Here is a 230,686-nt window from a genome sequence, read left to right on the forward strand (position 1 = left end):
CTGTTCCCGTATCCCTATTCAAACAGCTGCCGCCTCTATATAAATACTCTTTGGCAATAAAGCTGCCATCACGGAAAATGACAGGATGGTTTGGATCCCGTTTAAACAGGTTGTGGCCAAAGTTATTGTTTTCTGCATGATGGATTCCGAGCAGGTGCAGGATGGTTGCCCGAATGTCAATTTCACCGCCCATGTTAGAAACCGTTGCCCCTCCAAGTCCCGGAACATGAATAATGAGCGGGACACTCTTCAGCTTCATCCGGCTAACAGCTGAATCTTCCAGCTTTAAAAGCTCTAATGCTCCTTGTTCATATTCTTTTGAAATGCCGTAATGGTCACCGTAGAGGACAAACATTGTATTTTCATAGAGGCCGCTTTCCTTCATCTCCTGGAAAAAGGTTTTGATGGCTTCGTCCTGATACCTTACAGTGGTTACATATCTGTTTACGACCATTTCTGATGTATCTGCCTCAGAAATGAATTGATCTTGATTTTCCAGCAGGAATGGAAAATGGTTTGTCAAAGTAATGAACCTCGCATAAAAAGGCTTTTGCAGCTTCTCCAAATATGGAATAGACTGCTGGAAAAATGGAATATCCTTTATTCCATAATTCACTGAATTCTCATCAGTGACCTCGTAATCGGCCTTTGAAAAATAACGGTCATATCCAAGTGAGAGGTACATCGTTTCCCGATTCCAAAAAGAAGCATCATTTCCGTGAAAAACTGCGGAGTAATAGTGATCCTCTTCAGATAAAATATGGGGCAGGCTTTTGTAGATATTCTTAGGTTTCCGTACAAAAGCAGAACCGCTGGATAATGGATATAAGCCGGTATCAATCATAAATTCCGAATCGGATGTTTTCCCTTGTGCAGTTTGATCATAAATTTCATTAAAATAAAAGCTGTCTTTAATCAGCTCATTGAGAAATGGGGTTATTTCTTCCCCATTTACTTTCTGGTTGATAACAAAATTTTGGGTGGATTCCATGCTAATCAGAACAATATTCATTCCCTTAGCCGCTCCGAAATAGTCTGAAGGCGCTTCCTCTTTGCCGAGGATATATTCGGCAGAAGCCTTTGCATCTGAGGCTGTTGCAAAAGCACGGTTCAGCGGGTATGAAGCGGACATCCCAATATCAAAAAGATGGTACTGGTAAAGTCCAATATGTTTAACCAGCTGCTGGCGATTATAGGATTCCGAGAAAAGATGCGGAACTTTAATCCAGCCAAGCAATATAGTCACAGCAGCGAACAAAGCGCCGACAGCAAAATAGAGTCTTTTCCCCTCTTTTTTCAGGGCTGGTGTCTTTAGTTTCTTTTTCTTGGTAAGCAGCAAATAAAAGAATAGATCTGCAAACAGCAAAAGATCCCAAAGACTTACAAGTTCAAAAGTACTGGGGCCGATTCCGCCGACATTTTTAAACTGAAATAAAATCGGGACGGTTACAAAGTCACTATAAAAACGATAATACAGCAAATCAGCATAAAGGATGGCAGTCAGGATGAGCATAGATAACCAAATGGCTGCCGGTTTGGCTTTTTGGCTGAAATTAAAGCCAATGCCAAGCATAATCATGATGGCACCCAGCGGGCTTATGATCATGAGCACAATGTCCAGCACATTTTGGGCATTTAAGTTGAAACAGATAAAAGAAACTAAAACCGTTTTGATCCACAGCAGAATGACGGCATACCACACCGCTGTCAGCTTTTTAAATGGTTTCATAAACGTACCCATTCCTAATTTGGCTGGCAAAAATTCTTTCCAGGATCTTTAAAGACTCCCTAACCGCCATTTCATCCTGTGCCCCCATCAGCGCAATTTGAACCCAATTTCTTTGTAGCAGATATTCGCTTTCATAACTGATTAGAATTCCATTCTTTTTGCACTGGTCCCCAAATTCCCTGCTGGATATTCCATTGGGAAGCCTGATGGTGATAATCCCAGGCGAATACCTGTTGTCACCAAGCAAATCACATCCGGCAGCTCTCAATCTTTCTCTCACTTTACTGGATAAAGATTGAATGTTTTCATAATCCACTAACTTTAGCGCCTCATGTAAAGCATTGACCAAATTGGAGGAATGGGTGTATGGAATGCTTTGATGGTCTTCGTACATTTTTAAATCCAAATATCGCGGAACCGAGTTGGATGATTGAATTTTTTCTCTATGGAACACGATTGCAAGCCCCGGGTATGAACCAAAACCCTTTCCGCTTACAGTGGAAGCCAAATAGGTTTCCTTTAAATCCAAAGGGACGACACCAGCAGTGCTGCAGGCATCTACACACAACTCTAATCCATATTTTTTGCACAAGCTTTGAATCCCTTCCAGATCATATAAATAGCCTGTAGATGTTTCGCAATGAACGGTCCAAATCCACTTGATCGAAGGATCATGATTGATGGCGAATTCAATTTCTGCCAGTGAAATCGGTTCATTCCATTTTTTTTCGATGGTTTGAAACGTTAATTGAAACCTTTTGGCATGGTCAATGAGGCGATATCCAAACTCACCATTGGCGAGAATTAGGCCATTCCCCGAAAGATTTTGCAGCTGAGCGGCCACAAGATCGTTGGAAAGAGTCCCGGTGCCAACCACAACTTCGGCATAATTGGCCCCTGTCATGTCACATAATTGAATTCTAAGATTGATCAAGCTTTCTTTAAATTCAATGCTTCGATGCGAAATGGCTGTTTCAGAGAAAGCCTTCTTTACTTTTGGATGGATCGGTACAGGACCGGGCAAAAATGAAAGTTCCCTTCTTGGCAGAGAATTTTTCGACATCAGCCGTTCAAACGCTTTTGTTGAACGCTCAAAGCTCTCCTTCGTCAAATACATAGGCTGAAATCTGGCATTCTCATGTCCTAATAAGGGGCCAAAAGGCATGAAACCCATGTGCTTATACAATTTTAACTGTCTGACTGTCCCCGAAATCAATGCCATTGTATACCCTTTTTCCAGGCAATAGTCCAAAAGCTTTGTACATAATTGATAAAAGACACGCGTACTTCTATAAGCTTTCTTTACTGATAACAAACGGATCTCACATGGATTCCCATGCAATGGCAAATAACTCTCCAATTCTTCCAGTTTGCTGTCAAGTGAATAGGGCCGTTCAGCCCGAATGGCGATCATGCCAACGACTTCTGCACCATCTTTTGCAATCACATATGTATTTTCCTCGTGAAATTTATCAACCAATTGATGATTCTCATTTTCTTCATGCTGAGGGATTTCTTCCACAAAGGTCTCATAATTCAATTTATGTATTTGTTCAAATTCATCTTGTTGGGTTGCTATTTTATAAATGATGCGATTCATGGTTTACCTCCTATGCTGTGTACATGGCGGGAGAAAAATTTCGTATGAGAAAAAAGGACAATGATAAAAAGCAAAAGCAGCCCGGCAGGTTTCATAAATGAATGATCCATTAGCCAAACGGAAATAGGAATGGAAGCCATGGAAATGAAACCAGCAGCAGTGTATTTACGGAAAATGATATACGCAGCACCCATAATAATGCCAAACACAGCAATACTTATTGGCTCGAGAAATAGAGCCGATGCCAAGTAGACCACAACCCCTTTTCCTCCATGAAAACGAAGCTGAATGGGAAAAAGATGGCCGATCAGTAAAAAAAGAGCGCTAAGAATTAAATATAAATCCTGACCATTGGATATGAAGCTGGCAAAAGACAATGCCAGCCACACTTTTCCAGCATCCACTGCCAAAGTGAGCAAAAAGCCTTTTCTCCCTAAAGCCCTCCCCGCATTCGTTGCTCCTACATTTCCGCTGCCCATGTACCGAATATCAAGTTTGGAAAGGAACTTTACGACATAGTAAGCTCCGGTCATGCTTCCCAAAGAATAGGAAACGATGATAATCAAAAAAACGATCATACTCTCATTCATCAAAACACCTAACCTATTTCATACTAAATAAACGAACAAAAAGGGTAAAAAGTTTCATATACTTACAAAATTCCTTTTATAAAAGTATAAATGTTAAAATTACCCTCTTATTATAACAAACCACATATGTTAAAAAATTACCATTATAAAGACATTTCTTTTATGAACTTTTGGAAATAAAAAAAAAGGAACATCAACATGCTCCTCAATCAGATCTGCAATCTGCATTTTCAACTCTCTTTATGTCCCGGTAATGCAGCAATCGCTTCAATTTCCACTAACTGATTCCCATAGCCCAATACGGTAACGCCAGACAACGTACTGGGAACATCGTGAGAACCAAAAGCTTCTCTAACTGCTTTCCATACCGTCACTATATCAGACTGCTCGGTGGATGCTACAAGCACTCTTGTATAAGCTACATCCGTTAATTGAGCGCCACATTCCTTTAGTGCCTCTTTTAAATTTTCAACACAGCGCTTTGCCTGTTCTTCAAAACCGCTCGCTTCAGGCACTCTGCCTTCTTCATCGAGCGGGCAAGCTCCTGCCATAAAGAATAAGTCCATGCCAGAAGGGACATGGGAAGCGTAGGCATAATCCACTGAGGGCAGTTTATTGGAATGGATTAAGGTGATTTTTTGGCTCATTTTAATATTCCTTCCTATTCGTGCGTTCTGCTTTCCTATAAAACTTCTGCGCAGATGCTCATTTTCCCTGTAAAAAGCCGTCTATTTTCTCTATTACTCCATTAAAATATTTTTCTCTTTCAACACCTTAAGTGCAATATTCTTCGCCTCTGTCCCAGAACCCTCAACATTCACGGCAAACACCCAGGTACCCTTCTCATTCTCAACAAAGCCCACATACCAGCCCAACCCCAAATCTGAAAGCCTTGTCCCTGTCTTTCCATGTAAAGTATATTGGTCCTGTTCATCCTGGATCATCATTCTTTTAACTGTTTTCTGATGTTTTTCGGCAAATGGCAGCTTTTCCTTTACCAGCTTTTCTATAAAATCAACTTGCTCAACCGCAGAAATTCTCAAGCTGCTATCCAGCCAAAACGCATCGATTCCACCCGAAATATCCTTGTTACCGTAGTGGACCTTTGAAAAGTACTCCTGCATCCTGGTTTCTCCAATTGTTCTCGCCAAGTCCTGGTAGAACCATATAGCCGATTCCCTCATAGCAGATGCCAGCGAGTGATCCCGGTTCCAGTTTTCGAATTCCCGCTCTACCCCATCCCACCGTTTCACTTCGTACTCATCTCTTACTGCTGAGGTTTCCAAACCAATCAATGCATTGGCTACCTTAAATGTTGATTCAGGAGTAAATCTCCTGATGCTTCTTGCCTTGTTATAGATAAAGACTTGATCATTCTGAAGATTTTTCAGCACCATCGTTCCCTCTTTACCGTTAATCGCTTCATCGATTTGCAGTTCCTTTGTGTCCTGCTCCCAAGCATTAGCTGCAGCCCCCATCACGGCAAACAACAGCAGCACAGATAGTAACGAAACCAGCACTCCTCATCCGCTTCATCATTTCTTCCCCCTTCATAAAATAGGATTTTTCTCATGATGTCAGCCTGTTTTTGTTCCCTTATACTATAAGCAGCGTCATAGACACAGAAAAGAACTGTTTTGGCCATCTGTACCCATACAGATGCATGGAGAGGAATGAAATCATGGGGAATATATACGAAGAAATCATGGATGAAATTCAATCGAGAATCGAAGATAGGCGGCTTCAGCCCGGTAAAAAACTTCCCTCTGTCCGCAGCTTTGCAAAAGAATTAAATTGCAGCATCAATACCATCGTAAAAGCCTACAGCGAATTGGAAAAAGCGCATCAAATCTACTCCGTTCCAAAAAGCGGCTACTTCCTGGTGGGCAGTGATGCCCCTAGAAAGACCCAGCCACTGATCATTGATTTCTCCTCAGCAGGTCCCGACAAAAGCAAAATGCCCTACCAAGACTACCAGCATTGCATGAATCAGGCAATTGAACTTTATAAAGAAGAAATGTTTCAATACTCTGAGCCGCTTGGATTGACAAGCCTCCGCCGCCAGCTTTCAAAGCAGCTTCAGGATCTGCAGGTGTTTGCACCTCCTGAAAGGATCTGTGTAGTATCCGGCTCCCAGCAGGCTCTGGACCTTTTAGTCTCACTTCCTTTTCCTAATCAAAAAGAAGAAATCTGTGTGGAGCAGCCAACCCATTTTAGTTTCATAGATTCCATTACTTCCCGCGGAATGAAAGCTGTGGGCATCGAAATGAGCCAGAATGGCATTGACCTCGATTATTTAGAAAAAGTATTTAAGGAAAGAAGCATCAAGTTCTTTTATACGGTTTCCAGATTCCAGAATCCCACCGGCTACAGCTATACCAATCAGGAAAAAAGGAAGATCGTTGAGCTGGCTCAAAAATTTGATGTGTACATCATCGAAGATGACTACATGGGAGATCTCGATACAAAAAGAAAGGCTGACCCCATGTTTACGTATGACCCTTCCGGCAGAGTGATCTATACGAAAAGCTTCTCAAAAGTCCTGCTGCCGGGATTGCGTTTAGGGTTGGCCGTTCTGCCGGAAGCACTGCTAAAGAATTTTACGAAAGCCAAATTTGCCGCTGATGTACACACACCCGTCCTCACCCAAGGAGCCCTGGAAATCTACTTAAGCAGCGGTATGTATAAGGCACATATCCACAAATTAAGGAGGCAATACAAGAGAAAAGGCACCGTCCTCAAACAGGCCTATCTTGAACACCTTCCTGACGGGACTTCCTTTACTGGCGGCGAGTCCGGTTTCTATTCGACAATTGAACTTCCAGGAAGAATGAAGGCAATGCAGCTTGCTGAACATCTGAAAAAGAAAAATGTCCTGGTTCAAGATGCTACAAACATGTATCTTCCTGCGTATAGGAAGAACAATCGAATCAGGTTGAGTGTTTCGCAGGTGGAGGATCGGAAAATTCCGATTGGGGTGAGGAAGATTGGGGATGGAATACGTGAGTTAGCCCAATCTTATATTTAATAATAATAAGGTCTGCCATTTTGTATCCCTATGGATAAGGAAGGCACTTTTAAATAAAAAGACATCACACTCGATATTTAATCATACCTATAATGATGGGGGTTCCAATATAGATTAAAAGGAGATGTTTTTATTGAATCCTTATTATTATCCATATTATCCATATCGAGTTAATAACTGGGGACAAATTTTAAATTTATTGCAGCAAAGCTTGTATGCTGAAGAAATGGTATGTGCGATGAGCTCTGAACTTTTCCATATACCAGAAACGAAAGACTTAAAAGGGAATGCGGAGATGCATAATCATCTTGTTCCGGCCTCCTATCACCGCGTTACTGCCGTAGGTTCCGCTCAAAGACTCGTGAATGGTGAGCAGCGTCAATCTATTATAGATACAATGGCAGCTTGTATCATAAATGCCGAAAATCAAGATCGAAAAGTACGTGATGGGTTAATAACGATGGAGGAAAATGCAGGTCCTGAGTATAAGGCGTTTATTAACGTCATTATCAAATGGCAGGAACAAGCTGAAAATTATTTAGCTCAAGCAAAAGAATCTTTGCGCACGATGGGTGTTTCCTTTCCTTCTGCAGGAAGTGAACAGCAGGATGGAGAAGACAATCTTTATTGAGGGCTGGAGTCCTTTTTAGTGTTACAAATCCAGAAATTTCCCCAGCAGACTTCGACGTTGAAAGGAAGCGTTTTAATAATGACACGACTAGACGAAGAAGAAATAATCCAACACCTAACTACACTGCCTGGGTGGAAGAGAAAAGATAGTAAATGGATCGAACGCCGTTACCGCTTCAAAGAATACATGGATGGAATCTCTTTTGTAAATAAAATAGCTTCCTCAGCTGAAAAGGAAAATCATCATCCAATATAAACTGGTCATTGTCTCCCTCCCCTCTTGGAGTGAAAATGGTCTGACAAAGCTGGATTTTAAGCTTGCCAGGCAGTTAGAGGATTTATTTGATGCTGTACCAAAGGTGTGAGTCATGCTTTTAAAAGCAGAGAAAGCTCAGTTTGGGTCTGAGCTTCTAAGAAATGTAGTTATGATCAATCGAGTGCAAATCGTTGCACTCGTTTTTAAATATTGCGCCTGTCCCCTGATGCGGTGATGTTTTAATATATCGGGGGACAGGCACCTTGTCATGTTAAGCATTTAAATGAACTGCAGCTCTAACATAAAACTTAACAAGGCTTCACATTATCGCTAAGCTACAACTTTTATGTTCCCATATAGCCTAAGGAGGAAATATGAAATGATAGCAACACAGTATAAAATTACTTTACCAAGTGATTATGATATGAACATTATAAAAGACAGAGTAAAAAAAAATGGCCATAAAACAGACGGATTTCAGGATCTGAAATTCAAACTATATTTGATAACAGAAAAAGGAATCAATCGTAATAGACAAAATAGCTATTGTCCCTTCTATCTATGGAAAGGCAGCAGCGGCCTAAACAAGTTTCTATTTAATGGATTTTATGATAATATCTTAAACTCATTTGGATGGCAGCGAGTGAATATCGGAATACCGCTAATTGATACTACTTCATCTCATATCAAGCAGAGTAAATACCTGTATCAGATCACAGGAAGAATCCAGCCACAGGAAAGTCTTATTAATCTAAAAGATAAAATAGCAGAAGAGATTCCAGTAATGGAGAATACCGATTATTTGGTTATTTATAATCCTGATAAATGGGAGTATGATGCTTTTTACTTTTTAACCGAGCTTGACATCTTAAATGAAATGAATGGAGTCATCTATAAGATCCTGCATATCTCCCAGTAACCTTTCATATTTGCTGTACTCTTAGTTTCTTGCTTCCTCCTATACTTTGGGATTGACGGCGGGTTAATTATAACTTTAAAATAAATGAGGGCTTAGATTTATTTTTTTCTCTTTTGATTTCCGCTCAAGGCACTCGCTTTCCGCCTGCGGTCCGACGCTCTTCGGCGCGAGCGCCTGTGAGGTCTCCCTTTGACACGTTCCTCACGCTGGAGTCTCGCGCCTTCCGCTCCAGTCAACAGGGTACTAACAACTATGGGCTTTAACAGAGCCGATTATTAAGAAGCTAGCTATATGACACTTTACATTAAAACAGCCTTAGCGATATGCTGAGGCTGTTTTATTTATACATTATTCTTCCAGTTCTTAAATAGCCTTTTGCTCACTTTTTATGATTGCTTCTTCCGCTTCCTCTTTGCTAAGTTTATAGACACCTATCCCGGCAAAGGCTAGGATGATGGCAATGATTGGCGTAAGATAGGTCATAACGGCCCAGATTCCATAACCTCCCGCTCCATAAATTGGTACGCCCAAGGTACTGATATAAAATGCTCCGGATGTCCCCCATGGAACTAGAGCAGCTACCATAGTACCGACGTCTTCAATGCTTCTTGAAAGAGTTCTGGCTGCCATCCCCGCTTTTAAAAATTGCTTTTTGAACATTTCCGGCAGCATAATTGCTACCGTGTAGGAGGTACCGGAAAAGACCAGCAGTATCAATCCGGTGAATAAAGTCGTAATCATCAGAGGACCCCGCTGCTTCACTCTGTCTGCAAGCGGAGCAATAGCCGTCTCCAGAAATCCTGCTTTGCTGATGATCGCGGTATAGGCATATCCGCAATAAATGATGATGACTACACCTGCCATTGAGACAATTCCGCCACGATTTAGCAGTGTAAGAACACTATCAGCTAAATTTGCTGTATCAACTTCGGGAACCATGCTGACATTAAACCCCCTTAACGAAGCATAAATTCCGGATTCCAGTGTAAACCCCTGGTACAGCACACCAATGGCAATAGCTGATAAGATGCCAATTAGCATCGTTGGAACAGGAGGTTTTTTCATAATTGCCCCTGCAAGGATAATGATAAAAGGCAGAAGCAGCAGCGGACTCCAATTAAACATTTCGCCCAATCCAGCCTGCATAGCCAGCGCATCTACAGGGACTCCTTGTCCGTTAATGTCCAGATTAAGGCCGACAATATAGAAAAAAGATAGAGTAATAAGGGCTGCAGGAATAGTAGTCCACATCATGGATTTTATATGGTCATAAAGGTTCACTCCTGTGGTAGCTGCCGCAAGATTTGTTGTCTCTGAGAGAGGAGACATTTTATCTCCAAAGATCGAACCGCAAATGACCGCTGCTGCTGTAATATGCAGCGGCACCCCAAACCCAGCCGCGATACTCATACATGCCAGGCCGGCAGTTCCTGCAGAGCCCCATGAAGTTCCCGTGATTGTTGAGAAAACAACACATAATAAAAATGCTGATACAAGGAGATATTGGGGAGTTACGATATCAATCCCGTAGAAAATCAGCATAGGAATGGAGCCGCTGAAGATGAAGGTTGAGATAACAATTCCGATCACCCATATAATAAGGATTGCCGGTGTTGCTCCTGCAATACGGCTGCTTATAGCCTTTTCCAGGTCGCTCCATGAATAGCCAAGCCTTCGTGCCAGGATACCCGCACAGCCTGCCGCTGCAACCATCATCAGCTCAACCCTTAAACCAAAAGCGAGAAACCCAACAAATACGAATACAAACATAAACAAAAGGGCCAGAATCGATTCTCCATATGTCGCATTTCTTTTTTCCATAAATAGCCTCCTTTATCTTTTTCATTCATATCCTTCTATGAAACTAGAGCGACCCTTCTTTAATAAAACGGGCTGGTGAAAAAGGTTCTATATGATAATCAGTTACTCCATTCATCGCAAGTTCTGCTCCAATTTTGCCCATAACAGGTGCAAGCTTAAAGCCATGCCCGGAAAAACCAGTTAAGTAGATGATAGGGTCATGGCCGGGACTTTTCCCCACAATAGGATGCCTATCTGCAGTATAAATTTCCATATACGAATTGACTCTCGATGGATCCGGGTACAAGTCTGGCAAATCCTTGTCAATCAGCTCTGTAAAGGCAGCCAGCTCTTCCATACGGATTTCCCGTTCAAGTGAATCAGGACTGGAAATCCGGCTCTTTTCTGTCGTGAACATGCCAATTTTCACCATGTTCCCGTCCACAGCCGGAAAACCATAATAATAAAAGCCTTCACTTTCCCTAGTAAAGACAGGAAAGTTCTTTTCATTAAATTTCTCAGATTTTCTCGGGAGAAACCAGGCGTTAACAAGCCGGCGGACGTCCATGAATTCTGCAAACTCGCGCATGAAATTTACTGCCCATGGACCAGCGGTTATAAGCACTTTGCCAACCTTAAAAACCCTGTCTCCAACATATAGAGACACCCCATCCTTTTCGGATTTCAAGTGATCTACAGCCGTGTGGCTATGAATCTCTGCCCCTAATTCACGGGCGCGCTGAACAGCAGAAACAATGGAAAGCTGCGGTCGAAGATAGCCTGACAATTTATCAATAATAATCTGTTCATCTGGCTGCAAACCATGCTGTGGATATCTGATCAAAGCTTCTTCCCTGCTCAGAATTTCATGGTCCAAGTCATAATCTTGTATACTCTTAAAAACGTTTTTCATCTCAGCTGTATCAGGATTCCCAATAATTAAACCATTGGTTAATGTTAATAGGCTATTCCCTGACTCCTCTTCCAGCTCCCGCCATAACTTGTAAGCATCCTTAAGTAATGGAACATAATTAGAACCTTCTTTATAAGCTGTACGAAAGATTCTTGATTCTCCGCCGGCAGCAGATCGATCATGTCCGATGCCAAACTGTTCAAAACCGATGACAGAAGCTCCCGATTTAGCCAATTGCCAAGCCGCCATACTGCCCATTGTCCCTAAGCCAATAATTCCAATATCTGCGTCCATCCCCAACCCTCTCTCTCTAAATATTTTGAATATTATAATTATAGTTGAGATAAGGAACTGTAACAATGTGGCTTAAGAACATTGTTTAGCGATAAAAACGATGTAAAATTGTGCATTTTGCACATTAACAAGGTTGTAACGTTGTAAACTAACTGATCTTTTCGTGCTTTTCGTTCCTTTTTATCTCCCCATAATTTCCAATTCAATTAACGAAATACCCAAATATAAATACAGCATTTTACGAAAATCTTTTATATTTACGCCTGTAATCTCTTCTATTTTTTCCATGCGATACTTCAATGTATTTCTATGGATGTGAAGGGAATTGGCGGTATGCACTTTGTTGAAGCCTGAATCACACCAGGCCTTTATGGTCTGAGCGATGTCCTCCCAATCATCTGCTTCAAGCAGCTGCTTCATTTCCCTTTTAATCATCCCCATAACATCTGAATCCATACTTCGCACCAGGATCTCCAGAAGATAATCATTCACTTGAAAGACTCTTTCGGCACTTTTTTGTTTTTTGCCAATCTCTATCAATTTCCAGGCTTCACGATTTGATCGTTTAATCTCCAGAATGGTGTCAGCAGCAGCTCCGATGCCAATGATCGCTTTTATCTTTTTTGCAGCCAAACGCTCCAGGAGATCAGTGCATGCTGATGTTAACTGGATATGGGGGTTATTATTTGCTTTGTGCAAAATGATAAACTTGTCTTCCCCGATATAAGTCGAAAGATCGCCATTGGTAAAAACAGATTGAATTTCTTTAAGTATAGATAATTTGGTACGCTGAAGGCCAAAATCCGCTGATTCACCATTAAAGCGCTCACCGTATATGTCTTTCATATTTACAATTTCAACAGCAATGCAAATAAACGGCGGCTTCAATTCATATCCGAGTTCGAAACTCCGGGTTTTCAATAAACTCTCACTATATTGGTTTGCATCAAAAGCAAGGATATCTTTTAAATATTGCTGCTGTGCTTGCTGTGAAATAAGACTCGACTCCAGAAGGATTTCCTCCCTAAGCATAATTTCAGCATGCTTTTTGACTAAGAGTCCGTACTTCTCAACTTTCCCTCTCTCCCCTGTTATAGCAATCGATCCAATAACATTTCCATGTAATTCGATCGGCAGCGTGAAGCCAGGCCTCGTCCCTTCAAAATGGTCAATATAACCCGGCCTTATGGTTAATGGCCTATTATTATGAATAACCGGGATAGACGCTTCATGAAAAATACCCAATCTTTCTTTATCACTGGCACCAATGATAATTCCGTTTTCATCAGTAATAATCACATCATATTCGATGATTTCACTCGTTGATATGGCTATTTTAGAGGCTACTTTTTCCAGCATTTCATCCATCTCCTTCAGACTGGTTTGACTATATGAGCCATTCTTTATTGGTTTTTATATAAACTCTATGAATACAAACTGTATAATGCAAGCATAAGGTTATAGGATAACAGAAAGGATAACTCCTGGATTTTTTAGCCTTCCTAAATAAAACAAAACGGTCTGCAAAAACAGCCGATGCAAGATAGGCTTTGTGCTGATTACTGAATTCAAATTGCCTTGATGGAATTTGAGAGAAAGGGAGAATCAAACTAAACAAACCTGCTAACTTAATAAAAAAGTCTGCTTCTGGCATAAAAGCCAGGAACAGACCCAATTTCTTATTATGATTCAACACCAATCCCGCTATGAATGCTCGCCGCTTTCCTCTTGCTCCTAAACCAGGAATACACAATCGCCGCAATCAGCGTGAATCCTAGATACCCCATCAAAGGATAAACCGTTCCTACCAATGTGATGAAGCCTACAAAGCTTGCCCCAAATGCCGCCGCTCCAAATAGGACAACAAAAAGATTGAACTTCGGATTCTCCCTTTTTACCACACGTGCTGTGAACGCATAAAGCATGCCAACCGCCGTGTTATAAATCATCCCCAGCAGCACAACGAACATTAATAACCCAAATACCGGTGAAATTTCATTTGCAAGCGCGAGAATCGGCATATCCGATCCGCCAACAACATCCATTTTAACAAGCATGCCCACATTGATCAGTAAAATGAGAATGCCCAGTCCGACACCACCCAGAATTCCTCCCATTCCAGCCTGCTTTTCATCTTTCGTCGTGCCGCCCATAACCGCCAGCATCGCAGCACCTGCCGCAATATTGTAAGAAACATATAATAACGCACCCATAAACCAGTTTGAAGCGGCTGGCGTTTGACTCTCCGCCAATTTCTGAACTTCTGCAAAATCAATGCCCATTGTGTTTAATGCGTATCCGCCAATAATAATGACCATCAAGAGCAAAAATGGAGTCACAAGAGAGATGATCGAAATAACCTTCTGGACATTCAGGCAAACCGTCAGGATCGCTAAAACGGCCATAATGACATTCCCCGCCATACTCGGAATTCCGAACTGTTCCTCAAAAATGGAACCGGAACCTGCAAGCATGACAACAGCCACTCCGAAAAGGAAGAACGTAATGACGAAGTCGACTGCCATTCCAAGGTATTTGCCGCAAATATGGTAGATCACATCTTTATGGGAGTCTGTCTGCAGCCGGCTGCCAAGCTGTGTTAAATTCATGCCCAGGAACGCGAACAGGAAGGTTGCCATGATGGCACCAATGATCCCCATCCAACCGAAGCTTGTGAAGAACTGCAAAATTTCCTGGCCGGAAGCAAAACCTGCCCCGACGATTACGCCAATAAACGCCCCAGCGATCTGAATACTTTTTTTCATTATTTTTCCCCCTTTTGATATTAGAATTTTGCGACAATTATACTTATAAGAGAAAGAGAGAATCCTCTCTCCTCGTTAAGAATAACTCTTTTCCGTTACAGTAAATCTCTTGATGGTTTCGAGATCCGGCTCATAACCAAGTCCCGATTTCTCCGGAACTTTAATCATTCCATTATCAACAGTCACTTCCGGTTCAATCAGATCCTTTTCCCAATAACGGGATGATGCGGCTGTATCCCCTGGCATCACAAAGTTTGATAGAGTCGTTAGGGCAATATTGTGCGCACGGCCAATTCCTGACTCAAGCATGCCGCCGCACCATACCGGAATGCCGCGCTCCTGGCAAAGATCGTGAATTTTCTTGGATTCTGTTAACCCGCCAACACGGCCAATTTTGATATTAATAATCCTGCAGCTTCCAAGCTCAATCGCTTTTCTGGCATCCTCATAGGAATGGATGCTCTCATCCAGGCATACCGGCGTTTTGAGCTCTCTTTGCAATGTGGCATGGTCGATAATATCATCTGATGCCAGCGGCTGTTCGATCATCATTAAATCGAATTCATCCAGCTGTTTTAACAATTCAATATCCTCCAGCCTGTAAGCAGAGTTTGCATCCGCCATAAGCTGCACATCCGGAAAATGCTTGCGGACTTCTCTCATCACGTCAACATCCCAGCCCGGCTTGATTTTGACTTTGATCCGCTTATAGCCTTCATTTACATGCTCTTCAATGAGCTTCAGCAAATCAGCAACTGTATCCTGAATGCCAATGCTGATCCCCACTTCAATATTGCTTGCCGTCCCGCCCAAGGCTTTTGCGAGCGGAATGCCCTGCTGCTTCGCATATAAATCCCAAACAGCGCCTTCAAAGGCCGACTTCGCCATATTGTTTTTTCGTATGTAAGAAAGTTTTTCAGAAACTTCATCCGGGTGGCGAATCTCTTTATTTAACAGATCCGGAATGATGAAATCCTCAAGCATATGCCAGTTCGTTTTCAATGTTTCTTCATTATACCAGGGTGAATGGAATGCAACGGATTCCCCCCACCCGTTCAAACCGTTTTCATCCTTCGCTTCCAGTAAAAGAAACTCTTTATCCTGAAATGTTCCGAAGCTTGTTGTAAATGGGGCCTTCATTCTCATTTTCATATGACGCAATACCACTTCAGTTACGTTCATGCCGATTCCCGCCTTTTCCTGTTAGTTGAGTTGAAGCTCGTTTCTTTGGACCAATATATAATAATGAACAAGTTCTTCTTTCCCTTTTATAAAACCAGCCATCGCATATCCTTCTTCAAATAAGGATTGAAGAATCTCTCTCGTTTTAAAGCGCCAATCCATTGCCAGCTCATAATTTTGGCTTTTAATAGCCTGGAAGTTTGCCGGTATAGGGACAAGCACAGGACCTAAAGCGTCTTCCCGTTCTGTATTTAATAAAACTGGAAAGTCGTCCTCCGATACCCCCCATTCAAACGGATCCTGTGCAGCGGCTGCTTCAATCTGTAAAGGTTCCTCCACATATGAACTATTAATCCACCATTCTACTTTTAATCGGTCAGTTGGCAGCCCCTGATTCAAACTGTCATCCATCTCCCCATAGCAATTTTCAACATAAGTGGAGCACACCGCATTTAGCTTCGAAAGATTTAAGTAGGCATTGCGGCTTTCAAGCGGATCGAATGTCCATGTGATCAAGTCGTAGCCCATTGCGGAAGCGATCTCCTTCTGTTTCTGCTTCAGGAGGGCGCCTAATCCTTTATCCTGATGGTCCGGGTGTATGCCAAGCATATGGGAGCAAAGATAGCTTTTTCCCTTGTTAAAGCCGGAAAATCCATAACTGAAGCCAACCAGTTCATTTTCGTAAAAAGCCCCCAGCAGCAGGCCTCCATTTTGTGCAGCTGTAATGGTTTGATGAACTGGAAGCGGAGCCATATTCCAGATATCATTCTCCAGCTTTTGAATTAGATTCATATCGGAGGCTGTCTTTAAAACCCGCAGATCAATCTTCTTAGTCACCGTTGTTCCCACTTCCAGTTCCCTCCAATGTATGCATTAATGTTCTTGCTAAAATCTCAACCCCAGAGTAGATGGCATCCCGATTAAACGTCATCTTCGGGTGGTGAAGCCCCGGCTGCAAATCACACCCCAATCCGAGCATCGTTGCTTTTATGTTCGGTTTCTTCAGGGTGTAAAAGTGGAAATCCTCTCCCCCGGAGGTAACGATCGGTTCCTTTAATTGATTAGCACCAAGCACATCCGCAATGGCTTTTTCCATAAAGTGCTGTGCCTCTTCATCTACCTCCGCTGCGGCAACATTTGCTTTTGTCTCTAAGGTGATTTTCACACCATATAATTTGGATAGGTATTCAGTAATCGTTTCGATTTTTTCTGATAGATCGGCAATGACTTCATTTGTCTGAGCCCGCAGATCCAAGCTGAAGGAAGCTTTCCCTGGAATGATGTTCCCTGAATCACTGCCTGCATGAAACTTTGTCATCTTCGCTGTATAAGGAACCATCGGATCCAGATGAATGCTTTTAATTTCATTCACAAGAGATGCACCGATTTCAATGGCATTCTGTCCTAAATGGGGGCGTGCTCCATGAGCGTCCTCACCAATAATTTCGCCTGTCAGGAATCTGGCTGCACCATGGAAAATGGCTGCAGATGCCTCTCCATCCCGGATTTCCTGAATGGGCCTGAGATGAACGCCGTATAAGTAATCCACATCATCCAAAACACCCTGCTCAATCATCTTCAAAGCGCCTGTTCCCTTTTCCTCGGCAGGCTGAAAAATGAATTTCAGTTTCCCTTTTGAAGGGAAGGCTGCTTTCTGCAGCAATAGCATCGCTCCAAGCCCCATGCTCATATGGGCGTCATGTCCGCAGGAATGATTGGCCTGGAACCTGCCATCCACCTCCTGCCAAAGGGCATCCATATCCGCTCTCAGTGCCACACATGGACTGCCTTCCCCAACCTCGACAACTAGACCCGGACAATCGCCAAACACCTGTACATGAAATCCCCTGCACTCAAGGAACGTCTTTAAATACTCCGTCGTTTTATATTCCATCCAGCTGATCTCCGGATTTTCATGCAAATGATTAAAAACACAATCAATCACAGGTTTTAATTCTTCTATGTATTCTCTCAATCCATCTTCCCTCCCGGCTGAATAAAAAAGTGGTTACTGTCCAATTTTTCATATTGTTCTCTTCGCTTCGTAAATCGGTCCCTGTCCTTGATGGAAACACCGGCAATCACAGCATTTAAAAATGAAAATAGCGCTGGTGCCGCATCGATTGTCGACTTTTCCGATGAATGGATATGGAAAAGCAAATCTGCGTACTCCTTAATCGGTGCAATACTGGAATCCGTTATCCCGATTACAAAAGCCCCCTGCTTTTTCGCCAATTCCGCTAGCTTAATCGTATCCTTCATATAGCGGTCAAAGGAAATCGCAATGAACGTCGACCCCTCATCCATATCGCTGATCGTCAACAATAAATCATCCGTATCCGGCCGGATCAGCTTGGTATTTCCGCGAACAAGCCCAAGCGTAAAAGCAAGCCAGCTTGCTGCAGAAAAAGAAGATCGCAAACCGGTTACATATACCTTATTTGACTCTATTAGTCGGTTAACCAATTGATCAAAGTCTTCTTCACGAATATTTTGTATGGTTTCCCGAATATGCAGGCAATCCTTTTCCATCACACTTGCAAAGAAATGAGGCTTTTCTGCCAGCTCCACCTTGCTTGTAAAATACTGGCCAAGCGTGCTATTGGTTTGAAGCAGCTGCTCACGGACCATCTTCTGCAGCTCGGAATAGCCTGAAAGATGAATCGAATAGCAAAAACGAATGACTGTCGTTTCACTGACCCCGATCCTTTTGCCAATCTCTCCCGCTGACTTCACTGCAAAATCCTTTGGGTGATCCAACAGGTACATAGCTGCCTTTTGCTGACCTTTGGAAAGGTTATTAAACTCTTTTTCTATGGTTTCTTTTAAGATCATATAGTCTCACCTTCACGAATGAAGTTTTCGCTGTATTTTTATTGTTTACGAAGTCTGAACTTCATTTTTATAAAACTATCATATTTTTCTTTTGAAAACAATGATATTTCAGAAAATTTTAAAATAAAAAACAGACACCCAATTTGGGTGCCCAATTCCATCATAATTCTTTATTCACCACTCCGGATAAACAACTTCAAAAAATACCTCTTCAGCTGCCTTAACCTACCCTTATTTTAAAATCCGGTTAATACCACTTAGAAAGTACCTGTTCCTTGTCCCGTTGAGCTGCTAACAATATTTCTTTAGGGATAGAAATTAGTTCTAAAAATTAAACTTCAGATCAACTCCCTCTTTAATATATGGTAAAACCTTTTGTATAAAAATATTTAGGCTACAAACAATATGCTTATCACAACTTTAAGTTAGGTGGGGAAAATATGGTAAATATATTGGAAACATTCATGGACACCATGAAATCACTGACTGTTCAAGACGAAAACCAGCCTCTTCATGTGGGAGAAGTGATGGCATGCTGGATTTACTTAGCGGGACTTGAATTAGCTAAAGTATCTGTTCAATCCGGTATAAATACCACGACGGATGATGAGCTAAGAGCATTGCTTGAAGAAGATATGAAACTCGGGACCAGCCAAAGGAAACGGCTCCATGATTTCATGATTAAGGAAGGAATCACGTTACCTCCTGCCCCTGAAGATATGCCAATATCAGATCCAAATAGCATTCCCCTTGGTGTTAAATTAACGGATGACGTCATTGCAAATGAACTATCTTTAAAAATCATTAGTTTGATCATGCGTGCTGCGGGTGCTGCTTCCGAATCGGTTCGTACAGATGTTAGTTTATTGTTTGTTCAGTTCCAAGCAGAAAAATTGGCATATGCTGCTAGATTAAAACATTTAATGCGCAAGCGCGGGTGGATTAAAGTACCACCGTTTTACGTTCCTCCTGGTCTTAACAACCATTAAGTTAAAACGTCAAAAATAAATGGGGTTAAAGACAAACTAGTCTTTAACCCGCTAGTACAACAAAACCTGCTTTAAAGGCGGTTTTGTTTATTTTATTGATCTAACATTATTGTATGGCGCTTTTATATATTAGAATCTTAACCGATAAAATCTGCCTCGCAGCGGCTGCTATGAATTTTACAGCCTGCTAAATGTCCGTTTGGCCGGTAAATCATACAGTTTGGCCGGTATTTTACTGGAATTGGCCGGTAAATGTATGATTTTGGCCGGTATTTTACTGAAATTGGCCGGTAAAAGTTATTTCTGACTGTTATTCTCCCTCTCGGAGTTTGTCAAAAACCGCATTTGGCCGATAAATTTTGAATCTGGCCGATAAAATCAGGAAAGTGAAAACGTATGAAGTTTAATTATTGCCTTTATTTCTAAAGTTACGGACCTTTTTTACATTCTAGTTCAAGCAGTGGTCAAATAATTAAGCTTTTTCTATCTAGAATATAAGTAAAGTCCATAATCCTGCATTGCAGACGTGTGCCCCATTTGCCTTAGCATGGTCGCAATATTCCCGCGGTGATATGCTCCGTGAGTGGCAACGTGCAGGAGCGATTCAGATATCGAAGTTTCCAGTACTCCTGCATAGGGATTATCAACTGCAATCATCTTTTCAATATCTTCCTGGCTGTTCAAAAAAGCTTTGTAGCGTTCAGACAAGTCTAAAAAAAGCTTTTTCATTTCAGTAATATTTTTTATCTCTGCCTGTTCTCCTAGCTGACCTGCAGAGGCCAATGCATGCTTCATGCTCTTTCCAGAGATAATATCAAACCAAACGCAATCTGTTGCATAAATGTGAGAAAGCACCTTTGAAACAGAAGAAAAACCACTCTGAATTTCCTTATGATAAATTTCATCGGGCAGTTCCATTAAACGGTCAATGATAACGTTATTCGCCCACACATGGTAGTCGTACATTTTTAATGCTGGATGCTCCATATAATTTCCTCCTTTTTCCCATTTCCATGATTTTTACCTATTGAACCTAATGACTTTAACGATCTGAGAAATTATGGAATATGCTTTTATATAATTATTCTGTTTCATTAGAAAAAATCCTTCTAAATTCAATTGCCTCATTAGTAAATCCTCCACGGCGATTTCTTTTAGAGTTCTTCCATTTAACCTTTTATTATTCTGAGTTATTTTATGATGGGTTTTATAAGAATATTTTTGTCCATTATCAATACATTATTTAGAAAAATATAAGCATACTGATATTAATGCCCTCAGTTGATTAACATTTATATTAGAGCATTAGAAATCCCCTTTTTGTATGGCAACTGGGAATTGGAATGCTGCAGCCACATGTTTATGCTTGCATAAAGTTATAAATAAACTACAACAAAGCGTAGGTGAAATTTGTTGATTCGTTTGCTTCTTATTATAGTTATATCTATCCTTGTAATAGGGTGCACTAGCAGTGGTAATAAAGCATATGAACAGGGAAAGACAGCAGCTGCTATTCAAACAGAAAGTCAGTCCACACCTAAAATTATACTTCTTGTTATCGATTCAATTATGGATGAGCCGTTAAAAAAGGCTATTCAAGAGAAGAAAGCTCCTGCTCTGGCCTTCTTTTTGAAACATGGCCAATATAGCAAAAATTTAGTAAGCTCTTATCCAACCATGTCGGTTACAATCGACAGTTCCTTAATAACTGGTACTTACCCGGATCAGAGTAAGATTCCGGGACTTGTTTGGTTTGATAATGATAAGAAGCAAATTATCACTTATGGAAATGGTTTTTTTGAAATCATGAAACTCGGGGTTTCCCAATTTGCTGAAAATATCATGCATCAATATAATAATGTTGACCTCAGTCCAAATGTAACAACCATCCATGAAGATCTGGACAATATTAAAAAGGAATCAGCATCCATTAACGCATTTATTTATCGGGGAAATTATCATCATACCCTTAAAGTGCCAAAGCTGATAACAAAAGTGAGTAATATACCTGAGGAATATAAAACCGTTGGGCCGAAAATGCTGTCTTTAGGTGCATTTATTCGCCAGGACACTAAGAATAATCACATTGTGAATCGTATAGGACTTAATGATGCCTTCGCGGTTCAAGAATTAAAATATCTTTTGCAAAATAATAGTCTTCCTGAATTTACAATCCTGTACATTTCAGAAAATGACTTCACTGTACATAGGGAAGGTCCAGATACTACAAAAGGAATTGAAAAACTTGATAAGCATCTCCAGGAGGTCTTGAATATTTTTCCAAAATGGGAAGATGCCCTTAATAATAATATCTGGGTTATCATTGGAGACAGTAAGCAGTCACCTGTCAAGGAACGGAAAAGAGAAGCTTTAATCGATTTAAAAGAAATCCTTTCTAAATACAGAATTTTAAAGCTCGGTAAGCCTGTTGCAAAAGACGATGAAATTGTCATTACAGCTAATGAACGGATGGCATATATCTATAAAATTAACGAAAGTGTTTCAGTAAAAAATATCGCCAGAAAATTACAAACCGATCCGCGGATTGCCTGGATTGCATGGAAGGAAAAAGAAATCATACATGTGATATCTGGAGATCATGGGGGATCCTTTAATTTTAATTCAGGTGGAACCTATCATGATGTTTATAATCAAGCCTGGTCTATAAAAGGAAATACCTCCATTCTCGATTTAACCTTAAAGAACAAGAATATTCATTATGGGGATTATCCTGATGGATTAGCAAGGCTATATGGAGCTATGCATTCTCAGGAAGGTGAATTTCTTGTTGTTGATGCAAAACCCGGGTATGAATTCATAGGGGAAAGTTCACCTGAACATTCCGGTGGAGCCGCCCATGGTTCAATGCATAAAGATGATTCACTTGTCCCTATCATTGTTACAGGAACCAATAAAAGTATCAATCAGCTGAGGATTGTAGATTTGAAAAAATGGATATTGGATATCTTGGAAAATTGAAATGATATTTCTGTATCAGAATTATTTTAAGCAAAATGCTCGATTATCGTGGCTCATAACATAAATTTAATTCTTTCATTCCGCTTATTGTAACAGGAGATGGGAAAATAGGCCTGTACCTTCCAGGCATGTTGATTTTAAAGGCTTTTATCCTCAGTTTGTACGATTAGTTATGACTTTTAAAAAAGCAAGCCATTAAAAGCCTTGCCATAGTCCGAATATGGCAAGGTGAACCCGGACCCAAATTATTTTTCCTATGCAGGAATAGCTGACAATCATTCCAGAATAGGATTTAAAAAATAAAACCAGCCTATTTTTCTGACTGGTTTTTGAAATATTTTATTCATCTTCATCCTTATTTGCTTTTCTTTTCAATCCACTCTCAGGATAATCTCCCTCATCAACACGGTCATTTTCAAGATTTTTTCGAACACTAATTTTGTACTTACCTACTTGGAAAGAATCAACTCTCCACGATTTATCATTCATAGTCCTAACTCCTTTCATAATATTTGCACTAAGTAATTAAAGACAATATCCATTCTTTTAAATTTATCCATCTTAAATGAGATGGCGCTAAATGTGTGCCTGTTACAATCAGAGGGACTAAAGAATCTTGTTGGTGCAATCCTCCATAGCTGGCCCCTCCTACATGAGCAGGTAATCCCTCCCCTATAAAACTGGTTTCGTTTTTTGTGTATTATTTATAAAAGAACCTTCCATCTTAATCATTCCTATTCTTTATTAACCCTGCTTCTCATATTGTTTCATTTAATAATGTTTCCTTTGCAAAACACATATTAAATACGGTTGGATGAACGGCGGTTTAGAATATTTCTAAGTAAAACAGCTGTCAGAAGCTAAATAGCCTCAACTCATGAAAATTCATAGATAAGGCTATTACATGTTTTCAACTATTTCCTGCAAAAAGTTTAATGCTGTACTTCTTGCATCAGCTGTTTAAGCAATTTTTGAAAATTAAACCTCATCAACACGATAATTTTTGTGATTTACCACAGTCATTGGTGTTTCAAGGCCTAAACTTGCGGCCATGGAATGATTAATTTTCACTAACGCACTATTATTTCTTATTTTGAAGACCATCCCTTTTACTGTTAATCCACCTCTCTCAAAAATGATTACATCGCCTGATTGAGCTATATTAGCCATTGCTGCATTTCACCTTTTCGTTTTTTTGTACATGTAAAAAAAGACTGCGCTTTCCTTTTATCATTTAGAACCTTATTCTGACATGGTATTATCTAAATAGCGTATATCCGCATATCCTTTTTTCCTGCGAAACCAGATAAACAATATTGATGCGAGGATTAAAACAACTGACATGACTTGAGCAATCCGTAAATGGTCCGTTAACATTAAGCTGTCTGTTCTCATTCCTTCTATAAAGAAACGGCCGAAGGAGTAGTAGATGATATAAGTTAAAAATAACTCTCCTTGCCTTAAATTTACCCGGCGAAGGGACATCAGAACGAAAAATCCGGCAAAATTCCAAATAGACTCGTATAAAAACGTCGGATGATAATATGTCCCTTCTATGTACATCTGGTTAATAATAAAATCAGGCAAATAAAGTTGCTCAAGGAAGGCCCGCGACACGGGTCCTCCGTGTGCTTCCTGATTGACAAAATTCCCCCATCGCCCTATTGCCTGTCCTAAAATAAGGCTTGGTGCCAGTATGTCGGTAAGTTTCCAAAAGGAAATGCCTTTAACCCTTGCAAATACAATAATTGTCAGGATTGCACCTGTAAGGACGCCGTGCATCGCTAAGCCGCCCTTCCAGATTGACATAATTTCAAGAGGATGTTTGGCATAATACTCCCATTGAAATATCACATAGTAAATACGTGCAAATATGACTGAAATAGGGAGAGCAAACAAGACAAGGTCAGCAAAAATATCTTTTGGAAGATTTCGGCGTTCGCTTTCATTCATGGCAAGCCAAAGACCAAGAAGTGCGCCGCCAATGATAATCGCGCCATACCAGTACAAGTTGATCGGTCCGAAACTGATCAAAACCCTGTTAATCGGTTCAATCGTTCTATCCATTTTTTCATACCTTTCTTTTAAAATTTTTCTAATTTGCCTTAGCCTGCCGCATTGATTTTAAATAATATTTATGCCATTGGAACCTGAGGGATAACCTGTCCTTCAATACGTTCAAAAATTTCCTCCAAATTACGGCCTGTAATGGTCAGACCATGATTTTTAAGTCCAATAACCGCCCTAGCAGGATCCTTAGCTTTCCTAACAAGATTGGCTACCGCTTCAGCCAATTCAATAGTTCCGCAAGGGTAATTGATTTCTGTTGCATTTATCCCATCCATCCATGCATGAATATGAACAATAGCCCCTACGTCTGGGTGTTCTTTATAAATCATCCAATGTTCAATAGCGTCAACCGAAGCTCTTTTGGGAGATATTTTAGGAGGAACACTTACCTCCATTGCATTTTTTTCCGAATTAAAGCCTTTGATATATAAAATATCCTGTCCAATAACACGCATGTTAGCTTTGTTAACACCGCTGGCACTCATCCAAAAAGTTTGATCATTGTGCCTGCTGCTTAAATTTCCATAGCTCAGCCCGCCAATGCCGTATAATTTTTTTAACTGGCGCATGTCCCGTTCTGATAAATATCTTTCAAGCGGAAACGGTGCTGGCAACAGATTCATTTCATCTAATTTTTTCCCAGATACATACATTTTTTTTGTAATCTCATTTCCATTCCAAAGATTTTGCTCCAAATCATCGGCAAAGTGATTGTCAATGACCAATTGAGCAGAGGCAACCGGCTCAAGTCTTTTATAAGTCATGTGGATAAAATCTTCTGCGTCTTCTTCACTGTGATAACTTAATTTATAAAATCCTTGTTCGGGAGTAATAAAATAAACATTTGTTTTTTCGCTGTTATGAACAATGAAAATTAAATGATTCGCTAAAGATCTTATTAAAAAGGGATAGGCAGTTTCGAAAACATCCTCAGGTTCATCATTCTTCTCTAATATAGATACGACAAAAGTTGCCTGTGCCTTCCTGCGGTATGGCCTTGGTTTCTCTTGATCAATCACATTAAAGACAATTTTTATTTCTTCTGCTGGTTCTTCACAAAACTTGTATCCTTCAGATGAAAATTTGTCCTTCAACCCGTCCAGATACCATGTTAGAAATGGAGTTTTCTCTGCACCTGTAATAGTAAAGTTCTTCATATAATCTTCCTCCTGTTTTCTATCAAATTGTTATGGTTCAAATACCACTTTTATGGCGGCACCATTTTTTTTATTTGTCGCAGTAACAAGAGCATTTCTGTAATCTTCTAACGGAAAGCGGTGAGTTACCAAAGGTGATAGATCTGCTTTTCCTTCATTCATTAATTTAATGGCGATTTCAAACGTTCGAGTTCTCTTACCTTGGTACATTTCTGTACTGTATGCAAAGCTCCCTTTTACGTCTAGCTCATTAAGCCATACGGTCGTCCAATCAACTCCATCCATTATGCCTGCTAAACCTAAGAGTACAACCTTTCCTCCGTTTCTGGAGAACCGGAGGGCGTCATTTATACTTTGTTTCTTTCCTACACATTCAAAGACCATATCTGCCCCTCCCTGTATTACCACAGGCCCAAAAAGCGGCTTAAGGATCTTTCCTCCAAGGGTTTTCGCGAGGTCATTTTCATAGGTTTTTTTCCTGAGATGGATGATTTCGTTCGCCCCATAATTGGCTGCCAGCTCTGCTTGAAAAGGATGTTTTACTAGTGCAGCAATTCTGCATGGGATTCCCAATGCTCGAATAGCAGCAATCACACATATCCCAATAACCCCGCCCCCAATGACCAATACAGTGTCGTCTTGCTTGGGAGGGTTCCTTAAAACACTATGTAATGCACAGCTAAAAGGCTCTATCATCACGCCGTTTAAATCATTCACAGCATCAGGGAGTTTAAAGGCCTGGCTTTTATGAGCTACCAAATATGAACTCCATCCGCCGCCTGTGTCACGGCACGCACCTATTAACAAACCTGGTGACAAATTCCCTTCAGTCTTGTATGAACACAAACTAAAGTTGCCTTTTAGGCATGCGGGACATGGCTCTTCTATCCCTCTCGCATGACAGGACAAAATTGGGTCTATTACAACTCGGTCTCCCGGCTTTAAATCAGCAGCTTCTAATCCTGTTTCCGCGATTTCACCTACAATTTCATGTCCGATTGTAAATGGGAAAGAGACAAATGGAGAAGTAGCAGGACTATCATTTAAGAAAAGAAGATTCAGATCACTGCCGCAAATACCCCCATATTTCACCCTCACTTTTACCCAATCTTCATTTGGAAGTACCGGCTCCGTCTGGTCGTAAAAACGGAGACAGGAAAAACGAGAATCCCAAAAAAACGAAGGGAAAAATCTGCCTATTATCTTGCTTGAAATATAACGGGGTATCTGATAGTCAAATTGCAATGCTTTCAAAAAACCTCACCTTTTTCTTTAACATATTCAAATTGTAACTTTTACAATTCTTTTACTTTTTATTCATGTATTTGATATATATGGAAAGTAGATTAAAGAAAAAATCTATAAGTTTTGAGTAGAAATGAAGAAATCAACCAAAATAAATACAGGTAATGAAAAAAAATCCGTAATGCTGCCATAAGGCAGGTGAAAACGAATTCATATCATGGTATTACATTCAATATTCACACTGGAAAAAGGATGAATAAGAGAGTGGATTGAAAAAATGGGGAATTAATTTATAAATTTTTTCACGCAGGGCTATACTAATTATTGTTTTCCAAATATATCAATACTTGGAAGTGTAATGAAAATGCTTCATTCTATACTAAAACCTGTTGCGAAATTATTTATACAATTAAAATTTCGCATTCAAATCATTGGATTGGAGAATATTCCTTCTAATACTCCGCTGATTGTGGCTGCGAACCATGTGAGCAACTATGACCCTATCCTGCTATCTTGTATGTTTGATTGGAAAATTCATTTTATGGCAAAAGCCGAATTATTTCGTAATTTTTTTTCAAAATGGTTTTTTACCAGTGTATATGCTTTTCCGGTCGATCGCCAAAGCGGAATTGCTATACGCCCTATACGCCAAGCACTTGCGATTATAAATACCGGAAAAGTTTTTGGTATTTTTCCGGAGGGAAAAAGGTGTAAAAATGGTGAAATGGTTCAGCCTAAAAAAGGAGTAGCTTTTATCGCAGCTAAAACGAATGCCCCTATCCTTCCGATTGCAATTATTGGGGTGAAAAAAGGGATTCGGCCACCGCTAAAAATTGTGATTGGACCACAAGTAAATGTTTGTCAATTAGACAACTCCGATTATACTTCTCTTTCTCTATATGTTATGGACCAGATCAATGATTTAGAGTTAAAGCATTCAATGAATAGCTAACTAAAAAAGAGGTTTTTCATGATGTCTCACAAACAGGCTTTAATCATATATAACCCATTGTCAGGGAAACGAAAAAAACATAGTGCATTTCCGATATTACTAAATAAACTCTCAGAAATAGGTTATCATTTAACGGTTAATGAGCTAAATGAGGTTAATTACATGAATAACCCGATTAGAAAGGCTTGTACACAAAAATGGGATGCAATATTCATTGCAGGAGGGGACGGAACAGTAAATCAAACCATTCAATTTCTGGCAGAAGAAGAGTTTAGACCAAATGTTGGAGTGTTCCCCTTTGGCACGAGTAATGAATTTGCAAAGTTCATGAGAGTTCCAAGCAATATTATTGATGTTGTTTCAATTATTGAGTCAGGGTGCATAACTCCTGTAGACCTTGGAAAGTTTGGAAACCGATACTTTATAAACATTGCGGCTGCTGGCTGGCTGGCAGATATTACATATGAAACCCCTCCTTTTCTTAAATCTAAATTTGGTGAATTAGCCTATTGTCTATATTTCTTTAAAAAACTTTTATTCAAAAAGCCATCAGATAACATCTCAATAAATATTTCTGATACTGTATTTTCTGATCTTTCCTTATTTTTAATTATGAATGGAAACTCTGTTGGTCCATTAGAAAGACTCATCGACGAAAAGATATGTGACGACGGGTATTTCCATCTTCTAACGTATAAAAAAACCACTCGAATCAAACTGTTATTTCACTTATTTGCGAAATTGCTTAATCTATCTAAAGATCTTTCAATCATTCAACATACAAAAATAAATGAAGCTGACTTTATGCTGCCTGAGTCAATTTCATTAAATCTTGATGGTGAACTGGCAAGTGTAAATAGCTCTTATTTTCAAGTTCTGCCTCAGCATCTTAATGTATTTGGCTCTAATAAAAATAATTAAACCCCTGTTTTGTATAGTCATACTTCAAAAAGGAGATAAATAATAAAAATTATGGATAGGTGAGATCAGTGTACGGATTTATTGTGAATAAAACATCGGGAAATGGAAAAGCGCTTAGGATTTGGAAAAAAATCGAAAAAATTATTCAGGAAAAAAAAGTCTCATTCAGTGTTCGATTTACTCAGAAACCAAAACATGCTACTTCACTGGTTCAGGAACTGATTCAAAAAGAAAAAGCAGCAGTAATTATTGCAGTAGGAGGTGATGGAACTATTCATGAAGTGGTTAATGGATTAGCCGGTACAACTACTCCATTAGGGATTATTCCAGCTGGATCGGGAAATGATTTTTCAAGAGGGTTAGGTATTCCGCTTAAGTACGATAAAGCCTTAGAACGCATCTTGAAAGGGAAACCTAAAACAATTGATATAGGATATGCAAATTCCCGATATTTTTGTACGGTAGCAGGAATAGGATTTGATGGGGAAGTAGCCCGGACGACGAATGGTTCATTTTATAAAAAGTTCCTTAATTTCTTTCGCATAGGTCAAATCTCATACGTGATCAGTGCGATCATTGTATTGTTTCGTTATAAGCCACAGGAGATATCCTTCATGATAGACAAAAAGCTGCATAAGCTTTCAAACGTATGGTTAATTGCAGTAGCCAATTTACCCTATTATGGCGGTGGGCTTGTCATTTGTCCGAAGGCGGAAAGCAATGATGGATTATTTGAAATATGTATTGTTCAAGGACTAACTAAATGGGAATTTATAAGGATGTTCCCTCGAGTATATAAAGGAAACCACACCTCTTCCCCTTCTATTACGATAGTAAAAGGGAAAGAGGTGGAAATTTATGCACCAACTCCATTGCTGTTGCATGGGGATGGGGAAATGCTCGGCCATACTCCCGCCCGAATTAGAATTGAGCCAACTGCATTAAACGTAATTTAAGAGTTGAACCAAAAATCCTTTATTTCATGCTTATGCAAGAAATAAAGGATTTTTGGTTTTTAATAGAAATTATAATTATTTCTTATTCATTTCTTCTAAAGCCTCTTTATAATCGAATTCAACTAAAGCCACGATCATTTGGTTTATAGTTTTAATCAAAAGTTTAATGAATTCAATCATTTAAATGCCTCCTTTCAAATTTTTGAGAAGGGTTTTCTCCTTAAAAACCCTGGAATTAAAATTAATTTACACAAAAAGGTATTCTGTTATTCAGATTTTCATTGCAAAATGTTTTGACGAATTTAAAAATGCCCACCTAAAGGTGAGCATTAAAGAACTATCTATTCTTGAGAGGTTCTAATTATTCAAAATTTGGTTTTCCAAAGGCGATATTATCCATTTTATTCAACCTTTTATAAAATTGTAGATAAAGAAAAAACCCTTGCCAGTTTTTTAGCAAGGTTTATTAAATTCACTATGAAATTTCATGGTATGTGATTTCAGGACGGCTGCCAATACGGATATTTACTCCGGTTTGGCCAAGACCTTCACTTATATAAAAAGGTTTTCCACCGTGATAATGCAGCCCTTTGACCATCTTCATCCGTACAAGTTTACCCATTTTAATCAAATGATAAGGCTTTGGCCAGTGAATTTGTCCTCCATGAAAATGGCCGGATAACAAGTAATCGAATTGCACATTCTCCATTTCAAGAACAACATTTGGATCATGCGTTAACACTAAATTATACCCCTCGGGAACTCCCTCATAGGCCTTCTTGACATCACTATGTTTAGTGCTGTAATTATCGATTCCGATTATATTTAAATTCTCCCCATCAACATGAATGGTGAAATGCTCGTTTTGAAGCGTTTTACATCCATTTATCTCTAATGTTTTTTTCAAATTTTCAAAGTTTTTTCCTTTTAAAATGTAATCATGATTTCCAAACACTGCAAAAATACCATACTGAGGGTTAAGTTTTTTCAGTACTTGAAGATAAGCAGAAAGCTTAGGAATGCTTCGTTTACGGTCAAGGAAATCTCCCGTAAGGGCAATGAGATCAATTGGCTGTTCTGAAACCATTTTATATAATTCATCGGGGTTAATCGAAATATTTTCAAGATGCATATCAGATAGGTGAAGAATCTTTAAATTTTTCCCAGACTCTTTAAGATGTGGACGAGAAACGGAAATTGTATTTATTGTCACTTTCTTTGTGTTTTTATTTGCTATTAATAATATATAACCTAAAATAACAGAAAAAGTTAGAATAAAAAATAATACCATCGTAATATCCCCTCCCTCCTTAAAAAGTATAATAGGAATGAGAGAATAGTCCTAGTGGTATTTAAAGGAAATCCATAAACTGTCTTTTTTACATCTTAAATAAGCTGCTCTTGGCATTTTTTTCACAAACAGATTTAAAATGTATTTATCAATTTTGAATCGGAAATGCTACTTTTAGGAATAAGATTAATAAAATTTTTGAAAATTGGACTGCCGAATTTGAAATAACCAGTCATTCCCCACTTATTAAATAAAAATCTGTATAGAGGAGGAAACATATGTCTGAACATCCAATTCAAGGACTAATGACAGCTGCCATGGAAAACTTGAAAGAAATGGTGGACGTTAACACCATTATAGGTGACCCTGTTGAAACCCCTGATGGCAGCGTGATATTAACCGTTTCTAAGGTTGGATTCGGATTTGCAGCAGGCGGGAGCGATTTTAAGCTTAATGGAGATCCAAGTTACAGTGGTCAAGGGCAATCAAAGGGACAACCTTTTGGTGGAGGAAGCGGAGGCGGTGTTTCTATTACCCCCATTGCCTTCTTAATTGTGAATTCCAATGAAATACAGATGGTTCATTTGGATGAAAGTACGCATTTATATGAAAAAATACTCGATCTAGCCCCTCAAGCAGTAGATAAGATTCAGCAGATGTTCAATAAGAACGGAAATATAAATAATGGCCAGAACCAACAGAATCAAAGCCGTAACCTGCAAAATTATAATGGACCAAAGCAGGACTTAAATCTGTAAGTGAAGAAACAAGATCCCTCTGCTATAGGAAAAGAAAAGTACAGCAGGAGGAATCGTCATTTCCTACATATCCTGAAAACACAGGAGAAGAGATTAATTTTAGTTCATTATGCCTACTGTCATGTATTTTTCCACAGACAGGAATATAGCATTTTTTGTATACTTTAGCTGTTTTTGGAATACATAATCAAACCTCTTTCTCCTTACTCTAATACTGTTGTTCAAATATTAGAAGGAATTATATCTATGACAGTAAACAGTGATGTCATGCAAACGCTGGACGGATTAAAAAGCGCATAAGCCAGTATCGAAACTTTTTCACTTGCTGCAGATAACCAAGAAGCAAAACAGCTTTACAGAAATGGTAGCAGCTAACAGAAGTCGTATGCTTTAAATTGAAAATACAAATTCCGTATCATTATCCGTTCTGATATAAGCAACGGAAATATTTAAAAGTGCAGGTGCTTTCATTGCAATTATCACCTAGAATATATCATTCATTTGTTCGGCCGAAATGGTTTACAAAGGTCTATATTCAAAATAAGATTCAACAGCATTTTGATTTTGCAGATAAAAAAGTGCTGGATTTTGGCGCAGGTACAGGGGCAAATTGTACTTTATGTTCGCCAGATCATTATTTTGGGATTGATCCTGATTCACATAGAATTAACTTTGCCAAGCGGCTATATGTTCCGTACCGGTTTGAAATATTAACAGGAAATCAACTTCCCGCAGAGGATAAGAGCTTTGACTTTGTATTAATTATCGCTGTCCTACACCACATTCCGCCAGAAATGATCCAAGGCTATGTAAAGGAATTTAAAAGGATTTTAAAGCCGGGAGGAAGAATTATCGCAATTGAACCATGCTTTTTTGAAAAATCTCCAATCTGCAACTGGTTTATGAAAGTTAATGATAAAGGTGATTATATCCAAAAAGAAGATGTTTATCTAAAATACTTTACGGAGGAAAACTTTCAGTGCAGCGTGCTTAAAAAATTTAAAAAATGCTTTTTTTACAATGAACTTTATTTTACAGCCATTCTTTAGTTAATTTGTGAAGACATAAAGTTCTCCATTTGAGAGTAATTTTTAGGGTGTTTTTAACACACATTTGGGCTCTTAGTGGGCAGAACTTGTTTATTGAAGACGTTAATTTTCACCAAAATGGATAGAACTGTTTTAGCGAATATGGCCGAAGACTTTTATAAGATTTTGTTTTCTTCTTGATAACGCATCTGCTTTTGTAATTTGATGAAGTCATCAGTTGTTACATGATTTCCATCATCTAAGCTTATGGAGGAATACCTCTTAATCCATTTGTAGATTGTTACTTCAGATACGCCATATTCGCTAATTAAACCTTTTACTGCATTACCAGAACAATAGAGATCAACCACCATCTATTTGAAATCCTCATTAAATTTTTTTCTTACAATTTTGATTCCCCATAAGGACACTTTTCATTTTCATCTTAGTCAAATATGTAAAAACTTAACTAAAATGTGTCCATGGAAATATACCTTTTTTGAAGAAATTTATCTTCCTAGATTAATTTCTTTTAAAGGCAATTTTCCAGGACACAAAAGATTCCAACCTAATGGTTCACCTTTGAATTCCACTTGTGTTTCAGAAACAAGATTATAGCTGAAGATAAGACTGATTACTTATTTTCCCGCATCTACTTTTGAAATGACATCATTTTGCTTTAGTTCGTGGACCCTGGACAAGGCACAATCATTGTTCTGATTTTTAGCCTTTGGATTAATCTTTGTGCTGCTAAGCGTAATCTATACAACGTAAATTGCACTAGCGTTCGTGAACTCGGGCGAATGAGCAAAAGGGTAGCCTTGATGAGCCGAAATAGTTCAAGTGTGGCTGGGATTCGTTTACTTCAATTCCCCTTCATGAATGCCTGGCCGTTTTCTCAACCGACTGCGCCATTTCAAAAGGAGAAAAATAGCTATCGTACAACACAAGACTATTAAGATGAACTTCAAAAAATGTTCTACCCAAGTAAAAACAAGCTGCCATTGATTACCAAATACATAACCGATACCGATAAATATGGATACCCATAAGGCTGACCCTGTATAGGCATATAATGCAAAGGTCCGATATGGAACATGAATGATGCCCGCAAAGTAGCTGTTAAACTGTCTGACACCGGGCAAGAAGAAACCAAAAAGAAGCATTTTGTTTCCGTATTTCTCATAAGTTATTTTTGTTTTCTTCAAATATTTTGGCTTCAAAAACAGCCATTTACCATATTTTTCTATTAGTGGCATCCCCAACTTGTTTCCAATCCAATACGTTGTCGTTATACCTAGCACCGCTCCAGAATACGCCGCAGCTAGAGCTGGTAGAAGATCGAGAACATTTTTGTAGGATAAATATCCGGTGTATGCAAGAGTCGAGTTTCCAGGAGGTATCGGAAGAGCAATTAATTCCATGGGCAGACCGATCAACAACACTAAATATCCATATTGAGCAAACAAACGTTCAACGATTTCCATAAAATCTCCTCATTCCTGCCTGCCTTATTCATTTGTTTGATAGAGGATAAACAAGATTAAACATTTCTATATTAAGTCCTATATCCTTATTGTTAGTTAATTATTTGACTTTATACAAAAATGCTGTCAGACATCGCAGGTGGACAAAGGTTCTTTTGTTTGTGGTGCCTGACAACCTAACCATAAAGATAAACAAACCATTATCTTGTCTTATTAATCTGGCCCTTTTCGTGAAAAAAGACACTTTCCATATTTCAGAAAAGCGCCCGATTCTTGAATATCCTAATACATAATGTTTGCAGACTGTCCAACATAAATTCTTCTTCAGATGTTGTATTTCCTCCAATAAATTCTAATGAAACCTGATACCTTTGTTATATAGATTTATAACACGCTCTATCCCTTCCGTACGTAGCGAATAAAAAAGGATTGCAGCTGCAATCCCGCCATAGAACATTAGTAATACAGATACCACCTGCCCTCACCCCTGCCAGAGATGTGCTCTCCCTCCGTTGTTAGTTTCACTGCCTCAAAAGTTTCGGAATGACTAGCTGTTCGAATTCATAAAGTATCCTTTATTCGTTTTAACCCACTCTGCGAAAGTATACGGCTTTTGTCCTGTTACTTCCTCAACGGTCGACAATACCTTCTGAGCGGATTGAGGCGGGTTAAGGTGCCAGTTAATCACATATTCAATGGCATCCTCCTCAACCCCCATCCTCCTCATCTGTTCACGTTCTTCTTCTTCTGAACTCTCAACAAATTGAATTTCCTGTCCGATAACCTCGCTAATAATCCGCACTTTATCTTGAACTGACAAACTCTCAGGCCCTGTTAAGGTATATATTTTACCTGCATGACCGTCCTCAGTCAGTGCCACCGCTGCTACCCTTCCAATATCAGCTTCATGAACAGGAGCAATTGGTGATCCTCCAAACAGATCCCGAACCAGCCCCTCGGAGCGTATGGAGTTTGCCCATTTTCGGGCATTTGCCATAAATTCAAAGGCTTGAAGCTGAGTCCACTCCAGGGCACTTGCCTCAACAGCACTCTCAAAAGGGCCCTTCTCGCCGTTCCATAAAACAGTAACCCTGCGTACTCCAGCCTTCTCAGCAAGCTGAATGATTTCTGGTCCCGTTTGTAACGGAGTATATTCGGCGCCTGTAGTAATCAAGTGCATACCGCTTACGCCAACCAAAGCAGAAACTAGCGTGCTTGGTTCACTTAAATCCCCCGCAACAACCTCCACACCTGCAGGGAGATTGGCTTGTAGCGGATTACGTGTCAATGCCCTCACTTTTTCCCCCTTTCGAATAAGTTGATCTACGACATGTCGCCCTACAGTCCCCGTTGCTCCTGCCACTAATATGGTCATTCGTTTCCATCCTCCCATTCTTGTTTTCTTATTGATTTTCTCAGCCAAATTTAACCTCTCATCGGTTAAAGCAGCTATTTGGGTTGGTTGATCTTATGCATTTTTCGTCTCATACATATGAGTAATTCCTTGCAAAAGACTTTCTTTTCTTATGTTCCTGGTGTTCAGGATATTTGCAGAAGATGAGTCAAATCGAAGCAGAGTTATTGTAATTTTCGAAAATAAATCCCTTTAATCATTTATAAAACCTCCTTATATTTATTTTTACATTCTTACGAAATTATTACCTCCAGGTATAGTTTGAAATCCCCTACAACTTTAGATGTAGAATTATAAGGAGCCTAAATTCCCTATTCAATAAACCTGCCCCCCTTTAGCTCAATAAGAAAAAATTAAATAAAAAAGGCCGCTAACCCTTCCCGGATTAACAAGCCCGCAATTTTAGTAAGTAAGATATATCTGCTTTACTTCGTATTATTTACCCCTAGAAAGTCTAAGGCATCCTTAACATTAGAAAAAGTAATTATGTTTTTTAAGTTAATGCCATGTTTAACTGCTTCTACAGCTAATTGGGGCCTTACCCCCGTTAAAATGCACTTTACCCCAAGTAATTTTAGTACATTGTTAATTTTAAAAAGAGAGTCAATAACTAAATGATCAATTTTATAAATTCCTGAACAATCTATAATCAAACGGCTTACCTCTTGTTCTTGAACATTGACTGGTACTAGTTCTAAGAGTTGTTTTGCCCTATCCTCGTTTATTACTCCTAACAAAGGAAGAACAGCAATGCCTTCTATAAGGGGTACAATTTTGGTGGCTAGCTCATTTATTTGTATATTCATTTCATATTGTACTTTTTCTTGTTGTTTTCTCTCCGTGATGTCTTTTACATACGTTTGAATGGCTTTTGTTTCCCCTATCTTTATAGGGTGACAATATAACTCAACATCAACTGGAGTTCCATCCATTCTATATATACTTTCCTCAATAACCTCTGCTGGTTTACTGTAAGCCCCCGAAATTCTTTTTATAATTGCGGGTTTAGAGGTATCTTTAAAGATATCTAAAGGGCTTGCCCCCATTACCTCGTCCCTTGAAGCTCTAAAAAATTTTTCTGCTGCTTCATTTATATATATTATCTTCAGCTGCGAATGAACAATTAGCGGATCCAGTGAATATTCAATTACTTCTTTATAATTAATACTTTCAATATTCTCACTCATTATCTTCACTCCTTAAATAAAGGGTAATTCATTTTATAGTTGTATACAAGGAGAAAACCCTTTTGTATTCACATTCATGGCGGTTTTTTATAATTAATCTTCTTCAATCCCCCCCTTTTACAAAAGAAAAGCCGCCTGAGATGGCAGCTAGATCTTTAAGTATTGCATCCTTTTGTTTAAGAATCAAAAAAAAGCATCCTTTATAAAAGGAATACCCTTTTTAAGATACGACCTTCTTTATAAAAGGAATGGAACGGATTTTACTTAATTTTTTCCTTATCATAGATATCTTCCTGCCATAACTGATAAAGATATAGAATGACGGCTAGTATAGTCATTGTCAAAAGATTTTCGAGTGAAGAAAAACTACCCGTTTCTCTTATCTCTAGCTTGTTTAATATTTTAGTAAAACCCATGCCGTAGAATAGATCGATTATTAAATTAACAATAATATATAACCAAAATTTACGAAAAGTAAAATAAAATATCCATATTGTACCGACCAAGAATATACCATATACAGTAAATAATGGTGCTATTTTGTCCCAGCTAAAAAGAGTCTCTTTAAATTCCCACCAGTTATATGACCAAGCCATTTGTGCCAATATTGTGTTTAGCACTGTGGCAAATAGAGCAACAGGCATATATCTTCAAATAGCTAAACGGTCTAAAAAGACCAAAGAAATCCAAGGAATAATAAATATAGACCAAATAACCACTTTAACCATTTTATATTCACTTTCCGTATTAACTTTATATATAACGTGTCCTCTATTGCTAAATAAAATACAACTTCTTATTCCACTAACTGCCCATATAGTTTAAGAACATTTCTTTACAATCTCTTCATTTAGGTTATTCCACAATCTGGCCCTTTTCATAAAGAAAGGCGCATCTCTTATTCGAGAAACGCGCCTGATTGTTGCATAAGTATTACTATGTATTTGATCTACTTTTAATTATCAGTCCTTTCAATGGTCTTAAAAATTCTTGAGAAAACATCCAAAGTGTTTACTTCATTTACTGTATTATTATAAAGTCCGTATCCCCAATATGTTCCATCCTCGACAGATTGGTAATATCCAGCTGCATAGTCACCTGATTTTGTATCAGGAAACTCTTCATAATCCGTTTCTTCATCAAATGGAACATAGGACTTTTTCGACTCAATAAAGAAAAGAATCAGCTAGGTTTCTTTACGTGCTTGGTGAAGGCTGGCCTTCAAGAATCTCCTGTAATTTTTCAGAATGAACGAACATGTTCGCTGTTGCCATTTGTACTTGATTCTTATGGAGTATAGACATTAGTTCAAACCTTACTTGCCTGGAAGTTTCAAAATACTCTCCAGGCTTAACCAAGCCTACAATACAAAATTCATATCCAACATTTTTAAGGTGTGGATTTAAGTCTGTAATACCAATATATTGAAATGGTTCCACTGCCTCGTCCTCTAGCCTATATAGGCTTTGATCCAATTTTTCATTGCAGATAACACTTACTTTTTCTAACAATTCCTTTATTCTTGTAGGATCTTCCTGATAACTTACCGTAATCCGTTCAATAACCCGCATCCAGCCTTTATTAAAATTTTGTATTGTTCTAATCTCCCCATGTGGGATGGTAAGGAGTTTTCCCGACCATTCACGAATTTGCATAAAGCGAATACTTATTTCCTCAATGGTACCTGAACTTGTTCCATTGAAAGTAACAAAATCGCCGACACGAAACTCTTTGTCCGTTAATCTTGCGAATCCTAATATTACGTCTTTTAGCATCTGTTGTGCAGCAAAACCGACGACAACTCCGGCAATCCCTGCACCCGCAAGAATACCTTTTATATCTACAAATTGACTAATTAGATAAATAACAAGGCTGATCGCAATTCCATACCTAAAAATTGATCGAATTACACTTTGAATTGTCTGTTCTACTTCTTCATCAAAAAAATTTGACTTCCTAAAGAACCAATCCATAATACGGTTTACGAAAAAGGAAAAGGTCATGAGCACCAAAGCAAGTAGTGTAAATTTTAAAAGTAAAAACTGCCTTATATAATTAAAAATTTCCTCAGTAAAAGTTAATAAATCCATCCACTTACTCCTTAAAGGGAAAATTTCATGCAGAGCCGATTTGGTAAATATTTTTTAAACATCTCAAACTTCTTCCGGAAATCATCTGTTACCTTGACTTTAATATTGTTTCCTTAACTATGTATTTTGATTATTATTCCCAGTTCACCTTCAACAATCTGGCCGTTTAAATGCAAAAGAGCACTACCCTTATTAGGATAGCGCCCGAATTCCGGAATAGCCGGATTCTTTTATCAGGCATATATAGATGACGCTTAGTATAGCTTACCTTTTGTTAATATAATGGCTTTCCCACCCACCATAACTTTTGGATTATTTTTATTAATTAATTTTGTAATGATATTAGATGGCCTGCCCATACTGTATCCTTGAAGGAAAAAGTACTCTTGATTAAATTTATTTAATACGTGGTTATTAAAAAGATAATATGTTAAAGCCCCATTCGAAGTACCTGTTGCGGCTTCCTCATCAATACCATAGAGTGGGCAAAAGTTTCTGCTTTCTGCTATTCCTTCTTTTGTGTCAAGTGTAAATGCATGGACTCCTCCCACTAAATTGATCTTTGTATATTCAGCAAGTTCTTTAAAATCAGGATTTAGAGCATACAAAGCATCCTTTGTTTTTATTGGAAGCATTATATCCCAAAGACCAGTGCTTGCAGCTTGAGGTACTAGATTGAAATTTATATTTCCTATTTGGTTTTTATCAATTTTAAAGAGGTCAGATAAATAATCATAATCATCAAATATTTTTCCTAGCTTAGGTTCAGCTTGCTCCATCATTATAAATGATTGATTCATCTCAACAGAAAGTGTGCCAGCAAGTGTTTTCATAAAATAGGTATTGTTATCTTCAATAGTGCCGGTGTCCAATAAGGCCTTGAAAGATGCAATGGTAGCATGTCCACAAAGTCCAACTTGTGAAGTCGGCGTGAAAAATTTTATTTCAAAATTTTTATTGTCTATTTTTTTGATAAATGCTGTTTCTGAAAAGCGAACTTCTGCAGCAAAATTCTGCATAAACTCTTCGTCTAAATTTTCATGGATTACTACGCCTGCTGGATTCCCGCCAAATTTTGTTTCTGTAAAAGCATCAATTACATAATATAACAATTCTGATTCTCCCCTATTAAGTAATTTCAAAAAATGTCTTTTGCTTAACTATAATCATTTCAGTTTTCTGGTATTTTAGCAATTGTAACTCTACATTCTGGCCCTATATATAAAAAAAGACGCGTTCCTAAATAAACGCGCCCGATCGTTGATTAAGGTATTGGCTCCACATATATAAAATCCATGTATAGTTTCACGCCTCTGTATTTTTTTCGGAAAATTTGATAAATTGATTGTAACTAATGAATTTAATTTAGATAGGTATAAAAAAGGAGGCTATCCTAATGAGTAAAAAAGAAATCTTGCAAAATGGAGTCAAGCAAGTGTTTTACGAAGAAGAATGGTACCCACCGATATCAGAAGCGTTAAAGAATCTTACCGCTGCCCAAGCATGTTGGCAACCAGAAGGAAAGGCCGGTAATACGATTTGGGAAAATGTAAACCATTTACTAATCTTTAAAGAACGCTTACTTTCCCGCTTACAACAAAATGACACATTTGTTGCTCCACAAAATAATGATGACACGTTTTTCCAAGGTGGACCTAATGATGAAGATGCTTGGCAACAAACAGTGAAGCGAACACTTCAAGTACATGATGCCTTACAATCTTCATTAACATCCCTTCAAGAAGCAGAATTGGATCAACCAAGTCCTTCTCTACCAGTTTGGCAACAATATCTGAATATCCTTTTGCACGATGCTTATCATACAGGACAAATTGTACAACTTCGTAAACTCCAAGGTTCATGGCCAGCTCAGCGCTCATATTTATAAACGATGGTTAAAATTGCTTGAGTTTCGCACACAACAAAACGATTGAAAAGCAGCTAACTGTTACATCAAATAAAAGCCCAATTTCTCAGTATTAAAATTGAGAAATTGGGCTTTTATATACTCCATAATAGCGCCCGATTGATGGTATTTAATGAAAAGAGGTCCAAACATTCGTAGCTTTATCTTTCAAAGGATGTCGGCTTCTTAACATTTTTTTGTTTCTTAATCTTTTTCTTCTGATTGGTCAATATAGCAAACCCTACTTTAGGATGAAAAAGGTGCAAGGGGGGCCGCATTAAATTCATTACTCTAACTAATCTAAGATAAGCTTCCGAATCAAAAGCCGAAAGCTGATATACTTTTTTACTATACCACTGTTTAATCGGCTGTAGGAGAGGTCTGTCTCCATTTATATCGGGGTGGCGAAATGCCTCTGTAGTTGCCATCTCCCATGGAGTTGCAATCAAATTAGAAATTCTCTTGTGAAATGTTTTGGTGAACCCTTTATCAGGATACGCAAAATATTTAAAATAACTCTCTAACTCTAAGGCTTCCATAGCAGCGACAGATATCCCTTGCCCAAATACTGGATCAAAGCGGCAGTGAGCGTCTCCAACAACCAGGAAACCTTCCGGGACATCCGCAAGGTCAAAACGTCTACGCACCTGATAAGGAATCTTATGTATTTTTATCTCTGAAATTGGCTCCACTTGTTCTAGAAAATGAAGCACATCAGGGACAGGTAACTTTTGTGCATAAGCGAAAAATTCCTCATTTGTTTTTGGCGCACGTTCATTGGCGTAACCACTAAAGGTAACAGAGAAACGATTCTCTTCAATCGTTTGAATAAATGCACCGTAAGGATTTTCAGGGAAACTGGGAGAAATCAGAAGATTACACCAGTCTGGACGGTCTTGATTTTTCAGACGAAAGAATCTGGTGGCATAAAAAAGTTGAATCCACACCTTTTCTTCCTTAACCTCTATACCATATGATTTTAGCCACTCTACACTCTTTGAACCAAACCCGCTAGCATCAACAACCATATTTGCAAGAAGTTCTTCTTCTCTTCCTGTCTTAAGGGAACGTACCCGTACTCCGGATATTTTATTACGTTGATGATCTAATAATAGTTGCTCAGCCTTTGTTTCATACTTAGTTGTAATATTGGAAACTTGATCAATACGGTGTTGTAAATGCCACTCTAACATAGGGCGGCTTTGTTGAACCATTACTAATTCTCCTGGAAACTGTTGCTTCCAAAACCCAAAATGATACCACTTCAAATCTCTTGTAAAGTTATTTACAATACTCCCGTCTTCTATTAATTGATCAAGGAAGTGTGGAAACAATTTCTCAATTGCATCTTCTCCTCCTTTTAATAAGACATGAGGATGATAGCTTTGTGGCACGTTCTTCCTAGGGGCTTTTTCTTTCCATCTTTGACCGGCTTCCAAGATGATTACTTGTCTAAAGGTATGAGACAGGGCTTTAGCAGCTAGTTTCCCAGCAATGCTTCCTCCGATAACTATTACTTTCTCCAATATGATGCTTCCTCCAATCTTCCTGCAAGTATTCGTCGTCTCTGGATGATAATGGGGTTTTAACTTCAGTCTATAGATTTCTTAAACCTTACATCCCATAACCTCCAATTAGCATAATAAACTAAATAGAATTCATTTCCAGTATATTGATTTTTTCAATGCATCTGTCGCAAGTTTCCATTCCTTTTGTCTCCAACATATTATAAGGAAAGTAAGAATTAGGATTCATAAGAATGACTTCTTGAATTAATCCAAATGCTTTTCCATCGTTTTCTTCCTCGTATAAATACATCCAAGCAAGATTATTAAGCGATTGGATATCTCTAGATTCTTTTCCAGCACATTTAAATAGCTTTAAAGCTTTTTCATATTCATTCTGCTCAAAATATTCAAGAGACTTTTGATTAGTATTCAATTGTTGCCTCCAACATTTTTACTAATTTATTTTAAATTTCATTTTTCGTTTTAGTTTTAGCCTATCGAATATTGTTTGTTTTGGTAAGCAAAGTTTTGTATTACAAAAATGCATTTTTTAATTGAAGGATTGCACCATTATGTTAACTTAATTCTCCAATAAACCAAACTTCACCTTCATAAAAGCAGAATTCAGATTTTAAGAAAACGAAAGTAATTCCTTAAAAATGTAGAAACTGGTGAACGTGGAGTACCCCTATTTGACTTTATAATTTAAATAAATATGTTTGAATGAAAGGTGATCTGTTTATAAAGACTAATATTTGGAGGTGAGCTTATGAAGTGGGGCTTCTTAACAATATCAATTTTGCTTTTTAACCTTGTAGCTACTTTAATCAAAAAACGTTTAAAGACTTCCGAAATATATACCACTGTTATCTTTGGTTTACTTGTGAGTTCTTTAGTCGATGTTTATGCAAGCTTTCGTTATAACGCATGGGGATTTTTTGAAGTGGAGAAAGCAGAATTAAGCGCGATCTTGATATTATTAGGAATTTATCCTGCAGCAACTATTATGATTATTAATTGGTATCCATATAAATGTACTTGGAACTTAAAACTTACATATCTTATGGGATGGGCTATTTTTTCAACATTATACGAATGGTTGACTATAAAATCTGGAGTTATTTGGCATAACAACTGGAACTTATTTTATTCCTTTGTGATGTATCCATTTATTTATTACCTATTAATACTTCATGTAAAAGTATACCGTTGGATGCAACAAAGGAGGTGATTGCACCCATTAGGGTTCAAAATTACAGGTTATATCCTGCTCTTGTGCTTATAAAACTTAATTGATAATAAAATCCTCAAATATTTAATCATACCGCTGTATCCCTCACTAAATTCTTCATTCATTCTTAGTTGAAGTTTACATTTGAATGATAACTGGTTTCCTTTCATTTCGAATTAGATGAACTTTTTTCTTAAGACCTGCTTGTAAAGAGACTATAAATCCCTCGTATACGGCTTCTTCCAGCGTTCCTGATGCCAAGCAATCGCCTATTTGCAAACATCGGGAGCGAGGCAACATTCAAAAATCTGCTCCTGCTGATGTTCACCTGCTCCCACCTACCGCTATTTTCAAATGTCTTTCATATTTTTATATTTTAAATCATAAATTGTTTTCGTCACACAAATACTGTATGATACATAGTATAAAGCATATAGTGTATGACATATAGTATATAAAAAGTGAGGTGGGTGAATGAGTACTTTACTGAATTCGTTAACAACAGAGCTTCGAAGAGGCACGCTGACATTAGCTGTATTGAGCCAGTTGCGGACACCACAGTATGGATATTCACTTGTTCAGTTATTGGAAGACTCAGGAATAAATATTGACCAAAGCACCTTGTATCCGTTGCTTCGCCGGTTGGAAAAACAGGAGTTAGTGACAAGCAGCTGGGACACATCGGAGAGCAGACCGCGTAAGTATTATGTGTTAAGTGAGCTTGGATTGGAGACCTTTTTGCAGTTAAGAAAGGAATGGATAAAGAATTCGAAAGAACTTTATGCATTATTAAAAGGGGATGAGGAAGATGAATTTAATTGACGTTTATATACAGGAAGTCACTCGCAGGCTGCCTGAGAAAAGCCGTGCTGATATCGCACTCGAACTGCGTTCAACGATTGAGGATATGCTTCCTGATGATAACACTGACGAGGATATAAAGGATGTCCTTAAGAAATTGGGAAATCCTGCAGCATTAGCGAGCGGATATCGGGATCAGCCGATGCATTTGATTGGACCGCGTTATTTTGATGTTTATGTCTCGCTATTAAAAATGATCTTTCCCATTGCCGCGGCGATCGCGCTGATTTCCGTTGCTGCTGAATTTATTTTTGATTTCAGCCATGATGATACAGTCGTGAATGTGGTGCTCCACTTCATGGGTGAAGGAATATGGAGACTCATCGAAGTGGCCATCCAGGTGTTCTTCTGGCTGACGATCGTCTTCGCCATTATCGAACGGGTAGATAAAGGAAAAGATCAGCATCCATTATCACCAAGTTTAAAACCATGGACTCCTGATGATTTGAAAAACATCCCCTATATCCCGAAGAAAAAAGCGATTGCGAAGTGTGAGGTTTTTGGCAGTTTAATGTGGACAGCGATATGGGCGACACTCTATTTTTATGCCGACCGCCTTATGGGTATCTATAGAGGCGGCGGAGAAGGACTGGAATTCAAAATTCCAGCAGTCAATCAAGAAGTTCTGCTCGGCTATTGGCCGATCGTTGTTGTCATCATAGCACTGGAGGTAGGATTGGCTCTTTACAAATTAATTGTTGGCCAATGGACGAAAAAAATGGCCCTTGCCAATACCGTTCTTGAACTATTCGCAACCGTCGTTTTCATCTTCATCGTATTGAATCCCAATTTACTCCAGCAGGAATTTATAACGTTTATGACGGACTTATTTTCGATAACAGCTGCACAATTTAAAAATTGGCTGATTGGCAGCATGATCATCACATTTATCATTTTTTCAGGCATTAGTATCTTTGATGGCATCCGTAAGTCTAGAATTCCATCTCGATAAGCATTTTGCGCAGCAAATCTATTTGCCTATTAAAAGAAACAGACACACTGAAAAGCACAGTGTGTCTGTTTCTCTTTTCTAATTGATTGCTGTTTTTATTTATAAATTTTGCCCGTTGATTAAATTTAGTTAGCAGTTGAAAAGCAACAAACTCATTAAGCCATTACTTGTTCAGGTCAGCGGTCTTTACGTTTGCGGTGAAGTCTGCTCCTTTTCCTTAAAAAACAATCGTTTTGTTTTCATGGACAATAATTCGGTCTTCTAAATGCCATTTAACCGCTCTGGCAAGAACACTTCGTTCAATCGAACGTCCGCTCTTTTTTAGATCATCTACATGATCCCGGTGGTCAACACGCTTGATATCTTGTTCAATGATTGGTCCTTCGTCAAGATCGTTTGTAACATAATGAGACGTTGCCCCAATTATTTTTACTCCGCGCTGATAGGCTCGATCATAGGGCCTCGCACCAATAAATGCAGGAAGGAAAGAGTGATGAATATTAATGATCTTGAATGGATGAGCCCCAACAAAGGCTGGCGTCAAAATCTGCATATATCTTGCTAATATGATTAAGTCAATATCAAATTCTTCTATAAGCTGCAGCTGTCTTTCTTCCACTTCCTCTCTATTTTCTTTACTTGCAGGTATGTAAAAGAATGGAATATGCAAGGATTCTGCAATATGTCTTGATTCCTCGTGATTGCTCACAATAAGAGCGATGTCGGTAAGCAAATCACCACTTTGCCATTCCCATAACAGCTCACGTAAACAATGAAGTTCTTTTGATACAAAAATAGCTGTCTTCTTCAATTCATAAACAAATGCCAGTTTCCATTCCATTGAAAATGTTTCTGCGATTATCTGAAATTGACTCTTCAGCACTTCTTCTTTCGCCTGTAAACCGGGACATTCAAATTCGATTCGTATAAAAAAGGTGCCCCCCTCTGGATTTGTTGAATATTGACTCGATTCAATAATATTAGCACCATGCTCGAACAGAAACTTGGATACAGCCGAAACAATACCCGGTTGATCAGGACAACTGATAAGCAGCCGGCCCCTGTTTTTTTGACTTTCTCTAAATACTTGAAGTTGATCTTGAATAGCTGAATTCATATGAATCTCCTTTTTTTAATTTTATTAACTATAATAGACTTATTGTTATTATTTTAAAAGAAGATTCTTATATTTTATAAAGTTTTTTATTTGGGTATGATGGGATATAAAGCTTGGATTAAAGCTAAAATTGGATTCGAGCTTCCAGAAAAGGATCGTGTCTATCCTGCAAATAATAAAGTTGCCCTCCAACGGTGAGTTAATTCTTAAACACACCGTCAGAGGGCACCTCATTGGTGGTCCCTTTTATCGCAGATTATGGGCAGTACCTACCCCACTGATGAAAGTTTCACTTTATTTCGCAATAGATGTATTTCCATCCTTTTGCAGTGGGCTATTCTGGATGCCCAGTTTTAATGAAATCATCATTCCTTCATATGTGGCTTCTTCTAAAGTTCTAGGTGCCAAACAATCCCCTATTTGATAAACCTCGGGAGCCAGATCTTTAATTTGTTCATATAACTCCACATTCGGGACTCGGCCTAGCGATAGGACAATAGAGTCCCAATCTTTGATACTCTCTTTTTCATATGAAAACAAGTTTCGAATAACCGCTTCGTCATCCTTTATCTCACCTAAATCATGGTGAGGAATCATGTTAACCTTTAATTGATAAAGCTTCTTTAAGTATTCATTGCGCAAGTACTGGTGGACTTCCTCCCCAATGTGGAGCTTAGAAGAAATCATGGTTACCTGATGTCCTTTTTCTGCTAAATCTATTGCTGCTTCTATTGCTGGCCAATCCCCTGTAAAGTCAAAGACTAATACATGTTTCCCTATCGTTTTGCTCCTATTATAAAACCAATCATCTGCCGTTAGAATTCTTGGATCACGAATTCCAGGGATAGTTGGAATAAATGGCCGTGAACCGACAGCACTGAAAATCACATCAGGATTGATTTTCAAAATGTCTGTTGGCTGTATGCTGCAGCCAAGGTTAACCTTAACTGTACTTATGGCTAGCTTTCTCGTAAAGTTGTCCAGCATGCTTTCAGCTAATTCATGTCTCATTGGGGCACGCCTTAATGTACGCAATAATCCGCCGATTTCCTCTGCTTTATCTGCTAAAATGACCTCGTGGCCAAATTCATCTAAAGTAAGGGCCGCTTTTAAACCAGCTGGGCCCGCACCAATGACGAGAACTTTCTTTTTCTCTCTAGGAGCTTTCTTCAGAGCCTCGACTTCTCTTTCTTTTCCTGTTGATGGATTTTGCACACACCCAATAACCAATCCTTTATGGTAATGGCCAATGCATGCTTGAAGGCAGCCAATACAGGCATCAATTTTTTGATGATTTCCTGATTTCGCTTTATTGGGCATCTCAGGATCAACGATTAATGAGCGGGTCATTCCTACAACATCCGCTTTTCCTGCTGCGACAATCTGCTCCGCTTCTACAGGGTCTACGATACGTGAACCAACAAAGACTGGTACTGCACCCGCCATGCGAATTTTAAATGCTTGAGGGGTAAGGTAGGCATGCTTCATTGGGGATGGCGGCACAATATGGGTAGAACCTGCATAAGTACTGGAATCTCCAGCAGTGACATCAATAAAATCCACTCTTACTCGGTCCACCAAATATTCCACTATTTTGACTGCATCCTTAACATCCGTTCCATCCATCGTCATTTCATCTGCACTCATTCGAATCCCGACAGTGAAATCCTCTCCTGCTTCCTCCCATACCCGCTCCATTACTTCAACAATAAATCTCATCCGATTTTGGAAGGATCCCCCGTATTCATCAGTCCGAAGATTGGTATGCTCTGACCAAAACTGTGCAGGAAGATATCCATGTGAACAGCATATTTCTACCCCATCCAGTCCCCCGGCCTTTGCTAATTTGGCAGATAGCGCAAAACCTTCAATGACCTCTTTAATTTCTTCAACACTCATCGGTCTTGGCATGGTGCCGAATCGCAGGCTTGGAACAGCAGAAGGAGCCCAGGCTGCCCCCTTATATTCACTCGAGACGACTTCCCTTCCCCCATGAAACAATTGCTGAAATACTTTTGTTCCGTATGGATGGACTTCATTCGCAAGTTCCAAATAAGCAGGTATAACCTTCTCATCATATCCGGCAATCGTATTCGTTGTAAGCATCCCCGATGGATGAACCGCCGCAGCTTCGAGGATCAGGAGTCCAGCTCCGCCTCTTGCCCTTTCAACATGATAGGCTGTCATATCCGGGGTTGGGATTCCGTCGATGACATGATTGGTTTGATGGGCTGTACTTAAGATTCTATTGCTCAATTCCGTATTTCCAATAGAAACGGGACTAAATAAGTGCTTAAATTGTGACATGTTTGATCGCTCCTTCGAAAATCTTTTACTTACATAACAAGCAAAAAACATGCCAAACCTTTCTCATCAGGTGATTTCTTTAAATTAGCTGAGAAAAACGCAATATTTTAATGTAATTCTTAATATTCACACAAAAGGTGTTGTACAATTACTTAAAGACCGAACCTTTTTTGCATCAGCTGTTGCAAAAAAGGTTCATACTCCTTCAGCGCTTGCCTCATATAAGTTTAAATCCACCATTCAAGAAATACATAAACCTATCCGATGCAAAATGTGTTCAATTTTTTATAAAGGAAGTGAAAAAATGGCTGATAAAAAAAATAAAGCGGTGCCTGTTTTAGATCATGTCCAAATAAAAGAATTAGAAAAATGGCTCCCTTTTCAAAAGCATCCCATTGTGATTGTAGATAAGGCCTTTCGATTAATGGGTGTCCTGGATAAAGAAAGTTTTTGGAGAAAAGCAGCAGACGGAGGAAATGAAGCCATAGGAACATGCACGAATTCCCGTTTCTTAAGAATTCAATCACTGTCAGAGGCAGCGGAGGAAGATCTCCAGAAATATGATTATTTTATCGTGGAAAAAGACCACCAGTATTTTTGCTATACTGCAAATGAACTAACGGCATGGCTATATATGGAGAAAATGAATGGGCTGATGAATATCAATCAATCTCTCCAGGAGGAATTAGATAGAGCACTTAGAAAAAATAGAGATCTTAAACAAATTCTTAATTCTTCTTATGATGAGATATTTGTTACAGACGCAGAGGGCAACGTTCTATTTGTCAGTGATTCCTGTAAACATTTTACCGGACTTCCCCCTGAAGCTTATACCAATAAAAACATCCGGGAACTGGTACATATGGGCATCATCAAAGAATCTGTCACATTAAAAACGATGAAAACACTCACAGTCCAAACAGCAGAGCAAAAATACCCAAACGGAAAGACCGTTCTGGCAACAGCTAAACCCGTCTATGATGACGAAGGAAAATTATATCGAATTGTTACAAATTCGCGGGATATTTCTGAGCTTGCAGAAATAAAAAGAAAATTATTAGAAAGCCAAACCATTCAGCAGGAGACACAACCCATCGTTCAATATAGCATAGGCGAAAAAAGTTTTATAACGCAATCTGCAAATATGATATCCGCATTGAAATTAGCTGAAAAAATCGCTCCTTTGGATTCTTCCGTCTTTATACATGGTGAATCAGGTGTCGGGAAAGGTGTTTTAGCCAGAATTATTCATGAGCATAGCCCGAGAAAGAAAAAGCCATTTATACAAGTGAACTGCGGTGCGATCCCTGAAAGCTTAATAGAATCAGAATTATTTGGCTATGAAGCGGGAGCCTTTACGGGGGCAAGTAAACGCGGAAAGGCTGGCATGGTTCAGTTGGCTGACGGAGGCACCCTCTTTTTAGACGAAATTGGGGAAATGCCATTGGAACTGCAGGTTAAGATTTTGCATTTAGTTCAGGATAAAACCTTCAAAAAAGTGGGCGGTACGGATGAAAAGAGAGTTGATATCCGGATCATATCTGCGACCAATAAAAATCTGCTGCAAATGATAGAGGAAAAAACCTTTCGCCAGGATCTGTATTATCGTTTACATGTCGTCCCTCTGCGGATCCCTCCTTTACGGGAACGGAAACAGGATATTTTATTATTAACCGATTACTTCCTTGAACACTTTAACCAAAAATACTCTCAATTGGTTGAATTAGATGTCAATGCAAAGCTATTTATACAGCTGCAGGAATGGCGCGGGAATGTAAGGGAATTAGAAAATTTTATTGAACAAATTGTCGTCACTGCTCAAAAACAAATCATAAGTATTGAAGATTTGCCTCTTGCTATGAATCAGCGCACACACCATGAAATTCAATTCCCTTCTCACCTGATGCCATTAAAAAAGGCGGTTGAAGAAACGGAAAAGCAAATTCTTTCTTATGCCTTAACGAAATACAGCTCAACAAGGAAAATAGCCAAAGCCCTTGGAGTGAATCAAACGACCATCATGCGGAAGCTCCATAAATACCAATTGGCTCAAAAAAGGACAGAAGAAATATAAATTAACTGAATTTTTGGAATTGGCACGGAATTTGCATTGTATATTATTGAATCTACTATATGAAAGGGAGTGAAATGGATGGGTGAATTGCTATTTTGTTTTGGCTATGGAGGGTCACTAATCGTTCTGGGCTTCATTACAAAAATCTTTGTTCGGAAAATGGAAGCAGATATCGTTTCCAATCACACAGAAATACAGGAAGAAAAGGTGGGGATGTAATTGATTTTTACCATTGGTATTATTGTTTCATTTATTCTGTATGTCCTTATCGGGATTGTCCTATCTAAAAAAGTAAAAACGTCAGAGGAATATTATGTTTCTGGAAGACAAGGATCCACCTTGATGGTAACAGGTATGCTCGTTGCTTCCTTTTTAAGTACCGTTTCCTTCATGGGAGAAGCTGGATTTTCGTATGAAGGCTACCCTATTCTCCTGCTTATCCTGGTTATCTTCAATGCAACTGGTTATATCATTGGGGTCTTCTTTTTTGGACGATACTTGCGGAGAAGCAAATCGTTAACTGTTTCTGAATATTTTGGTAACCGCTTTCAATCCAATAAAGTGCGAATGGCCGCAGCGATCACAACGATCCTTGGAATAACTGCTTATTTAGTTGCTGTTACACAGGGTGGTGCATTGCTGCTTTCTGAAATCTCTGGGGTCTCCTACACCATCGCTTTACTCATTATGTGGCTGGTATATGCTTCATTCACCATCCTTTCTGGCGCAAAAGGGGTTATGGTGAATGATACCATTATGTTTTTCCTGTTTTCTTTAGCTACTTATATTTCCTTCCCTTTTATCATTAACAATGCGGGCGGTTTTCCGGAAGCGATTGTGAAAGCAGCCACCAATCCGGAACGGCCGGATTTATTAAGCTGGCATGGCATCACGGGTCCAAATGCTTATATGGGTGAACCATGGGAAGCATTAATTTGGGCCATCATATTAGGATTAGTTTGGTCAGCTGTCATTGCCATTAGCCCTTGGCAGAGCAGCCGCTACTTAATGGCTAAAAATGAACATGTAGCCATTCGTTCCGGAGTTTTGGCAACGGTTTCAATCATAGCCATTTACCTATTCCTGCATCTGAGCATTTCATCCATCACAACAGTAAAAGCAGATATTAACCCCACTGAAAAAGTATTTATCTGGGCTGCCATGAATATGGTGCCGAAATGGCTGGGAATTATTATTGTAAGCGGAATCATGGCTGCAGCCTTATCATCCTGTGCAAGCTTCCTTCAATTAATTGGCAGCAGCATCACCAGAGATATACTGGAACAATCCAGGAATAAAAAATACTCCGACCAAAAACTGCTTCGCATAAGCCGAATTTCCATGATCATCACGAGTATTGTCATCCTACTCATTGGGCTCTGGCAGCCGCCGTCGATCATGTGGATTGGCTATTTCGCTGCCACCCTATTTGCGGCTTCCTGGGGACCAGTGGCGTTTGCAAGTGTCTTCTCTAAAAAAGTAACCAAAACAGGAGCTCTGTGGAGTATCATTGCTGGATTTTTAGGTGTAGTACTCGGAGAAACGCTGAAAAAATTCGGAGTAGTGCTTCCAGTCTATTTTAACCCTGTCATTATTGGTGTGATTCTTAGTTTACTTGCTCTATATCTCGGGTCAAAATTCGGTAATATCTCAACAGCAGAACGGAACTTCCAGCAAAACATTTTAACACGTCCATTGGAAGAGAATGAAAAAGAAGAGATGAAAATAACGAAAAGATATCCTGCGATTTTAATAGGAAGCGGTGTAGCTATTATTATCCTTACCTTTGTGTTTTATTATTGGCCGCTTACACTGGCTATGTAAGAAGCTATTCATTATTTAAAAAGCACCCTTATTAAAAGGTGCCTGTTCCCCTAGTACGGAACCCTTACAAGGATTAGGGACTGGGGACAGGAACTTATTTAATTAATTGACAGCTTTATCTCATTTTAGTAACCCTTTGGCCAAAATGGGGATGACATTTTTCCCTAAAAGTGGAGTTAAGGTCAATGGTACGTCATTGCAGTAAGAAAAACTGTTCTTGAATTCTAGGCAAGGACCAAGTGGAAGGAGTCCTCACAGCAGGTATTGATTCGGACGGAAATGTGATTCATGGAACGGAAAAAGTCACAAAGCAGGGTATTGCAGGCGGTTTATATCCGCTGGCTGAGCTCGCAGCTGTTGCCGTATGCCCATTCCAATACATTCCTGAGCTGGGCGGCCACGTTCCGCATCACTCTGAAAAAATGGAAACCCCGCTGGCTGGATTATTTGTAGCAGGTAATATTACAGGAATCGAAAGCGGAAAAAATCCATGGCCCAAGGAACAACCGTTGGACTTTCCATTGCCAAACACGCTTGAAAAGGCGGTTTAGAAATTGACCAACTCCTTGAACAGGCTATGTAAAATGTCCGTACCGTCCGTCAAAAAGCCGCAATCAAATTTAATCCAGAAATCGAAAGCAGAAGAAAAATGAACGAGCTGTGGGTAGAACTATATGGAGGATATAAAGTTTTCAAAAAGATTGGATAAAAAAATCAGCGGCTAAAGGTGCCGCTGATTTTTTTATTTAATCCGAATTAATTCTGTAGGAAATGATGTAAGCATCTTTCCATTTCCATTCTCGTCAATATAGACATTTTGCTCTATTCGGACTCCCCCATATCCTGGAATATAAATACCAGGTTCAACTGTAAATAATAATCCACTTTCTGCAATAGATTCATTTTTTTCATGAACGGAAGGCTCTTCATGAACTTCTATCCCCAATCCGTGTCCGACACGGTTGTTAAAATACTGGCCGTAGCCAGCCTCTTTTATGACACTTCGAGCGGCAATATCAATTTGCCCCAAAGGGATACCTGCTTTAGCTGCCTTTACACCCGCTTCTGTTGCCTTCCGTACAATGTCATAAATTTCTCGCTGCTTTGCAGTTTCGTGACCAATGACAAATGTGCGTGTAATGTCAGAGCAATAACCATCCACGATGACGCCCATGTCAATTAATAGGAAATCACCATTATTAATTGTCTTATTGCCTGGCTGGCCATGCGGCAGGGCAGATTTTGCACCTGACAATACAATCGTTGAAAATGAGGGACCATCTGCACCAAATTTTCGCATCAAATACTCAAGCTCTGCCGTAAACTCTGACTCTGACATTCCTTCTCTAACCTTTTTTATTCCCTCACCCATTACCTTCTCAATCATATGAATGGCATGCTGAACTTTATTTATTTCCGCTTTGGTCTTTTTCATTCTTTGGCCGGCAATAAAGCTGCCGATATTCTTATAGCTAAATCCTTCGAAGAAATAATTAAGCTGTTCCTGCTGGAATAAGGAAATGACTTTTGTTTCTAATCCAATCAATTTCACTTCATTTCCAATTGTATCAGCCACTACTTTGTATGGATTTGCCTCATCTGTGATTGGTACAATTTGTCTTACGAAGGAATGTTCCTCTGCAATTTCCAAGTCCAGGGCAGGAACAAACAAATATTGTCTTTGTTTTTTTAAATCAATCACTAACGCCATAAATCTCTCATGAGGATCAGAATTAAATCCGGTATAATAGAAGATGTTTTTAGGATCTTTAATTATCCCTAAATCTGCCCCCAGTGTCTCTAAATAGTTTGTTAACGCATGTAATCTAGTTTTATAATGATTTTCTTGCACAGGAAGTACACTCCTTAATGAAATTAACAAGTAAATTCTATTATTTATTTATTAACCACGTCACCTAGCGAAGTATTTTTTATGTCCGAATTTGTAAAATGATCCGGTTTAACCTTTGCCTTAATTTTCATTCCTGCTAAGTAAACTGCTCCAGAAATTAAAAGTGATTGAATAGCAGGAACTCCCATCGGAAATACATATTGTGTTAGATACCCAACTAATGCACCTACTACTAACGCAAGAGTTGCAATCCAATTCCACCCCGATTTATCTTCCCACTCTTTATTTCGAATAAAGAAAAAATCTGTAAACATAACCGCAGCGATAGCTGGATAAATAACACTTAATAGGATGAGGAAGTCCATAAAATAGGCTAATATGCCTGCAACAGCTAACATAATTCCAGCTACTGATCCAGCTATTGTTAACCAGGCTCGACCTTTTCCAGAATCAATATTAAACATATTTGCCGCAGCAAGTCCTGTTGAGTAGCATGCTACTAATTGACTCGTCCATAAAGCTAACCATAGGATTAAGAATCCCCAGAACGGAAAACCTAAATCCTGCATTACAGCAACAATATCTGCATTTCCTACGCCAACTGACATAACAGCCCCTGTCATGAAAAAGACAAATCCGATCACAATAATACCAAGGGGAATTAACATCTGATCTTTAACAGTTGGTTTTGAATACCGCGTATAGTCTGATGCAATTAACCATTGAGCCACATTCGCGCCCAGGATAAGGCTAACCCCGCCTAAAAAGGTCATAGACGGTTCTGGATTCCAATCCATAATCTTTTCCCAGCCAGCACCTTTCAAGGAGTAAAATACACCAGCAAAAATGAGAAGCAATCCAGCGGGAACCGCTAAATAATCTGTCCACTTCATTGAATTATACCCAATGATAGCCGGGACAGAAAAAAGTATACCAGCTATTAATGTTAAAAGAGCCCAAAGAGCCCATTGCTCTGTATAATCGATTCCAAAAACAGCAGAAATAGCATTCCCTGCAACAGCTGTATTTACAGCAAACCAGCCTACATTCATAACAACTAATGACATACCTACAATAAATCTTGCTTGTATTGAACCAAAACTAGTTCTAGCAATTACTGCGGAAGGGAGCCCAGTCTTTGCCCCAAGATATCCTTGAAGAGCATTTCCTATCCATTGAATAATGACAAGAGCTATTAATAGGATAAGCAGGATCTTTGAAAGCCCGAAGCTCCCCGCTAATGCAGCACCAATCATAATAACTGGAACCGAAAATTCTAATCCGCCAAATATAGTTGCAGGAACAATCCAGTGTTGCCGTTCTGATTCCGGAACTTTCGCCAGCGCTTTATCATCATCCATAGATGCCATAAATCTTCCCCCTTTTTTGGTAATTAATCTATTCATCTATTCTTTCAATAAAAATTTTTTCTTTTCCCTCAAGCCATACTCTTTCTCCTATTTGCACCAGCCCCTCAAACTCATGATAATCAACTTGTGCAAATACATTTACTGGTTCATGGCCTCTATGGCTTCTTGCCATTTCAGCCCCATAGTAGATTGCTATTGCCTGCGGATGGACCCCCTCTCCTTCCCAGTTCCAATCTCTCCAGTAGCATACATCACCCACACTTGTAAATATGGTTTGATTTTCCCTTGGCGGCATATCTTTTTTAGTGTAGGCAAAATTAACCTCCCTGCCAGACCATCTGGATTGTGTAACAACGCTTTCAAGAGGAAGTGAATTCCAAATTTTTTCGCATGTATAAGGAGCCTTCTCCTCAAGCATACTAGCTGTAATTTCTTCTCCGTTTTCAAATTTAATCCGTATTCGTTTCAATTCTATTGCACATCCTCATTGCGTTTTAATATTAATGTTCCGCCAATTCCGAATTATCAGTTTTTTTATGATGAAAAGTGAGGAAGGAAACAATAAAAGAACCGTTGAATCCTTCCCAACTCGTTAGCTACTTTTTCATACGATATTACCTAAAGCACTTCCCACTGCTTTGTAATATAACCATTTCTTAGATCACTTTCGATATCAATTGCAGATCTTTCAGCCGGATCCCCAAATCCTCCTCCTCCGCCTGTTTTTGCGATAACGATATCGCCCTTTTTAATCTTTTTTCCGTTAACTTTCAGTAAATGTTCTGCCTTACCCTCTGACACAATTTCAACATCAGGCTCTGCTCCTGAATGACCTCCAAATAATCCCCATGCAGGAGTTTTTGATCTTTCAAACCATAGGGATACAGATGTATTATCACTTAAAATCTCGTATTCTCGTACGACTCCAAGGCCTCCCCGATGCTTACCCGCACCGCCTGAATTTTCCCGTAGTGCATACTGATTGATTCTAATTGGATATTTCGACTCAAATACCTCAATCGGAAGATTTTTAAAATCTCCGCTAACATGGTTAATCAACGCTGATTGTCCATCACCTGTATGGAAAGCACCCCATCCACCTGCAGTTGCTTCAACACTTAAAAATGATTCATTTGTATTTTCATCCCTGCCTGCAAAAGTAACGACCATCGAATCTCCATAGTGGGCGGCAGCCGCTTTTTCCTTCATAACAGGAGACAATGCTTTAATAATTAAATCAATTAGGATGCCTAGGGGCGTGAAATACCATCCACATGGTGCAGGCTCCGTTGCATGGAAGATCGTTCCCTCCGGAGCAATAACATTCATTGTCCTAAAATTCCCTCCCGTTACTGGAGAAAAAGGACTAATTAAATCTTTAAATGCAACCCGACATGCAGAGATGGTCTGAGCATATCCGCAATTCGTTTGTCCAAAACGTTGTTTACTTGAACCCGTTAGATCAATTGTAATGTTTTCCTCTTCTACTCTGACATGTACTTTTACAAGAATAGGCTCATCCTTGACACCATCATTATCAAGGTATCCCTCCGCTTCATAATCTCCATCTGGAATGCTGCGGATAACGCTTCTGTCCATTTCTTCTGATTGTTTAAAAATATCATGAATACAGCGATTGATCCGATCATTGCCAAACCGAATGATTAATTCTTTGAATCTTTTTTCTCCAGTTCTGCAGGCTGCAATTTGGGCATTTAAATCTCCTAGTGCTGCCTCGCGGAAACGATTATTGGAAACAATAAGCCTGATTACATCTTCAATTGGCTTGCCTTTGTCATAAATTTTTGTAGGCAGAATACGAATTCCTTCCTGATAAATGCTTGTTGCATCCATTGGATAGCCCGGATCCTTTGATCCAATATCAAGCCAGTGTGCGCGATTGGCCGTAAATCCTACTAATTCTTCATTAAAGAAAATAGGTGAAAAGACCGTGACATCATTTAGATGGGTTCCGCCAATATATGAATCATTTAATATATAAACATCACCATCATTATAATATTCAATTCCTCCAATCATTTCCGTTGTAACTTTGATACATTCATCAATATTACCGAGGAAGATTGGCAGCCCTGCAGATTGTCCTAACAGCTCGACGTCCCTATTAAAAATACAAACACTGCAGTCCTTCATTTCATAAATGATTGGTGAAAAAGCGCTTCTTGCAAGACTGGCATTCATTTCATCCGCTGCAGAAATAAGTGCATTTCTTACGATCTCTGTAGTAACCGGATTCTCTAAATAAACCTGTTGCTGAATGGTCATACTAAAACCTCCTGTTCGGCTGTTTCTTTAACAATTTCAATATTCTGATATTCATCGATGTGAATGTAGTGTTTTGGCGGAATAACCAGTGTTGAATTTTTATCTTCGACTATAGCAGGTCCATTGAAATAGTTTCCGTTTACAAGTGAATCTGTAGAATAAACCTTTGTTTCCGCTTCCAGGTTATTCCATACAACATTTCTAGTAGATTTAGGTGTGGCTTGCTGTTCAGTTTGCTCCTGAGATTTTACATACTCAATTTTCTCCAAATCTCCAAAGGCGGTGACTCTAAGGTTTACAATTTCTATTTCCCCTTTTGGATTATTGTGGCCATAAATATCTAAGTGCGCTTTATGGAAATCCTGTTCTATTTGCTCAAAATTATTGATGTCATTTAATATGTTAATCGTGTACTCTTGCCCTGTGTACCGAACATCGATACTATTTTGGAAACGAATTTGACCCGTTTCAATATTCTGCTGATTTAATACTGTAATACTTTCCTGTTTCATTTCTTTATATTTTGATTCTATTTCTGGCATTTCAACCTGACCTTTGGTAGCCACATAGTTCCGAACGGTATCAAATCGGATGTCTGTCTGAAGCATCCCCCATGCTGAAAAGGTGCCAGAAACACTTGGAACAAAAACCTTTTCCATATCAAGTAAATCAGCAATCAAAACGGCGTGCATTGGTCCCGCTCCCCCAAAGGCCACTAGAGTAAATTCTCGGGGATCAATACCGCGCTTAACTGTCAGTGTACGAATAGCATCAGCCATTTTTGCATTTGCAATATCACAAATTCCTTCCGCAGTCTCCTTAACGGATAAACCGATCTGGTCTGCAACCGTTGTAATCGCTTCAATAGCTGCCTGTTTGTCTAACTTAATATCTCCACCTAAGAAATTATTCTCATCAATTCGTCCAAGTACTAGATTTGCATCAGTAACCGTTGGCTGTTTACCACCTTTTCCGTAACAAGCTGGCCCTGGAGTTGAACCTGCACTTTTCGGCCCTACCCTTAAACCGCCCGCTTCAATCCATGCAATTGAACCTCCACCAGCGCCAATTGTATGTATATTGACCATTGGTGAAAGAATAGGGAAACCTTCCATGTTTATCTCTGCAATTACATCTGGCTCTCCATTGATGATCATACTGACATCGAAGCTTGTTCCGCCCATGTCTACACAAATTAAATTTTTATCACCAGTCAGCTTTGTTAAATTCATACCTCCAATGGTACCACCAACTGGGCCAGACATAAGAGTCTGCAGAGGTAATTTTTTTGCAATTTTTGATGTCATTACACCGCCATTAGACTGCATGATATAAATATCCTTTTTAAAACCTCTTTTTTCTACTTCTTGCTCTAAAATTTTCAAATACTTTTTTACAATAGGTGCGATGTATGCATTAATAATTGTTGTACTCACTCGCTCATATTCACGCCATTCTCTAGCTATATCACTTGATAGTGAGACTGGAATATCCAACTCCTTCTCAATGGCTCTGCGAATATGACCCTCATGGTCCGGGTTTCGATAGGCATGCATTAAACATACCGCAACAGCATCATATTCTTTCTCTTTTAATTCCTCAATTATTTGAAGGAGATTTTCCTCATCCATTGGTTTTACTACAGAACCATCAAATGTAACTCTTTCGTTTATTTCGTAAATATGCTCTCGCTCTACTAGAGTTGCGGGTTTATTGAAATGAATATTGTACATTTCCGTGCGGTTAGCTCTGCCTATCTCGTAAACATCTCTAAAACCTTTTGTTACGATAAGAGCTACATTTGCTCCCTTTCTTTCTAGGAAAGCATTTAAACCAGATGTTGTTCCATGAACAAAATATTCAATTTCACTAAGATCATCAACATAATGCTCAATACACTCTAAAACCCCTTCTGCTAAATTATGAGGAGTGGTAAGCGCTTTTTTAGTATGATAAACATTTTCCATTCGGTCGAAAATAACTAAGTCAGTAAAGGTCCCTCCAATATCTACACCAAGCCGATAACGTGACATATATGTTTCCTCCCTTTCTATCATATTCTGAACTTTTGTAAGACAGCGACATCGAAACATAATTAAGTAATGATACAGTGATATCGGGATTAGAAACATTCCCCCTTTCAAAGGACTTATCGTTTTATGAAAATGAATGGAACATTATTTAAAAAATAACTGGAGTTACCACAGATAATATAACTGTTTCTTGATCTAGAGGGTTTTCCCACATATGGAGTTGTGTTGATGGAAAATGAATAGCTTCTCCTTCCCGCAAATAGTAATCGTTTTGATCAACACGTATAAGAACTGCACCTTTAAGAACAAAGTAAAATTCCTCTCCAGGGTGTCTAACGAATTCTTTATCCTTTTGCTGCGGCATCATTGTTATTATTAATGGCTCAATTTTTCTATCAGTAAAATTGCTGCTCAGCCTTACGTAGGTAGATTCAGAGGTTTCGATCTTAAAAGGTTTTTGGTCCTCTTTCCGAACTGCGTAATTAACATTTTCCGGCTCTTCGAAAAAGTGAATCATTTTCACTCCAAAGGCTTCAGCAATTCTTTTTAAAGAAGTAATAGCTAAGGTGGATGCTCCTCTTTCGATTTGAGATAAGAAGCTTACAGATAAATCTGTCTTTTCACTTAGTTCTTTCAAGGTCATTCCACTCTCAAATCGCAGTTGTTTTATCTTTTTATAAATTTCCTCCATAAGTAAAATCCTTTCTTTATATTAAAAATAATTACAGTATTTCCATAACTAATTATGATATTACCATAAAAGAGAGTGAATTAAAACAATATTTTGAAAATTTTATCTATAGATGTCTCATCATTTTTGTTGAGCAGATTCTGTAAGCCGAGAACGTAAAAAAAGAAAGGCAGATCATCCGTCTTTCTTCACTTATTATGCATCTCCATCCAATTCTTAACCAACCGCTTTGGTGCCGTACATAAATAGGCTTCTTGAATTAGAACGATTAATTCATCCCAGTCTTCCCCATCTGGATTTAGGATCGATACCCAGCCGTGTTGCCCTATATATAGGGGTTTGAAAAAATGCTCTTTCTTCAGTAATAAACCCTGTGTTTCCCGGTCTGACTTGAGCGACAGGCTGAACCCTTTGTCACTCTCACCTGATATCACGATTAATTTTCCATTGATCTTAAAAGTATTGTGACCGAATTCGTCGATGTATTCAACAGCTTCGGGAAGTGCAAGACAGATTTTGCACAGATTTGCACGAATGCTTTCCGTGTCTTGTGTTTTCATATTTTGATTCACCTATTAAAAATTTAAAGAAAGTACAGTAAAGCTTTCCAAGACTTGGGGACAAGCACTCATTTTATTATCCTTACATTTGTGTTTTATTATTGGCCAAGACACTTGCAATGTAGAAAGCATAAAAGCACCCGCATGGGTGCTTTTTAAATTATTTTGTTCTTTGAATTACAGAATCCATAGAATGTCTTTTAAACGAATCAGAAACTTCTTCCTGACTGAATTTTTGTTGAGCATACACAGTGCTTTTACTGGTCGCAACCGTGTTTTCATGATACTGCTCCGTTAGTCGAATAAAAGAGGCAAAAGAGCCGCCGATCCAAATACGAATCAACAGCTCTTTCGCTTATTCATTCAAGTAAGCCCAAGCATATTGCGCATAAAGTTCCGCTCCTGTTGCAAGAGCGTCTTCGTCGATGTTAAATTTGCCATGGTGATGGGCCCATTCCGTGTCTTTTTGTGGATTGCCGCTGCCTACTAGTGCAAAGCTGCCAGGCGCTTTGTCCAAGAAAAAGCTGAAATCCTCACCGCCCATTGTTGGTTTTTCATTGTAAAGGACCTCTTCTCCGAATGCTTCGGAAGCGACTTTTTGAACCAGTTTTGAACTGTATTCATCGTTAATCACCGCTTGTGTTCCCCGGATGTATTCCACTTTTGCTGTTGCGCCGTATATAGCAGCAACTTGATCGGCATAATGCTGAAGCTGCTTTTCGATATGATCCCTTGTTTCAGGATTAAAACAGCGAACAGTTCCCTCAATGACAGCATTTTCAGCTATGACGTTGAACCGTGTGCCAACCGTCATTTTTCCAACAGTGAGTACGGCAGGATGCTGAGCATCAATGGTTCTTGAAACAACGTTTTGCACATTCATGACAAAGGAAGAGGCGACAATGGCCGTATCAATACAATCATGCGGCATGGCACCGTGGCCGCCTTTCCCTTTAAACGCAACCTTAAAAAGATCAGCAGAAGCAAAGGATGGTCCTGGCATGCAGGACACTTTATGTGTCGGCATTTGGGACCAGATATGGATGCCAAAGACATTGTCCACGCCTTCCATCGCTCCCTGTTCCACCATCATCTTTGCGCCTTCCGCTACTTCTTCGGCTGGCTGGAACAGCAAGCGGACATTCCCCGGTAATTCTTCTTTTATTTCATTTAATGCTTTGGCTGCAATCAACAGCATGGCGGTATGGGCATCGTGTCCGCATGCGTGCATTTTTCCATTTTCCATGGACGCATAGGGCAGGTCTTGGTTCAATTCCTCAACCTGGAGTGCATCCATGTCTCCTCTTAAAGCCACTGTTTTTCCTGGCTTCCCGCCCGTAATATCTGCAATGACGCCAGTTGGTTCCGTTCTTCTGCAGGGTATACCTAAACCTTCAAGATACTCACAAATAAATTGAGTGGTTTTTACTTCTTCCCACGATACTTCCGGCTCACGATGTAACTTCCTGCGTAATTCAGTCAGTTCATCACTGTATGCATGAATCGCTACTTTCAATTGGTTATGAATCATGACTTATTCCGCCTCCGTTAGCTCTATTGCTGCCTCAAACAAGATCTTTACAGCTTCGGCGATATGCAGGGAATCAGACCACTCTTCCGGACAATGGCTCAGACCATTTTTGCTTGGAATAAACAGCATCCCTACATCTGTGAAATCAGCAAAAACCATTGCATCGTGGCCTGCACCGCTATTAATGGAACAGGAAGGGAAACCCAGTTCACTGCTTTTTTCCTTCAATAGTCTTACAATCTCTTTATCCATTGCTTTCGGCTGAACATATAAAGGCTGTTCAACGATAATATCAATTCCACTCTCACGATAGGAATCTGCTAATTCTTTTACTTTTTGAATCACATTCTGGACATGTTCTTCCTTGCCTGACCGAATGTCTACAGAAAATACCGTTTGATCCGGAATTACATTGGATCCATTCGGGTAAACCTGTAATTGCCCGGTTGTAATAACTGTTCCGTCCCCAACGGCTGCAGCCAGCTCTGGAAATTGGGCAATCATCTTGGCAGCCACAACCAGCGCATCCGCCCTCTTGTCCATTGGAGTGGTCCCTGCGTGGCCAGCATGTCCTTTTACTGTTACATCTAACTGCGTTAAACCGACAATCGCTTCGACTACCCCGATCGTAATACCTTTCTCTTCTAAGATAGGACCTTGCTCAATGTGCAATTCCAGGTAAGCCTTTACCGTCTTGGGATCTCTTTTTTTCGGCAGAGATGGATCAAGCCCAATTTTCTCCATGGCTTCCACTGTAGTAATGCCATCTTTGTCTTTTAATGTTTTGAAGTCTTCCTCACCAAGCAACCCGACCATTCCGCGTGACCCCATTAAGCCCCCGCCAAATCTGGAGCCTTCTTCTTCTACAAGAGCAATAACCTCCAGTGGGTATTTCGGTGTTAATCCATTCTCCACAAAGAGGGCCGCTACTTCAAGTCCTGCTACTACTCCTGCAGGACCATCATAGGATCCCCCATTTGGGACAGAGTCAAAGTGAGAGCCTATGAGAACACTTGGCGCACCTTTTTGGGATCCTTCAAGTCTTCCAAAAATATTGCCTAATCCATCCTCCCGAACGGTCAAGCCCACTTCCTTCATTTTTGCTTTAATATACTGCCGTGCAAGCAGATCCTCCTGACTATAAGTTAGCCGGGTTGTCCCTTTACCTGGAGTTGCCGTATAGGTGCCTAAGGTGTCAATATGGCTTTCTATTCGAGCCTGTACTTTTTCGAAATTCACGTTTTTCCCTGTTTGAACTTCATTCATTCTATCCATTCCTTTCTTACAAGAGTCCGACAAAAATCCCTGCCAATACCACCGACACAATGGTTACCGTGATGAACCCGCCGACAAGCATAGGCGGCAGCATATGGCTAGTCAGCATCTCTCTTTCTTTTTCATCTTCTGTTAAGGATTTTATCACTTCATTCGTAATAATGTAGTCAGCTGGGAATCCATATAAAGCCGTTAATGAAACAGCAAACGCCATTTCTTTACTCGTTTTCAAAATTTTCCCTGCAATGAATGAGAAGATGTACATCCCGATTACACCTAATACAATGGTACCTGCAAGCGGAAAAATAATTTCCATCATCATGCTTGGCGTAGCCTGCTTTAAGCCGTCAAAGATAAAGAGCATCAGCGCCATGATGGCAAAACCGAAACCATTTGCTTTTTGTAAAGCCTGCTTTTCAAGAAAGCCTATACTTGTGGCAATTACCCCAAACAATAGGCAGAGAACAAATGGACTAACACTGACAATTGGTGCTAAAAGAGTCGATGTCAGGTAAGCAAGGTACGATACTAATGATAGCCTAAAAAACTTGAAGAAATCTGTATTATATTTCTCTGGCATCTTTTTAAAGAGCTTTAGCTCACTATTTGCAGCTGCTGATGCAGCGGCTACCTCAGCTGCTGCTTCTTCCTGTTCTTTAAAAATAAGCTGACCGCTGCGGTATTGGCTCAATAGGCGCTTTCCTTCTTTTTTCAAAGCCAGCGATGTGAGCGGATAGCCTGCAAATCCCTGCATAACATAAATGACGATTGCAAAGACAGATAAGGAAGCAAGACCCGCTTCTTTCGCTCCTTCAGACATAATCAAGGCAGATACAACACCGCCAACTAATGGAGGAATTGCCACGACCACCGTCTTAAATCCAAAAATAAAGGATCCGATTCCCAATAATATTGCGATAATTCCTAAAATCCCTGACAAAGCAATGACAATGGTCTTCCACTGGTTTTTTAATTCCTTAATTGATAACAACGTTCCCATATTAGTAATTAATAAGTACATCATCATCACAGCCACAACTGACGGTATCCCTGCTACGGCTACAATATCCTGCGGAAAAAATGTCCAGTACCCTGCGAGGAATAGAGCTGCACAGATGAAAATGGACGGCACCCACGCCTTTGTCCGAACGGCAACCAAATCTCCTATAAATAGAATAAGCATAAGAATAACTAAAGCCAACATCTGTGACATACTACCCCATCCCTTCTTAGATGAATAAAAATTCATTCGATTTACTAATGAATTATATGTTATAAGAATAATAATATAATTATACTTTTCAGTCAATTAAAATTATTAACAATTTTCAAGTAAGCGTTTACACTTTGTTTTATAACCTTTATTTTCCAGTTCCGATAAATATGATAAAACTAATATATTATTTTAAAATATTTTTAAGACGAAAAAGAGGATGTCTCTAAAGAATGGACACCTTCAATTATTTATACAAAGCAATCTTTCATAAACTTTATATTATATTATAGAGATCATCTTGGAACTGGCTTCTATAATCAAATATTCAGATGCAAGACTATCTTCTATAGTAATCTAACAATGCTTAGAATATATAATCCGTTGAGTTATTCTTAACACCTTTACATGGACAATCATTAAAAGAGTTTTAATGTTGCTTTGAAATAAAGTATGCTCAAAAACACATTACAAACCGGTATTTTAAATGCACAGTGGTTTTCAGCAGAAAACTGAACGCAACACCCGTGTCTTATTTAAAAACCCCTTGCTGCTTTTCATTAAGAATCTTTGTTTCATTACGTGTAATCGATATTTTTAAAAAAGGAGCCATCATTTCGCCGAAGGCGTCAACTACTGCGGGATGGCCATTCATATCCTGCAATGGCCGAAATGGGCAGGTACAGCGATGAAAAGTTGCTTGTTGAAATTTATATTTGGGATTTTCCCCGTAGACATTGTGCCTGTTTTTTTTAAAGCAGTTAAAATCCTTTTCCAAGGAACAAAAAAAGACCTAAAATGGGAAGGATTTGCACACATAGGTACATTCTGTCCTTAACTCATTTTAGGTCTTGCCTGCCAGGCAGTCACAATCCGCATAATTTGATTTTTTATGATTATTCTAGACTATTTGATCCTATCTATTAAGATAAGATTTTATCTTTTTATGGCCACAGGTACATTTACATCATCAATATTAATATGTCCCCATCCGCCAGTTTCAAAGTCGACAACCTTAATGTATAACTCTTCACCAATATAATCCGAAACATCCCAGTAAACCCTTCGATAGGCTTCCCAGTTTCCGCCTGTTTCCTTTATTAACTCTTTGCCGTCTGAAACTCTTACTAATGCAATATAAAGCCTATCGATATTAGCTCCACCACCGATAAGGAAATCAACTTTTCCGTTTCCGCCTAACACAAAGTTCTCAGATTTTAAGACTCCTGTCAGTGAATCCCCGCCTTTTTCGCCATTAAACCCCCATAAATGGTATCGTTCAGGGTCCATTCGGTCTGAAGCTTGGTTAAAAGGGCCGCCCCATCCCCAATCGTCCTTCTTGGTTACGTGTTCATTACTAAATGCATTTCCTTCTACAACATTCCATCCTGTTAAATCCCCTGTTTGGAAATCATGGTTAGGTAATTCCGTACTTTCGGGTACAGGATTTCCGCCATCATTCGAATCTGGCCAATAGGCTGGAACCGCTTCTCCGTATGCCGAACCAAGTTCCCATACCTTCATCGATACCACTTTAGCCTTTCCGCCACTACTCCATAACTCAAGGCCCAGTGCATCGGAAAGTGTTGGATATACACGGGATGTGATGCTTTTTTCACCATTTGCATAGGCTTCAATCATCGACCGATCCAGATAAAGATGAAGCTTGAGATTCTGTTTTCCTATCTTAAGCTCTCCGCCCTGTACACCTTTTTGAATATCCGGATCAAGACTTGACTTGTTTCTATCAATATTAAGTGCTTGGTTTTTAACATCATAGAATAGTAACGTTTCTTCCTTTCCATCGGATGACTTTCTAAGCTTTAGGCCCACTTGTTTAGCAGAGGCTGGTTTGATTTCCAATTGAATTTCCAACTGATCGCCTTTAACGTTCTTTAATAATGGATTGGCTTTATCCGTTTTCATATTCTTAATCGAAACAAGTTCCTTCTTCCTTAAGGATTTTAATTCAGATATAGGTTTAATTCCTAATCCGCCTTCTGAGTTTAATGAAAGCTCAAGCGGCAGCCCTGCATTATGAGCCCAGCCAGCATCATAATGCTGTTGCTCCGTCCGGCGGTCCTGGGCAATACTAAAGAGAATAGAGCGTCCTTTTCCATCAACCATCCCGCTTGGTCCTGTAAAGTGTTCCCCGTAATCAAATTGTTTTGGGTCCGTATGGTCAGGAACGAACTCTAGTTTTTCTTTATCCCATGTTCCAATCCAATACCATACATATTTCACATTATGCGGACTATATCCATCGAACCATGGATTAATAAAGAAGGCATATTTTTCAACACCCTTTGCATCCTTACCTAATGGCAGAAAGACTGGCAGCTCCCAAACTTGGCCTGTTTTCGGAAATTGTTCATAATTGCCAACCAGCAGCGGCTTTTTGTATTCCCAATTTTTCAGGTCTTTAGAGGTATAGAGAAGTGCAGTTCCCCCTGCTCCTTTAATACCTGATCCAACGAGCTGGTACCATGTATCTCCATCTTTCCAAACATATGGATCACGGAATTGGCCGTACCATACCTCGCCTTCTTCTGCCGGCAGATTGGGTTCTTGTACAGTAACTGGCTTGTCATACATCAGCCATTCTTTCAATTCCGGGTCTTGAGGATCCTTACTAGTCGCAAGACCTGTCATTTGATTTGGATACTTCTTATCATCCCCAGCTGTAAAAAGTAATACTGGATTTCCTTCAGCATCAACCGTTGATCCCCCAGACCAAACACCATCCGGCGCAATGGAATTTCCATCAGGTGACAGTGCTATTGGAGCATCCTCCCAATGGACCATATCATCACTTACAGCATGCCCCCAATGAATTTGATGCCAATATGGGCCTTGAGGATTATTCTGATAGAATAGATGATATTTCCCATTATAGTAAAACGGCGCATGAGGCTCGTTCATCCAATGCTCTGGTGCAATAAAGTGATATTGCGGGCGGTACCTGTCCCCGGCATACCTGCTCCGATCTGGTGCTAAATCAGGTATTGGAAGTTGATGACTCTCAAAATTACGTAAATAGGAGTCATAATTTTCTTTAATTTTTTCTCCTGGCAAAGGATGGTTATACACCTTTAATTCGTCAATCATACCGTTAAACATATTGGCCGTGAAAGCTCCGTTTATTCTGGCAGCACTATTATGTTTTCCGATTAATAAGTCATTTGATGATGGGGTGATCGCCCCTTTTGGTGTGACCGTCTTCCCGACCAGTTCGCCATTTAAATAGAGCTTCATTTTTTGCTCTTCCTTATCAAATGTGGCAACAATATACGACCATTTATTTCTTTCAAGGGGTTTGTCTTCGGCGCCCCAGACCTCCTTCCATTCACCGTTTATACTTGCTTGGAATGACCACTTCCCGTGTCGTCCCATGCCAAGAATATAGCCTTCACTTGCGGATTTATTGTGTTGATTTACGATAGCAGACAATTGGCCAAGATCGCCCCATTCATAAGATCTTGGAGCAACCCATGCTTCTATCGTAAGGGCATCTGTTGGCTTAATGACCTGATCAGATGGCCTAGTAATCCATGTAGAATATCCATCGAACAGTAAAGCCTTGTTTTGAATCCCATCCCTCCATAAAGGATCGGTCGATGGCTTGTATTGAGCATTCGTAAACACATAAGAAATAGGGTCTTCCATGCCTCTTACCAGGTCTTTTGTTTTTGTTCCACTGCCCTCATCCAATGACCAGCTTGCTATTAAACCTGTATTTTTCACATGGAAATCATCCACGTTAATATGACCCCATTGGCCAGTTGTACGATCAACCACTTTAATATAGACTTCTTCCCCCAAGTAACTCGCTGCATCCCACTTGACCCGGGTGTATGCTTCACTATCATTCCAATTGGTATTCGTTGCTTTCATTAGTTCTTTATCATCTGAAGCTCTAACTAAGGCGACATATAAGTTATTAATATCATTTCCACCGCCAATAAGGAAATTGATTTCACCAGTTCCCGAAAGTTTGAAGTTAGTGGATTTAAGTACGCCCGTTTGCCCATCTCCTCCATCCTTTGTACCCCACAAGTGATAGTTGTTCACATGGTTAAACGGTCCGCCCCAGCCCCAATCTTTATCAGCTGTGACATCTTGATTAGAGAAAGCATCTCCTTCAACAATGGTCCACCCTGTTAAATCACCAGTCTCAAAATCTGGATTTTGAATCGTACCGGTTATTATTGGGTCATTATTTAAAACATGAAAATCATCCACATTAATGTGCCCAAATCCTCCAGAATGATAGTCTGCTATTTTTATAAACATTGATTCCCCGCGATATTCCGATGCATCCCAGCTGACTCTTCGATAGGCTTCAGTATTGGATCCAGTAGCTTTAAAAAGCTCTTTGCCATCAGACGCCCGGACTAAGGCAACATATAGCTTGTTTATATCCTGCCCCCCGCCAACAAGGAAATCAATCATTCCATTTCCCCCTAGCTTGAATACTGAAGATTTCATGACACCTGTACGAAAATCAGAGTTTGCCTCATTCGCTGCCCCGGCAAATCCCCAAACATGGTAGGCTCCTTGTTGCTGAAAAGGGCCACCCCAGAAGCTTGTAACATTAGATACTGGATTATCAAATGCTGACCCCACTTCGGTCCATCCTGTTAAATCGCCAGTCTCAAAATCTGGATTTTCTATTTCATATGGCAGACTGTCTCCATCAACGTCAATCTGGTCAATTTTTGAAACAAAAGAGGCGTTTTTCAAATCGTATACCGTTAATGATTTTAGGGAAACTTCCCCACCAGTTGTGTAAAGTTCAAGAGATTGATTTTTAGGATCAGGGAAAAATTGATCCGTCATCACCACATGGCCGTCATTGCCAAATACTTCAACAGATGCCCGGTCAACAATTAAATGGATTTTAACGGTTTGATCAATAGCTGTTAACGGCGCTTCATGTTTGGCAGCAAAATCACCGTTGAAACTGGAATCACCTGCATCAGTTCGGTCAACAAACAATTTATTATTGCCTATATCATAACCAACCTTTGTTTCCCCGCTTGCCCCTTTTCGAATGTTAAAACCAAACTCGGTTACCGTCGTTGAATTCCAATCAAATTCAGCGATAATTTCATAGGCATCTCCAGTCATATTCGATAATACATTTTCTCCAGGAGTGATCACTTTATTTTCCATAACTTCCGGAGTCCCCCTAAGACTTGCCAGGTCCATTACAGGTTTTTGTTTAAGGCGAATCCCTTCGCCCTCAACCGTTGATAAGGTAAGTTCACGCGGAATCGACATCGTTCCTCTGAATGAGGATGTTGGAATGTCCTGCCCATATTTCCAGTTATTCATCCATCCAAGCCATAAACGGCGTCCATCAGGAACATCATTCCATGAAACAGCCGCATAAAAATCAGCGCCATAATCGGCCCAGAGAACTTTACTCGGATCATTGGCATTGGTGAAAGTCTTCCCATCAAAATCACCAATAAAATACTGCATCCCTGAACCGCCGGCTGGGGCCCCTTCACTGATACTGACAGCCAATACCCACTTTTTCTTTGTTGGATCTCCATCAACCGGAAGGGCAAATAAATCCGGACATTCCCATGTTCCCGCATGGGAGCCGTCATGGTTTCCAAATTCACTTACTTTCGTCCAGGCTTTTAAATCTGGGGAGTTATAAAAATAAATGCGGTCACCGGCTGAAATAACCATGATCCACGTCTTTGTTTCCTCATGCCAAAACACCTTCGGGTCCCGGAAAACATCAACCCCATCTGACATCGGGATAACCGGATTCCCTTCATACTTTGTCCAAGTACGGCCATTATCGTTACTATACGCTAAACTTTGAACTTGATGACCGTCTTTTTCTTGCGTAAAAACTGCAACCATCGGCGGTTTCGAATCCTTTCCAAACCCGGTCGTATTGTTCCAATCAATAACGGTACTTCCAGACCAGATAAAGCCTAATTCATCCGGATAGAGAGCAATCGGCAAGTGTTCCCAATTGACCAAGTCTTTACTTACCGCATGTCCCCAATACATCGGCCCCCACTTTGGTTCAATGGGATTATGCTGATAAAACAGATGATACTCCCCATCGTAATAAACCATACCGTTGGGATCATTCATCCAGTTTTTTTCCGGAGAAAAGTGAAATTTCGATCGAAAAGGTTCATTTTCACTAACATCAGATAAAATGGATGTCTCACCCGTTTCAGCTATACTAGAAACTGCAGGCATAAACATCGAAATCATTAAGGAAAAAATGACAACAATCGATAATCCTCGATTTTTTACCTTTTGCTTCAACCCTGTTCACCCTCCAACATTTAATTGTCTCATTCTTCAGAGAATGTGCGTACAAATAAACTGATAAGAGTTGAGGCTAATAATGATAGATTCAACGCCTCAATTCGTTCCTTTCATATTTAAGCAGCTGGTTAAACCACATTTGACATAAGTAATAAATCGCATAGGCTGTGAAACTTCCAATGAATAAAATGGTAACTGGATAAAAATAGAACAGAGCTGTCTCTGCTCCAACAATGATCAATAATAGAACAGTTAAGACCGGGTTCATAAGTGAAAAAAGAAAGGCATTTCGAATCACGTTCTTCCAGCTTAGTTCGAAATGGACCATAATCGGAAAAAGATAAATAGAGATTGAACTAAACAACAAAAAGCCAACGACTAAGATGATATACAGAATAAGCTGACGAACCGAACTGCTTGGATCGATAATCCGATAATCAAAATATAAGAAAAGTGCCAGTACCGACCACATAATAGAGATAAGGAAGCTTTGTTTAAAATTCTCCTTAAACATTTTCAAAAAGCTCTTTAAAATACCGTCCGTTTCCTTTTGCAAGATTCGGTAACGGACGACACCAAACATGGCTGCTGTTGCAGGAAAAAAGGTAACCAGGGGGAGCATGGTCATTACCCATAGCAAATTTAACAGAACTAAATCTACGATCGCATTTAATGCAGAATATAATCTATTGTTTAAACTGTTCATCCTGTCATTCCCCCTGTCACCTTTTCACTACCTTATCTCCACACAGATTTTAACGTGTAGAGCTCTAACGATTTCAATTTAACCTTTCCATTTTTCGCATAAAGCTCGATTTGCTTACTATCTTGATTTGGGAAGATTAAGTCTGTAATTACCGACACACCATCGTTCCCAAACAACTCTACAGACGACTGATCCACTAAAACATGTAAGGTGATCTTATGATTCTCTGGCAGCAGAATGGTCTCATGTTTCCCGGCGAAGTCCTCATGGAAAACCGCCTCTCCCGAATGGGTTCGATCTACAAATAAGGTTTGGTTTACCGGGTTATATCCAATAATCGTTTCTTCATTGGTACCCTTGCAAAGCTTGAATCCAAATTCTTCGGCCGATCCAATTTCAAACTTGGCAATGATTTCGAATGTATTGCTTTTTATATTTGCCAAAAGATTTTGCTCCGGTACTACTGCTTCGTTTTCTAGCACTGCCTTATCATGACGAAGACTCTGTAATTCACGAATCGGCTTTTGTACGAGCCTAATCCCTTCCTCTGTTTTTTTTAACTCTAGTACTCTAGGAATCGTCATCGCACTTCGCCATTCTTTTGTAGGGATAACCTTGGCATAACGCCAATTACTCATCCAGCCAATATAGATCCTTCTTCCGTCTTCAGCCGGAATATCTGACCAGCTGACCCCCGCATAATTATCGCGGCCATGGTCAACCCACAGAGTCGCCTCCGGCTCGTGATAATTGAAAAATGTTTTCCCATCAAAGTCGCCAATAAAATATTGCGTTCTTGATCCTTCTTTATATTTTGGGTCATTGCCGATGCTGACAAATAACACCCATTTTTTCTGATTGGAATCACCATCAACAGGCAATTCAAACAAGTCGGGACACTCCCAAACCCCCTGATGGGAGCCATGTCCTGCTCCAAACTCACTGGCAAACTCCCATGAAATTAAATTTTGGGAACAATACACTCTAACCGTTTGGCCAGCGGCTAATACCATGATCCATTGATTGGTCTCACGATGCCAGAACACTTTTGGATCGCGAAAATCTGTAACACTTTCTTCTTGAAGAACAGGGTTTCCTTCATATTTTACCCATGTGCGTCCATTGTCTTTGCTATAGGCAAGACTCTGCCTTTGTCGTGGCCGATTTGAATCAGGGTATGTATCCGCATGGGTAAAAATCGCCACTAGCCCCGATTTCCCATCAAAGAAACCGCTAGTATCGTTCCAATCTACCACAGCGCTACCAGAAAAAATCGTCCCATGATCATCTGGAGCTAAAGCAATCGGGAGATGCTCCCAATGAACAAGATCCTTACTTACCGCATGTCCCCAATGCATCGGCCCCCATGTTGTTCCATTGGGATGATATTGATAGAATAAATGATATTCCCCATTATAAAACACCATCCCATTCGGGTCATTCATCCAGTTTCTTTCTGGAGTGAAGTGGAACTGGGGCCTGTATTTTTCGGTATAATACTGTTGTTTTTCCAAAATGTTATTCATTTACGTCTTCCTTTCTCAGGAGTTCTTTTTAAAAACCTTTCAACCTGATCGATTGTTGGAATACTTGGAATTCCACCTTTTCCTTCTGTCGTTAGTGCCCCTATCGCGTTAGCGAAAGTAACCATTTCTTCGAAGTCTGCTGCCGTTAAATGATCTAATGGTTTATTTATTTCAAGGAATTGATATAATACACCGCCAACAAAAGCATCTCCTGCTCCTGTTGTATCAACAACGTTTACTTTGTATCCTTCTTTTTGGCCAGATACGTGTTTGCTTCGATAAAAACAGCCTTCTGGGCCTAGAGTTACAAAGATAACAGCAGTGCCATATTGTTCCTGTAAAACTTCCGTTCCTTTTGCCACATCACGATAACCAGTTAAAAATTCCAGCTCTTCCTCTGATATTTTCACTATATCTGCATATTCAAATCCCTTTAAAATCTGCCGTTTCGCTTCATCATGTGACCGCCATAAAGGAATTCGCAAATTAGGATCATAGGAAACTGTCACCTTGTGCTTTTTTGCATATTCCAATGCAGTAAAAGTAGCAGCAGCTGCAGGTTCATTCGTTAATGATAAGGAACCGAAATGAAAGATTCGGGATTGTTGAATTGTCTCCTCATCAATTTCATCTTTCTCCAGCATGATATCAGCTCCTGGATTCCGGTAAAAACTAAAGGAACGATCCCCTTTTTCATCCAGATGAACAAAAGCCAGTGTGGTATTGACAGTTTCCGAGAATAAAAGATTGCTTGTATCTATCTTTTGGTCTTCTAGGACACACTTGAGCAGATGGCCAAATTGATCCCGGCCCACTTTTCCAATAAACGCCGTTTTCTTATTTAATCTGGAGAGTGCCGCAAGGACATTGGCTGGTGCCCCGCCAGGGTTGGTCTCAAATAATACATGCCCCTTTTCCGAATGACCGGAGGGGGTAAAATCAATTAATACTTCACCTAATGCCGTGACATCATACATGTACATCATCCCATTTTTTATTTTTTCAAAAAAAATCCAGACAACTAGGGAGGTCTGGCTTTATATCAGGATTATTGCTTGTTATAGCGGTCCAATCCTTTTTGGTAAACTTTCATTAATTTATCGAGTCCCATATCATTCAATTGCTTCACATACGCATCCCATTCTTTTTCAATACCGCCATCGATCAACCATTGCGCTTCTTTCTGTTTCACAAATGCTTTAATTTCAGGCTCAATCGTATTAATCACTTCCAGTTCTTCAGGACTAAAGAAGATGGATGGGTAATTTTCCTGTACCATATGCGGTCTGTAATGCTGATCAAGTATTTGCAATCTTTCCTTCGCTCTTGGCTCCATATCTACCACTTTTCCAAAGTGGTCTCTTAGAACGACAAACGGACCGCCTGGAGCAACCTTTTGACGCAATTCACCCATAGCCACGCCAGCAGGAAGTTTTTTATTGACTAACATACCATTGGCATCTTCCTCGTAAATTTCACCGATTGGTCCCCAGTTAATTTGCGCAGACATTTTTGGCTCATACAATTGGTCAACCCAGCGCATCGTAATCTCAGGATTTTTGTTGGCCGAAGTAATGACAAAAGCATCTCTTCCATATTCGGAGTAATTGGAACGTCCAATGACGATATTGCCATCTTTCCCTTTTAAAGGAGGCATAACGACGTAGTCTTTCGCTCGATCAGGACCAACTACTTCCGTATTTTCCCACCAAATGAATGAGCCTAGGGTTGGATCCTGGGTTTTCCCTTTAGCAAATAGCTGCTCCGTCTTTTGAGTTACAACCTCAGGGTCAATTAAACCTTCTTTCACCCATCCGTTATAATACTTAATCGCTTCTTTAAATTCTGGCTGAACCGCTGCATAGATCACTTTTCCATCTCTGACCACGCGGTGATCCGCTTCAAATGGTGCATCCGGCAGGCCAAATAATCCGATTAAATCCCCTTCATTCCCGCACCAGCCGTTATACCAGAAAGTCAGGCCAATTTCATCTTGCTTTCCATTTCCATTTGGATCTTTTTCCTTAAATGCTTTTAGCACATCATGGTATTCTTCTAAGTTCGTTGGCATTTCAAGGCCTAGTTTTTCTAACCATGTTTTATTAATGAACATAATGTTAGGCATTCCGATAAGGTCCATTTCTTCCGCACGCGGCAAGGAATAAATATGACCATCAGGTGCGGTTACCACTTTTTTTAAATCGGGTCTTTGTTCGAACAGCTTCTTTAAATTAGGAGCATATTTATCAATTAACTCCTCTAAAGGTATAATGGTTCCGTTTTGGCCATATTGAACAAGGTCATGATCACTAAATCCAGAGGCATAAAACGCATCTGGCAGATCACCGCTTGCCAGCATTAAATTTTTCTTTTCTTGATATCCATCGCCAGGGATATTATTCCATTTTATTTTTACGTTCGTTGCTTCTTGAAGTCGGTCAAAAATGACCATTTCTGAATAGTCAGGTGCTAAAGGTGCCTTTGGTGAAACAATGTGTAACGTAACTTCTTTGTCGACAATCGGTAAGCCTGTTTCATTAAAGACAGCCTTTTCTGCTGGATCTGTCTTAGCGGAGTCGTTGTTAGAGCATCCTGTCAATGCTAATGAAGCACTTAACCCTAATACCAATGCCATGGAAACTTCCTTTTTGTTACTCTTCATTCTTTTCTTCATCGATTTAAGCATTGATTTTCCTCCTCGTTTAATAAAAAGTCTTCTATTAACCTTTAATTCCGCCAATCATAACACCTTTCACAAAATACTTTTGGACAAATGGATATACGATTAAAAGCGGAATAGAAGCTACAATAATCACACCGTATTTAATTAACTCTGAGACTCGTTGCTTCGCTGCCAATGAATCCAAGTCACTGATCATCATCGTGGATGCTTCATTTTGAATTAAGATGTTTCGTAATATTAATTGAAGCGGATATAAATTTTCATTATTTAAGTAGATTAATGCATCAAAGTAAGAATTCCAGTGTCCAACTGCATAGAATAACACCATTACTGCGACAATTGGTTTGGATAGCGGCAGGACAATCTTCCAGAAAAACTTGGCATCGGAACAGCCGTCCATTTTGGCTGCTTCTAGCAGCTCGTTAGGAATGGAAGTCTCGAAAAAGGTTTTCGCTACAATCACATTCCATACGGCTACAGCCTTCGGCAAGATTAAGGCCCACATTGTATTAAGTAAACCTAAATTTTTTACTACTAAATAAGTAGGGATTAAACCGCCTGAGAAAAACATCGTCATTAGAAACAAGAACATGATCACATTTCTTCCATATAAATCTTTTCTGGATAAGGCATAGGCTGCCATTAGGGTAAAAGAAACATTTACGATTGTTCCAACAACTGTATAGACGATAGAGTTCTTATAACCCAGCCATATCTTGCTATCCTGAAAGATCCGTTCATATCCTTCGAAGGTAAGTTCTTTTGGCAGCAGCCATACCTTACCATCGTAAATCATATTGGGATCACTAAAGGAAGCAATCACGATAAAGTACAAAGGATAAACTACCAATATTAAGATGATTGCAACCAGGAAGACATTAATAATATCAAACACCTTATCTTCCTTGGACCTTCTTGTAATCTTCTTATTTTTCAAAGCTAGTAAACCCATTTTTCCTGCACCTCCCTTACCATAAGCCTGTACCGGATAATTTCTTCGCGAACTTATTGACTGCGATTAATAAAATTAAGTTAATCACTGAATTAAACAATCCAACTGCGGCTGCAAAACTATATTGCGCCTGCTGTAAACCCATCTTATAAACATAGGTTGGGATAATCTCTGCTGCCGGCTGGTTCATCGGTGTTTGTAAAAGATAGGCTTTTTCAAATCCAATATTCATAATGTTGCCAACTGATAAAATTAATAGAATAACAGCCGTAGGCATAATGGCTGGAATATCTACATGAAAGATCCGCTGCCACTTATTAGCCCCATCCATAACCGCAGCTTCATGCAGTTCCGGACTGACTCCTGCTAAAGCTGCCAGATAAATAATGGCAGCCCATCCTGTTTCTTGCCAAACACCTGAAGCGATATACAATGGTTTAAACCATTCCGGTTTTGCCATAAATGAAATCGGATCGCCGCCGAAGATCAGGATTAAGTTATTAATAAGTCCATTGTTTGAAAAGAAAACATAGATCATACCTGCTAAAACAACCACTGAGATAAAATGCGGTGCATAAACTACTGTCTGAACGAAACGTTTGTATTTTTCACTCCTAATTTGATTCAACATCAGAGCAAGAAAAATCGGAAGCGGAAAACCAACGATTAATTGAGTAACGCTGAGACCAAGCGTGTTTTTTATAAGGGTCCAAAATTGATAGGAATCAAAGAATCGCTCAAAATGCTTAAATCCGACCCAAGGACTTCCCATAATCCCTTTTGTTGCCACAAAATCTTTAAAAGCAATTAATACTCCATACATCGGGACATAATGGAATACAATAAAATAAATTAATGCCGGTAAAAGAAATAAATAGAGCTGGTAATTACTCAAGATTTTTTTAAACTTTATTCTTTTTTTACTTTGGATAGGTGAATCAATCACATGATTTGCCTTCCTTGCCAATTCCATCCCCTTACCCCGCTTTCATGTATTTTTTTGTTAAATTATAACTAAGATTTAATAAATCCCTTACTCTTGCATTCTGTTGAAACGTTTCCAATATGATTCTAAAAAAATATAAAAAGCTTATATGTTCTCATTCTTTACTTAAAAAGGGCTCGATAAATCCCCTGGTCCAACACATTAATTGAAACGTTTCCAATTAAAAAATAACGTTAGACCGGAAACGTTTCCAACCTAGGGTAAAAAATTCTAATTGTTAAGTCGTTTCTCCTTCTCTGAACATGACAGGGATTCGATAAATCTCTTGCTCCAGTGTTTGTCCTTCAATCTTTCTTAAGAGAAGTTTCACAGACATTCTGGCCATTTCTTCAACAGGCTGTCGGATCGTTGATAGAATCGGGTGAAACAGCTTATTATCTTGAATTCCATCATAACCGATTACTTTTACATCCTCAGGAGTTCGTATTCCGTATTGTTTAGCTTTATCAATATATTTGGCGGCTAATAGATCAGTATTAGCAAATACCCCGGAAATATGGCGTAGTTCTTTTATTTTAAAGAAATTTTCGAAATATTCATCGTCATTATAAACAGTATCATTCTCCTCATAAATGATATATTCAATCCCTTGGGCCTTTGCTTCATCGATAAATCCTTTTTTCCGAAGTTCGACCTCACTGTATGCAGAACTAGTGATTCCAAGATACGCTACTTTTTTTGCTCCTGCCTTTACTAGTTCTTTTAAGGCAATGCGGCCGCCAGTATAGTTATCTGAAGTCACACATGTGATTTTTTTTCCAAAATGGCGGTCAATGCTGATGATCGGAATATCGGTGCTTACACTATCTTCGATGTCATTGTAAGTGATTCCAATAATGCCTGCTACTTTATTCTGATTGAGCATGTCTAAATAATAAAGCTCTTTGTCAGGCCTGCCCCCGCTATTGCAGAGCATCAATTTATACCCTTCCCGATCAAGCTCATCTTCGATATAATAGGCTAGTTCCGAGAAAAACGGATGCCATATACTAGGGAGTAATAATGCAACCATTGTTGATTTTTGCATTTTAAAGTTTCTTGCCACTTCATTAGGTATGTAATTTAATTGTTTGATCGCAGCATTCACTTTCTCCCGTGTTTCGTTCCTTACATTCGGATGATTGTTAATGACTCGTGAAACAGTGCCAACTCCAACTCCCGCCAGGTCCGCAACATCTTTTAAGCTTGGCACTACAACTACCTCCAATATTAAAGCGATTTCATAAACTTATAATATCACTTCGTTGGAAACGTTTCAACGATTTTTTTAAAAAAATTAAAATATTCAAAAAATAGCTGAGGATATTCCTTCTCAACTATTTTCCCTTTCAGATATGCTTGGATATTATCCTCCTTTAAAGACCTTAATAGGTCAGGTCTAACCCCATCTAACATCTCTACTTCAACATTCGGACTATAAATTTCTTTTATCCTGTTTTTCCCTTAACTACCTTTCTTTATTGGGAGAACTAAAAAAATGCTTTAATAATTAATTTACTGCCTATTTTTCTAATTGGTTGTGCTCTAATGATAGAGATTATTGATGAATTTTTCGGAAGTGCCCCATAGAAGATAAGAAGCACTCCCTACTGGAAGCTGTCCTTAAGCGTCCATTGGAAATAAACGGTCCATCTTCAACTTATTTTTTAAAAAATTTGTTATCTTTGGCTTCTTAAAGCATAAACATCAGTATCGAGCACCGGAAAAGAGGGAGAGCCTTGTCCTTTATTGGATTTGAACTGATATCAACACGAGCATGGACTGTTTTGCCAGGTCACACTTTTTCTATGTGCATTTTATGGAATAAAAAAAAGATCTCTTCATCAATCGGAAGAGATATCTATCATGAATCCGGAATGATTCTTCCAGAGAAGAGAATTGCGGCTACTGGGAGGATTCACCATCTATCCGAAAATACAATAAACCGCTTTGAACCTTTACAAACAGCCTCATGCAAGCTCATTAGCCGTCCAGAATCCCCCCTGGCTGATCTTAAAATTGAACTCTTAGTGCCGAACAAAGGTATTATGGAGCCTATTGAACGAACGACCGCTCTATACTTATGGCAAAAAGAAAACAATCTTACAAAAAGAACAGTGCTCTACTTAGATCCCCAATCCATACAAAGAACCCCACCAAATCAATTTTACATGGATCTTTCTTTTATAATCACCAAAGTATAGAGTGGCAAAGAGGCTGATCTGCCGCCTTAAAAACCATATGATACTGCTGAATAACTTTGATCTATTTCCAGCCATAAAACGGCGGTGCCTACAGCTTCTTTTTCCTATCAACAGCCATATTTATTTTCATTACTTATGATCTTCCCATCTCATCCTCCTAAACTAATATCGGTGTTAAGAAATAAACAATTAAAAAGGCTGTAAATATGCGCATGACGATTCCTAATATAGCTGCTCCCATTGCTTCTTTTTCAGTTAGTTCAGAATTAGCTGCCCATATAACCGGGATTTGACCAAAGATAGTAGACAAGGGTAAACCGGATGACGCTAGCACGAATGATCCAATTACCAAACGCGGATCCAAAGATCCAGCAATCTCTGATAACTGGCCCATTGCCAGCGCCGGGCTAGCCAATATGGAAAGAATACCGGTCTCAGGATGAATATTTAAAGCTAACAATACTGTTGACAAGCCGGATTCAAACTTTGACCAAACCCCGATATAGTCCAAAACACCAATACCAGCAAAAACGACAGCTGCAGCCGGAATGATAAGAAGGAATAAAAGCTCTGCTCCCTCCCGGGCTGCATTAAATAATGTAGGCAGAAATCCTGTATTGGGTGTGAATTGAGGCAATTTTTCTATTTGAACAGCCCTCGTATCCCGATAAAGGGTTTTAGATAGAAGAAAAGGAACAATGATGACAGGCATAAAAACCGCTAACACAACAACGACAAAGGCATTGGCCCCAACAGCAGTTAAAGCAACCATACCTAACATAAATGTAGCAAAGGATTGCTGCGATTGAACCATGGTTGCTACCGCTATTTTTTGCTCTGCTTTTGTTGCTCCTGAACGGATCAAAATCGGTCCGGCAATTTTTCCGGCAGCATTAATATCACCAAGAATATTATATATACTTGGAATGATAACAGCTGAATTCACTTTCATCAGCTTTGTAACAGGGATAAAGATCCGAATTAACGCATCCGTAAACCCTAGCCTTTCCAGTACCCGGCCAATAATGACACTAACCATAATGGAAACTCCCACCGTGCCGGTTAAAAATACCTCTACGATAATGGGGAAAACGTTATCGACAATTGAAGTAAATAACCCAGCTAATGTTCCTGGATTGATTAACAATACTAACAGTGAGATTATGACTAAACCAAGACCTACTACTTCGATTCGGGTCCATTTTCTCGTTAAAGGAATCGGGACACTGTTCTCTTCTATTTCTAAATTTTTTTGTACTAACGATTTAACCTCGCTCATCTACCTGCACTCCTTTTTTATAGTGTATGGACAGCCGTTTTTTTCAATAGATAACCAGAAGCCATTTCTTCTGCATATTTCTTTAAATGTGGAGATCCCATTTCATTTAAGGATATGCTTGTCACACGTTCTCGAAAAACAACAACTTCAACACCAGGCAGCAGTTTGTCTAAGGCATAAGCTAAAGGTAAACCATTTTCAAGTATTTCTAACACATGGCAGTTTCCAATAATAAAATTAAGTCCTAATTCCTTAGCCGTTTCAATAAGAGGATGTCCATCGTAAACCCGGCTAATAGAAGCGAGAACAGTGTCAGCTTCCGGGTGTTCTTTGATGACTTGACGTAAATGGTCAGGGGAAAATCCCGTATGCGGAAAAATGTGCACAATATTGTTCACGGGGCTGGTTTCTTCCCCATAAACAATTCGCCCCCGTGTCACTGTACTTGTTTCAGTCATAGATGAACTATTGCGTATTTCCTTTTCAGTATGTAATAGATCATCTTCGTCCTGCAGACCCATAAAATGGTCCAGCCGGGTTAAAATATCTCCGAGTGTGTTCACCTCTGGGAGTACTTTTCCTACATATAAAATATTTCCGTGTACTCCTCCATAAGAAACTTCTGTCCGGTATACCTTGTGGCCGTGCAAAAAAGGGATTCCAGGATGCAATCCATGAAATGCTTCATGCAATTCAAATGCAGCTATATGATAGAGATCGAGATAGTTTTTCAAAATTACTCCACCTGAATTAGCTGCTTCAGCTATCGGATGATGAGCAACAATGGCATCGACACCAGTAGCACCGGCAAGTTCGATACATCCTTCTGTCATTGTCATAGCAACTGCTATTTTTTTTACTTCTTTTTTCATTTCACCATAGACAAGACCAGGAGTTTCAATGATCTCTTTACCGGGAATGTTGGAAGTCTTCATGATGACAAAGGGATGCTCACCTCTCGTAATATCATTTAGAGATTTAATCACTCTTCCTCCTGTAAGGTCATCCAGCGCATTTAATACATCTTCTACTGTTTTCATAATGTTGCCTCCTCTTTTTTTATAGGCTCTGTTAAACTTGTGTGTTGATTTCCGCTGCAGGCACTCGCTTTCCGCGGGCGGTCCGGGAGCCTCCTCGTCGCTTTGCGACTGTGGGGTCTCCCTTTGATCCGCACTCCCGCAGGAGTCTCGCGCCTTCCACTCCAATCAACACGTGCTAAAATCATTAATGGACTTTCACAGAGCCTTTTTATAAAAAAAACCGTCAGCACAAATCAAACAGACGGTAGTCTGAAAGATTGTACTGACGGTTTTTATGCACTCTTAAGAGTTCAATGGACCAGTCACCTTTATTTAGTTTTATACCCTGGAAATATATGCACTTGTATCTTGATCTAGGGTAATTATAGTACCTGAAAGTTCAGTAATGGGATCATAATCCTTTAAAATAGAAAGTACCTTCATCCCATATTTTTCTTCAAGGACTTTCCTTAAATGTTCCTTATAACTATCTATGATGGCAATGTCGGTCATTCGGGTTACAAAGCGATTAATCTCGTCCAAATGTTTAAGAGATGGAATTCTCTTATGATAGGCAAAAATTAATATCTTATCCCCCAAAAAGTCGATTCTTTGACTTTTGACACCAATGTTAAACAAAAGAAGGTTGATATTGTTATAGTCCTTGATAAGTTCCTGTTTAAATGGGCCAGCAGTCCAACTCATTTACTCACACCATCTTTTTGAAATTTCAGAATCATTTGATAAATAGAATTTACCATAGTTAATACTATCTGTAAAGTGTTTATACTAAAAATATGTTTTACTAGATAAGATTTTGCACCCCCGATATAATTAACCCTCTACCTTCAGAGGTCCGGCACACTAGTCACCTGGACTTACTCATTCCGCCAGCTTTCCAAGGTTATTATTTGTTACGCTTCATATGCAGCTTCTCCCCTAATTACAACCATCTTTATACTTTCTAAATTATTTAGGCACTCAAGTGGATTTTCTTTAAGCAAAATCAGATTTGCCCTGTAGTTCTCTTTAATTTGGCCAACATCACGTCCTAAAATTTTCCCGGCATTTACTGTTGCTGTTTTCAGCACCTTTTTTGCATCAGGAATTATCTCAAACATCGTATACAATTCATCCAGCAGCGCCCGGTGAGACGTACATGGTGAACCAGCATCTGAGCCAGCACCTATCAAAATATTCCGGTTAAAGTATGATTCAAATGCATTTCGATGAATGTTGACGATTTCCTCTGCTTTATCTCGTGCATAAGAAGGAATTCCTTCTTGTGTAGCAATTTGCTTATAGACGAACAATGTTGGAATCCAGGCGGTATTCCGTTCCTCCATTAAGGCAGCCAGTTCATCATCCAGAAAATGGCCATGCTCAATCGTATCCACACCCGCAAGTATCGAATTATAGATTCCATCACGGCCAATCGCATGGGACGCAACTTTGAGTCCAAAACGATGCGCCTCTTTACAGATGACTTCCTGCTCTTCCAGACTAAGCTCTGCATTGCCGACCTGTTCCCCTTCTATTCTTCCATAAACCCCGCCTGTAGAACTTACTTTTATAACCTCAGCACCTTTAAAAATTTGTTCCCGTACACCCTTTAATGCCTCTTCCTTCCCATCGACAAATCTTGCCCAGAACGGATCATGGCCTCCTGTCATGGTTAATGTTTTTCCGCTGGCAATGACATCGGGACCGGGAATGAGCCCCCTTTTGATTCCTTTTGCTACATGCAGAGCAATATCATCAACTGAGCCGATGTCCCTGACAGTCGTTATTCCGTGACGAAGATATGTTTGACAATTGGAAACAGCTCGTAGCAGCATCTGCTCATTGCCTTCTGTTTCGGAGGTATGAACTGGATTTAATGAACCGTCCCACATCATATGAATATGTAAATCTATTAAGCCTGGAGCCAAATATCCTCCATTCCCATCGATAACCTTTACGTTGGCTGGCAGTTTGGACTCAGGGATAATTTCCTTTATCAACCCATCCTTTATCCAAAGAGCTAAGTCTTTCTTACATTCTAATTCTTCGCCAAATAATAGTTGCACATTCGAAATCACAAATTCCATCACATGTTCCTCCTATCACATTTAAAAGGAAGAAGTACGATACTTCTTCCTATCTCGTTTGATATATGAGTTAAAAAAGCAGGGACTTCATATCACGCGGGTATTCTGTAATTAAACGACATCCATCAGATGTAATAAGAACGGTATCAGAGTGTCTAAAACCGCCAACCCCCGGTATATAAACTCCAGGTTCAATCGAGAACGCCATTCCTTCCTCTGTTACATCATGATGGTCATAACGCAAAAATGGCTGCTCATGAGCGGATACACCTATTCCATGTCCGGTACGGTGAATCGCATATTTTTCAAGTCCCGCCTTTTCAAACACTTGACGGGCAACACCATCTACCTCTGAAAATTTTACACCTGGCTTAATAAAATCAATCGCACGCTGCTGCGCTTCTATTGCAGCTTGAAATGCCTTTTCCTGTTCAGATGTTGGCTTCCCAACAATGACGGTTCTCTCCAATTCAGCACGATACCCATTTAGCCCAACCTGTCTGCTGTGAATAATGACATCCCCAGCTTCAATCTTTCTTGTGTTGGAAAAAACATGCGGCATAATGCTTCGTTTTAACCCGGAAGGCGACATAACAACAACATCAATCACTGAATCAGGATATTGTGCAGAAGTTGCTTCAAACAGTGCAGCATTTCCCGCTGCATCCATTTCCATTTCTGTAATTCCAACTCGAATTTGTGCTAATGACTTACTTACTGCCAGGTTCACTAATTGTCCGGCCTGCTCCAGCATGTGAATTTCTTCTTGATCTTTGATAAATCGCATTTGATAGATGAATTGCCCGACATCAACTACCTGATAGCCTGATTCCTGAAGATAGAGAAGAACCTCACCCGGAATAAAGGCTAAATCCACACCAATTTTTGATGAGGCAGGACTTTGTTTAACCAATGCACGTATATGTTCAATAGGCGATGTCTCATCCCCGCCAGCCCCAGGATGTTCATAATAAACTAGAACATCATCTGCATGTGAATGTTCCAGGGCATGGGTTTCTTCAAGGCCAGGAACAATCATGGCTGTCTTTTCCTGTAAATGAAAGATGATGGGCCGAGAGTATATAAGAGCTTTAAAATTTGTTAAATAAAATTGATGATCAGGATTAAATACAAAAACAGCAGAAATGGAATGATCCTTCATATACTCTTTTAACCGATTGATCCTCTTCCTTGTATCCACAAACTCCAACTCCTTTTTTTAAAAAGTTTATTAGGTTGTATGATTAGTATTAAGGTCTGCTGTGACATTTTTATTTCTCGTTGCCAAACTGACAATAATAAGTGTTAAAACTGATAATGGAAGGGCAAACAGGACACTATTCCAATCTAAAGGCCGATCAAGACCAATTTCCCAAAGCATAGTAGCAGAACCTCCCACAATCATGGAGCTGATGACACCTGCTTTTGTTGCATTCTTCCATAGTACAGTTGCAAGAATGGCAGGAGTTAAGGACGCGCCATACATCGTATAGGAATACATTTGGATTGCCAGGACGCTTGGGAAGAATTGACCTAACACATAAGCAAGGACCCCTAATATCACGACAATCACACGGTTGTACCATAGAAGTTTACTTTCTGATAGTTTGCTTTTACTGGAGCGCTGGATTAGGTCACTAACAATATTTCCTGATGCTGATAACAGATAAGAAGTGGCTGTTGTGATAATAAAGGCAACGGCTGAACAAAGAATGAGCAATCCGACTATAAGAGGTACACCATCAATCGCAAGTGATAAAATGGCTGTATCAGGTTTAATGGCTGGAAAAAGCACAATGGAGGTAGTTGCTAAGATGATGGTTAAACTAATGACAAAAACACTGCCAACAAAAAAACCGATAGTGGATTTCCGGGCTACGTTCGGATCTTTCGCAGCGGAAAATCGCTGATACATGTTTTGATCACCCAGAACGAGTAAAAACAATGGCAGGAAGAAACCGAGAAGCTGCGGAAATGATAAGCCGCCATTCCATGTCTTATTTGTTTCAGGCAAAGATAGAGCTAATCCTTCAAACCCTCCAACAGCATTCAATGCAAAGGGAACCCCGAATAGAAAGCCAATGATAATTAAGATGGCACTAAGTGCATCCGTATAAGCAACCGAAAATAGCCCCCCGCTTACAGTTAAGAAGATAACCAGAGCACACATAATGATGGCTCCAACTTCCAATGGAATTCCGGTGGTTAATTGCAGTACATAGGCTCCACCTGTAAACTGATAGGCTGTTATTCCGACAAAGGCGAAGATGATAATAACGGATGATATATAAAGAGCTGTTTTTCCGAAACGCCTTTCCAATAGTTCAGGTACTGTATAGATCTCAATCTTTCGAATCTTAGAAGCTATAAAATATAAAATGATAGCTCCAACAATCCCGCCTGAAAGATTAAAAATAGCGGCAAACGGTCCGTATTGGTAAATAAAGCTCGCTCCGCCGACTACAGTTCCAGATCCAACAAACGTCGCCAGAAGAGTTCCCATTACGACGAATAGCGGCAAGCTTCGTCCTGCAACCATGAAATCATCACTGTTTTTCACCGATTTTTTTGCGAAATACACACCAATCAGCGCCATCAGAATCAGATAAAGAATGACTGCTACTAAATAAATGTTCAATAAGCTCACTCCTTTTACTATTTTTATATAAGGCTGTGTGGAAGCTTAAGGCAGATTTTATCTTGGAACAGCGCTCCATGTTTTCTAATTAATTTCCTTTGGGAACGATGTATACAACGGGACCCCACAATCGCAGAGCCCCGTTGCAGTTCCGCTACAGCTTACTGAAATCATGACACCAAAGCTTGAAAACAAACATTTGTCGTCCGAATATTTCAGCTGACCAAAACACCATTTTTCATCACAAGCTTGTCTCCTCGCAAACTATTTAAATCGTTTAGAGGATTGCTGTCTACAATCAACAAATCTGCGAACTTTCCTGGAGAAATACTGCCGCGCTGTTCTTCAATTCCCAGACATTCAGCGGCAACATTCGTAGATGCTTTTATGACTTCCATTTCCGACATTCCCGCTTCACGCATAATCGCTAATTCATCATAATAATAGCGAGGCGGGGTTAATGGAGAGCCACAGTCAGTACCCGTTGCAATCTTCACTCCGATTTGAACAGCCTCCTGCAGCATGGAGAAATGCGGTCCCACTACTTGCTTCGCTTTCTCAAGAGCATATGCCGGAATGTCAGGACTGCTTATAAGCTGTCTCATGACGGCCATTGTCGGCACCAAAAAGGTTCCCTGATTTTTCATGATTTCAAGAGCCTGACGATCTGCGTAAATTCCATGTTCGATTGTATCAATCCCGACCTCTAAACAATTCATGATTCCTTCAATTCCATCTGCATGAGCAGAGACCTTTTTGTTCTTCTTTAATGCCTCTTCTTTAGCCGCACTCAGTTCTTCTATTGTTAATTGTACGGAACCAGGTTCTTCCCCTTTGGTATAAATACCGCCAGTTGCCATCACCTTCACCAGGTCTGCCCCTTCCTTGAGCACCCTTCTTGTATTCTTGCGAACTTCGTCCGGCCCATCAGATTCGTAGCCTAAATAATAGACATGTCCGCCTGTCATACAAATAGGTGCTCCAGAAGCTATAATAGTAGGTCCTAAAAGCATGCCGGAATCAATGACATTTCTTACATGTAATACGGTGCGATCCGGTGCACCCAAATCTCTTACCGTAGTGACTCCTAATTTCAGTGTATCGAATGCATGCTTGTAGGCTTCTAAAGCAATTCTGTCATTTTCTTCATTTTTTATGACGGATTGCGGGTCTGCACTGCCATTCCAAACGAGATGTACATGGCAGTCAATCAGGCCGGGAAGTATATGTTTTCCGGTACAATCAATAACTTCAAACCCTTCTGTTTCACCTGGCTCCCCTTGCTGCACCCCTGATATTTTCCCATTTTCAACCTTAATGTACGCATTCTCCAGCACCTCATCATTTAGTCCGTCAATAATGCTGCCATTTTTTAAGATCCATTTCGTGTTTGCCGGCATTGTATAGCCCCCCTATTGTTTGATTATTCAAAATCATAACAATAGAAAGATTATTTATCATTGTATACTACAAACAAAAAAGAGACAGTCATTTGTCTCTTATAAACAATTCTATTGAAACTGGCCTGCCTTCTGTTTATAGCTGTGTATAGAAAATGCCAGCATCAGCATCGAATAATTGGATGGATTTTGAATATCCACCTCCATTAATTCGGTTATTTTCTGCAATCTGTACTTTACCGTATTAGGATGCACAAATAATTCGCCGCTCGATTTTTGCAGATTGAAAAAGTGTTTTAAGTATGTATAGAGCGTTTCAGTTAAGGAAGCATTTTTTTCCTGATCATAGGCAAACAATGGGCCCAGTAATTCTTCATCGAAGTTTTGAAACAAATGATGGGATTGTAAATTATAGGCTATTTTTTCAATCCCCATTTCATCCCAAAAAGCCAATTGTGTATCGTTAACTTGACAATGTGCTAACCCTATAGATGATTGTTCATACATAGCTTTCATTTTGCTGCAATGGTTCACTTCTTCTATCCCACTTACACCAATACGGACTCCTGGATCATCTGTCAGGATTTTTGCTAACCTGTCTCTGTCTAAAATCGAATCAATCACCCCGGCAATTTTTCTGTTATAAATCCATAATCGGGAGTTCGTTTCATTTTCTATTAAACTCTCAGAAAGCATTTGAAGCTTTGACTGAAGTGTTTCCGGAGAGGAGGACTGCACCTGGAAAATGCATCTTACCTTCTTAAGGTCCATATAAAAATCAGATAGGTTTTTATTATCGGACTCACCTTGAAAAATACTTTCCAGCATTTCTATATCTTTGCTTTTTTGATAGTGGAGCAATGTATTTTTATTATAGGCAGCTAAACTTAAAGCACGTATACCGTTCTTAATGACCTCTTCTGAATACTTATCCGCCGTTCCATTTTGAAATATAATGAGATACCCAAGAAAGTTCATCTTAGAAAACAAGGGGGCTACCTTGAAATTCTGATCAGAAAGACGATCCATTTTCACAGCTATATTCGCTTCACGATTGGTAAAGCGCACTTTTAACACGTTCTCTTTATGCTGGATTATGATTAAATTGATCAGCTGCTTAATTTCATTTCTGGTTTGCTCTTTCGTTTTCCAATACGCAATCAAATCAAAATACGGGTCTAACACACACACCACATTGTTAATATATTCTCCTATCACTTTTACAATTGAATTTAAATCCTTTTCCAGGAGAACAATTTCCATCAGTTTTTCATTTAATTTATGTATTTTCAAAGCCTGTTCGTTTTCCCTCTGATTGACTAGCTGATTATATTTCTCGTGTATGATATAGTATGGGACCTCTTGGGGGATTTCAAAGAGAGGAAAAGAATTGAAATTGGAGTAGTCGATCACTTCCTTTGGAATTGCTTTCAATGCTGCTGTATGAAAACCAACTGCACTAATTCCGATCTCCTGCATCCATTCTAAATGGCTAATCATTTGATTCACATCCTTAAAAGCGTGAAAAGTGGTCATAACAAACCCTTTTTCTTTCATACGGGATGTTTTTTCAGTAAGCTCCATACTAGTTAAGTAGGCAATCTCTTTATTCATATTTTGCCTGCTGCCGCTTACCAGCAAAATATTATCCCGTTCTAACACATCTGCAAACTCTTTTACTGTAATCATAAGATCCCCCTTTGGAAGTAACATGTTTTTTTTGGACAGCTTCATTGATCCAATCCACCATTCGACTTTGTCTATCATGCCTGTGCGCGGCCCCTAATTTTTAGTATGAATCTCTTATCAATAGCACTTAATTAATATACTTATGATTATTCTTTAGCTTGTTTATATTATAAAGGCAGCTTCTGCTAAATAAAATCGAAAAAAAGCCTTATTATCATAATGAAGGCTAGATCTGCCTGGTAAGTCGAACAGAGCAGCCAATTGCCTTAACATACTGCGACAATCGTTTTTATATTAGCTAAATAAAAAACGGTCCCCTTACTTTCTTACCGAAAGCAAAAGAACCGTTCCTATTATCTCTTTCTCACATCCCAAATTTCTTAAGCCTTTTATAAAAGGTACTTCTTGGAATGCCGAGGAATTTTGCTGCTGCTGTTACATTTCCATTTGTCCGTTTTAATGCATCCAGCATTAAATCCCGTTGTATTTTCTCACGTGCTTTTAAACTTGTTTCTTCCACTTTGCTTTCTTCATTCTGATTCGCTGGAATGGATGAGTGATTCATGTTTAATAGCTCTAGAGGCTGTTCTAAAATGGGGCTGTCTGACTGATGATCAGGGAGCATAATGTGCAGGCGCTCCATCAGATTGGTTAGTTCTCTTATGTTTCCCGGCCAGTCATAGTCTCTTAATCTAGTCACCAGATCCTGGATGTCTATGCTGCCTAAGCTCCAGTTGTTCTTTTGGCAAATATGCTTAATGAGATACGGGATATCTTCTTTTCTATTTCTTAGAGGCGGAACATCAATAGGATATACATTTAACCTGTAATAAAGATCCTCACGGAATTCTCTCCGTTTTACTAGTTCTGTAATGTCACGGTGTGTGGCCGTTATGATCCGTACATCCAAAGGAACTTCTTTGGTTCCGCCAATAGGGGTGACTTTCCTTTCCTGAAGGACTCGCAGTAAAGCTACCTGCATCGTGTGCGGAATTTCACCAATTTCATCAAGAAAAATCGTTCCCTGTTGAGCCTGTTCAAATTTCCCTTTATATCCTTGACGCTTAGCCCCGGTAAATGCCCCCTCTGCATATCCAAAGAGCTCACTTTCAATAAGGTCTTTAGGAATGGCCCCGCAATTTAACGAGATAAAAGGGCCGTTTTTGCGAGGGCTGTTATCGTGAATGGCCCTTGCAATCATCTCTTTGCCTGTACCCGTTTCTCCTGAGATAAATACGGTAGCATCTGTTGGAGCAACGAGTTTTACTTTCTTTAATGTGTTCTGGAAAATCTCACTTACTCCACATTCCCCTTTAAATAAAAAGGAGTCTGCTGGTCTTGATGGAATGAAGCAAGCTTTTTGATAAGGCACATTCACTTCAGACAGGAAAAGGCAGATTCCATTAATACAGTTGTCTTCCTTTATATAGAAAGGCATTTCAGACTTAATCTGGTATCTGTTATGCAGTAATTCCTGCAGATTCATTCCAATGACTTGCGGTATTTTCTCACGGACGGGTTTACTTGCGGATATTATTTGTTTGTGCTGATTACATACAATGAAGAGTTGGTTATGATGGGTCTCAGCTAATTGGGATGCTTGCCGGACAATTGTAATTTCTTTGCTATAGGATCTCTTAATTAATTCTTTTTCAATAGCATAAGCAATGGAAGTAACCATGCCAATCATAAAAGGATGAGATTGCTCTACGGGACATGAAACATCAATGACTCCAAGTAAGCTTCCATGGTCATCCATGATGGGAGTCGCAGAGCAGCTCCATTGATGAGAAGCCACAGAGTAATGCTCAGGGCCCTGAATCATGACCGCTTCTTTTGTTTCCAATGCCGTTCCGATTGCATTTGTCCCGACAGCGGCCTCAGTCCAGCGTACGCCTTCGACAAAGTTAATTCTGCGGGCATCCTTTAATGTTTTCTCGTTCCCCAATAGGGATAATACATATCCATCAGGATCGACCAATAATGCCATCATGCCTGAACTTTTTATCATCGGATCCATCTTCTTTAAATAAGGGTCAGTCATTTCTATTAGCAGTGAATTTTGAGCTTTCTTATTATGTAGTTCTTCTTCAGTTAATAAATGCATGCCTTTATTCAAATATGGGTTTACTCTTTCTTTTTTACATCGGTACCAGGATTCCAAAATTCGTTTGTCTAATCGCGCTTTATCAAGAACACCTTCATGAACAAATCTCTTCCAAGTATCAAAATAAAAGGTTGTTTTCATGGAGCCCCCTCTTATATGAAAAATTTTCTGCATACATTTCTTACTTCTGTGAAGAAAATCAGAGTTTTTCAAGTTAATTATATTAAATTATGAATCCGCTTACAACAAACAGCTAGAATGAATATTCAAAAAATAAGCTTCGTGCAATAGCACGAAGCCGGATATCATTTTATAATGAGGGGTCTACCAGTATTTTAATTTGGTTCTTATTGTTCGTTAATGCTTCAAACCCTTCAGTAACGATTTGATCAAGGGAAATTTTTTTCGTGATTAACTCTGTTGCTTTCATTTGTCCATTGGCAATCAACTGAATAACTTGCGGAAAGATGTTTCGATAAGCTATGATACTAGTCATCTTTCTCTCTGTTAAAATAAATTGGTTTACCGGAATGCTGGCTGGTTTTTCCCATATGCTGATATTCACTACATTTCCTTCCGGTTTTGTCGATTCAATTGCGGTATGAATAGTAGCCTCGATTCCAGCTACCTCGAATGCGACATCGACTCCAAGCCCATTTGTAAATTCTTTTATGGCTTCAACTGGTTCTCTTTCTAAAGGATCAATGACAAGGTCTGCTCCAGCCTGTTCTGCAAAATCCCTTCGTTCTGGGGAAACCTCAACCGCAGCAATTTTACTTGCACCCGCTGCCTTAGCTGCTTGAATAACCAGCAAACCGATTGGCCCTGTACCAATAACAGCGACTGAATCCCCTATCTTCATGTCACTTTGGCGGACAGCGTGAACGGCAACAGCTGCCGGCTCAACTAGAGCTGCTTGTTCCCATGTCATATTGTCCGGAATTTTATGAATCATCTTAGATGGCACCACACTGTATTCCGAAAAGCCTCCTAATCCGCCGGAGAGACCTATAAACCCTAATTGTTCACAAACATTATAGTGTCCTTTACGGCAAGAGTGGCATGTTCCGCAGCTGTAAATCGGCTCTACGCACACGCGGTCACCCACTTTAATTCCAGTCACATCTTCCCCAACGGCAGCGACCACCCCGGCAAACTCATGGCCCATGACAATTGGCGCCTTGTCCTTCGATATGGGGTGGGGTTCTTCTACTGGGATAAAAATGGGACCGGCCAAATATTCGTGCAAATCTGACCCGCATATTCCACAATAAGAAACCTTTATTTTCACCTGATCTTTTTCCAGAGAAGGCTCAGGAATTGTTTCCACACGGATATCTTTTGTGTCATACCAAAGAGCAGCTTTCATTCAATGACCTCCCTTTTATACATGAACAGCATGACCAACGGCCTTAAGCAGCCCTTCATGAACGGCTTCAGAAAGGGTTGGATGGGCGGCGATGAAATTTTCCATCATGTCTGCTGTCAGTTCTGCATGAAGCATGACAGCTCCTTGCCCAATAAGCTCTGTAGCATGAGCTCCAACGATGGAAATTCCTACGATTTCCCCGAATTCCAGATCGATCATGACCTTTACTTTTCCAGCCTGTTCATTGGCGATTAGCGCCTTGCCATTTGCCGAGAATGGAAACTCACCAATTCTGATATCACCATATTTATCTCTCGCCTGCTTTTCCGTTAAGCCAACACTTGCTATTTCAGGTGATGTGTAAATACAGCGGGGAACAGCGCTGGCATGAACCACGTCATCCATCCCGCAGGCATTTAAAGCCGCCACTTTTCCTTCATGGAAAGCCATATGGGCAAGCTGAATTCCACCGACTACGTCACCGCATGCATAAATGGAAGGGATGTTTGTTTGCATTTGGTCATTAACATGGATCCCCTGATTGGAAAAGTCAACCCCTACACCTTCTAAACCCAAGTGATTGACTCTAGGCTTGCGGCCAATGGAAACGAGAACCAGGTCTGCCTGAATTTCATGGAGTCCCTTATCGTCTTCAATGAACGCTTTCTTTCGGGCTGATTCCAAATCCTTGAGAGCGGCAGAAGTGTAAATCGCTGCACCGTCTTTTTCAAGCTGTTTATGTAAGACACCAGCGATATCCTCATCTTCGCCTGGAAGGAGCTGACCCGCCATCTCGACAATGGTCACCTTTGTACCCATTCTGCTGAAAATACTGGCAAACTCACAGCCTATTACACCACCGCCGACAATCAGCAGCGAGGATGGAATCGACTGAAGCGACATTGCCTGGCCGCTATGAATAACCCAATGTCCATCAAAGGGAGCGAAGGGTAATGGGGCAGGTTCCGAACCTGCCGCTATGATTATTTTATCTGCCTTTATCTCTTGTTGATTTCCATTGCTCACAACCTGCAGAACTTGACTTGTCTTGAAAGAGGCCGTTCCTTTAATTACCTTCACTTTATTTTTCTTCATTAAATATTGAATTCCTTGAACAAGAGTTGAAACGATACTGTTTTTACGATCCTGGACTGCATTCCAATCAATTTCTATTTGCCCAGGTGGCAGATGAATCCCAAACTTATTGGCATGATATAGCTGACTGTACACTTCAGCACTTTCTAAAAGAGATTTTGTTGGCATACAGCCTTCATTTAAACATGTTCCTCCAAGAGGCCCTTGGTCAATAATGGTAACTTCCTGACCCTGCTGGGCAGCAGTAATGGCAGCTACATATCCAGCAGGTCCACCTCCAATAATGGCGATCGATCCCAAAGCATTCCCTTCTTTCTATAAAAGCATCGTAACCGGCTCTTCCAAAAACTGTTTGACTGTTTGTAAAAACGCTGCGGCCGGTGCCCCATCAAGGACACGGTGGTCAAACGTCAGGCTGAGAGGCAGGATGTTTCTTTTTTCTATTTTTTCCCCCTTAAAAACCGGAGTATCATAGACAGCGCCGACCCCAAGAATTCCTGATTCCGGCGGATTTAAGATTGGGGTAAAATGTTCAATTCCGTACGACCCAAGATTACTGATCGTAAATGTAGATCCCTCCATCTCTTCGCTGCTCAGCTGCCCAACTCTTGCCTTCTGTGCCAAAGTTTTAATGCTACTTGACAATTCAACGAGAGAACACTTTTCAGAATGGCGAATGACTGGAACAACTAAGCCCTTATCAATAGCAACTGCCATTCCAAGATGCACATGCTTAAATAAATGGATTGTCTCATTGATATAGGCACTATTCATTTGCGGATGCTGCTGAAGCGAAAGCACAACTGCCCGAGCAATAAAGTCTGTCACCGTCAGTTTATTCTCATAACGGTTTTGAACCGTTTCGGCTGTTTGCTTCTGCAGAGCGATTAATTCCGTCACATCCACCTTCATGTTCATCGTCAGCTGTGCGGTCTGCTGCAGGCTATCATGCATTCTGCCTGCAATAACCTTTCGAATGCCAGAAACCTTCATTTCCTGAGCCTGTTCAGCTGATTCCAAGGCGGGTTTGTCCATTTGCTTCTCTTCTGCCTTATGCACACGGGATTGTTTCAAAGCTTCCTGAACATCTTCCTTCGTAATTCTTCCTCCAGGTCCTGTACCCTGGATTTCACTAATATTGATGCCGCCCGCCTCTGCCATTTTTCTGGCTACTGGTGAAATTTTTACGCGGTCTCCACCGGTTTTCACCTGCTTGCTCTTCTCCGGTGTTTCTTTTACTTGAGATTCAGCATCTGCTTTAGGCTCCTGAGTTTGTACAGAGGCACTCACCGGAGCAATTTTTTCACCTGGATTGCCGATATAACAAATAACAGCTCCTGGTGGAACTCCTTCCCCTTCAGGAACGGCAATTTCCAATAATGTTCCTTCTGCTGGAGATTCTACATCTATTTCAATTTTTTCCGAGCTTACACTTGCAATCGGTTCACCTTTTCCAACCTGATCCCCGACCTGCTTGTTCCATACGGATACCGTTCCTTCTTTCATGGCCATTCCCAATTTTGGCATTACAACTTCTACTGACATGGTTATCCCGCCTTCCCATTACACTTCAAGAGGTGTTCCTAATAACTCCGATACCACTTTCACCACACGTTCTGCTTTTGGCAGATATATATCCTCAAGCGGCGGAGAGAACGGTACAGGAGTATGAGGAGCTGTGATCCGTTTGATTGGTGCATCAAGGTGATCGAAGCCTTTGTCAGCCACCAGTGCGGCTATATCTGTCGCTATACTGCATCTTGGATTGGCTTCATCTATCACAATGAGTCTGTTTGTCTTTTCTACTGATGAAAGAATCGTTTCTTCATCCAATGGCGAAAGGCTCCGCGGATCGACAACTTCTATTTCAATTCCTTTTTGAGAAAGCTGTTCCGCAGCCTCCAATGCTGTATGAACCTGCTTCCCTATGGCCACAACCGTCACGTCGGATCCTTCCCTTTTAATATCTGCTTTGCCAATTGGAATCGTATAATAGCCTTCTGGAACATCACCTGTCATGTTATAGAGGGTCTTATCTTCAAAGAAGATGACCGGGTCATTATCCTCTATTGCAGCAAGCAATAATCCCTTTGCTTCATATGGGGTTGATGGCACGACCACTTTCACACCCGGAATCGCTGTAAATAGAGCATATAAACTTTGAGAATGCTGGGCAGCCGCTCTAAATCCGGCACCGTGCATCGTTCTAATCGTAACGGGAACCTGTGCTTTGCCGCCAAACATGTAACGGAATTTTGCTCCCTGATTTAAAACCTCGTCCAAACAGCTTCCAATAAAATCATTAAACATTAATTCGGCAATGGGACGCAGTCCGGTAGATGCTGCAGCCATTGCAGCTCCCATATATCCTGCTTCCGTAATCGGTGTATCTAAAATCCGCTCCCGCCCAAACTCCTGGACAAGACCTTTCGTGACCCCAAGCACACCGCCCCATGCATCTTCATCCTGCAAGTGATCCACTTGAGCCCCGCCGGCAACATCTTCCCCCATTAAAATGACATTCTCATCCTTACGCATCGCTAGTTTCATAGCCTCATTGATGGCCCCTGACATACTTAACTTTCTTGTCATGAAAGATTCCTCCTTTTAATTGGATTATCAGAATGTGTATGATTCAAAACATGCCATTAAGCTCTTAAAACTAATAAGAGACGTATACGTCCGTTAACAGTTCGGATGCATTCGGATATGGACTTTCTTCACTGAACTTTACAGCTTGGTCTACTGCTTCCTCAGCAGATTTTTCAATGGCCCCAATTTCACTTTCAACCAGAAGCTGTTCACTCAATAAGTGCTTTCTAAATAGAAGAATGGCATCTTTTTCTTGCTTATGCTCTGCTTTTTCCTGATTTGCTTTGTAGGTTTGGGCATCTCCTTCAAAGTGGCCATAATTCCGGTATGTTACACATTCAATCAGTGTCGGACCTTCCCCGCGTCTTGCCCGCTGAACAGCTTCTTCGGCAGCCTGGTAGACAGCCAGAACATCTTTTCCATCCACCTTGATGCCAGGAATATTGTAGGCAATTGCCCGGTCCACAATGGACTTACAGCTCGATGCATACGAAAATGGCGTCGCTTCCGCGTATCCATTGTTTTCAGCAACAAAAACAACCGGAAGCTTCCAGATCGCAGCCAGATTAATTCCTTCATGGAAAGTCCCATGGTTTTGGGCACCGTCACCAAAGAAGCAAACGCTTACATTATCGGTCTTTTTATACTTGGCTGTTAGTGCTGAACCACAGGCAAGCGGAAACCCTCCTCCAACAATTCCATTGGCTCCAAGCATTCCTTTATCAAAGTCGGCAATATGCATGGACCCTCCCTTGCCCTTACATAACCCTGTGACTTTTCCATAAATTTCAGCCATCATTCCATCCAAATCACAGCCTTTAGCAATACAGTGTCCATGTCCCCGATGGGTGCTTGTTATACTGTCCTTGTCATTTAAATGAGCACACACTCCAACAGCTACGGCTTCCTCTCCAGCATATAAATGAACAAATCCAGGTAGGATCCCTTTTCCAAACAATTCATGAACTCTGTCCTCAAACTGACGGATTTCAACCATTTTTTGATACATCCACTGGGCTTTCTCCTTCGATAAAGCTACATCTTTACTGCTTTCCAATGCTTTCATTCTTTCAGCCTCCTTGGAAAAATAGATTTCAGCTAACTTAGTTGCAAGAACCGTGCCAAAAAAAAGAAGCCATTAATTCCGGCATTTTTGTGAAAATAACGTTCAAAAAAAATAGACAAAACGAGACACTGTCTCGATTTGTCTATTTTTGTTTCTATTAATAAGGAAGACAGCTAAAGGGTAAACGAAAGAAACCAGCCCATGGTTATCTCCTGCCACGTTCACCATTTAAGCGTTCGAACGGAAAAAATTAAAGGTAGAGAACGGACAAGTCATAATATGGATACCCAGTGCTGTTTGGTTTTACTTTGTTTATTGCCTTACCTTTGTATAGGTAACCTTATCATGGGAAAAATACACAAAAAGGAGTGAGGGAAATTTGTTTGAACAGGTAGAAGAAAGAAGAGCTCAATTAATGCAAATAGAAATGGAATACTGGCTACAAGATGTTTTCAGTGCACATTGGTGGTTCCTGCTTCTTATTAACTTGTTTTTTTTGATTTTGTTAATTATTTTAATTGATAAGCAAAGAGTTTTTCTGATGACTATAACCTTTTTAATTTCCTTTACCTTAATAGGAATTGTAAATGAAATTGGCAATTACTTTGGATTTTGGAGTTATCCGCATCAATTTTTAGGATTCCTCCAAAGTTTTAATGCAGTTGATTTTTTAACAGTACCTGTAATTTTGACTTTGATTTATCAAACATTTAGTAAGTGGAAGTATTTTTTATTTGCCTCAATAATAATATTTGCAATGATTGGATTTATTGTCATACCAATACTCGTTTACTTTAACTTCTATAACTTAATTAACTGGAATAATTTTTACTCATTTCTTACATTACTTATTACTGGATGTCTTATTAAACTGATTATTGATTTTTTAAAATCTAGGGCATGATCTCTAACTCAATCTATTCCACTTCATCTAAATATAGCTGATTCTTGGAGAAAATCCAGATCGCCCTTCAGATCCGAAAGGAAATCATGGAAGAAGAACTAGCAGTAATCCCATTTTCCAGTGCATGGCGTACCACTTCTACCGAACCATGACCATAAGCGTTCGCTTTAACGACGGCCATAATTTTGCTCATAGTTGGAATATGCTGGCGAATCGCTTGTAAATTTTTTTTATCGCATCAAGATTTACTTCTATCCAAGCTTCTCGGCAAAGCTTGTCATCAGCGCTTCATTCTCCTCCTATAGAATAGTACAAACAGCATCTAGCCGTTCAATAAATTCCCTAACATCAATGGTTGGTGCTTTCCATTAATTTTTATTCAACGTTAACTGTAATAATTCGCAGTAAACCCTTGATATAGCGGGAAGGTGCTCTTAGATGCTCGAAGTTGACAAATTCTTTAGTTTAAGTACATTTTTTCACCAATCTCCACCAACATTAACATTTATATAATTATTTTCATTTAAATGACTCAATTAAAAAAGCACACTTACTCAAGAAGTGTGCCCTTAATAAAATAACTACACGACTGAATTAGCTGGTAATGCAGAATTAGCTAATTTGTTTTTAAACAAGACCTCGTTTATTTGGATTGAAAATTTACTGAAGCCAGTCAGTTTATGGCCTATGAGTGATTCTAACCGTTAGTCGAAATAAATTCTTAGTGCTCCCCCCATTTGTTCTTAAAAATAAGGTGTTCCAAGGTTTGTCTTTTTTCCCAGTTAACCGACTCTAAAATAGGTTGTTTGGGATATTCATCAGTATAACCAATCGAAATAATAGCAATAGGATCAATATGAAGGGGTATTTCTAAAATATCTCGAATATCAGACTTTTTATAGAAACTAACCCATCCCATCGCCAATCCTTCGGCACAAGCTGCTAGCCACATGTTCTGAATTGCACAAGCTGTTGACATGATATCGGTTTCCGGAATTGAATTGCGTCCTAGTACATGTGATCCCCCTCTTGAAGGGTCACATGTTACACATATTGTTAAAGGAGCTTCTTTTATCCCTTCAACTTTAAGGCTCAAAAATTTTGTTGCTCGATTATCATCTTCATAATGTATAGCAAGTGCTCTTCGTTCCTTATCTGCTGCCCAAGCCAATCGTTCTTTTAATTCATTAGACTCTATCAAAATAAAATTCCAAGGTTGCATAAACCCAACTGATGGTGCATTATGAGCAGCTTCTAAGATGCGACTTACTGCTTCTTTTGGTATTGCGTTAGGCAAAAAGTTTCGAATATCTCTTCTAGTAAATATGACTTTATATATTGCTTCTCTTTCTTCATTGGAAAACATTAGGAAAACACCACCGATTTAGTTTTTCTTCTATACCATAAAATTAAAACTTTTGTTTCTAATTGGATATTCCAGCTGAAGTAAAAGTCGCCATCTCTTTTAGCATCAGCGTAGCTGATTGTAATATAGGAAAAGCAACTGCTGCCCCACTTCCTTCTCCTAGCCTCATTCCTAAATCAAGAAGTGGATTTTTTCCTAACAGTTCAATAGCTATATGATGGCCAGGCTCAACTGAACGGTGTCCGATAAACATATAATCGGCAACTTGGCTTGATATCATTTTCGCCACCAATGCCGCTGTGGTAGATATAAAACCATCAACCAGTATGGGGGTTCGGTTACTCGCTGCTGCAAGCATTGCACCAGCCATTCCAGCAATCTCCAGCCCGCCCACTTTTGATAAAATATCAACGGGATCATCCACATTAGGTTTTCTTTCATGGATAGCTTTTTTAATAATCTGTTGTTTATGTATTATATTCTTTGATTTAATTCCAGTTCCCCTTCCTACGAGTTTTTCGACACTCTTCCCGCTAATAACAGCTAATATTGCACTGCTAGCTGTCGTATTTCCAATCCCCATTTCACCAAGTATAAGGCAGTTAATACCGTCATTAATCATTTTCTGTCCTTGTTCATATCCAATTTCAATCGCTTTGATTGCCTCATCAATCGACATAGCATTTTCTTTATAAAAATTTGCAGTTCCATACCGAACCTTTTTACAGATTAGCTGTTCGTGCTCAATGTCAGCAGAAACACCGATATCCACAACTTTTAACGAAGCGCCTATATACTTGCTGAATACATTGATAGCAGCCCCCTCATTTAAAAAATTTTCAACCATCTGTTTCGTCACTTCCTGAGGAAAAGCAGAAATCCCTTCAGCAGTCACACCATGATCAGCCGCGAACACAAGGACTCCAGGCCGTGTGACCTGCGGAAATGGATCACTAGTCATTTTTGCAAGTTCAATCACTAATTCTTCCAATCTACCTAGACTCCCTGGGGGCTTTGTTAATGAATCAACATAGTTTTTTACAATGGCTCCCATTTCATCATTAAGCATCGGTATAGATATAGTTGGCATTATTCTCTCCATAGCTTCACTGTCCTTTCTAATGTAAGCTTGCTTATTTTACAAAAAAACCTTAACTATTAGAAGTTAAGGTTTTAGATAAACACAGTTATAGAAATAAAGGAATCTCCCAAAATGTGTGTATACAAAATCCTTTCCTTCCCACCGAAGAATACGGAAATTCAATTTAAAAGCAGGTCTCCTGGCTTGCGCTTATCCTAGTTTTCCTTATAAATATTTCGTGGAATTCAGCGTTTACAGTAGCGGGGGCTGCATCGGATTTTCACCGATTTCCCTATTATCCCTTAACATTTTAATCAATGGCACTTTCAAATTCTATTCAATTCTTTAACTTTAATTAAAAACAATTAGCAAGTTAATTATAACAGTGCCTCTAATATTTTCAAAAAAAGTTTATTAGCTTTCTAAAAAAAGGTCTCCCCCTTTATTTCAAGAAGAAAGCGATCGTAAATGAAAAGCTGGCTAGCTTTCATTGAGAAAATATCTAATTAAGTAGCCTGTATGGGTGATCAACATTGTCCTTATTCTTCAAATACCTTTGTTAGGAAGGATTTAAATAGTTTCACTTCAGGAGTTTCAATATTGGTAACAACGTAAGTAAAAGATGTTGGTGAAAGGATTTTATCTTGTTTTACTTCAATCATTTTCTGATGTTTTAATTCTTCGCGAACCATAGATAAAGGCAAGTATGATACACCTAATCCCTTTTCAATAAACCGTTTGGAAATTTCAATTTGAGTAACTGGCATTGTACGAATGTTTGGATAATATCTTTTAATCTCGGTTAAAAGGTTGCTCCAATAAGTAGGATGGTTATTTGTTAAAACCCTATATTGTTTAAGTATTTCTACCTCAATAGGGAAATGTTCATTTTGATCTTTTTCCTTCCTATATGGTGCAACCAGGATAACCGGGTCTCGATGAATAACTTCATACGATAAGTCTTTTTGAATAGGCTCCATTCTGGAGATACCAATGTCTGCTTTGCCAATTCTTATCTGCTCTCCAATGTTGAATGAATTTACAATATTTATAATAACCTCGATATCAGGATACTCATCTATAAACCCCCGCAAAATATCTGGGAGTATAGATGATGCGATTTGCGGAGCTACAGCAATAGTGAGATTAAGATTATATCCTTGTTTCCAGCCTTCAAATTCTTCCATACCTTTATCATAATTATCTATAATCTCTGCAGCATACGAAAGAAACTTATAACCGGCAGGAGTTAGAGAAATGCTTTTACCAACTCGATCAAACAATTTAGTATTCAAATGGTTTTCAAGGCTTTTTATATGTTTGCTGACGGCTGGTTGTGTTAAAAAGAGGTCCTCAGATGCCCGGCGAAGGTTTTCGTACTTAGCTGCTAGGATAAAAGTCTTCAGCCACTTAATGTCCATAATATTTCAACCCTTTTTATTGATAACAGTTCGTTATCGATTTTCAATAATTTTGTTATTTTCCATTATATACTAGATATTTTACAATTAGATTAGTCTAGTAATAAATAAAAAGTCTCAGGGGGAATGAATCATGGACACCACTTTTAATAAGGTAAAAGAAAAGTTTAATCAAAGCGCACTGCAATATGATAATCAACGAAGAAAGTTAATTCCTTGTTTTGATGACTTTTATTCAATTCCAATATCAATTATCGAGACACACAAGGAAACACCAAGGGTTTTAGACATAGGGGCTGGAACAGGATTATTTTCTTCCTTCATAAAAGAAAAGTTCCCCAAAGCAAAAATTACACTAATTGATATTTCTGAAAATATGTTACAACAGGCTAAGATTCGATTTAAAGAATATGATGATATTGCCTTTCTACATGCTGATTATTCTGAGCATAGATTTGAAGATAAGTTTGATATTGTGGTGTCTTCACTGTCCATACATCACTTGACAGATGAAGCAAAAAAGAAGTTGCTTGATAATATTTACTCCATATTAAATCCTGACGGGGTTTTCATAAATGCTGACCAAGTACTTGGCCATACACCCTATATAGATTCCATCTATAAAAAAGATTGGCAAAATAAAGTAAATATGAGTGGCTTAACGGATAATGAAATTCAGGCAGCACATGAACGAATGAAACTTGATAAGATGACAACACTAGAAAATCACATTAATTGGTTAATAAATTGTGGTTTTAAAGATGTAGATTGTGTCTATAAATACTTTAATTTTGTTGTATTGTTCGCGAGGAAGGCTTAGCCCGCACATTAAAGCCCCCTAGACATCTTCAGTTCAGGGGGCAAAAAGAATGCTCTTCTTTTTCAAGAAATGCACCTTTAATGGAATAACTATATAAATTTAATAGAATCCTATTATAAATGGAAAGACCCCAATAGTACTCAGTAAATTCAATTGGCCAACGGGTAAACGAAAGAACCCAGTCCATGCTTACCTCCTACCCCGCTCCCCTAAATTAATCCCAATCCCCATGTATATAACTGCAATCAGCAGCATGAACGAAACCGGCAGCAAAATATCACTCCAGCCTGCACCAAATAGAGCAGCATCCATCATGGCTTCGAGTGCATAACCTAAAGGGAATAGGTCAGCAATAAAGGTGAACACCGGGTTATCCATTACACCCGGGGGCACATAGACTCCGCTGATAATTGGGATAATCGGTGTTACGGAAGGATAAACCATATTAAACTTTTCAGGTGCTTTGGTAAAGCCTGCAACAAGCATAGCCAAGCTTACACTGCTTAAGGTAAACACGGCGGCTATCGTCAATATGATAGGAAGCGGCCCTATTTCATAGTCCATGACATATTTGAATATCAGAAAAACAACAGCCATTTGAAAAAATCCAATGAAAAAACTATACAGTAAATGACCGGTATACATATTTGTTTTGCTTACTGGCGATAAATTCAGGCGGTTCCAAACTCCGCTAACCTTATCCGCATTAATGCCATTTACCTTAAATCCGATGGTGAACATGGCAATGAACAAGGTAAAGCCAAACAGCAGCTGGGTCCCCATATTATGATTTGTCAGTTCTCTACCTTTAATATTTTCCGTTTGAACGCTTAATGGCGGTTTTTTCATGTAGCGATCAACTTCTTCTCTTAAATCTGCCGTATTTGCTGAGCCTGCTATCGCCTGAAGCTTTGCTTCCTCGGTAAAAACTTTATGAACCTCTTGCTCTACCAGGTGGATGTTTGGCATGTCAGATGCTGTAATTAAGCGATAATCATGTTTCATGACAAGAATCGCGACATCCCTTTTTCCCTCTCTGACCTGTTCACGTGCAGTCTTTTCTTCTGAAATCACATATTCGGTGTCCGTATCTTTATTCAATAACTGAACCCACTTTTGTTCGATCTCCTCTGCATATGGCCCGGAGGCAAAAATGGCAACAGCAGTTTTTGAATCCCACGCTGAATTACCAAAAATAAGGGTAGCCAGGATACTGAGACCAATAAATAACAGTACTAGGAGCGGTTTTCGTTTATCCTTCAGGAATTGCGCGTAAAACACTGGATACATCAGCTTCGCCCCCTTTTTGGAAAGATTGACACACTGATGGCAAAACAAATGATACATACACCCATAAGAAAGAGAATCGGGAATAGTAAGTCATTGAAATGGCTATATTGTACCCATTCAATAAGGGCTATTTGTGTTAGGCCATTTGGTGTCCATTCGCCGATTTTTTGAATGGGCTCTGGAAGTCCCTCAAGCGGAAAGAAGCTGCCGCCGAGAACGCCAAACCCCATAATAATGAGTGTAGAAATTCCACTTGCTGCATTACTATCACTTAAATGGAGTGTAATAGCTGTAAATAAAGCGGAAAGTCCTCCAACTGTTAAGGCAAAGGCGATCAGGACGGCTCCTAATCCAGCCCAGAACGTGAATGATTTATCAGGAAATACATTTAACAGCAATTGAACAACCGTAAGGGTAATGGCGAATTGCATACATGCCAGAATAAAGGCTGATACCGTTTTCCCCAATAAAAAGACCAACGGATGCCTGTTTGTTAACAGGATCCGATTAAACACCTGCTCCCGCTTTTCTGTGCTCGTTTTTAGCGCCACCGTTTGAGACATAAATAAGGCAAACAGAGTACCGATTGCGATTGTAAAATATTGGGACATAGTATACGTATCAACCCCATTATCCCCTTCAACCACTTCCTTTCCTCCTTGGGGCAGTACTGGTTCTGCTGAGGCCAGCATCGCTTTTCTCCCAAGGGCAAAATGCATATTTAATGTATTTAAATAGTTATGAACGATCTCTTGAAGGGTACTGACTTCAGTAGATTGCTTTGCTGCTAAAATGGATACGAACCCTTGAGATGGTTCCCCTAATAGGACACTGGATAGAACGTTATTTGTAAACCCTTCAGGAATCTTAACAACCGCATCCAGCTGCCCGTTTTTCACTTGTTCCTCTGCTTCCTGTTCACTTAAATCCTTTACGGTCACCCAATCCTGCATATCAGGGCTATTCAGAAAATCAGCAACAAGCCGGACAGGATCAAGCTTTGCTGCTTCTGCAAGTACTGTATTCTTTTCTTCAGATGATAAGGCCTTCTTTTCCACAGCGTTTTCAAATTGTTCTTTCCCCTTATCCACATCATCTTCCTGCACCACTGCTATTTCTATATGAACAGCTTCTTCATCCTCATTGAAAAGACCTGAAAAGGCGAAGTTTAAGACAACAATAATGAGGATGGGAAGTAATAAAGCCAATAAGATTTCTTTGCGGTCTCTCCAGAAAACCAGCAGGTCTTTATAAATAAAAGTGCCCATTTTTTCACCTCTCCTTAATCGCGCAGCGTTTTCCCTGTAAGGTGTAAAAAGACATCCTCTAGGCTTGGAATTTCTACTCTATAATTAACGATTTGAATGCCTTCCTTTTCTGCAGCATGCACGAGTTCGCTTAAAAGATTGTGATTCTTTTTTGCAAGTATGCGAAGCCCATCATTTGTTTCATCCACTTGAAGAACAGCCGGGATGGATTTGATCTTGTCAATGAACGCTTCACTTCTCTTACTGAGCTGAACCTGGATGGTATCTTCACTGGATAAAATACTTAACAATTCTTGCTTGCTGCCAGTCGCGATAACTTTCCCATGATCCATGATGTAAACTCGATTGCATAGTTGCTCGACTTCTTCCATGTAATGACTGGTGTAAAGGACGGTCGTGCCAAACATTTTATTTAAATCCCGAACGGTCTCTAAGATATGGTTTCTGGATTGGGGATCAATGCCGACAGTTGGTTCATCCAGTATGAGAAACCTTGGATCATGCAGCAGAGCAGCTGCTATGTTTATTCTTCTTTTCATCCCGCCGGAAAAGGTTTTAATAAGCTCCTTTTGACGATCCTTTAAGCCAACCATGTTCAGCACTTCCTGAATCCGCTCTTCTAAAATGTTCTTTTTCACCCGATAGGCTTTACCGAAAAATTTAAGATTTTCATAGGCCGAAAGCTCCTCATATAACGCAATTTCCTGCGGGACAACCCCAAGCACTTTTCGGAGGTCAGAAGGGTCTTGGATCGTACTTTTCCCATCAAGCTTGACATCCCCGGATGTGGGCCGAATGAGGGAAGCAATCATGGAAATCGTTGTGGACTTACCGGCGCCATTCGGTCCAAGCAGCCCCACTGATTCCCCCGCATGTAAATAAAGGTTGATTTCATCTACCACTTTTTTATCTTTAAAACTTTTCGTAAGTTTTACTGTTTCCAGCATGATTTCGCACTCCTTTATTGATTTGTTACATTTAAGATATAAAAAAGGAAACAGCATCACTACTGTCTCCCGTCACGAGTTATGTATTTAACCATTACTTTGATCATTATATATGAATTATACAAGATTATGGCGGATGGCATAGATGGCGAGCTGTGTCCGGTCTCTCAAGTCTAATTTCGTTAAAATCTGGCTTGTATTATTTTTTACGGTGCCTGTGGAAATGGCAAGCCGTTCTGCGATTTCCCCATTGCTGAGCCCTTCCCCAATACACTTTAAGATGGCCCGTTCTCTGGGTGTTAGAGAAGGATCCGGTTCCTTGGTGTCCTGCTGTTTCATTAACTGGGGAACGACCTTTGCAGCCACCCCTTCTTCTATGGATAACCCGCCCTTTAGTGCACTTCGGATCGAACGGAGCAGTGAATCCGTGTCACCGTTTTTTAGAATGTAGCCGCTCACGCCTATCCGAAGCGCCTCCATGACATAATCATCGTCATCAAAGGTTGTCAGCATTAGGATTTTGGTATGGGGCCAGCGGGACTGGATGATCTTCGCCGCTTTCAATCCATCCATGATAGGCATTCGAATATCAAGAATGGCAATGTCAAATTGCATTTTTTCACAAAGGGAGATGGCTTCTTTGCCGTTATCTGTTTCACCTGTGACTTTGAACTCAGGTTCGGTTTCAATCATCATTTTTAAGCCCTGTCTTACCATTACCTGGTCTTCTGCGAGGAGTATTCGTATCATGGTTATCACCTCTACTTTACCTTTTTTGCTTTTTTCTTCAATAATTTTATTTGTGCTTTGAATGATGCCCGTTGATTTCCGCTGCAGGCACTCGCTTTCCGTGGGGCGTGCGCTGAGCCTCCTCGACGCTCTGCGTCTGCGGGGTCTCACCTGTCACGCTACTCCCACAGGAGTCTCGCACCTTCCGCTCCAATCAACTCAGCGGGGAAATTTGATTAGCCGCTTAAAACACCAAAAACAGCCTTACTTTATTTTAATATATCCGCTGACTATGAAATGCCCTTCCGTTTGGTACACTTTTAAACTGCCATTATGTTTTTCTAACCGCTGTCTCATCTGACTTAGTCCGAAGCCTTCCTGATAGCCATCCGTTCCAGAGGCTGGATTCCGAATCTCGAATCGAAAAATACTGCCGCCTGGTGCTTCGAAGGTAATCTCTGCTTCCTTCGTATCACTATGTTTCATTATATTTGTTAATGCTTCCTGGACAGAACGATAAATCACAAATGATTGTTCACCTGTCAAAGGCGCAGAAAAGGCACCGTATTTTACAGAAAAATGAATATGCATCATATTTTCCAATTCCAGTTTGCGAATTAATCGCAAGACACCAGGAAGTCCGCCCGTATCATTCGCCTTAAGTGATTTCACAGCTCTGCGTGTTTCGTTTAGGCTTTCATTAGCCAGTTCCTTTAATGATTGCACTCTTTTCTTATGGTCTTCATTGATTTGCAATCGAAACATTTCCAGCTGCATAATGAGTGCCGTCAGCTTATGTCCCACGGAATCATGGATTTCATGGGCAATCAGCACCCGTTCCTCCTGCCTGGCCAGTTCCTCCTCTGAGACAGCCCTTCGCTTTACATCGCGATATTCACCTAAAATCGCCTCGTAACGTGCTTCCACATCCATTAGCTGGACCTTTGTTTTCTTATAATGGATGAGAGCTATGAAAAGGAAAAGGATGTATATTGCTATAGAAATTTGAATGAAAAAACCTAGATTACTATTTAAAACGGTGATCCCTAACCCGAATGCACCAATTGTCCCATTAGCCAGACTATACCGAAGCGGCAGGCGATAAAAGCCCTCGGCGATTAGAAGGGAGATTATCAGAACAAGAAAGGGGTTAAACTCACCATTGTAGGGAAATAGGATGGCTGTCGCAATGCTGGTATTCGTACCTAATAGGACAAATAAAATTATGGGCTTTTTTTCAATTAACGGAACGATAAAAAAAAGCAGGAAGTACAATGCCACTCCTAATATACCAGCAGTTAATTGATTTATAGGAAGGTTGATGTAGCCGATCGTAAATGGCCAAACAACCACGTTTAAAAGGATCCATAGCCAATAGGATTTCATGAAATAACTCCATTTCATAAAGGGAATACAACTGTATATTTTATCATTTAATAACAAAATTAACCATATATAAATACATACATTATGATTAAAAGACACTCCTCAGAAGTGTCTTTTAATCATTTAATATTGATAACCAGTTTATCTGTTAATGGATGCTTCATCATAATTTCTTATTTCTTCCCGCCGATAATCAGCTTAAGTTCCGGCTTACCTCTATTTTTAATTCTCTTCAGCAACTCATCCGCGAACTTATCTGGATTCTTTCTGATTTCTTCTCTAGAAACTCTTTTCACTGTTATCTTTCCCCCTTTCGCTCAAAGTGATAATGAAGCCGATACTCACAGATTTCCTTAGTCTATTTATATAGGGTTTCTTCATCTTCTTCTATTTTAGCAAACTCTAATTCCATCCTAAAGGTGATCAATCGTTTATAATTGCCGCTCCATTAGGCTGCTGTTTCCTATTCATTCTTCGACTTCTATTAAAAAGATTTTCTCCTTAAATCCACCGCGTTTTTTAGCCTTTTGTTTTCGTAATTCCTCCACCTTCTCAATCGATGCCCCATGAGACTCAGCGAGTGCATAAATAATTTCGAGTAAATCAGCTAACTCTTCAAGCGCCTCTGCATGATTATTCGTGTTTATATACTCATTAAGCTCTTCGAAACTCTTTTTCTTGAGTTCTTTAATGAATTCTGACTGGTCAAGAATTCTTGTTGAATAGTTCTTGTCTGTTCCTGCAATGATTTCTGGGATACGGTCACGAACTAGTTTATTGTAAGTAGGTATTGTTATCCTCACCTTTAAGTCATTTCACAAAATAGATTTTTTACTGTACACTGCCCAACATGTCAATCAATTCTTTAAAAATGGAAGACGGATTTCTTTGTAATAGATCTAATGATTCAGTTTTTTGATAACTTTTCCCTATCAAAGATACTTTTCTATCTTCTTTATTAATCTTTATTAAAATATTTTTGATCCTATATTCTTCAACCATGGTAGCCATATCAAGATTAACCGAATCTAGTTCAATGGATATTCTGTCGGAAACCCTTCTAAGCATTCTCCATAACGTTTTTTCTTCTTTCGATTTCATAAACAGTTCTGGAAGCTCTGTAGACTCTTTCAAATTGTTCAATGTTGTATACATATATTCAGCAATACCATATCCAACAGGTTTAATAATTGGATTACAATTTATCCAATGCTCCACTTCAAATTGCATGTATTCATCGTTTCCTGATTTCACGGGCCTAATATCCTTAACCCTGCCATAGCAAATGACTCCATTATGCTCTAATACACCATTCTTCACATAAAGAGCTATATACCTTGTCTCTTGCCATCCAGCTTTTAGTTTATTTACAGGAATACGATAGCAGCCAGTCTGTTTATAGCTAATATATTCTTCCCGATCTCTAACAAGCCCTACAAGAACTTTCTCGTCCAGACCGGAGTTCCACTCTTCCAATGTTCCCCTTGGCAAAATTCCTTCCTGCTGGATTTCCTCAGGGCTTTTTTCAATAAGCCTCTCCACAAATCTTTCGACTAGATCAGTTGCATTAGGGAGAAATGGCAGCCCACCAATATTTACTTTATCGATGCTCTTATAGAAGTGATGGTTCTGGTAAAGCTCTTCATTAAACCAAGGAAACAATACATAGGCTCCAAAAGCGGTTCTTTCATATGGCCCATCATTGTAGGCAACTATTGAATCTCGATAACGGTGCATGGTATTTATATCATCTTCAAGCGGTCCGGGTTGCTTATATCGGTTTTGATAATAACTTCCTTCTTGGGCGTAATCGATTCGATACTTGGCATCAAATACATAATTATAGGTAAAGTCTTTCCCCTTTTTAGCAATGCTGAGCATGGTATCTGGCTTTTGAGGAATGGTTGGCAAACCGCTTTCATACTTTTGGTAAGTCAGAATAATTTCTTCTTTGGTATATGGGTGTTTATATTTTCTTGTCGCAGATCGATTGGTTTGAAGATTTACAAACAAGCCTTCACGGTTTACCTGGATAATGTCCTGGCTAACGAGCTGATACTTTCTATCAAGGATTTGTCCGAACTTTAAGAATGTCCAATATTCATATAGAGTTGCTACATCTTTTACAGACATCTGATATAGCTTTCCTTGAAGCATTAACCCCTTAGATACTGTCAGATAGATTTGAAATGCATCTCGATAGCCAGGTGCCATTTGCAGAACTAAACTAAGAATAGACCGATCTAGCTTTTTTATTCCCTTCCAAAATGGATTTTTCTGCTTACCCTCCAATTGCTTAATCATTTCGATAATCTTGTCTAAAAGATCAGCATTAGGTTCTGTTTCCCATCTCGATCTTCTATTAGTCAATGTTTCTAGCAAATCAAAAAGCTTATTTGTGACCCGCTGCATCATCCATTTCACATATCGATTTTCTAATGTATCAAATGTAAGTTCCTTTTTGACCCGGAGGCCTTCAGTTGGCATCAATGTTTTGTTATTTTTATGGATGCCATTTGTAACCTCTGTGAATAGATGAGGTCTTTTTTTTAAATAGCTCCTGCTTCTAGTGTCTAACTTATTTAATTGGTCTCCCCTAACTTTTTCATACGTTTTTTGGAGAAGATGATGAGGCTGCCGTTCAATGCGATTAACAGCCTGAATGAACTGATCAAAATGCTTACTGATTAAACGGTAAAATTCACTTCTTGATGGCTTGCCGTCAAGTTTCACTTGAGCTCCTAAATAGGTTTTCCGGATAAAATGAAAGGCAAGATTATAAATTTCATCGTTTACTTCTTCTAAAAGCTTTTTATAATCCTTTTTGTAATCAAGCTTTGCTGGGAAAATCTCTAACGTTACCTCTAACAACTTCTTACTGCCGTCTCTAATTTCAAAGGTTGTTAATCCCACTTCATTCTGGAACTGTAAATTCCCCACTAACACATAAGTATTGGTGATTTCCACTCTGGAAACGGATTGCCTTAAACCAGGATGCTCATGATAAAAGGATAAGTCTCTGCTTATTTTAGGTATGACAATAACCTGATAAACTCCATTTTCGAAAAAGATAGGCCTTAATTGAGTAGATTCCTGGAGCAGCTGCGTCTCAATATCATAGATTAATACCCGATTTACCATATCCCCATGAACAGAAAACTGCATGACATCATGCCTATCCATTGCACGATACTGTTTTAACCCTTCATACCTCTCATGATAAGGCTTTCCTTTTATTACAAGAGAGAAATCTTCTGTTTCGATCTTAACCAATTCTACATCATCACGAGATCCAGAAGGATGTAAAGCCATCTGCTTGTAACCTCCTAAGCATCTCCATCACTTTTCGAGCGCTCTTAGGATAAATAACACTTTGCTCATCGAACTGAAAATCCTCATCCTCCTGATACTCAGTATTAGTAAATATTAGATATAACTCCCTTAGCAGCTGATCAATTCTTGAGTCACTTCCAGACAGACGCGGCAGGATCTTCTGAAGGATACAATGATCAAATGCTTCCTCAAAAGTCATTAGATCACCTTCTTTGTTATAGGCAAGATAGAAGGAGATTTCATCCCTAACCCGGTAACCAATATGTGCATTAATAAGTTGAAGTGACTTATTAATCCTTACCAGCTCACTTGTAGCCTTTTCGATAATCTCTGTATCTACTTTGTACAGATCCTTCAAATGTAAATACTTTGAGGCAAGCTGACTTTGTCCTAATTCTAATGGAGCTATGTCCTCAAGATCCTGGAGAAAAGTTAAATGATCCAACTCAACCCGATTAAACTCAATCGTATTAGCCCGGTCTAACACCTTTTTACTAAAGGGGTGTGTTGTTTCATCCATATTGACGGTTCCAATAACATAAAGATTATTAGGGAGTGTGACCTCTTCCTTTGCGACCCTCCGGTGACAAAGTAGAAGAAACAACCTTCCCATCCTCCCACCTTCTACTCTCCATCACACTGAGAATATCACTGAAGTAATATTCAACTCGTGCCAAATTCATCTCATCTAAAAGAATAAAGTAAGGTAAATGTGGTTGCTCGTTTGCTACTCTAATAGCTTTAGATAAAGGGCCTTCTTTAAAATCTCCTTTGATATCTACATATCCTAATAAATCAGATCCGTCATCTTCCTTATGAAGACCATCCCTATTACTTTCTTCAAGAAACTTTTTATAATGATTCAATGCAGCACTATACATCCTGTTCCCTTTTTGATTTTTCTCCTGAAACAAAGGATTGGATAGTATATTATCTATTATCTCTATGTTGTAAATATTGTAGAGATTTATGATATTCAATCCAAATCTTTCAATCTCGGAACTAATAGTATCAATAGCACTTATGTATCTTTTTGAGGAATAAGAACTAATATTTTTATTTTCCTCTAACCACTTTATAAAGTTATTTTTATTCATTTTTATCACCTTAAAAAAATAGTAAATCAGGAAAGCTATTTTGACTTTCACCTATTTTTCTGGAAGAGGAAAAACAATCTTTTTTTAGCAATGGTGTTATATGTGTTTGTAAAGGAAGATGAAATTTTTTAGGAAAGGTGGAAGAGATAGCTGTTTCCGATCAGGTCTGTTTCTAAATTGGAAACATAGGTCAATCAGTTGCTATAGACAAGGGAGCCTGCGTTATACCAAATTCAGAAAGTTTTTTGTGGGTTCTTATTTCAATTATTGGACAAGAAATTGGACAAAAAACTCAGATCCTGCACCTGAGTTTGGATTTACCTGTTAGATTTTGAATTCTACTAAATAATTTCAGTTTTCTTTTGCTCTTGTAATGAAAGTTACTAAATCCTCTACAACTTTCTCTATATCGTTCTTAATTTCATGCTCCCAAACTCTTTTTATATGCCAACCCTGGTCCTTATAGTATTCAGTAACTTCCTTGTCACGTTCTACATTGCGATCAAGTTTCTTTTTCCAGAAAGAAGTATTAGTTTTCGGTGAATTTCCGTGAACAGGACATTGATGCCAAAAACAAGAGTCTATAAATATTACAATTTTGTATTTCTTTATTGAAATATCAGGCTTACCAAACAAATACTTTGAATTTCGTCTAAAACGTATTCCTTCTTTCCATAGTTGACTGGATACAATGTCTTCTAATTTGGAAATAGATTTAATTGCCTTCATATTGTTTCTTCGTTGTTCTTTCGTCATGACATCGACCAATTTAATAACTCCTTTTTGTCTTATCTTCCCTTAATAAAAGGAAAAATAAACTCATAAATAAGTTATTTTGATATTGTACTGTTTTTGCTCTCTTATCAGCTGTAATGGAAATATATACCTTTCCAATTTCTTAAACCTTCATCATCGTGACCCCTAATTGCATTAATTAGGTTGCAAAATTCCAGAAATATCTTCTTCACTAATATTACGTACGTCTCTAATCTGCCAATCATTAATAAACCTTGCATATGCTAAAGGTTCACCGTGGCGTTTAATATTTTTAGAGAAATCCACTATCTTACAATATTCAGTACCCCCAAACTACTCTCCTCTTAATCCCCTTCCTACCATTTGCTCATATAAAATACTACTGGACGTCGGTCTGCAAATGAGGATATGGTCAGTTTTAGGTGCATCGAAACCTGTTGTTAATACTCCATAATTGAATAAAAACTCAATATCCCCTTTTTTAAAAGCTGCTATATGTATTCTTCTTATAGGTTTTGGTGTATCTGCAGATATTACTGCTGATTTTCTACCAATAGAATTCATCATCATGGCTAAAAATTTTGCATGTTCTACAGTGCATGAATAAACAAGAGAAGATCCTCCGGAGGGAATTGATCTCATATATTCTATAATCTGAAAGTTTCTTTTTTCATTGTTGGCCAGTTCATATAGAAATTCATTGCTCAAATCATCATGATCAATATAATCTGCTACCTCTATCCCCTCACCATTTTCATGGAGTAAAAATATTGGCTCAGCCAAGTATCCTTCTTCCCTGAAATAAAGGAGCGGATTCTGCTGATATCTTCTCATATCAGGTAATTCCGGATGAATTAAGAAGGCTTCGAATTGGTTTACCAATGTCATTGTCTCTTCATTGTTTCTACCAGGGGTTGCTGTTAGTCCACATATAGGAAAAAGATCTTCTCCTTCCAGTTCTTTACACTTATTAAATAATAATTCATAACTCTTAGTTGTCGCATAAGAAACACAGGGACGGTTCAGGCGTTACATGGTGAATCGCAAAACCGTCCTTGTGTTTCTTATCGGCCTCCGGCAGCCGCCGTCTATCATGGATAGATAGGGGTATTTTTTTCTGCGACCCTCTTTGTGGAGCTTCATGGGGACCTGTAGCATTTGCAAGTGTGTTCTCTAAAAAAGTGACAAAAGCCGTAGCTCTTTGGAGTATTATCGCTGGTTTCTGGGCGTAGTACTTGGCGAAACACTGAAAAAATTCGGAGTCGTGCTTCCGGTTTATTCGAATGCTGTTCTCCTTCTCCAGTAAAATAAACTTATCTATTAGTTTTGTTATCTCTTTCTCTAATCTGCTACTGTTGTTCATAAGAATGAAGCAACTTACTTATTTCCGCATCTAGCAATCTTAATATTCTCTCTTTATTTTCAGTCAGAAATAAAAACCTGATTGGCCACTATCTTAAAAACCTCTTAGACTTCGTTTATAGAATTATTCTTTCTGACTAATTACTATACAACCTGTGCAATTTTTTAGTGAGGTTCATTAGTTATAAAACCTCATCAAACCATTTTTAGTGGTTAATATATGATCAATTATGGATAAATAAAAAGGCGTCTAGCCTTAGTTAAAGCTGACGCCGAATTACATTAATATTTCTCCAATAATATCTTTTCCTTCTGAACTATCATCTTCTCAGCTAGTTCCCGCTGAATCTCACTCATACTAAATGGAATAATGACATTCTCCGCTAGCTCACGCTTACTTTCCAGTAATTCATGCATAATTTCTTCAACTGTTCCGTTCGGAAAGTTCTGCTCATCTGTTGTAATAATTAGATAGACATGTACATCTTTTTTCTGTCCGATTCGGTAGGCTCTATCAGTCGCTTGGTTTTCTACTGCAGGATTCCACCATCTTGTATAATGAACTACATGATTGGCGCTAGTAATAGTCAGACCCACCCCGGCAGCTTTTTGTGATAAAAGTAAAATGCCGAACCCTGGACTCTCATTAAACATTTTTACGACGCCCTGGCGGTTCTTTGTATCTCCGTCAATCACCGGTACAGAGATGCCGTATTTCTGCATAAACAATCTTTTTAAAATCGAGTGCAGCTTTCTAAACTCAGTGAAAATCAATATTTTTTCGTTCCGGTTCCTTACAATTTCGATAATCTCCAGAAGCTTTTCTAATTTAGGCACTTCTCTAGCATCAAGACTCTCATATTGTTGGATGATGACTCCGGGATGTCCATATAACTGCCGAAGACTCATTAACATATTTAAGATAGCAACTTGGCCGCTTTCTTTTTTGTTGTTAGCATCGACTCTGCAATTGATTTTTGAGTCGAGGATGCATGTACATAAGATATATTATCTTCATGTTTAACAGGAAGCTTATCTGCTAACACTTCCTTCTTCGTTCTGCGTAAATAAAACGGCCTTATTTTATCTAGGAGACCTTCAAACTCCTCTGTCTGAATATACTTTTGGCGGAATTCTCTTAGTGACCCCAGATCACCTGGCTGCACGAAGTCCATGATAGACCATAATTCTTCCAGACTATTTTCTACCGGAGTTCCTGTCATCGCCAGGCGAAACTCTGATTGCATCGCTCTTAAAGCTCTCGAACGCTGGCTGCTATGCGATTTGGCGTTCTGTGCTTCATCACAGATAATTGTTTGGAATTTTATTTTTCCAAGTAGCAGCTGATCAATTTTTAAAGTATCATAGCTTGTAAAAATCAAATCATATTGGCTGATTAAATCAGATGACTTCAGTCTGCTGCTGCCTTTATGAATATAAAGGCTATGTGAGAGACTTGGTGCAAATTTATTAACCTCTTCAATCCAGTTTTCTATCAATGCAATAGGCAATACAACAAGAGTTGGTTTTACTTTGTTCCTTTCTTGTTGATGAAGAAGAAGAGTGATAACCTGAATGGTTTTACCTAGACCCATATCATCTGCTAATAAGCCGCCAATACCTTTTTCCTCAAGGTGGCAGAGCCATTTAAAACCTTCAATTTGATGAGGAAATAAGGTTGCTTTTAACCCTTTTGGAATAGGAAACTGCTTGATTTCATTTGTTTTGTCTCCATTTATTACATAATCCAGCTCATCTTCATTATCTTTAATATCTAAAGCATACTGCTGTTTAATCTTGTTTTCTTCATCTTCCTCAATTTCAAGGATCTTTTTACGAAGAGTGGGATCCAGGTAAATCCATTTACCCTCATGTTCAACATATTGCTGATTAGGATATCTGTCCATTAGCTCCTTCAGAAAATCAGTATCATAGCTTGAACCGCTGCCTGACTCCTCAAACCATTGGTAGCCTGTTCCATCAGAAAATGCCGGTCTTACTCTTTCAATCGGAATGAGCCCTCTGACCCTCTCGGAAAAGGCATCTAAATCAAAAGTGTAATCATGCTCTGGCATAATAGCTGAAGGATTTTCCAAAAAGAGGGGCACTTTATCACCGGTAATATGTTTTGTTGTTAAGATTTTTTGTACATCTTCATGAACTTTGTTCGTCTTCACAAACCGATCTCTTCTCAGTCCATCCTTAACAGTGCCTAGCGGGCTTGTGCTATTGAGTAATTGCGTTTCTATTTCTGTACCACCGGTCGGGACAAGCTCTATATGATCAAAATTATGTACCTTTACATCCAAATCATATTTATCTACAACATGAAACGTTTCTTTTTCAAGAAAATTTTCTAAAGAAATACCAGCATGAACGGCTAAGTCCTGGCATACCCCTATTTTTTGATAGCCGCTTTCAAATTCACTGTTTATGACTTTTTTTAGGCTGTATACCTTTTCCGGAAGCAAAAACAGCTCTTCATTTGTTTTTAAAAGTCCACCGGAATGCTGACCTAGTCGATCCAGCAGTTTTCCTCCAGAATTAAACAAGGTCAAGTTTAACTTAGCCTCATCCGGAAGTGAATCGAGGGTCAGTTCTCCCTTAACGGGCATCTCTTCAGTTGGTATTCCTAATTGCTGCAGAACCTCTCTGCCATCTTCATCGAGTATAAGCTTATATAAATCTTCATATTTTAGCAGACTTCCACTTAGTATCTCAGATTCATACAATTCCTCCCATGCAACATATCGCAGAAACCCTGGAATTTTATATAGTTCCTCAATTTCTCCCTTATTCAAAGGAAGGGAAAGGACTTTTTTGTCCTTCCCCTCAATTACATGAAATTCAATTTCGACTACTTCTTCTCTAGGAGTTAAATTAACCTTCATCTCTTTCTGCTTCTTTTTGAAGAAGAACACTTTCTCTTACCTCCCACTTAAGGCTTGAACGAAGCCAGTTATCAAACTTAAACTGCCAGCCTCCACTATGAATTAGCCAGCCTCCAGTTACAGTTCGATACTTATCCATTAGCTCGCTTCTTTTGACGTCTCTTGGTTCATAGTAGGAATCCTGGTATTTTTCACGCTCTTTTAGCATTTTGTCGATCTTGCCTTGGTAATGTCTATTAAAAACTGCTGTAGAATAAACATAAACAGCACCAGTTCCCAGTACTTCCATAACAACCACATCAGGAAAATACATGATAAGAGTAGATCGATTATCAGTTATAACAACATCTTCCAAGTTTACAATAAACTTTTTCCAATATTGATACCGTTCATGGTTTGTATTGATATTACCAAAGAAATCCTTGATTTCAAGTCTTAATATCCAGTTTGCAAACCTCTTCTTCTCTTCTTCTCCAACCATTTTCCAAAGCATGGGCTTTCGCCGATAGGTTTTTAATTTTTCATAAACCAATTTGCCAAGATCTTTGACATTATTAAGCTTACAATTTCTTATAAAGCCCTCCGCCATCTTTTGCTGTTCTTGATTAGTAGCACTGTTGAAGTAGTTTTTATACATCTTTTTTTCTTTGATAAAAAAGTCTTCATTCGCAATTGAGAAAACTTCCATAAGAACTAGTCTGTATAACGGAAAATTTTCTGTCAAATAATAGCTTTCCAGTTCTTCAAGGAACCCTTTTTCACTTTCGTAAGCTTCTTTTGCTAAGTGCCGAACAGGATCCTTGCTGAGAAGGAACTCTTTCCAGTTCGATGCTTGCTCATCTGATAATCTCCTTTTTAAATTATCTTGATGAATCGCAAAAGAGTATTTAACCAGCTTCCATATTTCTTCCAAATCAAAAGTTTGATATAAAGAATCAACTAAGACCCTGAATAGCCTTTTTTCATTCTTTGCATTACTTCTTATTGTGTGAAGAAGGTTCTCTTTCATCTGAGCATTTAAGTCCTGTTTATACAAATTTGGCAGCAGCAGTTTTTGCCTGCGGGTTAAGCCTTCGGTCCAATTAACGAATCGTTCACGATCAAAGGACTTCGCTTTTTTGAATTCCTCTTTAATAATCTCCAGGTCGCCGCGGTATTTTTCGTTGGAATTTACAAGTGTCGCAGTTAACCTTAGGTTCGGATTGTCCCGCATCCATTGCTTGAGTAAAGTTGGCTGGTATTCATACTTCATTCCTGCACCAACTCTTGTACGGCCTTGATGGCTTCATCATCCTTCAACCTGAAAAGGAATTCTACCCGCCGGGATTTATCCGGATCATACTCACCCTTTTCATTGTTTAAGGGTTGATTAAAACTCCGGCCGTTAGCCGTTATATATTTTTGTGACAGCTTCTTAACAGGGAAGTCAGGTGAATCTTCACTATAGATATAATCCAGTACAGAAAATGCCCGATCCTGAGAAAGTCTCATGTTATAAATATACGAACCCTTATTATCTGTATGACCCTCAATAATGACTGAAGAAATTTCATCTCTAAACTTTTCCTGCAGCAAAATATCCAAGTACTTCGGGATAAAGGCATCTAGAAATTCTTTTCCTTGAGGTGCAATCTCCGACGAATTGGAAGAAAACAACACACTGCCGGGAAATCGAATCGCACCTGTTTGCTGATCAATTTCAATGGCCATATTAGACTCTTTAAATTGTTCCGTCAGTGCCTTGATTATTTCAGTTTTGACTGAAACAACTTGCTCAATTTCTTTTTCTTTCTTTTCTAGGAGTTCTTTATAATCAAGGATGACTAATGTTAAAAGCAGAGCAAACACCATAAGCATGGCACTCATTAAATCCGCATAAGACATCCAGTAGTTAACTTCTTCTCTCTTTCTGTACTTCATTCTTATGCACCTTGTTTCATTTTCAATAATTCTTCAGTTAAATCATCAAGTGTTTCGACGAAATCTTTCTGCAGGTCACTAAACTGGTAAACTAGCTGGCTTACCTGTTTTACCGCATTCGTTAATGTCTCATCAAAGTTTTGATATGTTTTTGTCAATCCGTTATCGATATTTTCAGCAAAATCTTTAACAGAAGTGTTTAATGTTTCTCTTGTCTGCTCAAACTGGCTTCTTGTTGTTGTCCAGCTGGATTTCATAACTTCTAGCTGTTCAGTAATATCACCCATATAAGACTTTGTGGTTTGAAGAGCTTCCTGAACAACTTCGTTTGTCTGCTCTTTCATTGCAACTAACTCAGGCAATAAATCACTTTGCAGCTGGTGCATACGGATTAGCTGTTCTTTCAATCCATCAATGTTTCCTACAACATCTTTCAATTCAGGGGCAATAGGAGTAATATACTCAACTACCTCTTTTACACTGCTTAATAATACATCAGATTCCTTCAGCATATTTGATTGTACCTTCATGGTATCAGCAAACTTGCTGGTCATATTCTGAAAGGATCCTGTCAAACTCTTGGAAGCGGTTAATACATCATTAAGCAGATCTTCATATTTTCGTTCTATGGTTTGATTGAACTCCTTAAATCGGTCCGTAAGTCCATCATATTTTTCAGCTAAAGCCTGATTACTTTTCATCACTTCCTGCTGAACCGGAATTTGTTCCTGTGTAAGCTGCTGAATATTCTTAAACGAATCTGATAGACCAACCATAAATGATGAAGCTTCTGAATAACTGCTCCTCATGTTATCCATTTCAGATGTCATTACCTCAAATTTTTCAATTAAGCGCTCCGTTTTCTCGAGAGTAGCTGATTGGCTAGACTGAGTGGTTGCAAAATTTTCTACGACCCGGTTAACGGTTTCAACCATTTGAGTCTGTAATGACTGTGAATCCTTAATCATATTACTGAAACCTGCAATCGATTCCTGTGTTCCACCAGTTATAGATTCTATCAATCTTTCTGAGATGTCATTGCTATTATTCTTTGTTAATTCAAGCTGGTTCTCCAGTAGCTTGGACTGATTCTCCATTCCAACCTGTAGCTTAGAAAACTGGTCATTTAGCTGATTGAAAGCATTGCTGACCTGTCCGTTCGATTCCAGAATAGTAGAAACAACTGGATGCATAGCTCTTTCCAAAGCATCTGTCAACAACGTTTTTAAATGATCCGCCTGGTTTCTCGAGATCTTTTCCAATCGATTTAAAAATAATTCTTCATCATCTGTGCTAAGTAAGTAATCTAACCTTTCTGAATGCCAATCGATATGCTTATCCAACTTACTGCTAATCATACGATCTGCAGCAATCCAGAATAAAGAAAGTAGAACACCCAGAACGGAAGTATAAAAAGCAACTTTCATCCCGTTTAATAATCTTCCGATCCCAGTTCGAAGTGTTTCAGTATCTCCAATATGTAATTCTGCCAAGCCCATCGATAAACCTAAAAAGGTCCCTAAGACACCGATGCTTACATTAATTCCACCACCGATATCCATAAGGGGGCGGTATCCCATATGATAATGCATGACATCAAAACCAAAGAATGGCTCGACTTTAATTCGTTCATCCTCTTTCTTACCAGAAACGCGATTATAATAACGTTCCCATAGATTTTTATATTTCGATTTTTTTATAGACTGAAAAAAATCATTTATGGAGCGATCTATTTCTAACGTACTAGTATTTGAGGTTTTTTCCATCTCCTCTAAAGTAGTCCTAAGCCTTTTCATCAAGGATATTTCATTGTTAATTCTGTACCATTGGAATATAAGAAGAAAAGCAAACAAAGCCAATTGAATTAATAAGAAACCACTAGTAAAATTATTTACCCCTGCTTCATTTGCAAAAGCAAATAACTTTTCAAACATAGAAAACAACAAAATCACCCAATTCCTCATAGTCTTTCTAGCTTATTTTAATACAATAAACTGGAAATGTGATCAAAATAATAAAAATTTCATTACCAAATAATTGATAAGGATTAACTTATAAGACCTATAGGACCAGCATTGTTCTATATGCTGGTTTTTATATCCAAAATCTTAATTGGTTAAATAAAAATAAAAATAAATAAAATTCCTAATATTCGTACTACAAAAAAAGATCTGTGGATAGGTTGTATCCAGCAATACCCTTCCAAGGTGATAATAACATTTCAGCGTCGGAATAAATTTAGTCGATAGTCGCTTTTCTTTTGGGGTGAGTTTTACCTAATTGCAGCTTAAGTTTATTACTAATAGGATGAATACTTCTAATAAAATATTCGTTTCGTTCTATTATTTTTCCACATAATATCGATGTGGAAGATTATCGCATTACAGAATTCATGAGAATGTCTTTTCGTAAAAAATTCTACTTTATGTAAAAAAAAGAAACAGCTATTATACTGCTTCAAATTTTTCCTAATTACTCATATTAATCCTCAACATCAATCAAGAAGACTTTCTCCTTAAATTCACCTTGTTTCTCTGCCTTACTTCTTCGAACATTTTCTAAATCTTCAATTGAAAAACCATGATACTCAGTAATAGCATGTATGATTTCAAGGATATCTGCCAATTCTTCTAGGACATTATTCGAATTCGTAGATTCATATACTCCTCTAACTCTTCGCAACTTTTCTTTTTAAACTCTTTTATGTACTCATTATCTTCCAAAATTCTAGTAGTAAAGTTCTTTCCAATATTAACAATGACATCTGGAATACGGTCTCGAACAAGTTTATTGAAAACTGGCATTATAATACCTCACTAATTAATTATAATTTATATCATCGTTTGGATTATGTTAAACCCTCAAAAAATATCCTCTTTTGTAAAAGAACGCCGCTATATTACGACGTTAATTTCATATAATTTATGTGCCTGTATCTTTACCAACTGCATTAGTGTTACTACCTAATGTTTTCTTCATTCTATAGTATCACTTACTAAAAACTTCAATTTCTTCAAAGGTCTCCATTGGAACTGCTTTCCGAGAGTAAATCCAATCCTTTTCGGCTAATAGCACGGATAGCCCTTACTATAGGATTAAAAAAACTTTAGCTGTACTGTAATCCTTGTTCTTTTTATTGATTTAAATTTAGTCTGCGATTTAGGAAACAGTAATTTAGTAACTCATTAAGTAAGTGGCCACTTTAAAAAAATAAGTTGCTTTAGTTTTAAAAAAGCTGCTTACTATCTATTATCCAATTTATTGAAATTGAACGAGCTATAACTTTACTTGGTATAAAGGTATTATAAGGATTACTATAAATATTAATATTTGGATCGTTTTCAATGTTACTAATAAGGACTAAAATATATTTATCTTTTAGTTCTTTAGCAACTCTCCATTCTTTATCGGTCAAATTTATTCCACCAGCTTCACCTAAAAGACCTTTGACTTCAAAGATAAATTTAGGTTCATCCTTGGTTTCAAAATCATAGCCACAACCATCTTGTCTTCGATCGATTAAATCGCCACTAAATCCATTTATCAACCCTTTATTAAAATACTCTATAAACAAATCTTCTGCCTTTTTACCTGTTATTCCCCTTGTAGTATATGTATATGATCTTTGCAAACTAATGTCATCATTATCACCCGAGTTAATAATTGAGACATATTGTTCAATATTTTCATTAATTTTTGTATTAGCAGGTGAAATTATTTCTTTTACAATTTCGTTAAGTGCTTCTTCACTAAGCTCATCGTATTGTTCAAGGACAGCTAACCTACTAGGCCTTAGTTCTCTTTGATACCAACCTTGTCTACCATTTGGATATAGAGGATCAAATTCATCTCGCATATTCTTTATAGTATTTTGTTTAACATTTAATATCTCACCGATCACACGAAAAGCCTCTGTAAAATTAGAAAAATTCAGGTTAAGCAAGGCCTTTTTATTAAATTTGGATAAATAAAAAGCAACAATTAAAGCAAGTTTATGATTTTTTTCCATAATATCCCTCCGAAGTATATAAGGTAGCAACTTTATAAATGTAAGTCAGAGTAAAATATGATTTGAACATTTTCTATCGTGGCAGTTTGAATCAAGAGTTGCCAGTAAAATTCATCAGCTATATTATTTCGATTATACAAAAATATAATATCTATTTTTTTAAAATGAGTGTGAATAACTTCCTGTAAAACTTCATAATCATTTTTTTGATCAATAAACAATCCTTGAAAATTCCATTTTTGTTTTAAAAAAAGTCTTTTCATTTCTTGTATGGTTTGTTGTGTATCTAATATATCTTGCTCTTGATAATATACAATAACAGATGTCATTTTTACCACCTTTATTTCATTATACTAAATTGCAATTAAGTTAATTTCTTAAAAAAATATTTTGATGTTTATATCATATGATATAATACAAATGTAAAATAAAGTAATTTATTATTAGTTACAATTATAATTATAAAAGGAAGGATATAAAATGGAACATATTTTCACATCAAAATTGATTGGTTTAGTTATTAAAAGATTAAGCAACGTTGAAGTCAATAAACAAAAATCTAATCAACATGAATTTAATGGTAACAAGGATTTAAAAAAACTATTAGGCCCTCAAAAAATTAGTAACAAAGATGTGAGTTTTATTTTATATAAAGAGGATGATAACGAGGTGGCTACTTCCTCGAAAATAACATGGTATGATGCACGCGAAGCCCATCCTACAAGAACTGAGTATAGGCTTTATTTTAAAAGTAATATTGTTATGGATCATGCCGAAGCAGGTGATCTACTTGTTGTTTCTAAACATACAGATGAAGATATTAATTTCATTGTGGTAAAACAAGGTAGTACAGCCGAAACTGTATTAAATTCGTTATTTGGCCCAGTCCAAGGTACTTCATTTACATTTAAATCATTAGATTGATATCATCTTTAAAGTTATTTCATTCTAGTAGTTTATAAAGCTTCCCATACTCACATTCATGTAATAATGGGCATCTTTTGCATAATGGATTGACTTTGCAAATCTTCCTTGTAAAATCAATTAAAGCATAGTTGTAATTTTTATGATTTCTTTCAGGAGTTAGTGTTTGGGCTAGCAATAAAAAGTTTCTCTTTCTCCTTGTCTCTGAATTAGTCTTAAACCCATAATATCTACCATATAGTCGAACTACGTTACTATCTATAATAGTATCGGGAATTCCTAAATGGAACGTTCTCTTTGCTGAAGCAATATATTGACCAACTCCAGGTAGAGAAAGCAATGCCTTTTTTTCCGCTGGAAGACCCTCTTTGGTTAAGATGTTTGCTAGTTCTTTTAGGTACTTTTCCCTCCATATAAGGCCTAAGCTTTTAAACACTTGGGCCTTACTGTCATCAAGATACTGTTTTGGTGTTTCATATTTACTCACAAATTTACAGTATACCGGTACTACCTGTTCAGCCTTTGTCCTTTGAAGCATTATTTCAGCAACTAATGCATGCCATTTATTTGTGGTAAAACGCCAAGGAAATAAATCATAATTTTGCTCTCCCCAATTTAATAAGGTATTTACTAAATATTCGTTTTTATCTTTCATTCATAGTCACCTCAGAAAATTTTTTATTTTTCCTTTACATAATTGAATTCCCCTATTATTTAGTTTATATTCTAGTAATATAATTCTTTATGTTGAATCCATTTAATACAAACTTACGTTCGTTTACAAAAGAATGTTATAATATATAAAAAATGGCTAACTTTAATGATCGTGTTGGGGGAATAAATATGTTTAGATTCATTGATTTGTTTGCAGGGATAGGTGGTTTAAGGCTTGCTTTTGAAGATTTAGGCGGAAAGTGTGTTTTTTCTTCTGAATGGGATCAAAAAGCTCAGGAAGTGTATGAAAAGAACTTTGGTGAAAGACCCTTTGGAGATATCACAAAAATACATGAAAAGGATATACCTGACCACGATATCTTACTTGCTGGATTTCCGTGTCAACCATTTAGTTTAGCAGGTGTTTCAAAAAAAAATGCACTAGGTCGAAAACACGGATTTGAAGATGACACACAGGGCACACTATTTTTTGATATAAAACGTATAATTAAAGAAAAGCAACCCAAAGCTTTCCTCTTAGAAAATGTTAAGAACCTACAATCACATGATCAAGGTAGAACTTTTAAAATTATCAAGAGAACATTAGAAAGAGAGCTAGGTTACAGAGTCTACACTCAAGTCATTGATGCAAAAGGTCTTTTGCCGCAACATAGAGAAAGAATATATATAGTAGGATTTCGAGATAACTTAAATTTTAAGTTTCCAACTTTACCCTCAAATGGGCCAGCCTTAAAAACAATATTAGAATGCAATGTTCCTAATAAATATACTTTGTCGGATAATCTATGGAACTACCTTAAAGAATATGCAAAAAAACACCAAAGTAAAGGAAACGGGTTCGGATATGGGATCGCTGATTTAAATGGGTACACACGTACATTGTCTGCTAGATATTATAAGGATGGATCAGAAATTCTTATTTCACAAGGAGAAGATTCAAATCCAAGAAGACTTACTCCTAGAGAATGTGCAAGGCTCCAAGGATTTCCCGATGACTTTATAATATCTGATTCTGATTCGTCAGCATATAAACAACTAGGGAATTCAGTAGCCGTTCCTGTTATTGAGAAAATAGCAGTTAATATTTTGAAAACATTAACAGAAAGAAAAGAAAATCCAAATTACCATAGGGGATTTCTAATTGAAGATAATTCTATTGACGAGGTAATTAATCGTATTAATTATTACAAAGATTTTTATATAAAAATAATCACTACTGAAGATTATAAAGCTTCAGCTTCACGCTCTGGTGGTATTTTAGTTAATGGAGAAGCTTGGAGATTATTCTTTAATTGCCCGGGATCCAAAGGCGAAAACAAAGATACAAATTTTAAAATTTACTGGGAACAACTTGATGAAGTAACAGAAAGTAAAGTTAGATGGAGAGGTAAAAAAGTAAAACCAGATTATATTCTTACTCATATAGGGAAAAAGGTGCCATATTTCACATCCGAGAATATAGGTGATTTGTTTGTACTAATAAAAGTTAATGACGAAGAATTCTTAGGTTATAAAATTGAAAGTAAGTACCTATTCACCCTCATCCTATCTATTAAAGAAAGAGCGGAGGATACTGATAATATACCAATTTATGCAATAAAATAAAAAAGCCTGGCTTTAATTTTAAAGCCAGGTATTTTTAATGAATAAAATTGTTCTATTAAGTTGATAACACCCCTATTTATAACTCAATTTCATTTACATATTGAATTAACTTTAACCTATCGAATGCTGATGCAATCTTTGATACCTCACGATCTTTAATAAGAACGGCTAATTCATGATTCGAAATAAAACCTCTTTTTGATAAGTTAGATGACCCAATAATAGCATAAGTTCTATCTGCTATTATTAGCTTAGCATGAAGATCATCGGAATTGGTTGGCTTAAAATTGTATATTTTCATATTTAGGGTTATTCTCTTCAACTTTTTTAACTCTTCTTGGATTATAATATCTTGTTGATAAAAATTGTTAATAAAAATACTTACACTAACATTTCTTTTTAATGCTTTTTCGATTTGCGGTATGATCTCTAAACCACCTAAACCAAAACTGTAAGATCCTATAATTAATTCATGCTTACAATTCCTTATTAATTCAATAACATTTGATTGTATAGATTCAATTCCACTTCCTAACCATCCTGACCCAGTAGCTAAAACTTGGATTGTCATCACAGTAAGTTCCTTTGTAATAGATTTCTATCCATAAACATATTCCTATGTTCACAAGATGTTTCTGATATAAGTTGACAAGCATAGCAAGAGGCACCATTGTACTTACCCTTCTCAAAAATATCCTCACTGCAAAGTGGGTCATTAGAACATATATCAATGTCATTTAAAGCCGATGATAAAATTCTTTCAAATTCAGGAACAAGAGAAATAAGACCTCCCAACGTTCCATCCCCCCCAGGTTGTACGGTATAAAGTAATATTCCACCTCGAGCATTCCTAGGATTATTTTTATCGATATCTATAAACACTCTCTCTCTAATTGACGCAGAAGAATAGCCAGAGTCGAGTGAAAGAGAATTTATAATTCTATGGGCAAAAGTATGCCACCAAACAAAAACAGGGTGAAGAAACTCTATTTCTCCATTTGTATTACTTATACCATATTCTTCAGGATTGTAATAAGCGTCCAACCAGCGCTTATATTCATTTCCTACCATCTTAAAATGGTGAGGAATAGATTCAGTATCTTCTTTTATCAAATCTAAATAGATACCTTCACCATAGAGTTCAACTCCTGGATACCAATTTTTTAATCCATCATTATATGAAACCGAAACTTCTCTTGCCACAGAAGTATCCAACCTTTTATATCCTTTTTGGGCCATAACCACTTGGAGTCTACTGACAGGTGTTATTCTTAATTTCTTACCTTTTAACCCATCTATGATTCGAACATCATTTTTTACTATTTCAAATAATGGAGCTCCACCAGGTGTTGATGAATTTACTACTGGCGCACCAATAGCAGCACCTTTTTGTAATTCAACAAATTCTTTAATTCGATATTCAATTTCAGAATTTACAATTTCCACTTTTTCTAAAACATCTTTTAAAACCTGCATTACTACTTCTTCTGAATATTGTTTAATTGAGTTTATAAGTTTTTCAGGTACTCCATCTGTTTCTGATAATAAATCAATAAGATCATTCTTAGAATTTATTAAGGCTCTTTTGTAGAATAATGATAGTCCAGTTTTTATTTCTGTTCGTCCCATTAGTTTATGCAAAGAGGTATCTCTAGGTGGTATTGTAAGTGATGTTACAATTTCTGGAACTCTTAAATTTGAAGCACCCCGTTGCATCATTTTAGCAGCTTTGTCACACTCTTCTCGGTGGCTCCCGATTTCGGGATATCTACCTGTACATTTTAAATCCCAATTATAGGCTTGGCCTAAACTGATCCTACCATTACAAGATGGACATATAATTTTTACATTTTTTAAAGAACCTCCTCCTCCTTCCCATTTTAAATAAGTAGGATTACAGTCTTTCTTTTTGTGCTTTATTAATCCCACCCAATTCACATCATCCATATGTCCTTCTGTGCAAGCAATAATGAAACGGATAGCCTCTCTACGAGATTTTTCATAGGCTTCATAAGAATTCGGCATTTTTCCACATTTAGGACACCCTGTTTCTTTTTTATATTGTTGTCTATACAAAATACCGTGTTTTACGCATAGCGACCAGCTTGGAAAATTAGCTGTATGGTATACTTCTTTTGTATCTATAGCATTTAATTCAGCGTTAGTAGGTATTCTGATTATTCCAGAGCCCTCAAGCAATGATTCAGATAATCGTTGATCTACTATCTGGAAATCCTTCGGCTCGTATCCATTTTCGAAAATCTTCGAGTTCTCTAATGAATAGATTACCTTTGGTCCGTTAGGAGCCTCTAAAATGGCTCCTGGTCCATAAGTTGTAATATACTGAGACGGCCTCATTGATTGATTTTTCAATATATTATCCTCCAATTTTATAGATTATAAAACTAGACAAGTTACTACAGATTACCCCTTAAATGTAGTTGTTCCTTCTACATCACGTAAGGAAGAAGGGGCGTTTTCAAAAGCCATATCTAAGTTGTTAAAAAAGTGTTGTAAGTCTCCAAGCACAACTGCATGTGTGGGTGTACTAGCCATTGACGGTTCTTTATATAAAAGATCATCATGTATCTGTGCTAGCCCTTTCCACCTGTCTAACTCAGATCGAATTTCCATTTGAACTTTATTATACTCAGGTTTCCTGCCTTCGGGTTGCTTCTCAAGTCTATTTAAGAGGATTTCGATTAGATTTATTACCTCAGGTGCTGTTCTTTTTGTAGCCATTAAAGAAGCCCCAGAAATATAATGTTTTTTTAGCAATCTCTGTTGGATTCTCCACTCAGGATCGACATTGAAACCATTTATCATCTTTGCATTTCTTAGTATAGCTGTAATAACAGGTCCCAATGCTCTTTCTCTAGCCCTAGGTGAGAAGGGTGCTACAGTTATTGGCTCTACATTTTTGTATAAAGAATGATGGTACCCCATAAAATGTTCATAATGATCTAAATCTCGTGGCCGGCTTGCTCTAAAAAACGTTAAGACTAAGCCACCTTTACTCCTACCAACACGTCCTGAAGATTGGATATATGATGACGTTGACTTAGGTTGGCCATTAATAATCATGCACCTCAGCCGATCAACATCAACACCTGTTCCAAACATTGAAGTAGCAAGAACTGCATTAACCGGCGTTCCAGTTTGCAGGCTTATTTCTAACTGATCTAGTAAAGATGGTAACTCCATTGAGTCCTTTCTACTTGATAACTCCATGTGTTCCGTACTTAGGTCTCTTGCATTTACTCCTGCTATATACTCCATCCTTTCTGGAATATCCTGTCTATATAACGATGCAGCACCAGCTAATTCCCTTACAGCATTAAAATACCCAACCACTGTCCAAAAACCATCAACTGCTTCTTTTGTAAACCCTTCTTCTAGCAAATTCTTCGCATTTTGCAACAAGTTAGACCACATTCTAACTAAAGGAGTTTGCGCACCTTTTCCCGGAGAACATACACCAATATATAATCTACCTGGCCCCTCACTATCTAAAGGGTGCACAGTAGGTGGTGAAAAAGAGAAAAAATTATCCTCAATGTTTAATCCAGGAGATGGAAACTGTACAAAATCCCTGCCAAAAAGTGATCTGATTTGTGTTTGAGCTTGGCTTACAGTTGCTGTAGAAACAACAATTTTAGGTCTTATCACCTTCCCATCAGAATATTTTGTGCAAAGTTCATCAATTGCAATTTCATACAAGCCAAACATACTTCCTAAAGGACCTTCAATAAGATGCATCTCATCCTGAATTATTAAGCTAGGAGGATTAAAAGAATTAATCCTCTTATATAGTTTATTTTTCCTGTATCCTGAAGGATGTGATTTTAAGTCTTTAGTTAGATTCCCACCATCTGAAGGAGGACAATTCTCTCTGTAGTAGCCCCATCTAGCATGATAGTATTCTACATTACCAAAAATTGTAGCTGCTCTGGGTTCAGATGCTAGTTGAGCAAATTTATCAACAGTTGCGATGATCATAGATGGACACTTATGATATACTTGATCATCTACAGTATATGCAGTTATTGGTGTTCTATAAGATATCGACGACTCACCTAGAACCTTAAAACAATCTAAAACTTCTTGAAATTCCATATCTGTGTTAGACACCATCTGATTTCCAATATTAATAGGTACTTTTTCTGTCCAATAGACAGAATTCAACTCACAACTTGGTGAAGGACAGTAAATCTCGAAATCACACTCAGAAAAGTTATTTTTTGAATTCAAATAAGTACGAATAAAATAACCCATTCTTGTTGGACTTGCACATAGGAGGCTAACATTTTCACCAATTAACGTTTTCAACTTTTCCCAAAATTGATAAATCGTATCTTTTTTAACGTTGCCTCCATCTTCAATTTCAAATGTAATACTTGCTGTATGATATATACTATCATCATGGGATTTGACATTAATTCCAACTATCTTTTTTGCGCCTACTATATTAATATCTTTGATAATTGGAACTGTTATTTTTGCTGCTTTAAATAGGAAATACAAAGTATGAGAACCAGCACTCAAGCCTTCAGAAGGAATTGCTAAATGAGAATTACAACACGGACAATTTAATATCTGAGCTGGTTCACCGTACGACTTATTTCCACCTCTCTTCAGAAGATCGATTGCTCCAGGTATATGTTGGAAAGAGCCACTTTCATCAGTAAAATTTAATGTATGCATACTATTAGGTGTTACTCCACCACCAACAAATAACCCAATTGAGATCCTTTCTGTTCCCCAAATATATTCATCATCAACATGACAGCTAGCCGGTCGCCATCCGATCGATGTCCCTTCTTTATGGCCAAACGTTCTTAAAAACTCTGCTGCGGTAACAACCCTTAATGCTCTACGATACTGTTGGATAGTTAAAAGCCTCAAAGTGTATCTTGACAATACATTAACACCACTGCCAATTCGATGCCCACTTTTATCTTTTTTTGCTCTTAAACGCGCTAGAGCAATATTAAAAATAGCTAATCCAAGGTAACTCTCCGTTTTACCTCCGCCTGTAGCGAAAAATAAAAGGTCAACAGTGTTTCTATCTTTATCCTCATCATTAAATAATGAAGAAATATTTTGAAGTATAAATGCTAACTGAAACGGCCTCCATGGAAATACCTTTACTTCTTTATCCCTTCTTGCCCACGACTGTTGTTTTGCTATTACTTTATTCATAAAGCAAAATGCTAACCTTGCATCTTCATTGTTAATGAGTAGAGAAATTCCTTCGCTAATCCTTTTACATGATTTCTCTAAATCTTCTAAATGTATTTTTGCTATAGTAGTAAAGTTTTTATCCAAGTCTTTCAACTGTTTATATTGCCCTTGAATCCAATTTTTATACCCCTCTTTCAATGGTAATAAGTTTCTTTCTAATTCTTTAACAGTATAACTTTCTGATAAAATGATTGGATTAAATTCTGGTTGTGGACCATATTCTTTTCTCCATGACATATCAGGAGCCACAATTGGGTACATTGGAAGGTATTCAGTTCTCACATCGCAATTTTCAAAAATTCTCCTTTTTTCAATGGTCAAAATATCGCCATCCATCCAAAAAAATGGAGGTTCTTTAGGTATTTTTTTTACTTTGTGTGTCCTTTGTGGATCTATGTCTCTCCAAGTTACTCCTACCAAGTGCCCCCTTGCTAGTGCTGGCTTATTTCTATATAATAATTTTAAGGACAAGCTCTCCTTTACAAGAGGGTCATTTATATCTAATTCATTATTGTGATCGAGGGCTTCAAATGGTGTTATATTAATGTTTCCTTCGCATTTCACCCGTATTTGTGGTTGAAACACACAGTCTTCAGTTCTAAATGTGGTTGGATCTAATAGATTTGTATTATTAACGAGAAAAACTGAAACTTTATAAGTATCTTCATTTATTTTAGAAGATTTAATATTAAACTCTAGACCAGTTTTTTCGCTTTTCTGTAATTCATCGTTTTTTAAAGGAAGTGAAAAGTCAAAGCAATAATATTCGGGTTTTCTAATCCATGCACTCTCGATCAGATAATATCTTCCCCATGTATAAAGTACATGAATTTTGTGCTCCTTGTTTGTAGTTTTTACAACAAAAGATAATCCAAGTGATTTAGGCATAGATTTTGGGTCTAAAGCTGGCGAAAAACCAGTAACAACAACATTTCCTTCACCTTCTCCCGCTTCATCCCCTAAATCATCCTCAGTTAAGATAATTTCAGCTTCTGAATCAACATCTCGTTTTTTATCCCTAGATTGTTTTGGTATCAAAATTCCAGTAATATATTCATTTCTAGGATCTAAATCTTCATCTAACATTTCATGAATTCCATTTCTTGGTCCTAACAACTCTTTATTTAAGGAAACCACAGTTTTTGCTCTCTCCATTAATTATCCCCCCGAATGTATCATTTTTTATAAATAAATGTAACAAATATTCAAGCGCTAACTTATTATGGAAATCGAAAATTAAATAGAAACCGAATTATGACTACGTTTATCCATTTAATTAAAATAAGCTTTTATAGATATAAGATCTGCCTCCCTCCGGCAATATTTCTTCTTCTCTTTTTATTAATCGTTTCTTATAAAGCTGTGATAATTGGGTACTCGTTGTATTTACGTGTTTATTGGTATATATTGCAACATCTTTTGCAGTTACAATTTTATGTAAATATACCTGGTCAAGAACCGTCTTCATTTGATCTCTTGAACCACCTAGATAACCTAAATAAGGAATAGTCGGGTCATCCACCATTACACAAATCTTATCATATTGCAATACAGTGCCTATATTGTATGCATGGTCAAATTCAGTGACTCCACTTAAATTTTTTAGATATAAATATTTGTCATGTTCTTTAATATTTTCTTGCATCCATCTAATAGGCTTTACAATTATTTCATCTGTTCCAGAAGCATTAATTGCTTCTACCTGGTTTAAATTTAATGAAAAAACTGTCCCGTTTTTCGCTTCCATAATCTGTTTCATGATAAAGTTTGTATATTCTCTAATTTGGTTCCGAATAAGTAAATCAACTTTTTCATTTAATGGCTCCGGAGATAACTCCAACTGCATCATAAACCTCACCCGTTTTCTAAAACATTTTCGTTTTCGCTAAGGAGAATATACTACTAATTTTTAGATAAGTCAATACTATTAAATCTGGATATGAAAGTAAGTTCCAAAAAACCACTTTCCTTCTTCTGTTTTTTTTAACTGATCCTTCTGTATATTGTAGATAGAATCATGTGTCCTAAAAGAGATTTTACCTCTAATTGTATTCAAAACCCTTCGTTTGACATCGGGTAGCCCTTTTCCCCTTTGCTGTTCCTTATATCGAGTCGCAGTAGTGAAAATGGCAGCTTCTATTACCTCGTCTTTACTACTATAAGGAAAGTTAGATTTTAAAGTGTTATAAATTCCTAACCCTGAATCAGATATTGAAATTGAAATTTCTCCTGTAGATGGATAATATTGTACAGCCGAATAACAAGATGAACTACCGTGATCAGTTGCATTAGAACCTAATTCAGAAATATAACTCATTACATCAGAACATTGAGAAGGCGGAATGTTTTTGATTTGCATAATCTTATATATACGTTTTGAAAGTTTTGCTACATCAATTTCACTCTGAGTCTTACTTATCTCTAGTAGTTCATCACTTCGGTCATTTGTTCTTCTGTTTTTATAATAATTTAAGTCTATTTCGCTTGATTCTTCAAATTGTCTCTTAATGACTGAGGGACACAAATCAAAAAATTTCATTCTCGTTAAGTAGCCAATTAAATCTGCATTAAAAGGCGGTATTATTGCTAACTGTTTATTAGAAGTCAATTTTTCGATAGAGGATAATAAAACTGTACATCCCAGTGGAGATATCCACTTTAAATTATGTAGATCTAAAATATAATATTTCTTATTACTGTAGTAGACATCTGAACAAACATTTAACCAACTATTAACCTCAATAATTGTAGATAACTGCGCTGGGACCTTTATTTTATTCATCATGTACTCCCTTATTTGGAATCATTTATTTTATTCTTTTAAAATAAATATCACTTAGATTGCTTGGTGTTAAGTCTACATGCAAAGATCGCTTGAAATTATAGTTTAACCAAATTTATTACTTTTTTACCATGGAACCTCGGAAATGCGTTAAAGAAAAGAAAGAATAAAGTACAATTAAGTTTTCCCAAGCAACTTGAGACTATAACATTATGTAAAACTAAGGCTACAAGCTATTAACTATGCAGCCTTTTTTATACAGGATATAAATAATGAGATTTCAATTGAAAACCTCAACCACTTCTATTTGAATTCATCTAAGTCAATAACTTCTGCATTCAAACCCTCTAGATCTAATTTATATACAATTCCACTAATATGATTAGGCAATTGTCCATTTATGAAACTTTCTGGTGTGATTTTTGGAAAGCTTTCATCGATTTCATATTTCTTTACTTCTAGCATTCGATATGATTTCATACGAACTTCACTGCCAATTGGGTATTTAAGTTTTCCAAGTGCACGATCGATTTCCGATTCTTCAACGCCAATCTCACCTAATTTGGTAACCATATATTGAATCGAAATACCATTTGCAGCAGGTTCAAAACGATAAAATAACAAATAATCTGCATTTAGCTGATACTGACTATTAATAGTAATTTGTGATCCATAACGAGCTACCGTAGATTTCACCTCATATAAACCATCATTACAATTAAAATCAATAGAGCCCCCGAATGGTCCTACCCAGGAGACATCTTTTTGTTGTTTCAACAAATAATAGTAACTTAGCATTTCAGCCAATACGCTGTATGCTTCCTTTTCAAAATTGGCATTACCCATCAGTTCTTTCATTGAGTACCACCATGAAATAGGGTTCTCCTGGATTATCTGATATGATTCTGCATTGAGAACCTTTTCCAGAAAGCCAGCACAAATAATAGCAAAATCTTCGTATAAGTTCGGATGATCAGATACAAGCATTAATAAGTGCCGCTCTTCTCCACCCACTACATATTCTCTCGTATAATAAGAAATATTTGAGAACTGCTCATTCACCTGTTTATCTAATGGGATTTCAATGGCAACTCCCTGCATGCCATCAATTTTTACAATCCAATAATATTGCTCTTTTAATGTAATGGAAGATTTTGCAGAGGTCCGAAAATAAGCGAAGCCATTTCTAATTTTTTGTAATGATTCCATATTCTCTACACTTTCCCCCATTTTTTCTATGCGTCATTCATAAAATACTTATACAAATCATCTACATATGTCTTTATTCCACCCTCAACTAAACTGGGTTCAATCATATTTAAGCGTGCTGTGTTTAATTTCAGTACACGTCTGAATAATTCCGGTACTTTATTACTGGAATATAATTTATACTGTCTCATCAATTCCCGTGTTAATTCGGCTCGATATCCACCACTACCAGAACGGTCGAGGAGCTGAAGGATGTGATCTGAAGAATTATCTCTTAATGTATTGAGTGTTTCTTCCTCTGTTCCCTGCCAGGATAGATGAATATACCACCAAATACTTTTTAGCCATATACGACGAGTTCCTTTGTAAAAGCGTTGATCATTGATACCAAAACGTTCGTATACCAGGTCCGGAAATACTTCCAACGATAAATACCGCCATATTTCATCCTGGGCTGCCAGTCTTTCGTTAAAACTATAGCTATCATTAAGATGACTGTATAAAACTAAGCCCATATGCAAATCAAAAGCATACGAATTAATTTTCATCTTGTCATTCATTAAAAATGATTTCTTTTCGTTAATAATGTATTCACGCAGTTGATCAAACGGCGGTTTGACCTGGCGGGGAGCACAGTTTTCCGGTTCGGCCTCAATTTGTTGAAACTTATATTTTGCCTGCGCCTTTGTATAGACTACATTTTCCCACACTACATTTCACCTGTCTTTACTCGTGTTTCTAAATCTTTGCGAATTGAAATCGCAAGTTTTTCCGGTGTATCGAATTCCCAATTTAGTGTAGTTATAAAATAGTGCATCACTTGTCCGATTGAACCTTCCTCACAATTTTCGCCATTCTGGATCTCTTGCCAATCCACACTCTCCATCAAGTTTTGCAGAATTAGCTGAAGGGCACCTGAAAGAAACTCAACATACAATGCCTGATCAATTTTCGTCTTTGGTTTTTGAATTGATGGGAAAGCAGCATGTGCTTTATTTAAATAAATCGCAATATATTCTTTATCAAAGGGTTCGACTAACGGCTCAGAAAAATTAAAATCAACATACCATAAAGGTTTATCCGGTTCATTTACTATTACAATAGGAAAAGTTGATCCGGATCCATCTAATATAACTACCCATTCTACTAACTTTCCTAAAATCGTACCCGATAGTTTTGCCTGTCCTCGCATGCTATTTCTGCTGGCCTTCTTCAAATAAATAACAAGCGAAATATGAACTTCACCAAATAATTTATCTTTTTGGAAATAATAATCAATAGGGATAAGAATATTATCTGGAGTCGTACTTGTAATGGTCGTAAGAGGAATTACACCCCGCTGAGAAGACTGTTTAGAGACCCATTGTAATGCAATTCCCAATTCTGCATCAGCGTTGACAATTTGCGTGGGACCAAACAAACTGGACGGACTCCCTAACATTACGTTCCCTGAGATCCCGAGACCTTTTTCTACATAATCCCAGCTATCATCATCATTACTCAGTAAAGTTTTAAATTCATAGTCTTCTGTCTCATTGAGGATTTGCCTGGAAGCATCGTCATCTTTATAAAAGAAATGTAAATCTGTCGAAACATTTAACAATTCTTCCATAGCCTCGTCATAGATTCGATTCATGCTAATTTTATTGGCCATTGACTACACTTCCTTCTGGCTTCATCAACATTTCGACTTGTACATGAGGGTCCGTACAATTGAAAACTAATATACCCAAACATTCGACAGGCTCAGAAATTTTCTCAATCCGTACAGCATGCAATACTTTTCTGTTACTTTTTTGTGCGGCGGATCTGCCAAATAGACCAACCGTATCCGGAAAAGAGATGCGCGTAATTTTCGCAGGGAATGGTGTACCCACACTATCTTCTGATTCCCAATCAGTTGCTGAGATTTTCCCGCCTTCAGAAGCAATAAATAACTCTATCGTGAAAGCAGATACATTTTTTGACAACCTCATTTGAAAATGTACTTCTAAATCACCAGTGTCTAAATATTTTTGTGATACGATTGTAAAACTATTTCCACGACTACTTTTATTAGCGGTAGGCTTCGTTCCTCCACCCCGATTACGACTTGAAGCACGACGACCAAATCCGGTAGGTGGCAACAGCATCTTTCCGACATTGCGTGCAAGGGTGTTTAAACCTTGTTTTCCTTTTACTTCTTCTTTATTTTCATACGACGCTTTTATTTTCCGACGTACCTGTGAACGAATTTTTTCAACAATATCAAAGGGTTTACCTTTAATGATAATGTCTGCCCAGGAGGTATGATCGGCCATCTCGCTTTTTCTTAAGTAGGCTTCTAAATCGACTACTTCATTATCCGGGTTCATTAATTTCGTATTGGAATTTGGTACAAAAATTGCTACCAAATATTCACTTTCTTCGGTTGCATGAAGTCCCTTGCACCATTCTCCATCCGTTTCATAATTAATGATCATTCCCGGTCTTCTTACATAAGCCATCATCGGTGCATTTTGCTCACCCAACGGATTTTTCTCATTTACACAAGTATACGGACTGGGCCCATTTAGAGGAGCAAGCATATCAAGTTCCTTCTTTGTAAACTTTCTATAGGCTACCCGCCCCGCATTATTCACCTTATTGTGTTCAAAATAATTACGAATTTGAATATCATTAACAATATAACGACTTGTTTTTGAACCAATCGCAGCTGCGTTATACATCATTTGAAGTTCAAGGAACAATGGTAAAAAATCGTCCTTTTCCAATCTCTGCCCATTGATGTGTCCATCTAAATATTTACCATAAGTATATTTTTTATTTGCTAGGCGAGGTGCATACCAGCGTTGTATAGCCACACCAATATAATCTGCTACATTGGATTCCCAAGGTTTATTATCATCCGGATTGATATCATGCTTAATAAGTAACTGTTGTTCATCGATAAAGGGAATAATAATCTTAGTCCCGAGCCGCTCTCCCTCAAACGGCTGAATAGAGAGGGAATCTAAAATGTCACGGATCATTGCTTCATCGGTTATTGGAATTGTATCATCACTATCCGGAGATACACGTTGACCCCACCAGGCAATTCCACTCGGCACCTTTTCGTTAGATTTTGGAATTATGGTATTTGGCAGTTTCTCGTTTTCTACTAAAGTCACAGCCAATCGATGCTGATACTGACCATCTTCATTTAAAATATGTGAATAGTAAACTACCAAGCCAATTCCTACACGGAAATAGACAGTCTTCCCCAATCCCCAGGAGCCACCGGCCCCCGGGGTTTCTTGTGCCATACTGATCCCATAAATAAGTTTAAATATATTACTGTTTGGTGAATACTTAAAGTCCAAAGACCCCGTTAAACCGGTTGTGTTAGCATCTTCAATATAAATCGCCTTTTGTGGCGAGTCACCAAATTTTTCGATTAAGCGTTCAGTAATTCCATCTAAATGTTTGGCAAAGCCCGGGACATCTACATCCTTGATGCCAATGTCCACATGTACAGAATCGTGCCCTTCTACTTTCATGCCTGCATCCAGACTATTTTGTACAGCTTCGCGTACAAGTAAATCTAATATCGGTAAATCGTTATTTTGAATAAGTTTTAATAACGAATTGCCGGATTGGGACATTTTCCCAAACTCTGCAACTTCGATTTGCATTACTCTTTTCCTTCCTCCGTTTCAGACTCACCCATCGGATTTTCAATACGAATGGATAATTTTGTGGCTAAATTTTTCCCGGAACGATACCCGGGTACAAATAAGCTGACACCAATCAAATCTTCTGATGCATTTAAGTCATAACGTTTATTGGCTTCTTTTGTGTTTTCCTTATTTTCTTTATCAAATTTAGAGTCTTTATCAATCCGGTATAAAAGTAATTGTGGAGTCAGCCCAATACCGGCAGCCTTTCGCAATTCACTAACAACACTCTTCTTTGGTGGTTTTTGATCTATTTCTTCTAACTGATCGTTTATCTGTGCCCGCTCTGCTTTCCCGTCTTTAGTTAACTTAAATTCCCGTGGGATTAATTCATACGTCTCTTTCGTCATATCTGCATATAAATCCGTTGGCGCACGTAACACACCTATATTAATTATTTCTCCGGATGCAGATCCACGACGGGTACGTTTAATCAGTCCCACACCACGACCGCCGACTTCCCATTTTTTAACGTTGTTATTATCATCTAACTTACCGCTACCGGCTAACACTACATTCCAGTTCGTAAAACCGGCTTCAGCTTCTTTCCTTTGATACCATTCAAAAAAGGTTTCCATATTGGAAAATTCGCTCTGTTTATGAAACGTAAATTTACGGAAAAAGTCATCCATAATTTCTTGGAAAGGAACGTTATCCCAATAAAGACCACGACTATTACGCGTTTCATTTGGTGTACCCAAACGATTTAAGAAGTTCTCAGTAACTTCGATATTATGTCTTTGTATGTTAGCATCATTGTCAAATAAAATAGTTTGACTTGAAGTTCCAGAGAAGTCTAAATCTACTTCCTCAGCACTTTGCATACGATTTTTCGCTGTAATACGTAACCATGTCAGTTTTGGTGAGTTTTTAATTTTTGGTCCATATTCACTGGCTCCCATACCTTCCAATATATATGTTTCTATATCCTCACGTAACTCTTCTTCCAGGGTCGCCATAAATCTAAATTTTGACTCTGTATCAGTTGTCAGCCAAATACGTGGTAACATTTCATAGCCTTTACGATAACCAAAGAAGCGCCCCATCTGCAGCAATGTATCTGCCTGGGAAGTTGTACGAAGAAAATACGTACTCACTAACCCTTCTATTGTTAGGCCGCGTGATAAAGTACTTCCGCCTATAACAATGAATGCTGGTGCCGGTGCAGGGTAATTCGGTGCGTTAGGATCAGGATAAGCTAAACGGACATGCTCTAAATCTTCAGTAATCCCGTTATTTGCACAATTGTCAATGCATAAATGGAGCCCATCATGATATTCCAATCGTTTTGTGTCTTCCAAAACATTGATGTGAGAAGGATATTGACGAATTAAACGTTTTAATTCTTCTTCAATTTTTTCAAATGGCGGATAATCCTTTACGTCATTTTTATTAGGATATATTTCAAATTCCATTTCAAAATCTTCTTTTGTAAACCTTTTCTTCTCTTGCACGTAAAGTATACGACATTTTTTAATTATTTCCGCTTTTGATGTAATACGGAAATAATCATTTATTAATTCAGCAATAATTTGGTGATGTATTTGTTTTTGGCTGGTATGAACAAGCATACTTATCGGCTTTTTATATTTCCGATAACGCATAATGGAAGTAGCTAATAGAAACCAATGAAGAGCATCTTCAAATGATTCCGGTAAATAAGATTCTTCACCTTTATGAATACTGTCGACAAGATCACGGTCATCTATCGTAATTTCTCGTACAATTGGCAGCCCGCGAAAATATTCGTTGTTTTCTAACCCAAAGATTTGTTTTGCACCAAAATATTCTTTGGCAGGATTTAATACCGCTACAAAATCACGCGGATACAGGGATTCTTCTGATGCTTCATTTAGGAAATTAGCGTAAGGAGTAGCTGTGTAGCTGACATAATTCATACTTAAAGGTTTTGAACCATCATTCGCCTCGATATTTACAAGTTCTACAATTGCTTTATTCAAAGCTGTACGTTCCGCCAATGAGTCATTTACATCATTAGTATTGATTCCACCCTGATCGGATTCATCATCTATTATTAAAATACGCATTTGTGAAAGCTTTTTGCCGTCATCTTTTAACCATAGGATTAAATCATTCAAACGAGTCTTATTCTTTAAACATACATTTAGATAACGTTCACGAGATCCCTTATTTAATAATATATTGCTTACTTTATGTGAAGAACCTGCCTTTAATGAAAGCTTACTTAAACGTTCCCAGGAAAGATTCCCAGACATTTTTAAATCATTCATTAGACGATCTTCAGTTTGCTTCCGCAAGTTTTCAATTGTTCCGGATAACACTATAAAGAAATTAAACTCCCAATCCGCGGCCATTGCCATTAATGCGGCCATACTTGCTGTTTTACCTGACTGGACGTGCCCAATAGTTAATCCCTTAACAGGATTATCAGACTCTACGCGAAGCTTTCTTAAAATACTTATTGTTGTATTTTCCATATCCTTTAACGATTCATTAGTCCAGCCTTGCCCAATTAGCTTATTTTTATATAGTTGCCAACTACTGGAAGGTCCTCCTGGTATCGTCAAATTATTATCCTGACGGCGACTTAGAATGCGGTTATTTGCTATTTTTTCTTCAATCATTTGTTCGCGCTCTTCGGCTTCACGTAGAAACCTTACAATTTCCAACCAGATTTGAGCATTCAAATCCTCTGGTATCATATCATCTTCTTGCAATTGTTCCAGTTTATTTTGAAGGCCGTCTTCATCGTGTTTACCGTAGTATTTTATATCATCCCAATCGCGACCTTTATTACGCAGTTTTTCAATAACCTTACGATGCTCATCATATTTTGGGGAGGAAAAATCAATCATGCCGTTAATAGTATTTATTACCAATTTCATAAACCTCTCTTTCTATGTATCAAGAAGAAATTAATTTTTATTAGTCTATATTAGTCTCATTTTACCATATCAAAATAGTAAAAATAGTTAAAGTGCAGAAACCAACTTGCACCTATTTTTTCCAAAATAATTAATTCTCACCAATCTTAAAAATGAAAGTACAATAAGTTTTAAATCTAAAAGCTTTTTGCTTAAGCTGATTCTGGCTTATAATAGTCAAAATTGATCTAACACTTAATGATTTTATTAAAATTATTCTACTTTAATTGAGCCACCTTATTAAAAGAATAACAGCTAACCTTATCAAAAAATAAGATGGGTTAAATCAAAATATCCCTCTTAGTAAACTAAGCGGGATAATTCACTTATGTTTTATTCAGCAGGAAGATCTTTTTATATTACCTTGATAACCATTAATAACGCTTTGGATATCTTAAAATGAAATATCCCAGCCCATTTCTGTTTTCTCATAATCAGAGGACGCACCCTTGTGCAGGAAGTCTTTAGCTGCACTAATCTAGACAATGTCCCGGCTGGCTGTAATAGTTGATGCCGAAGAAGTCACACTGGGCAGAAATGGCATCCATATCGCCTTCCTAGATAAAATCATACGAATGTACGGCTTTACTATACCTTCCTCTTCCCTAACATCCACTCACCTGTTTATGCAGACGGGCATACAAAAGGATATAGCGGATATCGTCATGGCCTAACAGAACTTGAATACAGAAAAGCAGCATTCCTTTCATGATAAATTGCAGAAAAGCCTGTAAACACTATAAGATAAAGTAGCACTATACTTATAAACTTCTCCACATCATTGCCCTTCCCTTTATTTCCAATTGTCATTATAAATAGGACATCTCTTTTTATCAGTAATATACTAGAAATAAATGTGTAAAAATTCAGACCAGAAAGATTCATTATTTAGACACAAGGGATTTTATGATCTTTGTTTAATTTTATAGATTGGGGGGATACTTTTGGAAAATAGGATAGTTAAACCACACTGCCATGTTTGTATGAACGAAATGAAAATGGGTGAAGAAGTCGTAATGGATGGAACCCTTAAAGGGATTCTGCATGCAGATTGCAGCTATTTGCCGCCAGCTGAAATTGAGGATAAAGGGAAATTGGAGGAAGTCATTAGCAGAAACCAGAGATGGCTAAAATCATTTAATCACTTAATTTTGCATTAACTGCAAAAGCCCTTTTAGGGAAAAGGGCTTCAGACTGTCGACAAACTCGGTGAAAATCGTGCTTGTCTGAAGTCTATTTTGTTTTAAAATAGATAGTAATACAATGCTTGAGGTGATTTAAATGCTTTCAAAACATAATCCTATTCAACGGGATCAAATTGAAATGGTTGCTTTAGACGAACTTGTACCAGCGGACCATTTGATCCGCAAAATTGAAGCAGCGATTAATTTCTCATTCATCTATGCCTTGGTAAAAGATAAGTATTCAGAAAAAGGGCCCAAGTATTGACCCTGTAATATTAATTAAACTCACATTTATTCAATATACCTTCGGTATTCGCTCCATGCGTCAATCAATTGAAGAATTGAAAACGAATATGGTTTATCGGTGGTTTTTAGGATATGCCTTTCACGATAAAGTTCCTCACTTCTCAACTTTCGGTAAAAATTACGAGCGCCGATTTAAAGACACCGATCTCTTTGAACAAATATTTTACCGAATCTTAAAAACCGCAGCTGAAAAGAATTTAATCAGTGCTGAACATGTTTTTGTAGAATCTACGCATGTAAAAGCGAGTGCAAATAAACGCAATTTTAAAAGAAAGTTGTTCGAAAAGAAACCCGTGCCTATCAAGAACGCCTTCAAGACGAGATTAACCAAGACCGCGAGGATCATGGAAAAAAGCCGTTTCCACCAGATAAGTTTGATAAGGAAGAATACAAAGAAATTAAGGAAAGACAACAGATCCGGAGAGTGGCTACTATGTAAAAGATGAGCGTACAAAATAATTCGCTTATTCTTTCCATGCGGCCGCAGACCGCAACGGCTTCGTGTTAGGTGCAATTGTAACCCCTGGTAACACGCATGATAGTCATATTTTAGAGCCATTGGTAGAACAAGTAATCGAAAAAGTTAGTAAACCAAAAGCTGTTGCGGCAGATGCAGCCTATAAAACACCTGCTATCACGAGTTACTTATTGAAAAACGACATCACACCTGCTTTACCTTACACACGACCTCGTACAAAAGAGGGCTTCTTCAGAAAACATGAGTATGTTAATGATGAGCATTTTGACTGTTACATTTGCCCAGCTGGTGAGATACTAAAATATACAACAACTACAAAGGAAGGGTATCGTCAATATAAATAAGATCCTCGAATTTGTGCTGGATGTCCTTTCTTGTTTCAATGTACACAGAGTCAAGCGCATCAAAAACTAATTCAACGTCATGTGTGGGAAGAACATGTGGAAGAAGCAGAACATCTTCGCCACCATCAAGACGTCAAACCGATCTATGAAAAACGTAAAGAAACAATTGAAAGAGTATTCGCAGATGCAAAAGAAAAGCATGGGATGCGTTAAATAACCCTAAGGGGACTTAAAAAAATGTCGATGCAGGCGATGCTTACTTTCGCTGCCATGAATTTGAAGAAAATGGCCAACTGGACTTGGCAAGGTCCAGAAATGGCCTAAACGATAACCTCGGAGAGGTCTGCAATTCTCTGTTATTGCATAATGTCACACAAAAAATCAAAAAAGGGTTCGGAATGAGACAATTCCGAACCCTTTTTGTCTACAAGCTGAGACCACTAATTGTGGTCTAATATATTTTTATAATTATTCTAAGACAACTGCATTTGTTTGTTGTTTAATGCATGAATGAGCTTGTTCATGAATTCTGGATTATTTACAATAAGCAACATGATTTGTTTTCTGGCACGGGTAACAGATTGATAGAGCATCCGCTCTGGATCATAAAAATTTGCAGTTCTTACAGCAATACTATTCTGATCATTATAATAAAAAGTAGAACCAACTAAAACAAGTACTTTATCAAATTCTTGTCCTAAAACACCATGTGCATTCAAACCTCTATGCAACTGCATCCGCTGGATTACTGCACCATTGAAGTTTTGACCTGTATAGTCAATAATTTGCCAACCCTCGCATTCCAGCCCTTCCGCAAATCCCCTCGCTTGGTTAATATCACCAAAATAATGAATGGATATATTTTCGGTGTTTTTACAGTACTTCATATACTTTAAGTTAAACAAACCTTTGATAAAAGCTCCGAGTTCTTTATTTGTTCTTATCTTTTTACTAAGTGGATATAACTTTTGGTTCTTCAAAGACTTGAGTTTATCCAAGTTATTATAGTCACGTTCATGAATTGAAAGTATTTGCCTTGGGTCGATAGAAAAGAATCCCAATAAATCATTTTCATGTATATATTCAATAATAAGCTCAAGTTGCCAAGGATACATTCTTTGAGTTTCATCAACAAAAATAATTTGAGGATTAAGTTGTTTAAGTTGTTTAATCTCTTTAACATCTTTGACAGAAATGATATTCCATTTGTATTGTTGGTTCAATATTAAATGCCCAGTATTTAAATTTCCCGTATGAATTATAACTATATCATGTGTTTCATTAAAACTTTTTGCCAAATCATAAAGCAATAAAGTTTTTCCGGTTCCTGGCAAACCTTCTAAAATTGTAAACTGTGATGGGTTTTCTAGAATTTGATTTCTATAATCTTGCTGTTGTTTCGTCAAAAAATATGATCCATTAATGAATCTCTCACTATGATTAAAAGGGGAAACCAAATAATCTGATGGGTCAAATAAATCATCTAAATTTGAATGGTGTTCTAATTTTTGACTAACTAAAAGTTTTTCGAATACAGCAAAGTCAATTGGATGAAAAGTTTCATCATCTTTTAATTGATAAAAACTATTATCTTCTGCAATATAGGTAAATAATTTTAACTTTTTACCTAAGGATGATAAATAATATTTATTTTTGAGTAGTTGCTCCCGAGCATCTTCTTCTTTTAAAATAGATTTTATTTCTACATTCAAAATATAATCTTCCCCAAATCTAAGTAAATCAAATTCCTTATCTATTTGAGGTATCTTATAACCTACATAAAAATATCCAAGGTGTCTATCTTCCACATCTAGATTATTAATAAATGCAGAAATTTGCTCAATCTCATCTTTCCTCATATCAAAATCGAAAAAATTCAGGATTTCTTTAAAAACTTCCTCTGGTAAATCTTTGTAACTACTAACTAAAGAATTTAAATCAAATGGCTTTCTCAATACAATCACCTACACTATATATTTTTCTGTGTTTTCATCTTCTTCTTCAAGGATTTTAATCACTTTAATTCAATTTCATTTTTAATTAGATTTTACCATTAAGTACCATTGTTGGGATGATATAATTATTATTTTTCGTCAAAATTTTACACTTTAAATATCGTTTTTACCATAAGGAATGTAAGTAAGCAACACCGGTTGTTTAACTCAACACGTTTCATAACTCTGATATATAGGTGTGTTCAGAAATCGAATAATAAACAAGATTCATAAATTTTTCTGACTTTTTTCAAAAAAATGAGTATCTGTTGTTTCCGCAACAGATACTCGCATATAGGGTGGATTAATATAAAAAAGTTTTTTTTAAAACCTCACAAATTATTGCTTCTTACTCCAAATTGGGATTTAGTCGGAAGAAGTATATGACTTTTAGTAAGACACAAACACTAGAATCAGTGCTTGAAGCATTAGAGGAAGGTATTAGAGCATTTGGTGGTGTTCCTAAACAAATAAGTGGTAGATAACGCAAAACAACTTGTATTAAGTCATCCGAAGGGCGATGTGGCTACCTATCATCCAAAGTTCTTGGAGTTAAGTGGAACATATCAGTTCCAGACGTACGCATGCCAGACCTATTGGCCACGGAGGAAACACAGGGACGGTTCTGGCGTTTCATGGTGAATCGCCAGAACCGTCCCTGTGTTTATTAGTTAAAACCCTAGTCTGTAATAGGCAATCGGAAAATTTTTCTCATAACTTAATGCCTTCTTTAATGATGAAACAGCAATTTTATCATCCTTAATTTGATTCATTTTTAAATATGTACCGTATTTAACCAGGTGGGAAACAAGCAATTTTTTTGTGTACTGAAGAGAATGATAATACATAGCTCTATCTTTTCTTATAAGTGGAATTATTCTTTTATACATCTCTTCATAGACATTTATCAGTTTGGCATAATAACCGAAATTGCTTTGTTCCCCTTTTCATGTAATTCTTGTTCAAGGTCCTCAGCTCTTCAAGAGTTAAGTCTCTTAATCTCATATTTCCACACTTCTCCTGTTCCACTCTTTATATATTTTTTAATTCGCTGAAATATCACACCATATTTTAACAGCAAGAGATCATCTATCACAACAAACTTTACGAAAACAGCCTTATAAATAGCCACAAGTAATACATATTCATGGCGATACCCAAATCAAAGAAATATCTGCCAAATCCCGTCCCATGATAAAATACTAAATATATTTTCTAGTAAAGGAATGAATGTCTATTAATATGCCAGACAAGGTGAAAAACCTGCCCTTAACCCCAGGCGTATATCTGATGAAGGATTCGCAGGGTCAAATTCTGTATGTAGGGAAGGCGAAAAATCTAAAGAATCGGGTTCAGTCTTATTTCCGGAACTCTAAACATCATTCTCCAAAGATAAAAAAGCTGGTCAAACACTTAAGGGATTTTGACTATATCCTGACTGATACTGAATTCGAGGCTTTTATGCTTGAATGCCAATTAATCCAAAACATTAAGTCGCTCTATAATCGAATGATGAAGAGTCCGCAGTCATTCATTTATATCTCAATCAGCCTTACCGGCAAGCAACGTAAGATTGATATTGCCTACAATCCCATTGAAAATGACGGCAAGGTTTATTTTGGCCCTTTCACAAGCCGAAGCAATGTAGAAAGAGCTCTCCGGGGGTTAAAGGAATGCTTTAAGTTGGATTGCAGTAATCCCAATGGAAAGAACTCTGCTTGCCTGAATTATTCCTTAGGCTCCTGCCTTGGCCGGTGTCTTGGGGGGCCTGCGGAACAACAGTACAATGACATCCTTGACAGGTTTATCGGTTTTCTGAAAGGCACAGACATGAGTATCTTAGAGGACATGAATCAAATGATGTTGAATGCCTCTGAAACATTTGATTTTGAAGCAGCCTCGGCCTATCGGGATCATACACAGGCAGTAAGCTCCCTGTTAAAAAAAGAAAAAGTGATCGAATTCACCGAAGAAAATCATAATATCGTCGCTATCGAAAGATTAACAGATTCAACACTTAAACTTTTCATTATTAAAAGGACGGATATTCTGTTCAGCCAAAACTATGCAGCAGCAGGCAACATAGAGGAAAAAATAAAAACGAACATTTTAGCTTGTTTTAAACAAGATGAAGTAAATGCAGCCCAAGACGTTAGAAGACATGAAATCGATGTAGCGCATATTATTTACCGTTATTTACACAGCGGCAGCTGCTCTTATCTCATCATTCCAGAAAACTCGCTCGACCCTGAGAATCATTCCATCCTAGATCTGGCACTAAAGAATTTTCTAAGTAACATTCAACATTTCCAGTCCCCTATTTAATATGAATAAGGGGCTGTTCTTATTGCACTTCTCCTGATAAGACTGGTCCTGTGACAGGAATTCCATGCAAAGGAGCCTAATCGGCAGGTTATAAAAACCGGTTATTAGGCCCCTCATTCGTGCATTTTCAGTTCACATACTCATTAGCAAATGCATCATCCACTCTAAACAAAACAGTAAAAGGAACAGACTCATTATAATAATAAGCTTTCTCCCCCCTGTACTGAGTAACATCAATAATCTCAGGTATCTCTATTGATCTTAAAGCTCCTCTCAGTCTTTCAATAGATTTGATAAAGGTGTTCTTCTTCACCTCTCCATCACTGCCAGTCCTTCCAAAGAAATCACGCATGGCGATTCTCGTGCATGGATTCTCCTTGCTGGAGGACAGCAGGAAGTGTCTGATCATATTGGCCTGGGTTGGAGTGATGATGGCTTCCTCCCCATTAAATAAGAGAATATTTTCGCGGTCATTAAAGTACAGGACAAGTTCATTGGGTTCACTATTTTCATAGAGGTCTTCACATGCTTCCTTTGAACATGTTTCGGTATATTTTTTTGTGATTTTGTACAATGCATGCTTATGTAAGTATTTCTCATTCGATGACAAAGATTCAAATAATGGTGATAGTTCTATATTCGGCAGCTGTTCCTGCGGTGTATGAGGGAGCTTTTCCATCGTTTCATATGTCTGGCTGGCAACATATAAAGCGCTATTGGCCAAATACATATGCGCATGGAATTTCTGCTGCTGATTTAGGGCGTAACTCGGATCTTCCTGGAGACGCTTATCCAGTGCCTGCTGAAAATAGCGGACAGCAGAGCCGTACTTTCCATGCTTATAAGACAGGAAACCCAAACAATAGTAGGCGATGGGGAGTTTTTGTTCTAACCCGATCGCCTTGATGAGTGACTCTACAGCAGTCCCGTCATCCTTGAAATGATTCATTTTTAAGTAGGTTCCGAATTTTATAAGGTGAGTGACCAGCAACTTTTTCGTGTTTTGAAGTGAGTGATCATATTCCGGGCCGTTTATTCTTGCTAAGCTTTTTAGTTTTTTATACATGTTTTCATAGATAGTTACCAGCTGCATGTAATAGCCGTAATCACTTTTTTCTCCATTCTCATGCAGGTCTTGTTCTAATTCTTCCAGCTCATCAAGGGTTAAGTCTTTTATCTTTATGGTCCTCATCTTTACACCTCATTTTTATAAGAAAGTGTCTGTTGCTATAAATAGTTAGACAGACACCCTAAATCTTAAGAATACTTTTTACTGTATAGAATTCATCACACCGTTTCATGCGAATTTTGGCGAAAAAGCAGTGAATTTTTTGTAACAAGTAAAGAACCATACCAAATATCGGCGGTTCCTAAAATGATCATAATAATTACACTAAGCATCCCACTCTATTTCCCTTTTCTTTTTTCTCCTCACTTTTTAGTAAACCATAACGGGAATACTGCTTGTCTTTTACACATAACCTTTTCAATTAAATTAACTCAAATAAAAACTTTATTTGCCTTCAGTTAATTATTAATGCAGTCTATAATCCCAAATAAATCTACTTAGTCCACTCAAAAATAATTTCGTTATCCTTATAACATACGCATATACGACAATTCCTAGTATGTATTTTATTATAGTTCCTTTTCAACCTTCCCTAAAAACTCTGAAGGTTTTAGTCCTAAGGATTGAGACAAGGCAAATAATGTATTGATAGTCGGACGACGTTTTCCTCGTTCTAATAAACTGATATATGTTCGATCTAGCTCTGATAAATATGCGAGTTGCTCTTGAGATATCTTCTTTTCTTCTCGTAGATTCCTTAATACCTTACCGAAAATGACCTCAATATTCATATAAACCCCTCCTATTTGAGGTCATTATTGACTTTTTTGTGACAAATAGTCTACGGACTATAGTCGTCACAAGTTCCAAATGGTAATATTAAAAAAGTATTAATGTAATTAAAATACATATAAATATTACCTTCACAAATGGAGAAAACAACATTCTAATAGGACAGAAAAGAAATATGATTATGGTGGTGGGATAAGTGGATTTATTACGGAAATTAATAGAAGAAAAAAGGCAGCTAATGATAACAAGCGCTAAAATATGGGGTATAAATTCAGAGAAAACAATTCAGTATAGTCAGGAGCTAGATCTGCTGATAAATATCGCACAGAGTTTAGGTGTCATACACTCACCAGATAAAATACAGTAATGTATTAGCACCAATACTATTTCCATATCCCAAAATATTAAGAGTGTATATCGTGGATCGGGAAGTGGCAAGAAGTCTTTTATGCCCAATACATATTGGGTTTAGCCTATACGGAAAGATAATGAGCCACAGACAGCATTCTATTATTGCCTAAACCGAAGATAGAAAAAATGGCTCCAGCAAAGCTGCTGAAGCCATTTTTAAAATTTCCCAAAACAACATGTATGGTGACCGAGTTATTCGCTTTTTTTATTTTTGCAGATCGTGTAATTAGAAAAGAGCACTGTCAATATTTACAATGTACTCCCCTTTAATTGAAAAAGCATCTGCTCCCCAGGCAGATGCTCTTGCTCATTTGGTTTTATAAATGAACATATCAATTTCTTTACTCATTGGAAACGCACTTTTTTTGGAGTGAATTTCCTTGTTCTACTCTTATTTACTAGTGAAACATTTCACAATATCAGATATGCTTGTCCTTTTGAAAATTGAACAAAAAATGAACAACTTGAGAACGAAGTTATTATGACTGTTAAAGCATTTTTAAACAAAAAAAAACACAGCTAGTGCGTAATTTTTTATCATTGTAATGCAAATAAAGAATAAATTTTTTGGTTCAACCAAGTGTTTACACTCTGGTATATTCATAAGATTAATCTTAAAAACAAAAATTTATGGAGGAAATTAAACATGTTAGGCACTAGTTTTACTAGTAATTAAGCCAATTTTAGGCTTTTAAATTTTTTAATAGTTTTAACGAATAATTCTCTATTATTATCCAAAACAAATATTCATTGAATCTGCGTAACAATTTTTCCATACCTTAACTCACCATCATACTTATATCTTGATAAATGTTCATTAATGTTTTTCAGTAGTAGTTTGAAAGTAGTGTTTACCCAATATCTTTCTGTCTTTATCAAAAAGGTAAACCAAATATGTTTTGGTGTAGTCATTTTTTCTTACCTATTAAAGAAACCTTTCCGAAAAATCAGTAAGGTTTCTAAAAGTTATAATAAGAAATGTGTTTTATAGAACTCTCAAACTGGCAACAAACTAAGCAGCCCTCTTCAGCTTTTTTTCCTTATTCTTCCCACCGTCATATTTAAAAGTAAATTTTCTAATGAAGCCGGCCAAACCAGAAGGAAACCCCAGCAATACAATAATATACAAGAATCCTAATACAATCGTCCATCTCTCAAAAATAGGATAACTCGCAGCAAGCTCTGACAGATAGTGTCTCAAAAACTCAATAGTCCCTGCTCCTGCAATGGCACCAGCTAATGTCCCAAGACCACCAATCATCGTCATTAACAGCGCATCCAGCGTGACTTCAATGGAAAAGACATTGGTATTAATGAACCTTAGTGATACAGCATAGAGAGCCCCGCTGAAGGAAGCTGCCACTCCGGCCGTTACGCTGGCAATCAGTTTATAATGAAGCGATTTATACCCTAATGCCTCTGCGCGATATTCATTCTGGGAGATGGCTTTTAATACCTTGCCTGTGGATGATTCAGTAAAGAGCTTCAGCAGGATAAAAACGGCAGCCACACTGAAGAGCGTAATATAATAGAAGGAAGTACGGTCTTTGAAAACATCTGGCACACTGAATGTAAAACCGTCTCCGCCATGTGTCAGCCCCCTCCACTTCTCTGCCAAAACAAGAAACAGCTGCGAGACTGCCAGTGTGAGCATCGCATAAAAGTGGCTTTTAAGCCTTAAGGATAACAATCCGATGATATAGCTAACCAATGCTGACAGGAGAATTCCTATAACTAAACCCAATATAAAATTTGGCAGAGTTGCGTCCAGTTGATTAAAAATAAGGGCCGTACTATAAGCTCCGATTCCAAAAAACATACAATGTCCAAAGGATACAATGCCGGTATAACCTAACAGAATATCAAAGCTCATCGCAAAAATGGCAAAAATAAAAATTTGCGTAAGCAAGATTAGCGTGCTCCGGGTGTCATTGACAAAGGGGAAAAGCAGCATAAATAGCATAATCGCAAGCCCCCAATACAGCGGCACTTTATGAAATAGCCCTCTCATACGGCACTCCCCTTTTCTCCCATAAGCCCTGTTGGTTTCACCAGTAAAACGATGGCCAAAAGGAGCATATTCAATGCCAGTGACAAATCAGGCATATAATAAGCCATAAACGCTCCAGCAACTCCTACAATCAGGGAAGCCAGTGCCGATCCCTGCAGGCTGCCCATCCCGCCAATGATAACGACAATGAATGCCAATATGGCGTACTGCATGCCCATTTCCGCAAAAACCACTCCTGAATATGGCGCCAGAAGGGCCCCGCCTAAAGCAGCCAACGCCGCTCCGAGCAGGAATACGAAGGTAAAGAGACCTTTTACATTGATGCCAAGCGCCTGAACCATTTCTTTATCCAGAACACCGGCCCTAATCATTAGGCCAATTTGGGTACGGCTTAGCAAAAGCCATAATGCCAGATACAGTAGCAGTCCAACCACAATCACAAACACACGGTATTTAATGATGATGATTCCATCAAACTGATAGCTCCCTTCCAGCCACGCTGGCAGGTTTACCCGAATGGGGTTTGGTCCCCAGAAGATTTTGATGCTTTCAGACAATACAAGCATGCCGCCTAATGTAATCAGTAGCTGCCGGACATGATTCCCGTAGACAGGACGGATCAGGAACCTCTCCAAGACCCAGCCCAATGCCATTCCGATTGCAATAGCACCCGCAATCGCTAATAGAAAACTGTTTGTTTCTTTAAAAATCCAGGCTCCTGAAAAAGCGCCCCAGACGAATAATCCGCCATGGGCAAAATTCAGTACACTCATCAGTCCGAAGATTAAAGTAAGTCCAGCAGCCAGAAGGAATATCAGCAGCCCTGTTGAAACCCCATTGACCAATAAATTAATAAAGACTTCCATTTCCAGCCCCCCTTCACTGCTACGCGATGCCCAAGTATTTCTGGCAGGTTTCCTTGTCTTCCTTTAGATCCTGCATCCAGCCATCATGGACTATTTTTCCGTCATCCATAATGTAAAAGTAATCGCCGATTTCACTCGCTATCAGGAAATTCTGCTCCACAAGCAGAATCGTTGTTTTTTCCTTCATTTTTAGAATCGATTCCATGAGCTTTTCCACCATAATCGGTGACAGGCCTTTGCTTGGTTCATCGATCAGAAGCAGTCCATCTCCATTGATATACGCCCTGGCAATCGCCAGCATCTGCTTTTGTCCTCCGGAAAGCAATCCGCTTTTTTTGCGCCAGAATTTCTTTAAATCTGGGAATAGCTCCAGCATCCACTCCATTTTTTCTTCCGTCTCGCCGTTGCTCTTTGCACTGGCCAGATTTAGCGTTTCTTCTATTGTCAGCGCACTGAAAATCCCTTGATTTTCAGGTACATAGCCGATGCCTTTTCTGGATATCAGGTGGGTAGGAATTCCGCTGATCTTCTGATTGTTATAATGCACAGAACCAGTGGTGGATGTATTAAAGCCCATGATGGAGCGCAGTGTTGTCGTTTTGCCTGCTCCATTTCTCCCGAACAGGACGGTGATGCTTCCCTCTTCTACGGACATGGACACTCCCTGCAGGATGTGATATTGCCCCAAATAGGTTTCCAAATTATCCAGTTTTAATAGACTCACGATGCAAGCCTCCCAGGTATGCCGTTTGAACTCTTTGATCTTTTATGATTTCCTGTGGATTGCCGCTGGCCAGGAGCTCGCCATTGAATAGAACCACCAGGGTATCGGACAGATGCATGACCATCTCCATTTTGTGTTCAATTAACACAATCGTGTACGTGCCTTCCTTCTTAATGTTCTCGATCACTTCCAGAATGGCAGGAATTTCTTCGATTGATATGCCTGCTGTCGGCTCATCGAGCAGAAGCAGTTCTGTTTTGAGAGCCAGCAGCATGGCCAGCTCTAGTTTTCTTTTTTCCCCATGGGCCAGATCCTGTGCCAGCACATCATCCTTGCCGCTTAGCATGCACCGCTCCATGGCAGCTTTTGCTTCATCCTGCTGGCGGCTCATGAAAGAAAGCCTCGGAAAGATCGAGTAGTAATCTTTGCTTGATGATTGGATGGCCAGCCTGATATTCTCAAGAACGGTCAGCTCCGGAAAAATATTGGTGAGCTGGAAGGAGCGACCGATGCCCCTTCTCGCCCGTAATGGTACAGAAAGGTTTGTTATATTATCGTTTTTAAAATAAATCTCTCCCTTTGTCGGAGCGATCTGACCGCTCAGCAGGTTAAAGAGTGTAGTCTTGCCTGCCCCATTGGGACCGATAATCGAAGTCAGCTTGCCTCGCTCTATTGCCAGGTTTACTTCTTTTATGACATCATGTTCGCCAAAGGAAACAGATAGGCTTTTCGTTACCAAGATATTCTCCAACTTGGCGATCCCTCCCTGATTATATATCTAACTATTCCGAAATCTTAATTGCCATTTCTGATCGGCGGTTCTGTTTCCTCCATATTCAATTCCCTGATTAGAACCGGAACTGGATGATCCACGCCTTCCTGCTCCTCTAGAGATACTGCATAAAGAGACTGCAGTGCCTGGTGATCCTCAGCCCGAAATTTCATCGTTCCTTTCGGTGTCTCAAATTCCATGTTTTCCATTGTACTGATCAAGCCATCCACATCTTTGTCGCCTTCTGTTTTCTTCAGAGCCTCCACAACGGAAATGGCAGCTGTCATTCCGCCGGCAGTAAACAGGTCAGGAATATCACCGTCAAACTTTTTCTTATGCTCTTCCACAAGCCAGTCATTTACTTCATTATCAGGAAGGGTGTGATAGTAAATGGAAAAGCCGCTCATGCCAATTAAGGAGTCCATCGTTTTTAGAGAAGCAATGTCCTGCGCCGCAGTGGATATCTTAATCCCCTGCTCCTCCAGCTGCATATCCTTTAACTGCTTCCATGGAGCATTGGATCCCGCCCAGACGATATAAAGGTAATCCGGCTTTTCATTTATAATGCTTTGAATGTTCGCAGTGAAATCAGTGGAATTTGGGTCTGCATACTGTTCATTCACAATCGTGGCTCCGAGCTTCTCGGCTCCTTCTTTAAATGCCGCGATTCCTTCTCTTCCATAGGCATTATCCTGTGCGAAGGTTGCGATTTTCACATCTTTTTCAGCAATTGCTGCTGCACCAGCTACAGCATCCTGAGACGAATTTCTCCCTGTCCTGAAGATGTACTTGTTCCAATTCTTTCCTGTGATGCTATCTGCCACTGCAGGCTCCACCACCATGATTTTTTCGTATTCTTCAGCGAGCGGCAATACGGCCAGTGTGTCTCCAGAGCTTGATGAGCCCACTAAGAAATCCACTTCATCCTCTTCCAGCAGCTTTGTCGCTTTTCTTACCGCGACATCCGGTTTTGTTTCCGTATCTTCCACTATAAACTCGACCTTCTTTCCTGCTACTTCATTCGACCCTTCTGTTGCATACTCCAGCCCCAGTTCAAATCCTGCTACCGTTTGCTTTCCGTACGTCTCGAGCGGACCGGTTAAGGAAGCGAGTACACCAATTTTTATCGTTTCTTCTTCTGAACTTGCGGTGTTTCCGGAACATCCAGAAGTAAAAGCAAGAGTGAGCGAAATACCGAGCATTAAAAGCGATTTAAAGCCGTTCAACTTGAATTTCATAGCCATTCCCCCTATATTCATTTTCTTTAGGCCATGTTAAATCTCGCTGCTTATCTATGAATCTTTAAATTTATAATTTCATTTCCATTTAACTACAGTGGCAGCCCAAGTGTATCCTGTTCCAGCACTGACGGCTACAGCAATGTCCCCAGGATTCAAAAGTCCCTGTTCCTGGGCAAAATGCAGCCCTATGCATGGGTCAAGTGCTGACATGTGGCCATGGTGATTTAAGTAGATCGCTTTTTCTTCAGGAAGTTCCAGTGATTGTAAGAGTTCTTTGAACATTGAACGTTTTGTGTGCAGTGGCAATAGGAGTTTAATATCTTGAGGAGTATAACCGCTTCTTTGAAGTGCTTTCCGTATAACATGGTCAAAATTTGAGATCGATACAGGATCCAGTCTTTCTTTCATGGATTGCGGGTCTTTTACATCAATATAATGAAGGTTTTTTTCGACTGTTTCGTGGCTGGCAAAATGTTTCGATCCTCCTGCCGGTGTCCTTACATCATCATGAAAGGAACCATCGGTCAGGATGGCGCTCTCCAGTATTTCGCTCTGAGAGGAATCCCTGGTGACCAGTGCAGCAGTGCCGCCATCGGCAAAGTTGAACATGAAGCGTGACCGCGGGTTCTCATAATCTACGATTTGCGATTCTTTGCATCCCCCCACAAGCAGGATGTTTTGAATAGAATGGTCTGAAGCAATCATGTCCTTTGCCACCTTTAAGGCAATCGGAAAACAAGAGCTGACATTCATGATTTCAAACGCATAGGCCTTTTTCGCTCCTAATTCATGCTGTATTTTCGGAGCGCTTGACCAGACGTAGTAATCCTTATGAGGACTTCCAAAGTAGATCACTACATCTATGGATAGCGGGTCAATCCCTTCAATCGCCTGCCTCCCCGCGGCAATGGCCAGATCGGAGGCATGCAGGCTTTCATCTGCAACATGCTTTTGAACTAAACCGAACTTTTCAATAATCACCTGTTCGGGTATGCCCGTTTTCACAGCCAGGTCGGCCGCCGTTTCGATACCAGGAGGAAAAAAAACTCCTGTTGATTTAATACCGATTCCCATCAGATTACCCCTCCATCTTCAGGTACCATCATCTTGGCCGTACCCGTCAAAACTAGTATTTCATCCTGATTAAGGCACTCAGTCAGCAATTTCAGAATTCTTTTCTCCTGATCAATTTCCTGGACAGTTGCTTTTGCCGTAATCGTATCGCCAATAAAAACCGGCGCTTTAAATCGGATGCTCTGCTCTACATAAATGGAACCTTTTCCAGGCAGATGAACACCTAAAAGCTGCGATAATAGGCTCGAGGTTAATAATCCATGGGCAATACGCTGTTTAAACCTCGTTTTTTTGGCGTATTCCCCATCTATGTGGATCGGATTGAAGTCACCGCTTAAACCTGCAAACAGGACAAAGTCTGTTTCTGTAATCGTTTTGCTGCAGGAGGCCTGCTGGCCGATACTATAACTTATCACCTCTTCACCTGCTTCCTATGAGTTGTGTTTTTTGAATTTTCCCAGTGGCATTCTTCGGCAGTTCTTTTAAGAACATAATTTTCTTCGGAATTTTATATTTTGCTAGATATCCCTGACAGTAATCAAGTACATCACTCTCTGTTAAAACGCTTCCATTTTCCTTTACAATAAAAGCTGCAGGAACTTCACCCCAAAGTGGATCAGCATTCCCGACCACTGCTACTTCAGCAACACCTTTCATTTGACTGATGACTTGCTCCACTTCCAGCGGATAGATATTTTCCCCGCCGGAAATAATCATTTCTTTTTTCCTGCCTACAATGAAAAGGAATCCTTCATCATCCGTTTTCGCTAGATCGCCTGTCAGCAGCCACCCATCTTTCAGTGCTTCATTTGTTGCATCCGGCCGGTTCCAATATTCCTTCATAATATTTGGCCCTTTCACTGCCAGCTCGCCAACATCTCCTTTTTCAGCCTCTTTGCCCTCTGAATCTATTAACTTGTACTCGGAAAATAACACCGGCTTTCCAATAGAGCCCCTCTTTCGTGGCGCATCTTCTTTTGTTAGCATAAATAGAGTAGGAGAAGTTTCAGTCATTCCAAAGCCCTGGCCGAATAAAAATCCTTTCTCAAAATAGGCATCTATTATTTCATGTGGACATGGTGCTCCTCCATTATAGAACCAGCGGACTGAACTCAAATCTGCCGTATTGAAAGAAGGGCTCGTGAGCAATGCCTGATGGATGGTCGGAACACCCATCGCAACGGTCACCTTATGTTCTTCAATCATCGACAGCGCTTTTTCAGGTTCAAACTTTCCGGGGATAACTATGGTTCCTCCTGAAAACAATGACGGAAACGCAAACAGCCCAATTCCTCCAATATGAAACAGCGGAAGCAGCACAATGCAGCGGTCCTCTGATGTTAAATCAATCGCCAACTTGTTATTGACCGCATTCCAGAACATATTGCTCTGTGTCAGTACAGCCCCTTTCGGTTTGCCGGTTGTACCGGAGGTGTAGCAAATAATGTAAGGTGCTTCCTCATCAATCGTATTCTCGTAAGTAAAACTTTTTTGAGTATCCTGGCAAAAGTCCTCAATGAACTCCAAACTTTCGAGGTCGCTTTGCTCAACAAGGGAAGAGGAAAACTCTTCATTTTCTTTTTCGGCAAAGATGACCTTTGAGCCGCTGTCATTCAGCTGGAAAACAAGTTCTTTCGCACTTAACCGAATATTTAACGGGACCGCCACACATTCTGCCTTAGCAATCGCAAAAAGAAGGACTATGTATTCAATTCGGTTATGCGACAGAATGGCAATGCGTTCCCCTTTTCTTCCTTGCAGCTTTCCCTGGATCTTCGCGGCAGCTGAATCGACCATTCTATTCAGCTGCTTATAGGACGCCTTTTCGTTATCTGTTATGACTGCTGTTCGATCTGGATGCGTGTATGCCCATTTCTCAATCCAATAGGCAATCCCTTTCATCGAACTCCCCCTCTTTACTTTTTTAAGCCCTGGAAGATAAGTGTCATCGCTGCATCAAATGCTTCTTCTGGAACTTCTTTCTTTTCCCAATACACCCATCTCATTCCCAGGAACTGTCCAATTGACATTAAACAGTAAGCAACAGTCTCCTGGTCAAGGTCTTTAAATTCACCCGCCTCGACTCCCTGGGACAAACTCTTTAAAAATCCATTCGCAAGCTTCCCATAATACCAGCGGAACAGATCCTGATCTACTACAACCGCCTGCTGAACAATGCTGTATAAATTGGGATGATTTTTTACCCAGCTAAAGAAGGCGAAGAAGCCATTTCGCTGAGCTTCCTCAAAGGAAGAACTCCCTTCCATTCCTTCTTTAATCGCGATACGCAAATCCCGGCTGTAGCTCCGGATTAACTCATCAAAAATATCTTTCTTTGAAGGAAAATAATTATAAAACGTTCCCTGAGCAACTTTTGCTTCCTGTGAAATATTAACAATGGACGTCTCAAAATAACCTTTTTGCCCAAAAACCTCCTCAGCTGCTCTTAAAAGCTTTTCACGTGTTTCGATTCCTCTTGGGGTTAGTGCTTTTTCCTCAGTTACATTTTTCATTGACACCTGAATCACCTCTCAACTTTATTATAAATAATATTCTTAAAATTACAACAACAATTTTCTATCATTTGAAATATTTCATAGCAAATACAGACTACATCTGTTTTTTTCCTGTTGATTAAATAATCTAAATATTTAAGAAAAAGAGGGACGGTTCTCTAGTTTCTCTTTCAGAGTAAAAACAAGAGAACCGTCCCTCTGTTATTCCTTTTGTAAAATCACACCTTTTAGAAATAAAAATAAAGAATTTAGAATACCAAAATAAAATCTTATTAAATTTTAAGTATTTTTTCCCGACATTTATTTTTTAAAAAATAACACTTCATTTGGATTGTTGAGACCTTTGCCATAATATTTTTATACAGACATCTTGTAATCTTAGCTAGGAATCTAGAAAACCTACCCAACTTTGGTGAAGATCTCTTTTTTTTAATAATCCCGGTTAATTATCATAAATAATGGTATATAAAAAAAGAATGGTAAAAAGTATACACAAATAGTTTTGTAAAGGAGGAGAAAGTGTTTTATGTCTAAAAAAGGTAAAAAGAAACCCATTTTTAAAAGATGGTGGTTTTGGTTGATTGCGATTATTATCGTAGTTGCTGTCAACAGTAACGGCGATGAAACAGCGGACACAAACAAAGAGGAAAACGAAACGGCTGTCGAAACAGCAGAGGATAAGTCAAAGGAGAAAAAAGAGGAGCCGAAAACAGAAGACACGGAGGTTGAGGATGATGTTCCTACGGAGTATAAGTCTGCTTTGAAAAAAGCTGAATCATATGCAAAATCAATGAACATGTCCAAGAGTGCTATTTTTGACCAATTAACTTCTGAACATGGTGAAAAGTTTTCCGAGGAAGCTGCTACCTACGCAATGGATAATCTTGAATTTGACTGGAAAGAAAACGCTTTGAAAAAAGCTGAATCCTATTCGAAATCGATGCACATGTCAAAACAAGGAATTTATGACCAGCTTATTTCTGAATCCGGTGAAAAATTTACTGAGGAAGAAGCACAGTATGCAATAGATAATCTGAAAACTGATTTTAAGAAAAATGCCTTGGAAAAAGCAAAAAATTATCAGGAGACAATGAGTATGTCACCAGAAGCGATAAGAGACCAACTGACTTCTGAACACGGTGAAAAATTCACACAAGAAGAAGCCGATTACGCTATTAAGAATTTAGATAAATAATGAAACCCAGGGTCGGTTCTCATGTTTCTCTTTCAGATTATAAACACGCGAACCGCCCCCTAATTTCCTCTAATTTCCTTTTTCAGGAGAAAAGGGGGCCTGTCCCCTCTTTAACTAACGTATTACGCAGCCGGGGTCAGGCTCTTTCTTTTGGACTGCTGAGTGGTAGTGCTGTATATCACGAATATATAATGAAGTTTGGGTGTATTCTGGGTCATTCAAATTCATTTGTTATTCAGTCATTTAATATGTACAAAGTATTTACCTCCAGTAAAAATAAAATAATTTAAATCTATTGAATGGTAATTACTTTCAACACTGATAACTTTTTCATATTAGCATCTAAACTTAACTTCTTTCAGCAAAGTTTATTTTAACTTCAAACCCTATAGCGAAAGCTAGATTTAATAATAATTTCTGTAATTTAAAATGTATCTCTCTCTTAAATACGTATTTATATTATTTAAAATAAAAAACGGCTGAGTTACTCAACCTTTTCTCATCTACCACATCCACAATTTCTTTTACCCGTTCCCCAACACCAACTACACGAGTCCTCCTCATTTGCCCTGCAGTCACACTCTACATAACCAGTATTATGGCAATTTGAGCAATAATTTTCTTCATCATCCCAAGACATGTTTCAACACCCCTAACTCCTTTAAAGTTTTTAACAAATGATGCACATTAGATTATATGAAGAATTATACTTTCAAATTACAATATTATTTTAATTCTTTTATCTCAAATTCCTTGAAAAATCTTATGTTTCTTCAAGCCCTTTAAAAGGTGGAATGTAAAGAATCAAATCCTTACTCTCTGGAAAATAGTACTCTATAAAAATGACTTTTAGGTAAAACTAATTGATAAGACAATGTTCCTTAAATTCCACATAAAAGTAAGACCCCGGGGGTCAAAAATCCCCCGAACAATTGGTCCGGGGGTACATAAAACACACTTCAATTTTCAGTTAAAAACCACTAAACCTAATGATACCAGCTATTTTAACTCTATCAACGCTACGCACTCGAAGTGTGTTTTGATAGAATGGTGATACTGAAACGCGTAATTTTAGATTTCGCGTAAATATGTACCCCCTAATTTCAGGAGGACTCAAACATTTTACTCATCTTCAATTGGCACAAATACTCGTTGTTTGTTATTTTCAGTAGGAATATACAGAATTTCTGTTTCTTTATATTGTAGTTTAACGACTTCATCAATAATATTATCAATTCCATCGCTCTCCTTGTTTTGTTTCATACCCTTTTTTACTGTGCTCAAGTTTTTCTTTTCCAACACAACTTTTTCTTTTGCTTTATTAACATTTCTTTTAGCTTTACCAGCAAAAAACGTCCTGATTCCAATTTCAGGTAGAATGCCCCAACCAGTAGAAATATAATCATCTGTTAATTTATCTAATGATTTTTCAAATTTTATATTTTTATCGACCAATTCGTTAATACTCCGCTGTTGTATCATTGAATAGATCTTCTTAACTTCTAATTCATTATTATGATAAAAACTATTAGCATAATTTTGTTTTAATTGGCTTGTTAGTCCATTAATAATATCTATTTGACCACCGATCTTCATTCTTGTTCCAATCTCAATTAGTTCTGCAAACAAAGATAATTTATTAGCCTCAAAAGCAATCAAAATTGTGAAATTAATATCCGAAAGTTTCTTATCCTCACTTTCTTGTCTTTTTAAACGATATATATATTCTTCATGAATTTCATCTGCAGTTTTTTTATAGTTCCTAATAGTAGATAGATCAGTAGTATCAACAAATTCTCTATTCGCAATTTCAGACAAACCCTTTCTAGCTGCAATCAAACGCCCAATGTTTGTATCATGATGAATATTTAGAAGTTCTTCTAATTTCGCATCCATATCTGTAATTTGATCATTAATTTCCTTCAAATAATATGTCCCTGAAACAGCTGACATCACTTGCATTCCTGCCGATAGATAAATTGCCGGATTCATTGAAGCCCTTAAACCAACTTCCGCAAAACCAGCGTGCTCGACTAAATGTCCCGACGAGTCTCGAACCATTGTTGTTGTAGTTCTATTTGCAAATTTAGACAAAGTCGCGGGGTTTACAGTTGCTGTAAACAAGCCATTAGGTGCTTGTTTTGCAATTTGAGCTAAAGTCATTCCTTGATTAGCAACTTGCAATGCCGTCTGTGAAACGTTACCCATCATCAATGACAAATCAGATACAAAGACCTCCTTGTATTTTTTCTTTGCTTCCAATTTATCATCAGTTACTTTTTCCAAAGAAAGCTCATCGCCTATAGGGTTAGAGACAACAATTTCATTGATTTCATTTGAGTTAGTTAACATTTTATCTTCAGACATTTAAACTATCTCCTCGGTCTTTTAATTAGATATATTTCGATTAATTTTTCTTTTAATTCCTCAATACTATATGGTGTATCGCCAACTTTTGAATGTAGGGCTAGATGACAGTTGGGACAAACCGGTTGTAAATCATTTATTGGGTCGACCTCATACTCCTCATTAACTTCAGAAAGAGCTATAAGATGATGAACATGTATTTTCCCTTCAAATTCGTCCCCATAAAATTCAGCAAAATCATATTAGCAAACTGAACAGTAACAACCATAATGGTCTATACATTGTTGTCTTGCTTTGTAATTTCTTTCATATCAATTAACCAAAACCTGTTTCTTTGCTCCTTCTTTAAGCTTTGAGATTTTTTCTTCAACTGTTTTGTTCTGTACTTTTTGTTTATTTAGCTTATTTGGTGACACATCGAGAGCTTTCTCGCGTTCCTTCACACACACATGGCACCATCCGTCCTCGTACACAGCCTGAACTTTGTTCTGGCACTGTGAGCAGACATCGGCTCTTTTTTTCTTAGTTGAATATTTTAGCCGTTTTTTCATGATTCTGCGATTTATGCAAGCATCACAAGTCTCTTTTTTCCCATAGAGAATTCTGCTGAACTTTTAATCTGGAAACATACCAGGCACCGTTGTTTTCACATTTACTACCCTCCGTATTCAAGTCACCTTAATAAGTAAATATTAACTCAAAAAGACTTGTTTAAAGAACATAAAAAACAGCCCCACAAAAATTTTTCGAAGGCTGCTTAACTTTATGATTTATTAATTATCTTAGATATAAGAGTATTCCAATGAAACAACGGTCTCTTGTTTCTCTTTCAGAGAATAAACACGCGAACCGTCCCCTAAATTCCTTGATAAAGAGCTTGAATATGTGAGCAGTAATTCTTCGCATACATTGATCGTATTTTCACCTCTTAAATTGAACAGCTGTCGTGGCTCATCAAGCTACTAATGCCAAGTTATTCTTCTTATTAGAGTATATAAAAGGAATTGACATTGACCTTGGATTCTAGAAGAATTCATTTAACATTAATAAGCACATATAAGTACATTCTTTATCAACGTACATAAGATAATTTATTGATAAAAATAATATGAAGGGATTGAGGAAAATGCACTATATGCCCTATACGTATCAAAATCCTTATTATGCAAATGTACCAGCGCATACTTACGGAAATCCTACTGGTTATTGGGCTCATTCTATGATTTGGCATTCAGTTCTTACCGGTCATTTTATGGTGACAGCAGAAACGTATTAAAAGATTATGGGCCAAACCCATTTGTTGTAAATATTAATGAAACCGCCAAACAAAACAACACGTATCGTACTGCACTATGGACAGGAAGTCATTTGCAGGTAACATTAATGAGTCTTAATGTTGGTGAAGATATCGGATTGGAAATTCACCCTGATGTGGATCAATTCTTACGTATTGAACAAGGTCAGGGGATTGTACAAATGGGCAAAAGTAAAGATAATTTAAGTTTCCAATTGAGAATCTTCGATGACTCTGCAATTATGATACCGGCTGGAATGTGGCACAATGTCACAAACACAGGAAATGTTCCGTTGAAACTTTACTCCATATATGCCCCGCCAAACCATCCATTTGGTACCGTTCATAAAACGAAGGCAGATGCAATGGCAATGGAAGAAGGTTTGGCTAATGAAAATGGAAAAACAGTAGCTTTCGGAAAGACTCCAGATGAATGGGTAAAACATACGGAGTTTTTGGTAAAAGAAGGCTTGGAGGACGTTAAAAGAGGAATTAGTATGACACACATTCTTCAAGAGTTTATTTTAATGGGAGTTCTTGTAGGTAAGGGATATTCTCCTGAAAAAGCATATAAAACAGTAGAAGAATGGGAACGTACAGGAGAATCCAAACTTCTTCTGGAAAGCAAAAATATGTAGAGCAGCCGCAATTTAGAAAAGGGGGCCTGTCCCCTCTATAACTAATGTATTAACGCAGCCGGGGTCAGGCCCTTTCTTTCTCAGTTACATTGAAATTATTTGTTATTGGATTCTCTCTTATAATACTTATTAACTGAACGTTTCTTCAGTATATTAGCGACAGCTTTTTCATAAGACTCCTGAAGCTCTTGTACGATTTCAGCCGTTGTCTGCACCTTCTTGACACTGTGAACACCTTGTCCGGCTGAGAGAATGTCCTTCCAGGCTTTAGCTTCTGTTTCGTTCATTTTGGAAAAGTCAACTTTTTCTTTCTTTGTTAAATGATTCGGATCCAATCCGGCCGCTCGAATACTCGGAATAAGATAATTAGCATTTACCCCGCTAAAAGCATCCGTGTAAATAAGATCTTCCATAGATGAATCAATCAGCATGTTCCGGTAATGCTCATTTGCGAAACTTTCTGAAGCCGCAATAAATCTTGTCCCCATATAGACAAAGTCTGCACCAAGAGCTTCTGCGGCAAGGACATCTTGTCCATTGGAGATGCTTCCCGCTAGAATAGTTATCCCATCAAAAAATTCTTTAACAGCACTTAAAAAGGCGAACGGATTAAGTGTTCCTGCATGTCCTCCTGCACCATTGCAGACAAGTATGAGTCCATCGACTCCTTTCTGTGCTGCCTTTCTTGCATAAAACAGATTAATAACATCTGAAAATACCAGCCCATTGTATTCATGTACAATTTTGACGACAGGGCTTGGATCACCTAATGACGTAATAACAATTGGGGGGTGATATTTTTTAATTAACTCCAGATCCTCTTCATACCTTTTATTGGAACGATGGGCGATAAAATTGACGGCCCATGGAGCAATCTTTTTATGCGGCTCAGCATCCTGTGCCCGCTGAAGCTCGTTTGTAATCTCAGCCATCCAGTTTTCTACTATATCAGCAGTTCGTGCATTCAATAATGGAAAAGATCCAATGACGCCATTTTTGCAGCCTTCAACGACCATTTTAGGACTTGATACTAAGAACATCGGGGCCATAATGACAGGTAAAGCGGTTTGTTCTACTATAGCTCGAATTTGAATCACAGCTTCACTCCTAGAATAATAATCTATTGTTTGGTACGCTTACGAGCATCAATCATCTAAAATGATAACCATGAACTAAAAAAACAGTGGTCGCGACAGTTAACCCCGAAAAACGAATCTCAAGGGCAAGGAGGTCTATAACTTTTGTAAAAAAATACCAGCATTAGGGCACTTTAATTAATACATACCTATATAAACTCTCTAAATGTTTTAATTTTTCAAACTTCCCTATCCGCTATTTATCCATAAAGTTAGCCGGCCTTTTTTGGATAAAGGCTTCAACCCCTTCTTTTACATCCTTTGTCTGAAAGACATAGCCAAAATATTCAGCTTCTGTTACCAGGCCTTTTTCCAGTGCTTGCTCGTACCCTTCATCAATCGCTTGCTTCGCATAAGAAAGCGCAGGCAATGAAAATTTGTTAATCTTTTTCGCCAGTTCCATCGCTTTCTCCAAGGATCTCCCTTTTGGAGCAATATGGTTCACAAGGCCAATTTGACAGGCTTCCTCCGCCGTCAGAAGTTCACCGGTAAAGATGATTTCTTTTGCCCTTGCTTTCCCGACTAGCCGCGGAAGCCGCTGTGTTCCGCCCGCACCCGGAAATAATCCTAATTTTATTTCGGGAAGACCGATTTTAACCTGTTCCTCAGCAATTCGAATGTCACAGCTTAAGGCCAGTTCGCAGCCTCCCCCTAGAGCTAAACCATTGATCGCAGCAATGGTCGGCTGCGGGAGCCTCTCAATTTTATTAAGCGGCTCCTGAAGCCAAAGTGATTTTTGCTTGGCTTCCTCTGCCCCTTTTCCAATCCAATCAGGAAAGCTTTTAATATCCCCCCCAGCCATAAAGGCCTTTTCGCCTGCCCCCGTAAGGATCACAATCTTCACCTCAGGGTCCTTTCTAATTTCTTCCGCAGCAATGGATAATTGCTCAACAACACCCTCACTAAGAACATTCACTGGCGGATTATTAATGATGAGCGTTACAATGCCATCTTGCTTTGACCATGAAACAGCTTGACCCGTCCCCAAATTCATTTCCTCCCTATCCATTATTCACACCTCTAAACTCGTTTCGCAGAATGAATTTTTGTACTTTGCCGGAAGGAGTTCGCGGTAATTCGTCCACAAAAATGACCTTCTTTGGTTTTTTGTAGCTGGCAAGATGTTTTTTACAGTATTCAATTACTTCCTCTTCCGTAAGCTGCTTGCCCTCTTTTTTGACAATAACAGCGCATACTGCTTCAATAAATTTGGGGTCAGGAATGCCAATAATAGATACTTCCTTTATTGCCTCATGCCGGAAAAGTACATCCTCAATTTCAGCGGCATAGATATTCTCACCGCCGCTTCGGATCATATCTTTCTTTCGACCGGCAATGATCAGAAATCCCTCCTCATCGAATTTTCCTAAATCACCGGTTTTACACCAGCCATCCACAAATGTTGCCTTTGTTTCCCTTGGCTTTCCCCAGTAACCAGCGGATACGGCTGGACTTTTAATCGTGATCTCGCCCACTGTCCCTACAGGGAGAGGCTTTCCGGAATCATCAATGATTTTAATTTCGGTCAGGGGTGAAGGCTTACCAACTGTATGGCTTTTTTCAAAAACATCTTCGTGGTCCAGTGACGCCGCGATCGGCGTTCCTTCTGTCAGACCGTATACTTGTACAAGCCTCACATGCGGAAATTTCTTTTTGAGCTGCTGGAGTCCCCATGGCATGATTGGGTCTCCGCCCGTATAGATAACATTTAAGTTTTCAAGCTTATACTGATCGATTTCAGTCGAATTCAGCATTTCATAGATCATAAATGGAAATAGGAAGCAATCGGTGACCTTTTCGCTCTCAATAACAGATAGAATTCTCTCAATCTTAAATCCTTTGCTTTTGGTAATTAAAAGTGTGCCGCCCATCAGCATGATCGGCAATGCGATATCTTCCAATGCTGCCACATGATAGAGGGGGCCTGTTGTCATCCCCACTTCTTCACCAGTAAACTTCCATCTTAGCGCCTGCATGGACGAAAACCAAAAAGTAGTTTCATGTGTCCAAATGGCTCCTTTAGGTCTTCCCGTTGTCCCGGATGTATACATCAGCATAACGGGATCTTTCATATTAATGCTGATTCCCTCGATCTCACCGGCAGCGCCGGTTTCTAATAGCTCCCATCCCTCCGACCAGCCGGGAATCTTTTCATCTTTATTTGGAAGACAAATGTATCGTTCAACTGGAACCTGATTGCGTATCTCCTCCAGCTGATGTGCCAGATTTGAATGAAAGCACAATACTTTCGTTTTTGAGTCATTTAATGCGTATTCAAATTCATCACTTGAAAGCCTGAAATTAAGTCTAACTGCAATTGCGCCAATTTTGGCAATCGCAAAGTATAGACCAATATATTCAAGGCAATTGTATAAAAGGATTCCGACGCTATCTCCTTTTCGCACTCCCATATCAAGAAGCTTATTTGCATAGGAGTTCGAAATGAGGTGAAGTTCCTTATATGTCCAAGATTTACCCGCCTCTTCCTGGATTGCTATTTTTGCAGCACTTTTTGGATTTACATCGTTTGCCATTCTTCTTGTGATATAACCAACATCCAATTGATACTCCTCCTTATTAAAAATTGAAATAAACTAGCAAAATCGCTTCAAATTATTCCGATACTTTAATATATTGCTAGGCACACGCCAAAATTACGAACTTTTAAAAATGCTCGCTAACTTTCACTTCTTTCTAATCAGTATATGGATGGATACTCTCTCTATTTTTCGTTCAAAACGGCTCTAAATAGGTTCTTTAAAAAGAAGGCTGTTTTCGCAAAGTTTGTTGCTTACAAACTAGTTTTAATTACTGAGTTGATTGGAGTGGAAGGCACTTGATCCTCGAAAATGCTGCCGCATTTCCTTCGTGCGGTGTTATTCGAAGGAGTTTATTCAATGTCCTGCGGGTGGAGAGGGAGCGGGAGACCCCGCAGGCGTGAAACGCCGAGGAGGCTCCCGTTCCTCCCCGCGGGTTCGCTGCGTGACTGGAGCGGAAATCAACGGGCAAGCTTTATAGTCCAAAAACAACAATCTATACGAAAAGAACCAAAAAGAAAAATAGAGCCGATCGCTTTTCGACTCTATCAAGTTCTATATGTAAGTTGTTCTTGCTGCTATAAAGGAAAGGTTCATGATCAACTGCTTTTCCTCAATCATTCTCATGATAAAGGAGGACCTTACCCGCCCGCTTTTGCTCACAAAGTTCAAAAGCTTTTTCCCAGCTGCTGAGCGGCAATTTATGCGTAATAATTGGCTGTAAGTTGACTTTCCCGCTGCTTAAAATTCCCATCACCCGGTCCCAAGTTGAAAGCGTATGGCCAAGAGAACCGTAAACGGAAATTTCTTTATAGTGAATCAAATCATAATCTACCATGATCTCTTTTCCCACAATCCCGGCCTGAACAAGTTTCCCCTTCTTCTTTAGTGAATTTAAACAATTCGCTACCGAAGGCGCAGAGCCTGCACATTCTATCGCCGCATCGGCTCCTTTTGAGCCAGTTTCTTCGCCAATTAGGCCTATAAGATCTTCCTTAAGAACGTCCACCGCCATATAGGCACCGACTTGTTTGGCGATTTCCAGCCGTTTTTGATCAATCGTCGTTCCCGCCACAATGACTTTGCAGCCTTTTGCAGCTAAAACGGCTGTACAGACTAATCCAATTGGACCAGGACCGGACACAAGCACAGTATCTCCTAGATTAATAGAGGTCAGTTCTTCAATCGAGTGAAGGGCTACTGCTAATGGTTCTGTCAAAGCCGCTTCCTCAAGAGAAATATGCTCAGGAATCTTGTAGACGGCCTCAGCCGGTACCACTGCATAATTTGTAAAACTTCCATTCATTCTTAAGCCCATGCCTTTTCTGTCGGCACATAGCATATAGTATCCCTTTTTACAGTTTGAACACTTTTGACAGACCCCGGCACTAGAGGGCAGGACTGTCACTCGATCTCCAGCCTTGAATCCATTTGTGCTTTTCCCGACCTCAGAGATTACCCCGGAAAACTCGTGTCCCATAATGACAGGCGGGCTGCTCTTAAAGGTCTCATGATAAATATGAAGATCTGTCCCGCAAATTCCTGTATAAGCTACTTTTATTTTCACACTAGTTTCATCACAGGATGGCTCAGGCACCTCTGCTAAACTTACATTCCCTACCCCTGATTGCAGTTTCATTAAGGCTTTCATCAATTATAGCCTCCATAACAGATTCATTTTTTTGAATAACAGCAAAAATAGAAATCAGATTTTCAAAATAATCTTATTCACCAGATGCGGCTCAAATTTGGCTAATCGGAACGCGTCAGCTATTTGTTCCAGCGGCAATTTGTTGGTTATAAACTTATCGGCAATCTCTTGATGCCGGGTGAGAAAGTCAATGACCTCCGGGAATTTTCCTGCACTATTTCGGCTTCCATAGATTTCAACCTCTTTATTGGAGAATAAATAACCGGGGATGCCGACTTTGTCTGTTGTTAAACCGGCAATCACAATTCTTCCTCCCGAGCTTACTAAATCGATGGTCTGCTCCATTGTTTGTCTTAAACCAGCTGTCTCGATCACAATATTCGATCCTTCATTGTTCGTTAATTCCTTGATTGCATGGTTCACATTTGTACCATTGGCATTGATTGTCACATCGGCGCCAAACAAACCGGCAAGTGCAAGTCTCTCAGGAATGACGTCCACAATAGTAACTTTTACCTCGTGAAGTGCTTTAAGTAAAATCAGCGCCGTCAAACCAATCGGTCCTGCTCCTAAAATCGTAACGGTATTTCCGGGCTTAACGCCTGCGCGGCTGACAATCTGCGCCCCTATGGTAAACGGCTCGACAATAGCTCCAGCTTCAAAACTCATTTTATCTGGAATCACATGTACATGATTCTCATCCACAACCGTATACTCTGCAAAACCGCCCGGACGCATAATCCCGATCAGTTCGAGATTAACACAACAATTCGGCTTATTGATTCGGCACGCATAGCATTCTCCGCAGGCGATAGCCGGTTCAATTACGACGCGATCTCCTGGCTTTAGTTTGGTGACCTCACTGCCAGCCGTTTCCACAACACCGCTTAGTTCGTGGCCATGGACATGAGGGTACTTTGCATATGCATAAGTCCCGTCATAAATATGAATATCACTTCCGCAGATTCCCGCATTTACTATCCGCACCATCACTTCGTTTGGTCCAGGTGCCGGTTTTGGCACTTCTTGAACCGCAATTTCAAATGGCGCACTCATAACCGCAGCTCGCATTTTCTCACATCCTTCCACGCATATCCTTATTCAGCAATCTTTATCGCTATTTTTCCAAATTGTTTGCCTTCATTCATTCTTTCAAAAGCCTTCTGCGTTTCGGACAGCGGAAAAACATGATCGACAACAGGCTTTATCCTATGCTTTGTAATAAAAGCAAGCATTTCTCTAAACTCATCATGACTGCCCATTGTTGTTCCTAGTAAATTAAATTGGCCATAAAAAAACTGGCGCAGGTTAATCCCAATTTCATCTCCTGTTGTCGCACCAAACGTTACCATCGTTCCGCCGGGCTTGAGCATTTCGAGAGACCTGTTAAACGTGGCGGTTCCAATACTTTCAATGACTAAGTCTGCCTTTTCCTGCTGAAGCTGTACTCCCCAATCTTCATTTGTATCAATGGCAGCATCCGCACCCAGTTTGATCGCTTGGTCTCTCTTTTCTTCGGAACGAGAACTCACGATTACCTTTGCGCCGATCGCCTTCGCAAATTGCAGGATAAATATCGCCACACCGCTCCCGATCCCGGGGATAAAAACAGTATCTCCTTCCGCTGCTTGTCCTCTTGTAAATAAAGCCCGGTAGGCAGTCAATGCCGCAAGCGGCATTACTCCCGCTTCTTCCCAGGATAGATATTTTGGTTTATACTCGATATTTTCAATTGGAAGAACGATGCTTTCGGAAAATGTCCCATGGTCAGGAAGCCCTAATATACGGAAATCGCTCGGCGGGGCGGGGCTCTTTTGCATCCAGCCCAGGCTAGGATTGATCACTACTTCATCACCGATCGTAAATCCATTTGTCTCTTCTCCAATCTCGGTGATCACTCCTGCACCATCCGAGCCGAGGATAATCGGCGGTTCTTCTTCGTTTCTTCTGCTGATCACAAATAGATCACGATGGTTTAATCCCGCGCATTTTAGCTTTACTCTAACTTGTCTCTCCTTGAGAGGGATTTCAGGAAAATCGCGATAGGAGGCTCCCGCTAAACCACTTGGCCCTTTATGCATAAATACTTTCAATCTTTTCACTCCTAAAATACTTATTTGCTTTTAGACAGGAAAAAGGGAAACTTACTGTCACTATGTGGTTAGCTGCAACTGTGTTTTTTCCAGCCAGGCCTTGGCTGCTTCCGAAATGCCTTCAGATAAGGTTGGATGCGGGTGAATAAGACTTGCCAGCTCCGTTACAGTTCCTTCCAGAGAAATAAAAGCTGCTGCTTCCGAAATCATTTCTGTTGCGTTTGGTCCTACAATAACAATCCCGATAATTTCTTTATGAACCTCATCAGCAATGATTTTAATAAAGCCGGTTCTTTCATCCATCGTAAAGGCTTTCCCATTTGCACTTAATGGATAGCTCTCTGTACGAATCCGTAATCCCTTTTCCTGTGCCTCTCTTACCGATAAACCAACACAGGCAACCTCTGGATACGTATAAATACAGCGGGGAATTACCTTATAATCTATTTCCTTATATTGATTGATGGCGTTGGAAGCTGCTGTAATCCCCTCTGCACTGGCAGTATAAGCTAACTGGTACCGTCCAAGCAGGTCGCCAATCGCGTATATATTAGGGTAACTCGTCTCCATTTGGTTGTTAACTGCAATCCAGGGACCGTTCATTTGTAAATCAAGATGAGTAAAATCCGTAATGTTCGGGACACGTTCAGCCGCAATCAGAATTTCAGCTGTCTCGAGCCTAATCAAACCGCTGTCGCCGGATTGCACTTCCAATCCTTTTTTACCGTTTTCACTAATAACTCTTTTGACTTTAGAAGCAGTATGGACCTTCACTTTTTGTGAACGGAGCTTTTTACTAAGAAACTCATCAATCTGAGGATCCTCGTTTGGCAGTATGGATTCTTCCTCAGTAATCAGATGCACCTCAACATTCAGGCTGGAAAAAATACTGGCAAATTCCACACCGATGTAGCCACCCCCCAAAATGGTCAGCGAGGCCGGAAGTTCTTCCAGCTCGAAGATGCTTTCACTTGTATGGAAAGAGACCTGATCCAGCCCCCCAATCGCAGGAATAGCCGGGCGAGATCCTGTCGCTAAAATTATTTTCCCGGCATGAATCCGCTCTTCTTTTCCTGAAGAAATAATGGAGACCTGATTATTTTGCTGGGGAATGCCTGTCCCTTGATAAAAGTCTACCTGCGCGTTTTTTAATAAAGAGGAAACCCCTTTTTGCAAACTTTTTACCACTGTATCCTTACGCTTTCTGAGCTTTTTATAGGAGAAGCTGACATCGCCGGCCTCTATGCCCCACTTTTTCGCTTTTTGAATCACTTCCAGAACCTCTGCAAAACGCAGAAACGTTTTAGATGGGATACAGCCGCTATTTAAGCAGGTGCCTCCCAAATGATTTTTTTCAATCAGCGCCACTCGGGCGCCGTGTTTGGCGGCGTGCTCTGCGGCAATATAGCCGCCGGGACCGCCGCCAATGACTGCAACATCATACTTTTTCATGAACGACACCTCATATGAATAATTCGTACGGGTTTTCCAGGGCATTCTTTAAATCCGTTAAATATCTGGCTGCTGCCGCCCCATCAATCACACGATGATCGAATGTAAGATTAAAGGTCACTTGGCTAATAGTCTGAATCGATCCTTCTTTTTGCACGAGCTGCTCACGGATCCTGCCAATTCCCAGAATAGCCGATTCCGGCTCATTGATAATCGGATTGAATGAATCAACTGCGAACATTCCTAAATTACTAATTGAAAACGTGCCGCCTGAAATTTGCTCAAATGAAAGCTTGTTTGCCTGGGCAGCACGAACCAGCCTCTTCGTTTCAGATGTCAGTTCACTCAAAGTCTTTTTATCTGCCTCCTTTACAACAGGTACAACTAAACCATTTGGTACATCTACAGCCACTCCAATATTGACAGCAGAATGAAGCTCAATCTTGCCGCCTCTGAAGGAAGAGTTTAGAATCGGATGCTTTTTTAATGTATGGGCAGCAAATTTGACGAAGATATCCGTATAGGAAATTCGGAAGCCTGTCCTTTTCTCAATTTTAGGGAGCAGGTCTTTTCTGAGAGCCACGACCTCAGTCATATCAATATCGCAGTGCAAGGTTACCTGCGGAACATTTTGGGCACTGTGGGTCATTCGATCGCCGATGATTTTCCGAAGGCCATCATAATTCATATATTGTTTTTCCTGGCTTTGCTCAGGAACTAATAAGTCCTGTTTTTGGATTTTTCCTTTATGTCCCGAACCTGTGATCGTTGTAAGGTCTTTTTCCTGCTGTTTTGCGATTTCCTTCGCAAGCGGTGTTGCCTTTTTACGATTTTTCAAGATTACTTCAATATCTCTAAGCTGAATCCTTTGATTCGGTCCAGTACCCTTGACCTCCCGAAGATCAATGCCGTTAACAGCAGCCAGCTTTCGAGCTGCAGGGGTCCGGCGAGGCCTGCTTAGTAGCGGTTCCATCACTTGAGGAATGGCTGTTTCTCCTTCTTTTTCCTTTATTTCATCCATTGAATTTGTGGTTATTTCAGCTGTACTTTCATTTTTCGGCCCTTCATTTGCCGTTTCCGGAATCTTTGCCCCTGCTTCGCCTATGTAAGCAATCGGCTTTAACACATCAACCTCCGTATCAGCACCATAGCATCTTTTTAAAAGAATCCCGGAGGAAGTCGCTTCCACTTCCATATTTATTTTATCGGTCATAATTTCCAGTAAAGGTTCGCCTTTTTCTACCGGGTCGCCTTCGTTTTTGAACCAGCTAAGAATGGTTCCTTTTTCCATTGATGCCCCTAATTTGGGCATTATTACTTCTTCAGCCATCTTCGAATTACCTCCTATAAGGCCTAAAACAACGATTTGATTGACTCGATAATATCGTCAACTTGAGGAACTGCTTTCTTTTCCAGCTTCGGATTGTATGGAATCGGAACAGCCTTCCCGCCAAGTCTTTTGACAGGAGCATCTAAATAATCAAACGCTTCACTTTCGGTAATCACACTGGCAATTTCTGCACCATAGCCGCCTCTTTGGACAGCCTCATAGACAACTAAAGCACGGCCTGTCTTTTTAACGGACGATACAATCGTTTCAACATCAAGAGGAACAAGAGTCATTGGATCGATAACTTCCACACTGATTCCTTCCTGTTCTAATTTTTCTGCAGCCTCTAATGCCCGGTGAACCATCAAGGAGGTTGCAACTACAGTTACATCACTGCCTTCTCTCTTAATGTCTGCCTTTCCAAGTGGAATCGTATAGGACTCTTCAGGCACCTCACCTTTTGTGCCGTACAATAATTTATGTTCATAAAATAACACTGGGTTATCGTCCTCTAATGCCGCTTTAAATAACCCTTTCGCATCATACGGAGTCGAAGGCTGCACTACTTTTAGTCCTGGAATATGAGTCATCCATGCCTCTAAACTCTGTGAATGCTGCGCGGCAAATCCCAGTCCGGACCCGCCAGGAAGGCGAATGACCATCGGTACCTTTGCCTTGCCGCCAAACATATATCGTAATTTAGCAGCTTGATTGACAATCTGGTCAACTGCACAGGTAACGAAATCCGAAAACTGAATTTCCAAAATCGGCCGCATGCCGGTTACGGCTGAACCTACTGCAAGACCCGTTATGGCAATTTCAGAGATCGGTGTATCTACAACCCGCTCCGGTCCAAGCTGATCGACTAGCCCATTTGTCACACCAAAAGCACCGCCAAAGATGCCAACATCTTCACCTAGGAGATATACATTTTCATCTGCCTGTATTCCTTGAAGCATAGACTCTTTCAACGCTTCAGAATATGTGATTGTTCTCATTTTTACTTCCTCCTTAAGCATAGACATCGTCCTCTAGTGTATCGATTGATGGTTCAGGGCTGTTTTCAGCAAACTCAACGATACTCTTTATCTCTTCTTCTACATTCTTCTCTAGTTCAGCAATCTCTTCTTCCGTAATTCTGCCTTGTTCTAAAAGCTGATTTTTGAAAAATTTAATGCCATCGCGATTCTTTATCCAATCCTGTTCTTCCTCGCGGGTGCGGTATTTTCTGGCATCGCTTCTTGAATGGCCTTTCCACCGGTAGGTTTTTGCTTCAATAAGCGTAGGTCCCTCACCATTTCTGGCCCGCTCGACTGCTTTTTTGGTGACATTCAGAACATCGAGGACGTTTGTTCCATCAACGACTTCCCCTGGAATCCCGTATGAGGCTGACCGTTCTGCAATATTTTCGATATTAACCATGTCCTTGATTGAACCTGACATTCCATACTGATTATTTTCACAGAAAAAGATAACCGGCAGATTCCAGATGGATGCAAGATTTAAAGATTCATGGAAGCTTCCCTCGTTGGTAGAACCATCTCCAAAAAAGACTAAAACAACATAGCCCAGATTTTTTTTCTTCGATGTAAAGGCAGCACCGCAGGCTAAAGGAAGACCCCCGCCCACAATTCCTGTTGCTCCAAGATTCCCGACATCCAGATCCGCGATATGCATGGATCCGCCTTTCCCTTTACTGTGTCCAGTCGCTTTTCCCAGCAGTTCAGCCATCATTTTTTTGACATCTGATCCTTTCGCGATGGAGTGTCCATGTCCCCGGTGGTTCGTGGCAATCATGTCTTTTTCTTCTAAAGCAGAACATGCCCCCACCGCTGTCGGTTCCTGTCCAATGCATAAATGCATGGTGCCTGGAATTTTTCCCTGCATAAAAAATCTTTCGACTTCTTCTTCAAAGCGCCGGATAAGCATCATTTGATACAGCATATTTTTTAATGAATTTTGATCAACCGCTGATACGTCAATCGGATTTACTGCAGATGACATAAAAAACGCCTCCTGAATTGTAATGAATTTATATAGTCGGCTGATTCAGAATTTCTTTTGCTCTGTCCAGCCGTATATTTCCTTCCTTGACCATTATGCTCACTACCTCATCAATTTGACTGATGTCGGCTCCGGCCATCATCGCGATATTGCGGGCGTGAAGCTTCATGTGGCCAGCCTGGATTCCCTCTGTTGCGAGTGCTCTTAAGGCTGCAAAATTTTGCGCCAATCCTACAGAAGCCATAATTTCTGCCAGTTCTTTTGATGTTTTTACCTTCATAATTTTTAGATTTGTCTGCGCCTTCGGATGAAGAGAAATCGTTCCGCCAACTGTCCCAACCGCTAAGGGCAGTTCAATGGTGCCAATTAAATCTCCCTCTCGATCTTTCTCCCATGTTGTTAAAGGAGAATAATGTCCAGAGATGGCTGCATAGGCATGGGCACCTGCTTCAACCGCCCTTGTATCGTTCCCGGTAGCTAAAACGACAGCGCTGATTCCATTCATAATCCCTTTATTATGAGTGGCCGCTCGGTAGGGATCCGCCTTTGCAAAACGGTAGGCATTGATAATTCCATCTACCGCTGCTTGTCCTATATCACTTTTTCGAATTTTGCATCTAGATCTTGCCAAGCGCTGGTCTGCTAAATTAGAAATAATTCGTAAATAAACTTTTCCATTTGTGATTTGTTCAAGCGTTGGCGCGATACTCTCAGCCATCGTATTAACCGTATTCGCTCCCATTGCATCCTTCGTATCCACTTGCAAATGAACAACAAGCATCGGTCCATCCTGATGATCAATCACGCGGACCTCTAAATCCTTTGGACCCCCGCCTAAACTGGCCAGAATTGGATCTTTTTTGCGGGCTGTTTCAATAAGCTCCTTTTTATGTTCCAGGATTTTCAGCTTCGCTCCATAGACATCCTCACAATTGACAATTTGAATTTGTGAAAACATAATGGAGCCTGTTGTCGAGGCAAAGAAGCCGCCCGAAGGTTTTGCAAGCTTTGCCGCATGACTTGCTGCAGCCACAACAGATGACTCCTCAACTGCCATGGGTACAATGGTCTCCTTTCCATTGACCATAAAGTTTAAAGCAACACCTAGAGGAACCTCCATCACGCCGATACTGTTTTCAATAAAGGAACTGGTTCGCCTTTCCCCTAAATGGCCAAAGTTTACGTATCCCTGTAGTTCATCCTCAGTCAATGAAGCATGCGCGCGAAGGGTATCATGCTTTTCCTGCATGGTTTTTTTATAAAACTTTTTCGGTTCCAAACAATCTCTCCCTTTCCATCGACACTATGAAGCTATTAATGATCAGTCTGATACAGTCCCATTTGTTTGGTAAAATAACGGAGTCCGCCACCAGCTTGAAGCCCTCCATCCACTGTAAGTTCTGTTCCGGTGATAAAAGATGATTCATCTGATGCAAGGAATAGTACAGCTTTCGCTATTTCTTCCGGCTTGCCGTACCTTTCAAGGGCGACAGCATTTGAGAAACCTTCTAACATGTCCTTGACATCGGAGGTCAAATCAGTCCATGTAAAACCAGGATGGATAGAATTGACCCGGATCCCCCAATCACTTAGTTCCATTGCAGCCGCTTGTGTCATTCCGCGGACAGCCCATTTGGATGCCGTATAAGGCCAGGCAAAGTACCCGGTCAGCCCGGCGATGGAAGAAATGTTAATGATGGAGGCATTCCTGGACTTTTTCATCAATAGGGCACAGTGTTTCATCCCTAAAAAAACACCTGTCTGATTGACCTCTATCACGTTATTCCAATCTTCGAGCGTGCATTCTAATAATGTCACTCTTTTTACAATTCCTGCGTTATTTACCAGCACATCCAATTTACCGAACATTTTGTCAATTTCGGACACGAGTAATTCCCATTGCTTCTCGTTCGTCACATCCAGCTCCCGGCAAACGATCGTACAGCCAAACTCAGTTCGGAGTGCTGCCGCCGTCTCCTCCATATTCTCTTTTCTAATATCTGCAATAATAATGGTGTCTGCCCCTTCTTTGGCAAACTCATAACAGTCATTGGCCCCTAATCCGCGAGCACCGCCTGTCACTAACACGACCTTTCCGTCCATCCTGCCCATACTTTGGACCTCCTCTGGCATAGTTTTTTATCCTATTAGCTAACTCTATAAAAACCTGTGCTGCGTCCTATCATATAAAACCCTACGTTTGTTAGTTTGATATTTTCCTAATTTATAACTTTGACATATTCGGCAGCCACATTACGATGTCTGGGAATACTGTAATAAGTGTTGTCACAATCAGCATGATGATGACAAACGGAATAATACCCTTGTAAATATCGGTCATTTTGACTTCCGGCGGCACAATTCCCTTCAGGTAGAACAAGGCAAACCCAAACGGCGGTGTTAAGAATGAAGTCTGCAGTAATACAGCAAAGACGGTTACCACCCAGATCAGATCAAAATCATAAAGCTCAAGAAGCGGCAGGAAGATCGGCATAATGATCATCACGATTCCAATCCAGTCGATAAACATTCCGAGAATAAAGGAAATCAGCATCATGGCAATGAATACGCCCCACTTGCTTAAGCCAAGATCCATAACAAAGTTTTGAATGAGAGTATCTCCATCTAGAGCCAGGAAGATAGAGGTAAAGGCTGTAGCACCAACGATAATAACAAGAGCCATCGCGGTTATTTTGGCTGTATCGTAAACAGCGTCAGCCAGCATCTTCCAGGTAAACCTTTTATAAGCAATCGCCATCATCAGTGATAAAAACGCTCCTACTCCAGCTGATTCTGTTGGCGTCGCCACACCTGTAAAGATTGTCCCAAGTACGGCGATAATTAAGATCATCGGTGGTACTAGATTCACAAGACTCCCGATAATAACCTTTCGCATTGGCATATCTTTCATTTCTTCTTTTGAAACAGCCGGACCCCAATCCGGGTTTTTCCAGCAGGCAATCAGTACATAGACACAATAAGCACCTGCGAGCATTAAGCCGGGAACAATAGATGATAGAAAGAGTTTTCCAACTGATACCTGAGCCTGTGCACCTAAAACAATTAACATGATACTTGGAGGAATCAGGATTCCCAGTGTACCCCCAGCAGCGACAACTCCTGAAGCTAATCGTTTATCGTACCCATACTTTAATAGAACCGGCATTCCCAGAACACCCATAGTAACAATGGAAGCTCCGACGATTCCAGTTGTAGCGGCAAAAATAGTCGAAACAACAATAACGGTTAAAGCCACTCCGCCGCGTAGAGGGCCTAATAAATATCTCATGTATTCGAACAAACCATCAGCAACCCGTGAAGATGATAGAAAATTCGCCATTAAGGTAAAGAGCGGAATCGCAACGAGGGTATAATTGGACATAGTTCCAAAAATACTATTTGAAAAGATATCGAATACTTGCGGTCCCCAGCCAAAAACACCTGCGATGACCCCCAGTCCGCCAAGAACAAAAGCCAGGGGGTGCCCAGTCGCTAAACCGATAATTAAACCGATAAACATACCAAAAATGATAATGGCTTCAATCATGGCTCTTCTCCCCCTCAGCTAAAATAACGATCCGTTTGATCATTTCAGAAATTCCTTGTAATAATAGGAAGAAAAATGCTACGGGAATAATTGCTTTGAAAGGGTACAATGGCGGAGCAAATGCTGTCCAGCTCACTTCCTTTTGCAGCCAAGAAATCCAGGCAAATTTTGAACTTCCATAAAGAACACCTATTACAAAAGGCATAAAGAAAATCGTATACGTAATAAGATCCAGAATCGCTTGTTTCTTCGCAGAAAATTTTTCGTATAGCATATCTACAGATACCATGACCTTATGAAGCACACCATAAGCGGCTACCATCATAAAGTGAAAGCCAAACACCATCGTCGTGACCTCGAACGTCCAAATAGTCGGGCTGTTAAAAATTCTTCTGCTGACGACTTCGTAGACGACTAGCAGCATCATAATAATAACGGACCAGCTGGAGACTTTCCCCACCCAATCATTCGTATTATCTAAAAACTTGGAAATCTTTTTTAAAGCATTCACATGTTCCCCTCCTTTTTTAAATGAGATTCTCATCCCTGGCCCGGGCAGTTTGTCCCCTCTAGAAAAGAGGGGTACTGACTGACCGCTCATTTGTGATGCTTTCGATAGATTTACTTGAACTTATTCAGCTACCTTTGCATTGTTTCCGAAGCTCCAATCTCCTTGAAGATCTCTATAAGGAGCGTACATTTTTAAGTATTCTAATTGACTATTTAACACTTTCTCAAAGTCAGGGTTTTCACTGCCAAGCTTTTCTACAATTGCACTTACCATATCGTGAAGTTTAGCCATTTCTTCGTCAGAAAGTTCCGTTGTTTTAATTCCATACTCATTTACCATTCTCTGTGCTGCTTCTGCATCATTATAAGCGTATTGGCTTGCATTTTCGGTTTGAGCTGCTTTGCTGGCTTTTTCAACCACTGCTTGTAAATCTTCTGGCAATTTTGCCCACGCATCTTTATTAATCATTGCTCCATAAACTGAGCTTGTTTGGTGGAAGCCAGGAGTTAACCAGTATTTTGTCACTTCATACATTTTTGTCACTTCATCACTGTATGGAGAGCTATATTCTGCTGCATCGATAACACCGCGCTGCAATGCTTCATAAATTTCTTGAGTGGCTAATGTTACTGGAGTTGCGCCTAACTGCTGGATCAGTTCACTTTGAATTAAGCCAGCCATACGAATTTTCATGCCTTTTAAATCTTCAAGGCTTTCAATTGGCTTATTTGATCTAATACCAGACTCCATTCCTGAAATCGAGTGAGGGAAATAAACCGTATTGAATTTTCCATAAATTTCATTATAGGCTTCCATTCCGCCGCCTTGATTAATCCACAAGAAATAATCCCAGTTTGTTAATCCCATTGCTTGAGATCCTAATAATTCAAAGGCTGTGTTTTTACCTGACCAGTAGTTCGGCCAGTCTCCGCCCATTTCCACTGTGCCGCCGCTTACAAGGTCTAAAACCTGGTTCGCCGGTGCTAATTCACCAACACTGTGCAATTTAATATTCAATCTTCCATTACTTAACTGATTAACAAGATTGACAAATCTTTCATCTTGTTCATACTGCAAGCTTCCTTCTGCCCAAACACTGGCCATTCTCCAATTAAACGTTTCGCCGCCGCTTCCACCGCTCGAACTTGATGATGAATCACTGTTAGAGGCTGGGGTACTATTATTTAAACAGCCCGCTAATAGTAAAACTAACATCATCGTAAACATTAAAACTATCGATTTTTTTGACCTCAATCCTAATCCCCCCTAATTAATTTGTAAGCATTTTCATTCGATGGCAAACTAACTGACTCGACCACCTCCTTGAGGAAAAAAGCCCATAAAACGGTTCTTTAGTATGACTTTATGTCGAAGTTGACAAGTTATTCTTTATTTTTATAAATTTTTTCAGTTGGCGGTCTTTTCATAGAGGAAAGTTGAAAGAGTAGAGGTCTATCAAGAAGTGTTGCTTTTCTAATGAGGAACTTTCTAGCATCTATTTTTATGGATCAGCTCTTTAGCCTTTTTATAGACAGGGATATCGACCATCTGCCCATTTATTTTGATTGCCCCTTCCTTTAACGCTTTCTAGTATTCCGTGACGATCTTTTTTGCCAGTTCAATTTCCTCCGGACTGTCGGAGAATACAGAGTTGATAATGTATAGCTGCTTAGGGTGAATCGCCATTTTCTACATTAATCCAAACAAATAAATAGGATCTATCATTTTCTTTCCATCTTTTAAAACACCCCATTCTTTTGTCTATGTTCTTAATATGTTCGTATAAACTATTAAAAGATGTGTATACCCTGTTACCAGTTATCTAATTAAAATGTATATGCCTGACTATTAAACATATTCTATTTTTTCTTTAACAGTCTAAAAAAGACCGCTTAAGGCGGCAGCCAGTCTTTTAACTCTTTCATCTATCAGAAGCAAATCTAGTAAACTCTAGAGTCAGTATCTGGTTAATAATCGAACCGTACGATTCCATATAAAGTATCCAGAACAGACTCGGCTTCCTCATCTTTTCCAGGTGATATGGGAATCCAGAATTCAACATGCGATTCTGTGTCACCGACTTCATACTCTATTTTGAAATGAATACATCTTTTAATTTGGCTAAAGGATATCGGCAGTTTAATGATTAATCCTTTTTACATAAGGACTTCATTAATTTGCTCGACCAGCTTAACGGTTTAATCCTCCATAGCAACACAGCATATTCCAAAATAAGTAAATAGTCTCGTTAAGTGGTTAATTAGGGCATATGCTGCATTGCGTACGCTAGAAACCCAGAAAAAATGAGCAATAGCAGTACATTTAATGAAAAATAGTACGCCAAAAAGCTGCTCGTATATTTGAGCAGCTCTTTTAATAGTATTCAATCCCTTATAAAGGTGTGGGTATATTCAAGGTTTGCCCAATGTAAAGCAAGTTAGGGATCCTCACCTGTGGATTGACTTGTATGAGAGAAACTTTAATTACTCCATGTTTTTCCGCAATAAGATACATGGTATCTCCAGCTTTAACATCATATAAGCTAAGCCTCGTTTTTGCAGGGATATTCAATCCCTGGCCAATAAAGGTACTTACAGGATTTTCCACTTAGGGATTTACAGAACCTTAGCTTTTTATCATTGAATTTATTTCAGAACAATCTTAGTATGAATTCAATTTAGAATAGTCTAAATATTTATACAAATCAACTTTTTTACTATATAATAATAAAGAAGAAAAAGTATTTTCCAAGGAGGTGACACAATGACCCAACTCTCTTCCAAAACACTAGAATTTAACCAAGCTCAAGAAGCAGCAGATCACTTTTTTGAAAAAGGATGGACAGATGGTTTACCCGTTATCCCCCCTACTCCTGAGAGGGTCCAGGCAATGCTTGATTATGTAAAAGCACAGCCATCTGACATTGTAGGAACAATTCCGGAGAGAAACCGGTTCATTACGGCTGAAAAGGTTGCGATTAATGCAGTAATGGCGGGCTGCATTCCTGCTTATATGCCTGTCGTCATGGCGGCGATGGAAGCTGTGCTGGATCCAAAATTTGGCGTCCATGGTCCAACAGCAAGTACAGGTGGCGCTTCCATCCTTTTGATCGTTAACGGTCCGATTATTCATCAAATTGGCCTTAATACCGGGAAAAATCTGATGGGAGGCTCGCATCGCGCCAATGCGACCATTGGACGGGCGATTGGCCTGATAATGAAGAATGCTGGGGGCTCCTCTCAATTCGACCAAACGACAATCGGGCATCCCGGAAAAATCAGCTTTTGCATTGGGGAAGCAGAATGTCCTGAATGGGAACCCCTTCATGTTGAGAGAGGCTTTAATCGAAGTGATAGTACAGTGACTGCTTTTGCATCCGAAGGTCCGCACCAAATTAACAACCATGTAGCCCATACGCCAGAAGGGATTCTTATGTCGATTGCTGACACGATGACCAATCTGGCAACCTTTCATATGCAAAGAAGCACGCAATGTGCGCTTGTACTCTGCCCTGAACATTTGTTCACCCTATTGGAACATGGTTGGGATAAAGCGAGAGTAAAGGATTTCCTTTTCGAACATGCCAGAAGGAAAAAATCGGAGTTATATTCATATGGATTGAGATTGGAACCGTTAGTTGAGGAAGAAGACGAATGGGTTACAGCTTTTCCTTCCCCGGATGACCTATTGCTGTTAACCGGAGGAGGTCCAGCCGGACGATTCTCGTCATTTATTCCAGGCTGGGGAAGCGTCAGTCAATCCGTCGCAGTTACAAAGCAGGTTCGTTTGTCAGGATTCACATGAAGTAACTGCTAACACGGGTCAGTTGGACTCGTAGCGGATAGAAAACTGAGAAAGGAGGAAGAGAAATGAATCTTTCAGATAAGATTATTGTACTTGATCCAACGGAAGGTCCTGTTGAAACAGAAAGTGTTTTGGCTCCCAGGCTATCCGATGTGAAAGGAAAAAAAGTTGGTTTTATTAACAACGGAAAGAGAAATTCGGATGTATTCTTATCAGCATTGGCTGAAGAGTTTCGGGAAAACCATCATGCGGAACTCGTCTGGTTCGATAAGAAGAATCCTTCCCTGCCATTTCCGGATGCAATGCTTGATCAATTGAAGTCCTGCCATGCCGTGGTAGCCGGTGTCGGCGACTGAGGGTCATGCAGCTCAAGCAGTGTGCTTGATGGAATCTATTTAGAAAAAATCGGGATCCCTTCTGCAGCCATCTGTACCGATAAATTTATCGTACAGGGAACGACCGCGGCCCTGGTTCAGGGATTCAAGGACTACTGCATCATTGAAGTGTTTCACCCAATCGCAACGGCCCTTCCTGCTGCATTGAAGCAGGAAGCGCAAAGGATCACCGACGAAGTTCTATCTGTTCTAACGAAAAAATGATTACATACAAAAAGCCTTTCATCGCTTGATGACTAGGCTTTTTGTCTTTATATCCAAATATTGTGAACTTCCCGAACAGCAGGTGATCCTGCACCTGCTGACTGTATGCCCTCCCTTTATCAACTGGTTATTTTAAGTAATAATCAACCTACCCCCTTGGGAGCATTAATTTAAGCGCCTTCACTTTCATCCAATATTGGGAAAGAACTTTTAATCAAACCCGGCTCTCTATATTATCCTAATCGAGTTGGTGGAACTGTCTCCCCAGTACGGGGACAGTCCCGCATTTCCTTTAAGTTTTCCATTACCGCAATTTAATGCAAAAGATCAGTTTTATCCATACCTAATAAACTAACACTTATTATAATGTTATCGATAAAAGTTTAATAAGTCCTTTTCTACCTGCAGGAGTTATTCTAATCGCTCTTGTTTTTTCCATTCGTTCAATCCATTGCAGCTCGAAAAAGCGTTCAATCAGTTCATGACCTAATGCACCAGCAATATGATGGCGCCTTTCACTCCAGTCTAAGCATTTATGAACGAATGAACGACGTTTTTTTCTAACAAAATCTAAGCGGATCCCAAATGATTCGAAGAATATCTCTCCATCCTTCGTAATCAAAATATCGTTGCTTTTTTCAAAAATATACCCCTTATCTACAAGAGCATCCATAAGTTTTACTCCGAGATTTCCAGCTAGATGGTCATAACAAGTACGTGCCAACCGCAAGCTTTCATTTTCAGTTACTTGTTTGAATGAATTAACCTTTGGTTGAGGTGAAAGGGCTAGAAACGTTTCGAGGGCTTTAGCTATCTCAAAGTTTTCTATTCGATAATATCGATGCCTTCCTTGTTTTTCTAGAGACACCACATTTGCTTCAAGCATTTTCGCTAAATGAAAGCTTGCAGTTTGTGGCTTTATGTTTGCTGCGTAAGCCAAATCTCCTGCTGGATGGCTTCTTCCATCCATGAGTGCTGTTAATATGGCTGCACGTGATGGGTCGCTAATTAATGAAGCAATCGTTGAAGCGTCTGGACTCGAACTCATCTCAATTCCCCTTTAATATGTATTCCATATTTCGATGATAATCGAATTATTTAACTCTTACAATAGAAATAAAGCAATAAGAAACTAAAATCCAAATCAGGAAAAGGAGCTTAATATTATGAGTAGCAAAGAACAATCATTAAGGGCAGAAACCTTTCACCACTTACATCAGCAATCGTCCACCTTTGTTCTGCCAAATGCATGGGATGTAATCAGTGCAAAAATGTTTGAAGAATGTGGCTTTAAAGCGATTGGAACAACTAGTGCTGGCATTGCTGCTTCTTTGGGGTATTTGGATGGGCAAAGTATACCTCTTAACAAAATGGTTGAAACGATTGAAAATATCGCCAAATCAGTAAATGTTCCTGTGAGCGCAGACATTGAGGCAGGTTATGGACAGACGGCTGAAGAGGTTTTAGAGACCGTAAAAGCAGTCGTTGCTGCTGGAGCTATCGGGATAAATCTGGAGGACGGTACAGGTGATCCAAACCGGCCTATATTTGATATTTCATTCCAAGAGGAAAAAATAGCAGCTATCAAAGAACTTTCGGAATCCAGAAATATGCCGTTATTTATCAATGCACGAACAGATTTATATTGGTTAAATGTTGGGGATTATTCAACGCGCTTACAAGAAGCTTTAAAGCGAGCAAAAGCCTATCAAGATGCAGGGGCAGATTGCATTTTCATTCCAGGTTTAACTGATAGGAAGATTATGAAAAAAATTAGAGAGGAAATTTCCTGTCCTATCAATTTATTGGTTGACCCAGAGATGCCTTCTTTATCGGAGTTATCTGAGATCGGAATCGAAAGGCTTAGCTGTGGATCCGTCCCATTCAGAGCCACCCTAACACTCTTACGGACTATGAGTGAAGAGATTGTAAACAGCCAAACCTTTCATCAAATGACAAATGGCGATATTCTTTCATATAGAAGGTTAACTGAATTCATTCAATAAATTAAAATCGAACTCCTAATACCCAACAACAAATTTAAAATTTTTGTTATTTTGAGAAGCCGATTTTTCTATAATCAACAAATCGGCTTTTTGTTCTCCTTCCCCGTTTTTATGTTTTTTCGGGAATATTTTAGGTTGTTTGACTCTAAATATTAACTATCAATTGACCTATCGGTTACCGGCGGCTCATTAAGCCAGTCTTTCCTTACCAATAACTTAAACCCTTGCTCTGAATAGCTTTCCACCTGTTCAATTAATTCCTTTAGTATTTTCACGTGACTTTTTTTATAACTGGAAACCACAGCAGTTTGCAGATTGCCGATACCTATTGGATTTAGGAACATGATTAAGTTAGCCATTAGTTTATCTGAAAATGGGGATTTATTCACCTTATGAACGTGGGCCTCTAATCCGGTGGTTGTCGGAACTCCGTTTTCTCTATATATTTCGGATAAAACCTCAACTTGATGATATGACAATTTGATTCCATCCTGCAAAAAACTCTTTGTATCTTCATCCTTTGCTACATCCGAAAAAGCAGTACATAAAGCTAAACCAACATTATTACATTGAAATGAACCAAACATACTTGCTAATTCAACAGCATTAAGCGGCCTCTGCTGGGTTGATGCCACTTTAAATAATTTGTTTTCTCTGTCTTCCGCATTCTTGTATGAAAATGACCTGTTTTGCAGTAAACCTTTGTGCTCCAGCAAATTTAAAATAGAAATGTCAATTTGAATTAACTTATTGAGTATTTCTTTAAAAAAATTCTTAACCTTTGGGACGGTTAAGTCTGTATATTGAAAAGAAAGTACACCCAGTCCGTTGCTTGTTATATGCTTAAGAATTTCTATCATTAATTGATCAGAAAATAACTTTTCTGAGGGGCTATGTAAATCATTTTCACTAAAAAACGGTGTAACATTTAATCCATTATCAGCTAAGAAATGCAAAGCCTCTTGTTCTTGGAATGATGAAAGTGTTTTAATCTCAGTTAAAACATCTTTCAAATCAGTATCTTCAGCAGTCTCAATAAGATTTCCCAAAAAAATATTGACCATATTTGAACTTGAATGTAAGTACCAAAGAAAGCCTAAATCGTTTAAATTCATCTAAAAGGCCCCTCCACAATTTATTTTCTTTTCTTAGTTTGTAATCAAAAATGGTAATTATTCATTAAATTCATTAAAGGGTTTAACAATAATTGCTGTCCTGTTTAAAATTGTTCAATGTGTTTTTTCCTTATTATCTTCATTAAAAAGAATCCCACACAGACACCAGGTATTACACACAATATTGGAAGCCAGATAGGCCCTAATAATACTCCAAAAAGCTTAAAGGTAGAGGAATATATACACCCCACAGTAACAAAGTAAGCTGCAAATATAAACGGAAGAAAAGAATAACTGTTTCTCCCTCCGCCCGCATCTTTAAAAGCATCCCACATAGCAAAAAAATACAAACAAGGGTAAAACATTAGCCATAAATAATCGGTTTCTGCAATTGCCTTTTCAATATTTCCATGAAAACTTGAAATAATTACCTTGTTAAAATTCGCTTGTACATTTATCAGGAACTCTAAAAATACAATAACCATTCCCTTAATTATTTTTCCATTTAAGAATTGTCCAAAACCAGGAAGTGCAATACTCCATAATAGCCTTTCTGTTGAATTCGCCACTTTATTCTAGCCCCTATCTTATGTGTTCACTTTCTCTTTATATAATCTCCTTTTGAAAGGCATCAAGATATTTACCATCTATCATTTGCTTGTTTTATTCTTTCCCCTTCTTTAAGTTTCATTTTATCTGGAACCTTTGAAGTCACCATTATTAGAGGTCATCATTTCAACACTACATATTTTATTATGTAAGAACTCATCTCAAACTAAACTGCTTTTTAATAGGAGAACAAAAAGCCGCCGAATTGGCAGCTAGATCTTGATGCTATCTTGATTATGTTTAGAAAGGCTCTTTAATAGTTTAAGAAAATATCCAAATAATGTATTAATAATTAAATACTCAAAATTACTTTTCCGAATAAGTTGGATTAAATCTGACGGAATACATTAACACATATACAACAATGAATGCTGCGAACAGGTTTAACACGATTAGCGAATGGTTCAAATTGAAAATTTGAGTAAGCGCTCCGACTCCAATAACCGGAACGATAAATCCAGAGTACGCACACAAATAAAAAGCCGAAATGACTCGTGGCCGTGCTTTTGGTTCCGGTAACTGTCCGGCAAGTTGTAATGCAATTTGAAAAGTCCACCCACCGCCGATAGACTGGATGAAAATGCCTGTCCAGAGTAATGGCAAACTTGATGTTAAACCAGAAGAAACAATAACCCATGAACCAATCGCAAGAAGCAGGATGCCGAATCTCATACGTGTAACTGGATGACTCGGCCAAGGTATGAGCTGAGCCAAAGCTGCTCCGCTGAGAAGCACGAAAATGATTAATCCAGAAACAGAAAGGTTAGACGTATGAATGACATTCTTTACGAAAATAGGAATAAGGGCAAATGCGATTCCTTGTATTGTGAAAACAGTGAAGATAGGCAATCCGACCATTGACCAAAAATGAGACCGAATATCGCTTGGCACACCAAGTGATATCTTAGTTTTTACGCGTATTTGCTCTAGGGAAACATCATCTTTAGGAATTGTTTCCAGTACGATTAGTGAGATAATGAGCAGGACAAGCAGAATCCAGAATGGCAAACGGAGTGGCTGAAGATGTATATATTGCAAGATCAAACCTGCGATAGCTGGTCCCAGACCAAAACCAACGAGAATTGTGATTCCTGATAACCTGAGAGCTGTGCTTACTTTATATGGAGGAGTTTGCTTCATTAGAAAAGCAACAGCTGTACCTGTAAAAGCTCCGTAAGCGATTCCTTCCAATAACCTGGCGACATAAAGCATCCAGGCATTTTGGCTTCCCAGGAAGAACAAGGTAGATGTGATGGATATCCATATGCTGATGCGAACAACCCTTTTTAATCCCCAAGTACTTCCTTTGTCTCCAGCAACAAACAAAGTCGGTAATAGGAAAGCAGCATAAATGGCAAACAAAATCGTGATTTGCAAACTGTTAAGTTTGTAAACATCACTATACAAAGGGAATAAAGGAGTAATAAAGGTAGCCCCACACGACATCAATAGTGAAACTAAAAGCATTCTTTTCATTGCAGCAATCCCAACTTTCTATAATAAATTCTCCATGGATAATTTCAGCATCCATTAATAAAAGTAAATCAAACTCAAAAATTACCGACTAGAAGGTAAATGTGTTATTTCCCAGTCAACTATTCCATACATAATAAAAACACAATAATTTTTACTTACTAGAAGGTAAGTTTTATTTTAAAAAAAACCGTTCCTACGGATTTCTTAAGAAACGGTTTAACTGGTTAAGTACTTCCACTAAGACATCGTCACCTAGAACACGTCTGTATAATAATGCTCCCTTTACACTTGATAATATCGTTACCGCTACCTGATGGACATCTTCAGAGCTATTTATGATAGTTGCAGCTTGTGCCTCAGCAACTATTTCTTTCATTACCCTGAGTTCCAGTCTGCTGACTTCCTCAATTTTTTCTTGTACGGCATTCGGCAAAGATTCAAAATCTGTCTGGAGCGAAGAGATCGGACAAATTTCAGTACACTCGAATCTTTCAGCTTGCTGCTTAATGAATTGCTTAAGTTTGTCTTCCGCAGAAACCGAAGAATTTTTAATTGTCATCAAAGATTCCTGCAGCCTCATGAAAAGACGTTCGGTAACTGCAACTCCTAAATCCTCCTTTTTCTCAAAATGATAGTGAATACTTGCCTTGGTCACTCCAAGTTGTTTAGAGATGTCATCATAGCTAAAGGCTACATACCCTTTTTTCTGAATTAATTTTATTGCTAAGTCTACAATTTGTTTTTTCCTGTTTTCCATGCCCTAATAGTAACTTACTAATAGGTAAGTGTCAAATTGAAAAGGTTTTGAGCTGAAATGTTAATTTCATAAATTTACCTATTTCCTCTATCCGCTTGTCTTTCAGCAATAATAAAAAGGATATAGTGCATACAATTTTTGATAGTAATAATAATAAGTAGTAACACATGTTAGGAGTACATTTATTTATGAAAAAGGAAAAAAATAATCTGGATCCTGCAGAAAATCAATCACCTGAAGAGATAGTGAAAAGAGCCAAAAAGTCATCTGATTTTAAAGAGATTATAAAAAATCTTTCTGGAGTCCAGCTATTCATTTTATATTTCACTTCACTAATCGATCACAAGACTATGGAGCATGTCTTTCTTCCATATATTAATGAATGCGAAAAAAAGACTGACCAGGCTTTTGATATTAAACAATTAAAAAACAGCCTTCCACTTGAAGACGTTATTCGAACAAAGGAAGCAAAAGAAATCGAAGAAAAAATTCATCAGGGATATGTCCTAATTAAATTTGAAAATACATCTGAAGATTGTCTATTAGTGAATGTAAGCAATTTATCTAAAGGGATAAGAGAATCTAATGAAACAGAAAATGAATTTAATGTTATCGGGCCAAAATTAGGGTTTGTTGAGAGTCTTGATACCAATATTCTTTTACTTCGAACTAAGGTAAAATCTCCTTTATTAACGACTGAAGAGATCGTGCTGGGCACGCTGTCAAACACAAGAGTAATGATTGTTTATTTAGATGGCATTACAAATGAACAACATATAGAAACAGTAAAAAAAAGGCTCTCTGAAATAGATTTTGATATTATTTGGGATACTTCTGCTTTAATCCAGCTAATTAAGGAAAATTCTTATACTCCTTTTCCGCTTTACTTTTCTTCAGAGAGGCTGGATAGAATTTCTTATTCACTCACTTCCGGCCAAGTCGTTATCTTTAGTGATGGTTCACCATACGCAGTATCCGGACCTACTACCATATTCGATTTTTTTCTCTCATCTGAAGATTATTATTATAACTGGATTATTGGGTCATTCTTCCGTTTTACACGAATACTTGCGATTATCTTTTCAATCTTTTCTACCTCCATTTATGTTGCGGTTGTGACGTTTCATTATGAGGTGGTACCCGCGGATTTACTGGGTCCGCTAATAGAGTCCAGAGCAAACGTTCCATTTCCGCCGCTGCTGGAAGTTCTTTTTTTAGAAATGACCATTGAATTATTAAGAGAGGCAGGAGCTCGATTGCCTACTAAAGTAGGACAGACATTGGGCATTGTTGGCGGTATTGTCATTGGACAGGCAGCTGTAATGGCAGCACTGACAAGTAATATTTTATTAATCATTGTCGCTTTATCAGCCTTAGCTTCATTCACAACACCAACTATCGTTATGTCCAACACCATTAGAATTTTAAGATTTCCCTTTATTATCATGTCATCATTCCTAGGCGGGTTAGGTATTATGATAGGCTTTGCCGTGCTGCTATGTCATTTGTTTAAATTAAAATCGTTTGAAACTCCTTACATGGTTCCTTTGCATCCTTTCCGCAGCAATAGTCTTGCGGATAGTATCATAAGGCCGCCTTATACTAAATTAAACAAAAGGCCGGATTATTTGAGACCTAAAGATAAAATTAAATATTCACCAAAAGAGAGAAACAAAAAGAAGGAAGATATTAATGACGAATAACACATTTATTAAAATGGGGTTTGTTGTTCTAACTCTAATCCTGACTGGATGTGTGCCTCACAATATTATTAATGAAGTCTCTCTGATGCATAATGTAGGATATGACAAAGAAGGTGAGATGCTAAAGGCAAGTGTTGTTTATCCAAATTATGCCGAGAGTGATAATCCTGCTTTAATCACAGCTGCTGCTAAAAATCCATCCAGTCTGCAGGAAGAACTTAGCCATAAGTCTCAATTTCCATTTGAAATAGGTCAAGTACGAGTAATGATATTTGGGGATCAACTAAGCAGAGATGGTTTAGCTTCTATATTAGACCCCATCTGTAAGGATCCAAAAATTGGCATAGTAAGAATTGTCATTACAGATGGAACTCCAGATTTAATACTAAGTAAAACACTTAATGAGCGTCCGCTATTCTTAATGAATTTGATTGATAAAAGTATTGAAAATGAAGGAATTCCTGAATCTAACTCCCATGTAATGTATGACCAGTTTTTTGGAAGTGGAATTGATATGTCCTTTCCAAATCTTACAGTTGATTCTAAAGGGAAAATTAAAGTCAATGGTATGGGGATTTTCAAAGGTGAAAAATTAGCATTTAGGATTTCCGAAAAAGAAGCCTTCTTATTAAAATTAATGACCGATAAAAACAAAAGGGGAGTATACAGTTTTGACCTTAACATGCATGGACACAAAGCTAATATTGGGGTCAGAACGAACTATGGAAAACACAAGGTGAAATTCATCAAGGAGAACCTCAGGGAACAAGTTAGAGTAAGCCTAAATTTAGATGTAGAACTTGATGCTTTGCCTGAATGGATCAATTTAGAAGATGAAAAGGATCTTAAATTATTTAAAACCGCCTTACAGAAATCAATTTCAAACGATGCTGAATTACTACTTAAGGATTTTCAAACAAATGGTGTAGATCCTTTAGGTTTAGGAAGAGTGTATAAAGCAAATCACAGAAATTATTCTGAAAAGAGTTTTTACGATAGGATATATCCTAATATGACATATGAGGTAAATACAAAAATTACAGTTAGGCAAACTGGGGTGGGAAATTAGTGAACGTAAAAGTAGAAAAACAATTTCAAGTTTCGGCTTTTTTCACATTTTTTCTCATTCACTCTTCACAAACCGGAATTGGTATCCTAAATTTCCAAAGCCAGGTTATTAAACATGCTGAGCAGGACGCCTGGATTTCTTTAATGATAACTTGGGTTACAACCCAAATCATACTCTATATTATTTTTAAGCTATTAGGCGAGGGAACTAATGATTTAGTAGCTGTTCATCAGTATTGCTTTGGAAAAGCGATTGGCAGCATAATGTCTGTCCTGGCATTGGTTTATTTCTGGCTGGCTTCTTTGACAGTCCTCCGTGCTTATATTGAGGTCATCCAAATATGGGTGTATCCTACATTAAAAACATGGCAGCTATGTTTCGTTTTCGGACTCACATTTTATTATATTATCTCAAGCGGCTTCCGCAGTCTAACTGGCTTTAGTTTCTGGGGAGTTATTTTGCCTTCTTTTCTGTTCTTTTTAATCTATTTCCCATTGAAGCACACGAATTATATTTATCTGCTTCCTGCCTTCAGTCATTCCCTCAGTGAGCTATTTTTATCTTCTAAAGGGTATTCCCTGCTTTTTCTTGGTTTCGAGTGGATCCTGATGTATTATCCCTTTCTTAGGAGTTCAAATAACAGAGATATTTCAAAATGGGCGTATCTTGGCAATATATATACTCTCATTGTGTACCTAATTATAACGTTAATATCATTCTTATACTTTAATCAAGAGGTATTACAGCATTTACCCTGGCCCACTCTAATGATGGTTAAGATCGTGCAATTCTCTTTCCTGGAAAGATTTGAATATGTATTCATATTTATTTGGCTGCTAGTGGTTATATCCCCGATATGTATTTCTTTGTGGGCATGTACAAGAATCGTAAAAAGAACTTTTTCAATACCTCCTAAAGCGACTTTACTATTCTTACTGATTGCAGAGATGATAGCTTCTGTATACCTTCAGGAATTTAAGAGTATTGATTATCTTGTCAATTTTACTTCTAATGCGGGAATTGGTTTTGTATATGTGTATCTGCCGCTCCTTCTTATTATAAAATGGATTAAGAACCATTTTATGAAAAATAGGTTAAACAAAATCTAGTTGCGGGTTTTTGAAAGGCCGATCTTGCTTTTGAAAACAAAAAAGAATGATGTTCTGCAAAAAAAAGAGTGCCTATCTTGATAAAGATAGGCACTCTTGGGGTATGAAAAAAATCGGGAAGCTGATTAACCAACAACGTTGGATATCACTTCGATATTACCTTGAGTTGCTTTTGCATAAGGACAAACCTTATGAGCTTCCGCAACGACTTCTTCTGCCACGCTAGTTTCTACACCCTTCACAGTGATATCCATTGTAATGGCCAGCACATAGCCATCGTTTACATCCTTGCCAAGCGTAACATGTGATGCAATATTTATACCTTCTGTTTTAATGTTCTTTTTCCTCAGGACAGTGCCCATCGCTCCCTGGAAGCATGCGGCAAACCCTGCAGCGAACAGCTGCTCCGGATTGGTTCCAGCTCCGTCCCCGCCTAATTCCTTTGGATATCTCAAGTCTACATTCAGATTGTTATCGTCAGATACTGCTTTGCCATCTCTTCCGCCTTGAACATTTACTGTAGCCGTGTATAATTTCTTTTCTATTTTCATCATTTTTAAAACTCCCCTTTTTATAATGAATTAGTAGTTTTAATTGCTTCGATATTTCCACGAGTAGCTTTTGCATGGAGGGCAAACTTTATGAGCTCGGCAATGACTTTTTCTATAACGCTAGTCTTTGCCCTTCTCTTTCGTCCAGAAGGCTCACTGTTTTTTACTTACTAGAAGGTAGGTTTATCTTAAAAAAAAGACCTTAGGATACAAAGACTATCAAGGTTACCAAAATGGACAAATTATTATGGCACGGAACTTTGAGATATTATTTTTCAGTTGCGACATTCCCCATTGCAATAGAAATTCTATTCCAGCTGTTGATTTGATTGATGATTAGAACAAGGTCAATATATTGTTTCTCATCATAATGTTCACGTACTCGCTGATAAAGCTTATCTGGCACTCGTTTCGCCGGGATTAAAGTTATGTGCTCTGTTAATTCAAGAGCTGCTTTTTCTGCTTCGGTGTAAAATGTGCACTCTCTCCATGCACTAATGCAATATAAACGTTGTTCCGTTTCTCCCATTTTTCTCGCATCAGCTGTATGCATGTTAATGCAATAGGCACAGCCATTTATTTGTGAAGCCCGAATTTTTATAAGTTCACGAAGTTTACGGTCTAAACCTGTCGTTTTCGTATACTTCTCCATTTCCATCATTATTTTCATTGCCTCTGGTGCTAAATTGTAATAATCAATTCGTTGTTCCAATATCAATTCCTCCTTATAAGCTGATTCAACAAATAATTGAACCGCATTTTGAAATTTCAATTGTGGATAGCATCAATCAGCGATTGATATTATCTATAATAAATTGTACACTTTATTATGTCAAACCTCTTTTAATGTTAATTGATTCCAAATGACCCTGTTTGACAAAAAAATAAAAAATTTTTAAGATAAATTAATCTCATTTATGAAGAGGTGATATTAATGCAGTATAGTATTGGGGTTGAATATGCACTTCACTGCCTTGTCTATTTAATTGATAATCCAGAGGATTCATCCATTGGGATAAAGGAACTTTCCCATTTTCAAGGGGTTTCAGAAACATACCTATCAAAGATTTTCAGTAAATTATCTAAGAACGGTATTGTAAGTTCAGTTCCTGGAGTTAAGGGTGGTTATAAACTCGCTAAATCTCCGGAAGAAATATCTTTTTGGGATGTAATTGAAGCAGTTGAAGGTCCCAAGCCGATTTTTCAATGCAAACACATTAAAGATAATGGTTATTTGTATAGAGAAAATATCTGCTCTACAGGTACCTCCTCTTGTACCATCAATTTAGTTATGCTCTCTGCGGAAGAAACTATGCGTGATTTCCTGCGTGGCAAAACGCTTTCATGGTTAAAGGAAGAGCTTGAGCGTGTCTTGCCTAAACAAATACGTGAAGAAACTCGGAAATATTTTTCGAAGAGCAGCCTATAAATAAACCTCTCATTAAATTCCTAAATTAAGAGGAATTTAGAGAGGTTTGTTTTTTTTCAGGAAAAACGTATCTTCCGATTGTCTATTGATAACGGACAATCAACCTCAACTCCCTAGTTTAATACGATTTTCTCAAGCTAATAAATTTTACCCTTATTAGTTGTCTATCCTTTATATCTTACATCCCAAAGTATTACATTGTTCAAACCTTTTTCAGTGAAAGCTTTCAGAAATAATGCTGTTACTAATTATCAAAAAACCTCATTTACTTATGATATGGTTCGCCGTAATATATCTAAATGAGGTTTTTGGCTTACCTAATAGAACTGAGTTATTTTTTAATATTATTGTAAAACGAAGCATTGTATTGTTCATTATCTTTTTCCCTCAAGTTATCTAAGATCAATAACGCATCCTTATCTGTTACTTTTTAAAATTTAAAATAAAAGCCGTTTTGTCCCGCACTTTTCAAGTATAATGAACCATATTCAGATAATGCATATAATAATTCTTGGAGAGAATTCTATACATATGACGAAAAAACAAAAAACGAGGTTTAAAAATGAGTAATAGAAGTTTTGAGGACTATCATGTAAGCGAAGAAATAAAAAGAGCACTAGCTGTGTTAAAATACGAAACTCCAACAGAAGTTCAAAGAGAAGTCATACCATTAGCAATGAAAAATCAAGATCTTGTCGTAAAAGCCCAAACAGGAAGTGGAAAGACTGCCTCCTTTGGTATTCCTGTTTCCGATATGATTGAATGGGAAGAAAAAAAACCACAGGCCTTAATTCTTACGCCAACTAGGGAGCTTGCAGTTCAAGTTCGCGAAGATATTACGAATATCGGAAGGTTTAAACGCATTAAAGCAGTGGCCGTTTATGGAAAAGAACCTTTTTCGAAACAAAAGGATGAATTGAAACTAAAAACTCATGTAGTCGTTGGTACCCCTGGACGAGTCATGGACCATATTGAACGAGAAACCTTAGTTTTGGATCAAATAAAGTATCTTATCATAGATGAAGCTGATGAGATGCTTAATAAAGGTTTCATCGATGAAGTGGAAGCGATCATCAAAGAGCTGCCTTCAAACCGAGTAACAATGGTATTTTCTGCAACTCTGCCTAAAGATGTTGAAAATCTTTGCCATAAATATATGAAGGATCCTATTCAGATTGAGATTGAATCGACCAGGGTGACAGCCGATACCATTGAACATTCTTTAATTGAAGTGAGAGAAGAAGAAAAGATCTCACTCCTTAAAGACGTCACGATTGTAGAAAATCCAGACAGCTGCCTTATTTTCTGCCGAACCAAAGAACACGTTGATACTGTGTATAGTGAACTAGATAGAGCAGGATATCCTTGTGAGAGACTCCATGGGGGTTTAGAACAAGAAGACCGGTTCTCTGTTATGGAAGGTTTCAAACTGGGGAACTTCCGCTATCTCGTGGCTACTGATGTAGCTGCCAGAGGTATTGATATTGATAATGTGACACTTGTCATCAACTATGACGTTCCTATGGAAAAAGAGAGCTATGTACACCGAACCGGAAGAACAGGCCGGGCTGGAAATAAAGGAAAGGCCATTACATTTTCGACACCTTTTGAAGGAAAATTCATTAAAGCCATTGAAAGATACATCGGCTTTGAGCTACCTGCTATAGAAGCTCCCAGCCATCTGGAAGTGGCTGGTGGAAAAGCTGCTTTCGAAGAAAAACTTAGCGGCAGGCGAATTGTAAGAAATAATAAAACAGCCCGAATCAACCAAGATATTATGAAACTCCATTTCAGCGGTGGTAAAAAGAAGAAAATTCGTGCTGTAGATTTTGTTGGAACGATCGCAAAAATTCCTGGAGTCACAGCAGAGGATATCGGCATTATAACCATCCATGATCAAATGTCCTATGTTGATATTCTGAATGGCAAGGGCTCACTAGTTTTACAAGCCATGGAAAATGCGACTATCAAAGGAAAGAAGTTAAAAGTGAGTAAAGCCATTAAATAAAAAAGCACAAGCGCCCGTTTAGCCCCGACAGGCAAATGTTCCAAAGAAAAAAAGGGTGGTCTTTCCCTTTAATTCTCTTTGGGTTATTTGATCCCGAGGGTCCGTTCCAATTGGTACGGACCCTCGGGCGCTTGCGCTGGATTCATTAAAAAGCGTAAGCGCCCCGCTTAGCGGCGTACGGACAGTACGCTAGCCGTTGTAGCGCTGGAGCCGGATTCAGAACCGCCTCCTAATTTCCGAACCACAAATTTTTATCCTTTTTAAAACCTTAAATCCCCCTCACTTTAAAAATTGAGGGGGATATTTGCTTCCATTAGGATTTAATGTCAACAGAAACCAAAGACTCTAATGACATTACACTATTTATGACAAGCCCTTCACTGGCAGGTTTAATTAAATTTCTAACGGCCACTTTTAATAAACCTCATTTACTTATGATACGGTTCACCTCAATTAATTCTAAAACAAGTTACACCTTAGCTAACCTATTTTTAATGAATTTTTAACTTCATTCCCTACTGCAATAATGAATCCCAGTTTTTCATAAACTTCATCTCCCTTTGATGAATACCTTTATCTTTACGCCCAAACGAACAGGGGGCCTGTCCCCTCTTTAAATAACGTATTAACGCAGCCGGGGTCAGGCCCTTTCTTTCTTTTTTTCTTTTTAAATTCTCTTAGTTAAAGAGGGCTGTTATATGTATAAACTCTGTGCTGTTTTCGATGATCTTTTTAATAATTTTCTTTTAGCCAAAAATCTACGGGCTAGTATTATCAAGTTGATTTTTCAGATTCATATTTTTTAACTTCCTCCAAAGAGTCGACCTATGTATACCCAACCTGCTGGCTGCGTGTCCTACACTGCCATTTTCCTCTTTTAGTATACGTTTAATTTGATCTTCTTCCGTTTCATCTGGATTAAGGAATTCAGATGTATATGTTTGTTTATACTCTTCGGTGTTCATCCAGACATCAGAGGAAAATAGTTCAAGGGATTCGTCTGAAGTCGTTAACACTAATGCCCGTTCAATTAAATTTCTTAGTTCTCGAATGTTTCCTGGCCATGGATATTTTTGCAGTCTTTGAATATCGCTATCTGTAAGTTTATAAGATTTATTCCAGCTCCGCAAAAACGTTTCAACCAAAAAAGGAATGTCTTCTATTCTTTCTCTTAATGGCGGCAGCTTTAAAACTAATATTGCCAGCCTGAAATAAAGATCGTCCCGAAATTTCCCTTTTTGGATCTGATGTAAAAGGTTTTTATTTGTTGCTGCAATAACTCTTACATCTACAGGAATTATTTTATGTCCGCCGATTCGCATCAGTTCTCTTTCCTGCAATACCCGCAGCAGCCGAGCTTGTAAGGATAATGGCAATTCACCAATTTCATCTAAAAATATAGTCCCCCCGTGAGCAAGTTCAAAGAGACCTGGCTTTCCCCCTTTTTTGGCTCCGGTAAAAGCTCCATCATCATAGCCGAAAAGTTCACTTTCAAGCAAATTTTCTGGCAATGCTGCACAGTTTAACGCAACAAATGCTCTATCTTTTCTTTCACTTGCTAAATGAATGCCTTGTGCAATAATTTCTTTGCCAGTCCCTGACTCTCCAAGCAAGAGAACTGTAGAACTCACAGCAGCATATTTTCGGGCAACTTCAAGTATCTTTTTCATTTTATTTGATCTTGCAACAATCTTTTCAAAAGACCATTTTGCCTGCAAACCATTTTTAGACAATTTTTTTCTAATTTCCTGTTCATATTGCTGTAACTCTGTGATATCTCGCAAACTTGAAACGGCACCTATTAATTCTCCGTCTAAATATATAGGGGCACGGTTTATAACTGCGGTGCGATTTCCTAATTTTCTAATTTGCTCATGCTGAACATTTTGTTCAACCAATATTCGTGCTAAACCTGCATCTGGGTTCACCTCTGTTACGAGTTTGCCAAGTGCTTCTCCTATAGGTATTCCAAGAAAATCAGCAGCTGCCTGATTATAGAAAATTAGATAGCCTTTTTTATCTATTACTGCAATACCATCATGTGACAGGTCTACAATCGCTTGATAAAAGTTATGTAAATTTTTGTCATTCATTGTACCCCTCCACTTACTATTATTCTTATCATTTATTTCGACTAAATCCTTCAATTCCCTTCTGAATCACTTTTTTATATTTCCCGATGCAGGTTAATAGGCTTTTACAGCAAAGGCTACAGTTGAAACTATTTCTATAACAGTCTGAATATAATAAAAAAGGAACAAATGATGGATCGACATCTTTTGTTCCTTTTAACTTATGCCTTGCTATCAGGCTCTATTACTCCTCAGTCATCCACCAAAATTAAACAATTAATATAGGTTGGTCCTTGACCCTTACTATCCTCATTTATCAAGAGCTCTCGTTGCCTCCCTTTGACCCGGTTCTCCTCCCTCCTTCTTTATTGATTTAATGATTGAGTTCTGGAATAATTCTTAATTATATTTTTACTTTTCAATTCTTTTATTTTATCCGCTGTATAACCGATAGAACTAAGGACCTCTTCTGTATGCGCCCCACATTCTGGTCCTGCCCACTTAACCTCACCTGGGGTTTCACTAAGTTTTGGCACGACCCCCTGCATAACAATTTCTCCTATTCTTTCATCGGGTATAGCAATTATCATGTCTCGTGCTTGATAATGGGTATCCTTCACAATATCCTCAACATTGTATATCGGTCCTCCAGGAACTGAAACCGCATTCAATTGTTTCATCACTTCATCCAGGTTATATTGCCTTGTCCAATTCTCTACTGCCTCATCAATAAGGTCTGCTTCTTTTGCTCGACCTGCATTATTTTGGAGTTTCGGATTATTTGCCAGATCTTCTCTGCCCATGGCAGCCGTTAATCTTTTAAAGAGTGAGTCACTGTTTGCTCCGATGGCTACATACTTCCCATCTTTCGTTTGATAAACATTGGACGGTGCCGTTGCTACATGCTGGTTCCCAGTTCTTTCTCTGACTATGCCCTCATGAACATACTCTGTTACAATACTATCCAATAAACTGAAAACAGCCTCGTAAAGCGCTACATCTACTACTTGCCCCTTCCTTTCCGTTACTTCAAACTGTATATCCCGGTTGTATAGAGAAAGAAGGGTGCCGATCACGGCATATAATCCGGCAAGAGAGTCACCAATCGCTAACCCTACCCGTACTGGAGGCCGATCTGGATAACCTGTGACATACCGCAGTCCGCCCATTGATTCTGCAATATTTCCAAATCCGGGTAAATCACGGTACGGTCCTGTTTGACCGAAACCTGTAATACTAGTAATAATTAACTTCGGATTTAATTCTTTCATTTCTTCATGAGATAAGCGCCATTTCAATAGAGTACCTGGTTTAAAGTTTTCTAGAACTACATCGGCTTCTTTTATAAGTTCTCTTACAATTTCTTGCCCATCAAATGTCCTCATATCAACAGAAATAGAACGCTTATTTCTTGACTGTATCATGCTCCAATAAGAATCCTGACCTGGCGCATGCGGTCCCCAAGTTCGAAGCTGGTCTCCTTTTGGTGATTCAACTTTTATAACTTCTGCACCGAACTCTCCAAGTAGTCTTGATGCAAACGGACCTGCGATAAACGCTCCAAGTTCAACCACTTTAATTCCTTCTAATGGTTTTTTATTCATTATTAAGCCCCCATTCTTCCACAAACATTCCATTGTAATTAGTACTGTCTGTGAATTAATTTTTTGGTCTCTAAGCATGTTGCAAGTTTTGTGCCAAAGTAAAAACCCCTGTAATGTGCTTTATTCTTTTAGGTTTCAAAAAGAAAAAACGTCGTGCAACGTTGCTCAACGCTTTTTTGCAACAGCATACCGAAGATTTAATTAAGTGGGGTTTCAAAAATCTGCAAATCTTATACATGTTATCAATGTCTTTTCCAAAAAGGGCTTTTGTAACCTCAATTACAGAACGTTTGCTTTTACGCCGGTTGCCAATCTGCTGAATGTAGATCCGTGCTTTTTCCAGCTTTCATAACTTGACCTGGCAAAGCACGTCCTAATTTTATTTCTAGCTCTCTTGCGATGAGAAGCAATGGATCAATATTGATATTTGTCTCATATCCCATCAAATGAAGCATGTGAACGATATCTTCCGTGCAAATATTTCCTGATGCATTAGGAGCAAAAGGACACCCCCCAATTCCTGCTACTGAACTGTCAAATTGTGTTACTCCTGCATCTATTCCAGCTAATAGATTAGCCGCTCCCATTCCTCTTGTGTTATGAAGATGCAGCTGCAAATTTAATTGTGGGAACTGATCAAGCACTTGCTGGCAAGTTTCCCTTACCTGTTTAGGGTGTGCCATACCTGTTGTATCTGCTAAAATCACAGATGAAATGCCCATATCTATTACCTTTTGAACTACATTTAATACTTTCTCAGGTTGGTACATACCCTCAAAAGGACAACCAAAACTAGTTGCAATACCAACATTAACAGAAACATTCTCACGTTCTGCACTTTTTACTAATGTCTTGATATTTTTCAAACTTTCAGCAACCGTTCGTTGAGTGTTTTTCATATTGTGCGCTTCACTTGCGGAAAATGCAAAATTGATTTCATCCGTTCTCGCTGCAACTGCTCTTTCTATCCCTCTTTCATTTAATGCCAGTGAAATGAATTTTACATCACTTGGCTTATCTTCTGCTATTCCTTGAAAAACCGCTTCAGCATCTCTCATCTGTGGAACATACTTTGGATGAACAAATGATGTTACCTCAATTCTTTTTATGCCTGTCTTTATTAATCTTTTAATAATGTCAATCTTATATTCTGTTTCTATAAATCCTGGTTCAATTTGAAATCCATCTCGTGTCACTACTTCCGTTAATGAAATTTGTCTATTCATTTAATAAGGAGCCTCCTTAAATTTTTTGAAAAGGACCCATTGAACTAAAAGAACTATTTTGGGATGGGGAAAGGATAAAAAATTTCTTCCTGGATTTCTCTCTTTCCTAACGTATTTTTCTATCTTTAGCTTTTTACTTTCTTATCTAAACTTATAAATAGCCCTTGCGAATTTAGTGAAAGATCTAAATCTAAACAAGATAAATCATCTTCATCATATCCCTCGCGCTTTATACTTTCTTTCATATACTCCTTTAATTTCTCTTTAATGGTGTCAGGTTTTGTACCGGGAGAAAAACATGATTTGGCAATATGCTCAAATTCTTCAACAGTCTTTTTTATTCTTTCGAAAGCATACGCAGCTGGTTCTGTCACACCAAAATGGCCATGAAAAATTTTATTTGGATTTAATTTTTCCAGTTGCTCAATTGATGCTAATAAAGCCTCTTTATCAAATTCAGGCGGGGAAGCTATAGGAAATATCATCTCAAAATCAAACCCGGTAAATTGTTGTACATAACGTACCCCAACTGTATCCCCAGCAAAAACCCCTTTGGAACCTGAATCATATATTGAAAAATGGTGACGAGCATGGCCAGGAGTATCCAAAAAAGTCAGTACCCGGCCTCTGCCGATGTCTAGTATTTCATTGTCATTTTTTACGAGAATTCTATCTTCCGGGACAGGTAATACCTCACCAAATAATTGTAAAAAGTCATCACCATAAACGGACTGAGCTCCCTTTAAAAGTTTACTGGGGTTCATTAAATGACGTGCTCCTCGAGGGTGTACTACAGCCTCCGCATTTTGAAAAATCGGCAAAATAGACCCTAATCCTCCAGAATGATCCAAGTGTATATGTGTTACTATGATATATCTGACTTCCTTTGGATCAATTTTTAATTTTTTTAGCCCAGCTAAAATATAGGGGGCTCCATGAGAAGTTCCTGTCTCTACAATCGTTACCTTTTCTGCTTGGATTACATAGCACCCTGTTTTCCCTTGTTGACCACCTTCTAATAAATCTATTAGGGTAATGTCGTCTCCTAGTGAATGTAAGATTGGCTCAATCTTTTTCATTTTATCAGCTCCAATATGGTATTTACTTAAGCCAATTATGCTTTACAATTCTTAAAGTATGGTTATTAAAATCTTCATCAATACTTTGTTATTTCAAAAACCAGAACATGACTTCCAATTTATTGCAATCATTGATTTTCCATTCTTTTCACTCCTCTGAACAAACACACACTTTACTATAAGGACTATGCATTTTTCATGCCAAAATAATAAAATGTATCCTTAACATGTTTCCCCTTTGCCTGCAACATTTTTGCAACAGAAATATTCAACATATTGTTGCAAGAAAATTAGAATCACAAATTCGGTTATGGAGGTATCGATGTTGCTTTTGCTGTCCATGAATGAGTTATTTCCTTAAAATGAAAGGTTTCTGGTTTCAAAAAAAAGAACCCGTAAAGCGGGTCCTTAACAAACTTATTTATGCACTAACATTAATTGAAGTTGCCTCCTCTGCATGTTTGCTTTTCTCTTTCGTAAAAGGGGTAATGTAAGAACCAAACACACAAATCGTTAAATTAGCAGCAAGACCGATTATTCCTCCATGAATGCCAAAAATGGTACTGTTCCCTGTTAAGGTTAACATTCCAGCAGTTATCGCCCCTACAAACATTCCCCAAAAAACAGGTGCAGCACTCAAACGCTTCCAGTAGATTCCTACAACAATAGCTGGGAATATTTGCGAAATTAATTCAAGCTTTAATACAAGTATTTGATACAGTGTAGCCGGCGGGTTCCAGGCAATCCAAAGCAATATTGCTACCATGACAACTCCAGTCACTTTACCAACAAAAACCTTTTTTTTATCTGGCGCATTTTTGTTTATATATCTCCCATACACATCATTTGATATCATAGAAGATAAACTGAGAAGAGCAGAGTCTGCTGTGGAAACAATTGCTGCAACAATCGCTCCAAAAAATAGAATCATAACCCAATAGAAAAATCCATTAATAGACGCAACTTCATTCGCTAATAACCCCACTAATTGTTCTGACCCACTTCTATCTAACCCCGGGAAAAGCATTATTCCAATAATACCAACCATAAATACTACTCCTGTTGTAATTGGCGGCATCCAAGCCATCCGGGCAAATGAACGTTTAAGAATCCGCTCGCTTTTTGAAGAATATATCCTCTGTATTGCCTGAGGATAAACCGAAGCCCCCAATCCAGCTAATAAAACCATACTTATCCAGTTAATTGAAGTCTTCATATCTGGAACCCCAGCTTTTGCCGGCTCGGCGTTTGCTAAATAACTAGTAACATTAGAAAAGCTGCCTCCCACCAAATATAAGGCTCCAGCTAAGAATGTAAAAATACCAATCATCATAACGATACCTTGCATGACATCAGTAAAGGCTACCGCCTTCATTCCGCCCATCCACTCATAAATTAACATGACCAATATAAACGCAATTACTGCCATCTGATAAGGAATTGTTCCTCCTGTTAGTCCTGATACTGCTAACCCAATTGCTACTAATTGCTCTAACATAAAATTACCAAGACCCCAAATCATCAATACAATACTTAAAAATGTAACAGCTTTTGAGTTAAATCGATGTTGAATCCAATCTGCAGGGGTAATAAAATTAAATTTCTTTGATATCACATACAAACGTGGAGCAAACAATAGATAAACGGCAATGACCATTGTCATAAAGAAAATGGACTGAATCCAAGAAAAACCCACTCTATAGGCAGCAGGCGTATAGCCAACTACAGTATTTCCACTGTATTGAGTCGCATATAAGGTAAAGAACAACGCAATAATACCCAAGTTTTTACCAGCCAAAAAGTAATTGCTCATATTTTCATGAAGACCTTTATCTTTACGCCCAGACATATAACCAATCACTAGCATAATAATTGCATAAGCTCCTAGAATGATAACTCCGTCTCTACCGGAAAAAATTAAATTATCCAATTATTGCTCAACTCCTTCCTCTTCTTGATCCTCCACCACGTTCCATTCCTTTAAACAAACCCAGCTTACTAAACCACAAAAAGCCAGTGAAAATAGTAATGAAACAAAAGCCCAAAACGGAAAGCCAAATATAATTGGTTTGATTCTGCCTACTGGCAAATACCACGGAACATTTCCCGCGAATAATATAATAACGGCTATCCAGATCCATTTTTTCCTAATTGGTTCTTTAATTGTTTTGTTATTCATAGCTTTCCTCCCAGAAATTATCTTTTTGTTAATACAAAATAAAGCGCTTTCAAAAAAGTCCAAACTTTTTATACTCCCAAAAAATATATCACCCATGCAAATAAGCAAACTCGCTTTACTCCTATCCCTTTTATTAAAAATCCCTGTCATTTGCCCCCCTTTTTTATTACAAAATTCAAAAAAATTAATTTGCTTTATCTTTTTATGCAACTTCCATGCCAATTATTAAATTGCCCTTTTTATAGTGTTTTTAATAAAAATAATAAAAAAGAGACATTGTTCGCAACATTTATTGTCGCAAACAACTTTAATTGCAACCAAGCAAACCGCTTTCATTTTTGTTTCTAGCCTACTTTTTGAGCTTTTTCCTAACAACAGAAATCAAAAAAAGTAATGGAATGTAGCAAAAGAGAAAGATGAGTCCACTATAACCAAAGATTTGGTCCATAAGATGGGAATATTGTATTTCAATTAATTCGCTGTTAACAAAATGGAAAACGGCAAGTAAACCAGCTAATACGTAAGTCGCTTTTACATTAGGAATCGTCAATTTAATAGACCTAATAGCCGACCACAGATAGATACAAATCACAGGCATAACCACTAATAGCCATGTAAAAATAAAAATAAACTCAAAACGTTCTAAAAATGGAAACTGAATAATTTTAATCATGGTCAAAGTAGGCCATGTTAAATGTTCCAGCTTTCCTTGCGTAAAAAACATAAATGTCATGATCGTGATCATCGTATATATAAAAGTTGAATACAGCAATGCTAAGTGCCCCCATTTGGGAGACTTTTCTCTATCTTTAATAAATGGGAAAAAAACGAGTACAGTCTCAAATCCTAGATAGAGCGGTGCGGCTTCTTTCGCAGAGATGAAAAAGTCCTTCGCTCCAAATTGAAAGAAAGGGAGGAGATAGGAAACCTCAACAAATTCAAGTAAATATAATAGTGAAAGTAGCATGAGACTAGGAATAACTACACCCCAGTATGCCACCGCCGTTACAATCCTAAACCCTCCCGCAACAATGTAAAAAATAAGAACAGAAAAAAGCAATGAGAATTCCCAGCTGGCTATTCCATCAAACACCCAAATCTGGAGAATATCGATATAGGTATGTAAAGTGAATAGACTAACCATCGAAAAATAGCTCGCTAGGATGATATTTAACATACCACCAAAAACCTTTCCGAAAATTTCCTTGTGGAAGGAGAGGATATCTCCAGCACTTGAATGCTTCAAGATATATAGCATCATCAAAAAGATAACATGCATCATTAAACCCAATGCTAAAACAGGGATCCATGCATCATGGCCTGCTCCCCCAATGATATTTGCTTGAAATGATAAAACAACAACCCCTGTCTGTGTGGAATTCATCAGAAAGAACAGAAAGTAGGGCGATACCATTTTATTTTCTTTCACCATCGCATTCATAATAATCCATCCTAATAAGCTAGCCTTCAAGGCCAGAATGTATGATTTGTATATTCACGTTTACATGGATTGGCAGGGTAGGATATTGCTCATAAAAGGATTCTTCCTCCCAGGTCCTATCCTTTGTTCGCACAATATTTCCAATCCCTAGGGGATCTACTTCATTTTCTTTGAAGGTTGCCAATAAGTCCCCCATCCCTTTTTCTAACTTTTCTACAATTAATTTCTTCATCTCCATGACATCTCCCGGTTTTTCAACATTAAATCGATCTGGATACTGAGTTAGGGTCATTTTTAGTTGTAAACGAAGATTTAATTGTTCCTTCTTCTGATCCCAATCCCAATTACTTTTACTTTGGAAGGCCCGAACAGTTATCTTTTCTCTTCGATCATTCTCGTCAAGCTCTATTTGATAGGTTGCTTGTGTGCGATCATCTTCAATAAATGAAAATAAAATCGTTTGTTCCGGTTTTAAATGGAGCTTTAATTTGTCATCCTTAAATATGCCAATCCCTTCGATCTTTACCCGATCTTTTTCGTCTATGGTTAGCATAGGAACATAAGCATCCATTCCCTCTCCATAAAAGTGATTTAAAAAAACATGAAGGTTCATGTTAGGCAGAGCCTGTCCTTGCATATTATGTTGAATCCGTTCAGCTAAGGTAAGGGTTTTTTCCTTTTTAAATGTGTTTAGCGTTTCCCTTGCAGAATGTGTAGAAACAGCAATTTGAATATTTGTCCCGAGCTGAGGGTTAAGAATAAATCGTTCCACCATATCTTGAATGCCTGCTTCAGCATAACTTTTCCCAAATAACAAAACCCTAATTTTTGCCAGTTCAACTGGTGCACTGGTAAGTGTCGCCATCTTTGGTACAAATAGATCACCAGTTGGTGCTTGTTCTTCTAAATAATGAATTTGATCACTGTCTTTACTTTTGGTATATTCAGGGAATAACGCCGTTCCTATTAATTCACCATTATCGGCTTGATCGAACCCAAATACATGGACAATACTAATTTTGTCGATGATTCTCGTTCTTGAGCAGCCAAAAAGACAAACGATACAAACCAATAGTAAGAATAAAACGTGATGCTTTCGCCATTTTTTCATTTTTTATCCAGCCTTTATTGAAAAAATTATTCAGTATTCAGACCTTCATCTGGGTCTTTATCTGAAACAGGTGAATATCTCTTTATACTTAATGGTCTCAAATACCAAGGACGCTTATCGTTTTTTACATAATTGGGCCTTACAAAGGAAATAGCAACTCCACCTTTTCGGTAAGGATAAATTGGGAGTAGAAATGGGACTCCCAATGATTTTAGTCTAGCTAAATGTGCGATTAAAAAGATTAATCCTACATAAATACCTAAGCCTCCCCATATAGCTGCGAGCAGGATAAAAGGGTATCGTAATAATCGGACCGCATTAGACATTTTATAAATGGGTGTAGTAAAGGAAGACAGCGCTGCAAGTGCTACAAAAATTAGCAAAATGTTACTCGTAAGGGCCGCTTCAACCGTTGCCTGACCAATAACAATCCCCCCAACAATCCCAAGGGTTTGTCCAATTTTTGTTGGCAGCCTGGCCCCTGCTTCTCTCAATAGGTCAATGGTAATCTCTAAAAATAAGACCTCTACTACAGGCGCAAAAGGAACATTCGCCCGTGAAAAAATTATAGGACCTAATAAATCCTTCGGTACAACTTCAAAATGAAAGGTTAATATAGCGACATAAAAGGCAGTAGCAAAAATGGAAAACAACATCCCAAATATCCGAATCAATTTAAAAAACGACGCAATGATTGTTGGAAGGTAAAAATCCTCCGGGTTTGAGAAAAATTCCATTAATGTTACTGGTCCAATGACAGCATAGGATGATTTATCACTAATCAAAACAACCTGTCCTTGCACAAGTGAACCTACTGTCCTGTCGACTCGCTCTGTTGTTATAAATAAAGGGAACGGTGTTCTGGTATGGTCCGAAATTAATTGTTCAAGTTGAGTATTGTCAAGGGAGACATCGACATCAAGTTCCTTAAGCCGCTGTTTTAAAGTATTTACGTATTCTGGATATGTAACCCCATCTAAGTATGCGAGTACTACCTTAGTCCTTACTCTTGAACCAACTATAATCTCTTCAAAAATCAGATCCGAAGTATTCAGATGATCTCTTATTAAATGTAGATTAGTGGAAAGGTCCTCAATAAAACCAACTTTTGGTCCAATCACACTAAATTCATTTTGTGTATCATTTGTTTCACGTTGACCCAACCGAGGATAACTAATATTTAGAAGTGCATATTCCTCCTTTTCGTCTTTAAAATATATGACAATGAATCCCTCGTGAAGGGCTTTTTCAACCTCTATGGGATCTTTTATGATTTTAATACCTTCTATTGGTACAATATTCCTTAAATCAGAAAGCTCTTTTATTGCAGAAGCCTTTTCCTTAAGAAAAGGCAAAACCGACTTTTGAAGTATGTTTGAATCAATCAATGTTTTGTAAAAACTTATTCGTAATGAATTATTTTTTTCTAATAGGGAGATAGTTGAAAAATCGCTTGACTTGTTGGCCTTTTCAAATACTTCACTTATCGTTTTTTCTACAGTTTCATACTTTCTTTTGGGTTGTTGTCGTACTCTCTTTTTTCTAAACATTTCTTCACCTAATCCTGCCAAGAAATCATTTGGTAAATGTAGTATTTAACAACAGTATTGGAATTATGTTCAAAACAATTAAATACGTAATTAAAATGATTATAGGTTATCAGGATCAATAACGCGGTCCTTTTAATTTAGTGGATATCCGATAGCTTGTTTTGATGCCTAGGTTAATTTTTAATTTAACAGGAATAACCATTGAAAAAACTATTCCGCTAAAATGCAAAAAAGTCATTGAAGCCTCCTCGCAACAATGACTTTTTCATATAATCGCTTTTCTAATATCAAAAAAATGAATCGCATTAACCGTTAAATAGGAATAAAAAGACCATTCACCAGCAATCAAATATCTCTATTTAATACATCATCAATCATTAATCGAACCTTATTATAAATGATCATACTTTATAAGAAACAGCACTTGCTCCATTAACCCCGATTGTTAAATAAAAAAGAGAGCTGCTAACAGCCCTCTGCATTAACTCACTAAATCATACCACTTTGCTAAGAAAATGGTCTAAAAATCGCTCCGCTTCCACTTCCGTACAGACGCGAATCCTTGGCTCACCTTCCTGGTTACCGACTGTTCTCCCTGCCTCTTCACCTTCTGTGACAACCTTCACGTTCATTGTTTCCGTCGTCACAAAACTTGAATCGATCGCAACCCCCACTGCAAGCGGGTCATGAAGAGCACAGCCGCCAATACCAGGATAAAAAGATTCATAATACTCGATGTAAAACTCAGTCATGTCTGCAAAAAAATCAGCCGTTTCTTTTCCAGCAGCACGCCATTCATTAAGCTTCGCTTTTGGCAATAAGGTCTGCATTGTTACATCTAGTCCCACAAGGGTGACCTTTAAACCTGAAGAAAAAACATACTCGGCTGCTTCGGGGTCAGCGATCATATTTGCTTCAGCATAGGCATTCACGTTCCCTGGTACTTTTACAGCCCCTCCCATAATAACAACCTCTTTAACGAGAGGGATGATTTCCGGTGCTCTTTTTATTGCCAGAGCGAGGTTTGTCAGTGGACCAACGGCGATGATCGTTATTTCATGTGGGCGATTTTTCACCTGTTCGATCATAAACTCCGGTGCAAATTGACTTTCCGCTTGTGTAATTGGATCGTTCTTCAGGGTATTGCCTAAACCGTCCTCTCCATGGACATGTTTTGCCCACCCCTTTTTTTTCCTGCGAGTGAAAGTTTGATCGGCTCCTGCGTAAACAGGAATTCGCTTCCCTGCTTTTTCTAAAACTGCAAGTGTATTACGCGTTGCTTCAGCTACTGATACGTTACCGAAGCAGGTCGTAAAACCAAGCAGTTCTAATTCTGGAGAGTTTAAGGCATAAGACATGGCTAAGGCATCATCAATCCCAGTATCAACATCTAATATAATCGGCTTCATATCTATTCACTCCAATCGTTCAAATTATCTTACGGATGTCTCCACATTACCCCGTAATTTTTCCTCCTTAACAACAGAAGGTTTGGTACAATACGCTGTACAACAGACGTCATGTACAGGTGGATGTTCAAACTCAAAACCTCTGCCAATGAATCCTCCCATACTAGGCTGGGAGGATTTTTATGATTCATTTTATTTAAAAATGTCATATTTCTAAGTTCAACCTTTTTATAACTCTATCTAAAGAAGGCATGCCGCTTTGAGCACCTTTTTTCTCAACGGCTATAGAAGCACTTGCATTTGCAAATCTTACTGCTTCTTCTATATTTTTTCCTTCTGTTAATGCAACAGCCAAGCTTCCATTAAAAGTATCACCAGCACCTGTTGTATCAACAGGATTCGTATGAAAACCTTTAATGAATACATGCTTTTTACCATTATAAAAACGGGCACCTTTTTCACCTAAAGTGACAATTAATTTATTAGGATACCTTTCTAATGATTGTTCAATATTTTCTCCAAAAATACTCCTGCATTCAGATTCATTTGGTGTAATATAAGTTGCCAAATCAATAAATTCATGTTTAAGATGATTGACCGGTGCTGGATTCAATACCACAGGAATATTGTGTTCCTTACATATTTTCAATGCGGTATGAACTGTGTTTGATGGTATTTCCAACTGCATGACCACCATTTCACTTTTCACAATTTCATTTTTAACAAGTTCTATTTCTTTAGAAGTCAATCGATTATTTGCCCCAGGAACGACAATAATTCTATTATCTGCATTAGATACGATGATTGTAGCAATACCTGTTGTTTCATCAGGCAATAAAAACACATGATCTGTTTTTATGCTTTCTTCTTTCAATGAAGTCAACGTCATCTTGCCATAATCATCAGCACCACAAGCACCAATCATCTGAACTTCCTTCCCTAATCTCGCTATCGAAACTGCTTGGTTTGCTCCTTTTCCGCCAAAATATGTGGAAAAAGAGGTTCCTAACGTCGTTTCTCCGTTATCAGGTACGTGATTTGTTTCAACCACTAAATCCATATTTATACTTCCAATTATGGTAATCATACTATCACCTCCCATTTAACGTTTCTCTAGTCAACTATTTTTCATCTAACTTGCTTCCTTCGATATCCGATTTTAGTATTTTTTAAGTGCATCAATCATTAGTTTCCAAAAACCTTCTACATCAAGCTCTAATCCAAACCTAGCATTAATTTCTCTACCCGTTACACCATGCAGATCAATTAACGTCGTTCCTGCTGTAAATTCGCCTTTCGTTTCCACTGTTATATTGACTTCTTTCATCTTGAACAATTCTGGTGCAACACAATAAGCGACGGTTAAAACATCGTGTACTGGTGCCCCATCGAAATCGAACATTTCTTTATATGTTGATGCAAAAAACACTAATAATTCACCAACTATTTTGGCAACTTTATTGTCAATTTTATTCACTCGATCAATCACTTCTTTTGTTGCCAAGGCTTGATGTGTGATATCCAGTCCCATAACTGCTATTGGAATACCACTATCAAATACTTTTTTTGCAGCTTCTGGATCAGCCCAAATATTAAATTCAGCCGTTGGTGTCCAGTTGCCAAATGTTCCCCCGCCCATCAGGACAATCTCTTCAATATTGTCCTTAATTTCTGGTGCTTTTGATAAAGCTAATGCAACATTTGTTAATGGTCCTGTCGGAAGAATGGTAACAGGCTCTTTTGACTCTTTTATTAATCTAACAATGGTATCAGAGCCATGTTCTTTACTCCAGCTGCGTGATGGTTCAGGCAGCTCAGGGCCATCCAAACCTGAATCTCCGTGAATATCAGGTGCTGTTTCTCTTACTCGAATCAATGGCTCACTCGCCCCTTTTGAAACAACGACATCTGTTAATGAAACTAAATCACAAATTTTTAACGCATTATTGGTCGTTTTTTCGATTTCTGCATTTCCCGAAACGGTGGTAATGCCTAAAATCTCTAATTCTGGCTGTACAGCAGCTAAAATAATGGCTATTGCGTCATCATGTCCTGGATCACAGTCCATAATGATTCTTCTTTTACTCATCCTATTTCACCTCTACTAAAAATTTCTAATTTCCCGCATCAGTTCTAGTTTTTAAGATTGATAGACTTAAAATAACATTCCCGCAATCGCACCACTTAGAAGTGAAGCGAATGCACCTGCTATAACAGCACGAACACCGAGCCTGGCAATGTCTGATCGCCTGCTTGGAGCAAGGCTGCCTAAACCACCTAAGAGAATAGCAATGGAACCAAGATTAGCAAACCCGCATAACGCAAAACTAACAACAATATTTGTTTTTGGAGTTAAGCTTCCCATCTCTGGTGCAAACGCAGCGTATGCGACAAATTCATTTAGGACGATTTTTTGGCCAATATAACTGCCGGCCTGAATTGCTTCAGCCCATGGTACTCCAACGATAAAAGCAATTGGTGCAAATAACCAGCCTAAAATCATTTCAAGAGAAATCTCAAAGCCAAACCAATTCCCTACCCCACCTAATAGTCCGTTCACTAATGCTATTAAAGCGATAAATGCAAGCAGCATAGCACCTACGTTAAGGGCAAGTCCTAAACCATCAGATGCTCCTCGTGCTGCTGCATCAATCACATTTACCGGCCCTTCATCTTTTTCGATTTTCGCTTCCTGGGATGGTTCAAGTGTTTCGGATCCTTCAAATGCTTCAACTGCTGCAGCTGTTTCATCTTCAGGAACTATCATTTTAGCCATAATTAACCCTGCCGGCGCAGCCATAAAGCTAGCTGCTAAAAGATACTCAAGAGGAACGCCTAATAATGAATATCCAAGTAAGACAGATCCAGAGACCGATGCCAGACCACCTGTCATCACAGCAAAAAGCTCTGACTGGGTCATTTTTGCAATAAATGGTCGAACGACAAGAGGTGCTTCTGTTTGTCCAACAAAAATATTAGCAGCTGCAGACATTGATTCTGCTTTACTTGTTCCTAATAGCTTTGAAAGTCCGCCACCAATTATTTTAATAATCATTTGCATAATTCCAAGGTAATAGAGGACAGAAATAAGTGATGAGAAGAAAACGATAACGGTTAACACTTGAAATGCGAAGATAAATCCTATATTTTCATTCCCAATTAAACCACCAAATAAAAACGTAATCCCCTCATTGGAATAGTCAAATATGGCTTGAATTTTCAAAGACAGCCATTTAAGAGCGGATTGCCCAAGTTCCCACTTTAAAACAATGAAAGCAAAGAAGACTTGAATAGCGAGCCCGCCTATGATTGTGCGGTAGTTAATCCCTTTTTTATTATTTGATAATAGGAAAGCCATGCCTAAAATAAAAAGAACACCCAAAACTCCCCATAGAAAGTTCAAAATGATCCCCCCTTAAAATATATTTATTGTCTATTTTTAAATAACAAAAACAAACAATCCTTCAGTCATTATGAATATAAAATTCAAGTAAAGCCTCTTCCTTTAAATGTTAACGTTTTCAAAATGAATGAAAAAACAACTTCTATAAAGTCTAGGTCTATTAAATATTGCAGAAGCCAATATTATGAGAAATTTCACTTTATAGAAGTTGAGTTTATTCCTAGTTTATGAACTAAAATTTATTTCGTTTTGTTATTGAAGCTAACGGCAATTTGTGATCCTACTTTAGCATTGTGCTTTACTAATTCGATATTGGCATCAAGGCTTTTGCCGTTTGTTAATTCTTTAATTTTACCTAGCAAGAATGGTGTGCTATCTTTACCAATAATATGTTTTTCTTCTGCTTCTTTAACTGCTTGATCGATAATTCCATTGATATAGTCTTCATCCATCGCATGTTCTTCAGGAATCGGGTTGGCGATTACTGCTCCACCCTTAAGGGTTAATTCCCATTTCGTTTTTAATGTCTCTGCAATGACATCAATGGAATCAGTAGAGAAGTTTAATTTATGTTCACTATTTCTAGTATAGAATGCTGGGAGGTACTCCGTTTCATATCCAATTACAGGTACCCCTTTTGTTTCAAGGTATTCTAGTGTAAGAGCCAGATCCAGGATTGATTTAGCACCTGCACAAATGACAGCTACATCCGTTTGAGCTAATTCTTCAAGGTCAGCTGAGATATCCATAGTAGTCTCTGCCCCTTTATGAACCCCGCCAATACCACCTGTTACAAAGATTTTGATATCTGCCAAATCAGCACAAATCATTGTTGTTGCAACAGTCGTTGCACCTAGTTGTTTTGTAGCAATAATTTGCGCTAAATCACGTCTTGATACTTTAGCAACATCGGAACTTTTACCAAATAACTCTAATTCATCATCTGTTAAACCAATTTTAATTTTTCCATCAATGATCGCAATTGTTGCTGGAACAGCACCGTTATCACGAACAATTTGTTCAACTTCACGAGCCATTTTTACGTTTTGAGGATAAGGCATACCATGTGAAATAATAGTCGATTCTAATGCTACGATTGCTTTACCTTCCGTTTTTGCTTGTTGTACCTCTGCAGATAATTCAATGTATTGTTTCATTTAAATTTCCTCCATATCTAACATAAATTGTTTTTGAGATAATTCTTGTCTAACTGTATATTTTGACATAATTGTTTTGTGTGCATTGACCAATCCGGATTTGATAATGTAGTCCATTTCTTTCTTTTGCAGCCAGGAATAAATAACTCCTGCACAAAATGAATCTCCTGCACCTGTAACATCCACAACCATTGGTGTTTCGATAGCTGGGAAATAATGAATCTTTCCATTTTCAACTCCCGCCATTACACCTTTTGCTCCACTGGTCACAATAACATTTTGTACACCTAACTCTAACCACTTCTTAACTGAATTTTCCCAATCTTCCTTATCATTGATTTTCATGTTCATAAACGTTTCTGTTTCATCTTTATTTACGATGAGCCAGCTCACTGCATTCAGCGTTTTTGGAAGCCTGTTCATTTTTGGCGCCGAGACAGGGATAATGACTAATGGAATATGATGTTTAGATGTGAAAGAACAGAGAAAATCAATCGTTTCACTTGGACAGTTCAAATCCGCTACGATACATTTAGCTCTTCTAAGAATATTGCTGTTTTTGATCAACAGCTCAGGTGTAATATTTTCATAAACATCCATGTCTGCTAATGCGACTGATAAATCCCCATTTTTATCTAAAACGGCTGTATAGGAACCTGTTGACGAATGTTCAAATTGAGCGACATGCTCCAAATTCATAAAAGGGGATGATAAATCATAAATCTCTTCCCATTCTGAATCGTTGCCTCTTGCTGATAATAAGATTACTTCCTCACCTAATCTTCCTAAGTTTTCCGCAATATTTCTTGCTACTCCTCCTACCGATGTAGAAGATTTGACTGGATTAGACGTTTCATGAGTAATTTCATATTTCGCATAGAATTTTCGATCGACGTTAGCTCCGCCAATGCAAATAATAGGATTTGTTTCATTTAAAACATAAGCCTTGCCTAAAACATATTCTTTCTTGATTAATCCAGAAATAATATTCGCAACGGACGACATTGATTCTCCTACTATTTCAGATAATTCCTGCTGCGAAATAAATGGATTTTCTCTAATCATATCTAATATTAATTTTTCATTTTCATTCATTTCATCAGTCATTTTATACCCCCCCTTTCAAAACAAATGTTTATTGGTTGAACATATGTTTAGTATACGGTTTCATTTTAGATTGTCAATAGTGCTTTAATTAAAAATTAACTATTTCTTCTTTTATTTTCTCTTTATTTTTTAAAAATAATTAAATAAAAAAGAAGATCACCAAAGCTTTGTATTTTGAAAAGGGGCAACTAGTAAGCGTGAAATGCAAACATTAACTAATATGTTTTTTTAATTCACCTGGCATATTAGATTGATTTTTTGCATTATGTTTTGAAATTTTATTTTTTCTTAACAATCCATTTCTATCTAGCATGGCTGGTAAACTCATTCCGAGAATAATCGTTACGATACCAACTATTTGAAGAGCAGTAACCGTTTCACTTAATAAGATGACTGATACCATTACCGCGATTGGCAATTCAATCGCACTCAATATCGATGACATACCTAAACCAACTTTAGGAACTGCGATCGTGAATAGGAAGACCGGTATGATCATGCCAAATAACCCCAATGCCAAACCATATATCCATAGTCCTTCGTTGAACAAAGTCCCATTCCAAATAATTTCCGGCGACTGAAACACTGCCGACATCATAAAAGCAAAGAAAGAAATCAATACTAACCGGTTAGAAGTTGTCATACTTGCAGTTGCCCTTCCATTAACAAATAAAAATAGGGAATAACAAAGAGCTGCTGCTAACCCCCATAACCACCCTTGAAAAGGTATTTGAGATAAACCAACATCAATTAAACCAGCTGCTGGTATTGTTCCTGCTACCAATATGATTAAAGATATTAATTCAATTCGACTTGGAAATTGGCGTTTTGTTATACAAGAAATCAACATGCCTATCCATGTAAATTGAAACAGCAGGACAACTGCCAAAGAAGCAGGCAAATAGTTTAATGAACGACCATATAAAATATTTGTTAACCCTGTTAAAACGCCAGCAAAAATAAGAATTTTTACTCCATTAAGGCTTAATTTTGTTCTGTTTGTAAGCAGGAAAATACCAACAGCGATGCAAAAGCCGATAAAAAATTGACTTGTCACTGCTTCTGAGACCGAAAAACCACTGCGCATTGCCAGTTTTATGATGGTTGAAACTACACCATAACTACTAGCTGCTATCACTACCAACAGGGGATAAAGATATATCCTCATCATTCTACTTCCTCCTCGTACAATTTTTTATAGAATTGAATTTGATTATGATTTTAAAAATTTCAAAAAAAATCATAATCTCCAATATAAATTACCGATAGACTTTTTTGCAATCTATTTTTTAGTTATAATGGATTGACTAAATCAACCGTCCAGATCATTTAGCTCATGTATTTTTTATCTTTTGCCAGTAACAAAAAGGTTGTCCGGTTAAGCCATTTTGTTATAAAGATAGCCGAGAAATAATCTATTAAAATCGGGTTTAACACTTAAGTATTTACAAACAATTGTTTATCAATTAAACTAATGTTTAAGGAGAATGAGGTTGTTTCATGGATAAAGAGCAGCAAATTTTACATCACATAAGAATGAATCCTTTCATTTCACAGCAAGAATTATCAAGTAAAGTCGGTTTATCACGACCTGCAGTTGCTAATTATATTGCTAACCTGACGAGACGCGGTGAAATCAAAGGCCGTGGCTATATACTGAGAGACGAATCGTCGATCGTATGTATTGGAGGAGCAAACACAGACCGGAAAGCGCGAACAAATGAGAAGATACGTCTCTATTCATCAAATCCAGTAAAAATTACGGAGACTTGTGGCGGTGTAGCACGAAATTTTGCCGAAAATTTAAGTCGGCTCGGTGTTAACACTTCTCTTATTGCTTGTGTAGGAGACGATAAAGAGGGAAACTGGTTACTAAAGGAAACGAAAAGTGTAGGAGTTGATATTAGTCAAGTATGGGTGCTGCCAACAGAACGGACCGGGACTTATACGACCTTGTTAGATATTGATGGTGAAAGTATTGTCTCCATGGCTGATATGACTATTTACGAAAGAATAACAACTTCCATGTTCGAGGAAAAATGGTCTCATATTGCTGCCTCACAAGCCGTTTTTCTGGATACGAATATTCCCAAGAAATGTATAAGTTATATGATTAAACGCTGCAGAGATGTAAACATTCCTTTGTATATTGACCCTGTATCTTCAGCCAAAGCACAAAAACTTCCTTTTTGCCTTGACGGAGTAGAACTCATACTCCCTAACCGAGAAGAAGCAGAAATCCTTGCTGACATAAAAATTGACTCAATCAAGGACTGCCAAATTGCTTGTGAAAAAATTAGAAAGCGTGGCGTCCAAAAAATTATCATCACGCTTGGTGACCAAGGGGTTTTTTATTTCTCTGCTGAGGAATCCGGGCATTTGTCTCCTTTCAAAACGAATTTTGTAGATGTCACAGGGGCTGATGACGCATTTGCTTCATGTGCCATATATGGAATCATGAACGAAGAATCATTATTTAGTGCTTGCCAATTAGGACTTGCAGGTGCTGCTCTTACCCTTCAAACTGAAGAATCTATATCATCATTTTTAAAACCTGAAAAACTTCATGAAATAATAAAGGAAGTTTCGGGGTGAAATTCGGGAAGCAATAGAGGTTTAGGCTGCAACTTTATATTGATCATTTAAAAAAAGGGTGACTCAAAAGGTCGTTATATAACGATCTATTGGGTCACCGATATACCGTATCCAAGATTGAAAACCAATCCTCATGATCTATAGCGGGCAATCGGAAGTTTTGCAAACCTTCGGGGGCCAAGTGGTTATATGAAACCCGTTCGCCTCTTACCTATGCATGAACCCTTTCCCACTTCTCACTGGCCTTTTTCTACCTTCCACTCTCTTTTCTTACACTAAATTTTATTGACAGCTCAAGCCTGCCTTCTATACTGTATAATTATAAAAATAAACTTGCGAAAGACTGCTGCAGGAGAGAATGTATGGTACGTCACCGAAAGGGAAAATCTTTAGAAAAGATGGATCTATTAGGTAAAAAAGACCACTGCAGAACGCTTCTCTGGAGAGCGCTTCACACACCCGTGGGGTATACCTTCTAACATAGATAAAACTCTCAGGTACAAGGACAGAGATACTTACTCAATGATTAGGGGGGGTTGTATGGTTTGGGATGTTTTGAACGTGATCGGAACCATTGCCTTTGCGATGAGTGGGGCTGTCATTGCGCTGAAAGTAAAATACGATATTATTGGCGCCTATGTTCTGGGATTAATTACTGCATTTGGCGGCGGAGCTATTAGAAACCTTTTTACTGGTATTCCTATCATCGAATTATGGCAGCAAACCACTCTTTTTATCGTTGCTATTATCACCATAAGTATCGTCATCTTATTGCCAAGTAGCGCAGTTAAACTTCTAACGAAATGGAGTATTTTTGACTCAATTGGCTTGTCGGCATTTGCTGTTCAGGGGGCTATGTATGCACAATCAATTAACTTACCCCTATTTGCTGTTATGTTTTCAGCCGCAATAACCGGTGCAGGTGGAGGGATTATTCGTGATGTTTTAGCTCAACAAAAGCCAATTGTTTTACGTCAGGATGTATATCTTTTATGGGCAATTTTTGCCGGGTTTATTATAGGCATGGAGTGGTTATCAGAGTCCTATCAATTCTATATTCTTTTTACTATTACTTTACTATTACGAGTAATTTCGCATCGGTTCGCCTGGAGTTTACCTACTAGAACAATTCAAAAACAACAAGAAGATTAAAAACAGGTTCTGATTTATACATTCTCTAAACATAAAAGCTCACTTCAGCGTGAGCTTTTTATGTGTCTATTTTCGATTGAAAATTTGAATTTGGTAAAAATATGCACCATACCTCTATGGGGCATGACAATTGGTGCGACAGCCAATTATGTTACGATTAACCTTGATGTCGGTCCTTATTGAACAGGATGTACCTAAGGGTCAATCATTGTTCATGTGGAAAGGAAAGTACTTCCCCAGGCTATTGTTATTTTGGATGTTGAAGATAAAATAATAATGCATGGTAATAAAACAATTGTCTTTACATGGGTAACGTTCTAATACATGTATACATGAAATACAGATACTATAGTCGAAGGAGAGCAGCGTATTTATACACTGCTCTCCTTCTTTATAATATTATTGGTTTGGTATTTAGCTGTTCACTATTTTTTTTGTATATTTTTCGCTTTCATCATATTTTTCTTTTTGAATTTTCTTCATTCTAATTGGTGCAATAATTAAAACGGCAATCAGGATCAATCCAAGATAACCAATTAGTGGGTAGAAGTGGCTAACAAGATCTGTAAACCCTACGAAACTTGCAGCAAATGCTACCATCATTGTTACGACGAAAAACCTTTTAAAATTTGGTGTACCTACCTTTGAAAAACGAGCCACAAATGAGAAAAACATACTGATCGCTGTATTGAAAATCATGGCAAAGAGAACGATCGACATAACGGTACCTAGAGCAGGAGAAATATTATTAACAATAGCTAACATTGGCATATCCATACTGCCAACACTTTCAATCTTAGAAAAAATAGCTAGATGGCTCAGCAGAATGAGAACACCCAGCCCAATACCTCCGACTAATCCACCTAATGCGGCAGTTTTACGATTGTTTTCTGCTCCACCCATAACGATTGCCATAGATGCACCTACTGCCGTATTAAAGGACACATAATTAATACCAGAAATAAACCAATTTGGAAGAGTAGTTGGATGCTCCTTGGCTACACTATCTAAAGCGAGGAATGATCCGTCGGCATTTATAAAACTATAGATAGAAATGATAATGACAAAGAAGATTAAGAATGGGGTAATCCCGCCTATGATAGCAACAACACGGTCAACCTTTAACATCCCGGTTAAAAGAACAAGAATCGTCATAACGCTTGTCCCTATTATGACAGGCACACCAAATTGCTGATTTAAGTTTGACCCTGCACCTGCTATCATTACTACGCCTACACCAAACAAAGTAAAAATAAGAATATAATCAATCATTAACCCTAGATATCGGCCGCTTATCGTATAGATCACATGTTTATGTGATGTAGTTTTCATGCTGCTGCCTAGCCACACAAGTATCATTCCGGCATAAGCAAATAAAGCGGTTGCAACAATTGCGCCGAAAATACCCATAAGACCAAAACTAGTAAAATATTGAAGAACTTCCTGCCCTGAAGCAAATCCAGCACCCACGATTACACCTATAAAAGCGCTTCCAATTTTTAGAATTCTTTTCATTTAGATTCCCCCTCGGATTGTCTCTTTTTTAAGTATAACAATTTAAAGATGAAATCTATTTGTGTAAATACTAAAAGATAGGATATATGATTTGTTTATCTGAACAAAAAGAGTTCTAAATTTTCTCAAAAATGGGATTTTTACAAATCCCAAAAGAACGGCACCCCCAAAAGTTTTGGAAGGAGTGTATAAACTGTCCGAAGTTAGCTTCTTGCGATGAAACAGCCATGATAATGAAATTACTTCCTTGAGGTATTGGACTATATTGTATACATTTTTTGATCCATTAAATGTTTGACTTCAATTATTTTTACTAGCGGACCTTACCCGCTTGTTCCCCGATCACTTAGCTATGATACTCTTCATCTATGATTAAACAAGTGATAATTAAGTCTGTTGTAGGACGATTGGTTTGAATAGCTTCACGGTGAGTTGGTACAATGAAATACAGTTTTCCTATTTTTTGATGAGTGAAGGAATCGATTAAATAGTGTTTGAAAGCCTGTCCCCCAAGTACGATAACAATTTAACGAACCGGGGGAACAGGCCCCCCATGTTCTATAAAAAGGTTAAACTTGAAGCTATCTCCCTCAAATGCGGTTGGTCTGCCCATAAGATGAAGTAATTGTAAGTTTCTCCTTGGATGGTTATGGGAGTTGGATACCTTACGATTAAAGCGGATTGATTCAACATTTCTGCGGGCTGGTCTGCAGAAGGAAAAATGTAGCAAGCTTCCTGGTTTTGAACTCGAGCCTTCAAAATGCTTGGCATGGATCCATAGGGCATTAATGGATGGAAAGCTTCCCCACGGCACACCTCATCCAAGCTTTCACCAGCTGAAATAGCCGATATTTGAAAAAAGCCGTCAGTACCTTCATATCTTTCCTCGTTCACTTTTCGCCAGTTCGATGGATATTGGAAACGAACCTTGTAGGTCGTGTTCGTATAGGTCTTTTGGGTACCATCTATTATGGCAGCTGGAGACCATTGAAGTGACTGAATGTTAACTCCTTCAATTAGTCGAATCGGGACGGGATGACGGAGGTCGATAGCCCACATTTCGCTGGCAAATTCCTGTTCCTTGCACCCGCTAAGATAGGCTATTTTTGTTCCGTCTGTTGACCACGTGACAGGCGATGCAAAACAATTGGATATAGCCCAAATTCGATCCTCTTCTCCTCGCCTCTCCACCGTTCGAACTTGTGAAAAATACCCTCTATCTTCAAAGGCGGTAGCGCTATAGGCAATTTTCAAAGAATCAGGAGACCATGTCGGAAAATAATTTTTTGCAAGGGGCCCGCCTTTTACTTCAACCACATTGCCTGTTGAAAGCTCCACTGTGTGAATGATGGAGATACTGACGCCTGGTGTTGTATAAAGTGCAAATCTTCCATTAGGGGATAGCCGGGCATTATTAAGCCGCCCTTCTGTGTTCCTTGTAATTTGCTGTTTCCCAGTTCCGTCGGTTTGAATTCGGAAAAGCTGACTAATTCCTGATGCATCCGGTGCTTGAAAAAGCAGTTCCCTGCCACTCGGAAACCATTGAACATCTGTGGAGTCAGGTTGTTGAATGCTTTGCGCTTGATGAGACAGGACGTTGTACAAGATAATGTGCCCCTGCTTCGTATAAGCAATTTGGCTGCTGTCAGGCGACCAATCCATTTTGAATCCGACCTCTTCTTCCATCTGGTCGATTTGAGCAATGGAACCTGCTGCAACATCAATCACATATATAATTCTGCTCTTTCCAACAAACGCAATTCTCCTGCTATTCGGTGACCATTCAGGACTTGAAAAAGAGTCACCCAATCCACTGGTGAGCTGCACGTTCTCTCCTGTCCGGGGATTATATAACCAAATATCATAATGCCCTCCCCGATCAGAAGTATAGGCTATCAGCCCTTGGCCACCAGGAGGGGCGTATGGAATCCTTATCCTCATTCCGGGAATTAGTTGTGAAGATGGAAGCTGGTTTACAATCCGAATAAGCTCATAATTTGGCTCCCCGTTCGTTTTTACATTAAAACGTTCTGCAAGCTGATACAGTGTATCACCTGGCTGGACGATATAATAAGGAACACCTGGCGGAACCTTTAATAATTGACCGATCTGGATAATATAAGGTGGTCGAAGTTGATTCGCCTCCACGATCACTGAAGTCGGGACTTTGTATAATTGTGAAATTCGATACACTGAATCTCCTTGCCTAACACGCACAACGTCAACACCAGGTGGAACGGACAGCTGTTGACCTATATAAATCGTGTAAGGAGGCTTCAAATTATTTGCCGCAATAAGGGTATCTGCCGGAATTCCCCATCTGCTGGAAATCCCTTGCACCGTATCACCTGAACGTACTGTATAAAAAGTCTGCATGATCTTCACTTCCCATAAGATAAATTTCCGCGAATAAAGTTGAGGGATTAAATGGGTACACTCTCTCTGCCCATATACTATTCATTAGGAAGTGCGAGGTTCAATGATAACGGGGAAGAATTGGATAAAAAACTTATTCCTCTAAATATTGCTCAATTACAAATCTGTAAAGCATGATTTGATTCAGGAAATGGCTGGAGGGCTCGTGATGAAAACACTGGGTGGATTGGTGGTCTAAGCAGGGCATCGTAATAGGAATACGATCGTTATATTAAACACTTGTGGAAGATGGATTAGGAGGGTGCATAAATAAGCTAATATTAAAAAATGCTCAGAGTAAAAAAACTCTGAGCATTGATAACTTTCGAGTTATTACATTGTGAATTCATTAGCGATTTTAATTGGGCCCACTATCTAAGGATAAAAGCCTCTTAGATTTCATTCAATAAAATACATCTTTCCATTCACTTCTATAGATACCGATGATTGTTTCATCTCTTCCTTTAAATCTTTGGCATAGGCAACTACTTGATTAATCTTTTTCTTGTCCAAATCTTCTGCAAAGCTATACACAATTGTGACTTTTTCCTTAATAAGCTGATCATTATCAGATAACCAGGCTCCAGTTCCA

General features: G+C 38.6%; 188 protein-coding genes, 7 pseudogenes and 1 riboswitch (2 of these 196 cut by a window edge). Of the genes and pseudogenes, 40 read left to right on the forward strand and 155 right to left on the reverse strand.

The window, feature by feature from the left end; translation table 11 throughout:
- The 5 genes from DFO73_RS02275 to blaOXA form a co-directional block, all read right to left on the reverse strand.
- A protein-coding gene (locus DFO73_RS02275) for an LTA synthase family protein (RefSeq protein WP_110063162.1) crosses the window boundary here: on the reverse strand, positions 1-1,729 show its 5' portion. The gene continues 119 nt to the left of window position 1, outside the view; only the first 1,729 of its 1,848 coding nucleotides appear in the window; the start codon lies at positions 1,727-1,729; the stop codon falls past the left edge of the window.
- Positions 1,716-3,329 (reverse strand): aminotransferase class V-fold PLP-dependent enzyme, encoded by a 1,614-nt coding sequence (locus DFO73_RS02280; protein ID WP_110063163.1) that lies wholly within the window; start codon positions 3,327-3,329, stop codon positions 1,716-1,718. Before DFO73_RS02280 ends, DFO73_RS02275 begins: the two co-directional genes overlap by 14 nt.
- Positions 3,326-3,919 (reverse strand): glycerol-3-phosphate acyltransferase, encoded by a 594-nt coding sequence (locus tag DFO73_RS02285; RefSeq protein ID WP_110063164.1) that lies wholly within the window; start codon positions 3,917-3,919, stop codon positions 3,326-3,328. The genes DFO73_RS02280 and DFO73_RS02285 overlap by 4 nt, the downstream gene beginning before the upstream one ends.
- A gap of 230 nt (positions 3,920-4,149) precedes the next feature.
- Positions 4,150-4,566, reverse strand: coding sequence for a RidA family protein (locus tag DFO73_RS02290; protein WP_110063165.1), 417 nt, complete (start codon positions 4,564-4,566; stop codon positions 4,150-4,152).
- 93 nt (positions 4,567-4,659) lie between these two features.
- On the reverse strand, positions 4,660-5,436 hold the full coding sequence (gene blaOXA, locus DFO73_RS02295) for a class D beta-lactamase (RefSeq protein WP_375137300.1): 777 nt from the start codon (positions 5,434-5,436) through the stop codon (positions 4,660-4,662).
- 164 nt (positions 5,437-5,600) lie between these two features.
- Here blaOXA and DFO73_RS02300 point away from each other — a divergent pair, with 164 nt between their 5' ends.
- The 4 genes from DFO73_RS02300 (at position 5,601) to DFO73_RS02315 (ending at position 8,752) form a co-directional block, all read left to right on the forward strand.
- The gene (locus tag DFO73_RS02300) at positions 5,601-6,947 is read left to right on the forward strand and encodes an aminotransferase-like domain-containing protein (RefSeq protein ID WP_110063166.1); all 1,347 of its coding nucleotides are present in this window, start codon (positions 5,601-5,603) and stop codon (positions 6,945-6,947) included.
- A gap of 124 nt (positions 6,948-7,071) precedes the next feature.
- On the forward strand, positions 7,072-7,578 hold the full coding sequence (locus tag DFO73_RS02305) for a hypothetical protein (protein WP_181395888.1): 507 nt from the start codon (positions 7,072-7,074) through the stop codon (positions 7,576-7,578).
- Between the two features lie 78 nt (positions 7,579-7,656).
- Complete coding sequence (locus tag DFO73_RS29725) at positions 7,657-7,833, forward strand: 4a-hydroxytetrahydrobiopterin dehydratase (protein ID WP_375137291.1); 177 nt, start codon at positions 7,657-7,659, stop codon at positions 7,831-7,833.
- 379 nt (positions 7,834-8,212) lie between these two features.
- Positions 8,213-8,752, forward strand: a complete 540-nt coding sequence (locus DFO73_RS02315; protein ID WP_110063168.1) for a DUF4865 family protein — start codon at positions 8,213-8,215, stop codon at positions 8,750-8,752.
- 363 nt (positions 8,753-9,115) lie between these two features.
- Here the strand turns inward: DFO73_RS02315 and nhaC are convergent, their stop codons facing one another.
- The 8 genes from nhaC to DFO73_RS02360 form a co-directional block, all read right to left on the reverse strand.
- Positions 9,116-10,573 carry a Na+/H+ antiporter NhaC gene (gene nhaC, locus DFO73_RS02320; protein WP_110063169.1) on the reverse strand — a complete coding sequence of 486 codons (1,458 nt, stop codon included), beginning with the start codon at positions 10,571-10,573 and terminating at the stop codon, positions 9,116-9,118.
- Positions 10,574-10,616: 43 nt separating this feature from the next.
- Positions 10,617-11,759 (reverse strand): N-methyl-L-tryptophan oxidase, encoded by a 1,143-nt coding sequence (gene solA / locus DFO73_RS02325; RefSeq protein ID WP_110063170.1) that lies wholly within the window; start codon positions 11,757-11,759, stop codon positions 10,617-10,619.
- Positions 11,760-11,939: 180 nt separating this feature from the next.
- Positions 11,940-13,118, reverse strand: coding sequence for a CdaR family transcriptional regulator (locus DFO73_RS02330; RefSeq protein WP_181395889.1), 1,179 nt, complete (start codon positions 13,116-13,118; stop codon positions 11,940-11,942).
- A 323-nt stretch (positions 13,119-13,441) separates the two neighbouring features.
- A complete protein-coding gene (locus DFO73_RS02340) occupies positions 13,442-14,524 on the reverse strand; it encodes a YkvI family membrane protein (RefSeq protein ID WP_110063173.1) in 1,083 nt (360 codons plus the stop codon).
- A gap of 75 nt (positions 14,525-14,599) precedes the next feature.
- Complete coding sequence (gene menC / locus DFO73_RS02345; protein WP_110063174.1) at positions 14,600-15,706, reverse strand: o-succinylbenzoate synthase; 1,107 nt, start codon at positions 15,704-15,706, stop codon at positions 14,600-14,602.
- 21 nt (positions 15,707-15,727) lie between these two features.
- Entirely contained in the window at positions 15,728-16,498 is a 771-nt protein-coding gene (locus DFO73_RS02350; protein ID WP_110063533.1) for a GNAT family N-acetyltransferase, read from the reverse strand.
- Positions 16,499-16,535: 37 nt separating this feature from the next.
- Positions 16,536-17,681, reverse strand: coding sequence for a M20 peptidase aminoacylase family protein (locus DFO73_RS02355; protein WP_110063175.1), 1,146 nt, complete (start codon positions 17,679-17,681; stop codon positions 16,536-16,538).
- Complete coding sequence (locus tag DFO73_RS02360; RefSeq protein WP_110063176.1) at positions 17,678-18,541, reverse strand: MurR/RpiR family transcriptional regulator; 864 nt, start codon at positions 18,539-18,541, stop codon at positions 17,678-17,680. The genes DFO73_RS02355 and DFO73_RS02360 overlap by 4 nt, the downstream gene beginning before the upstream one ends.
- A gap of 440 nt (positions 18,542-18,981) precedes the next feature.
- Here DFO73_RS02360 and DFO73_RS02365 point away from each other — a divergent pair, with 440 nt between their 5' ends.
- Positions 18,982-19,530 (forward strand): DUF3231 family protein, encoded by a 549-nt coding sequence (locus DFO73_RS02365; protein WP_110063177.1) that lies wholly within the window; start codon positions 18,982-18,984, stop codon positions 19,528-19,530.
- Between the two features lie 483 nt (positions 19,531-20,013).
- Here the strand turns inward: DFO73_RS02365 and DFO73_RS02370 are convergent, their stop codons facing one another.
- Positions 20,014-20,517, reverse strand: coding sequence for a DinB family protein (locus DFO73_RS02370; protein ID WP_110063178.1), 504 nt, complete (start codon positions 20,515-20,517; stop codon positions 20,014-20,016).
- A 426-nt stretch (positions 20,518-20,943) separates the two neighbouring features.
- Here DFO73_RS02370 and DFO73_RS02375 point away from each other — a divergent pair, with 426 nt between their 5' ends.
- Positions 20,944-22,509: an alkaline phosphatase family protein gene (locus DFO73_RS02375; protein WP_110063179.1), complete on the forward strand. Its 1,566-nt coding sequence runs from the start codon at positions 20,944-20,946 to the stop codon at positions 22,507-22,509.
- Positions 22,510-22,848: 339 nt separating this feature from the next.
- Here DFO73_RS02375 and DFO73_RS28410 read toward each other — a convergent pair whose 3' ends face one another.
- The 5 genes from DFO73_RS28410 to DFO73_RS02395 all read right to left on the reverse strand — a co-directional run bounded on the left by DFO73_RS28410 (position 22,849) and on the right by DFO73_RS02395 (position 26,990).
- Entirely contained in the window at positions 22,849-22,998 is a 150-nt protein-coding gene (locus DFO73_RS28410; RefSeq protein WP_181395890.1) for a hypothetical protein, read from the reverse strand.
- Between the two features lie 489 nt (positions 22,999-23,487).
- Positions 23,488-23,679 carry a DUF2187 family protein gene (locus tag DFO73_RS02380; RefSeq protein ID WP_110063180.1) on the reverse strand — a complete coding sequence of 64 codons (192 nt, stop codon included), beginning with the start codon at positions 23,677-23,679 and terminating at the stop codon, positions 23,488-23,490.
- A 72-nt stretch (positions 23,680-23,751) separates the two neighbouring features.
- Positions 23,752-24,576 carry a prolipoprotein diacylglyceryl transferase gene (gene lgt, locus DFO73_RS02385; protein ID WP_110063181.1) on the reverse strand — a complete coding sequence of 275 codons (825 nt, stop codon included), beginning with the start codon at positions 24,574-24,576 and terminating at the stop codon, positions 23,752-23,754.
- 68 nt (positions 24,577-24,644) lie between these two features.
- A complete protein-coding gene (locus DFO73_RS02390; RefSeq protein ID WP_110063182.1) occupies positions 24,645-25,736 on the reverse strand; it encodes a class II aldolase/adducin family protein in 1,092 nt (363 codons plus the stop codon).
- 30 nt (positions 25,737-25,766) lie between these two features.
- Positions 25,767-26,990 carry a zinc-dependent alcohol dehydrogenase gene (locus DFO73_RS02395; RefSeq protein WP_110063183.1) on the reverse strand — a complete coding sequence of 408 codons (1,224 nt, stop codon included), beginning with the start codon at positions 26,988-26,990 and terminating at the stop codon, positions 25,767-25,769.
- A 349-nt stretch (positions 26,991-27,339) separates the two neighbouring features.
- Between DFO73_RS02395 and DFO73_RS02400 the strand changes: the two genes are divergently transcribed.
- From DFO73_RS02400 to DFO73_RS02410, 3 genes are all read left to right on the forward strand, one after another.
- Positions 27,340-27,933, forward strand: a complete 594-nt coding sequence (locus DFO73_RS02400) for a lysophospholipid acyltransferase family protein (RefSeq protein WP_258309152.1) — start codon at positions 27,340-27,342, stop codon at positions 27,931-27,933.
- Positions 27,934-27,951: 18 nt separating this feature from the next.
- Positions 27,952-28,854 carry a YegS/Rv2252/BmrU family lipid kinase gene (locus DFO73_RS02405; protein WP_258309153.1) on the forward strand — a complete coding sequence of 301 codons (903 nt, stop codon included), beginning with the start codon at positions 27,952-27,954 and terminating at the stop codon, positions 28,852-28,854.
- Between the two features lie 68 nt (positions 28,855-28,922).
- Positions 28,923-29,810, forward strand: a complete 888-nt coding sequence (locus tag DFO73_RS02410; RefSeq protein ID WP_110063184.1) for a diacylglycerol/lipid kinase family protein — start codon at positions 28,923-28,925, stop codon at positions 29,808-29,810.
- 475 nt (positions 29,811-30,285) lie between these two features.
- Here the strand turns inward: DFO73_RS02410 and DFO73_RS02415 are convergent, their stop codons facing one another.
- Positions 30,286-31,101, reverse strand: coding sequence for a metallophosphoesterase (locus tag DFO73_RS02415; RefSeq protein WP_110063185.1), 816 nt, complete (start codon positions 31,099-31,101; stop codon positions 30,286-30,288).
- 278 nt (positions 31,102-31,379) lie between these two features.
- Here DFO73_RS02415 and ytfJ point away from each other — a divergent pair, with 278 nt between their 5' ends.
- Positions 31,380-31,859 (forward strand): GerW family sporulation protein, encoded by a 480-nt coding sequence (gene ytfJ / locus DFO73_RS02420; RefSeq protein WP_110063186.1) that lies wholly within the window; start codon positions 31,380-31,382, stop codon positions 31,857-31,859.
- A gap of 470 nt (positions 31,860-32,329) precedes the next feature.
- A complete protein-coding gene (locus tag DFO73_RS02425; protein WP_181395891.1) occupies positions 32,330-32,908 on the forward strand; it encodes a class I SAM-dependent methyltransferase in 579 nt (192 codons plus the stop codon).
- A 155-nt stretch (positions 32,909-33,063) separates the two neighbouring features.
- Here the strand turns inward: DFO73_RS02425 and DFO73_RS02430 are convergent, their stop codons facing one another.
- The 7 genes from DFO73_RS02430 to DFO73_RS02460 form a co-directional block, all read right to left on the reverse strand.
- Entirely contained in the window at positions 33,064-33,261 is a 198-nt protein-coding gene (locus DFO73_RS02430; RefSeq protein ID WP_110063188.1) for a helix-turn-helix domain-containing protein, read from the reverse strand.
- A gap of 486 nt (positions 33,262-33,747) precedes the next feature.
- Positions 33,748-34,374 (reverse strand): DedA family protein, encoded by a 627-nt coding sequence (locus tag DFO73_RS02435; RefSeq protein ID WP_110063189.1) that lies wholly within the window; start codon positions 34,372-34,374, stop codon positions 33,748-33,750.
- A 547-nt stretch (positions 34,375-34,921) separates the two neighbouring features.
- On the reverse strand, positions 34,922-35,749 hold the full coding sequence (locus DFO73_RS02440) for an NmrA family NAD(P)-binding protein (protein ID WP_110063190.1): 828 nt from the start codon (positions 35,747-35,749) through the stop codon (positions 34,922-34,924).
- A 464-nt stretch (positions 35,750-36,213) separates the two neighbouring features.
- Positions 36,214-36,975, reverse strand: coding sequence for a PAS domain S-box protein (locus tag DFO73_RS02445; protein WP_110063191.1), 762 nt, complete (start codon positions 36,973-36,975; stop codon positions 36,214-36,216).
- Between the two features lie 260 nt (positions 36,976-37,235).
- Positions 37,236-37,619: a hypothetical protein gene (locus tag DFO73_RS28415; protein ID WP_181395892.1), complete on the reverse strand. Its 384-nt coding sequence runs from the start codon at positions 37,617-37,619 to the stop codon at positions 37,236-37,238.
- Positions 37,620-38,171: 552 nt separating this feature from the next.
- Complete coding sequence (locus tag DFO73_RS02455; RefSeq protein ID WP_110063192.1) at positions 38,172-39,065, reverse strand: mechanosensitive ion channel family protein; 894 nt, start codon at positions 39,063-39,065, stop codon at positions 38,172-38,174.
- 254 nt (positions 39,066-39,319) lie between these two features.
- Positions 39,320-40,177 (reverse strand): PhzF family phenazine biosynthesis protein, encoded by an 858-nt coding sequence (locus DFO73_RS02460; RefSeq protein WP_110063193.1) that lies wholly within the window; start codon positions 40,175-40,177, stop codon positions 39,320-39,322.
- A 284-nt stretch (positions 40,178-40,461) separates the two neighbouring features.
- Here DFO73_RS02460 and DFO73_RS02465 point away from each other — a divergent pair, with 284 nt between their 5' ends.
- The gene (locus DFO73_RS02465; RefSeq protein ID WP_110063194.1) at positions 40,462-40,953 is read left to right on the forward strand and encodes a DinB family protein; all 492 of its coding nucleotides are present in this window, start codon (positions 40,462-40,464) and stop codon (positions 40,951-40,953) included.
- A 179-nt stretch (positions 40,954-41,132) separates the two neighbouring features.
- Here DFO73_RS02465 and DFO73_RS02470 read toward each other — a convergent pair whose 3' ends face one another.
- Both DFO73_RS02470 and DFO73_RS02475 read right to left on the reverse strand, forming a co-directional pair.
- Entirely contained in the window at positions 41,133-42,500 is a 1,368-nt protein-coding gene (locus DFO73_RS02470) for an NAD(P)/FAD-dependent oxidoreductase (RefSeq protein WP_110063195.1), read from the reverse strand.
- A gap of 141 nt (positions 42,501-42,641) precedes the next feature.
- A pseudogene (locus DFO73_RS02475) lies at positions 42,642-42,912 on the reverse strand (tetratricopeptide repeat protein); the annotation flags it as partial.
- A gap of 336 nt (positions 42,913-43,248) precedes the next feature.
- Here DFO73_RS02475 and DFO73_RS02480 point away from each other — a divergent pair.
- The 3 genes from DFO73_RS02480 (at position 43,249) to DFO73_RS02490 (ending at position 45,523) form a co-directional block, all read left to right on the forward strand.
- A complete protein-coding gene (locus DFO73_RS02480; protein ID WP_110063197.1) occupies positions 43,249-43,710 on the forward strand; it encodes a CBO0543 family protein in 462 nt (153 codons plus the stop codon).
- A 474-nt stretch (positions 43,711-44,184) separates the two neighbouring features.
- On the forward strand, positions 44,185-44,532 hold the full coding sequence (locus DFO73_RS02485) for a PadR family transcriptional regulator (protein WP_110063198.1): 348 nt from the start codon (positions 44,185-44,187) through the stop codon (positions 44,530-44,532).
- Positions 44,519-45,523: an HAAS signaling domain-containing protein gene (locus DFO73_RS02490; protein ID WP_110063199.1), complete on the forward strand. Its 1,005-nt coding sequence runs from the start codon at positions 44,519-44,521 to the stop codon at positions 45,521-45,523. Before DFO73_RS02485 ends, DFO73_RS02490 begins: the two co-directional genes overlap by 14 nt.
- Positions 45,524-45,740: 217 nt before the next feature.
- Here DFO73_RS02490 and purU read toward each other — a convergent pair whose 3' ends face one another.
- Both purU and DFO73_RS02500 read right to left on the reverse strand, forming a co-directional pair.
- Positions 45,741-46,640: a formyltetrahydrofolate deformylase gene (purU, locus tag DFO73_RS02495; protein WP_110063200.1), complete on the reverse strand. Its 900-nt coding sequence runs from the start codon at positions 46,638-46,640 to the stop codon at positions 45,741-45,743.
- Between the two features lie 294 nt (positions 46,641-46,934).
- Positions 46,935-48,947: an oxidoreductase gene (locus DFO73_RS02500; RefSeq protein ID WP_181395893.1), complete on the reverse strand. Its 2,013-nt coding sequence runs from the start codon at positions 48,945-48,947 to the stop codon at positions 46,935-46,937.
- 304 nt (positions 48,948-49,251) lie between these two features.
- Between DFO73_RS02500 and DFO73_RS02505 the strand changes: the two genes are divergently transcribed.
- The 4 genes and pseudogenes from DFO73_RS02505 to DFO73_RS02515 all read left to right on the forward strand — a co-directional run.
- On the forward strand, positions 49,252-51,021 hold the full coding sequence (locus DFO73_RS02505) for a sigma-54 interaction domain-containing protein (protein WP_181395894.1): 1,770 nt from the start codon (positions 49,252-49,254) through the stop codon (positions 51,019-51,021).
- A 78-nt stretch (positions 51,022-51,099) separates the two neighbouring features.
- Positions 51,100-51,240 carry a hypothetical protein gene (locus DFO73_RS28420; RefSeq protein ID WP_181395895.1) on the forward strand — a complete coding sequence of 47 codons (141 nt, stop codon included), beginning with the start codon at positions 51,100-51,102 and terminating at the stop codon, positions 51,238-51,240.
- Positions 51,241-52,845, forward strand: a complete 1,605-nt coding sequence (locus tag DFO73_RS02510; RefSeq protein ID WP_110063203.1) for a sodium:solute symporter family protein — start codon at positions 51,241-51,243, stop codon at positions 52,843-52,845.
- Positions 52,846-52,963: 118 nt separating this feature from the next.
- Positions 52,964-53,554 (forward strand): annotated as a pseudogene (locus tag DFO73_RS02515) (NAD(P)/FAD-dependent oxidoreductase); the annotation flags it as partial.
- A gap of 33 nt (positions 53,555-53,587) precedes the next feature.
- Here DFO73_RS02515 and DFO73_RS02520 read toward each other — a convergent pair.
- The 18 genes from DFO73_RS02520 to DFO73_RS02615 all read right to left on the reverse strand — a co-directional run bounded on the left by DFO73_RS02520 (position 53,588) and on the right by DFO73_RS02615 (position 80,027).
- Positions 53,588-54,697, reverse strand: coding sequence for a M24 family metallopeptidase (locus tag DFO73_RS02520; RefSeq protein ID WP_110063204.1), 1,110 nt, complete (start codon positions 54,695-54,697; stop codon positions 53,588-53,590).
- A 44-nt stretch (positions 54,698-54,741) separates the two neighbouring features.
- The gene (locus DFO73_RS02525; protein ID WP_258309156.1) at positions 54,742-56,067 is read right to left on the reverse strand and encodes a purine-cytosine permease family protein; all 1,326 of its coding nucleotides are present in this window, start codon (positions 56,065-56,067) and stop codon (positions 54,742-54,744) included.
- Between the two features lie 28 nt (positions 56,068-56,095).
- A complete protein-coding gene (locus DFO73_RS02530) occupies positions 56,096-56,536 on the reverse strand; it encodes a DUF3830 family protein (RefSeq protein WP_110063206.1) in 441 nt (146 codons plus the stop codon).
- 149 nt (positions 56,537-56,685) lie between these two features.
- Positions 56,686-58,353 carry a hydantoinase B/oxoprolinase family protein gene (locus DFO73_RS02535; protein WP_110063207.1) on the reverse strand — a complete coding sequence of 556 codons (1,668 nt, stop codon included), beginning with the start codon at positions 58,351-58,353 and terminating at the stop codon, positions 56,686-56,688.
- Positions 58,350-60,386 carry a hydantoinase/oxoprolinase family protein gene (locus tag DFO73_RS02540; RefSeq protein ID WP_110063208.1) on the reverse strand — a complete coding sequence of 679 codons (2,037 nt, stop codon included), beginning with the start codon at positions 60,384-60,386 and terminating at the stop codon, positions 58,350-58,352. Before DFO73_RS02540 ends, DFO73_RS02535 begins: the two co-directional genes overlap by 4 nt.
- Before the next feature lie 148 nt (positions 60,387-60,534).
- Positions 60,535-61,077, reverse strand: a complete 543-nt coding sequence (locus tag DFO73_RS02545) for a helix-turn-helix domain-containing protein (protein ID WP_110063209.1) — start codon at positions 61,075-61,077, stop codon at positions 60,535-60,537.
- Between the two features lie 188 nt (positions 61,078-61,265).
- A complete protein-coding gene (locus tag DFO73_RS02550) occupies positions 61,266-61,637 on the reverse strand; it encodes an MmcQ/YjbR family DNA-binding protein (protein ID WP_110063210.1) in 372 nt (123 codons plus the stop codon).
- A gap of 355 nt (positions 61,638-61,992) precedes the next feature.
- The gene (locus DFO73_RS02555) at positions 61,993-63,168 is read right to left on the reverse strand and encodes an amidohydrolase (protein ID WP_110063211.1); all 1,176 of its coding nucleotides are present in this window, start codon (positions 63,166-63,168) and stop codon (positions 61,993-61,995) included.
- 3 nt (positions 63,169-63,171) lie between these two features.
- Entirely contained in the window at positions 63,172-64,434 is a 1,263-nt protein-coding gene (locus DFO73_RS02560) for a Zn-dependent hydrolase (RefSeq protein ID WP_110063212.1), read from the reverse strand.
- Positions 64,435-64,450: 16 nt separating this feature from the next.
- Positions 64,451-65,656 carry a hypothetical protein gene (locus DFO73_RS02565; RefSeq protein ID WP_110063213.1) on the reverse strand — a complete coding sequence of 402 codons (1,206 nt, stop codon included), beginning with the start codon at positions 65,654-65,656 and terminating at the stop codon, positions 64,451-64,453.
- Positions 65,657-66,592: 936 nt separating this feature from the next.
- On the reverse strand, positions 66,593-71,959 hold the full coding sequence (locus tag DFO73_RS29100; RefSeq protein WP_258309158.1) for a GH32 C-terminal domain-containing protein: 5,367 nt from the start codon (positions 71,957-71,959) through the stop codon (positions 66,593-66,595).
- Between the two features lie 91 nt (positions 71,960-72,050).
- Positions 72,051-72,668, reverse strand: coding sequence for a YesL family protein (locus DFO73_RS02585; protein WP_110063215.1), 618 nt, complete (start codon positions 72,666-72,668; stop codon positions 72,051-72,053).
- Between the two features lie 32 nt (positions 72,669-72,700).
- Complete coding sequence (locus tag DFO73_RS02590) at positions 72,701-74,194, reverse strand: glycoside hydrolase family 32 protein (RefSeq protein WP_110063216.1); 1,494 nt, start codon at positions 74,192-74,194, stop codon at positions 72,701-72,703.
- Positions 74,191-75,171: a PfkB family carbohydrate kinase gene (locus DFO73_RS02595; protein WP_110063217.1), complete on the reverse strand. Its 981-nt coding sequence runs from the start codon at positions 75,169-75,171 to the stop codon at positions 74,191-74,193. The genes DFO73_RS02590 and DFO73_RS02595 overlap by 4 nt, the downstream gene beginning before the upstream one ends.
- A 71-nt stretch (positions 75,172-75,242) precedes the next feature.
- Entirely contained in the window at positions 75,243-76,880 is a 1,638-nt protein-coding gene (locus DFO73_RS02600; RefSeq protein ID WP_258309159.1) for an ABC transporter substrate-binding protein, read from the reverse strand.
- A gap of 34 nt (positions 76,881-76,914) precedes the next feature.
- Positions 76,915-77,829 (reverse strand): carbohydrate ABC transporter permease, encoded by a 915-nt coding sequence (locus DFO73_RS02605; RefSeq protein WP_110063218.1) that lies wholly within the window; start codon positions 77,827-77,829, stop codon positions 76,915-76,917.
- Between the two features lie 16 nt (positions 77,830-77,845).
- Positions 77,846-78,802, reverse strand: a complete 957-nt coding sequence (locus DFO73_RS02610) for an ABC transporter permease (protein WP_110063219.1) — start codon at positions 78,800-78,802, stop codon at positions 77,846-77,848.
- Between the two features lie 250 nt (positions 78,803-79,052).
- The gene (locus DFO73_RS02615; RefSeq protein WP_110063220.1) at positions 79,053-80,027 is read right to left on the reverse strand and encodes a LacI family DNA-binding transcriptional regulator; all 975 of its coding nucleotides are present in this window, start codon (positions 80,025-80,027) and stop codon (positions 79,053-79,055) included.
- Between the two features lie 526 nt (positions 80,028-80,553).
- Here DFO73_RS02615 and DFO73_RS02620 point away from each other — a divergent pair.
- Positions 80,554-81,018, forward strand: coding sequence for a hypothetical protein (locus tag DFO73_RS02620; RefSeq protein ID WP_110063221.1), 465 nt, complete (start codon positions 80,554-80,556; stop codon positions 81,016-81,018).
- A 157-nt stretch (positions 81,019-81,175) separates the two neighbouring features.
- Here the strand turns inward: DFO73_RS02620 and DFO73_RS02625 are convergent, their stop codons facing one another.
- The 14 genes from DFO73_RS02625 to DFO73_RS02690 all read right to left on the reverse strand — a co-directional run bounded on the left by DFO73_RS02625 (position 81,176) and on the right by DFO73_RS02690 (position 99,362).
- Positions 81,176-82,297, reverse strand: coding sequence for a hypothetical protein (locus DFO73_RS02625; RefSeq protein WP_110063222.1), 1,122 nt, complete (start codon positions 82,295-82,297; stop codon positions 81,176-81,178).
- Positions 82,298-82,314: 17 nt separating this feature from the next.
- The gene (locus DFO73_RS02630) at positions 82,315-83,337 is read right to left on the reverse strand and encodes a Nif3-like dinuclear metal center hexameric protein (RefSeq protein ID WP_110063538.1); all 1,023 of its coding nucleotides are present in this window, start codon (positions 83,335-83,337) and stop codon (positions 82,315-82,317) included.
- A gap of 318 nt (positions 83,338-83,655) precedes the next feature.
- Entirely contained in the window at positions 83,656-84,021 is a 366-nt protein-coding gene (locus DFO73_RS02635; RefSeq protein ID WP_110063223.1) for a Na-translocating system protein MpsC family protein, read from the reverse strand.
- A 209-nt stretch (positions 84,022-84,230) separates the two neighbouring features.
- Positions 84,231-85,406, reverse strand: coding sequence for a metal-dependent hydrolase family protein (locus DFO73_RS02640; protein ID WP_110063224.1), 1,176 nt, complete (start codon positions 85,404-85,406; stop codon positions 84,231-84,233).
- A 70-nt stretch (positions 85,407-85,476) separates the two neighbouring features.
- Positions 85,477-86,607: a M24 family metallopeptidase gene (locus DFO73_RS02645; protein WP_110063225.1), complete on the reverse strand. Its 1,131-nt coding sequence runs from the start codon at positions 86,605-86,607 to the stop codon at positions 85,477-85,479.
- Between the two features lie 30 nt (positions 86,608-86,637).
- Entirely contained in the window at positions 86,638-88,044 is a 1,407-nt protein-coding gene (locus DFO73_RS02650; protein WP_110063226.1) for a sodium:solute symporter family protein, read from the reverse strand.
- A 215-nt stretch (positions 88,045-88,259) separates the two neighbouring features.
- Positions 88,260-89,444 carry a metal-dependent hydrolase family protein gene (locus tag DFO73_RS02655; protein ID WP_110063227.1) on the reverse strand — a complete coding sequence of 395 codons (1,185 nt, stop codon included), beginning with the start codon at positions 89,442-89,444 and terminating at the stop codon, positions 88,260-88,262.
- Between the two features lie 111 nt (positions 89,445-89,555).
- Entirely contained in the window at positions 89,556-91,133 is a 1,578-nt protein-coding gene (locus DFO73_RS02660) for a PucR family transcriptional regulator (RefSeq protein ID WP_110063539.1), read from the reverse strand.
- 364 nt (positions 91,134-91,497) lie between these two features.
- Positions 91,498-93,381: a sigma-54-dependent Fis family transcriptional regulator gene (locus DFO73_RS02665; protein ID WP_110063228.1), complete on the reverse strand. Its 1,884-nt coding sequence runs from the start codon at positions 93,379-93,381 to the stop codon at positions 91,498-91,500.
- A gap of 169 nt (positions 93,382-93,550) precedes the next feature.
- On the reverse strand, positions 93,551-94,609 hold the full coding sequence (locus DFO73_RS02670) for a 2,3-butanediol dehydrogenase (protein ID WP_110063229.1): 1,059 nt from the start codon (positions 94,607-94,609) through the stop codon (positions 93,551-93,553).
- A gap of 15 nt (positions 94,610-94,624) precedes the next feature.
- The gene (gene lpdA / locus DFO73_RS02675; RefSeq protein ID WP_110063230.1) at positions 94,625-96,004 is read right to left on the reverse strand and encodes a dihydrolipoyl dehydrogenase; all 1,380 of its coding nucleotides are present in this window, start codon (positions 96,002-96,004) and stop codon (positions 94,625-94,627) included.
- A 15-nt stretch (positions 96,005-96,019) separates the two neighbouring features.
- Complete coding sequence (locus DFO73_RS02680) at positions 96,020-97,249, reverse strand: dihydrolipoamide acetyltransferase family protein (protein ID WP_110063231.1); 1,230 nt, start codon at positions 97,247-97,249, stop codon at positions 96,020-96,022.
- A gap of 18 nt (positions 97,250-97,267) precedes the next feature.
- Positions 97,268-98,296 (reverse strand): alpha-ketoacid dehydrogenase subunit beta, encoded by a 1,029-nt coding sequence (locus tag DFO73_RS02685; protein WP_110063232.1) that lies wholly within the window; start codon positions 98,294-98,296, stop codon positions 97,268-97,270.
- Between the two features lie 70 nt (positions 98,297-98,366).
- Positions 98,367-99,362, reverse strand: a complete 996-nt coding sequence (locus tag DFO73_RS02690) for a thiamine pyrophosphate-dependent dehydrogenase E1 component subunit alpha (RefSeq protein ID WP_110063233.1) — start codon at positions 99,360-99,362, stop codon at positions 98,367-98,369.
- A 379-nt stretch (positions 99,363-99,741) separates the two neighbouring features.
- Between DFO73_RS02690 and DFO73_RS02695 the strand changes: the two genes are divergently transcribed.
- Positions 99,742-100,266, forward strand: coding sequence for a CBO0543 family protein (locus DFO73_RS02695; RefSeq protein WP_110063234.1), 525 nt, complete (start codon positions 99,742-99,744; stop codon positions 100,264-100,266).
- A gap of 109 nt (positions 100,267-100,375) precedes the next feature.
- Here the strand turns inward: DFO73_RS02695 and DFO73_RS02700 are convergent.
- The 4 genes and pseudogenes from DFO73_RS02700 to DFO73_RS02715 all read right to left on the reverse strand — a co-directional run.
- Positions 100,376-100,521, reverse strand: a pseudogene (locus DFO73_RS02700) (alanine racemase); the annotation flags it as partial.
- 466 nt (positions 100,522-100,987) lie between these two features.
- Positions 100,988-101,632 (reverse strand): 5,6-dimethylbenzimidazole synthase, encoded by a 645-nt coding sequence (gene bluB / locus DFO73_RS02705; protein ID WP_110063235.1) that lies wholly within the window; start codon positions 101,630-101,632, stop codon positions 100,988-100,990.
- 58 nt (positions 101,633-101,690) lie between these two features.
- On the reverse strand, positions 101,691-102,722 hold the full coding sequence (gene cobT, locus DFO73_RS02710; protein WP_258309165.1) for a nicotinate-nucleotide--dimethylbenzimidazole phosphoribosyltransferase: 1,032 nt from the start codon (positions 102,720-102,722) through the stop codon (positions 101,691-101,693).
- 163 nt (positions 102,723-102,885) lie between these two features.
- Positions 102,886-103,056: riboswitch (cobalamin riboswitch) on the reverse strand.
- Positions 103,057-103,252: 196 nt separating this feature from the next.
- A complete protein-coding gene (locus DFO73_RS02715) occupies positions 103,253-104,134 on the reverse strand; it encodes a LysR family transcriptional regulator (RefSeq protein ID WP_110063237.1) in 882 nt (293 codons plus the stop codon).
- 133 nt (positions 104,135-104,267) lie between these two features.
- On the opposite strand from DFO73_RS02715, the gene DFO73_RS02720 reads away from it, so the two are divergent.
- Positions 104,268-104,954: a class I SAM-dependent methyltransferase gene (locus tag DFO73_RS02720; RefSeq protein ID WP_110063238.1), complete on the forward strand. Its 687-nt coding sequence runs from the start codon at positions 104,268-104,270 to the stop codon at positions 104,952-104,954.
- A 28-nt stretch (positions 104,955-104,982) separates the two neighbouring features.
- Here DFO73_RS02720 and DFO73_RS28425 read toward each other — a convergent pair whose 3' ends face one another.
- The 21 genes and pseudogenes from DFO73_RS28425 to DFO73_RS02820 all read right to left on the reverse strand — a co-directional run bounded on the left by DFO73_RS28425 (position 104,983) and on the right by DFO73_RS02820 (position 126,271).
- On the reverse strand, positions 104,983-105,141 hold the full coding sequence (locus DFO73_RS28425) for a hypothetical protein (protein WP_181395896.1): 159 nt from the start codon (positions 105,139-105,141) through the stop codon (positions 104,983-104,985).
- A gap of 2 nt (positions 105,142-105,143) precedes the next feature.
- Complete coding sequence (locus DFO73_RS02725; RefSeq protein ID WP_110063239.1) at positions 105,144-106,244, reverse strand: ABC transporter permease; 1,101 nt, start codon at positions 106,242-106,244, stop codon at positions 105,144-105,146.
- Entirely contained in the window at positions 106,244-107,512 is a 1,269-nt protein-coding gene (locus DFO73_RS02730) for an ABC transporter permease (protein ID WP_110063240.1), read from the reverse strand. The genes DFO73_RS02725 and DFO73_RS02730 overlap by 1 nt, the downstream gene beginning before the upstream one ends.
- Positions 107,513-107,526: 14 nt before the next feature.
- Positions 107,527-108,459, reverse strand: a complete 933-nt coding sequence (locus tag DFO73_RS02735) for an ABC transporter ATP-binding protein (RefSeq protein ID WP_110063241.1) — start codon at positions 108,457-108,459, stop codon at positions 107,527-107,529.
- A 117-nt stretch (positions 108,460-108,576) separates the two neighbouring features.
- Positions 108,577-109,209: a response regulator gene (locus DFO73_RS02740; RefSeq protein ID WP_110063242.1), complete on the reverse strand. Its 633-nt coding sequence runs from the start codon at positions 109,207-109,209 to the stop codon at positions 108,577-108,579.
- 243 nt (positions 109,210-109,452) lie between these two features.
- Positions 109,453-110,574, reverse strand: a complete 1,122-nt coding sequence (locus DFO73_RS02750) for a sensor histidine kinase (RefSeq protein WP_110063243.1) — start codon at positions 110,572-110,574, stop codon at positions 109,453-109,455.
- 173 nt (positions 110,575-110,747) lie between these two features.
- Positions 110,748-110,870, reverse strand: a complete 123-nt coding sequence (locus DFO73_RS29105) for a hypothetical protein (RefSeq protein ID WP_258309168.1) — start codon at positions 110,868-110,870, stop codon at positions 110,748-110,750.
- 171 nt (positions 110,871-111,041) lie between these two features.
- On the reverse strand, positions 111,042-111,365 hold the full coding sequence (locus DFO73_RS02755; RefSeq protein ID WP_110063540.1) for a nucleoside triphosphate pyrophosphohydrolase: 324 nt from the start codon (positions 111,363-111,365) through the stop codon (positions 111,042-111,044).
- Positions 111,366-111,405: 40 nt separating this feature from the next.
- Positions 111,406-113,886: a restriction endonuclease-like protein gene (locus tag DFO73_RS02760; RefSeq protein WP_110063244.1), complete on the reverse strand. Its 2,481-nt coding sequence runs from the start codon at positions 113,884-113,886 to the stop codon at positions 111,406-111,408.
- Complete coding sequence (locus DFO73_RS02765; RefSeq protein ID WP_181395897.1) at positions 113,858-114,511, reverse strand: hypothetical protein; 654 nt, start codon at positions 114,509-114,511, stop codon at positions 113,858-113,860. Before DFO73_RS02765 ends, DFO73_RS02760 begins: the two co-directional genes overlap by 29 nt.
- Positions 114,456-115,004 carry a hypothetical protein gene (locus DFO73_RS02770; RefSeq protein ID WP_110063246.1) on the reverse strand — a complete coding sequence of 183 codons (549 nt, stop codon included), beginning with the start codon at positions 115,002-115,004 and terminating at the stop codon, positions 114,456-114,458. The genes DFO73_RS02765 and DFO73_RS02770 overlap by 56 nt, the downstream gene beginning before the upstream one ends.
- Before the next feature lie 351 nt (positions 115,005-115,355).
- Positions 115,356-115,772: a very short patch repair endonuclease gene (locus DFO73_RS02775; RefSeq protein ID WP_110063247.1), complete on the reverse strand. Its 417-nt coding sequence runs from the start codon at positions 115,770-115,772 to the stop codon at positions 115,356-115,358.
- A gap of 321 nt (positions 115,773-116,093) precedes the next feature.
- Positions 116,094-116,642 (reverse strand): DEAD/DEAH box helicase, encoded by a 549-nt coding sequence (locus DFO73_RS29110; protein ID WP_258309169.1) that lies wholly within the window; start codon positions 116,640-116,642, stop codon positions 116,094-116,096.
- Positions 116,643-117,404: 762 nt separating this feature from the next.
- Positions 117,405-118,037 carry a DEAD/DEAH box helicase gene (locus DFO73_RS29115; protein ID WP_258309170.1) on the reverse strand — a complete coding sequence of 211 codons (633 nt, stop codon included), beginning with the start codon at positions 118,035-118,037 and terminating at the stop codon, positions 117,405-117,407.
- A 2-nt stretch (positions 118,038-118,039) separates the two neighbouring features.
- Positions 118,040-120,043 (reverse strand): DEAD/DEAH box helicase, encoded by a 2,004-nt coding sequence (locus DFO73_RS02790; RefSeq protein ID WP_258309171.1) that lies wholly within the window; start codon positions 120,041-120,043, stop codon positions 118,040-118,042.
- Positions 120,003-121,265 (reverse strand): hypothetical protein, encoded by a 1,263-nt coding sequence (locus DFO73_RS02795; RefSeq protein WP_110063249.1) that lies wholly within the window; start codon positions 121,263-121,265, stop codon positions 120,003-120,005. Before DFO73_RS02795 ends, DFO73_RS02790 begins: the two co-directional genes overlap by 41 nt.
- Positions 121,262-121,933 (reverse strand): OmpA family protein, encoded by a 672-nt coding sequence (locus tag DFO73_RS02800; RefSeq protein WP_110063250.1) that lies wholly within the window; start codon positions 121,931-121,933, stop codon positions 121,262-121,264. Before DFO73_RS02800 ends, DFO73_RS02795 begins: the two co-directional genes overlap by 4 nt.
- Positions 121,934-121,935: 2 nt before the next feature.
- Complete coding sequence (locus DFO73_RS02805) at positions 121,936-123,885, reverse strand: hypothetical protein (protein WP_258309172.1); 1,950 nt, start codon at positions 123,883-123,885, stop codon at positions 121,936-121,938.
- 529 nt (positions 123,886-124,414) lie between these two features.
- A pseudogene (locus DFO73_RS02810) lies at positions 124,415-124,737 on the reverse strand (nucleoside triphosphate pyrophosphohydrolase).
- 422 nt (positions 124,738-125,159) lie between these two features.
- Complete coding sequence (locus DFO73_RS02815) at positions 125,160-125,942, reverse strand: DUF3883 domain-containing protein (protein WP_110063251.1); 783 nt, start codon at positions 125,940-125,942, stop codon at positions 125,160-125,162.
- Positions 125,943-125,974: 32 nt separating this feature from the next.
- On the reverse strand, positions 125,975-126,271 hold the full coding sequence (locus tag DFO73_RS02820; protein ID WP_110063252.1) for a hypothetical protein: 297 nt from the start codon (positions 126,269-126,271) through the stop codon (positions 125,975-125,977).
- Positions 126,272-126,422: 151 nt separating this feature from the next.
- Here DFO73_RS02820 and DFO73_RS02825 point away from each other — a divergent pair, with 151 nt between their 5' ends.
- Complete coding sequence (locus DFO73_RS02825; RefSeq protein WP_110063253.1) at positions 126,423-126,866, forward strand: EcoRII N-terminal effector-binding domain-containing protein; 444 nt, start codon at positions 126,423-126,425, stop codon at positions 126,864-126,866.
- A 19-nt stretch (positions 126,867-126,885) separates the two neighbouring features.
- Here the strand turns inward: DFO73_RS02825 and DFO73_RS02830 are convergent, their stop codons facing one another.
- Complete coding sequence (locus tag DFO73_RS02830; protein ID WP_110063254.1) at positions 126,886-127,521, reverse strand: DNA glycosylase; 636 nt, start codon at positions 127,519-127,521, stop codon at positions 126,886-126,888.
- A 188-nt stretch (positions 127,522-127,709) separates the two neighbouring features.
- Here DFO73_RS02830 and dcm point away from each other — a divergent pair, with 188 nt between their 5' ends.
- On the forward strand, positions 127,710-129,146 hold the full coding sequence (gene dcm, locus DFO73_RS29570) for a DNA (cytosine-5-)-methyltransferase (RefSeq protein ID WP_110063255.1): 1,437 nt from the start codon (positions 127,710-127,712) through the stop codon (positions 129,144-129,146).
- A 76-nt stretch (positions 129,147-129,222) separates the two neighbouring features.
- Here the strand turns inward: dcm and DFO73_RS02840 are convergent, their stop codons facing one another.
- The 10 genes from DFO73_RS02840 to DFO73_RS02885 all read right to left on the reverse strand — a co-directional run bounded on the left by DFO73_RS02840 (position 129,223) and on the right by DFO73_RS02885 (position 144,943).
- Complete coding sequence (locus DFO73_RS02840) at positions 129,223-129,717, reverse strand: phospholipase D family protein (protein WP_110063256.1); 495 nt, start codon at positions 129,715-129,717, stop codon at positions 129,223-129,225.
- Positions 129,717-131,519 (reverse strand): DUF1998 domain-containing protein, encoded by a 1,803-nt coding sequence (gene drmB, locus DFO73_RS02845; RefSeq protein ID WP_110063257.1) that lies wholly within the window; start codon positions 131,517-131,519, stop codon positions 129,717-129,719. Before drmB ends, DFO73_RS02840 begins: the two co-directional genes overlap by 1 nt.
- Positions 131,520-131,570: 51 nt before the next feature.
- A complete protein-coding gene (drmA, locus tag DFO73_RS02850; RefSeq protein WP_110063258.1) occupies positions 131,571-135,545 on the reverse strand; it encodes a DISARM system helicase DrmA in 3,975 nt (1,324 codons plus the stop codon).
- Positions 135,546-135,666: 121 nt separating this feature from the next.
- Positions 135,667-136,239, reverse strand: a complete 573-nt coding sequence (locus tag DFO73_RS02855) for a hypothetical protein (protein ID WP_142669502.1) — start codon at positions 136,237-136,239, stop codon at positions 135,667-135,669.
- 78 nt (positions 136,240-136,317) lie between these two features.
- Positions 136,318-137,172, reverse strand: a complete 855-nt coding sequence (locus tag DFO73_RS02860; protein WP_110063260.1) for an ATP-binding protein — start codon at positions 137,170-137,172, stop codon at positions 136,318-136,320.
- Between the two features lie 303 nt (positions 137,173-137,475).
- On the reverse strand, positions 137,476-138,381 hold the full coding sequence (locus DFO73_RS02865; protein ID WP_181395898.1) for a PD-(D/E)XK motif protein: 906 nt from the start codon (positions 138,379-138,381) through the stop codon (positions 137,476-137,478).
- Positions 138,382-138,407: 26 nt separating this feature from the next.
- Positions 138,408-139,091: a hypothetical protein gene (locus DFO73_RS02870; protein WP_110063262.1), complete on the reverse strand. Its 684-nt coding sequence runs from the start codon at positions 139,089-139,091 to the stop codon at positions 138,408-138,410.
- The gene (locus DFO73_RS02875) at positions 139,091-140,035 is read right to left on the reverse strand and encodes a hypothetical protein (protein WP_110063263.1); all 945 of its coding nucleotides are present in this window, start codon (positions 140,033-140,035) and stop codon (positions 139,091-139,093) included. Before DFO73_RS02875 ends, DFO73_RS02870 begins: the two co-directional genes overlap by 1 nt.
- Positions 140,025-142,034: a hypothetical protein gene (locus tag DFO73_RS02880; protein WP_110063264.1), complete on the reverse strand. Its 2,010-nt coding sequence runs from the start codon at positions 142,032-142,034 to the stop codon at positions 140,025-140,027. The genes DFO73_RS02875 and DFO73_RS02880 overlap by 11 nt, the downstream gene beginning before the upstream one ends.
- On the reverse strand, positions 142,034-144,943 hold the full coding sequence (locus DFO73_RS02885; RefSeq protein WP_110063265.1) for a Z1 domain-containing protein: 2,910 nt from the start codon (positions 144,941-144,943) through the stop codon (positions 142,034-142,036). The genes DFO73_RS02880 and DFO73_RS02885 overlap by 1 nt, the downstream gene beginning before the upstream one ends.
- A gap of 983 nt (positions 144,944-145,926) precedes the next feature.
- On the opposite strand from DFO73_RS02885, the gene DFO73_RS02895 reads away from it, so the two are divergent.
- Complete coding sequence (locus tag DFO73_RS02895) at positions 145,927-146,142, forward strand: hypothetical protein (protein ID WP_110063267.1); 216 nt, start codon at positions 145,927-145,929, stop codon at positions 146,140-146,142.
- 121 nt (positions 146,143-146,263) lie between these two features.
- Positions 146,264-147,618, forward strand: a pseudogene (locus DFO73_RS02900) (IS1182 family transposase).
- A 149-nt stretch (positions 147,619-147,767) separates the two neighbouring features.
- Here the strand turns inward: DFO73_RS02900 and DFO73_RS02905 are convergent.
- On the reverse strand, positions 147,768-149,258 hold the full coding sequence (locus DFO73_RS02905) for an ATP-binding protein (RefSeq protein WP_258309176.1): 1,491 nt from the start codon (positions 149,256-149,258) through the stop codon (positions 147,768-147,770).
- 1,320 nt (positions 149,259-150,578) lie between these two features.
- Here DFO73_RS02905 and DFO73_RS02910 point away from each other — a divergent pair.
- On the forward strand, positions 150,579-151,613 hold the full coding sequence (locus DFO73_RS02910; RefSeq protein ID WP_181395899.1) for a GIY-YIG nuclease family protein: 1,035 nt from the start codon (positions 150,579-150,581) through the stop codon (positions 151,611-151,613).
- A gap of 127 nt (positions 151,614-151,740) precedes the next feature.
- Here DFO73_RS02910 and DFO73_RS02915 read toward each other — a convergent pair whose 3' ends face one another.
- Complete coding sequence (locus DFO73_RS02915; RefSeq protein WP_258309177.1) at positions 151,741-152,805, reverse strand: hypothetical protein; 1,065 nt, start codon at positions 152,803-152,805, stop codon at positions 151,741-151,743.
- Between the two features lie 446 nt (positions 152,806-153,251).
- Positions 153,252-153,473, reverse strand: coding sequence for a helix-turn-helix domain-containing protein (locus tag DFO73_RS02920; RefSeq protein ID WP_110063269.1), 222 nt, complete (start codon positions 153,471-153,473; stop codon positions 153,252-153,254).
- Between the two features lie 197 nt (positions 153,474-153,670).
- Here DFO73_RS02920 and DFO73_RS02925 point away from each other — a divergent pair, with 197 nt between their 5' ends.
- Positions 153,671-153,841: an aspartyl-phosphate phosphatase Spo0E family protein gene (locus DFO73_RS02925; protein WP_258309178.1), complete on the forward strand. Its 171-nt coding sequence runs from the start codon at positions 153,671-153,673 to the stop codon at positions 153,839-153,841.
- A 1,056-nt stretch (positions 153,842-154,897) separates the two neighbouring features.
- Here the strand turns inward: DFO73_RS02925 and DFO73_RS02930 are convergent.
- The 9 genes from DFO73_RS02930 to DFO73_RS02970 form a co-directional block, all read right to left on the reverse strand.
- On the reverse strand, positions 154,898-155,851 hold the full coding sequence (locus DFO73_RS02930; protein WP_258309228.1) for a branched-chain amino acid ABC transporter permease: 954 nt from the start codon (positions 155,849-155,851) through the stop codon (positions 154,898-154,900).
- A 41-nt stretch (positions 155,852-155,892) separates the two neighbouring features.
- On the reverse strand, positions 155,893-156,762 hold the full coding sequence (locus DFO73_RS02935) for a branched-chain amino acid ABC transporter permease (RefSeq protein WP_110063271.1): 870 nt from the start codon (positions 156,760-156,762) through the stop codon (positions 155,893-155,895).
- A 19-nt stretch (positions 156,763-156,781) separates the two neighbouring features.
- Positions 156,782-157,486, reverse strand: a complete 705-nt coding sequence (locus DFO73_RS02940; protein ID WP_110063272.1) for an ABC transporter ATP-binding protein — start codon at positions 157,484-157,486, stop codon at positions 156,782-156,784.
- Complete coding sequence (locus DFO73_RS02945; protein WP_110063273.1) at positions 157,464-158,237, reverse strand: ABC transporter ATP-binding protein; 774 nt, start codon at positions 158,235-158,237, stop codon at positions 157,464-157,466. The genes DFO73_RS02940 and DFO73_RS02945 overlap by 23 nt, the downstream gene beginning before the upstream one ends.
- Before the next feature lie 44 nt (positions 158,238-158,281).
- The gene (locus DFO73_RS02950; RefSeq protein ID WP_258309229.1) at positions 158,282-159,460 is read right to left on the reverse strand and encodes a substrate-binding domain-containing protein; all 1,179 of its coding nucleotides are present in this window, start codon (positions 159,458-159,460) and stop codon (positions 158,282-158,284) included.
- Between the two features lie 114 nt (positions 159,461-159,574).
- Positions 159,575-160,573, reverse strand: a complete 999-nt coding sequence (locus DFO73_RS02955) for a 3-oxoacyl-ACP synthase (protein ID WP_110063275.1) — start codon at positions 160,571-160,573, stop codon at positions 159,575-159,577.
- Positions 160,573-160,989, reverse strand: a complete 417-nt coding sequence (locus tag DFO73_RS02960; RefSeq protein ID WP_110063276.1) for a MaoC family dehydratase — start codon at positions 160,987-160,989, stop codon at positions 160,573-160,575. The genes DFO73_RS02955 and DFO73_RS02960 overlap by 1 nt, the downstream gene beginning before the upstream one ends.
- Before the next feature lie 4 nt (positions 160,990-160,993).
- Positions 160,994-162,475: an o-succinylbenzoate--CoA ligase gene (locus tag DFO73_RS02965; RefSeq protein ID WP_110063277.1), complete on the reverse strand. Its 1,482-nt coding sequence runs from the start codon at positions 162,473-162,475 to the stop codon at positions 160,994-160,996.
- A gap of 14 nt (positions 162,476-162,489) precedes the next feature.
- Complete coding sequence (locus tag DFO73_RS02970; protein WP_110063278.1) at positions 162,490-163,086, reverse strand: TetR/AcrR family transcriptional regulator; 597 nt, start codon at positions 163,084-163,086, stop codon at positions 162,490-162,492.
- A gap of 529 nt (positions 163,087-163,615) precedes the next feature.
- On the opposite strand from DFO73_RS02970, the gene DFO73_RS02975 reads away from it, so the two are divergent.
- A complete protein-coding gene (locus DFO73_RS02975) occupies positions 163,616-164,284 on the forward strand; it encodes an Ltp family lipoprotein (RefSeq protein ID WP_110063279.1) in 669 nt (222 codons plus the stop codon).
- Positions 164,285-165,406: 1,122 nt separating this feature from the next.
- On the opposite strand, the gene DFO73_RS28430 is transcribed toward DFO73_RS02975, so the two are convergent.
- From DFO73_RS28430 to DFO73_RS29130, 3 genes and pseudogenes are all read right to left on the reverse strand, one after another.
- A complete protein-coding gene (locus DFO73_RS28430; protein ID WP_181395900.1) occupies positions 165,407-166,651 on the reverse strand; it encodes a hypothetical protein in 1,245 nt (414 codons plus the stop codon).
- A gap of 5 nt (positions 166,652-166,656) precedes the next feature.
- A pseudogene (locus DFO73_RS29125) lies at positions 166,657-166,857 on the reverse strand (HNH endonuclease); the annotation flags it as partial.
- Positions 166,858-166,962: 105 nt separating this feature from the next.
- Positions 166,963-167,202, reverse strand: coding sequence for a hypothetical protein (locus DFO73_RS29130; RefSeq protein WP_258309181.1), 240 nt, complete (start codon positions 167,200-167,202; stop codon positions 166,963-166,965).
- Between the two features lie 575 nt (positions 167,203-167,777).
- Between DFO73_RS29130 and DFO73_RS02990 the strand changes: the two are divergent.
- Positions 167,778-168,361, forward strand: a pseudogene (locus DFO73_RS02990) (cupin domain-containing protein); the annotation flags it as partial.
- 317 nt (positions 168,362-168,678) lie between these two features.
- Here DFO73_RS02990 and DFO73_RS02995 read toward each other — a convergent pair.
- The 15 genes from DFO73_RS02995 to DFO73_RS03065 form a co-directional block, all read right to left on the reverse strand.
- Positions 168,679-169,632, reverse strand: a complete 954-nt coding sequence (locus DFO73_RS02995) for an NAD(P)H-dependent flavin oxidoreductase (RefSeq protein ID WP_110063545.1) — start codon at positions 169,630-169,632, stop codon at positions 168,679-168,681.
- Positions 169,633-169,915: 283 nt separating this feature from the next.
- On the reverse strand, positions 169,916-170,707 hold the full coding sequence (locus DFO73_RS03000; protein WP_110063546.1) for an enoyl-CoA hydratase: 792 nt from the start codon (positions 170,705-170,707) through the stop codon (positions 169,916-169,918).
- Between the two features lie 13 nt (positions 170,708-170,720).
- Complete coding sequence (locus tag DFO73_RS03005) at positions 170,721-172,280, reverse strand: AMP-binding protein (RefSeq protein ID WP_110063281.1); 1,560 nt, start codon at positions 172,278-172,280, stop codon at positions 170,721-170,723.
- Between the two features lie 589 nt (positions 172,281-172,869).
- A complete protein-coding gene (locus DFO73_RS03010; protein ID WP_110063282.1) occupies positions 172,870-173,907 on the reverse strand; it encodes a zinc-dependent alcohol dehydrogenase in 1,038 nt (345 codons plus the stop codon).
- A 54-nt stretch (positions 173,908-173,961) separates the two neighbouring features.
- Positions 173,962-174,978, reverse strand: a complete 1,017-nt coding sequence (locus DFO73_RS03015) for a zinc-binding alcohol dehydrogenase family protein (protein ID WP_110063283.1) — start codon at positions 174,976-174,978, stop codon at positions 173,962-173,964.
- Positions 174,979-175,004: 26 nt separating this feature from the next.
- Positions 175,005-176,000, reverse strand: coding sequence for a zinc-binding dehydrogenase (locus DFO73_RS03020; RefSeq protein WP_110063284.1), 996 nt, complete (start codon positions 175,998-176,000; stop codon positions 175,005-175,007).
- Between the two features lie 60 nt (positions 176,001-176,060).
- Entirely contained in the window at positions 176,061-177,452 is a 1,392-nt protein-coding gene (gene lpdA, locus DFO73_RS03025) for a dihydrolipoyl dehydrogenase (RefSeq protein ID WP_110063285.1), read from the reverse strand.
- A 10-nt stretch (positions 177,453-177,462) separates the two neighbouring features.
- Complete coding sequence (locus DFO73_RS03030) at positions 177,463-178,782, reverse strand: dihydrolipoamide acetyltransferase family protein (RefSeq protein WP_110063286.1); 1,320 nt, start codon at positions 178,780-178,782, stop codon at positions 177,463-177,465.
- A 23-nt stretch (positions 178,783-178,805) separates the two neighbouring features.
- Entirely contained in the window at positions 178,806-179,780 is a 975-nt protein-coding gene (locus DFO73_RS03035) for an alpha-ketoacid dehydrogenase subunit beta (protein ID WP_110063547.1), read from the reverse strand.
- Positions 179,781-179,793: 13 nt separating this feature from the next.
- Positions 179,794-180,786 carry a thiamine pyrophosphate-dependent dehydrogenase E1 component subunit alpha gene (locus DFO73_RS03040; protein ID WP_110063287.1) on the reverse strand — a complete coding sequence of 331 codons (993 nt, stop codon included), beginning with the start codon at positions 180,784-180,786 and terminating at the stop codon, positions 179,794-179,796.
- A 28-nt stretch (positions 180,787-180,814) separates the two neighbouring features.
- Complete coding sequence (locus tag DFO73_RS03045) at positions 180,815-182,065, reverse strand: hydroxymethylglutaryl-CoA reductase, degradative (protein ID WP_258309183.1); 1,251 nt, start codon at positions 182,063-182,065, stop codon at positions 180,815-180,817.
- Positions 182,066-182,100: 35 nt separating this feature from the next.
- Positions 182,101-182,898: an SDR family NAD(P)-dependent oxidoreductase gene (locus DFO73_RS03050; protein WP_110063288.1), complete on the reverse strand. Its 798-nt coding sequence runs from the start codon at positions 182,896-182,898 to the stop codon at positions 182,101-182,103.
- Between the two features lie 112 nt (positions 182,899-183,010).
- Positions 183,011-184,333: a TRAP transporter large permease gene (locus DFO73_RS03055; RefSeq protein ID WP_110063289.1), complete on the reverse strand. Its 1,323-nt coding sequence runs from the start codon at positions 184,331-184,333 to the stop codon at positions 183,011-183,013.
- Positions 184,326-184,844, reverse strand: coding sequence for a TRAP transporter small permease subunit (locus tag DFO73_RS03060; protein WP_181395901.1), 519 nt, complete (start codon positions 184,842-184,844; stop codon positions 184,326-184,328). Before DFO73_RS03060 ends, DFO73_RS03055 begins: the two co-directional genes overlap by 8 nt.
- Positions 184,845-184,964: 120 nt before the next feature.
- Positions 184,965-186,098, reverse strand: coding sequence for a TRAP transporter substrate-binding protein (locus DFO73_RS03065; protein ID WP_110063291.1), 1,134 nt, complete (start codon positions 186,096-186,098; stop codon positions 184,965-184,967).
- Between the two features lie 1,509 nt (positions 186,099-187,607).
- On the opposite strand from DFO73_RS03065, the gene DFO73_RS03075 reads away from it, so the two are divergent.
- Both DFO73_RS03075 and DFO73_RS29575 read left to right on the forward strand, forming a co-directional pair.
- Positions 187,608-188,648, forward strand: a complete 1,041-nt coding sequence (locus DFO73_RS03075; protein WP_110063293.1) for a hypothetical protein — start codon at positions 187,608-187,610, stop codon at positions 188,646-188,648.
- A gap of 65 nt (positions 188,649-188,713) precedes the next feature.
- Positions 188,714-189,247: a UGSC family (seleno)protein gene (locus DFO73_RS29575; protein WP_309042979.1), complete on the forward strand. Its 534-nt coding sequence runs from the start codon at positions 188,714-188,716 to the stop codon at positions 189,245-189,247.
- Positions 189,248-189,608: 361 nt separating this feature from the next.
- Here the strand turns inward: DFO73_RS29575 and DFO73_RS03090 are convergent, their stop codons facing one another.
- The gene (locus DFO73_RS03090) at positions 189,609-190,295 is read right to left on the reverse strand and encodes an ArsR/SmtB family transcription factor (RefSeq protein WP_110063296.1); all 687 of its coding nucleotides are present in this window, start codon (positions 190,293-190,295) and stop codon (positions 189,609-189,611) included.
- Between the two features lie 118 nt (positions 190,296-190,413).
- Here DFO73_RS03090 and DFO73_RS03095 point away from each other — a divergent pair, with 118 nt between their 5' ends.
- A complete protein-coding gene (locus DFO73_RS03095) occupies positions 190,414-191,253 on the forward strand; it encodes an isocitrate lyase/PEP mutase family protein (protein ID WP_110063297.1) in 840 nt (279 codons plus the stop codon).
- A 152-nt stretch (positions 191,254-191,405) separates the two neighbouring features.
- On the opposite strand, the gene DFO73_RS03100 is transcribed toward DFO73_RS03095, so the two are convergent.
- The 4 genes from DFO73_RS03100 to DFO73_RS03115 all read right to left on the reverse strand — a co-directional run bounded on the left by DFO73_RS03100 (position 191,406) and on the right by DFO73_RS03115 (position 195,210).
- Positions 191,406-192,368: a DUF3231 family protein gene (locus tag DFO73_RS03100; protein ID WP_110063298.1), complete on the reverse strand. Its 963-nt coding sequence runs from the start codon at positions 192,366-192,368 to the stop codon at positions 191,406-191,408.
- 104 nt (positions 192,369-192,472) lie between these two features.
- Positions 192,473-192,937 carry a hypothetical protein gene (locus DFO73_RS03105; RefSeq protein ID WP_110063299.1) on the reverse strand — a complete coding sequence of 155 codons (465 nt, stop codon included), beginning with the start codon at positions 192,935-192,937 and terminating at the stop codon, positions 192,473-192,475.
- A gap of 346 nt (positions 192,938-193,283) precedes the next feature.
- Entirely contained in the window at positions 193,284-194,453 is a 1,170-nt protein-coding gene (locus DFO73_RS03110) for an MFS transporter (RefSeq protein ID WP_110063300.1), read from the reverse strand.
- Positions 194,454-194,646: 193 nt separating this feature from the next.
- Positions 194,647-195,210: a TetR/AcrR family transcriptional regulator gene (locus DFO73_RS03115; RefSeq protein WP_110063301.1), complete on the reverse strand. Its 564-nt coding sequence runs from the start codon at positions 195,208-195,210 to the stop codon at positions 194,647-194,649.
- 188 nt (positions 195,211-195,398) lie between these two features.
- Here DFO73_RS03115 and DFO73_RS03120 point away from each other — a divergent pair, with 188 nt between their 5' ends.
- Genes DFO73_RS03120 through DFO73_RS03130 form a run of 3 tightly spaced genes read left to right on the forward strand, consistent with a single transcriptional unit; the run spans position 195,399 to position 199,091 of the window.
- Positions 195,399-196,913, forward strand: a complete 1,515-nt coding sequence (locus tag DFO73_RS03120; RefSeq protein ID WP_110063302.1) for a spore germination protein — start codon at positions 195,399-195,401, stop codon at positions 196,911-196,913.
- Entirely contained in the window at positions 196,903-197,982 is a 1,080-nt protein-coding gene (locus DFO73_RS03125) for a Ger(x)C family spore germination protein (protein WP_110063303.1), read from the forward strand. Before DFO73_RS03120 ends, DFO73_RS03125 begins: the two co-directional genes overlap by 11 nt.
- Positions 197,982-199,091 (forward strand): GerAB/ArcD/ProY family transporter, encoded by a 1,110-nt coding sequence (locus DFO73_RS03130; protein ID WP_110063304.1) that lies wholly within the window; start codon positions 197,982-197,984, stop codon positions 199,089-199,091. Before DFO73_RS03125 ends, DFO73_RS03130 begins: the two co-directional genes overlap by 1 nt.
- Before the next feature lie 125 nt (positions 199,092-199,216).
- Here DFO73_RS03130 and DFO73_RS03135 read toward each other — a convergent pair whose 3' ends face one another.
- Both DFO73_RS03135 and DFO73_RS03140 read right to left on the reverse strand, forming a co-directional pair.
- A complete protein-coding gene (locus DFO73_RS03135; RefSeq protein ID WP_110063305.1) occupies positions 199,217-199,645 on the reverse strand; it encodes an organic hydroperoxide resistance protein in 429 nt (142 codons plus the stop codon).
- A 265-nt stretch (positions 199,646-199,910) separates the two neighbouring features.
- Complete coding sequence (locus tag DFO73_RS03140; protein ID WP_110063306.1) at positions 199,911-200,354, reverse strand: carboxymuconolactone decarboxylase family protein; 444 nt, start codon at positions 200,352-200,354, stop codon at positions 199,911-199,913.
- Between the two features lie 222 nt (positions 200,355-200,576).
- On the opposite strand from DFO73_RS03140, the gene DFO73_RS03145 reads away from it, so the two are divergent.
- Positions 200,577-201,071 carry an RrF2 family transcriptional regulator gene (locus tag DFO73_RS03145; RefSeq protein ID WP_110063307.1) on the forward strand — a complete coding sequence of 165 codons (495 nt, stop codon included), beginning with the start codon at positions 200,577-200,579 and terminating at the stop codon, positions 201,069-201,071.
- Between the two features lie 562 nt (positions 201,072-201,633).
- On the forward strand, positions 201,634-203,079 hold the full coding sequence (locus DFO73_RS03150; RefSeq protein ID WP_110063308.1) for a DEAD/DEAH box helicase: 1,446 nt from the start codon (positions 201,634-201,636) through the stop codon (positions 203,077-203,079).
- A 758-nt stretch (positions 203,080-203,837) separates the two neighbouring features.
- On the opposite strand, the gene DFO73_RS03155 is transcribed toward DFO73_RS03150, so the two are convergent.
- From DFO73_RS03155 to DFO73_RS03230, 16 genes are all read right to left on the reverse strand, one after another.
- Positions 203,838-205,172: a sigma-54 interaction domain-containing protein gene (locus tag DFO73_RS03155; protein ID WP_110063309.1), complete on the reverse strand. Its 1,335-nt coding sequence runs from the start codon at positions 205,170-205,172 to the stop codon at positions 203,838-203,840.
- A gap of 344 nt (positions 205,173-205,516) precedes the next feature.
- Positions 205,517-206,755, reverse strand: coding sequence for a CaiB/BaiF CoA transferase family protein (locus DFO73_RS03160; protein WP_110063310.1), 1,239 nt, complete (start codon positions 206,753-206,755; stop codon positions 205,517-205,519).
- 296 nt (positions 206,756-207,051) lie between these two features.
- Positions 207,052-207,981, reverse strand: a complete 930-nt coding sequence (locus DFO73_RS03165; RefSeq protein WP_110063311.1) for a hydroxymethylglutaryl-CoA lyase — start codon at positions 207,979-207,981, stop codon at positions 207,052-207,054.
- Between the two features lie 125 nt (positions 207,982-208,106).
- Complete coding sequence (locus DFO73_RS03170) at positions 208,107-209,060, reverse strand: MBL fold metallo-hydrolase (RefSeq protein ID WP_110063312.1); 954 nt, start codon at positions 209,058-209,060, stop codon at positions 208,107-208,109.
- Between the two features lie 421 nt (positions 209,061-209,481).
- Positions 209,482-210,990: a sodium:solute symporter family protein gene (locus DFO73_RS03175; protein ID WP_110063313.1), complete on the reverse strand. Its 1,509-nt coding sequence runs from the start codon at positions 210,988-210,990 to the stop codon at positions 209,482-209,484.
- Positions 210,991-211,461: a hypothetical protein gene (locus DFO73_RS29135; protein WP_258309184.1), complete on the reverse strand. Its 471-nt coding sequence runs from the start codon at positions 211,459-211,461 to the stop codon at positions 210,991-210,993.
- Positions 211,462-211,588: 127 nt separating this feature from the next.
- A complete protein-coding gene (locus DFO73_RS03185; RefSeq protein WP_219993414.1) occupies positions 211,589-212,668 on the reverse strand; it encodes a GerAB/ArcD/ProY family transporter in 1,080 nt (359 codons plus the stop codon).
- A gap of 31 nt (positions 212,669-212,699) precedes the next feature.
- Positions 212,700-213,791, reverse strand: coding sequence for a Ger(x)C family spore germination protein (locus DFO73_RS03190; protein WP_110063315.1), 1,092 nt, complete (start codon positions 213,789-213,791; stop codon positions 212,700-212,702).
- Between the two features lie 26 nt (positions 213,792-213,817).
- Positions 213,818-215,341 carry a spore germination protein gene (locus DFO73_RS03195; RefSeq protein ID WP_110063316.1) on the reverse strand — a complete coding sequence of 508 codons (1,524 nt, stop codon included), beginning with the start codon at positions 215,339-215,341 and terminating at the stop codon, positions 213,818-213,820.
- A 494-nt stretch (positions 215,342-215,835) separates the two neighbouring features.
- Positions 215,836-216,750, reverse strand: a complete 915-nt coding sequence (locus DFO73_RS03200) for a nucleoside hydrolase (protein ID WP_110063317.1) — start codon at positions 216,748-216,750, stop codon at positions 215,836-215,838.
- A 205-nt stretch (positions 216,751-216,955) separates the two neighbouring features.
- A complete protein-coding gene (gene rbsK / locus DFO73_RS03205) occupies positions 216,956-217,837 on the reverse strand; it encodes a ribokinase (protein WP_110063318.1) in 882 nt (293 codons plus the stop codon).
- 72 nt (positions 217,838-217,909) lie between these two features.
- Positions 217,910-218,839, reverse strand: a complete 930-nt coding sequence (locus DFO73_RS03210; protein ID WP_110063319.1) for a nucleoside hydrolase — start codon at positions 218,837-218,839, stop codon at positions 217,910-217,912.
- Between the two features lie 66 nt (positions 218,840-218,905).
- Positions 218,906-220,153: a NupC/NupG family nucleoside CNT transporter gene (locus DFO73_RS03215; protein ID WP_110063320.1), complete on the reverse strand. Its 1,248-nt coding sequence runs from the start codon at positions 220,151-220,153 to the stop codon at positions 218,906-218,908.
- Between the two features lie 239 nt (positions 220,154-220,392).
- On the reverse strand, positions 220,393-221,310 hold the full coding sequence (locus tag DFO73_RS03220; protein WP_110063321.1) for a pseudouridine-5'-phosphate glycosidase: 918 nt from the start codon (positions 221,308-221,310) through the stop codon (positions 220,393-220,395).
- Complete coding sequence (locus tag DFO73_RS03225) at positions 221,311-222,405, reverse strand: carbohydrate kinase (RefSeq protein ID WP_258309232.1); 1,095 nt, start codon at positions 222,403-222,405, stop codon at positions 221,311-221,313.
- A 223-nt stretch (positions 222,406-222,628) separates the two neighbouring features.
- Positions 222,629-223,579: an EamA family transporter gene (locus DFO73_RS03230; RefSeq protein ID WP_110063550.1), complete on the reverse strand. Its 951-nt coding sequence runs from the start codon at positions 223,577-223,579 to the stop codon at positions 222,629-222,631.
- A gap of 338 nt (positions 223,580-223,917) precedes the next feature.
- Between DFO73_RS03230 and DFO73_RS03235 the strand changes: the two genes are divergently transcribed.
- Both DFO73_RS03235 and DFO73_RS03240 read left to right on the forward strand, forming a co-directional pair.
- Positions 223,918-225,012, forward strand: coding sequence for a carbohydrate kinase family protein (locus DFO73_RS03235; RefSeq protein WP_110063323.1), 1,095 nt, complete (start codon positions 223,918-223,920; stop codon positions 225,010-225,012).
- Positions 225,013-225,552: 540 nt separating this feature from the next.
- The gene (locus DFO73_RS03240) at positions 225,553-226,164 is read left to right on the forward strand and encodes a trimeric intracellular cation channel family protein (RefSeq protein WP_110063324.1); all 612 of its coding nucleotides are present in this window, start codon (positions 225,553-225,555) and stop codon (positions 226,162-226,164) included.
- A gap of 414 nt (positions 226,165-226,578) precedes the next feature.
- Here DFO73_RS03240 and DFO73_RS03245 read toward each other — a convergent pair whose 3' ends face one another.
- The 3 genes from DFO73_RS03245 to DFO73_RS03255 form a co-directional block, all read right to left on the reverse strand.
- Positions 226,579-227,679: a YkvI family membrane protein gene (locus DFO73_RS03245; RefSeq protein WP_110063325.1), complete on the reverse strand. Its 1,101-nt coding sequence runs from the start codon at positions 227,677-227,679 to the stop codon at positions 226,579-226,581.
- 558 nt (positions 227,680-228,237) lie between these two features.
- Positions 228,238-230,055, reverse strand: a complete 1,818-nt coding sequence (locus DFO73_RS03250; RefSeq protein WP_110063326.1) for a LysM peptidoglycan-binding domain-containing protein — start codon at positions 230,053-230,055, stop codon at positions 228,238-228,240.
- Between the two features lie 438 nt (positions 230,056-230,493).
- Positions 230,494-230,686: the 3' end of a DUF3574 domain-containing protein gene (locus DFO73_RS03255; protein WP_258309189.1), read on the reverse strand. Its footprint extends 266 nt past the window's final position; 193 of the gene's 459 nt are visible here — the last part of the coding sequence; the start codon falls outside the window, past its right edge; the stop codon is at positions 230,494-230,496.

Origin of the sequence: Cytobacillus oceanisediminis, assembly GCF_003182355.1 — a bacterium.
In the GTDB taxonomy this organism is placed as follows: Bacteria; Bacillota; Bacilli; order Bacillales; family Cytobacillaceae; genus Cytobacillus; species Cytobacillus oceanisediminis_A.

Coding starts and splice junctions, on each gene's coding strand:
- DFO73_RS03100 (WP_110063298.1), bottom strand. CDS start 192,368: ATGAATTTAAACGATTTAGGCTTTCTTTGGTACTTACATTCAAGTTCA.
- DFO73_RS02840 (WP_110063256.1), bottom strand. CDS start 129,717: ATGACAATCCAAGTTTTAGCTACTGGGTCAGGATGGTTAGGAAGTGGA.
- DFO73_RS02915 (WP_258309177.1), bottom strand. CDS start 152,805: ATGAGGACCATAAAGATAAAAGACTTAACCCTTGATGAGCTGGAAGAA.
- DFO73_RS02285 (WP_110063164.1), bottom strand. CDS start 3,919: ATGAATGAGAGTATGATCGTTTTTTTGATTATCATCGTTTCCTATTCT.
- DFO73_RS03200 (WP_110063317.1), bottom strand. CDS start 216,750: ATGAAGCCGATTATATTAGATGTTGATACTGGGATTGATGATGCCTTA.
- DFO73_RS02535 (WP_110063207.1), bottom strand. CDS start 58,353: ATGACCATTCAGCAACAGGTTTATTTAGAGAATCCGGTTACTACAGAG.
- DFO73_RS03040 (WP_110063287.1), bottom strand. CDS start 180,786: ATGTCATCTGCAGTAAATCCGATTGACGTATCAGCGGTTGATCAAAAT.
- DFO73_RS02350 (WP_110063533.1), bottom strand. CDS start 16,498: ATGAATCTAATTCAAAAGCTGGAGAATGATATCTGGAATATGGCTCCG.
- solA (WP_110063170.1), bottom strand. CDS start 11,759: ATGGACGCAGATATTGGAATTATTGGCTTAGGGACAATGGGCAGTATG.
- DFO73_RS02680 (WP_110063231.1), bottom strand. CDS start 97,249: ATGTCAGTAGAAGTTGTAATGCCAAAATTGGGAATGGCCATGAAAGAA.
- purU (WP_110063200.1), bottom strand. CDS start 46,640: ATGAATTCAGCTATTCAAGATCAACTTCAAGTATTTAGAGAAAGTCAA.
- DFO73_RS02595 (WP_110063217.1), bottom strand. CDS start 75,171: ATGTATGATGTCACGGCATTAGGTGAAGTATTAATTGATTTTACCCCC.
- DFO73_RS02600 (WP_258309159.1), bottom strand. CDS start 76,880: ATGCTTAAATCGATGAAGAAAAGAATGAAGAGTAACAAAAAGGAAGTT.
- DFO73_RS03160 (WP_110063310.1), bottom strand. CDS start 206,755: ATGAATAAAAAACCATTAGAAGGAATTAAAGTGGTTGAACTTGGAGCG.
- DFO73_RS02935 (WP_110063271.1), bottom strand. CDS start 156,762: ATGGAAGTCTTTATTAATTTATTGGTCAATGGGGTTTCAACAGGGCTG.
- rbsK (WP_110063318.1), bottom strand. CDS start 217,837: ATGATTACCATAATTGGAAGTATAAATATGGATTTAGTGGTTGAAACA.
- DFO73_RS03195 (WP_110063316.1), bottom strand. CDS start 215,341: ATGTTTAGAAAAAAGAGAGTACGACAACAACCCAAAAGAAAGTATGAA.
- DFO73_RS02770 (WP_110063246.1), bottom strand. CDS start 115,004: ATGAATAAAAATAACTTTATAAAGTGGTTAGAGGAAAATAAAAATATT.
- DFO73_RS03120 (WP_110063302.1), top strand. CDS start 195,399: ATGAAAAAGGAAAAAAATAATCTGGATCCTGCAGAAAATCAATCACCT.
- DFO73_RS02610 (WP_110063219.1), bottom strand. CDS start 78,802: ATGGAATTGGCAAGGAAGGCAAATCATGTGATTGATTCACCTATCCAA.
- DFO73_RS02975 (WP_110063279.1), top strand. CDS start 163,616: ATGTCTAAAAAAGGTAAAAAGAAACCCATTTTTAAAAGATGGTGGTTT.
- DFO73_RS03190 (WP_110063315.1), bottom strand. CDS start 213,791: ATGAAAAAATGGCGAAAGCATCACGTTTTATTCTTACTATTGGTTTGT.
- DFO73_RS02910 (WP_181395899.1), top strand. CDS start 150,579: ATGAAGGATTCGCAGGGTCAAATTCTGTATGTAGGGAAGGCGAAAAAT.
- DFO73_RS28425 (WP_181395896.1), bottom strand. CDS start 105,141: ATGGACTGGGTTCTTTCGTTTACCCGTTGGCCAATTGAATTTACTGAG.
- DFO73_RS02795 (WP_110063249.1), bottom strand. CDS start 121,265: ATGAAGTATGAATACCAGCCAACTTTACTCAAGCAATGGATGCGGGAC.
- lgt (WP_110063181.1), bottom strand. CDS start 24,576: ATGGATAGAACGATTGAACCGATTAACAGGGTTTTGATCAGTTTCGGA.
- DFO73_RS02590 (WP_110063216.1), bottom strand. CDS start 74,194: ATGAATAACATTTTGGAAAAACAACAGTATTATACCGAAAAATACAGG.
- DFO73_RS03075 (WP_110063293.1), top strand. CDS start 187,608: ATGACCCAACTCTCTTCCAAAACACTAGAATTTAACCAAGCTCAAGAA.
- drmA (WP_110063258.1), bottom strand. CDS start 135,545: ATGGAGAGAGCAAAAACTGTGGTTTCCTTAAATAAAGAGTTGTTAGGA.
- DFO73_RS03115 (WP_110063301.1), bottom strand. CDS start 195,210: ATGGAAAACAGGAAAAAACAAATTGTAGACTTAGCAATAAAATTAATT.
- DFO73_RS03055 (WP_110063289.1), bottom strand. CDS start 184,333: ATGATTGAAGCCATTATCATTTTTGGTATGTTTATCGGTTTAATTATC.
- DFO73_RS02340 (WP_110063173.1), bottom strand. CDS start 14,524: ATGAAAAAAAGTATTCAGATCGCTGGGGCGTTTATTGGCGTAATCGTC.
- DFO73_RS02660 (WP_110063539.1), bottom strand. CDS start 91,133: ATGATTACAGTAAAAGAGTTTGCAGATGTGTTAGAACGGGATAATATT.
- DFO73_RS02665 (WP_110063228.1), bottom strand. CDS start 93,381: ATGAAAACAACCTTTTATTTTGATACTTGGAAGAGATTTGTTCATGAA.
- DFO73_RS02465 (WP_110063194.1), top strand. CDS start 40,462: ATGAGTAAAAAAGAAATCTTGCAAAATGGAGTCAAGCAAGTGTTTTAC.
- DFO73_RS02430 (WP_110063188.1), bottom strand. CDS start 33,261: ATGGTGGTTGATCTCTATTGTTCTGGTAATGCAGTAAAAGGTTTAATT.
- DFO73_RS02950 (WP_258309229.1), bottom strand. CDS start 159,460: ATGCTCGGTATTTCGCTCACTCTTGCTTTTACTTCTGGATGTTCCGGA.
- cobT (WP_258309165.1), bottom strand. CDS start 102,722: ATGCCAACTATATCTATACCGATGCTTAATGATGAAATGGGAGCCATT.
- DFO73_RS02315 (WP_110063168.1), top strand. CDS start 8,213: ATGATAGCAACACAGTATAAAATTACTTTACCAAGTGATTATGATATG.
- DFO73_RS02500 (WP_181395893.1), bottom strand. CDS start 48,947: ATGTCACAATTTAAGCACTTATTTAGTCCCGTTTCTATTGGAAATACG.
- bluB (WP_110063235.1), bottom strand. CDS start 101,632: ATGTTTTCCAATGAAGAAAGAGAAGCAATATATAAAGTCATATTTACT.
- DFO73_RS03015 (WP_110063283.1), bottom strand. CDS start 174,978: ATGCGAGCTGCGGTTATGAGTGCGCCATTTGAAATTGCGGTTCAAGAA.
- DFO73_RS02725 (WP_110063239.1), bottom strand. CDS start 106,244: ATGTATCCAGTGTTTTACGCGCAATTCCTGAAGGATAAACGAAAACCG.
- DFO73_RS02760 (WP_110063244.1), bottom strand. CDS start 113,886: ATGGCTTTACATCCTTCTGGATCTCGTGATGATGTAGAATTGGTTAAG.
- DFO73_RS02955 (WP_110063275.1), bottom strand. CDS start 160,573: ATGGGAATCGGTATTAAATCAACAGGAGTTTTTTTTCCTCCTGGTATC.
- DFO73_RS03035 (WP_110063547.1), bottom strand. CDS start 179,780: ATGAGAACAATCACATATTCTGAAGCGTTGAAAGAGTCTATGCTTCAA.
- DFO73_RS02815 (WP_110063251.1), bottom strand. CDS start 125,942: ATGGAAAAAAATCATAAACTTGCTTTAATTGTTGCTTTTTATTTATCC.
- DFO73_RS02995 (WP_110063545.1), bottom strand. CDS start 169,632: ATGGCCCCGATGTTCTTAGTATCAAGTCCTAAAATGGTCGTTGAAGGC.
- DFO73_RS02405 (WP_258309153.1), top strand. CDS start 27,952: ATGATGTCTCACAAACAGGCTTTAATCATATATAACCCATTGTCAGGG.
- DFO73_RS02720 (WP_110063238.1), top strand. CDS start 104,268: ATGGACACCACTTTTAATAAGGTAAAAGAAAAGTTTAATCAAAGCGCA.
- DFO73_RS02305 (WP_181395888.1), top strand. CDS start 7,072: ATGTTTTTATTGAATCCTTATTATTATCCATATTATCCATATCGAGTT.
- DFO73_RS02415 (WP_110063185.1), bottom strand. CDS start 31,101: ATGGTATTATTTTTTATTCTAACTTTTTCTGTTATTTTAGGTTATATA.
- DFO73_RS02735 (WP_110063241.1), bottom strand. CDS start 108,459: ATGCTGGAAACAGTAAAACTTACGAAAAGTTTTAAAGATAAAAAAGTG.
- DFO73_RS28410 (WP_181395890.1), bottom strand. CDS start 22,998: ATGAATGATAAATCGTGGAGAGTTGATTCTTTCCAAGTAGGTAAGTAC.
- DFO73_RS02440 (WP_110063190.1), bottom strand. CDS start 35,749: ATGACCATATTAGTGGCAGGAGCAACGGGGACTGTAGGGCGACATGTC.
- DFO73_RS02545 (WP_110063209.1), bottom strand. CDS start 61,077: ATGGAGGAAATTTATAAAAAGATAAAACAACTGCGATTTGAGAGTGGA.
- DFO73_RS02655 (WP_110063227.1), bottom strand. CDS start 89,444: ATGCCGGCAAACACGAAATGGATCTTAAAAAATGGCAGCATTATTGAC.
- DFO73_RS28415 (WP_181395892.1), bottom strand. CDS start 37,619: ATGCCTGTTGCTCTATTTGCCACAGTGCTAAACACAATATTGGCACAA.
- DFO73_RS02670 (WP_110063229.1), bottom strand. CDS start 94,609: ATGAAAGCTGCTCTTTGGTATGACACAAAAGATATCCGTGTGGAAACA.
- DFO73_RS02380 (WP_110063180.1), bottom strand. CDS start 23,679: ATGGCTAATATAGCTCAATCAGGCGATGTAATCATTTTTGAGAGAGGT.
- DFO73_RS02390 (WP_110063182.1), bottom strand. CDS start 25,736: ATGAAGAACTTTACTATTACAGGTGCAGAGAAAACTCCATTTCTAACA.
- DFO73_RS29130 (WP_258309181.1), bottom strand. CDS start 167,202: ATGAAAAAACGGCTAAAATATTCAACTAAGAAAAAAAGAGCCGATGTC.
- DFO73_RS02635 (WP_110063223.1), bottom strand. CDS start 84,021: ATGAGTTGGACTGCTGGCCCATTTAAACAGGAACTTATCAAGGACTAT.
- DFO73_RS02970 (WP_110063278.1), bottom strand. CDS start 163,086: ATGAAAAATGTAACTGAGGAAAAAGCACTAACCCCAAGAGGAATCGAA.
- DFO73_RS03240 (WP_110063324.1), top strand. CDS start 225,553: ATGGTTTGGGATGTTTTGAACGTGATCGGAACCATTGCCTTTGCGATG.
- DFO73_RS02860 (WP_110063260.1), bottom strand. CDS start 137,172: ATGAATAAAATAAAGGTCCCAGCGCAGTTATCTACAATTATTGAGGTT.
- DFO73_RS02750 (WP_110063243.1), bottom strand. CDS start 110,574: ATGAAATCCTATTGGCTATGGATCCTTTTAAACGTGGTTGTTTGGCCA.
- DFO73_RS02365 (WP_110063177.1), top strand. CDS start 18,982: ATGGTAAATATATTGGAAACATTCATGGACACCATGAAATCACTGACT.
- DFO73_RS02330 (WP_181395889.1), bottom strand. CDS start 13,118: ATGCTGGAAAAAGTAGCCTCTAAAATAGCCATATCAACGAGTGAAATC.
- DFO73_RS02830 (WP_110063254.1), bottom strand. CDS start 127,521: ATGAAAGATAAAAACGAATATTTAGTAAATACCTTATTAAATTGGGGA.
- DFO73_RS02865 (WP_181395898.1), bottom strand. CDS start 138,381: ATGGAATCATTACAAAAAATTAGAAATGGCTTCGCTTATTTTCGGACC.
- DFO73_RS03110 (WP_110063300.1), bottom strand. CDS start 194,453: ATGAAAAGAATGCTTTTAGTTTCACTATTGATGTCGTGTGGGGCTACC.
- DFO73_RS02885 (WP_110063265.1), bottom strand. CDS start 144,943: ATGAAATTGGTAATAAATACTATTAACGGCATGATTGATTTTTCCTCC.
- menC (WP_110063174.1), bottom strand. CDS start 15,706: ATGAACGTAACTGAAGTGGTATTGCGTCATATGAAAATGAGAATGAAG.
- DFO73_RS02800 (WP_110063250.1), bottom strand. CDS start 121,933: ATGAAGTACAGAAAGAGAGAAGAAGTTAACTACTGGATGTCTTATGCG.
- DFO73_RS29115 (WP_258309170.1), bottom strand. CDS start 118,037: ATGTTAATGAGTCTTCGGCAGTTATATGGACATCCCGGAGTCATCATC.
- DFO73_RS02715 (WP_110063237.1), bottom strand. CDS start 104,134: ATGGACATTAAGTGGCTGAAGACTTTTATCCTAGCAGCTAAGTACGAA.
- DFO73_RS03170 (WP_110063312.1), bottom strand. CDS start 209,060: ATGAAAAAGATTGAGCCAATCTTACATTCACTAGGAGACGACATTACC.
- DFO73_RS03095 (WP_110063297.1), top strand. CDS start 190,414: ATGAGTAGCAAAGAACAATCATTAAGGGCAGAAACCTTTCACCACTTA.
- DFO73_RS03220 (WP_110063321.1), bottom strand. CDS start 221,310: ATGAAACAATACATTGAATTATCTGCAGAGGTACAACAAGCAAAAACG.
- DFO73_RS03145 (WP_110063307.1), top strand. CDS start 200,577: ATGCAGTATAGTATTGGGGTTGAATATGCACTTCACTGCCTTGTCTAT.
- DFO73_RS03010 (WP_110063282.1), bottom strand. CDS start 173,907: ATGAAAGCCTTAATGAAACTGCAATCAGGGGTAGGGAATGTAAGTTTA.
- DFO73_RS02360 (WP_110063176.1), bottom strand. CDS start 18,541: ATGATCTTAAAAGAAACCATAGAAAAAGAGTTTAATAACCTTTCCAAA.
- DFO73_RS02920 (WP_110063269.1), bottom strand. CDS start 153,473: ATGAATATTGAGGTCATTTTCGGTAAGGTATTAAGGAATCTACGAGAA.
- DFO73_RS02690 (WP_110063233.1), bottom strand. CDS start 99,362: ATGAAAGCATTGGAAAGCAGTAAAGATGTAGCTTTATCGAAGGAGAAA.
- ytfJ (WP_110063186.1), top strand. CDS start 31,380: ATGTCTGAACATCCAATTCAAGGACTAATGACAGCTGCCATGGAAAAC.
- DFO73_RS02550 (WP_110063210.1), bottom strand. CDS start 61,637: ATGAAAACACAAGACACGGAAAGCATTCGTGCAAATCTGTGCAAAATC.
- DFO73_RS02300 (WP_110063166.1), top strand. CDS start 5,601: ATGGGGAATATATACGAAGAAATCATGGATGAAATTCAATCGAGAATC.
- DFO73_RS28430 (WP_181395900.1), bottom strand. CDS start 166,651: ATGTCTGAAGATAAAATGTTAACTAACTCAAATGAAATCAATGAAATT.
- DFO73_RS03135 (WP_110063305.1), bottom strand. CDS start 199,645: ATGATGAAAATAGAAAAGAAATTATACACGGCTACAGTAAATGTTCAA.
- DFO73_RS03050 (WP_110063288.1), bottom strand. CDS start 182,898: ATGGGCAGGATGGACGGAAAGGTCGTGTTAGTGACAGGCGGTGCTCGC.
- DFO73_RS02855 (WP_142669502.1), bottom strand. CDS start 136,239: ATGATGCAGTTGGAGTTATCTCCGGAGCCATTAAATGAAAAAGTTGAT.
- dcm (WP_110063255.1), top strand. CDS start 127,710: ATGTTTAGATTCATTGATTTGTTTGCAGGGATAGGTGGTTTAAGGCTT.
- DFO73_RS02730 (WP_110063240.1), bottom strand. CDS start 107,512: ATGGGCACTTTTATTTATAAAGACCTGCTGGTTTTCTGGAGAGACCGC.
- DFO73_RS02290 (WP_110063165.1), bottom strand. CDS start 4,566: ATGAGCCAAAAAATCACCTTAATCCATTCCAATAAACTGCCCTCAGTG.
- DFO73_RS02965 (WP_110063277.1), bottom strand. CDS start 162,475: ATGAAAGGGATTGCCTATTGGATTGAGAAATGGGCATACACGCATCCA.
- DFO73_RS02485 (WP_110063198.1), top strand. CDS start 44,185: ATGAGTACTTTACTGAATTCGTTAACAACAGAGCTTCGAAGAGGCACG.
- DFO73_RS02400 (WP_258309152.1), top strand. CDS start 27,340: ATGAAAATGCTTCATTCTATACTAAAACCTGTTGCGAAATTATTTATA.
- nhaC (WP_110063169.1), bottom strand. CDS start 10,573: ATGGAAAAAAGAAATGCGACATATGGAGAATCGATTCTGGCCCTTTTG.
- DFO73_RS02555 (WP_110063211.1), bottom strand. CDS start 63,168: ATGATTCATAACCAATTGAAAGTAGCGATTCATGCATACAGTGATGAA.
- DFO73_RS02435 (WP_110063189.1), bottom strand. CDS start 34,374: ATGGAAATCGTTGAACGTTTGTTTGCTCAATATGGATATTTAGTGTTG.
- DFO73_RS03245 (WP_110063325.1), bottom strand. CDS start 227,679: ATGAAAAGAATTCTAAAAATTGGAAGCGCTTTTATAGGTGTAATCGTG.
- DFO73_RS02640 (WP_110063224.1), bottom strand. CDS start 85,406: ATGGAATTTGTGATTTCGAATGTGCAACTATTATTTGGCGAAGAATTA.
- DFO73_RS28420 (WP_181395895.1), top strand. CDS start 51,100: ATGGGTGAATTGCTATTTTGTTTTGGCTATGGAGGGTCACTAATCGTT.
- lpdA (WP_110063285.1), bottom strand. CDS start 177,452: ATGAAAAAGTATGATGTTGCAGTCATTGGCGGCGGTCCCGGCGGCTAT.
- DFO73_RS02445 (WP_110063191.1), bottom strand. CDS start 36,975: ATGAGTGAGAATATTGAAAGTATTAATTATAAAGAAGTAATTGAATAT.
- DFO73_RS02820 (WP_110063252.1), bottom strand. CDS start 126,271: ATGACATCTGTTATTGTATATTATCAAGAGCAAGATATATTAGATACA.
- DFO73_RS02630 (WP_110063538.1), bottom strand. CDS start 83,337: ATGAAAACAGTAGAAGATGTATTAAATGCGCTGGATGACCTTACAGGA.
- DFO73_RS02740 (WP_110063242.1), bottom strand. CDS start 109,209: ATGATACGAATACTCCTCGCAGAAGACCAGGTAATGGTAAGACAGGGC.
- DFO73_RS03155 (WP_110063309.1), bottom strand. CDS start 205,172: ATGAATGACAAAAATTTACATAACTTTTATCAAGCGATTGTAGACCTG.
- DFO73_RS29725 (WP_375137291.1), top strand. CDS start 7,657: ATGACACGACTAGACGAAGAAGAAATAATCCAACACCTAACTACACTG.
- DFO73_RS03030 (WP_110063286.1), bottom strand. CDS start 178,782: ATGGCTGAAGAAGTAATAATGCCCAAATTAGGGGCATCAATGGAAAAA.
- DFO73_RS02585 (WP_110063215.1), bottom strand. CDS start 72,668: ATGAACAGTTTAAACAATAGATTATATTCTGCATTAAATGCGATCGTA.
- DFO73_RS03210 (WP_110063319.1), bottom strand. CDS start 218,839: ATGAGTAAAAGAAGAATCATTATGGACTGTGATCCAGGACATGATGAC.
- DFO73_RS02455 (WP_110063192.1), bottom strand. CDS start 39,065: ATGGATTTATTAACTTTTACTGAGGAAATTTTTAATTATATAAGGCAG.
- DFO73_RS02280 (WP_110063163.1), bottom strand. CDS start 3,329: ATGAATCGCATCATTTATAAAATAGCAACCCAACAAGATGAATTTGAA.
- DFO73_RS02685 (WP_110063232.1), bottom strand. CDS start 98,296: ATGACAAGAAAGTTAAGTATGTCAGGGGCCATCAATGAGGCTATGAAA.
- DFO73_RS02825 (WP_110063253.1), top strand. CDS start 126,423: ATGGAACATATTTTCACATCAAAATTGATTGGTTTAGTTATTAAAAGA.
- DFO73_RS03165 (WP_110063311.1), bottom strand. CDS start 207,981: ATGAATAGACAAATTTCATTAACGGAAGTAGTGACACGAGATGGATTT.
- DFO73_RS02625 (WP_110063222.1), bottom strand. CDS start 82,297: ATGAGCGAGGTTAAATCGTTAGTACAAAAAAATTTAGAAATAGAAGAG.
- DFO73_RS03235 (WP_110063323.1), top strand. CDS start 223,918: ATGGATAAAGAGCAGCAAATTTTACATCACATAAGAATGAATCCTTTC.
- DFO73_RS02880 (WP_110063264.1), bottom strand. CDS start 142,034: ATGCAAATCGAAGTTGCAGAGTTTGGGAAAATGTCCCAATCCGGCAAT.
- DFO73_RS02565 (WP_110063213.1), bottom strand. CDS start 65,656: ATGTCACAGATGTTGGCTTTAGTTATTCTTATGCTTATTCTATTTATA.
- DFO73_RS02490 (WP_110063199.1), top strand. CDS start 44,519: ATGAATTTAATTGACGTTTATATACAGGAAGTCACTCGCAGGCTGCCT.
- DFO73_RS03250 (WP_110063326.1), bottom strand. CDS start 230,055: ATGCAGACTTTTTATACAGTACGTTCAGGTGATACGGTGCAAGGGATT.
- DFO73_RS02480 (WP_110063197.1), top strand. CDS start 43,249: ATGAAGTGGGGCTTCTTAACAATATCAATTTTGCTTTTTAACCTTGTA.
- DFO73_RS02505 (WP_181395894.1), top strand. CDS start 49,252: ATGGCTGATAAAAAAAATAAAGCGGTGCCTGTTTTAGATCATGTCCAA.
- DFO73_RS02560 (WP_110063212.1), bottom strand. CDS start 64,434: ATGAATGAAGTTCAAACAGGGAAAAACGTGAATTTCGAAAAAGTACAG.
- DFO73_RS02370 (WP_110063178.1), bottom strand. CDS start 20,517: ATGGAGCATCCAGCATTAAAAATGTACGACTACCATGTGTGGGCGAAT.
- DFO73_RS02875 (WP_110063263.1), bottom strand. CDS start 140,035: ATGGCCAATAAAATTAGCATGAATCGAATCTATGACGAGGCTATGGAA.
- DFO73_RS02525 (WP_258309156.1), bottom strand. CDS start 56,067: ATGGCATCTATGGATGATGATAAAGCGCTGGCGAAAGTTCCGGAATCA.
- DFO73_RS03090 (WP_110063296.1), bottom strand. CDS start 190,295: ATGAGTTCGAGTCCAGACGCTTCAACGATTGCTTCATTAATTAGCGAC.
- DFO73_RS03150 (WP_110063308.1), top strand. CDS start 201,634: ATGAGTAATAGAAGTTTTGAGGACTATCATGTAAGCGAAGAAATAAAA.
- DFO73_RS02605 (WP_110063218.1), bottom strand. CDS start 77,829: ATGGGTTTACTAGCTTTGAAAAATAAGAAGATTACAAGAAGGTCCAAG.
- DFO73_RS03225 (WP_258309232.1), bottom strand. CDS start 222,405: ATGAATGAAAATGAAAAATTAATATTAGATATGATTAGAGAAAATCCA.
- DFO73_RS02540 (WP_110063208.1), bottom strand. CDS start 60,386: ATGTCACGTTATCGGCTTGGTGTAGATATTGGAGGGACCTTTACTGAC.
- DFO73_RS03125 (WP_110063303.1), top strand. CDS start 196,903: ATGACGAATAACACATTTATTAAAATGGGGTTTGTTGTTCTAACTCTA.